This is a genomic window from Cellulosimicrobium sp. NPDC057862 (assembly GCF_042797035.1).
Classification (GTDB): Bacteria; Actinomycetota; Actinomycetes; order Actinomycetales; family Cellulomonadaceae; genus Cellulosimicrobium.
The window spans coordinates 1-187,558 of record NZ_JBHVMH010000008.1 but is presented as its reverse complement, the minus strand read 5'-3'; the positions used below and the strand labels follow the sequence as shown (position 1 = coordinate 187,558).

172 protein-coding genes and 1 pseudogene are annotated in these 187,558 nt (G+C 74.5%); 103 read left to right on the top strand and 70 right to left on the bottom strand.

The genetic code is table 11. The features are described from left to right. The 4 genes from ACFVN3_RS12460 to ACFVN3_RS12445 form a co-directional block, all read right to left on the bottom strand. On the bottom strand, window positions 1–503 hold a 503-nt coding region (locus ACFVN3_RS12460), incomplete at its 3' end, for a ClpX C4-type zinc finger protein (protein ID WP_378233155.1). Between the two features lie 89 nt (window positions 504–592). Continuing rightward, complete coding sequence (gene zapE / locus ACFVN3_RS12455; RefSeq protein WP_378233154.1) at window positions 593–1,828, bottom strand: cell division protein ZapE; 1,236 nt, start codon at window positions 1,826–1,828, stop codon at window positions 593–595. A gap of 9 nt (window positions 1,829–1,837) precedes the next feature. Then, window positions 1,838–2,782 (bottom strand): permease prefix domain 1-containing protein, encoded by a 945-nt coding sequence (locus ACFVN3_RS12450; RefSeq protein WP_378233153.1) that lies wholly within the window; start codon window positions 2,780–2,782, stop codon window positions 1,838–1,840. After that, window positions 2,779–3,123 (bottom strand): PadR family transcriptional regulator, encoded by a 345-nt coding sequence (locus ACFVN3_RS12445; protein ID WP_053369071.1) that lies wholly within the window; start codon window positions 3,121–3,123, stop codon window positions 2,779–2,781. Before ACFVN3_RS12445 ends, ACFVN3_RS12450 begins: the two co-directional genes overlap by 4 nt. A 118-nt stretch (window positions 3,124–3,241) precedes the next feature. On the opposite strand from ACFVN3_RS12445, the gene ACFVN3_RS12440 reads away from it, so the two are divergent. Further along, on the top strand, window positions 3,242–3,952 hold the full coding sequence (locus ACFVN3_RS12440; RefSeq protein ID WP_378233152.1) for an iron dependent repressor, metal binding and dimerization domain protein: 711 nt from the start codon (window positions 3,242–3,244) through the stop codon (window positions 3,950–3,952). 129 nt (window positions 3,953–4,081) lie between these two features. On the opposite strand, the gene ACFVN3_RS12435 is transcribed toward ACFVN3_RS12440, so the two are convergent. Next, window positions 4,082–4,708: a superoxide dismutase gene (locus ACFVN3_RS12435; RefSeq protein ID WP_053369073.1), complete on the bottom strand. Its 627-nt coding sequence runs from the start codon at window positions 4,706–4,708 to the stop codon at window positions 4,082–4,084. A 147-nt stretch (window positions 4,709–4,855) separates the two neighbouring features. Between ACFVN3_RS12435 and ACFVN3_RS12430 the strand changes: the two genes are divergently transcribed. Both ACFVN3_RS12430 and arfB read left to right on the top strand, forming a co-directional pair. Next, on the top strand, window positions 4,856–5,212 hold the full coding sequence (locus ACFVN3_RS12430; RefSeq protein ID WP_378233151.1) for an iron chaperone: 357 nt from the start codon (window positions 4,856–4,858) through the stop codon (window positions 5,210–5,212). A 96-nt stretch (window positions 5,213–5,308) separates the two neighbouring features. Beyond that, complete coding sequence (gene arfB, locus ACFVN3_RS12425; protein ID WP_378233150.1) at window positions 5,309–5,746, top strand: alternative ribosome rescue aminoacyl-tRNA hydrolase ArfB; 438 nt, start codon at window positions 5,309–5,311, stop codon at window positions 5,744–5,746. Window positions 5,747–5,840: 94 nt separating this feature from the next. Here the strand turns inward: arfB and ACFVN3_RS12420 are convergent, their stop codons facing one another. Then, window positions 5,841–6,470, bottom strand: a complete 630-nt coding sequence (locus ACFVN3_RS12420) for a putative glycolipid-binding domain-containing protein (protein ID WP_378233149.1) — start codon at window positions 6,468–6,470, stop codon at window positions 5,841–5,843. A 62-nt stretch (window positions 6,471–6,532) separates the two neighbouring features. Here ACFVN3_RS12420 and ACFVN3_RS12415 point away from each other — a divergent pair, with 62 nt between their 5' ends. Next, the gene (locus ACFVN3_RS12415) at window positions 6,533–6,952 is read left to right on the top strand and encodes a VOC family protein (RefSeq protein WP_378233148.1); all 420 of its coding nucleotides are present in this window, start codon (window positions 6,533–6,535) and stop codon (window positions 6,950–6,952) included. Here ACFVN3_RS12415 and ACFVN3_RS12410 read toward each other — a convergent pair. Beyond that, entirely contained in the window at window positions 6,949–7,671 is a 723-nt protein-coding gene (locus tag ACFVN3_RS12410) for a LuxR C-terminal-related transcriptional regulator (protein WP_378233147.1), read from the bottom strand. The genes ACFVN3_RS12415 and ACFVN3_RS12410 overlap by 4 nt on opposite strands. Window positions 7,672–7,902: 231 nt before the next feature. Between ACFVN3_RS12410 and ACFVN3_RS12405 the strand changes: the two genes are divergently transcribed. The 14 genes from ACFVN3_RS12405 (at window position 7,903) to ACFVN3_RS12340 (ending at window position 23,810) form a co-directional block, all read left to right on the top strand. Then, a complete protein-coding gene (locus ACFVN3_RS12405) occupies window positions 7,903–9,729 on the top strand; it encodes a fatty acyl-AMP ligase (protein WP_378233146.1) in 1,827 nt (608 codons plus the stop codon). Continuing rightward, complete coding sequence (locus ACFVN3_RS12400) at window positions 9,726–9,992, top strand: acyl carrier protein (protein ID WP_378233145.1); 267 nt, start codon at window positions 9,726–9,728, stop codon at window positions 9,990–9,992. Before ACFVN3_RS12405 ends, ACFVN3_RS12400 begins: the two co-directional genes overlap by 4 nt. After that, window positions 9,989–10,978, top strand: a complete 990-nt coding sequence (locus ACFVN3_RS12395; protein WP_378233144.1) for a 3-oxoacyl-[acyl-carrier-protein] synthase III C-terminal domain-containing protein — start codon at window positions 9,989–9,991, stop codon at window positions 10,976–10,978. Before ACFVN3_RS12400 ends, ACFVN3_RS12395 begins: the two co-directional genes overlap by 4 nt. Further along, complete coding sequence (locus ACFVN3_RS12390) at window positions 10,975–12,486, top strand: hypothetical protein (protein ID WP_378233143.1); 1,512 nt, start codon at window positions 10,975–10,977, stop codon at window positions 12,484–12,486. The genes ACFVN3_RS12395 and ACFVN3_RS12390 overlap by 4 nt, the downstream gene beginning before the upstream one ends. Next, entirely contained in the window at window positions 12,483–13,799 is a 1,317-nt protein-coding gene (locus ACFVN3_RS12385; protein ID WP_378233141.1) for a type III PLP-dependent enzyme, read from the top strand. The genes ACFVN3_RS12390 and ACFVN3_RS12385 overlap by 4 nt, the downstream gene beginning before the upstream one ends. Before the next feature lie 73 nt (window positions 13,800–13,872). Then, window positions 13,873–14,169 (top strand): acyl carrier protein, encoded by a 297-nt coding sequence (locus ACFVN3_RS12380; RefSeq protein WP_378233138.1) that lies wholly within the window; start codon window positions 13,873–13,875, stop codon window positions 14,167–14,169. A gap of 1 nt (window position 14,170) precedes the next feature. Next, window positions 14,171–15,118, top strand: coding sequence for a hypothetical protein (locus ACFVN3_RS12375; RefSeq protein ID WP_378233137.1), 948 nt, complete (start codon window positions 14,171–14,173; stop codon window positions 15,116–15,118). Further along, complete coding sequence (locus ACFVN3_RS12370; protein ID WP_378233136.1) at window positions 15,115–15,939, top strand: acyl-CoA dehydrogenase family protein; 825 nt, start codon at window positions 15,115–15,117, stop codon at window positions 15,937–15,939. Before ACFVN3_RS12375 ends, ACFVN3_RS12370 begins: the two co-directional genes overlap by 4 nt. Continuing rightward, window positions 15,936–17,093 carry an acyl-CoA dehydrogenase family protein gene (locus ACFVN3_RS12365; protein ID WP_378233135.1) on the top strand — a complete coding sequence of 386 codons (1,158 nt, stop codon included), beginning with the start codon at window positions 15,936–15,938 and terminating at the stop codon, window positions 17,091–17,093. The genes ACFVN3_RS12370 and ACFVN3_RS12365 overlap by 4 nt, the downstream gene beginning before the upstream one ends. A 58-nt stretch (window positions 17,094–17,151) precedes the next feature. Beyond that, window positions 17,152–18,858, top strand: coding sequence for an MATE family efflux transporter (locus ACFVN3_RS12360; protein ID WP_378233133.1), 1,707 nt, complete (start codon window positions 17,152–17,154; stop codon window positions 18,856–18,858). After that, window positions 18,855–20,903, top strand: a complete 2,049-nt coding sequence (locus tag ACFVN3_RS12355) for a hypothetical protein (RefSeq protein ID WP_378233132.1) — start codon at window positions 18,855–18,857, stop codon at window positions 20,901–20,903. The genes ACFVN3_RS12360 and ACFVN3_RS12355 overlap by 4 nt, the downstream gene beginning before the upstream one ends. Further along, entirely contained in the window at window positions 20,900–21,697 is a 798-nt protein-coding gene (locus ACFVN3_RS12350; RefSeq protein ID WP_378233131.1) for an HAD-IA family hydrolase, read from the top strand. The genes ACFVN3_RS12355 and ACFVN3_RS12350 overlap by 4 nt, the downstream gene beginning before the upstream one ends. Next, complete coding sequence (locus tag ACFVN3_RS12345; RefSeq protein WP_378233130.1) at window positions 21,694–22,476, top strand: 4'-phosphopantetheinyl transferase family protein; 783 nt, start codon at window positions 21,694–21,696, stop codon at window positions 22,474–22,476. The genes ACFVN3_RS12350 and ACFVN3_RS12345 overlap by 4 nt, the downstream gene beginning before the upstream one ends. Further along, complete coding sequence (locus ACFVN3_RS12340) at window positions 22,473–23,810, top strand: condensation domain-containing protein (RefSeq protein WP_378233129.1); 1,338 nt, start codon at window positions 22,473–22,475, stop codon at window positions 23,808–23,810. Before ACFVN3_RS12345 ends, ACFVN3_RS12340 begins: the two co-directional genes overlap by 4 nt. Here ACFVN3_RS12340 and ACFVN3_RS12335 read toward each other — a convergent pair. Next, entirely contained in the window at window positions 23,797–24,600 is an 804-nt protein-coding gene (locus tag ACFVN3_RS12335) for a thioesterase family protein (RefSeq protein ID WP_378233127.1), read from the bottom strand. The genes ACFVN3_RS12340 and ACFVN3_RS12335 overlap by 14 nt on opposite strands. A 147-nt stretch (window positions 24,601–24,747) precedes the next feature. Beyond that, window positions 24,748–25,713: an ArgP/LysG family DNA-binding transcriptional regulator gene (locus ACFVN3_RS12330; RefSeq protein ID WP_378233126.1), complete on the bottom strand. Its 966-nt coding sequence runs from the start codon at window positions 25,711–25,713 to the stop codon at window positions 24,748–24,750. A gap of 52 nt (window positions 25,714–25,765) precedes the next feature. Between ACFVN3_RS12330 and ACFVN3_RS12325 the strand changes: the two genes are divergently transcribed. Then, window positions 25,766–26,431 carry a LysE/ArgO family amino acid transporter gene (locus tag ACFVN3_RS12325; RefSeq protein ID WP_378233125.1) on the top strand — a complete coding sequence of 222 codons (666 nt, stop codon included), beginning with the start codon at window positions 25,766–25,768 and terminating at the stop codon, window positions 26,429–26,431. 13 nt (window positions 26,432–26,444) lie between these two features. Here the strand turns inward: ACFVN3_RS12325 and ACFVN3_RS12320 are convergent, their stop codons facing one another. The 5 genes from ACFVN3_RS12320 to ACFVN3_RS12300 form a co-directional block, all read right to left on the bottom strand. Continuing rightward, the gene (locus ACFVN3_RS12320) at window positions 26,445–26,825 is read right to left on the bottom strand and encodes a VOC family protein (RefSeq protein ID WP_378233124.1); all 381 of its coding nucleotides are present in this window, start codon (window positions 26,823–26,825) and stop codon (window positions 26,445–26,447) included. Beyond that, on the bottom strand, window positions 26,822–27,196 hold the full coding sequence (locus tag ACFVN3_RS12315; RefSeq protein ID WP_378233123.1) for a methyltransferase domain-containing protein: 375 nt from the start codon (window positions 27,194–27,196) through the stop codon (window positions 26,822–26,824). The genes ACFVN3_RS12320 and ACFVN3_RS12315 overlap by 4 nt, the downstream gene beginning before the upstream one ends. 17 nt (window positions 27,197–27,213) lie before the next feature. Then, window positions 27,214–28,611: a type II toxin-antitoxin system HipA family toxin gene (locus ACFVN3_RS12310; protein ID WP_378233122.1), complete on the bottom strand. Its 1,398-nt coding sequence runs from the start codon at window positions 28,609–28,611 to the stop codon at window positions 27,214–27,216. Next, window positions 28,608–28,871, bottom strand: coding sequence for a helix-turn-helix domain-containing protein (locus ACFVN3_RS12305; RefSeq protein WP_378233121.1), 264 nt, complete (start codon window positions 28,869–28,871; stop codon window positions 28,608–28,610). The genes ACFVN3_RS12310 and ACFVN3_RS12305 overlap by 4 nt, the downstream gene beginning before the upstream one ends. Before the next feature lie 101 nt (window positions 28,872–28,972). Beyond that, window positions 28,973–29,842 carry an MBL fold metallo-hydrolase gene (locus ACFVN3_RS12300; protein WP_378233120.1) on the bottom strand — a complete coding sequence of 290 codons (870 nt, stop codon included), beginning with the start codon at window positions 29,840–29,842 and terminating at the stop codon, window positions 28,973–28,975. Window positions 29,843–29,898: 56 nt separating this feature from the next. Here ACFVN3_RS12300 and ACFVN3_RS12295 point away from each other — a divergent pair, with 56 nt between their 5' ends. From ACFVN3_RS12295 to ACFVN3_RS12280, 4 genes are all read left to right on the top strand, one after another. Continuing rightward, window positions 29,899–30,417, top strand: coding sequence for a VanZ family protein (locus tag ACFVN3_RS12295; RefSeq protein ID WP_378233119.1), 519 nt, complete (start codon window positions 29,899–29,901; stop codon window positions 30,415–30,417). 138 nt (window positions 30,418–30,555) lie between these two features. After that, window positions 30,556–31,527 (top strand): LacI family DNA-binding transcriptional regulator, encoded by a 972-nt coding sequence (locus ACFVN3_RS12290; RefSeq protein ID WP_378233118.1) that lies wholly within the window; start codon window positions 30,556–30,558, stop codon window positions 31,525–31,527. 182 nt (window positions 31,528–31,709) lie between these two features. Next, window positions 31,710–32,747, top strand: coding sequence for a glutaminase A (gene glsA, locus ACFVN3_RS12285; protein ID WP_378233117.1), 1,038 nt, complete (start codon window positions 31,710–31,712; stop codon window positions 32,745–32,747). Further along, window positions 32,744–34,384, top strand: a complete 1,641-nt coding sequence (locus ACFVN3_RS12280) for an MFS transporter (protein WP_378233116.1) — start codon at window positions 32,744–32,746, stop codon at window positions 34,382–34,384. Before glsA ends, ACFVN3_RS12280 begins: the two co-directional genes overlap by 4 nt. A 6-nt stretch (window positions 34,385–34,390) precedes the next feature. Here ACFVN3_RS12280 and ACFVN3_RS12275 read toward each other — a convergent pair whose 3' ends face one another. The 3 genes from ACFVN3_RS12275 to ACFVN3_RS12265 form a co-directional block, all read right to left on the bottom strand. After that, window positions 34,391–35,566 (bottom strand): YihY/virulence factor BrkB family protein, encoded by a 1,176-nt coding sequence (locus tag ACFVN3_RS12275; protein ID WP_378233115.1) that lies wholly within the window; start codon window positions 35,564–35,566, stop codon window positions 34,391–34,393. Between the two features lie 123 nt (window positions 35,567–35,689). Further along, window positions 35,690–36,148 (bottom strand): SRPBCC domain-containing protein, encoded by a 459-nt coding sequence (locus ACFVN3_RS12270; protein ID WP_378233114.1) that lies wholly within the window; start codon window positions 36,146–36,148, stop codon window positions 35,690–35,692. 64 nt (window positions 36,149–36,212) lie between these two features. After that, window positions 36,213–37,343, bottom strand: a complete 1,131-nt coding sequence (locus tag ACFVN3_RS12265) for a LacI family DNA-binding transcriptional regulator (protein ID WP_378233113.1) — start codon at window positions 37,341–37,343, stop codon at window positions 36,213–36,215. 309 nt (window positions 37,344–37,652) lie between these two features. Between ACFVN3_RS12265 and ACFVN3_RS12260 the strand changes: the two genes are divergently transcribed. From ACFVN3_RS12260 to ACFVN3_RS12220, 9 genes are all read left to right on the top strand, one after another. Beyond that, entirely contained in the window at window positions 37,653–39,032 is a 1,380-nt protein-coding gene (locus ACFVN3_RS12260; protein ID WP_378233112.1) for an ABC transporter substrate-binding protein, read from the top strand. A 181-nt stretch (window positions 39,033–39,213) separates the two neighbouring features. Then, window positions 39,214–41,817, top strand: a complete 2,604-nt coding sequence (locus ACFVN3_RS12255; RefSeq protein WP_378233111.1) for a TIM-barrel domain-containing protein — start codon at window positions 39,214–39,216, stop codon at window positions 41,815–41,817. Between the two features lie 208 nt (window positions 41,818–42,025). Further along, window positions 42,026–42,406, top strand: coding sequence for a carboxymuconolactone decarboxylase family protein (locus ACFVN3_RS12250; protein ID WP_378233110.1), 381 nt, complete (start codon window positions 42,026–42,028; stop codon window positions 42,404–42,406). A gap of 50 nt (window positions 42,407–42,456) precedes the next feature. Then, complete coding sequence (locus ACFVN3_RS12245; RefSeq protein WP_378233109.1) at window positions 42,457–44,691, top strand: AAA family ATPase; 2,235 nt, start codon at window positions 42,457–42,459, stop codon at window positions 44,689–44,691. Between the two features lie 155 nt (window positions 44,692–44,846). Then, a complete protein-coding gene (locus ACFVN3_RS12240) occupies window positions 44,847–47,213 on the top strand; it encodes an arylsulfatase (RefSeq protein WP_378233108.1) in 2,367 nt (788 codons plus the stop codon). A 118-nt stretch (window positions 47,214–47,331) separates the two neighbouring features. After that, window positions 47,332–47,808: a DUF6325 family protein gene (locus tag ACFVN3_RS12235; protein WP_378233107.1), complete on the top strand. Its 477-nt coding sequence runs from the start codon at window positions 47,332–47,334 to the stop codon at window positions 47,806–47,808. 24 nt (window positions 47,809–47,832) lie between these two features. Beyond that, entirely contained in the window at window positions 47,833–48,153 is a 321-nt protein-coding gene (locus ACFVN3_RS12230) for an SHOCT domain-containing protein (RefSeq protein ID WP_378233106.1), read from the top strand. Window positions 48,154–48,239: 86 nt separating this feature from the next. Beyond that, complete coding sequence (locus tag ACFVN3_RS12225; protein WP_378233105.1) at window positions 48,240–49,610, top strand: glutamate decarboxylase; 1,371 nt, start codon at window positions 48,240–48,242, stop codon at window positions 49,608–49,610. Window positions 49,611–49,615: 5 nt separating this feature from the next. After that, window positions 49,616–50,269, top strand: coding sequence for a hypothetical protein (locus ACFVN3_RS12220; protein WP_378233104.1), 654 nt, complete (start codon window positions 49,616–49,618; stop codon window positions 50,267–50,269). Window positions 50,270–50,312: 43 nt separating this feature from the next. Here the strand turns inward: ACFVN3_RS12220 and ACFVN3_RS12215 are convergent, their stop codons facing one another. The 6 genes from ACFVN3_RS12215 to ACFVN3_RS12190 all read right to left on the bottom strand — a co-directional run bounded on the left by ACFVN3_RS12215 (window position 50,313) and on the right by ACFVN3_RS12190 (window position 57,484). Continuing rightward, window positions 50,313–52,526 (bottom strand): exo-alpha-sialidase, encoded by a 2,214-nt coding sequence (locus tag ACFVN3_RS12215; RefSeq protein WP_378233102.1) that lies wholly within the window; start codon window positions 52,524–52,526, stop codon window positions 50,313–50,315. Window positions 52,527–52,739: 213 nt separating this feature from the next. Further along, a complete protein-coding gene (locus ACFVN3_RS12210; protein WP_378233101.1) occupies window positions 52,740–53,414 on the bottom strand; it encodes a peptidase in 675 nt (224 codons plus the stop codon). A 353-nt stretch (window positions 53,415–53,767) separates the two neighbouring features. Then, the gene (gene nagB / locus ACFVN3_RS12205; protein WP_378233100.1) at window positions 53,768–54,550 is read right to left on the bottom strand and encodes a glucosamine-6-phosphate deaminase; all 783 of its coding nucleotides are present in this window, start codon (window positions 54,548–54,550) and stop codon (window positions 53,768–53,770) included. Beyond that, window positions 54,550–55,632: a Gfo/Idh/MocA family protein gene (locus ACFVN3_RS12200; RefSeq protein ID WP_378233099.1), complete on the bottom strand. Its 1,083-nt coding sequence runs from the start codon at window positions 55,630–55,632 to the stop codon at window positions 54,550–54,552. Before ACFVN3_RS12200 ends, nagB begins: the two co-directional genes overlap by 1 nt. Then, window positions 55,629–56,732, bottom strand: a complete 1,104-nt coding sequence (locus ACFVN3_RS12195) for a Gfo/Idh/MocA family protein (protein ID WP_378233098.1) — start codon at window positions 56,730–56,732, stop codon at window positions 55,629–55,631. Before ACFVN3_RS12195 ends, ACFVN3_RS12200 begins: the two co-directional genes overlap by 4 nt. Further along, on the bottom strand, window positions 56,729–57,484 hold the full coding sequence (locus ACFVN3_RS12190) for a FadR/GntR family transcriptional regulator (protein WP_378233097.1): 756 nt from the start codon (window positions 57,482–57,484) through the stop codon (window positions 56,729–56,731). The genes ACFVN3_RS12195 and ACFVN3_RS12190 overlap by 4 nt, the downstream gene beginning before the upstream one ends. Window positions 57,485–57,584: 100 nt before the next feature. Between ACFVN3_RS12190 and ACFVN3_RS12185 the strand changes: the two genes are divergently transcribed. The 8 genes from ACFVN3_RS12185 to ACFVN3_RS12150 all read left to right on the top strand — a co-directional run bounded on the left by ACFVN3_RS12185 (window position 57,585) and on the right by ACFVN3_RS12150 (window position 67,144). Then, the gene (locus tag ACFVN3_RS12185) at window positions 57,585–59,186 is read left to right on the top strand and encodes an ABC transporter substrate-binding protein (RefSeq protein WP_378233096.1); all 1,602 of its coding nucleotides are present in this window, start codon (window positions 57,585–57,587) and stop codon (window positions 59,184–59,186) included. A gap of 137 nt (window positions 59,187–59,323) precedes the next feature. Then, window positions 59,324–60,280 carry an ABC transporter permease gene (locus tag ACFVN3_RS12180; RefSeq protein WP_064316380.1) on the top strand — a complete coding sequence of 319 codons (957 nt, stop codon included), beginning with the start codon at window positions 59,324–59,326 and terminating at the stop codon, window positions 60,278–60,280. A gap of 1 nt (window position 60,281) precedes the next feature. Beyond that, the gene (locus tag ACFVN3_RS12175) at window positions 60,282–62,387 is read left to right on the top strand and encodes a dipeptide/oligopeptide/nickel ABC transporter permease/ATP-binding protein (RefSeq protein WP_378233095.1); all 2,106 of its coding nucleotides are present in this window, start codon (window positions 60,282–60,284) and stop codon (window positions 62,385–62,387) included. Then, entirely contained in the window at window positions 62,384–63,226 is an 843-nt protein-coding gene (locus ACFVN3_RS12170) for an ABC transporter ATP-binding protein (RefSeq protein ID WP_378233094.1), read from the top strand. The genes ACFVN3_RS12175 and ACFVN3_RS12170 overlap by 4 nt, the downstream gene beginning before the upstream one ends. A 65-nt stretch (window positions 63,227–63,291) precedes the next feature. Beyond that, the gene (locus tag ACFVN3_RS12165) at window positions 63,292–64,218 is read left to right on the top strand and encodes a dihydrodipicolinate synthase family protein (RefSeq protein WP_378233093.1); all 927 of its coding nucleotides are present in this window, start codon (window positions 63,292–63,294) and stop codon (window positions 64,216–64,218) included. Continuing rightward, entirely contained in the window at window positions 64,211–65,275 is a 1,065-nt protein-coding gene (locus tag ACFVN3_RS12160; protein ID WP_378233092.1) for an ROK family protein, read from the top strand. Before ACFVN3_RS12165 ends, ACFVN3_RS12160 begins: the two co-directional genes overlap by 8 nt. After that, entirely contained in the window at window positions 65,272–65,988 is a 717-nt protein-coding gene (locus ACFVN3_RS12155; protein ID WP_378233091.1) for an N-acetylmannosamine-6-phosphate 2-epimerase, read from the top strand. Before ACFVN3_RS12160 ends, ACFVN3_RS12155 begins: the two co-directional genes overlap by 4 nt. Window positions 65,989–66,085: 97 nt before the next feature. Next, a complete protein-coding gene (locus ACFVN3_RS12150; RefSeq protein ID WP_378233090.1) occupies window positions 66,086–67,144 on the top strand; it encodes a YhcG family protein in 1,059 nt (352 codons plus the stop codon). A 39-nt stretch (window positions 67,145–67,183) separates the two neighbouring features. Here the strand turns inward: ACFVN3_RS12150 and ACFVN3_RS12145 are convergent, their stop codons facing one another. The 4 genes from ACFVN3_RS12145 to ACFVN3_RS12130 form a co-directional block, all read right to left on the bottom strand. Next, window positions 67,184–67,699 carry a DUF664 domain-containing protein gene (locus ACFVN3_RS12145; RefSeq protein ID WP_378233089.1) on the bottom strand — a complete coding sequence of 172 codons (516 nt, stop codon included), beginning with the start codon at window positions 67,697–67,699 and terminating at the stop codon, window positions 67,184–67,186. Between the two features lie 99 nt (window positions 67,700–67,798). Continuing rightward, the gene (locus ACFVN3_RS12140) at window positions 67,799–68,797 is read right to left on the bottom strand and encodes an NAD(P)-dependent alcohol dehydrogenase (protein WP_378233088.1); all 999 of its coding nucleotides are present in this window, start codon (window positions 68,795–68,797) and stop codon (window positions 67,799–67,801) included. Next, window positions 68,794–69,027 carry a helix-turn-helix transcriptional regulator gene (locus ACFVN3_RS12135; RefSeq protein WP_378233087.1) on the bottom strand — a complete coding sequence of 78 codons (234 nt, stop codon included), beginning with the start codon at window positions 69,025–69,027 and terminating at the stop codon, window positions 68,794–68,796. The genes ACFVN3_RS12140 and ACFVN3_RS12135 overlap by 4 nt, the downstream gene beginning before the upstream one ends. A 1-nt stretch (window position 69,028) precedes the next feature. Continuing rightward, complete coding sequence (locus ACFVN3_RS12130) at window positions 69,029–69,448, bottom strand: hypothetical protein (RefSeq protein WP_378233086.1); 420 nt, start codon at window positions 69,446–69,448, stop codon at window positions 69,029–69,031. 192 nt (window positions 69,449–69,640) lie between these two features. On the opposite strand from ACFVN3_RS12130, the gene ACFVN3_RS12125 reads away from it, so the two are divergent. From ACFVN3_RS12125 to ACFVN3_RS12115, 3 genes are all read left to right on the top strand, one after another. Beyond that, window positions 69,641–70,357, top strand: a complete 717-nt coding sequence (locus tag ACFVN3_RS12125; RefSeq protein WP_378233085.1) for a DUF2306 domain-containing protein — start codon at window positions 69,641–69,643, stop codon at window positions 70,355–70,357. Between the two features lie 241 nt (window positions 70,358–70,598). Continuing rightward, complete coding sequence (locus tag ACFVN3_RS12120; protein WP_378233084.1) at window positions 70,599–72,473, top strand: cation:proton antiporter; 1,875 nt, start codon at window positions 70,599–70,601, stop codon at window positions 72,471–72,473. A 64-nt stretch (window positions 72,474–72,537) separates the two neighbouring features. Continuing rightward, on the top strand, window positions 72,538–73,338 hold the full coding sequence (locus ACFVN3_RS12115; RefSeq protein ID WP_378233083.1) for a MerR family transcriptional regulator: 801 nt from the start codon (window positions 72,538–72,540) through the stop codon (window positions 73,336–73,338). A gap of 15 nt (window positions 73,339–73,353) precedes the next feature. Here the strand turns inward: ACFVN3_RS12115 and ACFVN3_RS12110 are convergent, their stop codons facing one another. Genes ACFVN3_RS12110 through ACFVN3_RS12100 form a run of 3 tightly spaced genes read right to left on the bottom strand, consistent with a single transcriptional unit; the run spans window position 73,354 to window position 75,295 of the window. Further along, window positions 73,354–74,085, bottom strand: coding sequence for an anti-sigma factor family protein (locus tag ACFVN3_RS12110; protein WP_378233082.1), 732 nt, complete (start codon window positions 74,083–74,085; stop codon window positions 73,354–73,356). Further along, window positions 74,082–74,588: a sigma-70 family RNA polymerase sigma factor gene (locus ACFVN3_RS12105; protein ID WP_269808399.1), complete on the bottom strand. Its 507-nt coding sequence runs from the start codon at window positions 74,586–74,588 to the stop codon at window positions 74,082–74,084. The genes ACFVN3_RS12110 and ACFVN3_RS12105 overlap by 4 nt, the downstream gene beginning before the upstream one ends. 20 nt (window positions 74,589–74,608) lie before the next feature. Continuing rightward, complete coding sequence (locus ACFVN3_RS12100; RefSeq protein ID WP_378233081.1) at window positions 74,609–75,295, bottom strand: YceI family protein; 687 nt, start codon at window positions 75,293–75,295, stop codon at window positions 74,609–74,611. Window positions 75,296–75,468: 173 nt separating this feature from the next. On the opposite strand from ACFVN3_RS12100, the gene ACFVN3_RS12095 reads away from it, so the two are divergent. Further along, window positions 75,469–76,047 carry a hypothetical protein gene (locus ACFVN3_RS12095; protein ID WP_378233080.1) on the top strand — a complete coding sequence of 193 codons (579 nt, stop codon included), beginning with the start codon at window positions 75,469–75,471 and terminating at the stop codon, window positions 76,045–76,047. A 38-nt stretch (window positions 76,048–76,085) separates the two neighbouring features. Here ACFVN3_RS12095 and ACFVN3_RS12090 read toward each other — a convergent pair whose 3' ends face one another. From ACFVN3_RS12090 to ACFVN3_RS12080, 3 genes are all read right to left on the bottom strand, one after another. Beyond that, complete coding sequence (locus ACFVN3_RS12090; RefSeq protein ID WP_378233079.1) at window positions 76,086–76,928, bottom strand: M15 family metallopeptidase; 843 nt, start codon at window positions 76,926–76,928, stop codon at window positions 76,086–76,088. Window positions 76,929–76,990: 62 nt separating this feature from the next. Beyond that, a complete protein-coding gene (locus tag ACFVN3_RS12085) occupies window positions 76,991–77,404 on the bottom strand; it encodes a VOC family protein (protein WP_239576590.1) in 414 nt (137 codons plus the stop codon). 2 nt (window positions 77,405–77,406) lie between these two features. Then, window positions 77,407–78,189 (bottom strand): deoxyribonuclease IV, encoded by a 783-nt coding sequence (locus tag ACFVN3_RS12080; RefSeq protein WP_378233078.1) that lies wholly within the window; start codon window positions 78,187–78,189, stop codon window positions 77,407–77,409. A 169-nt stretch (window positions 78,190–78,358) separates the two neighbouring features. Here ACFVN3_RS12080 and ACFVN3_RS12075 point away from each other — a divergent pair, with 169 nt between their 5' ends. Both ACFVN3_RS12075 and ACFVN3_RS12070 read left to right on the top strand, forming a co-directional pair. Further along, on the top strand, window positions 78,359–79,948 hold the full coding sequence (locus ACFVN3_RS12075) for a beta-xylosidase (protein WP_378233077.1): 1,590 nt from the start codon (window positions 78,359–78,361) through the stop codon (window positions 79,946–79,948). Window positions 79,949–80,111: 163 nt separating this feature from the next. Beyond that, on the top strand, window positions 80,112–81,257 hold the full coding sequence (locus ACFVN3_RS12070; protein WP_378233159.1) for an ROK family transcriptional regulator: 1,146 nt from the start codon (window positions 80,112–80,114) through the stop codon (window positions 81,255–81,257). A 110-nt stretch (window positions 81,258–81,367) separates the two neighbouring features. Here ACFVN3_RS12070 and ACFVN3_RS12065 read toward each other — a convergent pair whose 3' ends face one another. After that, window positions 81,368–82,717 (bottom strand): enolase C-terminal domain-like protein, encoded by a 1,350-nt coding sequence (locus ACFVN3_RS12065; RefSeq protein WP_378233076.1) that lies wholly within the window; start codon window positions 82,715–82,717, stop codon window positions 81,368–81,370. A 171-nt stretch (window positions 82,718–82,888) separates the two neighbouring features. On the opposite strand from ACFVN3_RS12065, the gene ACFVN3_RS12060 reads away from it, so the two are divergent. The 9 genes from ACFVN3_RS12060 to ACFVN3_RS12020 all read left to right on the top strand — a co-directional run bounded on the left by ACFVN3_RS12060 (window position 82,889) and on the right by ACFVN3_RS12020 (window position 96,390). Then, the gene (locus ACFVN3_RS12060) at window positions 82,889–84,301 is read left to right on the top strand and encodes an ABC transporter substrate-binding protein (protein ID WP_378233075.1); all 1,413 of its coding nucleotides are present in this window, start codon (window positions 82,889–82,891) and stop codon (window positions 84,299–84,301) included. Then, window positions 84,298–85,278, top strand: a complete 981-nt coding sequence (locus ACFVN3_RS12055) for a carbohydrate ABC transporter permease (protein ID WP_197088843.1) — start codon at window positions 84,298–84,300, stop codon at window positions 85,276–85,278. Before ACFVN3_RS12060 ends, ACFVN3_RS12055 begins: the two co-directional genes overlap by 4 nt. Next, complete coding sequence (locus ACFVN3_RS12050; RefSeq protein ID WP_087470567.1) at window positions 85,278–86,174, top strand: carbohydrate ABC transporter permease; 897 nt, start codon at window positions 85,278–85,280, stop codon at window positions 86,172–86,174. The genes ACFVN3_RS12055 and ACFVN3_RS12050 overlap by 1 nt, the downstream gene beginning before the upstream one ends. 62 nt (window positions 86,175–86,236) lie before the next feature. Next, window positions 86,237–87,238, top strand: coding sequence for an NAD-dependent epimerase/dehydratase family protein (locus ACFVN3_RS12045; RefSeq protein WP_378233074.1), 1,002 nt, complete (start codon window positions 86,237–86,239; stop codon window positions 87,236–87,238). 55 nt (window positions 87,239–87,293) lie between these two features. Further along, the gene (locus ACFVN3_RS12040; RefSeq protein ID WP_378233073.1) at window positions 87,294–91,535 is read left to right on the top strand and encodes a discoidin domain-containing protein; all 4,242 of its coding nucleotides are present in this window, start codon (window positions 87,294–87,296) and stop codon (window positions 91,533–91,535) included. A 112-nt stretch (window positions 91,536–91,647) separates the two neighbouring features. Next, window positions 91,648–92,661: an aldose 1-epimerase family protein gene (locus ACFVN3_RS12035; protein ID WP_378233072.1), complete on the top strand. Its 1,014-nt coding sequence runs from the start codon at window positions 91,648–91,650 to the stop codon at window positions 92,659–92,661. A 56-nt stretch (window positions 92,662–92,717) separates the two neighbouring features. Then, on the top strand, window positions 92,718–93,458 hold the full coding sequence (locus ACFVN3_RS12030; RefSeq protein WP_378233071.1) for a ThuA domain-containing protein: 741 nt from the start codon (window positions 92,718–92,720) through the stop codon (window positions 93,456–93,458). Next, window positions 93,455–94,615 (top strand): Gfo/Idh/MocA family protein, encoded by a 1,161-nt coding sequence (locus ACFVN3_RS12025; RefSeq protein ID WP_378233070.1) that lies wholly within the window; start codon window positions 93,455–93,457, stop codon window positions 94,613–94,615. The genes ACFVN3_RS12030 and ACFVN3_RS12025 overlap by 4 nt, the downstream gene beginning before the upstream one ends. Window positions 94,616–94,707: 92 nt before the next feature. Next, on the top strand, window positions 94,708–96,390 hold the full coding sequence (locus ACFVN3_RS12020; protein ID WP_378233069.1) for a hypothetical protein: 1,683 nt from the start codon (window positions 94,708–94,710) through the stop codon (window positions 96,388–96,390). A gap of 121 nt (window positions 96,391–96,511) precedes the next feature. Here the strand turns inward: ACFVN3_RS12020 and ACFVN3_RS12015 are convergent, their stop codons facing one another. From ACFVN3_RS12015 to ACFVN3_RS11990, 6 genes are all read right to left on the bottom strand, one after another. Next, window positions 96,512–97,867, bottom strand: a complete 1,356-nt coding sequence (locus tag ACFVN3_RS12015) for an MATE family efflux transporter (protein WP_378233068.1) — start codon at window positions 97,865–97,867, stop codon at window positions 96,512–96,514. 2 nt (window positions 97,868–97,869) lie between these two features. Then, entirely contained in the window at window positions 97,870–98,856 is a 987-nt protein-coding gene (locus ACFVN3_RS12010) for a phosphotransferase family protein (protein WP_378233066.1), read from the bottom strand. Window positions 98,857–98,859: 3 nt separating this feature from the next. Further along, entirely contained in the window at window positions 98,860–100,017 is a 1,158-nt protein-coding gene (locus ACFVN3_RS12005) for a LacI family DNA-binding transcriptional regulator (protein WP_378233065.1), read from the bottom strand. Window positions 100,018–100,193: 176 nt separating this feature from the next. Beyond that, a complete protein-coding gene (locus ACFVN3_RS12000) occupies window positions 100,194–100,448 on the bottom strand; it encodes a hypothetical protein (RefSeq protein ID WP_378233064.1) in 255 nt (84 codons plus the stop codon). A 219-nt stretch (window positions 100,449–100,667) separates the two neighbouring features. Beyond that, window positions 100,668–101,801: an RDD family protein gene (locus tag ACFVN3_RS11995; protein ID WP_378233063.1), complete on the bottom strand. Its 1,134-nt coding sequence runs from the start codon at window positions 101,799–101,801 to the stop codon at window positions 100,668–100,670. A 69-nt stretch (window positions 101,802–101,870) separates the two neighbouring features. Continuing rightward, the gene (locus ACFVN3_RS11990) at window positions 101,871–103,115 is read right to left on the bottom strand and encodes an MFS transporter (protein ID WP_378233062.1); all 1,245 of its coding nucleotides are present in this window, start codon (window positions 103,113–103,115) and stop codon (window positions 101,871–101,873) included. A gap of 66 nt (window positions 103,116–103,181) precedes the next feature. Between ACFVN3_RS11990 and ACFVN3_RS11985 the strand changes: the two genes are divergently transcribed. Next, window positions 103,182–103,607, top strand: coding sequence for a MerR family transcriptional regulator (locus ACFVN3_RS11985; RefSeq protein ID WP_378233061.1), 426 nt, complete (start codon window positions 103,182–103,184; stop codon window positions 103,605–103,607). Between the two features lie 4 nt (window positions 103,608–103,611). Here the strand turns inward: ACFVN3_RS11985 and ACFVN3_RS11980 are convergent, their stop codons facing one another. Together ACFVN3_RS11980 and ACFVN3_RS11975 are read right to left on the bottom strand one after the other, a co-directional pair. After that, window positions 103,612–103,947, bottom strand: a complete 336-nt coding sequence (locus ACFVN3_RS11980; RefSeq protein ID WP_087470594.1) for a YnfA family protein — start codon at window positions 103,945–103,947, stop codon at window positions 103,612–103,614. Window positions 103,948–103,988: 41 nt separating this feature from the next. Next, a complete protein-coding gene (locus ACFVN3_RS11975) occupies window positions 103,989–105,428 on the bottom strand; it encodes an NAD(P)/FAD-dependent oxidoreductase (RefSeq protein WP_378233060.1) in 1,440 nt (479 codons plus the stop codon). 191 nt (window positions 105,429–105,619) lie between these two features. Here ACFVN3_RS11975 and ACFVN3_RS11970 point away from each other — a divergent pair, with 191 nt between their 5' ends. Then, window positions 105,620–106,081, top strand: a complete 462-nt coding sequence (locus ACFVN3_RS11970) for an Lrp/AsnC family transcriptional regulator (protein WP_378233059.1) — start codon at window positions 105,620–105,622, stop codon at window positions 106,079–106,081. Between the two features lie 39 nt (window positions 106,082–106,120). Here ACFVN3_RS11970 and ACFVN3_RS11965 read toward each other — a convergent pair whose 3' ends face one another. Continuing rightward, window positions 106,121–107,683: a class I adenylate-forming enzyme family protein gene (locus ACFVN3_RS11965; protein ID WP_378233057.1), complete on the bottom strand. Its 1,563-nt coding sequence runs from the start codon at window positions 107,681–107,683 to the stop codon at window positions 106,121–106,123. A gap of 150 nt (window positions 107,684–107,833) precedes the next feature. Here ACFVN3_RS11965 and ACFVN3_RS11960 point away from each other — a divergent pair, with 150 nt between their 5' ends. The 3 genes from ACFVN3_RS11960 (at window position 107,834) to ACFVN3_RS11950 (ending at window position 110,957) form a co-directional block, all read left to right on the top strand. Continuing rightward, entirely contained in the window at window positions 107,834–108,508 is a 675-nt protein-coding gene (locus ACFVN3_RS11960) for a TetR/AcrR family transcriptional regulator (RefSeq protein WP_378233056.1), read from the top strand. A 171-nt stretch (window positions 108,509–108,679) separates the two neighbouring features. Next, window positions 108,680–110,335 (top strand): acyl-CoA dehydrogenase family protein, encoded by a 1,656-nt coding sequence (locus ACFVN3_RS11955; RefSeq protein ID WP_378233158.1) that lies wholly within the window; start codon window positions 108,680–108,682, stop codon window positions 110,333–110,335. Window positions 110,336–110,381: 46 nt separating this feature from the next. After that, the gene (locus ACFVN3_RS11950; RefSeq protein ID WP_378233055.1) at window positions 110,382–110,957 is read left to right on the top strand and encodes a DUF4240 domain-containing protein; all 576 of its coding nucleotides are present in this window, start codon (window positions 110,382–110,384) and stop codon (window positions 110,955–110,957) included. Between the two features lie 49 nt (window positions 110,958–111,006). On the opposite strand, the gene ACFVN3_RS11945 is transcribed toward ACFVN3_RS11950, so the two are convergent. The 3 genes from ACFVN3_RS11945 to ACFVN3_RS11935 form a co-directional block, all read right to left on the bottom strand. After that, entirely contained in the window at window positions 111,007–112,395 is a 1,389-nt protein-coding gene (locus ACFVN3_RS11945; protein WP_378233054.1) for an FAD-binding oxidoreductase, read from the bottom strand. Window positions 112,396–112,510: 115 nt separating this feature from the next. After that, window positions 112,511–113,308: an alpha/beta hydrolase gene (locus ACFVN3_RS11940; protein ID WP_378233053.1), complete on the bottom strand. Its 798-nt coding sequence runs from the start codon at window positions 113,306–113,308 to the stop codon at window positions 112,511–112,513. 74 nt (window positions 113,309–113,382) lie between these two features. Further along, window positions 113,383–114,120 (bottom strand): hypothetical protein, encoded by a 738-nt coding sequence (locus ACFVN3_RS11935; protein ID WP_378233052.1) that lies wholly within the window; start codon window positions 114,118–114,120, stop codon window positions 113,383–113,385. A gap of 247 nt (window positions 114,121–114,367) precedes the next feature. Here ACFVN3_RS11935 and ACFVN3_RS11930 point away from each other — a divergent pair, with 247 nt between their 5' ends. Beyond that, the gene (locus ACFVN3_RS11930) at window positions 114,368–115,420 is read left to right on the top strand and encodes an iron-siderophore ABC transporter substrate-binding protein (protein ID WP_378233051.1); all 1,053 of its coding nucleotides are present in this window, start codon (window positions 114,368–114,370) and stop codon (window positions 115,418–115,420) included. Window positions 115,421–115,463: 43 nt separating this feature from the next. Here the strand turns inward: ACFVN3_RS11930 and ACFVN3_RS11925 are convergent, their stop codons facing one another. After that, window positions 115,464–116,480, bottom strand: a complete 1,017-nt coding sequence (locus tag ACFVN3_RS11925; RefSeq protein WP_378233050.1) for a 5'-3' exonuclease H3TH domain-containing protein — start codon at window positions 116,478–116,480, stop codon at window positions 115,464–115,466. Between the two features lie 122 nt (window positions 116,481–116,602). Between ACFVN3_RS11925 and ACFVN3_RS11920 the strand changes: the two genes are divergently transcribed. Next, window positions 116,603–116,893 carry a hypothetical protein gene (locus ACFVN3_RS11920; RefSeq protein ID WP_378233048.1) on the top strand — a complete coding sequence of 97 codons (291 nt, stop codon included), beginning with the start codon at window positions 116,603–116,605 and terminating at the stop codon, window positions 116,891–116,893. Window positions 116,894–116,906: 13 nt separating this feature from the next. Here the strand turns inward: ACFVN3_RS11920 and ACFVN3_RS11915 are convergent, their stop codons facing one another. Both ACFVN3_RS11915 and ACFVN3_RS11910 read right to left on the bottom strand, forming a co-directional pair. Beyond that, window positions 116,907–117,773 carry a CPBP family intramembrane glutamic endopeptidase gene (locus tag ACFVN3_RS11915; protein ID WP_378233047.1) on the bottom strand — a complete coding sequence of 289 codons (867 nt, stop codon included), beginning with the start codon at window positions 117,771–117,773 and terminating at the stop codon, window positions 116,907–116,909. A 116-nt stretch (window positions 117,774–117,889) separates the two neighbouring features. Further along, window positions 117,890–118,252, bottom strand: a complete 363-nt coding sequence (locus ACFVN3_RS11910) for an ArsR/SmtB family transcription factor (RefSeq protein WP_378233046.1) — start codon at window positions 118,250–118,252, stop codon at window positions 117,890–117,892. 84 nt (window positions 118,253–118,336) lie between these two features. Here ACFVN3_RS11910 and ACFVN3_RS11905 point away from each other — a divergent pair, with 84 nt between their 5' ends. Then, window positions 118,337–119,755: an FAD-dependent oxidoreductase gene (locus tag ACFVN3_RS11905; RefSeq protein WP_378233045.1), complete on the top strand. Its 1,419-nt coding sequence runs from the start codon at window positions 118,337–118,339 to the stop codon at window positions 119,753–119,755. Window positions 119,756–119,806: 51 nt separating this feature from the next. On the opposite strand, the gene ACFVN3_RS11900 is transcribed toward ACFVN3_RS11905, so the two are convergent. Continuing rightward, window positions 119,807–120,244: an arsenate reductase ArsC gene (locus ACFVN3_RS11900; RefSeq protein ID WP_378233043.1), complete on the bottom strand. Its 438-nt coding sequence runs from the start codon at window positions 120,242–120,244 to the stop codon at window positions 119,807–119,809. A 22-nt stretch (window positions 120,245–120,266) separates the two neighbouring features. Beyond that, window positions 120,267–121,283: a metalloregulator ArsR/SmtB family transcription factor gene (locus ACFVN3_RS11895; RefSeq protein WP_378233042.1), complete on the bottom strand. Its 1,017-nt coding sequence runs from the start codon at window positions 121,281–121,283 to the stop codon at window positions 120,267–120,269. Between the two features lie 204 nt (window positions 121,284–121,487). Here ACFVN3_RS11895 and ACFVN3_RS11890 point away from each other — a divergent pair, with 204 nt between their 5' ends. The 3 genes from ACFVN3_RS11890 to ACFVN3_RS11880 all read left to right on the top strand — a co-directional run bounded on the left by ACFVN3_RS11890 (window position 121,488) and on the right by ACFVN3_RS11880 (window position 123,933). Further along, on the top strand, window positions 121,488–122,948 hold the full coding sequence (locus tag ACFVN3_RS11890; RefSeq protein ID WP_378233041.1) for a DUF1254 domain-containing protein: 1,461 nt from the start codon (window positions 121,488–121,490) through the stop codon (window positions 122,946–122,948). A gap of 72 nt (window positions 122,949–123,020) precedes the next feature. Beyond that, a complete protein-coding gene (locus ACFVN3_RS11885) occupies window positions 123,021–123,464 on the top strand; it encodes an acetyltransferase (protein ID WP_378233040.1) in 444 nt (147 codons plus the stop codon). 91 nt (window positions 123,465–123,555) lie between these two features. Further along, on the top strand, window positions 123,556–123,933 hold the full coding sequence (locus ACFVN3_RS11880; protein ID WP_378233039.1) for a VOC family protein: 378 nt from the start codon (window positions 123,556–123,558) through the stop codon (window positions 123,931–123,933). Window positions 123,934–124,000: 67 nt separating this feature from the next. Here ACFVN3_RS11880 and ACFVN3_RS11875 read toward each other — a convergent pair whose 3' ends face one another. From ACFVN3_RS11875 to ACFVN3_RS11865, 3 genes are all read right to left on the bottom strand, one after another. After that, window positions 124,001–124,678 (bottom strand): response regulator transcription factor, encoded by a 678-nt coding sequence (locus ACFVN3_RS11875; RefSeq protein WP_378233038.1) that lies wholly within the window; start codon window positions 124,676–124,678, stop codon window positions 124,001–124,003. Then, window positions 124,675–126,687 (bottom strand): sensor histidine kinase, encoded by a 2,013-nt coding sequence (locus ACFVN3_RS11870; RefSeq protein WP_378233037.1) that lies wholly within the window; start codon window positions 126,685–126,687, stop codon window positions 124,675–124,677. The genes ACFVN3_RS11875 and ACFVN3_RS11870 overlap by 4 nt, the downstream gene beginning before the upstream one ends. A gap of 131 nt (window positions 126,688–126,818) precedes the next feature. Next, the gene (locus ACFVN3_RS11865; protein WP_378233036.1) at window positions 126,819–127,514 is read right to left on the bottom strand and encodes a hypothetical protein; all 696 of its coding nucleotides are present in this window, start codon (window positions 127,512–127,514) and stop codon (window positions 126,819–126,821) included. 177 nt (window positions 127,515–127,691) lie between these two features. Between ACFVN3_RS11865 and ACFVN3_RS11860 the strand changes: the two genes are divergently transcribed. The 3 genes from ACFVN3_RS11860 (at window position 127,692) to ACFVN3_RS11850 (ending at window position 138,116) form a co-directional block, all read left to right on the top strand. Beyond that, window positions 127,692–129,581 carry an alkyl/aryl-sulfatase gene (locus ACFVN3_RS11860; RefSeq protein WP_378233035.1) on the top strand — a complete coding sequence of 630 codons (1,890 nt, stop codon included), beginning with the start codon at window positions 127,692–127,694 and terminating at the stop codon, window positions 129,579–129,581. A gap of 170 nt (window positions 129,582–129,751) precedes the next feature. After that, a complete protein-coding gene (locus tag ACFVN3_RS11855; RefSeq protein ID WP_378233034.1) occupies window positions 129,752–137,632 on the top strand; it encodes a DUF5979 domain-containing protein in 7,881 nt (2,626 codons plus the stop codon). 64 nt (window positions 137,633–137,696) lie between these two features. Continuing rightward, complete coding sequence (locus ACFVN3_RS11850; RefSeq protein ID WP_378233033.1) at window positions 137,697–138,116, top strand: phage holin family protein; 420 nt, start codon at window positions 137,697–137,699, stop codon at window positions 138,114–138,116. A 31-nt stretch (window positions 138,117–138,147) separates the two neighbouring features. On the opposite strand, the gene ACFVN3_RS11845 is transcribed toward ACFVN3_RS11850, so the two are convergent. Together ACFVN3_RS11845 and ACFVN3_RS11840 are read right to left on the bottom strand one after the other, a co-directional pair. Continuing rightward, the gene (locus tag ACFVN3_RS11845; protein WP_378233032.1) at window positions 138,148–138,777 is read right to left on the bottom strand and encodes a PAS and ANTAR domain-containing protein; all 630 of its coding nucleotides are present in this window, start codon (window positions 138,775–138,777) and stop codon (window positions 138,148–138,150) included. A 249-nt stretch (window positions 138,778–139,026) separates the two neighbouring features. After that, the gene (locus ACFVN3_RS11840; RefSeq protein WP_378233031.1) at window positions 139,027–140,775 is read right to left on the bottom strand and encodes a SulP family inorganic anion transporter; all 1,749 of its coding nucleotides are present in this window, start codon (window positions 140,773–140,775) and stop codon (window positions 139,027–139,029) included. A 264-nt stretch (window positions 140,776–141,039) separates the two neighbouring features. Between ACFVN3_RS11840 and ACFVN3_RS11835 the strand changes: the two genes are divergently transcribed. Next, the gene (locus ACFVN3_RS11835; RefSeq protein ID WP_378233030.1) at window positions 141,040–141,537 is read left to right on the top strand and encodes a DUF1269 domain-containing protein; all 498 of its coding nucleotides are present in this window, start codon (window positions 141,040–141,042) and stop codon (window positions 141,535–141,537) included. A 143-nt stretch (window positions 141,538–141,680) separates the two neighbouring features. Continuing rightward, window positions 141,681–142,352: a GAP family protein gene (locus tag ACFVN3_RS11830; protein WP_378233029.1), complete on the top strand. Its 672-nt coding sequence runs from the start codon at window positions 141,681–141,683 to the stop codon at window positions 142,350–142,352. A 16-nt stretch (window positions 142,353–142,368) separates the two neighbouring features. Here the strand turns inward: ACFVN3_RS11830 and ACFVN3_RS11825 are convergent, their stop codons facing one another. Continuing rightward, window positions 142,369–143,172: a CPBP family intramembrane glutamic endopeptidase gene (locus ACFVN3_RS11825; protein WP_378233028.1), complete on the bottom strand. Its 804-nt coding sequence runs from the start codon at window positions 143,170–143,172 to the stop codon at window positions 142,369–142,371. A 28-nt stretch (window positions 143,173–143,200) separates the two neighbouring features. Then, window positions 143,201–144,469 carry an AI-2E family transporter gene (locus ACFVN3_RS11820; RefSeq protein ID WP_378233027.1) on the bottom strand — a complete coding sequence of 423 codons (1,269 nt, stop codon included), beginning with the start codon at window positions 144,467–144,469 and terminating at the stop codon, window positions 143,201–143,203. 149 nt (window positions 144,470–144,618) lie between these two features. On the opposite strand from ACFVN3_RS11820, the gene ACFVN3_RS11815 reads away from it, so the two are divergent. From ACFVN3_RS11815 to ACFVN3_RS11800, 4 genes are all read left to right on the top strand, one after another. Continuing rightward, window positions 144,619–145,026 (top strand): hypothetical protein, encoded by a 408-nt coding sequence (locus ACFVN3_RS11815; RefSeq protein WP_378215421.1) that lies wholly within the window; start codon window positions 144,619–144,621, stop codon window positions 145,024–145,026. 81 nt (window positions 145,027–145,107) lie between these two features. After that, window positions 145,108–145,539, top strand: a complete 432-nt coding sequence (locus ACFVN3_RS11810; RefSeq protein ID WP_378233026.1) for a DUF6325 family protein — start codon at window positions 145,108–145,110, stop codon at window positions 145,537–145,539. 46 nt (window positions 145,540–145,585) lie between these two features. After that, window positions 145,586–145,933, top strand: coding sequence for an SHOCT domain-containing protein (locus tag ACFVN3_RS11805; protein WP_237841191.1), 348 nt, complete (start codon window positions 145,586–145,588; stop codon window positions 145,931–145,933). A gap of 14 nt (window positions 145,934–145,947) precedes the next feature. Then, a complete protein-coding gene (locus ACFVN3_RS11800; protein ID WP_378233025.1) occupies window positions 145,948–146,430 on the top strand; it encodes a DUF1269 domain-containing protein in 483 nt (160 codons plus the stop codon). A 20-nt stretch (window positions 146,431–146,450) separates the two neighbouring features. Here ACFVN3_RS11800 and ACFVN3_RS11795 read toward each other — a convergent pair whose 3' ends face one another. Together ACFVN3_RS11795 and ACFVN3_RS11790 are read right to left on the bottom strand one after the other, a co-directional pair. Next, window positions 146,451–147,527, bottom strand: a complete 1,077-nt coding sequence (locus tag ACFVN3_RS11795; protein WP_378233024.1) for a sigma-70 family RNA polymerase sigma factor — start codon at window positions 147,525–147,527, stop codon at window positions 146,451–146,453. Window positions 147,528–147,738: 211 nt separating this feature from the next. Beyond that, window positions 147,739–149,886 (bottom strand): SpoIIE family protein phosphatase, encoded by a 2,148-nt coding sequence (locus tag ACFVN3_RS11790; RefSeq protein ID WP_378233023.1) that lies wholly within the window; start codon window positions 149,884–149,886, stop codon window positions 147,739–147,741. 354 nt (window positions 149,887–150,240) lie between these two features. Here ACFVN3_RS11790 and ACFVN3_RS11785 point away from each other — a divergent pair. The 3 genes and pseudogenes from ACFVN3_RS11785 to ACFVN3_RS11775 all read left to right on the top strand — a co-directional run. Continuing rightward, window positions 150,241–150,378 (top strand): annotated as a pseudogene (locus ACFVN3_RS11785) (sigma factor); the annotation flags it as partial. Window positions 150,379–150,478: 100 nt separating this feature from the next. Further along, window positions 150,479–150,817 carry a sigma-70 family RNA polymerase sigma factor gene (locus ACFVN3_RS11780; RefSeq protein WP_378233157.1) on the top strand — a complete coding sequence of 113 codons (339 nt, stop codon included), beginning with the start codon at window positions 150,479–150,481 and terminating at the stop codon, window positions 150,815–150,817. Then, window positions 150,814–151,968 (top strand): hypothetical protein, encoded by a 1,155-nt coding sequence (locus tag ACFVN3_RS11775; protein WP_378233160.1) that lies wholly within the window; start codon window positions 150,814–150,816, stop codon window positions 151,966–151,968. The genes ACFVN3_RS11780 and ACFVN3_RS11775 overlap by 4 nt, the downstream gene beginning before the upstream one ends. Window positions 151,969–151,984: 16 nt before the next feature. Here the strand turns inward: ACFVN3_RS11775 and ACFVN3_RS11770 are convergent, their stop codons facing one another. From ACFVN3_RS11770 to ACFVN3_RS11760, 3 genes are all read right to left on the bottom strand, one after another. Continuing rightward, window positions 151,985–152,746, bottom strand: a complete 762-nt coding sequence (locus ACFVN3_RS11770) for a 2,3-bisphosphoglycerate-dependent phosphoglycerate mutase (RefSeq protein WP_378233022.1) — start codon at window positions 152,744–152,746, stop codon at window positions 151,985–151,987. An 82-nt stretch (window positions 152,747–152,828) separates the two neighbouring features. Beyond that, window positions 152,829–155,765, bottom strand: coding sequence for an AAA family ATPase (locus ACFVN3_RS11765; RefSeq protein WP_378233021.1), 2,937 nt, complete (start codon window positions 155,763–155,765; stop codon window positions 152,829–152,831). 107 nt (window positions 155,766–155,872) lie between these two features. Beyond that, window positions 155,873–156,016 (bottom strand): hypothetical protein, encoded by a 144-nt coding sequence (locus ACFVN3_RS11760; protein ID WP_156186302.1) that lies wholly within the window; start codon window positions 156,014–156,016, stop codon window positions 155,873–155,875. Between the two features lie 236 nt (window positions 156,017–156,252). Between ACFVN3_RS11760 and ACFVN3_RS11755 the strand changes: the two genes are divergently transcribed. The 5 genes from ACFVN3_RS11755 to ACFVN3_RS11735 all read left to right on the top strand — a co-directional run bounded on the left by ACFVN3_RS11755 (window position 156,253) and on the right by ACFVN3_RS11735 (window position 163,234). Beyond that, window positions 156,253–157,512, top strand: a complete 1,260-nt coding sequence (locus ACFVN3_RS11755; RefSeq protein ID WP_378233020.1) for a GNAT family N-acetyltransferase — start codon at window positions 156,253–156,255, stop codon at window positions 157,510–157,512. A gap of 106 nt (window positions 157,513–157,618) precedes the next feature. Further along, the gene (locus ACFVN3_RS11750; RefSeq protein WP_378233019.1) at window positions 157,619–158,311 is read left to right on the top strand and encodes a hypothetical protein; all 693 of its coding nucleotides are present in this window, start codon (window positions 157,619–157,621) and stop codon (window positions 158,309–158,311) included. Window positions 158,312–158,318: 7 nt separating this feature from the next. Next, the gene (locus tag ACFVN3_RS11745; RefSeq protein WP_378233018.1) at window positions 158,319–158,708 is read left to right on the top strand and encodes a UBP-type zinc finger domain-containing protein; all 390 of its coding nucleotides are present in this window, start codon (window positions 158,319–158,321) and stop codon (window positions 158,706–158,708) included. A 49-nt stretch (window positions 158,709–158,757) separates the two neighbouring features. Next, window positions 158,758–159,441, top strand: coding sequence for a VIT1/CCC1 transporter family protein (locus tag ACFVN3_RS11740; protein WP_378233017.1), 684 nt, complete (start codon window positions 158,758–158,760; stop codon window positions 159,439–159,441). Window positions 159,442–159,670: 229 nt separating this feature from the next. Then, window positions 159,671–163,234, top strand: a complete 3,564-nt coding sequence (locus ACFVN3_RS11735) for a LamG-like jellyroll fold domain-containing protein (protein ID WP_378233016.1) — start codon at window positions 159,671–159,673, stop codon at window positions 163,232–163,234. Between the two features lie 92 nt (window positions 163,235–163,326). Here ACFVN3_RS11735 and ACFVN3_RS11730 read toward each other — a convergent pair whose 3' ends face one another. The 4 genes from ACFVN3_RS11730 to ACFVN3_RS11715 form a co-directional block, all read right to left on the bottom strand. Then, entirely contained in the window at window positions 163,327–163,788 is a 462-nt protein-coding gene (locus tag ACFVN3_RS11730; protein WP_378233015.1) for an ATP-binding protein, read from the bottom strand. 25 nt (window positions 163,789–163,813) lie between these two features. Then, a complete protein-coding gene (locus ACFVN3_RS11725) occupies window positions 163,814–164,083 on the bottom strand; it encodes a GlsB/YeaQ/YmgE family stress response membrane protein (protein ID WP_053369168.1) in 270 nt (89 codons plus the stop codon). A gap of 94 nt (window positions 164,084–164,177) precedes the next feature. After that, window positions 164,178–164,342, bottom strand: a complete 165-nt coding sequence (locus ACFVN3_RS11720; protein ID WP_378233014.1) for a hypothetical protein — start codon at window positions 164,340–164,342, stop codon at window positions 164,178–164,180. A 68-nt stretch (window positions 164,343–164,410) separates the two neighbouring features. Continuing rightward, the gene (locus ACFVN3_RS11715) at window positions 164,411–164,761 is read right to left on the bottom strand and encodes an STAS domain-containing protein (protein WP_378233013.1); all 351 of its coding nucleotides are present in this window, start codon (window positions 164,759–164,761) and stop codon (window positions 164,411–164,413) included. A 198-nt stretch (window positions 164,762–164,959) separates the two neighbouring features. Here ACFVN3_RS11715 and ACFVN3_RS11710 point away from each other — a divergent pair, with 198 nt between their 5' ends. Further along, window positions 164,960–165,799 (top strand): VOC family protein, encoded by an 840-nt coding sequence (locus tag ACFVN3_RS11710; RefSeq protein WP_378233012.1) that lies wholly within the window; start codon window positions 164,960–164,962, stop codon window positions 165,797–165,799. Window positions 165,800–165,821: 22 nt separating this feature from the next. Here the strand turns inward: ACFVN3_RS11710 and ACFVN3_RS11705 are convergent, their stop codons facing one another. After that, window positions 165,822–166,241, bottom strand: coding sequence for a VOC family protein (locus ACFVN3_RS11705; RefSeq protein WP_378233011.1), 420 nt, complete (start codon window positions 166,239–166,241; stop codon window positions 165,822–165,824). Between the two features lie 228 nt (window positions 166,242–166,469). Here ACFVN3_RS11705 and ACFVN3_RS11700 point away from each other — a divergent pair, with 228 nt between their 5' ends. From ACFVN3_RS11700 to ACFVN3_RS11680, 5 genes are all read left to right on the top strand, one after another. Beyond that, a complete protein-coding gene (locus tag ACFVN3_RS11700; RefSeq protein WP_378233010.1) occupies window positions 166,470–166,811 on the top strand; it encodes an S-adenosylmethionine decarboxylase family protein in 342 nt (113 codons plus the stop codon). Further along, on the top strand, window positions 166,808–167,563 hold the full coding sequence (locus tag ACFVN3_RS11695) for a DUF4178 domain-containing protein (protein WP_378233009.1): 756 nt from the start codon (window positions 166,808–166,810) through the stop codon (window positions 167,561–167,563). The genes ACFVN3_RS11700 and ACFVN3_RS11695 overlap by 4 nt, the downstream gene beginning before the upstream one ends. 76 nt (window positions 167,564–167,639) lie before the next feature. Further along, on the top strand, window positions 167,640–167,873 hold the full coding sequence (locus tag ACFVN3_RS11690) for a DUF350 domain-containing protein (protein ID WP_047231757.1): 234 nt from the start codon (window positions 167,640–167,642) through the stop codon (window positions 167,871–167,873). A 2-nt stretch (window positions 167,874–167,875) separates the two neighbouring features. Continuing rightward, window positions 167,876–169,528, top strand: coding sequence for a polyamine aminopropyltransferase (locus ACFVN3_RS11685; protein ID WP_378233008.1), 1,653 nt, complete (start codon window positions 167,876–167,878; stop codon window positions 169,526–169,528). 158 nt (window positions 169,529–169,686) lie between these two features. Next, the gene (locus tag ACFVN3_RS11680; protein WP_378233006.1) at window positions 169,687–170,955 is read left to right on the top strand and encodes an ATP-binding protein; all 1,269 of its coding nucleotides are present in this window, start codon (window positions 169,687–169,689) and stop codon (window positions 170,953–170,955) included. A gap of 11 nt (window positions 170,956–170,966) precedes the next feature. Here the strand turns inward: ACFVN3_RS11680 and ACFVN3_RS11675 are convergent, their stop codons facing one another. Next, complete coding sequence (locus tag ACFVN3_RS11675) at window positions 170,967–171,986, bottom strand: LLM class flavin-dependent oxidoreductase (protein ID WP_378233004.1); 1,020 nt, start codon at window positions 171,984–171,986, stop codon at window positions 170,967–170,969. Between the two features lie 100 nt (window positions 171,987–172,086). Here ACFVN3_RS11675 and ACFVN3_RS11670 point away from each other — a divergent pair, with 100 nt between their 5' ends. Further along, window positions 172,087–173,256, top strand: coding sequence for a serine hydrolase domain-containing protein (locus ACFVN3_RS11670; RefSeq protein ID WP_378233002.1), 1,170 nt, complete (start codon window positions 172,087–172,089; stop codon window positions 173,254–173,256). Between the two features lie 43 nt (window positions 173,257–173,299). Here the strand turns inward: ACFVN3_RS11670 and ACFVN3_RS11665 are convergent, their stop codons facing one another. Beyond that, complete coding sequence (locus ACFVN3_RS11665; RefSeq protein ID WP_378233001.1) at window positions 173,300–173,731, bottom strand: YdeI family protein; 432 nt, start codon at window positions 173,729–173,731, stop codon at window positions 173,300–173,302. 112 nt (window positions 173,732–173,843) lie between these two features. Here ACFVN3_RS11665 and ACFVN3_RS11660 point away from each other — a divergent pair, with 112 nt between their 5' ends. The 13 genes from ACFVN3_RS11660 (at window position 173,844) to ACFVN3_RS11600 (ending at window position 187,176) form a co-directional block, all read left to right on the top strand. Continuing rightward, window positions 173,844–174,578, top strand: a complete 735-nt coding sequence (locus ACFVN3_RS11660) for a DedA family protein (protein WP_378233000.1) — start codon at window positions 173,844–173,846, stop codon at window positions 174,576–174,578. A 112-nt stretch (window positions 174,579–174,690) separates the two neighbouring features. After that, window positions 174,691–176,505, top strand: a complete 1,815-nt coding sequence (locus tag ACFVN3_RS11655) for a bifunctional lysylphosphatidylglycerol flippase/synthetase MprF (protein WP_378232999.1) — start codon at window positions 174,691–174,693, stop codon at window positions 176,503–176,505. After that, complete coding sequence (locus ACFVN3_RS11650) at window positions 176,502–177,335, top strand: hypothetical protein (RefSeq protein WP_378232998.1); 834 nt, start codon at window positions 176,502–176,504, stop codon at window positions 177,333–177,335. Before ACFVN3_RS11655 ends, ACFVN3_RS11650 begins: the two co-directional genes overlap by 4 nt. Window positions 177,336–177,430: 95 nt before the next feature. Beyond that, on the top strand, window positions 177,431–178,660 hold the full coding sequence (locus tag ACFVN3_RS11645; RefSeq protein ID WP_378232997.1) for a MalY/PatB family protein: 1,230 nt from the start codon (window positions 177,431–177,433) through the stop codon (window positions 178,658–178,660). A gap of 102 nt (window positions 178,661–178,762) precedes the next feature. After that, window positions 178,763–179,053 (top strand): DUF1905 domain-containing protein, encoded by a 291-nt coding sequence (locus tag ACFVN3_RS11640; RefSeq protein ID WP_378232996.1) that lies wholly within the window; start codon window positions 178,763–178,765, stop codon window positions 179,051–179,053. Window positions 179,054–179,190: 137 nt separating this feature from the next. After that, window positions 179,191–180,126, top strand: coding sequence for an amidohydrolase family protein (locus tag ACFVN3_RS11635; RefSeq protein WP_378232995.1), 936 nt, complete (start codon window positions 179,191–179,193; stop codon window positions 180,124–180,126). 13 nt (window positions 180,127–180,139) lie between these two features. Beyond that, entirely contained in the window at window positions 180,140–180,919 is a 780-nt protein-coding gene (locus ACFVN3_RS11630; protein WP_378232994.1) for an SDR family NAD(P)-dependent oxidoreductase, read from the top strand. After that, window positions 180,916–181,959 (top strand): aldo/keto reductase, encoded by a 1,044-nt coding sequence (locus tag ACFVN3_RS11625; protein WP_378232993.1) that lies wholly within the window; start codon window positions 180,916–180,918, stop codon window positions 181,957–181,959. The genes ACFVN3_RS11630 and ACFVN3_RS11625 overlap by 4 nt, the downstream gene beginning before the upstream one ends. A gap of 24 nt (window positions 181,960–181,983) precedes the next feature. Continuing rightward, complete coding sequence (locus ACFVN3_RS11620) at window positions 181,984–182,889, top strand: fumarylacetoacetate hydrolase family protein (protein ID WP_378232992.1); 906 nt, start codon at window positions 181,984–181,986, stop codon at window positions 182,887–182,889. A gap of 7 nt (window positions 182,890–182,896) precedes the next feature. Beyond that, window positions 182,897–183,349, top strand: coding sequence for an RbsD/FucU family protein (locus ACFVN3_RS11615; RefSeq protein ID WP_378232991.1), 453 nt, complete (start codon window positions 182,897–182,899; stop codon window positions 183,347–183,349). A 162-nt stretch (window positions 183,350–183,511) separates the two neighbouring features. Continuing rightward, window positions 183,512–185,089: a sugar ABC transporter ATP-binding protein gene (locus ACFVN3_RS11610; RefSeq protein WP_378232990.1), complete on the top strand. Its 1,578-nt coding sequence runs from the start codon at window positions 183,512–183,514 to the stop codon at window positions 185,087–185,089. After that, the gene (locus ACFVN3_RS11605) at window positions 185,086–186,090 is read left to right on the top strand and encodes an ABC transporter permease (RefSeq protein ID WP_378232989.1); all 1,005 of its coding nucleotides are present in this window, start codon (window positions 185,086–185,088) and stop codon (window positions 186,088–186,090) included. The genes ACFVN3_RS11610 and ACFVN3_RS11605 overlap by 4 nt, the downstream gene beginning before the upstream one ends. A gap of 78 nt (window positions 186,091–186,168) precedes the next feature. After that, entirely contained in the window at window positions 186,169–187,176 is a 1,008-nt protein-coding gene (locus ACFVN3_RS11600; RefSeq protein ID WP_378232988.1) for an ABC transporter substrate-binding protein, read from the top strand. Window positions 187,177–187,558: the final 382 nt, after the last annotated feature.

Below are 187,558 nucleotides of genomic sequence, written 5' to 3'. Positions count from 1 at the left end.
ATCGCGAACGGCACGTTCAACATCCGCGCCAACGTCTGCGCCAGATACGTCTTACCCGTCCCCGTCGGACCGATCAGAAGAATGTTCGACTTCGCCAGCTCCACGTAGTCCGGGTCGTCGGTCGCAGGGGCGTCCCCCGCCTCCTCGGCGGCAGCGGCGGCGCGGACGCGCTTGTAGTGGTTGTGGACGGCGACCGCCAGAGCGCGCTTCGCGCCGTCCTGCCCGACGACGTAGCGGCTCAGGTGCGCGAAGATCTCGTGCGGCGTCGGGAGAGGGCCGTCACCCGTGACGACGTCCTGCGACGCGTTCTCCGCCTCGCGGTCCTCCTCGACCATCTCGAGGCACAGCGCCACGCACTCGTCGCAGATGAAGACGCCCGCGGGCCCGGCGATGAGTCTCTTCACCTGGCGCTGGGACTTGCCGCAGAACGAGCACGTGAGGGCGTCCGCCGCGCGCGGACCGCGCTGCCCGCGCGTGTCGTCGGTGCCGTCGGTGCGTGCCACCGGGTGCCTCCAGTCCAGTCGGTTGCGGCCGATCGTAGCCGCCGCCCACGACACGCCGGGCCGCTCTCCCGGGTCCGGGCGTGCCGGGTTCAGCCGCGCGGGGTGCCCGCGGACGGGCGAGGACCGTCCGCGGGCTCGGCCAGGAGCTGGAGCCGGCTGGCGGTGCGGAAGGCGTCGGGCCGGTCCGGCATCGTCGTGCGGAAGGCGTCGCGGGCGTGGTGCGACGTGACGACGAGCTCGACGTCGGCGTCCACGAGCACGTCCACGACCGCGATGAACCGCTGCTGCGCCTCGCGGTCCACGTCGGTGAGGAGCGGGACGTCGGCCACGACCCAGCGGCGGAAGCGCGCGGCCCAGTCGAGGTACTCGAGGGTCGACGTCGGGCGGCCCGCCAGGTCGTCGAACGTCACCCACAGCTCGGAGCCGCCGTCGCGGTCCTCGCCGTCGACCCGTGCGGCGGTCACCTCGAACGACCGCGTCCCGGTGCGGACGACCGCCCGGGAACCCCGGGCGGGGGCGACGAGCCCGCGGTCGGCGAGCTGCGCCGTCGTGCCGGGGCGCAGCCACGCGCCCGCGGCGAACCCTCCGCGCCCGCGACCCCCGAGCGTCCGGTAGTCGGTCGGCCCGGCGAGCTCGACCACGTCGAGGTGCGCCCGCAGGAGCGCGATCCCCGGCTCGGCGACGTGGTGCCACAGCGGGTTCGGCAGCAGCGTGCCCGGCTCGTCGTTCGACGTCGCGAGCACGACGACCCCCGACGCGAACGCGCGGCGCAGGAGCCGGGTGAGCAGGGTCGCGTCGCCGGTGTCGTGGAGGTGGAGCTCGTCGAGGGAGAGCAGCGTCGTCCCGCGCAGGAGGTCGTCGATCGCCGCGTCGACCGTCCCGGGGCGAGGCTCCAGCTCGTCCTCGGGGGCGGCGGGCGGTGCCGGGTCCGGTGCAGGCGGTGCCGTGCGGGTGCGCCACCCACGCGTCGGGCCACCCTGCCCGACGGCGGGGCGCGGCCCGGTGAGGGCGCTCACCCGTCGGGCGTGGATCGCGGCGTGCAGCTCGCGGAACAGGGCGTACACGTGCACCCGCCGGATCGACCCCTCGGGCAGCTCGCTCGCGAGCGCCGCGACGAACGCCCCCGCCAGCCACGACTTCCCCCGCCCCGCGGGACCCCACACGTACAGCCCGCGGACGGGCCGCCGTCGGGCGCCGGCGAGCTCGTCTCCGAGCCGCGCGAGCCGGTCGAGGAGCGCGGACTGGTCCGCGTCGAGCGCGAACCCCTCACGCGCGGCCGCCGCCTCGACCGCGCGTCGGACGCGGTCGAGGCGGCGGTTGGTCACCGGGTCAGCCTAGGCGCGGCGCCCGCGCAGGGTCTTGACCCAGACGTCGATGACGTCCCAGGCCGCGATGACGACGGTCGCCGCGATGATCCCGTTCGAGAGCCAGGTGAGCGAGTCGCCGCCCGTGACCTCGAGGAACGCCGGGTTCACGAGGCGGTCGGCGCTCGCGAGCCACACGACCACCCCGGCGAACAGGGCCCCGATGACCGTGTTGACGGCGGCGAGGCCGACGGTCCACCGGCCGCGCGCGTACACGAGGATCGTGAGGGCGATCTCGGCCGCGACGAGCGCGACGAGCACGCCGGTCCAGAGCGGCCACAGGTCGGGGTGCAGCACGGGGACCGCGGTGCCGTCGGGACCCCGGTACGTCGCGACGTTCTGGAGGAGCAGCACGGCGGCGACCAGCACGAGCAGGCCGACCGAGACGACCGTGTCGACGAGCGTGACCTCGCGGGGCGCGCGCTCGGTCGGCAGGCGGTCGACCGTCCAGGGACCGGTGAGCTCCTCCTGGCTCCGTGGGGCGCCGTAGCGCTCGAGGAGGACGAAGACGAGCGTCGTCCAGAACGCGATCTGGAGGGCGACGGAGGCGGTCGTCCAGATGCCGCTCCAGACGGCCGACCCGACGGCGCCGCCGTCGACGAGGTCCGTGGTGAGCACGATCACCCCGGGGATGAGGCTGACCCAGAGCAGCACCTTGAGGAGGCGCAGCCAGTCGAGGTAGAGCGTCGGGCCGATGAGGTAGAGCGGACGGCCCGCGAGGTCTGCCGCGAGGCGGTCGGGGTCGCCGAGGTCGTTGAGGACGTCGGTCTCGGCCCGCGCCGGGTCGGTGCCGGCCTCGACCTTGGCCTCGACGGCGTCGGCGACCGAGGCGCGGAGCTCCTGCTCGAGGTCGGCGTGCTGGTCGGCGGGGACGCGGCGCAGCGTGGCGGCGACGTAGCGGTCGGTGAGCGTCATGACGTGCCTTCCTGGGAGTCGATGGTCCGGAGGCTCCGCGCGATCGCGAGCCACTCGTCGAGCAGGTCGCGGGCGAAGCGCTCGCCCGCGGGGGAGGTCCGGTAGAACTTGCGCGGCCGCGCCTCGTCGGTGTTCCACTCGCTCACGAGCAGGCCCTGCTTCTCGAGCCGGCGCAGGAGCGGGTAGAGCGTGTTGGCGTCGACGGGGACGCCCGCCGCGGCGAGCGCCTCGAGGAGCCCGTAGCCGTAGCCGGGCGTGCGCAGCAGCAGGAGGCTCGCGACGACGACGGAGCCGCGGCGCACCTCCTGGCTGTGCCCGGCGAAGATCTCGGGATCTGTCATGTCTCACACCATAGTGTGTGTCACACAGTATGCGCAAGACACACATCATCGTGTCGACGCGAGAGCGCTAGACTGGAACGGTTCCAGAGAAGAGTGCGTACCTGCCGCGGGAGGCCGAGTGACCGACCTGATCGACACCACCGAGATGTACCTGAAGTCGATCTACGAGCTCCAGGAGGAGGGGATCCCTCCGCTGCGCGCGCGGATCGCCGAGCGCCTCGGGCACTCGGGGCCGACCGTCTCCCAGACCGTGGCGCGCATGGAGCGCGACGGCCTCGTCGTCGTCGGCGGGGACCGCCAGCTCGAGCTCACGCCGCTCGGGCAGCAGACGGCGGTGCGCGTCATGCGCAAGCACCGTCTGGCCGAGCGGCTGCTCACCGACGTCATCAAGCTCGACTGGGAGCAGGTGCACACCGAGGCCTGCCGCTGGGAGCACGTCATGAGCGACCTCGTCGAGCAGCGCCTGGTCGCGCTCCTCGACCACCCCGCGCACGACCCGTACGGCAACCCGATCCCGGGCCTGCGCGAGCTGGGCGAGGACCTGCCCGAGGTCGAGTACCTCGACGGCGTCGTCTCCCTCCCGGTGCACCTCGCCACGCGCGGCGCGACCGACGGGGACGAGGTCCGCGTCCTCCTCCAGCGCATCGCCGAGCCGGTCCAGGTCGACGTGGAGCTCCTCGCGCGCCTCGCGGAGGCGGGCGTCTTCCCGCGCCGGACCCTCGTCGTCGCGGTGAACGACGGCGTCGTCACCGTGTCGGGCGACGGCGCCGAGACCGTGCTCGACCTGCCCGACGACGTCGCGCGGCACCTCTTCGTGACCGCGGACTGAGGTTGGTGCGGCTCCGGCGAGCCGCCGAGAACGAGGTCGGTCCCGTCATCCGGTGGATGACGGGACCGACCTCGTCGTGGTGGGGGAGCAGGCTCGTGCTCGCCCCGGAGCGTCGTCCTGCGGGGCTCGTCAGGCGGGGACGATGAGCCCGGCGGTCTGGGTCTTGGCGCGCTGGAGGCGGGCCTCGGCGTCGGACCAGTTGACGAGGTTCCACCAGGCGGTGACGTAGTCGGCGCGCACGTTCTGGTAGTCGAGGTAGTAGGCGTGCTCCCAGACGTCGAGCAGGACGATCGGGGTCAGGCCGAGGGTGAGGTTGCCCTGCTGGTCGTAGAGCTGGACGGTGACGAGCTTGGAGCCGATGGAGTCCCAGGCGAGGATGGCCCAGCCGGAGCCCTGGACGCCGGCGGCGACGGCGGCGAACTGCTTCTTGAAGGCGTCGAACGAGCCGAAGTGCTCGTCGATCGCGGCGCCGATCTCGCCGGTGGGCTCGCCGCCGCCCTCGGGGGAGAGGTTGGTCCAGAAGGCGGAGTGGTTGACGTGGCCGCCGAGGTTGAACGCGAGGTTCTTCTCGTGCAGGTTGATCGCGGCGAAGTCGCCGGTCTCGCGGGCCTCGGCGAGCTTCTCCAGGGCGGTGTTCGCGCCGGTGACGTAGGCCTGGTGGTGCTTGGAGTGGTGCAGCTCCATGATCCGCCCGGAGATGTGCGGCTCGAGCGCACCGTAGTCGTAGGACAGCTCGGGGAGAGTGTAGACAGGCATGGTTCCTCAGGTTCCTTCCGTCGGTATGCAGCCACGCTAGGACCTCGACCACGGTTGAGGTCAAGGTGGGCGCACTGTGATCTTGCAGGTCGGACGGACCGTCCCGCTCGCCGAGCGGTCCGCCGCAGGCGGCGGGACGATGTCCCGATGGGGACCGTCACGGACTATCTGGCCGGCGTCGACGAGCCGGCCCGCGCGACGCTCGCGCGCGTCGTCGACGTCGCGCGCGACGTCGTGCCCGACGCCACGGAGGGCACGAGCTACGGCATGCCCGCGCTGCTCTACCGCGGCAAGGCGCTGCTCAGCGCCATGGCGTCGGCGAAGCACCTCGCGGTCTACCCGTTCAGCCCGGCCGCCGTGACCGCCGTCGAGGCGCGGCTCGACGGCTTCTCGCACGCCAAGGGGACCGTCCGGTTCTCGAGCGACCACCCACTGCCCGACGACGTCGTTCGCGACCTCGTCGCGGCCCGCGTCGCGGAGATCGACGCGCAGCTCGACCGCTGAGGACTCGCCCCGGACGCGGGCCGCCGGTCTGCCCCCGCCGCGCGGCCGGCCGCGAATCCCCTGGGCCGCGCGGGCGCCGTCGGGCACGATGGACGGATGCCCGACGACGCCCGCCCCGGCCTGCGCGTGACGACCACCCTGGTCGTCCCCGAGGCAGAGCTGTCGTGGCGGTTCTCGCGCTCGTCCGGGCCGGGCGGGCAGGGCGTCAACACGACGGACTCGCGCGTCGAGCTCTCGTGGGACGTCGCACGGTCGGCGGTGCTCACGGAGTCTCAGCGTGCGCGGGTGCTGGACCGGCTGGGCCGGCGGATCGTGGACGGCGTCGTCACGGTCGCGGCGTCCGAGCACCGGGAGCAGCGGCGCAACCGGGACGCCGCGCGGACCCGGCTCGCCGCCCTGCTGGCCGACGCCGTCGCCCCGCCGGGGCCGTCACGCCGCGCGACCCGGCCCACACGAGGGTCGGTCGAGCGCCGGATCGGCGCCAAGAAGCGGCGCACCGAGGTCAAGCGCCTGCGCCGCCCGCCGCAGGACTGAGCCGAGCACGAGGTCACCCGCCGTCGATCACGACCTGACGGACGGAAGGGGCCGCAGAACGACCCTCAGGTCGTGTTCGGCGGGGCCGGGTGGTTCAGAGGCGGCGTGCGAGGTGCGGGTAGTCCACGACGAGGCCGTCGGCGTCGACCGTGAGGTCCGCGGTGAAGTCGCGGGTCGCGCTCGTGTACGTGACGACGCCGTGCCCGGTCACGGCGTCGAGCGGCTCGCGCGCGGCGTAGACCTGGTCGCTGCGCAGGACCGCGAGGGACGGCAGGTCGACCCACGCCATGACCAGGCGCGTCTCCCCCGACGGCGGGCGGTCGTCGAGCAGGCCCAGCCGCAGGATCGGCATCGTGTTGGTGACCGGGCACAGCGCGACGTCGCAGTCCAGCGCGCCGTCGAGCGACGCCCGGTCGGCGATCCCCGGCGCGGCGAGGCCGGGCGGCGGCGTCCCCGACTCGCGCACGTCGGCGCGCCACGCGCCGTCGGGCGTCCGGACGAGGTCGAGGTGGCGCGACCACCCGAGCCCGCGCACCGAGACGTCGAGGTGCTCGGTCACCCAGCCGGGACCGGTGCGCAGCGCCCACGCGGTCGCGTACGACGTCGCGCGCGACGTGCCCAGCGCCGCCAGCCGGTCGTCGCGCACGGCGACGGTCGCGGCCTCCAGGCGGTCCGGGTCGTCGTCCCAGCCGGTCCACGCGACGTGCCTCGTCGATGCGGTCACGCGCGCCAGTCTGGGCCGAAAAGGCGGTGCCCGCGCGGCGGGGGCGTGGCAGGGTCGCGCCCATGACCTCTCGCATCTCCCACACCACGTTCGACGCGCGCGACTCCTACGCGCAGTCCGTCTTCTGGGCCCAGGTCCTCGGGTACACCGACGTGCCCGGCGACCCCAACCTCCCCGGCCACGAGGAGTGCATGATCATCCCGCCGGCCGACGCCGCGACGCCCGCCGAGAGCCGTGGCCACGTGCTGTTCGTCGAGGTGCCCGACGACAAGGAGCTGAAGAACCGCGTCCACCTCGACCTGCGGCCCACGGACCGCACGCGCGAGGAGGAGGTCGAGCGCGTGCTCGCGCTCGGGGCGACGCAGGTCGCGGACCGGCGCACCCCCGACGGTGGCGGCTGGGTCGTGCTCGCCGACCCGGAGGGCAACGAGTTCTGCATCCTGCGCAGCGACGCGGAGCTCGCGGCGGCGGCCGCGCGCTAGCGGTCCGTCATCCGGATCCAGCCGCGCTGTGCGGCCCGGGCGCCGGCCTCGAACCTGCTCGTCGCGCCGAGCCGCCCCATGAGCCCCGCGGCGTGACGCCGGACCGTCCTGGGTGAGACCCCGAGCCGCGCGGCGACGGCGGTGTCGGTCTTGCCCTCGGCGAGGAGCCGCAGCAGCGTGTCCTCGCTCGGGGCGAGCGCGTCGTCGGCTGCCCGCGCCCGGTCCCACTCGGACTCGGCGAGGGCCCGCAGCGCGAGGACGGCGTCCCGGTCGGTCACGGCGCGCGTGCGGTCCGGCCGGGCGACGAGGACGACGGTGTCGTCGAGGGCGACGAGCGACAGGGGCAGCGCCGGGGCCACGCGGTGCTCTACGGCGGAACCGGCGCCGGGCCCGTCGTCCGGGACGCCGGGGCCCGGGCGGTGGTCGGCGCCGGGTGGCGCAACGTCGGGCGAACCGTCGCCGGGGGTCTCGTCCTCGGGCGACACGTCCTCGGGCGACACGTCGTCGGTCGGCCCGACGCGGGGCGGCCCTGCCGGCTCGACCGTCACGACCCGCACGCGCGCCTCGCGGCGGGTCTGCTCGTGCACCCGCGCCCACAGGGGGTCCGGGTCGTGAGCGCTGCCGTCGTCGAGGACGAGGACGTCGCGCGCGCGGCGCAGCGCGACGGCCCTCGCGGAGCGCCTGGCGCCGAGGACCGGGTCCCGCTCCGACGACGTCACACGGTGGGACTCTAGCCGACCTCCCGCGGCGCGCAGAGGGCCGTCCCGGCGGTCGGACCCTTGTGACGAACGTGGAGGTCAGCGGGCATTTGTCCTCTTCCGGACACGTCGGATTTGTTTACACCACGGCTGTCCGCTGCCAGGCTTCCCCCGGACCGCCGGGTCGGGCTTCGTGCTGCCCGGCGTCCTCCGCGCCGGGACGGTCCCGGCGCCGGTGACGGAGGGGGCCACATGGGCGCGCAGCCCGACGACCTGACCCTCGTGGACCTCGTCCGCGAGCACGCACGCGAGCGGCCGGACCACGCGGCCGTCGTCGTCGTGCCGGAGGTGGGCGAGCGGCGCACGCTGACCTACGCCGAGCTCGACGCGCAGGCGGCGGCGCTCGCGGCCGACCTCGCCGCGCGGCACGAGCCGGGCGACCGGGCCCTGGTCCTCTACTCGGCGACCGCGTCGTTCGTCGTCGGGATCGTGGCCTGCTTCTACGCGGGCCTGATCCCCGTCCCGTCCCCCCTCCCGGGCGGGCAGGCGTACCAGCGCGAGCGCGTGCGCGGCATGCTCGTCGACTGCGACGCCGCCGTCGTGCTCGTCGACCCGACGGCCGCGACCGAGACGACGGAGTGGGCCGAGCCGCTGCGGCGCGCCGACGGCGGACCCGTCGTCGTGACCGTGGTCGACGGAGCGACGGACGGCCCGGCCCGGCGCGGCCGCCCGGGCCCGCAGGACGTCGCGTTCCTCCAGTACACCTCCGGGTCCACGAGCAGCCCCAAGGGCGTCGTCGTCACGCACGCGAACGTCCTGCACCATCACGACGCGTTCTCGACGACCCTCGGCCTCGTCCCGGAGGACGTCTTCTGCAGCTGGCTGCCGGGGTACCACGACTTCGGCCTCGTCGGGATGCTGCTCGTGCCGCTGGGCCTCGGCGCGACGGCCGTCATCGTCCCCTCCACGGCGTTCCTCAAGCGCCCCGTCCGCTGGCTCTCCGCGATCACGGAGACCGGGGCGACCGTCACGGCGTCGCCGAACTTCGGCTACGACCAGTGCGCGCGTCGTGTGCGCGACGACCAGCTCGCCGAGCTCGACCTCTCCCGCCTGCGCTGGGCGCTCGGCGGGGCCGAGCCGGTGGACCCCGCCGTCCTGGACGCCTTCACGCGCCGGTTCGAGCCGGTCGGCTTCCGCGGGTCGGCGCACGGGCCCGGGTACGGCCTCGCGGAGGCGACGCTCACGGCGACGTACCCGGACCGCCGGCTCCCGCTCGTCATCACCGCGGACGAGGCGGCGCTCGCCGACGGCCGCCTGGTCGTGCTCGAGGAGGCGTCGTTCCTGTCCGCCCTCCCGGACGCCGCGGCGCAGGGCCGGGGCAGCGTCCCGGGCGCGCGGCTCGTGTGCTGCGGCCCGCCGAGCGGGGTGGAGCTGCGCCTCGTCGACGACCAGGGCGCCGAGGTGCCCGACGGCACGGTCGGGGAGGTCTGGCTGCGCGGCGGCACCGTCGCGGCCGGGTACTGGGGCGACGCGGCAGCGGGCGCGACGGCCGAGACGTTCGGCGCCGTCGCCGCCGACGGGACGGGCCCGTGGCTCCGCACCGGGGACCTGGGGGCGCTGCACGGCGGCCAGCTCGTCGTCACGGGCCGCATCAAGGAGCTCCTCATCGTCGCCGGGCGCAACCTGTACCCCTACGACCTCGAGCGCGAGCTGCGCCGTCTGCACCCCGGGGCCGAGGGTCGTCCGGGCGCGGTGTTCGAGGCGGAGGGCCTGCCGGGCACGCTGTGCGCGGTCCAGGAGTTCCGACCCACGCCGGGCGCGCGGCTCGACGGCGCGAGCGCCGAGGACGAGCTGGACGCGGTGGTACGGCAGATGGCCTCCCACCTGGCCTCCGTGTCGGGCGCCGCGGTGCACGACGTCGTCCTCGTGCGCCCCGGCCAGGTGCCGCGGACCACGAGCGGCAAGATCCAGCGCGGTCGGGCGCGCGACCTGCACGGCCGGGGCGACCTCGCCGAGCTCCACTCCCTGCGCGCGTCCCGAGACCGCGCGCGCACCGAGCTCGCAGGGACCCGATCATGACCGCACCGCTGCCTGGAACGCTCGACGACCTCGTGCTCCGCCACGTCGCCGCCGCCCTGGGGGTCGCCCCGGCCGACGTCGACCCGGCGGGCGACCTCGCCGGTCTGGGCCTCGGCTCGGTCCAGGTGCTGGCCCTGCTGGGCGACCTGGAGGACGCGCTCGGCGTCGACCTGGACCCCGAGGCCGTCGTCGACAACCCGACGCCCCGCGCGCTCGCAGAGCACCTGCGCAGCGTCGTGGACGTCCCCGGGACCGCGGCATGACGACCCTCGTCGACGTCGGCGCGCACGTCCCCGCGACGCGCGTGCCCATCCGCGACCTGGCGGACGAGCTGGGTCTCGACCACCTCGAGCTGGGCGTGTTCGAGCGCTTCTTCGGGCTGCGCGAGGTGTGCACGGCGCCGGACGAGAGCCTCACGGACCTGCTCGTCGCCGCGGCGCGCGCCGTGCCCGGCCTCGCGGGGAACGAGGACCGCGTCCGGTACGTGCTGGGCGCGCGCACCATCGCGACCGTCGCCCCGGTCGGGGTCAACCCCCTGCACGACGCCGCGGACCGCCTCGGGCTCGACCACGCGGTCGTGTGGACCCTCACCCAGCACGCGTGCGCGTCCGCGCTGCTCGCCGTCGACGTCGCGGGGCGCCTGCTCGCGGCCGACGGCGACCCCGACGCGCTCGCGCTCGTCCTCACCGGCGAGAAGGCGTTCAGCCCGGGCTCCCGCCTCATCGAGGGCACGACGATCATGGGCGAGGGCACGGCGGCGGTCCTCGTGGCCGCGTCGGGACCGACCGGTGCGGCCGACGGGCACGCGCGCGCGGCCGGCAGCCCCGTGCTCTCCTACGCGACCCGCACCCTGGGCGAGTACCACCAGGTCCCGCTCCCGGAGGACCTCGCCGGGCCGTTCGGCGTCGCGTACACCGAGGTGCTCGCGGAGGTCGTGCTCGAGGCGGTCGAGCGGGCGGGCCTGACGCTCGACGACCTCGCGCTCGTCCTGCCGCACAACGTGAACCGCGTGTCGTGGCGGCGCCTGTGCTCGCGCCTCGGGCTGCCGATCGCGCGCGTCCGGCTCGACGACGTGCCGGTGACCGGGCACTGCTTCGGGGCCGACTCGTTCATCGGCTACGCCGCCGCGCGCGCCGAGGGCCGGCTGCAGCCCGGCGACCCGTTCCTCATGGTGGCGGTCGGGCTGGGTGCCACGTTCTCCGCCATGGTCCTGCGCTACGCGCCCCACGAGACGGAGGAGCCCGCATGACGGTCGAGCAGGTGGCGGAGGTCGCCACCCCGGACGCTGCTCCGGATGTCCTGACGGGAGCCGCTCACGAGCCGTTCCTCGCGCGGACCAAGCGCGCGCTCGCGGGCGCGCCCGACGCGCCGCTCGTGCTGCTCGGGAACTTCGAGGTCGAGGACGCGTGGGCGGTCGGGGAGGTCGGCCTGCCGTCGGTCGGGGGCGCGTCGGCCACGGCCGCGCTCGTCAACCGCATGGACGAGCTCGCGCTGCTCCTCGCCGGCCCGGACGACCACGTCGTGCTCAAGGCCGAGCCCGACCCGGACCACCTCGCCCACCTGGACGCGCTCGGCGTCGGGCTCCCCACCGTGCACGTCGCCGAGTCGAGCGACCCGCTGCGCACCGTCACCCGCGACGCGCTCGACTCGCCCGCGCTGCTCGCGCGCCTGCGGGACCTCGCGGCGGACGGCGTGCGCCTCCTCGCGCACGGGACGTCGGCGGCGGAGGAGGACCTCGCGGCGGCGACCGGGCTGCGCTCGGTGCTCACCGACGCCGCGACGACCAAGGCCGTCAACAGCAAGGTCTACAGCCGCGGGCTGTGCGACGAGCTCGGGATCGAGCAGGCCCGTGGCTGGGCGTGCCGGACCGTCGAGGACTTCGAGCGCGCGTGCGTCGAGGCGGCGCGGCTCGTCGCGGACGGCGCGACCGTGGGCGTCAAGGACGCGTACGGCGTCTCCGGCAAGGGGATCCTCGTCGTCGACGACCCGCGCCGCCTCGACCAGCTCGTGCGCATGGTCACGCGCCGGGCCGCGCGCTCGGGCGACGACCGCCTCGCCGTGGTCGTGGAGGTCTGGGCCGACAAGGCGACCGACCTCAACTACCACTTCACGGTCGCGCAGGACGGCTCGGTCGCGTTCGACTTCGTCAAGGAGGCGATCACCGAGGGCGGGGTCCACAAGGGCCACCGCATCCCGTCGCGCCTGCCCGCGGTGCAGGTCGACACCCTGGCCGAGCTGTCGGGTCGCCTCGGCGCACGGCTCGCCGCCGACGGCTTCCACGGCCTCGTCGGGGTCGACGCGCTCGTGCGGACGGACGGCTCGCTGCTGCCGGTGCTGGAGATCAACGCGCGCAGCAACATGTCCACGTACACCGTCCCCCTCCAGGAGCGGTTCCAGCCGGACGGGTGGGTCGCGCTCGCGCGGCAGTACCCCCTCGTGCTCGACGCCCCGCTGTCGTTCGCTGCGCTGCACGACGTCCTCGGCGACCTGCTCCCCGGCGCGGCCGGGCAGGCGGGTCTCGTCGTCCAGGGGACGGGCACCGTCAACGCCGGCGCGTCGTCGCCGACCCCGGGCGGCACGTTCGCCGGCCGGCTCCACGGCCTCCTCGTCGCGCCCGACGAGGAGGCGCTGACCCGCCTCGACCGCGCCGTGGCGGAGCGGCTGGCCGCGCGCACCACCGCAGGCCCGACCGGGCGCACGACTGCGGACCCGACCGGGCGCACGACCGCGGACCCGACCGAAGGAGACCCCCGATGACCGTGACGCCGAGCCGGCCGACGCCTGGGAGCGCGGACCTCACCGCGGTCGCGGAGGAGTTCGGCACGCCCGTGTACGTGTACGACGGCGACGTGCTCGCCGCGAACTACCGCGCGCTGCGCGAGCGGCTGCACCCCGCGCTGGGGATCTTCTACTCGCTCAAGGCGAACCCGAACGTCAGCATCTGCGGGCTGCTGCACTCGCTCGGTGCCAACGCGGAGGTGTCGTCGCTCACCGAGCTGCGGACGGCGCTCGCGGCGGGCGTCGCGCCGCAGGACATCCTGTTCCTCGGGCCGGGCAAGAGCCGGGACGAGCTCGTCGCGTGCCTCAACTCGGGCGTGCGCGCGATCATCGTCGAGTCGCTGCCGGAGCTGGCGCTCGTGGACGAGCTCGCGCGCGCGACCGGGCGTCCTGCGCGCGTCGTGCTGCGCGTCAACCCGTCGTTCTCCGTCAAGGGCTCCGGGCTCACGATGGGCGGCAAGCCGCGCCAGTTCGGCATCGACGAGCAGCAGCTGCTCGACGCGCCGGACCTGTGCGCCGGGCTCACGACCGCCCGCGTCGTCGGGGTCCAGGTGTACATGGGCACGCGCATCCTCGACGAAGGCACGATCGTCGAGAACACGACGCGGATCTTCGAGCTCGCCGAGCGCCTCGCGGACCGCCTCCGCTTCCCGCTCGAGCTCGTCGACGTGGGTGGCGGGCTCGGCGTCGCGTACTTCGAGCGCGAGCGCGACCTCGACGTCGACGTCCTCACCACGGCGCTCAACCCGGTGATCGAGGCGTTCGTCGAGCGGCACCCCGCGACCGACCTCGTCATGGAGCTCGGGCGCTACCTCGTGGCGCTGTGCGGCACGTACGTCGCGCGCGTGCGCTACGTCAAGGAGTCGATGGGCGAGCGGTTCGCCGTCGCCGACGGCGGTACCAACCACCACATGGCGGCGGTCGGGATCGGCTCGTTCGTCAAGCGCAACTTCCCGATGCGCAAGGTGGGCCCGGCGACCGGAGCCGAGGACGTGCCGTGGAACGTCACCGGCCCGCTGTGCACGCCCAACGACACGATCGGCAAGGCCGTCCCGCTCCCGGCGGACCTCGCGGCCGGCGACCTCGTCGCCGTCGACCGGTCCGGCGCGTACGGCGCGACGGCGTCGCCCGTGCACTTCCTCAGCCACGGCTACCCCGCGGAGGTGCTGACGCTGGGCGACGAGTCGTTCCTCGTGCGGCACGCGGACACGCCCGACGACCTCCTGTCCCGCCAGGTCTTCCACGACCTCGGCGCGCGCGTCGCCTCGGCAGAGGCCGTCGCCGCCCCCTGACCCGCCGGCCGGCCCGGCCGGCACCCAGCCGCCGCCCGCACCGCGGGCGCCCGACCCACCCGGAGGAACCATCGTGAGCATCGGTACCGGCACGAACACGGAGTCCCAGGAGGCCCTCGGCCGCGAGCGCGTCGTCGGCGCCGTCGTCGAGGCGCTGTCGAGCGTCCTCGGGCGCCCGCTGCCCGACGTCACCGAGGCGACCCGCCTGTTCGACGACCTCGACCTCGACTCCACGAGCGTCCTCGGCCTGCTCATGGCCCTCGAGGACTCGCTCGACATGGAGGTCGACCCGGAGTCGCTCGAGCAGCACCACCTCGAGAGCGTGGGCTCGCTGACGGACTTCGTCGTCGAGCACTCGACCCGGAACTGACGTGACGCTCGGGGGCGGGAGCAGGGCAGGGTCCTGGGCGACGCCCGGCGGCGCCGTCCTGCGGGTGCGGGGCGTCGTGGACGTCCCGGTCGACGACCTCGTCCCCGTCGGGGACGGCACGCGCCGGTCGGTCGCCGAGGACCTGCGGTACGTGTACGGGGAGGACCAGCCGACCGACTGGCTTGAGAGCGGCCCGGGCCGGGACTACCCGACGATGATCCGCGCGGCGCGCTCCGCGCTCGCGGAGCGGGGTCTGCTCGACGACGTGCGCCTCGTCGTCCTCGTCGTCACGACCCCCGACCTCCAGCACGAGCGCCTGCTCGGCGGGTTCGTCGCCGACCTGTTCGACGACCGGCCGTACACCTTCTGCGTGACCGAGCAGGGGCTGGCCGGACCGTTCACCGCGCTCCGGCTCGCGCACGAGGAGCTCGCGCACGGCGGCCCGCAGGGTGTCGGGCTCGGGGGCGACGCCCTCGTCCTCGTCCTGGAGCAGTGCACGCTGCCCCCGACGTCGACACGGGTCCCCGCGCGCGACCGCGTCGTCGCGCTCGTCGTCGGGCACGACGGCGCGGGACGGCCGGTCGAGTCGCTGTCGGTCGCGCGCGCGCCCCGTGGCCCCCGGTCGGACGGGGTGCACGCGAGCGGAGCCGTGGCCTGGTGGGGGCCTGTCCCGGACGACGCCCGCCGGATCGTCCTCGGTGTCGACGTCGACCCGGGCGAGGTTGCCGACGTCGACGGCGACGTCGTCCTGCACGCCGACCCGGGCGCGGCGGCGACGGGCGTCTGGGAGGTCCTGGCCGCGTGCGACGACGTCCCGGACGCGCCGGTCGTCCTGCACGAGCGGTGCCTCGAGCTGGGCTACCGCTGCTCGCTCGTCCTCGGCCCACGCGCTGTCGCGGCGACCTCCCCGGACGCCGACGACCTGTCCCGAGAGGCGGTGCTCGCATGAGCACGGACGTCGTCGCCCCCGCGCCCGTCGTGGCCGTCCGGGTGCTGCCCGAGGAGAACGGCGCGGAGGTCCGCGTGGACGGCCCCGCCGACCTCCGCGCCGTCGCGCGCGAGCTCGGCGCGGTCGCGGCGCTCGCCGCGCTCGGGGGCCTGCTGCCCGTCGCGGCGCTGCCGGGCGAGTGCGTCCTGCTGCCCGATGACGTCCCGCCGCCGGACGGGTGGGCGCGGGTCGGCGAGGTGGCGTCGGACGTCGGCACGCTGCTCGTGTGGCGGGCACCCCGCGCCGCCGTGGCCCCCGGGTCGTCCGCGCCCGACGCGGAGGCGGCCGGACCTGCCGCACCTGCCGCCGACGAGGGCGACGCGGCCCGCGCGGCCGACGCCGCCTGGCGCGTCGGGGTCGCGTGGGTGCGCACCGGGCTGTGCGAGCGCCTGACCGACCGGGCCGTGGAGCGGCTGCGCGGCCGGACGGTCGGCGGCACGGCGACGGTGAACCTGCCGCCCGTCCGCCTCGTCCTCGCCGACGCGGCGCTGGCCCACCTCGAGGCGCAGGCGCTCCTGGGCGGGGCCGCCTCGCGCGACGAGGCGCCGGCTGCCGGGTCGCTGGATCGACGCTCCGTGGTCTCCGGGTCGTCGCTCGTGCGCGTCACCGCGGTCCTCGAGCGCTCGTCGCGCGCCGTCCACAACCTGTTCGGCGCGTCGGGGTACGTCGACGGCGACGCCGCGCGGCTCGCGCGCACGATCGACCTGCTCGGCCACGCGAGCGGGACGCTGCCGGGCCGCGCCTCCGAGACACCCCACGGCCGAGAGGGGCAGGACGCGTGACCACCGTCGACCTCGTCGCGCTGCGCGACCACCTGCGGCCCGTCGGCGCGGCGCTCCGCGAGCACGCCCTCGCGATCGACGCCGACCCCGCCGCGCTCCAGGTGCTCCTGGACTCCGGCGTCCTCCCGTACCGGCAGCTCGGCGGGTTCCCGCCGGGGTACCTCGACGACCCGCTGCGCGTGCGGGGCGTGCCGGTGCACGTGCGCACGTGCGTGGAGCGCGTCGTCGTCGCCGAGGCGCTCGCGTGGGGCGACGCGTCCGTCGTCGTCGGGGCGCCCGGGCCGTCCATGTCCGGGGTCGTCGTGGACGACCTCGCGGACGAGGAGCAGCGCGACCGCTTCTACCGTCGCGTGGCGCAGCCGGGCACGTGGACGTTCTTCGGCCTCACCGAGCCCGACCGCGGCTCGGACGCCGCGGCGCTGGAGACGGCGGTCGTCGAGGCCGACGGCGCCCCCGTGCTGCGGGGGCACAAGAAGTACGTGGGCAACGTCGCGCGCGCGAGCCTCGGCGTCGTGTTCGCGCGGCACCGGCCAGGCCCGCTGGGCGTCGGGGTCTACCTCGTCGACACCGACCGGCCGGGGTTCGACGCCGCGCCGCTCGTGACGACCGGGATGCGCGCGGTGCAGCTCGGCGAGGTGCGGCTGCACGACGTGCCCCTGCTGGCGCAGGACACGCTCGGCCGGCACCTGTCGCCGTCGCGCCGGGGCCTCCTCGGGGCCGTGCGCACCTTCAACCGGCTGCGACCCGTCGTCGCGTCGCTCGGGGTGGGCGTCACGCAGGCGGCGCTCGACTACGTGCGTGCCGAGCGGTCGTCGTTCACCGCCGACGAGCGGTGGCGCCTGGAGACGTTCGACGACCGGCTCCACGCCGCACGCGCGCTCGTGCTCCAGGCTGCGCGCGCCGCCGATGCGGACCCGGCGGACGGGACGCTGCCCGCGGCGGCCAAGGCCACCGCGCTCGACCTCGCGGAGGAGGTCACGCACGCGGTCCCGCCGCTGCTCGGCCCCGGCGCTCGGTGGGAGCACCCGTACCTCGACAAGCTGGTCCGCGACGTGCCCGGCCTGGAGATGATGGAGGGTACGCGGACCGTCCAACGGCTCACCCTCGCGCAAGGCTGGTTGCAGGGCAGGGCACGGCATGCCGAGCTCGTCTAGGGAGGCGGCCGCGACCCCGGTCGCGACCGCCTCGCCGCGACCGGAGGCGCCGCCGCCCGTGCCGCCCCCACCGGCCGCGGGGCCGACGGTCGGGGCCCTGCGCCGCCACGTCGTACGCCTCGCCGCCCCGATCTGCGCGGCGCTCGTCGTGGGGGCGCTCGCGCAGCTCGTCATCGCGGCGCTGCTGGGGCACATGGGCGACGACGCGCTCTACGTCCGGTCGCTCTTCATCCCCGTGACGTTCCTCGTGCTCGCGGTCCAGGAGGGCCTCGACGTCTCGACGCAGGTCGGCTTCGCGCGCCTGCACGGGTCCCGGGCCCGGGCCACGGCGGACGGCGCAGCGGATGACGACGGCGCGACCGCTGTGCCGACGTCGGCCACCAGCGCGCTGCTCGGGCGGTTCGTGGGCTGGGGCGCGGCGGTCCTCGGCGGGGTCGCGCTGCTCGTGGTCCTCGCCGCCCCGGCGCTCGCCGACGTGCTGTCCGTGCCCGGGCCGCTCGTCGCGGAGTTCGTCGCGTTCGCGCGCTGGACCGTGGTCGCGAGCGTGCTGTCGGTCCCGACGGCGGTCGCGGCCGCCGCGCTGCGCGGATGGGCACGCACGGGCGCGTCCGCGACGGTGGCCCTGCTCGTGGCGGGGCTCCAGGTGCTCGTCGTGTGGCTCGTCGGGCTCGTGGCCGGGTTCGGCGCGCTCGCGGTCCCGGTCGCGATCACGGGCTCCACGCTCGTCGGCGCGGCCGTCGCGTGGGCGCTCCTCGTGCGGGCCCGGCTCCTCCCGCGGCCGGGCCACGTCCCCGGGCTGCGACGCCTGCTCGCGCTGCGTCACCACCCCGCGCCGCAGCGGCTCGCCGCGGCGTGGCGACGGGTCCTCCGCGCGCTGCCCGCCGGGTCGTGGACGACGCCGACCCCGCCACCGCCGCCCCCGCCTCCGTCCTCCCCGCCCCCGGCCCTGGTCGCGGCGCCGCCCGCCCCGGCGGGTGCTGCGCCCTCCGATCCGCACTCCGTCCCGCCGGACGGCGAGCCGACCACGTCGGACGTGTCGTCCGAGGGCGCGGGGGTCGAGCGGGTCGACGTGCGCGGGCTGCTCCTCGGCGTCGGCCTGCCGGTCGGTCTGTCCTACCTCCTGCTCACCGTGACGAACCTCGTCATGGTGTGGGTCCTCGGGCCGTCGGGCACGGACGTCGTCGCCGGGTTCGGCGGTGCCGCGACGGTCCAGACGCTCGTGATCGTGCCGGCCATCGGGCTCGCCGCGGCGGTGAGCATCGTCATGAACCAGCAGTGGGGCGCGGGCGAGCTCGGCCTGCTGCCTCGCACGCTGCGCGCCGGCACGGTCGTCGTCGCGGGCGTGTACGTGGTGGTGGGGGCGCTCGTCCTCCTGACCGCGCCGCTCGTCGCGGGCCAGCTCTCCGCGGACCCGGACGTCGCCGCGCAGGCGGCTCTCTACCTGCGCGTTGTCGGGCCGTCGTACGCGGGCGTCGGGCTCGTGCTCTTCCTCCTGACCCTGCTCGAGCAGCTCGGGTACGGGCGCGTCGCCGTGACGCTCAACGTGCTCTACCACGCCGTCTCGCTCGGCGTCGGCGGGATCCTCGCCCGCGCGGGCGGGGGGCCCACCGCGCTGTACACGACGATCGCCGTGACGAACGTCGTCGGGCTCGTCGTCATGCTCCCCGTCGCGGTGCGGCTCGTCCGGCGGCGGGCCACGGAAGCGACGGCCGAGACGGCCGAGGCGACCGAGGCGACCGAGTCGGCCGTGGAGGTCGTGCCGTGACCGCGCGGGGGACGACGCCGTCGGTCCAGGTCGTGCCGGTCCGCACCGCCCGGGTCCGCGACGTGCCGGGAACGGGCGCGGTCCCGCGGACGGCGGCCGGTCCGGGCTCGGACTCCCCCGAGCCGGTGCTCAGCGTCGTCGTCATGCACCACCCGGCTCGGGGCGACGTCTCGGACCTGGTCGCGGCGTGCGCGCCGCTCGACGTGCGGGTCGTCGAGGACCCCGAGCCCGACGGCCCGCCCAGCCCGCTGCGCACCGCGAAGCGCGCGTGGGCCGCCGTCGCGCCGGGCGCGACGCACCACCTCGTGCTGCAGGACGACGTGACCCCGGTCCCGGGGTTCGCTGAGCTCGTCCTGCGCGCCGTGCGTGCCCGGGACCGGCACGCCGTCGCGCTCTACTCGAACTGGAACAGCCCGCGCAACGCCTACCTCGTGCGCGCCGCGGCCGCCGCCGGGCAGGCGTGGGCGCCGCTCGGGCACGACGAGTGGGTGCCCACGCTCGGCCTCGTCCTCCCCGCGGACGGCGCGCTGCGCCTCGCCGCCCACCTCGCGGCCTTGCCCGACGACGAGAGGGACGACGACGAGGCCGTCGTGACGTTCTGCGCGCGCGAGGGCTACCCCGTCGTCGCGACGCTGCCGCACCTCCTGGAGCACGGCGACGGCCCGAGCCTCGCGGGCAACGACGCGCACGGGGCCCGGCACGCGACGGTCCCGGCGGGCGACGCCGTCGACCCGGACGCGTGGGACCGCCCGGGCCTCGACCGCGAGCCGTCGCGCTCACCGTCGACCCTCCGCCCGGTCGCGGTCACGCTCGAACGGTCGCGCTGCACGCTGCGCGTGCTCCGTCCGGGCGTCGGCGAACCGCTCGAGCACCCCTTCGGCTGGGGCTGGGACGCGTGGTCGTGGTGGCTCGGCGTCGACCCGGCGACCGTCGCGCGCGACGTGTCGGTGCTCGTCGCGGGCGCGTCCCCGGAGCTCGGCCGCGTCTCGCGCGACGCGCTCGGCGAGCTCGGCGCGGCGTGCTGGCTGCTGGGCCACGACGTCGCCCGCACGGCCTGGCCGCCGCCCGCCGGCCCCGACGCCCCGGCGCACCGGGCCGCTGCCGTCCGGACGTGGGTGCTCTCCGGCCTCCTCCCCGCCGACCGCCCGGAAGACCTGGTCGACGAGCTCGTAGCGTTCGGCCTCGACGCCCTGACCGCGGGCGAGACGTCGACCGGCACCGCGCCGAACCCGGGGTTACGGGCGGGTTCGACGCCGGGGTTGCCCACAACCCCGGGTTCGGCACCCGTCGTCGGGGCCGGGGGAGGCGACGGTGCGGCGGACGGCGGCCTCGAACGGGCCGCGCTCGCCGCCGCGCGGCTCCTCGGGGAGCGCGACGCCGAGGTCGTGTGCCGGGCGGCGGGACCCGCGGTGCCGGTGCGCGTCGTCGTGCACGACTGCCCGGCCTGCGGCGCGCGCGCCGAGGACGCGGTACTCCGTCTCACCGCGCAGGTCGACCTCGACGGCGTCGCCGAGCACCGGGCCGCTGGGCCCGACGACGTCGTGGGCGCTGGCGGGGCGCCCTCCGGTCGGTCCGACGGTCCCGAGACAGTCGAGACGCCTGCGGCTCTCGCGGCATCTGACGCGCCTGACGTACCCGCGGCACCCGACGGGCCTGGCGGCCGGACCGTCGTCGAGGTCCTCGCGTGCGAGCACGTCGAGACACGCGGCCTCCTCGGCGTCGATCCCGGCGGCCGCTACGTCTCGCGTGGGCTGTGGGCGTCGCGGAGGACGGCGGCCGCACCGCTGCGCGCGACGACGGGCGAGCCGCACCGGGCGCCGACGGACCCCGTCGATGCGCGGGACCTCACCGCGGGGGACCTCCTGGTCGCGCTCGCGGACACCGACACCGCGCACGTGCTCCCGGTCGTGACGCGCGCGGACGGCGACGCGCCGGGTGGGCCGAGCCCGGCAGTGCTGGGCCTGCAGCACACTGCGGGACCCGTGCAGCGGTACGCGGACCTCTACGCGCAGTCCCGGCTCGCGCACGCGGAGGCGCTCCTGTGACCGCGACCCCCACCGGCCCGTCGGCGCACGCGACGACAGGCCCGTCGGCGCATGCGGCGACCGGCGTGTGGGCGTGGCGCGGCGCCGCGCTGCTGCTCGACCTCGACGGGACGCTCGTCGACTCGTCCGCCGCGATCGAGCGGCACACGCTCGCGTGGGCGGCCCGGCTCGGGCTCGACGGCGACGCGGTGGTCACGGCGTCGCACGGCCGTCGCGACGTCGAGGTGGTCCGCCTCGTCGCGCCGGACGCCGACGTCGCGCGCGAGGTCGAGTGGCTGCACCGCATCTCGTGCGACGACACCGAGGGCGTCGTGGCCGTGCCGGGCGCGGCGGACCTCCTGGACGGACTGGACCCGAGGACGTGGACGGTGGTGACCTCGGCGGCGCGCGAGGTCGCGCTCGCGCGACTGACGGCCGCCGGCCTGCCCGTGCCGGCGCGGTTCGTGTGCGCGGAGGACGTGGCGCGCGGCAAGCCCGACCCGGAGGGGTTCCTCGCGGGGGCGCGGCTGCTCGGCGTCGACCCGCGGCGGTGCCTCGTCCTGGAGGACTCCGCCGCGGGGGTCGCTGCGGGCCGGGGCGCGACGGCGACCGTGCTCGCCGTCGGCCCGGACGACGTCCTCGGAGCGCACCACGGCGTCGCGGACCTGCGCCCTGTCGTCGCCCGCGCGGTCGACGGCCAGGTGGAGGTCGTGGTGACGGCGCGGGACGCTGGTGCTGTCGAGGTCCCGGTCGAGACCCTGTCCGCAGGGCAGCTCGACGGGCTCGACGATGGTCTGCCGGAGTTCGTCGCGTGAGCGCGGTCGATCCGGAGCCCGACGTCGAGCTGTGGTTCGTCGACACGACCCCGACCCCCACCGAGCACGACGCGAGGATCGCCGTGGGCGCCCTGCCGACCGCCGGGTCGTCGAGGACGGAGACCGGTGTCGCGCTCGGCGCGGACGAGCCCGGGGCCGACGTGCTGGACGCGGCGGAGCGGGAGCGCGCCCGCTGCTTCGCCTCGCCGGCGGACGCCGCGCGGTACGTGCGCGCCCACGTCGCCGCCCGCGAGCTCCTCGCCGCGCGCACGGGTCTGTCGCCCACGGACGTGCGCTGGGAGGTGGCGACGCACGGGAAGCCGGGTCCCGTCGTCGGGCAGCGGTGGAACCTCAGCCGCAGCGGCGACCACGCGCTCGTCGCGCTCGCCGAGACGGACGTGGGCGTCGACGTGCAGGTGCGCGACCCGCGCGTGGACGTCCACCGCCTCGCCGCGCGGTTCCTCGCCCCGCGGGACGCGCGGTCAGACGCGGACGGGGACCTGTGGCGGCGGTTCTCGCGGCTGGAGGCGTGCGCCAAGGCGGTCGGGGGGCGGCTGCTCGACGTGCTCGGGCTCGACGTCCGGGCGCCCGGGATCGTGCGGGCCGACGACGGCCCGTGGCGCGGGCAGGAGTGGTGGGTGAGCGACGTGGCGGCACCGGCCGGCGCCGTCGCGGCCTGCGCGACGCCGGGGCCCCGGCGGCACGCGCTCCGCACCCGGGTCTGGGACGCGGACCGTCCGTCGCGCACGGATCGGGTGGGCGGGGGAGGTACGCGGTGAGGGTCGTGCACCACCTCGAGGTCGGCGGGCGCGCGGGCGACGGGCCCGCGACGTGGGGCCAGACGGCGATCCGGCGCGCGCTCGCCGCGCTGGAGCCGCTGGACCAACAGTTCAACCTCGTGTGGGGCGGCCCGCTCGACGCGCCGGTCCCGACCGAGGCCGCGACCGCCGTCGTGCGCGCGCTCGTCGAGCGGCACGACTCGCTGCGGACGCGGATCCACCCGCGCGGCGGCGGGTTCGTCCAGGAGCTGTGCGGGGCGGGGGAGGTCGAGGTCGTCGAGGAGCGGGTCGCCGACGTCGACGAGGTCGCCGCGTGCGGCGCACGGCTGCGCGACGAGCTCTGGGGCCGCGCGTTCGACTACCCGACCGAGCTGCCCGTGCGGGCGGGTCTCGTGACGGTGGACGGCGCGGTGCACCACACGACGCTCGTCGTCGCGCACACCGCGCTCGACGGCTGGGGGCTGCCCGTCCTCGACGCCGACCTCACGGCTCTCGCCGCGGGCGGCGCGCTGGCGGACCCCGGGGCGTGGACGCCGCTCGACGAGGCGGCCTGGCAGACGTCGGACGAGGGACGACGGCACGACGCCGCCGCGCGCGCCCGCACCCTGCGCACCATGCGCGCCGCCCCGGCGCAGGTCTTCGCGCCGCGCCCCGCCGAGGCGCCCGACGGCGGCCCGAGGTACCGGCAGACGGTCCTGCGTTCGCGACGCCTGGGGCCGGCGGCCGAGCGCGTGGCCGCGCGCTGGCGCACGAGCACGTCCGGCGTCCTGCTCGCGGCGTCGTGCCGGGCGCTCGCCCTCGCCGCGGGCCGGGACGACCTCGCGCTCCAGGTCATGGTGAGCAACCGCTTCCGCCGGGAGCTCGCCGAGGCGGTCGTGACGACGGCCATGGAGGGTCTGGTGCACGTGGACGGCCTCGACGCGCCGTTCGACGAGGTGGGCGCGCGGGTCTGGCGCGCGGCGATGACGGCGTACCGGTCGGCGTACTACGACAAGGACCGGCTCCAGGCGGAGGCCGCGGCCGACCCGTCGACCGCCCACGACGGCACGTGCTGGTACAACGACCGCCGCGGCACCGGACCCGACCGGACGCTGCGCGCCCGCCCCACGCGGTCGCGCCGGCTCGCGCGCGCCGACGCGTCCGACGAGCAGGGCGGCGTCACCCTCACGCTGCACCTCGTGGACGCCCCGGGCGGGGGCATCGACGTCGTCCTCACCGCCGACACGACGCGCCTGGACGACGCGACGGCCGAGCAGGTCGTCCGCGACCTCGAGCGCTGCGTGCTCGACGCGGCACGCGCGGGGGGCTCCGGCGGGGCGGTCACGCGCCGATAGGTGCCGCGCCTTCCGTCGGGACCAGCGAGCGGACGACGAGCGACTGGGCGAGCGTCCCGAACGGCCCGTCCTCGTCGTGCAGCGCCGCGTGCGTGACGCCTGTGCCAGACGCCCCGAACACGACGGTGGTGTCGAGGCCCACCCAGCCACCGAGCGGCGCCCGGAAGAGGTGGGCGGTGAGGTCGACGTTGGGGAACGCGACCTTCCGCGGGTCCGCGCGCACGGCCATGCCGTTGGCGGCGTCGAGCAGACCGGCGGTGCGGGCGAGCGGACCCACCTCCTCGTCGGCGACGAGCGGGACGTCGGTGCGCACCCAGACCGTCGCGCGCCCGGGCTCGACCGCGGTGCGGCGGACCTCGATGGAGTCGATGAAGCCGCCGGGCCAGACGGTCGCCGGGTCCCAGGGCGGCGTCTGGTCCGGTCCCGGCACGGGTGCCGGCGCACCGCCGGCGAGGTCGGCGGTGTCACCCGTCCGCGCGAGCCACGCCCGGAGCGAGACGGCGCAGCGGCCCGCGCACCAGAGCGTCGCCTCGACGAGCTCCACGCCCCGCCCGGGGCGGAGCACCTGGACCCGCGTCTCCACGTCACCGATCGGGAAGACGCCCCAGATGTCGTAGGAGAGGCGCGACACCGCGAGGTCGTCGCGCCCACGGGCGACGCGGTCGGTCTCGACGACGTGCGCGAGCAGACCGAGCGCGGGCGCGACGTGCTGCTCGTCGGTGCGCCACGCCCCGCCGACGTGCGTGGTCGCGCGGAACGTGGCCGCGCCGGTACGGACGAAGTACGCCATCGTGCCCCTCGGGTGGTGGGTGGTCGCCCGTCCGGGGGACGAGCGGGACGAGCGGGACGAGCACGAGTGTGCCCGATCCCCGGGGTCGTGGTCGTCGCTGCGCCCGTCCGTGCCCTGTGGCCTCCTGTGGTCCGTGGTCGAGACGAGTCAGGAAGAGCCGAGCGCCGTGCGGGCCGCCCGCGAGACGGCGGACGCGAGGCGGTCGAGCGACGTGGAGTGCAGGCGCCACTGCTGCCAGTGCTGCGGCACGTCCGTCGCCCGGTCGTCGTCGAAGCCCACGAGGCGCCCCGCTCGCTCGCCCCGGGCGCTCTGGAGGTCGGGGAGCATGCCCCAGCCCATGCCGAGCTCGATCGCGCGGCGGAACTCGTTCGACGCGGGGACGTAGTGGCGGGGCGGGTCGATCGCTGTCTCTGCCGCTGTCCCCTCTGCTGTCCCCGCTGCGAACTGCGTGCGCAGCCGCAGGTAGCGCTCCTGGAGGTCGTCCTTGCGGTCGAACGCGAGGACGGGTGCGCGCGAGAGCGCGGCGGGGGTCGGGCCGTCAGGGAACCAGCGCGCCACGAACGCAGGGCTCGCCATGGGGCGGTAGCGCATGTGGCCGAGCAGGGTCGAGCGGCAGCCGGGGACCGCCTCGGCGACCGAGGTCACGGCGGCGACCGCCGTCCCGTCGCGGAGCAGGCCGATGGAGTGCTCCTCGTCCTCGCGCAGCACCTCGAGCCGGGCCCACCCCGACGCCTCGACGAGCGCGGGCAGGGCCCAGGTGGTCAGGGCGTCGCCGGAGACGACGAGCGTGACCTCGGGCAGCGGCGCAGCGGCATCGTCGGAGGCAGCCGGGTCGCTCGGCCGCCCCGCGGCCCCGATCCCCAGCTCCGTGAGCACGTCCGCCTGCTGGAGCTCGAGGTGGCGCGCGTGCCGGACGAGCACCTGGCCCGGGGGAGTGAGCTCGGCGGGCTTCCCGCGTCGCACGAGCACCTGGCCCACGGCCGACTCGAGCGCACGCACGCGCTGGCTCACGGCGGACGGGGTGACGCCGAGCCGGTGCGCGGCGGCCTCGAACGTCCCGGCGGCGGCGATCGCGGCGAGCGTGCGGAGCTGGTCGGGTTGGAGGTCCACCATGAAGCAGATCTTAGGGAAGCACAGAATCTTTCGCTGTACTTCAGATCGTCGGATGCCTACCGTCGAGGGCGTGCTCGCCGCTCTCTCGCCCCTCGCCGCCGGTCTCGCCGCCGGGCTGTCCCTCATCGTCGCGATCGGGGCGCAGAACGCGTTCGTGCTGCGCCAGGGCATGCGCCGCGAGCACGTCCTGCCCGTCGTCCTCGTCTGCGCGCTCTCCGACCTCGTCCTCATCGCCGCCGGGACGGCCGGGCTCGGCGCGCTCGTGACCGGCGCGCCCGCGCTGCGCACCGCGGTGCGCTGGGGCGGCGCCGCGTTCCTCCTCACGCTCGCGGCCCTGGCCGCCCGGCGCGCGCTGCGGCCCGGCGGGCTCGACCCGGCGTCGGGCGCCGGTGCGACGAGCGCACGCTCCGCCGTCGGGACGTCGCTCGCCCTCACGTGGCTCAACCCGCACGTCTACCTCGACACCGTGCTGCTCCTCGGGTCGCTCGCGGCAGGGTACGCCGCCGCGCACGCCGGGTCAGCGGGCGACCCCGACGCCGCCCGGTGGCTCTTCGGGGTGGGCGCGATGGTCGCGAGCGTCCTGTGGTTCACCGCGCTCGGCTTCGGGGCACGCCTGCTCGCGCCCGTGTTCGCGCGTCCCGGCGCGTGGCGCGTGCTCGACGGCGCGATCGCCGTCGTCATGGCGACGATCGGGGTGTCGCTCCTGCTCGGCGGCTGACGCGGCGTCGTCCTCAGGACGTCGCCCAGACCCCCAGCTCGTTGCCGCTCGGGTCGAGGAAGTGGAAGCGACGGCCGCCGGGGAACTCGTACGGCCCTTCCACGACCTGGCCGCCCGCGCCCTGCACGGCGGCGAGGGTCGCGTCGAGGTCCGCGGAGAACAGCAGGACGAACGGACCGCCGCGCGACACGTCGCCCGCCTCCGCGAGGCGCAGACCGCCCGCCTCGTCCCCACCCGACTCCGCGGCCGTGCGGATCCCCGCGTACCCGGGACCGTAGGGGACGAACTCCCAGCCGAACGCCGCGCCGTAGAACGCCTGCGCCGCCGCGAGGTCGGTCACGGGGAGCTCGACGTAGTCGATCGAGTGGTGGATGCCGTGCACGTGGCTGCTCATGCGGTCATCGTCGCGCGGGCCACCCACACGGACGCGCCCTCGGTCAGCGGTCGGCGACCACCACGAACAGGGTGACCGACGCGAAGAACGGCGCGGTGGTGAGGTGCGCGACCCAGCCCTCGTACGCGTCCGGGTCGAGGTACCCGGCTCCCCGCGCGCTGCGCGAGCGCGGGGAGCCGTCGGCCCAGCCACGCGTTGCGCACCACCTCCTCGACCACGAACGCCTGGTACGCGTACGTCGTCGCGCGGTCCGGCCCGTCGACCACGAGGGTTCCCCCATCGGGCTCTGCCAGCACGGCGCGCCCGCCCGGACGGAGCACGCGAGCGACCTCGTCGACGGCGGGGCCGGGGTCCGGGACGTGCTGGAGCACGCGATCCGGCGTCGCCGTCACGCCCCGGACGCGCCCCACTGCTCGTCCTGACCGTCGGCGGCCGGCGACCTGGACGTGGAGTCGGCGTGCGCGCGGCCTTGCCCGAAGGGCGCCCGGAGAAACGGGGCGACGACTCGCCCGCCGGTCCGGCGTGTTGACGCCAGGCCCTTGCGGGTCTGTTCGGCGACCGCTGCGACGTTCCTGGCGACCGTGCCGGCCAGGAAGTCCGCGTCGGGCGCGACGACTTCATGGGCCGCCTGCTCGAAGGAGGGCGGGATCGACGTGGCGAGCTCATCGACCCAGTCGAGAACCTGCTCGGGCGGGAGTCCGACAGCTCGGGCGAACTTCTCCCAGTTGCCGCGCTCGACGTCGCCGAACCCGCGTTCGCCGCCGATCGACATGGCGCCCTTGGTCCAGCGCAGCCGACCGGTCGCGTCCGGGATCAGACCGGTGGCCACGTCGTACAGCGGAGCGAGAGTGGCGCTCGCACCGACCAGCAGCACTCCGTAGTTCTTGCCGTGCGCGTCGGGCGCGCCGAGGATCTGGTTGGCGATGACCGCGCGGGCGAACCGCTCGACGGATGCCTGGCCCGCGGTGCCGCGGAGCAGGTCCGCGATGGTCTGAACCCCCGGGCCCTGGTCGGCCTCGTACTTGCGGCGCGGGTCCATCGCGAAGGCCTGGACCAGGTCTTCCTGGTGAATCCGAGCGATGGCGCCGGAGCGCGCCTGGCGGCGGTCGAACCGGGTCACGACGATCGCGTCCTGGTCCTCGAACCTCAGGTACCGGGTCTCGGCGACCGACAGTCCGGCGATGGCCAGCGCGCGCATGCTGACGTGCTCGGACAACGACTGGGCGCGGATCCGACCGATGCCGGGCTTGACGATGTGCGTGGACGGCGCACTGCCCTCGGGGAACGCCCAGCCCGTGCCGGTGCTGGCGAGCGTGAACTTGGACTGCGCGCCTGCCAGGCTCCAGTGCTCGTCGTCCTCGTCGTCCTGCCAGGCGGCCTCGTCCTGACGGACGCGGCGCAGGCGCTCGGCGATGTCGGCCTCGCTCGCCGGGACGAGCATCCCAGGACGGGCCATCGCGTCGCCGATCTCGCCCTCGGGTGCGAGGATCGCACCGCCGGACACGTCCATGCCGACGTGGGCGATCAGACCGAGAGTGTTGCCGGGGCGCACGCCAGCCTTCCTGGCCCAGCGCTCGCGCACCGCCTCGTGGTCGGGCAGCAGGCCGCGAAGGTATGCCTCGACGGGACGGGAGCGGTACGTGGTGGAGGTGACGGGCATCGACAACGACAACGGGGTCGGCTCGCGCAGGGCGATGTGCTCGGGCGTGTAGCGCAGGGTGGTGGCCCCGCCGTCGCGCGCGATGATGCCGGCGACCCGGCCGTACAGCGCGAAGGCGAGTCTCACAGTTCCCCCAGCAGCTCGTTGAGGACGTCTTCGGTGTCGCGGTGCTCGACGTCGACGAGCGTGATGGCCGCGTCGAGCGCGCGCATGACGGCCAGCACACGGCCCAGCTCGGCACGCGGGCGCCGCCCGCGCTCCAGGTCGATGATGAAGGCGCGCGAGACGCCTGCGCGCCCAGCCAGGCGCCCCTGGGTGAGCCCGGCGTGCTCACGACGCTCGCGCAGGGCCGCGCCCAGCTGGATCTCGTTCGCGATGGACCTCATCAAGTCATAGTACCGTGACATGGGAAAAAGTCATGGATCTATGACTTCCATCCATGTCACGGAGCGATGACTCTCGTCGACGGGCACGCAGGCGGCGACCGTCAGGTGAGGTGGTCGAAGTCGCCGCGCACCCAGGCGGCGTGACGCTGCGCGGAGCGGAGCACGACCTCCCGCGCGTCGGCCGGGATCACGCCCTCGAAGTTGTTGTAGAGCCGCTCGAACGGGCGGCGCGCGACGCGCTCGGCGACGCGCAGCACGACGGCGGCGGACAGCGGGATGCGGTTGGGGTAGGACCGCATGAAGCTCACGGACGTGCGGTCGGGGTTCGCGAAGATCGTGTCGCCGGACAGCAGCACACCCCGGCCCTCGGCTCCGGCCGCCCAGTGCACGACGGCGCTGCCGGGGAAGTGGCCGCCCGGCTGCGACAGGACGACGCCGGGCAGCACCTCGCGCTCGCCGGTCCAGGTCTCGATGACCGGGTCGGGCCGCGCGACCCAGTGCGCGTCGGCCTCGGCGACGAGCACGGGGACGTCGCCAAGAGCGCGGCTCCACGCGACCTGGACGCCGAACATGTGGGGGTGGCTCGCCGCGATCGCGACGACCGGGCCGAGCGCGCGCACCCGGGCGACGGCGTCGTCGTCCACGTAGCCGGGCGGGTCCCACAGGAGGTTGCCCGCGGGGGTGCGCACGATCTTGGCCTGCTGCCCGATGCCGACGCTCGGCTCGCTCGACAGGCCGAACAGGTCGGGCTCGAGCTCCCCCAGGACGAGGCGCTCGCCGGCTGTGGCGAGCTCGGCGAGCGTGGTCCACGCCTGCCCGCTCGCGGGGACCCACTGGCGCTCGTCGGCGCAGATGGCGCACACGTCGGGTCGCTCGGCGTGCTCGACCGCGCACGTGCGGCAGATCCACCACTCCTCGGGGGAGGCGGCGGAGTCGGGCGCGAGGGGCTCGGGGGACGGCGTCGTCGTCATGGGCACAGGTCTACCGTGCCCCGCCGACACGCGTCACCTGCGAGACTGACGCCCCCATGATCTCCACCGTCCTCGTCGCGCACCCCTGGCTGTCGCCGCTCGCTCTGGTCGTCCTCGCCGTCGCCGGTCCCCTCGTGGGCGCGTGGCTGGCCGGACGCCGGCCGCTCGCGTGGGTGCTGTTCGCCGTCTCCCTGCTTCCCGTGCTCCTGCTGACGCTCGTGCCGGTGGACCGCGAGCTCTTCGCCGTCTGCACCGTGAGCTGGTCGCTGCCGACCCCGGGGCGGGTCGAGCTCCTGGCGAACGTCGTGCTGTTCGTGCCGCCCGTGCTGCTCGCCGCGGTCGCGCTGGGCAGGCCGCTCGCGGCGCTCCTCGGCGGGGTCGCCGCCTCCGCGCTCGTCGAGGTGGTCCAGGCGCTGGTCCCGGCGCTCGGGCGGTCGTGCGACACGAACGACTGGCTCTCCAACTCGATCGGGGCGCTGCTCGGCGCAGGGCTCGCCGTCGTGGCGCTCCGGCTCGCGGCCCGCCGGGAGCGCGTGGCGGACCCGGGCTCCCTCCCCGGCGCGCGCCGGTCCTGAGGAGGTACCCCTGCTCGAGTCCCCACCACACCCCGACATGACCGTGGGAACGCTTCCACCCAGACCCCTCCGCGGGTTAGCGTGGTGCTCCGGGCGCCGCCCGTCACCGCCGACAGGACACGCTCAGGAGAGATCGCCATGCCGCCCACCACGCTCGACGACGTCGCCGCGGCGGCCCGCGTCTCGCGGTCCACGGCCTCGCGCGTCGTGCGGGGCACGGGTCCCGTGTCCGACGCGGCACGCCGCGCCGTCCTCGCCGCCGTCGAGGAGCTCGGGTACGTGCCGCACCCCGGGGCGCGGTCGCTCGCGAGCGGCCGGGGCGAGCGCGTCGTGGTCGCGGTGGGGTCGCCGTCGGCGGACCTGCTCGGGGACCCCTACGTCGCGCGCGTGGACGCGGCGGCCAGCCGCGCCGCCGACACCCAGGGCGTCGGCGTCGCGCTGCGGTGGCTCGGGCGCGACCCGCGCGACGAGCTGGCCCGGCTCGCGCGCGACCCGGGCGTGGGCGGCGTGCTCCTCGTCGACTACTCGGCCGAGGTGCTCGCGAGCGTGCCGCGCACCCTGCTCTCCCGCGTGGCGGCGATCGGTCCCGCCGACGGCCGCGTGCCCTCCTACGACGTCGACGCCGCGGCCGGGATCACCGCCCTCGTCGAGCACGTGCTCGCCGACGGGCGGCGCGACGTCGTCATGCTCACCGGGCCGGGCTGGCTCCCTGGCGCGCAACGGGCCGTCGAGGCGTACGACGCGGTCGTGCGCGCCGCCGGCGTCCCGCGCCGCGTCGTGGCCGCCGACCTCACGGCCTTCGCGGGCGCGGAGGCGGCCCGCGAGGCGCGCCGGCGCTGGCCAGGCGTGGACGCGCTCGTCGCGATGAGCGACACGCTCGCCGTCGGAGCGATGCGGGCCCTCGCGGAGGACGGCGTCCGCGTGCCCGACGACGTCGCCGTCACCGGGTTCGACGACCAGCCCTTCGCGGAGCAGGCCGGTCCCGGCCTGACGACCGCGACCCACCCCGTCGAGCGGATCGCTGCCGCGGCGACGGCTGCCCTCCTGGACCGCCGCCGCGACGACGAGCGCACGTTCCCGTCCGTCGTCGTCCGCCGCACGAGCGCCTGAGGCGCGGTCGGGCTCGCGCCACCGGCCGCCGCCCGCTCGTCCGTCGCGGTCTCAGGACGGTCTGACGCGCACCGGCGCCGCGCGGACACGGTCCGCCTGCGTCCGCCTCGTCCTGCGCCCCGCGGGGGGACGTGGCAGCATCGCGCGTGGTCGTCTCGGACGATCCGGACGGAGGGGACGGGATGGGTCTGGACGTCGACGGTGTCGAGCAGGAGGTCGCGACCGGGTCGCTCCCGGGCTGGGACCGCGTCGAGGAGCACGTCCGCGCGGCGCACGAGCGCTACCGCGGGAACGACGACGGTGCGGTCGCCGACTACATCCCCGTCCTCGCGGAGGCCGACCGGTCGCTGTTCGGCGTGTGCGTCGCCGAGTCGGGCGGCGCGGTCCACGCCGTGGGCGACGCCGACGTCGAGTTCTCCGTCCAGTCGATCTCCAAGGCGTTCGTCTACGCGCTGGTGTGCGAGGCCTACGGGCACGAGGGCGTGCTCGAACGGGTCGGGGTGGACAACACGGGCCTCGCCTTCAACTCCGTGATGGCGGTCGAGCTCCACGACGGGCACCCGCGCAACCCCATGGTCAACGCGGGCGCACTCGCGACGACCGCCCTCGTGCCCGGCGCGTCCTTCGCCGAGCAGTGGGAGAACGTGCGCACCGGGCTGTCACGGTTCGCCGGTCGGTCGCTCGAGCTCGACGGCGAGGTGTACCGCTCGGAGTCCGCGACGAACATGCGCAACAAGGCCATCGCCCGGCTCCTGGAGAGCTACGGGCGCATCGAGGTGGACCCGCTCGAGGTCGTCGACGTCTACACCCGGCAGTGCGCGCTGCGCGTGAGCGCGCGCGACCTCGCGGTCATGGGGGCGACGCTCGCGGACGGCGGGGTCAACCCGGTCACGGGCGAGCGTGTCGTCTCGGCGCAGGTGTGCCGGGACACGCTCGCGGTGCTCGCCTCGACCGGGATGTACGAGCGCTCGGGGGAGTGGTTGTTCGAGATCGGCCTTCCTGCCAAGTCCGGCGTGGCAGGAGGGATCGTGGCCGTCGCGCCCGGCAAGGGGGCGATCGGCACGTACTCCCCACCCCTCGACCCGGCCGGGAACAGCGTGCGCGGGCAGCGCGCGACCGCGTACCTCTCGCGGACCCTCGGTCTCAACCTGTTCGCGTCGTCCCCGCAGGTCCCCGTGACGCCCACCCGCCCGACCGAGAGAAGGGACCCGGCCTCGTGAGCACCCGGGACGTCGTCGACAGCAGCGCCGCACCGGCGACCGAGGACCGCCGGTCGTGGGTACCGATGGTCGGCCTGTTCCTCGCGCAGGTCCTCATGTCGTTCAACGTCGCCGCCCTGCCGGTGTCGCTGGGCGGCATGGTGGAGGACTTCGGCGTCCCGCCGACGGTCGCGAGCACGACGATCGTCGTCTACGGCCTCGCCGTCGCCGCGCTCGTCATGACCGGGGCGAAGCTCGGGCAGCGGATCGGCTGGGTGTCGATCTTCCGCGTCGTCGTCGCGACGTTCGCCGGGTCGGCGCTGCTCATGATCCTCTCGCCGACCGTCGCGTGGGCCATCACGGGCCAGGCCGTCGCAGGTGCCTCGGCCGCGATCATCGTCCCCGCGCTCGTCGCCCTCATCGCGGAGAACTACCGCGGACCCCAGCAGGCGACGGCGATCGGCTCGCTGGGCTCGGCCCGCGCGGTCTCGGGCATGAGCGCGTTCTTCATCGGCGGCGCGCTCGGGACGCTCATCGGCTGGCGGCCCACCTTCGCGATCGTCCTGGCGCTCGCCGTCGCCGTCTTCGTCCTCAGCTTCCGGCTGCGCTCCGACGCCGGCGACCCCGGCATCCGGATCGACCTCGTGGCAGCGGTCCTCATCGGCGCGGCGGTCGTCGCGCTCACCCTGGGCTTCAACAACCTCAACGCCTGGGGCCTGTTCTTCGCCTCGCCGGGGGCGCCGTTCGACCTCGTCGGGGTCTCGCCCGCGCCCCTGCTCGTGCTGCTCGGCGTCGTGCTCGGGCAGACGTTCTTCTGGTGGACGCGGCGCCGGACCGCCGCCGGCAAGGTGCCGCTCGTCGACCTGTCCGTCCTCGCGCGCCCGAGCGAGCGGGCCGCGGTGTACGCGATGTTCGTCGTGGTCGCGCTCGAGGCCGCGCTGAACTTCACCGTCCCGCTCTACATCCAGATCGTGCAGGGCCGCACCCCGTTCGACACGGCGCTCGCGATGATGCCGTTCAACCTCACCGTGTTCGTCACCGCGACGCTCGTCGTGCGCTTCTACCGGCGCTACCCGCCGCGCACGATCGGGGTCTTCGGCTTCACGCTGACCACCGTCGCGCTGCTCTGGCTGTCGCTCGTCGTCACCAACAACTGGGAGACGCTGCCCACGATCCTCGGCCTCGTCGTCTTCGGGATCGGCCAGGGCGCCCTGGTGACGCTCGTGTTCAACGTGCTCGTCACCGCGGCGCCCAAGACCCTCGCGGGCGACGTCGGCTCGATCCGCGGCACGACGCAGAACCTCGCCTCGGCGGTCGGCACCGCGCTCGCGGGGGCGCTGCTCGTGACGATCCTGTCGTTCAGCGTCGGGCGCGCCGTCGTCGAGCACCCCGAGCTGCCGCCGTCGCTCGTCGCCCAGGTCGACCTGGACACCGTCAACTTCGTGAGCAACGACGACCTGCGCACGGTCCTCGCCGGCACCGACGCCACGCCCGCCCAGGTGGACGCGGCCGTGGCGCTCAACGAGGAGGTGCGTCTCGGCACGCTGCGGATCGGGCTCCTCATCCTCGCCGGGGTCAGCGCGACGGCGATCCTCCCTGCGAGCCGCCTGCCGCGCTACCGGCCCGACGAGATCCCGGACCCCGCGCCTGCCCGGTAGCCCGCCCTACGCCCCGCGGTGGCCGGCGTCGCCGTGCCCGCCGTCGGGTCGCCCGGGCCCGCGCTCGGTGTCCCGGCCGGGGCCGTCGTCCCGGGTGTCGGCGTCGGCGGAGCGCCCGCTGCTCTGGCGCAGCGCGCGCGCCTGCTCGACCGCCTCCTCGCGCTTGGCCGCCTTCTTGTCGCTCGCGCGCGTGTCCCGCGGCGGGAGCTGGAGCCGCTCCTCGGCCTCGAGCCCGCCCTGGAGCTCCCGGCTGCGCTCGACCTCGGCGTCGAGCTCCGCCCCGAGAAGAAGCGCGAGGTTCGTGAGCCAGAGCCACAGCAGGAAGATGATGACGCCGGCGAGCGTGCCGTAGGTCGCGCCGTAGCTGCTGAAGCCGCTGCCGAGGTACAGCCCGAAGCCCGCCGACGCGATGATCCAGACGAGGATCGCGAGGACCGCGCCGGGGCTGACCCAGCGGAACCTCGGCTGCTTGACGTTGGGCGTGAGGTGGTAGAGCAGCGCGACGAGGACGACCACGAGCAGGAGCGCGACCGGCCACTTCGCGACCTGCCAGACGGCGATCGCGGTGTCGCCGAGGCCGACGAGCTCGCCCACCTGGCGCGCGATCGGTCCGGAGAGCACGAGGCTCGCGACGACCAGGCCCGCGAGGATCACGGTGATCACCGTGACGCCGAGCATCACGGGGCGCAGCTTCCAGAGGGGGCGCCCCTCCTCGACCTCGTAGATGCGGTTCATCGACCGGGCGAACGCGCCGACATACCCCGACGCGGACCACAGCGCGAGCACGACACCGATGACGAGCGCGAACCCGGCCTTGTCGGTGTTCGCGGCCTGCTCGACGAGCGGCGCGATCATGTCCAGCGTCGTCTGTGGCACGACGCCCTCGACGCTCGTGAGCACCGAGTCGACGGCCTTCTCCCCGTCGCCCACGAGGCCCAGCAGGGAGACGAGCGCCAGGAGCGCGGGCGCGGACGCGAGCACGGCGTAGTACGTGAGGGCCGCGGCGAGGTCGGTGCACTGGTCGTCCATGAACTCGCGCACCGCACCCTTGAGCGCGAACCCCCACGACGGCTTGTGCAGGTCGGTGGGGGAGTCGGGCTTGCGCTCGGCGTCAGGGGCAGGCCTGGCCTCGGCGTCCGTCGCGGTCTCGGACGTGCGGCGTCCGCTGCTGCTCTCGGTCATGGCGGCCTCCTCGGTGGGCGTCGCCTCGGCGCACGACGCTCGCGTCGGCGGACCGGCCTCGCGGCCCGTCCCGGACCCTCACCACGCTCGGGGCGGTCCGCTCCGCCCGCAAGCCGGGGCCGGTCAGCGCGACGCGCCCGCACGCTCGGCGAACGGAGCGAGGACCAGGTCCCAGCCGTCGTCGTACCGCGCACGGGCCCCGGCGCCGTCGTGCCGGGCGGACCAGCCGGAGTGCGTGAGCACGACGTCGGACCCCTCCCCGGCGGGTGAGAACGTCACCTCGACGTCCGTCGCGGCGTCGGCGCGCTCCCCGGGGTGCCACGTGAAGGCGACGGCGTGCGGAGGGTCCCAGCGCGTGACGCGACCCCAGTCGGCGGTCGTGCCGTCGGCGAGCGTCTCGACGAGCCGTACGGCCCGGCCGTCCGCGTCGCGCTCGAACGCGGCGGTCGAGGTCTCGCCGCCCACGGAGAACGCGCCGAGCGGCCACCACGCCGCGAGCTCGTCGACGAAGACGGCGAACGCGTGCTCCGGCGGGGCGGGGACGTCGAGGGTCTTGACGAGCGGTGCGGTCACGGCGGCCACGGGGTCCTCCTGACGGGTGCGTCCTCTCGACCGTGACCCCGATGCCGGGAGTCGGCAACCGGGGCTACCGCGCGGCTGCGGTCGACCGTCGCTCGACCAGCGCGACGTCGATGCGCGTGACGCCGGTCGGCCCCTCGCCCCTCGTCTCGGGCCCCGCGCGCCGGGGCCGCGACGCGCCGTCGTCGAGCGCGTCCAGGAGGAGGTCGGCCGCCGTGCGTCCCTTGAGCACGGTGTCCTGCGCGACCGTCGTGAGCGGCGGGTCGACGTACCGCGCGATCTCGGCGTCGTCGAACCCGACGACCGACACCGCGTCCGGCACACGGACCCCGGCCTGCGCCAGCCCGCGCGAGATCCCGGCGGCGAGGACGTCCGCCGTGGCGAACACCGCCGTCGCGCCGGGATGCTCGGCGGTGATCCGCGCGGCGGCGTCGAGGCCGTCGTCGTACGTCGTGTTCGCCGGCACGACGTGCAGCACGACGCCGCCACCCGACTCGTCGCGGACCGCGTCCCGCGCCTCTCCGTCCGCCGGGGTGCGGCGGTCGGGCGCGCCCGGCTCAGCCGGCTCGAGCCCGAGGCCCGCGCGGAAGCCCGCGAGGCGCTCGCGGACGACCTGGCTCGTCGTGCCCACCGGTCCGCACAGCACGACCTCGCGGTGACCCAGGCCGCGCAGGTGCTCGCCCGCGAGCCGCCCGCCCTCGAAGTCGTCGGCGCGCACGGTCGCGGCGCCGGGCGCGTCCACGTAGGTGTCGACGACGACGGCGGGCACGCCCCGCGGCAGGTCGAGCGCCGCGAGCTCGTCGTCGGTGAAGCCCATGACGACGATCCCGTCGAGGTTCCAGCGCTGCACGGAGTCGAGCACGTCGCGGTGGTGCGTGACGCCGCGGAGCATGAGGTGGTGGTCGCGCTCGCGCAGGCGCGCCTCGACGGCCCCGGCGACGGCGACGTCGTGCGGGCTGCCGAGCAGGCTCCCGCCGTCGGCGCGGTCGGGCAGCAGGAGCCCGACGAGCCGCGTGCGTCGGGCGGCGAGGCTCTGGGCCGGGCCGTTCGGCACGTAGCCCCGCGCGGCGACGATGCGCTCGACCTCGCGCGCGGTCGCGGGGGAGACGCGGCCGAGGTTGCCGTTCACCACGTTGGAGACGGTCATGACGGACACGCCCGCCTCACGGGCGATGTCCTTGAGCGTGACGCGGGCCATCGGCGGCGCGGCTCCTTCGGTCGAGTCGGGGCGTGGGGCGGACGCTGGGCAGCCCGGGGAGTCGACGGTACGTCGTCGTGCGGCACCGGTCCCGACGGTCTCGCGCCGGGGGTCCGTGACCATCTCGTGACCACCGAGCTCCTTGACGCCCGATCCTAGGTGCGTTTAGCGTTAAACATGTAGCGCTAAACCACGATGGGGACGGACGCTTGAGCGGGACGGTCCGCACGGCTCCGAGGGGCGGCGCGGGAACCGACCCAGCAGACCGTGGGCCATCATGGCCGCGGGAGTCCTCACCGAGGAGAGACGATGAAGTCAGCAACCACGGCGGGCGCGTTCGCGCTCACCGGCGCCCTGGTCCTCACCCTGACCGCGTGCAGCACCGGCGACGACGCCGAGGGCGACGATGCCGCGAGCGGCGGCGCCGTCGAGATCGAGGTCTCGATCGACGCCGGCCTGGACGACGACGCACGAGCCAAGTTCGACGAGCGCGTCGCCCAGTTCGAGGACGAGCACCCGGACATCACCGTCACGGCGCGCGAGTACACGTGGGAGGGCACGACGTTCGCGACGGAGCTCGCCGGCGGCACGCTCCCCGACGTCTTCACCATCCCGTTCACCGACGGCCGCGGCCTCATCGAGCGGGAGCAGATCGCCGACATCAGCGACCTCGTCGCCGAGCTCCCGTACGCCGAGGACTTCAACCCGAACGTCGCGCAGGCCGGCCAGGCCGCCGACGGCTCGATGTGGGCCGTCCCCATCGCCGCCTACAGCCAGGGCCTGCACTACAACCGCACGCTGTTCGAGCAGGCCGGGCTCGACCCCGACGACCCGCCGACCACGTGGGAGGAGGTCCGCGAGGACGCGAAGACCATCGCGGACACCACGGGCGTCGCGGGCTACGCCACCATGACGTCGGGTAACACGGGCGGTTGGATCCTCACGACGCTCACCAACGCGTTCGGCGGCGACGTCCAGGAGTTCGACGGCGAGACCGCGACGTCGACGATCGACACCCCCGAGGTCACCGAGGCGCTCGAGTACCTCCACGCGCTGCGCTGGGAGGACGACTCCATGGGCGCGAACTTCCTCTACGACTGGGGGAGCATCAACCAGGACTTCGCCGCGGGCCAGATCGGGATGTACGTCTCGGGTGGCGGCAACTACGGCAACCTCTTCACCCAGAACGCGATGAACCCGGACGACTACGGGCTCACCGTCATCCCCCTGGTCGGCGACGGCGGCGTCCTCGGCGGCGGCACGCTCGCCGCGGTGAGCGCGAAGGCCTCGCCCGAGGAGCAGGCGGCCGGCGTCGAGTGGATCGACTTCTACTACATGGAGAAGCTCACCGACGAGGCGGCGGCGAGGCTCGACGCGGAGACCGCCGTCGCGAACGACCAGCCGGTCGGCGCCCCGGAGCTCCCGGTCTTCGACGAGCAGACGTACCTCGAGTCGCGCGCCTGGACCGCGGAGTACGTCAACGTGCCGGTGGACCAGATGAGCTCCTACACGGAGAACATCTTCGACCAGCCCGTCGTCCCCGAGCCCGCGCGCTCGACGCAGGAGATCTACGCGCTGCTCGACCCGGTCGTCCAGGCCGTGCTCACCGACGAGGACGCGGACATCGACGCGCTCGTCGCCCAGGTGCAGGAGGAAGCCCAGGCGCTCCTCGACGCCGCCCAGGGCTGACCGCCCCGCTCCGCGGCTCTCGCGCCGGTCGCCGAACCCGGGGTTGCCGCGCCCTCGGGCGTCGAACCCACCCGTATCCCCGGGTTCGGCACCGTGCCGGCCGATGACCCCGGGTACGGCACGCCCGTCGGGACCGCTCCGACGTCCGTGCCACCATCCGCCACCTGAAGGACCGCCGCACATGACCTTCCCGCCCCGCATCCCGACCAGCCCCGTCGCCCGCCCGGAGGCGACGATCCGGGGCGACGGGTTCCGGATCACGGTGCTCGCCGACGGGCTCGTGCGGCTCGAGCGCGCGGAGGACGGCGTGTTCGAGGACCGCGCGTCGGCGTTCGCGCTGCACCGCGACCTGCCGGTGCCGGACTTCCGGGTGACCCGGTCCGGCACCCGGTCCGGCACCTGGGCCGGCACCGGGTCCGCGGACGGGGTCGAGGTCGTCACGGACCGCCTGCGCCTGCGGTACGACGGGGGGCCGTTCAGCGCGAGCGGGCTGAGCGTCGAGGTGCTCGGCGCCCACTCGGCCTACCACGGCGTGTGGCGGTACGGGCAGCGCGGGCCGGGCGTCCCGGCGACGGCGGTCCCGCTGGAGCCCGACGCCGTCGGGAACGGGCCGGGCAACCTCGGGGGGACGGCGCGCACGCTCGACGAGGCGGACGGCCCGGTCCCGCTGGGCCCCGGGGTGGTCTCGCGCGACGGCTGGGCCGTGATCGACGACTCGGCGGGCCTCGTCCTGGACGACGACGGCTGGGTCGCCCCGCGCGACGGGTCGCGCCAGGACCTGTACGTCTTCGCGTACGGGCACGACTACCGGGCCGCGCTGCGGGCGCTCTACGCGCTCTCCGGGCCGCCGCCGGTGCTGCCCCGGTACGCGCTCGGCACGTGGTGGAGCCGCTTCCACCGGTACTCGGCCGACTCGTACGCCGAGCTCGTGCGGCGCTTCCGTCGCGAGGGCGTCCCGCTGTCGGTCGCGGTGCTGGACATGGACTGGCACGTGACCGACGTCGACCCCCGGCACGGGAGCGGCTGGACCGGGTACTCGTGGAACCGCGACCTGTTCCCCGACCCGGCGGCGTTCCTGCGGTCCCTGCACGACGACGGCCTGCGCGTCACGCTCAACGTGCACCCCGCGGACGGGGTCCGCGCGTTCGAGGAGGCCTACCCGGCGATGGCTGCCGCGCTCGGTCGCGACCCCGAGGGCGGTGAGCCCATCGCGTTCGACGCGACCGACCGCGACTTCCTCCGTGCCTACGCCGAGGTGCTGCACCGCGGGCTCGAGCGCGACGGCGTCGACTTCTGGTGGGTCGACTGGCAGCAGGGCGGGGTCTCGCGCGTGCCCGGCGTCGACCCGCTGTGGATGCTCAACCACGTGCACTACCTCGACAACGCGGGCGCGGCGTCGCGCGCCGCCGCGGGACGCGCGACGCGCGCCCTGACCTTCTCCCGGTACGCCGGGCCGGGCAGCCACCGCTACCCGGTCGGGTTCTCGGGCGACTCGGTGATCTCGTGGGAGTCGCTCGACTTCCAGCCCTACTTCACCGCGACCGCGAGCAACATCGGGTACGGCTGGTGGAGCCACGACGTCGGCGGCCACATGCACGGCACCAGGGACGACGAGCTCGCGACGCGCTGGGTCCAGCACGGCGTCTTCTCCCCGATCCTGCGCCTGCACTCCGCGGGGAACCCGTTCACGCGCAAGGAGCCCTGGACGTTCGGCCCCGAGGCCCGCGACGCGCAGGTCGCGGCGCTGCGCCTGCGCCACCGCCTGCTGCCCTACCTCCACACGATGAACGTCCGGGCCGCGCGCGAGGGCGTGCCGCTCGTCCAGCCGCTCTACCACGAGTGGCCGGAGCAGCCCGAGGCCTACGCGGCACGCAACCAGTACCTCTTCGGGTCCGAGCTCGTCGTCGCTCCCGTCACCGCCCCCGCGGACCGTGAGGCCGGGGTCGCCGCGGTGCGCGCGTGGCTCCCGGAAGGCACGTGGGTCGACCTGCTCGGCGGGCTCGTCTACGACGGCGGCCGCGAGACGTGGCTGCACCGCGACCTGTCGGGCATCCCCGTCCTCGCGCGGTCGGGCGCGGTCGTGCCGCTCGACGGCGCGACGGTCCCGAGCAACGGCGTCGCGCACCCGGAGCACCTCGAGGTCCTCGTGGTCGTCGGGGCCGACGGCGCCCTCGACCTCGTCGAGGACGCGGAGGGCCTGCCGGTGGGAGCCGACGCCGGAGCGTGGGCCTGGGCGGACAGGTCGCCCTCGCCCGCGGAGGCTCGTACCCCGGTCACGTTCGACCAGGCGAGCGGGCGGGCAGTCGTCGGCCCGGTCGAGGGAGACGTGCGCGTCGTGCCCGCGCGGCGGCGCTGGACCTTGACGTTCCCGGCGCTCACGGCCGACGGTGCCGAACCGGTCGTGACGGTCGACGGCGCTCGGGCGGACGCGCTCGTCGAGCGCGACGGCCGCGGGCTGCACGTCACGGTCGAGGCGGTCGTGCCGACGTCGTGCCTCGTCGTCGACCTCGGTCACGCCCCGCGCCTCGCGGACAACGACGTCGACGCCCGTGTGCTCGCCGCGCTCGACCGTGCTCGCGTCCCGTACGACGACAAGGAGCGCGCGCACCGGGTGCTCACGGCGGACGGGCCCGTGTCGGTGCGCGTGTCGCACCTGTACGCGCTCGGACTGCCGCGCGCGCTCGAGTCCGCGCTCACCGAGATCCTCCTGGCCCGCGCGCCAGGTCAGCACGTCACCGGCGGGGACGTCCTCACCGGCCGGTCGGAAGCCGTCCGACCGGCCTGAGGGTCCATCGGGGTGCCGCGCCGTTCGTGCTGGGGCGGCGCGGCACCCGGACGAGCGCCGGCCAGCCCCGTCGTGGTCGTCATGCGTTCTGCGTGACGACCCCGTGCCGTGCCGTCGTCATGCTGGCGGGGAGGGGCGATCGGGCAGGGGGACAGGCCCGGGGCGGCCGGCCCCGGCCGGGCCCGCGTCGGAAGGGTGGGTGGTCGGCGTGGACCATGCGGAGGTGCTCCGGCGGCTCACGATCAACGACGGGCGCGTCGTCGACGGCGCCGGGCTGGGGGACGACGCGCTCTCCGGGCGCGACCGGGCCCTGGTGCGGATCGCGGCCGCCGTCGCCGTCGGCGCGTCGGTCCCCACCTACGGGGCGGAGATCGACGGGGCGGTCGAGGCCGGCGTCGACGCGGCGGAGGTGGTGGGCGTCCTCGCGGCGGTCGTGCCGGTCGTCGGGCTGCCGACGGTCGTGGCGGCCGCGCCACGGGTCGCGCTCGCCCTGGGCATGGAACCCGTCGAGGGGTGGGACGACCGTGGCGGGACCGGTCACGCGACCGACGGCGCGTCGTCGGACGGCACGCCTCGGCGCCCCGGGTGATTTCCCACGCTCCGGTTGAGGGCCCTCGGGGCCGCTCCTAGGCTGCTCGCGTGTCCGACGCGAGCCGTCAGGCGGTCACCGCGCGACCGGATCTCAGCACGGCGCTGCTCGCGGGCAAGGTCGAGCCGCCGGCGCCGCGCCGCGGTGCGGTCTCCCGGAGCGCGCTCGTCGACCGGGTGCGGCGCGACGGTGCGCGGGTCGTCGTGGTGACGGCTCCACCGGGCTACGGCAAGACGACCATGCTGGCGGAGTGGGCGAGCATCGAGGACCGCGCGGTCGCGTGGGCCAGCCTCGACCGGCTCGACGACGACCCCGGCGCCCTGCTCACGCTCCTCGCCCTCGCGTGCGCGCCCGTCTCGCCCGAGGTCGCCGCCGTCGCGGCGGAGATGCGCGGCACCGGCGCCGCGATGCTCGGCCGCTCGGCCCCGTTGCTCGCGTCCGCGCTCGCGCGCACCGGCACGCCGTTCGTCCTGTTCGTCGACGACCTGCACGAGGCGGGCTCGGCGGCCTGCCGGGACGCGCTCGAGGTCGTGCTCGGCGGCGTCCCGCCGGGGTCGCAGGTCGTGGTCGCGAGCCGCCGCGCGCCCGGGTACGACGCGCGGCGGCGCGTGCAGGGCGACCTCGTCGAGATCGGCCCCGACGACCTGCGGGTCGACGTGGCCGGCGCGCGCGAGATCTTCCGCGCCGTGGGGGTCGAGCCGGGCGAGGCCCTGGACCGCGTGGTCGAGCGGTGCGAGGGCTGGCCGACGGGCGTCTTCCTCTGCGCGCTGCTCGTGCGCGACGGCGAGGACCCGTCGTCCCTCACGGGCACGGACCGGTTCGTCGCCGACTACCTGTACCGCGAGTGCATGACCCTCCTCCCCGCGCCGACCCAGCACTTCCTGCGCGCCACGGCCGTGCTCGACCAGCTCTCGGCGCCGACGTGCGACGCCGTGCTCGGCACCACCGACGCCGCGGAACGGCTGCGCGAGCTGGAGGACGCGAGCCTGTTCCTCGTGCCGCTCGACCACCACCGCGGCTGGTTCCGCTACCACGCGCTGTTCCGCGAGTTCCTGCTCGCGGAGCTCGACCGGGTCGAGCCCGACGCCGTCGCGCCGCTCCACCGCCGTGCCGCCGCCTGGCACGTCGAGGAGGGGCTGGAGGCTCGGGCGGTCGAGCACCTCCTCGCGGCGGGCGACGTCGAGGAGGCGGCCGTCCTGGTCGGGCGCCTCGCGCTGGCGACGTACCAGGACGGCGGGGTGGCCGTCGTGACACGCTGGCTCGACACCCTCGGCGACGCCGTGGTCGAGGCGTTCCCCGAGCTCACGGTCGTCGCCGCGTGGCGCGCGCTGCTGCTCGGCGAGTCCCCGGCGGCCGAGCGGTGGGCCGCCGTGCTGGACGGCTTCGACGCCGGCCTCCTCCCCGACGAGGACCGCGTCGCGCTCGAGTCCGCCCGCTGCCAGGTGCGGGCGGCCATGTGCGTCGACGGGCCGGAGGCGTCCCTCGCGTGCGCGGCCTACGCCGTCGAGCACGAGCCCGCGTGGAGCCCGTGGCGGGACCAGGCGCTCCACCTCCTGGGCTCGGCCCACCTGCTCGTGGGCGACCGCGCCGCGGCGCGCGAGGCGTTCGTCGAGGCCGTGGCCTGCGGCACCGAGGCGGGGAACCCGGACTCGGTGCTCCTCAGCGAGGCGGAGCTCGGCGTCCTCGCGCTCGACGACGGGCGGTGGGACGACGCCGAGCGGCACGCGCGCGCCGCGGTCGACACGGTCGACGCCCACCACATGGAGGGCTACTCGACCACCGCGATCGCCTTCGCCGTCCGGGCCCGCGTCGCCGCGCACCGGGGCGAGCACACCGCGGCGGAGCGGTTCGTCGCCCGCGGGATGCGCGCCCGCGTGCCGTGCACGTACGTCATGCCGTACCTCGCGCTGCGCGTGAGGCTCCAGCTCGGGTACGCGTGCCTGGCCCTCGGCGACCGCACGACGGCGTCGCACCTCGCCGCCGAGGCCGCGGAGGTGCTGCGCCGCCGCCCGCGCGTCGGGCTCCTGGCGGGCGAGGTCGCCGCCTTCCGCGCCCGGCTCGAGACGGTCGCCGCGACGCGCGGTGCCCCGCCGCTCACCCCGGCCGAGCTGCGCCTCCTGCCGTACCTCCAGACCCACCTCACGATGGCCGAGATCGGCCGTCGGCTCTTCGTCTCCCGCAACACCGTGAGCACCCAGGTCGGCGCGATCTACCGCAAGCTCGGCGCGACGACGCGCGGCGCCGCCGTCGAGCGCGCCGTCACGCTCGGGCTGCTCGGGAGCTGAGCCGCGCCCGGTGCCGGGCGAACCACCGCGCCGTCGTTCGCGCGATCTGCGTGATGCCCTCCCGGCCGCGGCGGACCTACGGTCGACGCGTCGTCGGCGAGGCCGCGCCCGCGCCCGCGCCGTCCGTGAGGTCCTGGACAGACAGGAGAGGCACGATGAGTGACGAGCCCCGCCGGACGGTCGTCGGACCGCCGCTGCCCGCCGAGCGGTCCCTGCCGTTCCCCCCGCCCCGGTCGGGGAGCGTCGCCGGGCGGACGATCCAGGAGTCCACGTACTCCCCGCGCCCGCCGGAGCGCCACCTGCCCGCGGACGCGCCGAACGTCGTCGTCATCCTCATCGACGACGCGGGTCCCGCGCTCCCGACGACGCTCGGTGGCGCCGTGCGGACGCCGACGCTCGACCGGGTCCGTGCGAACGGCATCGGGTACAACCGGTTCCACACGACCGCGATGTGCTCCCCGACCCGCGCGTCGCTGCTCACCGGGCGCAACCACCACCGCGTGGGCAACGGGCAGATCGCGGAGCTCGCCAACGACTGGGACGGCTACTCGGGGCACATCCCGAAGAGCAGCGCGACGATCGCAGAGGTGCTGCGCCAGTACGGGTACGCGACCGGCGCGTGGGGCAAGTGGCACAACACCCCGGCGGAGGAGACGACCTCGTCCGGACCGTTCGACCGCTGGCCGACCGGCTACGGGTTCGAGTACTTCTACGGCTTCCTCGCGGGCGAGGCGTCGCAGTACGAGCCGCACCTGGTACGCAACACGACCCCCACGCTGCCGCCGAGGACCCCCGAGGAGGGCTACCACCTCAGCGAGGACATCGCCGACGACGCGATGCGCTGGCTGCGCGACCACAAGGCGAACGCGCCGGACAAGCCGTTCTTCGTCTACTGGGCGACCGGCGCGCTGCACGGGCCGCACCACATCATGAAGGAGTGGGCAGACCGGTACGCCGGGGCGTTCGACGACGGCTGGGACGTCTACCGGGAGCGAGCGCTCGCGGGCGCGAAGTCGGCGGGCTGGGTGCCCGAGGACGCCGAGCTGACGCCCCGGCCCGAGAGCCTCGCCGGGTGGGACGAGATCCCCGACGACCAGAAGGCGTTCCAGGCGCGGCTCATGGAAGTCGCCGCGGGCTTCGGCGAGCACGCCGACGTGCAGGCCGGGCGGCTCCTCGACGAGGTCGAGCGGCTGGGGTACGCCGACGACACGATCGTCGTCTACATCTGGGGCGACAACGGCTCGTCGGGCGAGGGGCAGAACGGGACGATCAGCGAGCTGCTCGCCCAGAACGGGATCCCGTCGACCGTCGAGCAGCACATCACGGCGCTCGAGGAGCTCGGCGGGCTCGACGCGCTCGGCACGCCCGCGACGGACAACCAGTACCACGCCGCGTGGGCGTGGGCCGGGTCGTCGCCGTACCAGGGCATGAAGCTCCTCGCGTCCCACCTCGGCGGCACGCGCAACCCGATGTTCGTGAGCTGGCCGGGGCACATCGACCCCGACCCGGTACCGCGCACGCAGTTCCACCACGTCGTCGACCTCGTACCGACGATCTACGAGGTTCTCGGCATCTCCCACCCCGAGACGGTGAACGGCGTCCCGCAGGACCCGATCGACGGCACGAGCTTCGCGTACTCCATCGACGACGCCGCCGCGGAGGGCCGCCGTCGGACGCAGTACTTCGAGATCATGGGCAGCCGGTCGATCTACGCCGACGGCTGGATGGCGTCGGCGACCGGCCCGCGGCTGCCGTGGGTGCAGGGGATGCCGGCCGGGATCCGGACCTGGACCCCGGACGAGGACCCCTGGGAGCTGTACCACCTCGACGAGGACTGGAGCCAGGCGCACGACCTCGCCGCGGAGCACCCCGAGAAGCTCGCCCAGCTCAAGGAGCTGTTCGCGATCGAGGCCGCCCGCAACGACGTCCTGCCCGTGGGCGGGGGCCTGTGGGTGCCGGCGATCCACCCCGAGGACCGGATCAGCCCGCCGTACACGGAGTGGGACCTGTCCGGGGACACGGTGCGCGTCCCCGAGTTCTGCGCACCCGCGCTCGGCAACCGCCCCAACCGGGTGGAGATCCGGCTGACCGTGCCCGACGCCGCGAACGGCGTGCTCTACAAGCTCGGGGGAGCTGGCGGCGGGCTCACGTGCTTCCTGCTCGACGGCGTCCTCACCTACGAGTACAACCTGTTCCTCGTCCAGCGGACCGTGGTGCGGTCGAGCGCGCCGCTCGCGGCCGGCGAACGCACGGTCGAGGTCGTGACGACGTACGTCGAGCCGCGGCCGGCCGGCCCGCTCGAGGTCGTCCTCCGGGTCGACGGGGACGACGTGGGCTCGGGCACGGTCCCCGTGAGCGCGCCGCTGCTCTTCTCCGCGAACGACTGCCTCGACGTCGGGCGCGCGTACGGCGGCGCGGTGTCGCGCGCGTACGCCGACCGCATGCCGTTCGCGCTCGACGGCCGCATCGACGCCGTGCACGTCGAGTACCTCCTGCCCGCGAGCGACGGCGCCGAGCGCTAGGGAGGATCCGCCGGTCGCGAGTTCACTCGTTCTGGGTGAGGACGCGACCGCCGGCGACGGCAAGCCTGAGGACGGACCCGCGCGCGCCGCGCGGGACGGACGCGGAGAGGACGCGACGATGACGCAGGAACTCAGCGACGGGGTCGGGAGCGAGCTCGGCGACCTCGAGGAGAGCGGGCCGATCGACTTCCTGGTCATCGAGCTCCCGACGGACCGCGCGACGGGCGACAAGGCCTTCCCGCACCTCGTCGACCTCGTCGACCGGGGGATCATCCGGGTGCTCGACCTCGTGGTCGTGCGCCGGGAGGAGGACGGCAGCGTCGTCGGCATCGGGCTCGAGGAGCTCGACGACGGGTCGACCGAGCTCGCGGTGTTCGAGGGGTCGAGGTCGGGCCTGCTCGGCGACGACGACCTCGACGAGGCCGCGAGCGCCGTCGAGCCCGGCATGACGGCCGTCGTGCTGGTCTACGAGAACGTCTGGGCGGCGCCCTTCGCGACCGCCCTGCGCCGTAACGGCGCCCAGCTCGTCGCGAGCGGGCGCATCCCGGTCCAGGCGCTCATCGCGGCGCTGGACGCCACCGAGCCGGACGCCTGATCCGGCCGCCCCAAGGAGGATCCCGTGCCTGGACTGATCCGCGGTGTCGCGCGCACCGCCGTCGTCGCCGGAACCGCGACCGCCGTCTCCAACCGTGTCTCCCGCCGCCAGGCGGGGCGCTGGGCCGCCCAGGAGAGCGCGCAGGAGCCGCAGTACGCCGCGCCCCCGCAGCAGTACGCGGCTCCGCAGCCGACCTACGCGCCGCCCCCGGCGCCCGCGCCCGCGGCGGCGCCGGACATGGACGCGCGCATCGCGCAGCTCACGCAGCTCGGCGCGCTGCGCGACCAGGGGGTGCTCAGCCCCGAGGAGTTCGAGGCGCAGAAGGCGCGCATCCTCGCCGGCTGACCGGCCCTCTCGCCGTCCCGGCCGCTCGACCGGGACGGCGACCACCCTCGACCGAGCCGGCCCCCGGCGTTCCGGAAGGAACCAGCATGACCGACGAGCAGCACGTCCTGCGCCCGACCTACACGCGAGCCGGCGTGCGGGCGGTCGCGCCACGCTTCACGATGCCGGACGCGGAGATGGAGCCGACGTCCGCCTACCAGGTCGTCCACGACGAGGTGATGCTCGACGGCAACTCGCGCCTCAACCTCGCGACGTTCGTCGCGACGTGGATGGGCGACGAGGCGGACCGGCTCTACGCCGAGGTCTACGACAAGAACATGGTCGACAAGGACGAGTACCCGCGGACCGCGGCGGTCGAGGAGAACTGCTGGCGCATCCTCGCGTCGCTGTGGAACGTGCCCGACGTGAAGGCGTGCATCGGCACGTCGACCATCGGGTCCTCCGAGGCGTGCATGCTCGGGGGCCTCGCGCTCAAGCGGCGGTGGCAGCTCGCGCGTCGGGCCGCGGGCAAGCCGGCGGACCGGCCGAACCTCATCATGAGCTCGGCCGTGCAGGTGTGCTGGGAGAAGTTCTGCAACTACTTCGAGGTCGAGGCGCGGTACGTGCCGATCTCGGAGGAGCACCCGTGCCTCGACGGCAGCGACCTCGAGAAGTACGTCGACGAGAACACGATCGGCGTCGTCGCGATCATGGGCGTGACGTACACGGGCATGTACGAGCCCGTGCAGGAGATCGCCGCGGCGCTCGACGCGCTCCAGGAGCGCACGGGCCTCGACGTCCCGATCCACGTCGACGGCGCCTCGGGCGCCATGATCGCGCCGTTCCTCCAGCCGGAGATCGAGTGGGACTTCCGCCTGGAGCGCGTGCACTCGATCAGCACGTCGGGCCACAAGTACGGGCTCGTGTACCCCGGGGTCGGCTGGGTCGTGTGGCGCACGCTCGACGCCCTGCCGGAGGAGCTCATCTTCCGGGTGAGCTACCTCGGCGGGGACATGCCGACGCTCGCGCTCAACTTCTCCCGGCCCGGCGCCCAGGTGCTGCTCCAGTACTACCAGTTCCTGCGGCTGGGACGGGAGGGCTACACCGCGATCCAGCAGGAGTGCCAGGACGTCGCGAAGTACCTCGCGCACGGGATCGAGGACATCGGCGCGTTCGACCTGTGGAACGACGGGTCCGACATCCCCGTCTTCGCGTGGCGCCTCAAGCCCGGGCACACCGAGAACTGGGACCTGTACCACCTGTCCGACCGGCTGCGCATGAAGGGCTGGCTCGTCCCCGCGTACCCGATGCCCGACGACCTCGCGGACCTCACCGTCCAGCGGATCGTCGTGCGCAACGGCGTGAGCCGCGACCTCGCGGACGACCTCCTCGAGGACATCCGGGTCGAGACGGAGTGGCTCGACGGGCTCACGTCCCCCATGCCCGCCGAGGGTCGGCGCTCGGGCTTCCACCACTGACGGTCGTGGACCGGCGGCAGCGTCGTCTGCGGCGCGAGGCGTGGGGGTTCGCGGTCGGGTCGCTGTGCTTCCTCGTCGGGGCGCTCCCGCCCTACGCCGACGCCGTCGGCGCGGTCGCCACGAACGTGACGTTCGTCGTCGGCGCCGTGTTCTTCACCGCCGCCGCGTTCGTGCAGCTCGGCCTCAGCGGGCGGCGGCCGCCGCGCCCCGGGACGCACCCGGCCGACCGCTGGGACTGGTGGGCCGCGGCCGCCCAGCTCGTCGGGACGCTGTGCTTCAACGTGAGCACGACGGCGGCCCTCGTCGCCGCGGTCGACGACCCGACGGCGCTCGGCGCGGGCTGGAAGCCGGACGCCTACGGCTCCGTCGCGTTCCTCGTGTCCTCCGCGTTCGCCGTCGTCGCGACGCGCGACCGGGGGCACCTGTGGGACACGGACGCCCGGACGTGGCACGGCACGTGGCTCAACCTGGTCGGCTCCGTCGCGTTCGGCGCGTCGGCGGTCGGGGCGTACGTCTCGCCCGCCACGGGCACGTACGTGAGCGCGTGGTGGGACGACGCCGGCACGCTGGTCGGGGCGGTGTGCTTCCTCGTCGCGGCGCTGCTGTCGCGGCGGTCGGTCGACGCGCCCGCGCCGAGCGACGCGCTCCCGGCGGGGTGACGTACGTCGCGGTGCGTCACCCGGCCGGGAGTGCGTCGTCCGGTCAGGCGCAGGTCGCCGCCGCGTAGTCCGCGTCGACCGACCCCGACCCGGCCGCGGCGCTCGCGGTCCCTGCGTCGACCGACGCCGTGCGGACCGCGAACGACTGGTAGGCGGAGCTGCCCGGCGCGACGTCCGCGACCGTGCGCTCGCCGAACGGCGTGCGCAGCGTGACGTCGGCCGGGGCGTCCCCGGTGTTGCGCGCGGTGACGGCGACGTACGCCCGTCCCGCGAGGCAGCGGCTCGCCGCCCGTACGTCGAGCGAGACGGCGCGGCCGAGCTCGACCGTCGGACCGTCGAGCTCGACGACGGTCACGCTCGACCCCGACGTGGAGGTCCACGTCGTGCCCGGCGTGAACGACCCGCGGTCCAGGTCGGCCTGGGTCACCACGTGGTGCGCGAACGTGCACGTGTACGAGCCCTCGGCCGGCAGGGTGCGGTAGCGGCAGTTCTGGGCCGCGTTCGCGGGGTCGAGGCCGGCGAGGTTCCCGGTCGGGACCACCGAGGTCGCCGCCGTCGAGAGGTTGCGGACCGTGTAGGTGAAGCGCAGGACGTCGCCCACGACGTACGTCTCCTGCGGGTTCGCGTGCGCGCCCTGCACCGAGATGTTCCCGGGCGCCCCGAAGTAGACGCCGGGACCCTCGTGCTCGACCGTCGTGACGGTCGCGCCGGAGGTCGAGGTCCAGGTCGTGCTCGGCGCGAAGAGCCCGGCGTCGAGGTCGGCCTGCGTGACCGTGTGCCGCGCGGAGGTGCACGTGTACGCGGCGCGCGGGGCGAGGTCCCGGTAGCGGCAGTTCGGCGCGCCCTGGGCCGGGTCGAACCGCTCGAGGTCCCCGGTCGGGGAGACCGTCGTGACGGCGTCGGACAGGTTCGTCACGGTGAACGAGTACGTGACGACGTCGCCGACGCCGTACCCGCCCGCGGGGGCAGTGCTCGTCACGCTCGCGCGCGTGACCTCGATGTCGCCCGGCGTGCCGCTGGGCGCTGCCAGGAGCCAGTCGTGGTCGAGCTTGGCGAACCGGATGCCGCCGTTCCCGCCGTCGGGCTCGTAGAGCAGGCCGACGGTGCCGTCGGGGAGCGTCGCGAGCGTCGAGTACGCCATGCCTCCCGGCTGGAACACGCGCGCGACCGGCCAGGTCTCGCCGTCGTCGTAACTGACGCGGACCGTGCCGTTGACGCGGCCGGACTGCGACGCCGCGTTCGAGAAGAGGAGCACCCTGGCCTCGGCGGAGCCCTGCGGCGCGTTCGGGTACGCGCGCACGATCGCGGCGTTGTTCGTCGGGTCGGGGAGCTCGCGGTCGAGGGTCACCGGGCCGTACGTGACGCCGCCGTCGGTGGAGTAGGCCACCTTGCGGAAGCCCGAGCGCGCCGAGTCGCGCGAGTTGAGCATGACGCGCCCGTCCGAGAGCTCCACGGTCTTGTTCTCGTCCATGCCGGTGCCGACGGGGGTCCCGACCTGCCACGTGGCGCCGTGGTCGTCGGAGTACACGGACACGGCCTGGAACTGTCCCGAGCCGTTGATGATCGTGTACTGCTGCACGAGGCGCCCCGCGTGCTCGCCGTAGCGGAGCTGGATCCCCTGGCCCGAGGCGGCGAAGCGCGAGCGCCAGCCCAGGTCGGCCGTGACGTCCGCGGTGATCGTGCGGTGCGTCCACGTGCGCCCGTCGTCCGTCGAGGCGGAGACGTTCGCGTGGATGACGTTGCGCGCGGTCGGGTCGACGCCCGGCTGGGAGCCGCCGAAACCCTGGTCGTACGACTTCACGTGGAAGTTGAAGATCGTGCCGGTCTCGCGGTCGACGACGTAGCTCGGGTCCGAGTAGCCCTCGATCGGCGCGGTGGCCTTCCCGGCCGCGACGACCTCCTGCGGACCCCACGTGGCGCCCGCGTCGGTGGAGCGGCGCTGGAGGATCGAGTTCGGACCGGGGGAGTCGGCCGCCGTGGGGCGGCCGTCGTAGGAGGCGAGGACGTCGCCGTTGGGTGCGACGGTGAGCGCCGGGATGCGGTAGTTGGGGAAGCCGCCCTGGCCGTTGGTCGCGAGCTGCTGCTCGGTGTACGTGCCCGGGCCGCCGGTCGCGGCAGCGAGGTCGTGGTCCGGCGCGAGGGCGGTGTGGTGGGCCGCCGCCGTCGTGGTGGGGACGACGACGCCGCCCACCCCGAGCGCGAGCGCGGTGGCGAGGGTCAGCGCGCGGCGCGCGGGTCTGCGGAGGTGTCCGATCATGCCGTTCCTTCCGGTCGGTGCTCGGCGCGGCGGTGGTACGGCGTGGAACGCGGCGACGCTGCCGAGGACGCTTGAACAAATGACGTCAGATGTCTGACGTCAGGAAGGTAGCCCGGAAGGATGGAGGGGTCAAGGGGTGGGGGCAGCGCGACGCCCGCCGGCCGCAGGGGGTCTGCGGCCGACGGGCGTCGGGAACGGTGGCGCGGAGGCGGATCAGCCCCGGCGCGCGCGACGGGACAGGAGCACGATCGCGGCGCCCACCGCGGCGAGCCCGGCGGCGAGGGCTGCGTACAGCCCGACCGTCGCGCCGGTCTCCGCGAGGCTCGGGTTCTGCGCGGACGCGCTGACCTCGTTCGACACGGGGACGGCGCCGGCCGGGTCGTCGTGCCCGGGCGGGTTCGTCGCGCAGTCGGGTGACGAGGGCGGGTAGACCGTGGTCACGAGGACGTGCGGGTTGACCTCGAAGCTCACGTCGACGGCGGGGCGCACCCAGTCGTACTCGTCGCCCTCGACCCACTCGCCGTCCTCGAGGCGCCACCCCGGCCAGTCGACGCCCTTCCCCTGGTCGTCCACGACGGCGCCCGGCCACAGCAGTCGACCCTGGAGCGGCAGCCCGGAGCGGACGACGCTCTCGCCGTCGGGGTTGATCCAGGTGACCGTCACGGTGTCGTGGTCGGTACCCTCGACCTCGATCGCGTAGTCGAGGTAGGCGGCGTCCTGCTCGCACGCCGAGACGAGCGTCGTGAGGCGCATCGACGGCTGGGACGGCACGTAGGTGTCGTCCTCGGCGGCGTGGGCGGCCGGGCCGGCGAGGAGCGCGGCGGAGGCGGCGAGGGCGGCTGCGGTGGTGGCCCGCACCAGGGTGCGGCGTCCGGTCGAGGTGCTCATGGGTCGTTCCCGTCGGGTCGTGGTCGGTCGAGCGCGACGGGTACCGTCCTGAGGGCGCGACCGTGCCACCGCCGGACGGGCGGTTCGGGGCAGCAAAGGCGCGGGCGTGTCGGACGCGTGAGGCGGCACCGCCGTGGTCGCCGGTGCCCGCGCTGGCAGGGGGCTGATCGCGCGGGCACCGGCTGGCCCCCACGCTAGACAGCCAACTGGACGGGCGTCCAGTTCGATGCCGGGTGAATGTCGCCGCCGAGAACGACACGGCTGTCGTTATCGGGGCGAAAGCGACAGCAGGGTCGTGCTCGACGGCGAGCGGGGTCGTTCTCGGGCGCCGCCGGCCCTGCCTGCAGGCCTGCCTACAGGCCCTGCCAGTCGGGCTTGGACGCGTACGTCTGGCGGTAGTAGTCCCCGAGCTGCAGGCGCGAGGCCGCCGCGTCGTCGACCAGCACCGTGGCGTGCGGGTGCATCTGCATGATCGTCGCGGGCCACAACGCGCTGATCGGGCCCTCCACGAGCTGGTGCACCGCCTCCGCCTTGCCCTTGCCCGTGGCCAGCAGCACCAGGTGCCGCGCCGACATGATCGTGGCCAGCCCCTGCGTCAGGCAGTGCCGCGGCACCTGGTCCACGTCGTCACCGAAGAACCGCGCGTTGTCCTCGCGCGTCTGCGCCGTCAACGTCTTGATCCGCGTGCGCGACGCCAGGGACGAGCCCGGCTCGTTGAACGCGATGTGCCCGTCCGTGCCGATCCCCAGGACCTGCAGGTCCACACCCCCGGCCGCCGCGATCGACTCCTCGTACGCCGCGCACGCCGCGACCAGGTCCTCAGCGTTGCCGTCCGGGCCCTGGACCGCGCCCGGGGCGAAGTCCACCCGCGAGGCGATCTCCGTCTCGATCACGTTCCGGTACCGCTCCGGGTGCTCCGACGGCAGGCCCACGTACTCGTCGAGCATGAACGCCCTCGCCCCCGCGAACGACAACCCGTCCTCACGGTGACGCCGCGCCAGCTCGTCGTACACCCTCAACGGCGACGAACCCGTCGCCAGCCCCAGCACCGCCTCCGGCCGCGACCGCACCACCTTCTCGATCGCGTCCGCAGCCAGCACCGCCAACCGCTCCGCAGGAGCGATCACGACCTCCATCAGACCCTCGCCTCCTCGTGCACCGTCCGGTGCGCCACCGCGACGACGTCGCCCACCTCGACCGAGCGGTACGCCGCGTCGATCACGGCGAGCGTCGCGCGCGCCTCCTCGATGCCGTAGTCCGGCCGCTCCTCGGCGAGCACCGCCCCGACCACGTGCCGCAGGTACGCCGCGGCGGCCACCTGACCGGCGTCGGCGGCGATCGTCGTGCGCCCGTCCGCACCGAATCGCGCGACCGCGGGGGCGTCGTCGTCCGCGACGGCGTGGCCGTGCGACCCGAGCAGCCGCACCGACGACGTGGTGGGCGTCCCGCCGGGCGCGAACGGGACCCGCCCGAGGGTGACCGTCGCGGTCACGCCGCGCTCGAGCCCGAGCGTGACGACGGCCGTGTCCTCGACCCCGGCCTCGCGGTGGGGCGCGAGGAAGAGCGAGCCGGTGAAGGCGTGCACCTCGACGGTTCGCAGCCCGGCGAGGTGGTGCACCGCGTCGGCGCAGTAGCCGAGGAAGTTGAGCAGCTCCCCGCCTCCGGAGAGCGCGCGGTCGACCACGAGCTCCGGCCGCTCGACCGACGTCGCGAAGTGGGCGCCCGAGGCGAAGAACTCCAGGTCCAGGTGGCGCGGCAGGCCCACGTGCCCGGCGTCGACCCAGCCCCGCAGGCGGCGCAGGGCGGGCGCGTGCGTACGGTTCACGACGGCGCACGTGCGGCCCGTGCGCGCGGCCACCTCGGCGAGGTGGTCGGCGTCGGCCAGTGTCGTCGCGACGGGCTTGTCGACGAGCACGTCGAGTCCCGCCTCCAGGAGCGTGACGGCCAGGCGCGCGTGCCGGGTCGGCTCGGCGCACACGACGACGAGGTCGACGGCGGATCCCAGGGCGTCCGCGACCGAGGCCACCTCGGCGACCTCCGCGTACGGCACGCCGGCGCGCTCGGCGACGGCGCGCGAGTCCGCGCGCACCCAGGCGGGCGCGGTCGCCTCCTCGACGACGCCGACCAGCTCGACGCGCCCGTCCGCGGCGAGGATCCGCAGGTAGTCGGCCGCGTGGCGGACGGCCGACGCGAACGCGACCCGCAGGACGTCGCTCATGCGGCCACCCCCGCGGGGCGGGCCGGCACGCCGGGGTTCGTGCCCCCGTCGGGCACGGGCGTGTACCCGGGCACGTCGGCGACGCGCTCGCGACGGCCGGAGACGAGCGAACGCTGCGCGGCGAGCGCCGTCGCGAGCGCGGCGCGGACCTGCGGCGTCGTGACGACCTGCGCGGCCTCGCCGCGCACGACGTCGAGCCAGTGCGCGAGCTGGAGGCTCAACGCCCCCTCGACGGAGACCGGCGGGGCGGTCGTCGCGTCGGAGTGCAGGCCGTCCTCCTCGGTCGTCGAGTGGGCGAGCGTGCCCTCGGTGCCGACGAGCACGAGGCGCCGCACGAGCTCCCCGCGGCGCCGCAGCGCGTAGCAGAGCTCGAGCGTCGCGAGCGCGCCGGACGCGGTGCGGAGCTGAACGTGGAACGAGTCGGGGGACTCCATGTCGGGCGAGAACGTGCGGAAGCCGCGCGCGAAGACCTCGACCGGCTCGTCGTCGAGCAGCCACGTCGCGACGTCCATGATGTGCGTGCCGTTGTGCACGGGGTGACCGCCCGAGAGCTCGGGGTCGAGCTGCCAGCCGCGCCACCCGGCCGGCCACGCGTGGCCCGTGTACCAGGAGACGTGGGCGAGCCGCGGCGTGCCGATCTCGCCGCGTCGGGCCGCCGCGGCGAGCGCGGTCACGGCGGGCTGGAACCGCACGGTCTGCCCGACGACGAGCGTGGTGCCGCGGCCCTCGGTCGCCGCGACCATCGCGTCGAGCTGGGCCAGGGAGAGCGCGGCGGGCTTCTCGACCTGGACGTGCTTGCCCGCCTCGCCGGCGGCGATCGTCTCGCGCGCGTGGGTGGGGGTCGCGGTGACGACGTCGACCGCGTGGACGGCGTCGTCGGCGAGGGCGTCGTCGAGGTCGGTCGTGGCGCGGGCGCCGGGCACGAGCGCGGCGAGCGCGCGGGTCCGCGCGAGGTCGTGCCCGACGACCCACCGCACGTCCGCGCCGGGCACGGCGGCGAGCGCGACGAGGTGCTCGCGCGCGAACGCGCCGATGCCGACGACGGCGATCCCGACGGGTGCCGTGGCGCTGGGTGGGCCGGGGCGTAGGGCGGGGTTCACGCGGTGGTCACCCCGAGGGCCCGGTCGATCGGCTCGTAGTGCGAGACGACGGCGGCGCGGAACGCGTCGACGTCGCCGGCCTCGGCGGCGACGAGCATGGCGCCGTGCGCGCGGGCGGTCTGGTCGAGGTCGGCCGCGACCGAGATGCCGAGCTTGGGGACGACGGCGGTGTGCACGTCCCAGAACGCGGCGACGAGCTGGCCCACGAGCGAGTTGTCGAGGCGCGCGAGCAGACCGGTGTGGAACGCGCGGTCCTGCTTGGGGAAGCTCAGGCCCTCGGCCGCCGCGGCCACCATCTCGTCCACGAGCGCGTGCAGCTCGGGGTTCGAGGTACCGGCCAGGCTCGCGACGATGACGTCCGCCATGGCGAGGTCGAGCGCCTGTCGGATCTCGACGACGTCGCGCAGCGCCCGCAGGTCGTCGCCGGGGGAGAGCACGCCGCGGAACACGAGCGCCTCGACGAGCGCGTCCAGGGACATGTTGCCGACGAACGTGCCGTGCCCGTGGCGCACCTCGACGATGTCGAGGGTCGACAGGGTGCGGATCGCCTCGCGCACGCTCGACCGGGACACGCCCAGGTGCTCGCACAGCTCCGCCTCGGTGGGCAGCGGGTCCCCGGGGCGCAGCCCCTCGCCGAGGATGAAGTCCTTGATCCGGTCGGCGGTGGTGGTGCGCCGGGGAGCGGTCGCGCCGGGTCCGCCGTCGCGGGACGCGTCGAGCGTGCTGAAGCTCCTGCGCCGTGGTGTCGCCATCTTGACCCCTTCGGTTTCTGGTCCTAGTGTCATGCTACACAACGTCAGACATCAGACATCTTCTCTCCGGAACGATGTCGGTCTCATGTCAGGAGAACCAATGAAGCTTCACGTCAGCTCACCTCCCCGCAGGGGAGTCGCTGCGGTCGCCGCGGGCGTCGTGCTCGCGCTCGGCCTCGCGGCGTGCTCCGGCGGCGGTGCTGCGCAGGACGACCCGACCGAGGGCAGCGCAGCCCAGGGCGAGATCGACCCGGACGCCGTGATCGAGGCGGGCATCTCGTACTCCCTCTCCGGTGGCTTCGACCCGATGATCACCACCGGTGCCGTGACAGTAGCGGCCAACTGGCACGTGTTCGAGGGACTCACCGAGCTCGACCCCGCGACGCGCGAGGTCTACCCCGCGCTCGGCACCGAGCTCCCCGCGCAGGTCGACGACACGCACTACGAGGTGGACCTCCGCGAGGGCGCGGTCTTCCACGACGGCACGCCCGTCACCGTGGACGACGTCGTCTACAGCTTCGACCGCGTGCTCGACCCGGCGAACGAGTCGCTCTACGCCGGCTTCATCGACTTCCTCGAGTCCGTCACCCCCGTCGACGACGACACGGTCTCGATCAACCTCAAGTACCCCTTCAGCCTCGTGCCCGAGCGGCTCTCCGTCGTCAAGATCGTGCCGAAGGCCCTCGTCGAGGCCGACTACGAGGCGTTCAACGCGCTGCCCGTCGGCACCGGCCCGTTCAAGATGACCCAGGCCACGCCGGACGACAAGATCACGTTCGAGCGCTTCGACGACTACACGGGCAACCGCCCCGCGCTCGCCGCGGGCCTCGTGTGGAACCTGCTCTCCGACCCGGCGGCGCGCGTCACCGCGATGAGCTCGGGCACCGTCAGCGCGATCGAGGACGTCCCCTACATCGACGTCCCCACGCTCGAGGGCGCCGTGGACGTCGAGTCCGTCCAGTCGTTCGGCACGCTCTTCATGATGTTCAACACGGACCTGCCCCCGTTCGACGACGTCCGCGTGCGCCAGGCGTTCTTCTACGCGCTCGACATGGACAAGATCATCGACAACGGGCTGCTCGGCAACGGCGCGGCGGCGACGAGCTTCCTCCCGCAGAGCCACCCGAACTACCACGAGGCGTCGACGGTCTACTCCTACGACCCGGAGAAGGCGAAGGACCTCCTCGCCGAGGCCGGCGTGAGCGACCTGTCCATCACGCTCATGACGACCGACACCGGCTGGGTCGCGGACATCGCGCCGCTCCTCAAGGAGAACCTCGACGCGATCGGCGTCGACACGACGCTCGACATCGGCCAGTCCGGCGGTCAGTACACCAAGGTCGACAACGGCGACCTGCAGGTCATGGTCGCCCCGGGCGACCCGTCGGTCTTCGGCAACGACCCCGACCTGCTCATGCGCTGGTGGTACGGCGACAACGTCTGGTCGCAGTCGCGCTACCGCTGGAACGACGACCCGAAGTTCGCCGAGCTCCAGACGATCCTCGACGCCGCCGTGCGCACGTCCGGCGACGAGCAGCAGGAGCTGTGGGACCAGGCGTTCGACCTGATCTCCGACGAGGTGCCGCTCTACCCGCTGCTGCACCGTCAGCTCCCGACCGCGTGGGACGGCACCACGCTCTCCGGGTTCTCGCCCCTGCCGATCACCGGCCTGTCGTTCCTCGACGCCGGCCTCGTCAAGTAGCCGCGGGCTCGTAGCCCTCGGCGCCGACCGACCGCCGGGCCTCTCGCCCGCCCCCTCGGGCGAGAGGCCCGGTACCCGCCCGGCACCCAGAACGGACAGACCATGCACCGCACCCCCGACGCACCGGGAGGCCGACCGTGAGCGCACTGCTGCGACTCGTCGGACGCCGCCTCCTGCAGCTGCCGATCATGATCCTCGGCATCACGTTCCTCGTGTTCCTCGTGATGTCGTTCTCGCAGGTCGACCCGGCGATCCAGGCCCTCGGCGAGGGCGCGTCCGTCGAGGCGCGCGAGGCGTACCGCGAGGCCAACGGCCTGAACGACCCGCTCCTCGTCCGGTACGTCGCGTTCCTCGGCGGCCTGCTGCACGGCGACCTCGGCACGTTCAGCGCGCGCCAGGTGCCCGTCGCCGACGAGGTCGCGCGCGCCCTGCCCATCACGCTCCAGCTCACGCTCATGGGCCTCGTCATCGCCGTCGTGCTCGCCCTCGTCATGGGCATCCTCGCGGCGCTCTACCGCGACCGCTGGCCCGACAAGGCGATCCGCGTCGTGTCCGTCGCGTCCCTCGCGACGCCGTCGTTCTGGCTCGCCGTGCTTCTCATCCAGGTCGTCACCCTCGGGGCCGGCTGGCTCCCCGCGAGCGGGCCGCTGCCCGACCCGTCCGAGGACCTCGGCGGCTACCTCGCCCGCATGGCGCTGCCCGCGATCGCGCTCGCGATCCCCGTCGTCGGCCAGCTCACGCGCGTCGTGCGCACGTCCGTCGTCGAGGAGCTCGACAAGGACTACGTCCGCACCGCGATCGGCGCCGGCATCCCGCGCCACGTCGTCGTCGGGCGCAACGTGCTGCGCAACGCGCTCATCACCCCGATCACGGTGCTCGGCCTGCGCGTCGGCTACCTCATCGGCGGCGCCGTCGTCATCGAGATCATCTTCGCGCTGCCCGGCATGGGCACGCTGATCCTCAACGGCGTCACCAACAACGAGCCCAACCTCGTGCAGGGCGTGACCCTCACCGTGGCGCTCGCCTTCGTGCTCATCAACATCGTGGTCGACATGCTCTACGTGCTCGTCAACCCGCGGATCAGGACGGTGTGACGTGCGCCGACAGCTCACCGAACGACTCTCGACACCCGGGCTGCGCCTGCGCGCGCTGCCCCTCGGGTCCAAGATCTCCCTCGCGTTCGTGCTCCTCGTGGCGCTCGCGGCGGTCTTCGCGCCGCTCGTCGCGAGCCACGACCCGCTCGCCACCGGTACGCCGGTCCAGCCGCCGAGCGCGGAGAACTGGTTCGGCACCGACCGCCAGGGGCGCGACATCTTCTCCCGCGTCGTCTACGGCGCGCGGTACTCGCTCGTCATCGGCCTCGGGGCGACGGCGATCGCGCTCGCCGCGGCGGCCGTGCTCGGCTCGGTCGCGGCGACCGCGCGCAAGAGCGTCTCCGAGACCCTCATGCGCGTCCTCGACATCATCATGTCGTTCCCGGGCATCGCGCTCGCCGCCGTGTTCGTCTCCGTCTTCGGCCGCTCGCTGCCGGTGCTCGTCCTGACGATCGCGTTCCTCTACACGCCGCAGCTCACGCGCGTGGTGCGCGCCAACATCCTCGACCAGTACGGCGAGGACTACGTGGCCGCGACCCGCGTCATGGGCGCGCGCACGGCCTGGATCCTCGCCAAGCACGTCGCGCGCAACTGCGCGGCGCCCGTGCTCGTGTTCACCACGGTCCTCGTGGCCGACGCGATCGTCTTCGAGGCCTCGCTCTCCTTCATCCAGGCGGGCGTGCCGGACCCGGAGCCCTCGTGGGGCAACATCATCGCCGCGGGCCGCGACCTCGTCATGGGCGGCTACTGGTGGGCGACGTTCTTCCCCGGCCTCGCGATCATGCTCACGGTCCTGTGCCTGAACATCCTCTCCGAGGGCATGACCGACGCGATGGTCGCGGCCCCGCGGGCGACCCGCGCCACCCCGGCGAAGGCCGTCGCGACGGACTCGGACGACGCGGCCGTTGCCGCCGAGCTCACGGCGATGGACGCCGACGAGCCGGTCGAGACCGCGGACGAGGAACGCCTCGCCGAGTCGGAGCCGGTCGTGCAGGACGTCGAGCCGGAGGTCCGGCACGTCGGCCGCGAGGTCCCGCTCGCCGCGCGCCTCGCGTCGCTCCGCGCGGCCGAGGGGGCGCGCACCGACCGCCCCGTCTACGACGGCGACGCGGCGCCCCTGCTCGAGGTGCGGAACCTGTCGATCCGCTTCCCCGCGCGCCACGGCGACGTCGCGGTCGTCGACGACGTGTCGTTCTCCGTGAGCCCGGGCGAGACGATGGCCCTCGTCGGTGAGTCCGGCTGCGGCAAGTCGATCACGTCGCTCGCCGTCATGGGTCTGCTCGACGCGTCCGCCGAGATCAGCGGGGAGATCCGCTACGACGGCAAGGACCTGCTCGCGATGGGCAACCGCGAGCGCGCGTCGCTGCGCGGCACCGAGATCGCGATGATCTACCAGGACGCGCTGAGCTCGCTCAACCCGTCGATGCTCGTCCGGTCCCAGATGAAGCAGCTCACGCGCCGCGGCGGGACCCGCACGGCCGAGGAGCTCCTCGAGCTCGTGGGCCTCGACCCGCAGCGCACGCTCAAGAGCTACCCGCACGAGCTGTCCGGCGGGCAGCGCCAGCGCGTGCTCATCGCCATGGCGCTCACGCGCGACCCGAAGCTGGTCATCGCCGACGAGCCGACCACGGCGCTCGACGTCACGGTCCAGGCGCAGGTCGTCGCGCTGCTCGACGAGCTGCGCCAGAAGCTCGGCTTCGCGATGGTGTTCGTCAGCCACGACCTCGCGCTCGTCGCCGAGATCGCGCACCGCATCACGGTCATGTACGCGGGGCAGGTCGTGGAGCAGGCGCCGACGCGCCAGCTGCTCGCCGACCCGCGCCACGAGTACACGCAGGGCCTGCTCGGCGCGGTGCTCTCGATCGAGCAGCGCTCGACGCGCCTGCACCAGATCCCCGGCACGGTCCCGTCGCCGCGCGACTTCCCGACGGGCGACCGGTTCGCGCCACGGTCGTCGCGCCCCGACCGCGGTCTCGACGTGCGCCCCGTGCTGCGCGCCGTGGACGCCGACGGGCAGCACCTCGTCGCGATGCCGCCGGACGAGCCGGTCGGCGCCGCCGCGGGCGGCCGCACCCCCGCCCCGATCACCACCGGAGGGACGCGATGAGCGCCACGGACCAGACCCCGCCCGCCGCGGAGCGGGGGTCCGCGACCGACCGCGACACCCCGGTCGTCGAGCTGCGCGGCGTGCACGTCGTCTTCAAGGCCCGCACGGGCACGCTGTTCAAGGCCCAGCGGGTGCACGCCGTGAACGACGTGAGCGTCGCGGTCCGCCGTGGGAGCACGCTCGGGATCGTCGGCGAGTCCGGCTCGGGCAAGTCGACCATGGCGAAGGTGCTCGTCGGGCTGCAGGCGCCGACGTGGGGTGAGATCCGCTTCCGCGGGCAGCCGGTGCAGAGCTACACGACGCGCGTGCGGCGCGACGTCGGCCGGGTCGTGTCCGTCGTCTTCCAGGACCCGGCCACCGCGCTCAACGCGCGCATGCGCGTGCGGGACGCGCTGCGCGACCCGCTCGACGTGCACCGCGTGGGCGACGCCGCGTCGCGCGAGGCGCGCGTCCGCGAGCTCGTGCACCTCGTCGGGCTGCCCGAGTCGGCGCTCGACGCGCTGCCCGGCCAGCTCTCGGGCGGGCAGCGCCAGCGCGTCGCCATCGCGCGCGCCCTCGCGCTCGCGCCGGACGTCATCGTCGCCGACGAGCCGACGTCGGCCCTCGACGTGTCCGTGCGCGCCCAGATCCTCAACCTGCTCGCCGACCTCAAGGCCACCCTCGACCTGGGGATGGTCTTCATCTCGCACGACATCCAGACCGTGCGGCACGTCTCGGACGAGATCGTCGTCATGCAGGGCGGTCGCATCGTCGAGTCGGGCCCGGCCGCGCGCGTGCTCGACGACCCCCAGGACGACTACACCCGCACGCTGCTCGCCGCGGCGCCCGCGCTGCTGTGAGCCGGGGCCGCGCCACGCGGCCCCGCACCGACCGAACCACCGCTGAACCAGAACCGGAGCTCCTCGTGACCACCCCCACCTTCCACGGGATCGTCCCGCCCGTCCTCACCCCCTTCACGACCGACGGGGAGGTCGACGTCGCGTCCCTCGAGCGTCTCGTGGACCACCTCGTCACCGAGGGCGTGCACGGCGTCTTCGTGCTCGGGTCGACCGGCGAGGTCGCGTACCTCACCGACGCCCAGCGCGACCTCGTGGTGCGCACGGTCGTGCGCGCGGCCGCCGGCCGGGTGCCGGTCATGGGCGGGGCGATCGACCTGACGACGCCGCGCGTCGTCGAGCAGGCGAAGGCCCTCGTGGCCGCCGGGGCGGACGCGGTCGTCGCGACCGCGCCCGTCTACGCGCTCAACGACCTCGACGAGATCGAGCGTCACCTGCGCACCGTCGCGGCCGCCGTGGACGTCCCGCTCTTCGCCTACGACATCCCCGTGCGCGTGCGCACCAAGCTCCCGGCCGACCTGCTCGTGCGCCTCGGCACCGAGGGCGTGCTCGCGGGCGTCAAGGACTCGTCGGGCGACGACGTCGCGTTCCGCCGCCTCGTCGCCGCCAACGCGGCTGCCGGCTCGCCCCTCGCGCTGTTCACGGGCCACGAGGTCGTGGTCGACGGGATGCTCCTGCTCGGGGCCGACGGCGTGGTCCCGGGCCTCGCGAACGTCGACGCCGGCGGCTACGTGCGCCTGTGGGACCTCGCGCAGGCGGGCAAGTGGGACGATGCCCGGGTGGAGCAGGACCGCATCGCCGCACTCTTCGAGATCGTCTTCCAGGCGCGCGGACGCTCGGGCGACGCCGCGGGGGTCGGCGCGTTCAAGGTCGCCGCGCAGCGCCAGGGCCTCATCGACACCGCGACCATGGCGTTCCCCGTCGAGGCGCTCGACGGTGAGGTCGCCGATCGCGTCGAGGAGCTCACGCGCGCGGCAGGGCTCCTGCGTGGCTGAGGCCTCCCCGGACGCCGCGGCACGGTCGGTCGTCGTCGGGGTCGACCTCGGTGGCACCAAGATCGCCGCGGCGACGGTCGCGGCCGACGGGACCCTCGGTCCCGTGCGCGCCGTGCCGACCCCGGCCGCGGCCGGCCCCGACGCGGTGCTCGACGCCGTCGCGGGGCTCGTGCGCGAGGTCGTCGCCGCGCTGCCGGGCGGGGCACGGCTGCGTGCGCTCGGCGTGGGCACGGCCGGGGTCGTCGACGTCGGTCGCGGCGTGATCGTCTCGGCCACCGACACCCTGCCCGGCTGGCCCGGGAACGACGTCGCCGGCGGCCTGCGCCGTCGGCTCGCCGACCTCGCGTCCGACGGGCCGTCCGGGGACGCGCCCGCGGTGCCGGTGTTCGTCGAGAACGACGTCGACGCGCACGCCGCCGGCGAGGTCTGGCTCGGCGCGGCGGCCGGGGCGCGCAGCGCGCTGCTCGTCGCGGTCGGGACGGGCGTGGGTGCCGCCGTCGTGCTCGACGGTCGTCCCCTGCGCGGGGCCCACCACGTCGCCGGGGAGCTGGGCCACATGCCGGTCCCCGGGGCGGAGCTCCTGCGCTGCCCGTGCGGGCGCACCGGTCACCTCGAGGCGATCGGTGCGGGGCCGGCGATCCATCGTCGCTACCTCGCGCTCGGCGGCGACGCGGCGAGCCCGGACACGCGCGACGTCGTCGCACGAGCAGGTGCGGGCGACGAGCTCGCGGCGACGGTCGTGCGGGACGCGGCGCAGGCCGTGGGCCGTGCCGTGGCAGGCGTCGTGACCGTGCTCGACCCGGAGGTCGTCGTGGTCGGCGGAGGACTGGCGGGCGCGGGCGACCTCTGGTGGTCGGCGCTCGAGGGCGCGCTGCGTGCGGAGGTCGTCGACGTCCTCGCCGACCTGCCGCTGCGCCGTGCGGCGCTCGGCAACGAGGCGGCGATCGTCGGGGCGGCGCGCGGAGCGTGGAGCCTCGTCGGCCCGCCCGGCGACCAACCCGGGGCGCGACCCGGCGGGCTGGGGGAGGAGAACCACCGAGAGAGGACGACGACATGACCGGACCGCAGGAGACGCGGACGACCTGGACGCGCGAACGCGTGCTCGACGCGATGCGCGGCCGGCTCACCGTGTCGTGCCAGGCCTACCCGGGCGAGCCGCTGCGCGACCCGCGCACGACGGCCCAGATGGCGCGCGCCGTCGTCGCGGGCGGAGCGGCGGCCGTGCGGGCGCAGGGCCTGGACGACGTCGCGGCGGTCGTCGCCGCGGTGGACGTCCCGGTCGTCGGGCTGTGGAAGGACGGCGACGGCGGGGTCTTCATCACGCCGACGCTGCGCCACGCGCGCGCCGTCGCCGACGCGGGCGCGCACGTCGTCGCGCTCGACGGCACGCGCCGGCCCCGCCCGGACGGGCTCACGCTGGCCGAGACCGTGGCGCGCCTGCGCGAGACGACGGACGCACTGGTCATGGCGGACTGCGGGTCGCTCCACGACGCGCTCGCCGCACAGGACGCGGGCGTCGACCTGCTCGGCACGACGCTCGCCGGGTACACGGGCGAGCGGCCGAAGACGTCGGGTCCGGACCTCGAGCTCGTCGACGAGGTGGTCGCGGCGTGCTCGCTGCCCGTCGTCGTCGAGGGGCGCGTGCACACGCCCGCGCAGGCGGCCGAGGCGATGGCGCGCGGCGCGTTCAGCGTGTGCGTCGGGACGGCGATCACGCACCCCACGACCCTCACGTCGCGGTTCGTGGAGGCGTTCCCGACGCCCGACTGAGTCGTCCGCACGACCCCTTGACAGCGCAAAGTCGCGATGGCCTACGGTCTGGCGCAACGCGCCGGGCGGGCGCGCCGAGCCGTCAGGGGGACACGACATGGCATCACCGCACGACGACCTCGAGCCGGCGGGATACGCCGAGCTGCTGACCGATCTCAAGGCGCGCGTGCGCGCCACGCAGTTCCGTGCCGCGCGTGCCGCGAACACCGAGGTGCTGAGGCTGTACTGGTCGATCGGCCACGACATCCTCGAGCGCCAGCGCACCGCGGGCTGGGGCGCGAAGGTCGTGACCCGACTTGCCGCTGACCTGCAGCGGGAGTTCCCGGATCAGCGCGGCTGGTCGCCCTCGAACCTGAAGAACATGCGCAGGGTCGCCGAGGTCTGGCCGACGCTCGAGGAGTTCGGCCAACGTCCCGTTGGCAAATTGCCCTGGGGGCACGTGATCACCCTCCTCGAGCGGCTCACCACCCGTGACGAGCGTGACTGGTACGCCGCGGAGGCCGCGGAGAACGGCTGGACCCGACCCGTGCTCGAGTACCAGATCAAGTTCCGCCGGCGCCATGTTCTCGGGGCCGCGCCGACGAACTTCACCGCGGCGCTCGACGTCGCGGATTGTGAGCTGGCACAGGCAATGGTCAAGGATCCGTACGTCTTCGAGCACCTCGGCCTCGTCGAGAAGCGCGCCGAGCGTGAGGTCGAGCAGGCGCTCATGGACCGGCTCCAGGACACGTTGCTCGAGCTCGGGCGCGGGATGGCGTTCGTCGGGCGGCAGGTGCGGCTCACCGTCCCCGACGACGAGCGCGACGCCGTCGACGAGTTCTACGTCGACCTGCTGTTCTTCCACGTCGAGCAGCTGCGCTACGTCGTCGTCGAGCTGAAGATCGGGAAGTTCGAACCTGCCCACCTCGGTCAGCTCGGTACGTACGTCGCGATCGTCGACGACCAGTACCGCCGGGACGAGATCCACGCCCCGACCGTCGGGATCCTCCTGTGCACGGGCCGGAGCGGCGCCGTCGTGCGCTACTCGCTGGCCAGCACGAACGCGCCCGTCGCCGTCGCGGACCTCCAGGGGTTGCCCGACGAGGCGCGCGGGGCGCTGCCGAGCGTGGCGGAGCTCCAGTCGGTGGTCGCGGACGAGCTCGAGCAGCGCTCGTGAACGGGACCCGCGCGGGCGCGCGCCGGCCAGGACCCGACGTCAGGTGCGACCGGTGCGTTCGAGGACGCCGCGCACGTAGGCGGCCTGGCCTGCGTGCTGGAGGCTGTCCACCGCGACGCTCACGAGGCGGACGCCGAGCGTGACCGGCGGGTCCCACGCCTCGTCGACGACGCGGTCGAGGTCGTCGTCGGTCAGCGCGGCGAGCACGTCCTGGGACTCGACCTGGACGGCGTGCACGTAGCCGAGCAGGAGGTCGTCGCTCGCGCGGACGCGGGCGACGTCCTGGGCCGACTGCCCGTAGCCCGTCGCCCCGTCGTCGAACGGCAGGTCGAACCGGCGTGCCCAGCCGTCGCGCGTCCAGACCTGCTCCCGCCCGACAGCTGCGGCGACCTGCGCGTCCTGGCCGCGGGCGAGGTGCCACGCGAGCCACGCGATCGTGTTGGCGCCCGGGTCGAGGCGCGCGGTCAGCGCGTCCTCCGCGAGCCCGTCGACGGCGCGGGTCGTCGTCGGTCCGATCCGGCCGAACAGGTCCTCCAGCACCGTGCGCGCGTCCACGTGTCTCCCTCTCGTCGTCGGGCACCGTCCTCAGCAGCCTCCGACGACCTGTGCGTGGTCGCGACCCGAACGGGTCGGCCAGCGGCGGTGGGTCGCATCTCACGCGAGGCTGAAGACGACGGTCCCCGCCTTGTGCTCGTGCTCGACGTGCCGGTGCGCGTCGGCGATCCGGTCGAGCGGGTAGGCGTGGTCGACGACGGCGCGCAGCGCGCCGGACGACCCGAGCGCGAGCGCCTCTTGCAGGGTGGCGCGCTGGAGCTCGGTCGACCGCAGCCCGGTGAAGGCCACGACGCCCCGCCGGCCGTGCGTCCGTCGCGCGCTCCACAGGGTGCGCGCGAGGATCGTGACCGACGGCACGGTCGTGAGATAGACCCCGTCGTCGGTGAGCAGGTGGCGGCAACGGCGGTAGGTCGATGCGCCCGCGACGTCGAAGACGACGTCGTAGCGTGCTCCGTCCGTCCCGGCTGCGGAGGGTTGCGCGGTGACGTCCCGCCGCGTGCGATCGACGACCTCCGCCGCGCCGAGCGCGCGCACCAGGTCGAGGCCGCGCGGCCCGCTCACCGCGGTGACGTGCGCGCCCGCGGCCACGGCGAGCTGCAGCGCCGCCGTCCCGACGCTCCCGGACGCCCCGAGCTCCAGGACGCGTGCACCGGGTCGCAGGCGCGCGTGGTCGGTGAGGAACGGCAGCGCGGTGAGCGGCCCGGCGGCGAGGACCGCGGCGTCGATGTCGGACAGCCCCTCCGGGGTCGCGACGACGGCGCCGCCCGCCGGGACCACGACGAGCTCGGCGTGCGCCCCCGCGCCCATGTGGGTCAGCGCGGTGACCCGGTCGCCGACGGCGAAGCCCGTGACGTCGGCACCGACCGCGACGACCTCGCCCGCGACCTCCCCGCCCAGCACCGGGTAGCGCGGCCGGCGCAGCCCGAACGCGAGGCGCGCGAACCACGGCCTGCCCGTGCGCGCGGCGACGCCCGCGGCGGCGAGCGTGCTCGCCCGGTTGCGCACGAGCAGGTCGCGGGGGCCGGGGACCGGGTCGGGGAGCGTCGTGACGTGCACGACGTCGGGCGGTCCGTAGGTGGTGAGCACTGCCGCTCTCATCGGTCCGGCTCCTCGTCGGGGTAGGCGAACACGTCGTCGAGCGGGGCGTCCAGTGCCCGGGCGATGCGGAAGGCCGTCTCGAGGGACGGGGAGTAGCGGCCCTGCTCGATCGCGATGACGGTCTGGCGCGTGACGCCGACGCGCTCCGCGAGCTCGGCCTGCGTCATCTCGCCGCGCGCGAAGCGCAGCGCGCGGATCGTGTTCGTGACGCGCGTCGGCTTCCCACCCACGTCACGCCCCCCGTCGGTACGCGACGAGCGTCACGACGGACGAGATCACGGCCATGACCACGAAGCCGAGGTAGATCGTGTTCGCGATCCAGAACGTGTCCGCCTCCGCGAGCGCGAGGACGAGCGCGCCGAGCGCTCCGGCGACCACGCCCCACTGGCCCGCGAGGGTGCCGCGGCGCGCGAGGTCGCGGTCGCGCTCGTCGCTGCGGTAGCTCTCGCTGGGGCGGGCGATCTCGACGGCGATGCGCACGACGACCGCCGCGACGATCGCGGCGCCGATCGACCACAGCAGCGGGGCCACGTACGCGACGTCCGCGAGCCGCCCGCCGTCCGCGCGGGACAGCACGACCCCGACGTACGCGGCGTATACGACGACGCTCACGACGAGGTAGACCCAGGTGCCCTTCTCCTCGTACGACATGCCCGCTCCTGTCTCGATGTCAAAGATTGATGACATTGCGAATGTACGGTTGACCAGACCTCATGTCAAGAGTTCTTGACACCGCCGCGAGCGGTCCTCCCGGGTCCGCGCCGCGCCGCTCAGGGAGCGGTCAGGGCGACGACCAGGGCGATCCCGGATCCGTCGGGGGAGCCGTCGTGGTTCGGTGCCGTCATGACCGCCACCCGGCTCGTCCGCCCCGCGCCCGTCGCTCCGCGTGCGCGCGACGCCCGCACCGCCGTCGCGACGCTGACGCTCACGTCGCTCGCCGTCGCCGCGTTCGCCGTCCTGCCGTATCTCACGGCGTCCCTCCCCGCGCTGGCCCGCGACGACGTCGGGCTCGCCGCCGCGTACGCCGGGGCGCCGGGATTCGTCCTCGGCGCGTTCTACGCCCACGTCGTCGCAGGCGGGGTCGCGCTCGTGTGCGCCCCGCTCCAGCTCTGGGCGGGACTGCGCCGCCGGCGCCCGGGCGTGCACCGCTGGACGGGTCGCGTCTACGTCGGGGCGGTCGCGGTCGGCGGCGTCGCCGGGCTCGTCCTCGTGCCCGTCAACCAGGCCGGGCTCGTCGGCACGCTCGGCTTCGGGGCGCTCGCCGTCCTGTGGCTGTGGACGACGTGGCGCGGCTACCGCGCCGTCCGCGGCGGCGACGTGGCCACGCACCAGGACTGGATGACGCGCAGCTTCGCGCTCACCTATGCCGGCGTGACGCTGCGGCTGTGGACGACGGCGCTCGTCGTCGCCCAGACGCTCGCCCTCGGCGACACGGTCGACCCCGACGTCGCCTTCGACCGCGCGTACGCACTCGCGCCGTTCCTCTCCTGGGTCCCCAACCTCGTCGTCGCGGAGCTGCTCGTCCGACGCCGGCGTCAGCGCACGAGCCCCGACTCGTAGGCCGTGACGGCGTTCACGCCGTCGATCCTCGCGCGCCCGACCCGAGGGAGGCCACCGTCCTGAGGACGACCCGCCGTCGACCGTACGCAGGGTGCCGAACCCGGGGTCGCTCCCCACGATCGGCCCACCGTGAGGAGCGATCCCCGGTTCGGCACGGTGAGGTGACACGCAACCTGGGCCGTTAGCGTGGACCCGTCCCCGCGCGCCGACCCGCGCGCTGCCGTGGCCGCCGGAGGTGCCGATGGAGTTCCCGTTCAGCCTCACCGAGGAGCAGATCCTCTCGCTCATCGTCGTGGGCACGCTCGCGGTCGTCGCGATCGTCGGCGTGAACATCCTCGCCCCCAAGGCCGGGGTGGCGGCGCCGCTCGTGCTCGTCGCGGTGGGTGTCGCGGTGAGCTTCGTCCCCGCGGTGCCGGAGATCGAGTTCGAGCCCGAGTGGATCCTCGCGGGCATCCTGCCGCCGCTCCTCTACTCGGCCGCGGTCGGTCTGCCGACGATGGACTTCCGGCGCGACTTCACCGCGATCAGCGGGCTCTCGGTCGTGCTCGTCCTGCTCAGCACGGTGCTGCTCGGGTACCTCTTCACGTGGCTGATCCCCGGCATCCCGCTCGCGGCGGGCTTCGCGCTCGGCGCGATCGTCAGCCCGACGGACGCCGTCGCGACGTCGATCGTCAAACGGCTCGGGGCGTCGCCGCGCGTCGTCACGCTGCTGGAGGGCGAGAGCCTGCTCAACGACGCCTCCGCGCTCGTGCTCCTGCGCTCGGCGATCGCCGCCATCGCGCTCACGGTGGCCAGCGACGGGGTCGCCCCCGCGTTCTCGCTGTGGGCGGTCGCGGGCGACTTCGTCTTCGCCGTCGTCGTCGCGGTGCTCGTGGGGTCCCTCGTCGGTTTCCTCGGCCTCACCGTCCGGCGCAGGCTCGCCAACCCGGCGCTGAGCACCGCCGTCTCGTTCGTCGTCCCCTTCATCGCGTACCTCCCCACGGAGGAGCTCGGTGCGTCGGGCCTCGTCGCGGTCGTGACGGCCGGGCTCGTCACGGGCAACGGCGCCGCCAAGTACCTGCGTCCCCAGCACCGGCTTGCCGAGGAGTCGAACTGGCGCACCGTCGAGCTCCTCCTCGAGGGCACGGTCTTCCTCCTCATGGGGCTCGAGCTGTTCGCGCTCGTCACCGACGTGCAGGAGGCGCACGGGAGCCTGTGGCGGGCCGTCGGCATCGCGGCGCTCGCGGCGGTCGTCATCCTCGTCGTCCGCTCGGCGTACGTCGCGACGCTCCTGCGCTCGCTCGCCCGCCGTGCGCGCCGCGGCGAGTCGATGCGCGGGGTCATCGAGGGCATGCAGGAGAAGCTCGACGCGCGCTTCGCGGCCGACGGGACGCCCGTCGCGCCCGTCGCGCCCGTCGGGGGAGAGAAGCCGGCGCCCGGGACCCCGGAGCGCCGCGGTGCCGCGATGGTCGCCAAGGCGCCGCCGGAGCGAGTAGGCCGACTGCGGTCGTCGCTGCGCCGACGCGCGGCTGACATCGACTACCTCACGGCGGAGCCGCTGGGGTGGCGCGAGGGCACGCTCCTCGTCTGGGCCGGCATGCGCGGCGTCGTGACGCTGGCCGCGGCGCAGACCCTGCTCACCGACACCCCGCAGCGGTCGTTCCTCGTGCTCGTCGCGTTCGGTGTGGCCGCAGGCACGCTCGTGGTCCAAGGCGGCACGCTGCCGTGGGTCGTGCGCCGGCTGGGGCTGGCCGGCGGGTCGTCCCGGGCCGACGAGGACCGCGGCGCGGTCCGCGTCGAGCTCGACGCCGCCGCCGTGGCCGTCATCGACGCGCCCGACCTGCGCCGGCCCGACGGGAGCACGTACGACGGCGACGTCGTCGCCCGCGTGCGCCGCGACGTCGTGCGCGAGCTGGAGAACCGCGACACCGACGCCGCGACGTCGGCCGACCTGTTCGCCCAGTACAAGGAGCTGCGCCTGCGCGCGATCGCCGCGCAGCGCGTCGCGCTGCTCGCCGCGCGGACCTCCGGCGCGTACAGCTCGCAAGCCCTGCGGCACGCGCTCGACCTGCTGGACGCCGAGCAGATCGACCTCGAGCTGCGCCGCGGCCCCTACGTCCCGGGCGACGACGACTGACCGGTCGGCCCCGAGCACCCCGACGCTTGCGCCTTCCCCTGGGGAAGGACCTAGCGTCGCGAACATGGACATGCACACGACGGGCCAGGTGGCCCGCGCCACGGGACTGAGCGAGAAGGCGGTCCGCCTGTACGTGGACCGGGGGCTGCTCACCGCCCGGCGGGACACGGACGGCGGGCCGCGCCTGCTCGACGACGGTCAGGTGGCGCGAGCCCGGCAGGTGCGGCTCCTGCGGGGCGTCGACCTGTCCCTCGCCGAGGTCGCGGAGGTGCTGGGCGCGCCGGACGCCGTCGCGGCCTTCGACACCGTGTGGGGCGTGCGGCGGTCCTCCGTCCCGGAGTCGCTCGCGGCCGGGGAGTATGTGCGGTCCGTGCTCGCCGGGGCGCCGCGCCTCGACGTCGAGGTGCACCGACGCGCGGTGGCGGAGCGGCTCGTGCTCGGCACCGCGCGCCGCGCGACGCTCGAGGAGCTCCCGCGCGTGCTCCCCGAGGCCACCGCGGCCGTGTTCGACGTCCTGCGCACGGCCGACGTGCCGCTCGCCGGGCACCCGTACGTCGAGTACCATGAGCGCGCGACCGAGGGTTTCGCCGCGCGCGTCACCGTGCAGGTCCCCGTGGTCGACGCCGTGCGGCCGCCCCAGGGGTTCGTCCTCACCACGGACGGCCCGCACGACGAGGCGTACGTCGCGTTGACCGCCGCGGAGGCGGACGACCAGGCCCGGCTCGTCCTGGTCCACGACCACCTGTCGTCGGGGCACGCGCTGACCGACGGCGCGCCCGCGGGGGACAACCGGGAGATCTACCTGCCCACGTGGGGGACGCGCGGCCCCGGCCCGGTCGTCGAGGTCGCGGTCCCGGTGGCCTGACGCGCCGTCGGCGGCTCAGACGTCGGCCGCGGCCAGCGCGCCGTCGACCCCCACGACCCCGAGCTCGAGGCGCGCGATCCCGTCGACCGGGACGGCGGACGACGCGCCGAGCCCGTCAGAGCTCCCCGCTTCCGTGGACGACCACGTGGCGACGACCTCCCGGGCGCCGGCGTCGTCCACGAGGACGAGCTGGTACGTCGCGCCGTCCTCCCACTCCCCGACGGGGTACGAGCACGACCAGTCGAGGCGCGTGCCCCACGCGGCGGAGGTGAGCGTGAGGTCGGCGCGCACGTCGGTCGCGCCGACGGGCTCCAGCGCGACCTCCGTCGTCCCGGCCGCGACCGGCGGCGGGGCGTCGTCCGGGCGCGTGACGGCCATGCCGCCCGCGACGCCCGCCACGACCAGCCCGGCGGCGGCTGCCCCGAGCAGCGCCCGGCGTCGGACCTGACGGCGCCGCGCACCGGCCGCGACGACAGCGAGCGGGACGACGACGCCCTCGTCGGACGCGCCGTTCGCATCGCCCCGGGCGCCCGCGTCGCCCGTGCCGTCCACGAGCGCGTCGGCGTGCTCCGCGGTGAGCATGCCGAGGATCCCTGGCATGCCGGCGAGCTCGCCGACGGCCTCGCGGCACGCCGGGCACGTGGCCAGGTGCTGCTCGAACGTGCGGCGGTCGTGCGGGCTCAGCGCGCCCAGCACGTAGGCCGCGTCCCACTCGCGGTACGGGTCCGGGGGAGGGGTGGTGGTCATGACGAGACTCCCTTCTCCTGCAGCGCGAGCCTCAGCGCGCGGAGCGCGTAGTGCATGCGGGACTTCACCGTCCCGGGCGGGACGCCGTGCGCCGTCGCCATCTCGGCCACGGAACGCCCGTGGTAGTACGCGTCGACGACGACCGCCCGGTGCTCGGGGGACAACGACACCAGGGCGTCCGCGACGAGCCACGCGTCGAGGACCGCCTGCGTCGCGTCCGCCTCGCCGTGGTCGGGCACGTCGGCGCTCGCGAGCTCGCGCCGGTGGTGCGCGCTGCGCAGCTCGTCGACGACGAGGTTGCGCGCGACCGTGAAGAGCCAGGCGCGCACCGAGCCCTCCGGGCGCTCGAGCACCTCGGGGTGGCGCCACGCACGCAGCAGCGTCTCCTGGACCACGTCCTGCGCCTGCGCCGGGTCGTCCGTGAGGCGCGCGACGTAACGCTCCAGCGCGGGACCGTGCGCGGCGTGGACCGCCCGCAGCAGGTCGTCGGCGTCGGCGCGCACGCGCGGCACCTCCCCGTCCGTCACGACCCGGACGCCGGCACGAGGTCGAGACCGAACTCGACGCTGCCCGTGTCGTCGACCGTGACGAACCCGAGGCTCGGCGCCGCGACGTCGTAGTCGGAGAACGTGATCGGCACGCTGCCGACCACCTGGACGCCGTCGGCCGTCGTGCCGACCTGCGCCTCGACCGTGACGGCCTGTGTCACGCCGTGGATCGTCAGGTCGCCGGCGAGCTCGACGTCCGCCGAGCCGGAGGGGAGCTCGACGGGGGACGTGAGCGCGAACGTCGCGGTCGGGTAGGTCCCGACCTCGAGCGCGTCGCCGCGGAAGTACGCGTCGCGCGGCGGCTCGTCGGTCGCGACGCTCGCCATGTCGACCTCGATCGTCGCCTCCGTGAGCGCGCCGTCGGCGACGGTGAACGACCCGGTGACCTCGTCGGTCCGGCCGGTCACCGTGACGTCCTCGCCCTGCAGCACCTCGTGGACGCGGTACCCGGCGTAGGAGTCGTCGGCCACGGTCCAGTCGCCCTCGAGGCTCGCCGGGTCCAGCGCTCCCGCGTCGCCCGACGACGCGTCGAGCGTCGGCTCCTCGGCCGCGGCGCGGTTGTTCCAGTCCGCGTACAGGCCGGGGCCGAACGCGACCACCGCTCCGCCCAGCACCACGACGCCGACCCCGACCCCCACCAGCACCTTCGTCCTCCTGCGCACGTCCGCTCCTTCCGATCATCCTCCGTCGACCCCGTCACCCAGGGAGACGAGGCAGCCGCCCGATCGGTTCAGTCGAGTCTCGCCGTGCGACCCGATGAACCGCACGGCGAGCCGCGCCGTCGTGAGAGTAGGGGCCGTGCTCGCGACCCCGACCGTCCTCTCGAGGAGTCGACATGCGACGCACCCTGACCATCACCGCCCCGGCCCGGACCGTCCGCGCCGCCCCCGCCGTCGTGCTCGTCGCCGCGTTGGTCGGCGTGCTCGGTGGGTGCTCCGGCGGGGGAGGCGGCCTCTACGGCGGAGGCGGGAGCAGCCCGTCCACGGACTCCGGCACGACGAGCGACGGCGGGACCGGCGACGGCACGGGATCCGGGCCGGCCCTCGGGACGGCAGACTCCTCGCTCGGGACCATCGTGGTCGACGGTCGGGGCATGACCGTCTACTACTACGACAAGGACACGAAGGGCTCCGGGACGAGCGCGTGCGAGGGCGAGTGCGCCGCCGCGTGGCCAGCGGTCCACGCGGCGAGCGCGGAGCCCGAGGTCGAGGGCGTCACGGCCGAGGTCGGCACCATCACCGGCGTCGACGGCGAGCTCCAGGTCACGGTCGACGGCCGCCCCGTCTACACGTACGCGGCCGACCAGGCCCCGGGCGACGTGTCGGGTCAGGGGGTCAACGGTGTCTGGTACGTCGTCGCGCCGGACGGCACCGAGATCATGGACGCCGCCCCCGCGGCCGGGTCGGACTACTGACCGGCCCGCCCGGGCGCGGGCGAGCCGCGTCCCTCCCGCTACCGTCCGGTCGTCGAGAAGTGCTGGTAGTCCACGGGGCTCTCCCAGGCCCCGCCCCACGACCAGCCGGCAGCGGCGAACGCCCGCACCACGACGTCGTCGGGCAGGACGACGCCGGGCGCGGGCTCGCGCGCGACGAAGGCGGCACCGGCGGGCGGCGCGACCGCCGTGCCCCGGACCCACGGGTTCTCGACGGGGTTGACGTCGATCGCGCGCCCGAAGGAGTGCTCGGACCACCGGTCCGTGCCCGCGACGGGGCGGCAGTTGAAGGCCGACGTGTTGTCCGCCGCCATGCTCGCGTCGTCGTCCCCGCCGAAGTCGTCGACGAGGCGCATCGACCGGATCGGGTACCCGGCGTCGAACAGCGTGCGGAACACGGTCACCACCCCGTCCGCGACGTCCGCGTGGACGACGAGCTCGCCCGTCGCGACACCGCCCTCGAACGTGCGGTGGCTCAGCGTCAGGTACCGCAGGTCGGAGAGAGGCACCGGGCAGCCCTCGCGCCAGGACGAGGGAGTCATGCGCGCCGCGAGGCCGGTGTCGATCTCGGAGACGGTGCTCTCGAAGACGGGCGCCTGCGGGACCGCGGGCGGCGCCGACGCGGGGACGTCCTGTGCCGCGGGGCCGCCCCGGTCCGGTGCAGCCGCAGCGGGAGCAGGCGCCGCCGGCTCGGGCGGTGCCGAGCGGTCGGACGGGCCGGTTGCGCCCGCAGCCGAGGAGTCCCCCGGGGGCGTCGGGCTCGGGTCGGGCCCGGACGAGCAGGCGACGAGCAGGCTCGCGCTCAGCAGCAGCCCGAGCGTCGCGACGGTGCGCGCGGCGGGGGAACCCGACGACGAGGCCATGGGGCCAGTCTCCGCCCGGTGCGGAGTGCGGGCTCGCGCTGACCCGGCTCCGCGGGGTCGGGTCAGGCGTGGTCGAGCGGCGGCGAGCTCAGGCAGAACGGGTGGCCCTCGGGGTCGGCGTAGACGCGGAAGAGGTCGTCGGGGTGACCTTCCTCCTCCGGCGTCCCCGTGAGCGGGCGCGCGCCGCACGCGACGGCGTGCTCGTGCGCCGCGGCGAGGTCGGGCACGTCCAGGTCGACGTGCACCCGCGCGCCGCCGGGCCACGGCGGGACGTCGGCGTCGGACCGCTGGAACGCGAGGCGCGACGCGCCGCCCGGGATCTGGAGCGACAGCCAGTCGTCGCCGGCAGGGTCTGTGCTCTCGTGGCCGGGGGTGTACTCCCAGCCGGTGAGGCGGCGGTAGAACTCGGCGAGCGCGCGCGGGTCGCGCGCGTCGACGGTCGCGTTGCGGAGCCGCATCGGCCGTGGGTCGGCCATGGTCAGCCGAGCTGCTCGCGCAACCACGCGACGTCGGCGGGGACGTCCGCGTGCGTCTCGCACGCGACCGACGTCCCGGCCGCCCGGACGACGCCGAGCAGGAGGTCCGGGTCGATCGTCCCGGCCGTGAGGCCCGCGTGGCGGTCGGCGCCGGAACCGGCGGTGTCGCGGCTGTTGTTGAGGTGGACGAGGTCGACGCGACCGGTGATCGCGCGGACCTGGTCGACTGCCGTCGTGAGGTCGATGCCGCCCGCCCACGCGTGGCACGTGTCGAGGCAGAAGCCGACGTTCGCGGCGCCGTCGGCCTGCTGGATCGCCGCCCACAGGCCCTCGATGCGCTCGAGGCGGCGGGCCATGGAGAAGTCGCCGCCCGCGGTGTTCTCGACGAGGACGGTGACGTCCGTCTGGAGCGCGTCGATCGCCTTGCGCCAGTTGTCGAACCCCTTCTCCGGGTCCTCCTTCGCGGTGACGTGCCCGCCGTGGACGACGACGCCCGTCGCCCCGACCGCCGCCGCGCCGTCGACGATCTGCTGGAGCAGCTTGCGGCTCGGGATGCGGATGCGGTTGTTGGGGCTCGCGACGTTGATGACGTACGGCGCGTGCACCACGAGCTCGAGGTCCGCCGCCGCGGCGGCGTCCTTCAGGGCCTCCGCGCCGCCCGGGAAGGTGAACTCAGGTCCCTTCCAGGACTGAGGGTCGCCGAGGAAGATCTGGGCGACGTCCGCGCCGATGCTCGCTGCCTGCGCGACGACGTCCGACTGGTCGAGGTGGGCTCCGATCCGCATGGGGACCAACCTACGCGGACCCGCCCACGAGCGCGGAGCGGGCTGCGTCAGGGGCGGCCCAGCACCGTCGAGCAGAAAATCCATCAGTTTGATTTATACTCGTCCCCACGGCGCGATCGCGTCGAGCGCCGTGCGTCGGCACGTCGCGCGCACCCGACGAGGAGGACGAGTGGCCGAGCCGATCACCCTGCACGCGAGCGCGACGGAGGCGGGGCGACCCCTGACCCACTTCTGGAGCACGGTCGTCGGCGCCGGGCGCGCGAACGAGGGGCTGCGCGCCGACTGGCAGCGCCACCTCGCCACCGTGCGGTCCGAGTGCGGGTTCGAGTACGTGCGGTTCCACGGCCTCCTGCACGACGACATGTTCGTCTACACCGAGCGCGAGGACGGCACGCCCGTCCTCAACTTCCAGTACGTCGACGCGCTCTTCGACGCGCTGCTCGACGCCGGGGTGCGGCCGTTCGTCGAGCTCGGCTTCAGCCCTCGCGCGCTCGCCCGCGAGACCGAGACGGTGTTCTGGTGGGGCGCGCACGGCGCGCCGCCCGTCGACCTCGACCGGTGGTCCTTCCTCGTGCGCTCGCTCGTCGAGCACTGGGTCGCGCGCTACGGCCTCGCCGAGGTCCGCGAGTGGTACTTCGAGGTCTGGAACGAGGCGAACCTGCGCGGCTTCTTCCGCGGCACGCGCAGCGAGTACCTCGCGCTCTACGCCGCGTCGGCCCGGGCCGTGAAGGGCGTCGACGAGGCCCTGCGCGTGGGCGGCCCCGCGACGTCGAACTTCGTGCCCGACGCCCGCTTCGACGGCGAGACCGAGGACTTCCAGGTGCACGAGGCGACGCTCGGCGCCGACCTCGACTCCCTCGACTGGAAGCCGGTCTGGCTCGAGGCGTTCCTCGACTTCTGTGAGCGTGAACACCTGCCCGTCGACTTCGTCTCGACCCACCCGTACCCCACCGACTGGGCGCTCGACGAGCACGGCCAGGGCGCGCGCCTGACCCGCGAGGTCGACGCGACCCCCCGGGACCTCGCGCTCCTGCGCCGCCTCGTGGACGCGAGCGCGTTCCCCGACGCCGAGATCCACCTCACCGAGTGGAACTCGTCGTCGTCCCCGCGCGACTTCACGCACGACTCGGTGCCCGCCGCCGTGTACGTCGTCCGGTCCGTGCTCCGCTCGGTCGGCACCGTCGACTCGCTCGCGTACTGGACGTTCACCGACGTCTTCGAGGAGGGCGGCGCGGGCGACGAGATGTTCCACGGCGGGTTCGGCATGATCACGCTCCAGGGCGTGCCGAAGCCGACGTTCCACGCGTACCGCATGCTGCACGCGCTCGGCGGCACCCTCCTCGCGACGGCCGACGACGGCGTCGTGACGCGCGACGACGCGACCGGCCGCGTCGCTGCCCTCGTGCACCACTACCCGGCCGAGGTCACGCGCTCGGTCCCCGCCTCGTTCGACGACCGCACCGTCGCGGACGCGACGGAGGCATCGGGCTCGCCGCGCGACGTCGCGCTCGTCGTCGAGGGGCTCGCACCCGGCGCGGTCGTCGAGCTCGAGACGCTCGACCCCGAGCACGCGAACCCGGTCGCCGCGTGGCGCGCGATGGGCGCGCCCTCGTCCCCGACCCGGGAGCAGACCGCGCTCCTCGACGCCGCGGCCCGCGCGACGCGGCGCGAGTCCGTCGTCGTCCCGGCCGACGGCGTGCTGCGGGTCGAGCGCACGCTCGCGCCCTGGTCGCTCCTCCTCGCCCGACAGGTCGCGTGAGGGGCCCGATCGTGCGCGCCGGTGGGAAGATGTGGCGGGGCGGGCGCCCGGCCCGGTCGTCGTCGACCGGGCGCGAGCAAGGAGGCAGGGCGTGACGATCGACCAGGCGGACCAGCAGGCGGCCGCGCAGTCCGCGGTGCGCCGCGGGACCAACCTGCCGCGCATGGGGGACTTCAACGAGTCGGTCATCCTCGACGCGATCCGCCGCGCGCCCGAGGGGCTGAGCCGCGTCGAGCTCGCCGGTGCGACGGGCCTGTCGGCCCAGACCGTGTCGAACATCTGCCGCCGCCTCCTGGAGGCCGGGCTGGTCACCGAGGCGGGCAAGAAGAGCGGCCGCGCCGGCAAGCCGCGCACCGTGCTCCAGATCGTGCCCGGCGGGCGGTACGCGCTCGGCGTCCACCTCGACCCGGCGGTCGTCACGTACGTCGTGCTCGACCTCGCGGGGCGCGTCGTCCACAGCCTCCGGCGCCCCACGCCCGCGGTGGTCGACCAGGAGTCGACCATCGCCGCGATGGCCGAGACGATCGACGCCGTCATCGACGCGTCCGGCGCCGACCGGGACCGCATCCTCGGTCTCGGCATCGCGGTGCCCGGCCCGATCGACCTCGCGACCGGGTCCGTCGTCGACCCGCCCCGGCTCGTCGGATGGGGGCGCGTCCCGCTGCGCGACCGCCTCGCCGAGGCGACCGGGCTCCCCGTCCTCATGGACAAGGACGTCATCGCGGCCGCCGTCGCCGAGCGGTGGGCGGGGGCTGCGACCCACTCCGGCAACTTCCTGTTCTTCTACCTCGGTGCCGGGTCGGGCATGGGCGTGGTCGTGGACGACGTCGTGCTGCGCGGCGCGTCCGGCAACGCCGGGGAGGTCGGCGGCCTCGACGCGAACTGCACCACGCGCGCCCTGGTCAACGAGGCCGTCTCGGCAGGCGTGCTCGACGCCGTCCCCGGCCGCGGCCCGAGCGTCGAGGGCGAGCAGCTCGCCCGGCTCGTCGACCTCGCCGCGGCGGGGGAGCGCGGCGCGCAGGGCATCATCGACCGCTGGGCGCGCCGCGTCGGCACGGGGGTCGCCGCCGCCGCCGCCCTCCTCGACTCCGAGCTCGTCGTGTTCGGCGGACCCAACTGGCCGCTGCTCTCTCGCCGGTTCTTCGCGACGGTCGAGCCGATGATCTCCAGCTCGCCGTTCGTCGACAAGATGCACGATATCCGCGTCGTCAGCACGCATCTCGGCGAGGACGTCGGCGCCGTCGGCGCGGCGTGTCTCGTGCTCGACCAGACCCTTTCTCCTCAGCCCCAGGCCCTCCTGCTCGGCTGACTCGTCCCGCCTGGATCTCGGCCCGCGAGGGGAACCCTCGTCCGAGACCAGGCTTCCCCCCGCGACCCGGGTCCGGCCTCGGCGGACCGGCACCCGCCGCGACCGGAGGGTCAGGCGCGGTGGGCGCTGCCGTCGGTGGCGCGCAGGAGCGCCCAGCGGTCGTGCTCCAGCGGGGCGCCGACGGGGTAGCGGCGGGCCGCGGCCTCGTCGAAGTCGACGCCGAGGCCGGGGGCCTCGGGCGCGAGCAGGTGGCCGTCGGTCGGGACGGGGGCGCCGGGGAAGACCTCGAGCGTCGCGTCGCGGAAGGTCGCGGCCTCCTGGACGCCGAACGCGGGGGAGGAGATGTTGAGCGCCATGTTGGCCGCCATCCCGACGGGCGTGACGTCGCCCGGCCCGTGCGGCGCGGTGCGCACCCCGAACATCTCGCACACGGCGACGAGCTTGCGCGTGGGCGTGAGCCCGCCGAGCGTGGGGATGCGGATGCGCGCGAAGTCGATCGACCGGCCCGCGACCAGCGGGAGGTAGGCGCGGGGGTCGTGGTAGAGCTCGCCGACCGCGAGCGGGGTGGTGCCGGCGGCGCGCAGCTCGGGGAAGTGGGCCGCGTCCTCGGGCGCGAGCGCGTCCTCGAGGAAGAACAGGTGGGCGTCCTCGACGGCGCGCACGAACTGCCGGGCCTCGGCGGGGGTCATGCGCTCGTGGGCGTCGTGGAGCAGCTCGACGTCGGGCCCGACACGGTCGCGCACGTCGGCGAGGATGCCGGGCACGTGGCGCAGGTAGGCGAGCGTGTCCCAGCGGTCGGTGCGGGCCCGACGGCGCGCGGCCTCGGCCTCGTCGCGCGGTGCCGTGCCGTAGGTGTCGCGGCCGGGGACGGCGACCTGGACGCGCACGTGCCGGTAGCCGCGCTCGACGGCGGCGAGGACCTTCTCGGCGACCTCGGCGGCGTCGGCGCCGTCGACGTGCGTGTACGCGTCGGCGTAGGCGCGGGCCTTCCCGCCGAGGAGCTGGTGGACGGGGAGGCCGGCGACCCTGCCCTTGAGGTCCCAGAGCGCGACGTCGACGGCCGCGAGCGCGTTGTGCTCGATCGAGCCGCCGCGCCAGTAGCCGCTGTTGAGCAGCAGGCGGTGGAGGTCCTCGATGTCGGAGGGGTCGCGTCCGACGAGCATCGGGCCGAGGTACTCGTCGATCACGGTGCGCGTCGCGAGCGGACGCTGCGGGTCGCTGCCGTCGCCGAGCCCGTAGAGGCCGGGCTGGTTGGTCTCGACCCGCACCACGACGTACGGGCAGCCCTGCGGGCCTGTGAGGAACGTGCGCACCGCGGTGATCCGCAGGCCCTCGTCCCCGGTGCCCGAGCGCTCGGGCGTCCACGGCGCGGGGGCGAGGACGTCCCGGACGACCTCGCGGACGGGCTCGGGGAGCCCGGCCCCGCTGCCGTCCGTGCCGGGCTGCTGCGCTGCTGTCATCGGTGACCTCGTTCCGCGGGTTCGGGGTGCGCGGGACGGTCCGCGCGACAGGTGGACGGGGGCCGGACGAGGGGCGTCCGATCGCCGTCGTTGACACTGTACATCGAATTGATTTATGTTTCCGGAACCGCGACGCTGCCCCGGCGTCGCCCGTGGACCGAGAGGCTTCCCGTGAACCGACACCGACGTCGTCCGTTCCCTGCCCGCATCACCGCGACCATCGCCACCTCCGCCCTGCTCGCCGGCGCGCTCGCCGCGTGCAGCGGGCCGGCCGGTGGCGGCGGCAACGGCGGCGGCTCCGGCGAGGGCGACCCCGACAGCCTGACCATGTGGACCTTCAAGCAGTCCCACGTCGAGCCCCTGCAGAACGCCGCGAAGACGTTCGAGGAGGAGACCGGGATCTCGGTCGACGTGCAGGCGTACACCCCCGACGACGCGTTCATCACCAAGGTCCAGGCGGCCGCGCAGACGGGCGACCTGCCCGACGTCATGGAGGTCCACACGCACGGCGACGACTTCACGTTCGGGGGCGCCGGGCTGCTCGAGGACCTGTCCGACGACGTCGACGACGACTGGAGCTCGCGCTTCCTGCCCGCCGTCGCGGAGGACGGCACCGTCACCCCGGCGTACTACGAGCAGTCGCTCGCCGAGGGCTCCAAGACCGCGGGGATCGAGGAGGGCCAGCGGTTCTCCGTGCCCTTCACGATCGGCACGTTCGGCATCGTCTACGCCAACAAGGAGCGCCTCGAGGCGGCGGGGGTCACCGAGGCCCCGAAGACGTGGGAGGAGTTCGTCGCGGCGCTCGACGCCGTCAAGAAGACGAACCCCGACGACGGCGGCGTGAGCATCGGCTTCCAGTCGTCCACGACGGGCCTCGAGTGGCTCATGCAGCCGATGGCCTACGGCCAGCTCGGCAAGGACGACTTCGGCGCCCTGTTCGGCCAGGACCCGGCCAAGAACTTCGCGTCGCCCCACGGCGTCAAGGTGCTGGAGACGTACAACCAGATCCAGCCCTACTGGATGCCGGGCACGCAGTCGCTGACGATCGACGACGCGGATATCGCGTTCGCGCAGGGCAAGTCGACGTTCGACATCGGCGGCACGTTCACCCTCGCCTTCCTCGCCCAGAACGGCATGGACGCCGAGAACATCGTGACCTTCCCGGTCCCGGCCCCCGAGGGCGGCGCGATCGACGACCTCCAGCTCGCCCCGTTCGGCCTCACCGGCCTGTCGGTCTCCGCGACCACGGGCAACAAGGACGGCGCGCTCCAGTGGATCAAGTACCTGTCCGAGCAGGACGTGGCGGCCACGTTCGCCCAGGACGCGCTCGACGTCCCGCCGGTGGACCTCGGCGACGACCCGTCCTCGACGGTCGGCCCGGTCCTGGGCGCGATGATCGGCGCGTTCGGCGAGGGCGAGAACGCCTACAACCCGGGTGACACGTCGTACCGTCCGGCGGCGTACGACGCGGCCCAGGTCGGCGACGCCGTCATGGAGCTGACGCCGCTCGCGACGCAGGACGTCGCGGCCGTCTCGACGACCGTGGCCACGCTCATCGACACGTTCTGGTCGCAGTCGAAGTGACCACCCCCGCGACGATCGCCGCCGACGCTCCCGCCCACGGGAGCGTCGGCGGCGGCCGGCGCCGCGGCCGGCAGAAGATGCGCTACCGCGGCAAGGAGGTGGCGTGGGGCTACGTGTTCATCGCTCCCGCGCTCCTGCTGTTCCTCGTCATGGGCGTGTACACGCTCTTCTTCGGCGCCCAGCTCTCGTTCGTGCGCTGGAACGGCCTCACGCCCACGTGGGAGTGGGTCGGGCTGAAGAACTACGCCGACCTGCTGTGGGCGAGCCCGATCTACGCCCCGGTCGTGCACCGCGCCGCGCTCAACACGCTCGTCGTGATGATCGCGGTGCCGATCCTCATCCTCGCGGTCGCGTTCCCGCTCGCGATCGTGCTCAACCAGGCGCGCCGGTTCGCCGGCGTCCTGCGGTCCGTGTACTTCGTCCCGTACGTCACGGCGGGCATCGCGGTCTACATGGCCTGGCAGTACGTGCTCGAGCCCAACGGCGCGATCAACCTCCTGCTGCGCGCGCTCGGCCTCGGCAGCCTCGCGCAGCCGCAGGGCTGGCTCGGCAACCCGTCCACCGCCCTGCCGACGCTCATCGTGATCATGGTGTGGTCCGGCGTCCCCGTCGCGATGCTCCTCTACCTGACGGGTCTCCAGTCGATCGACTCGTCCGTCCTCGAGGCGGCCCAGCTCGACGGCGCGGGGTGGTGGCGCACCAACTTCTCCGTCGTGCTGCCGCTCCTCAAGGGCACGACCGCCGTCATCATGCTGCTCAACGTGCGCGACGCGCTCCAGGGCTTCCAGATCTTCCTCATCATGACGAACGGCGGCCCGGCCGGTCGCACGAACGTGCTCGGCCTGGAGACGTACGACCTCGCGTTCCAGCAGCAGCTCGCCCCGACCCTCGGTCTCGCGAGCGCGCTCGGCTGGCTCCTGTTCTTCGCCGCGCTCGCCGTCGCGATCGTCAACCAGCGCGTCACGAGGGAGAAGTGATGACCACCGTCGCCGACCGCACGCAGCTTCCCGACGTGCCCGCACTCACCCCGCGTCGTCGCGGCACGCCCGCCAAGGTGGTCGTCGCCCGCGTCGTGGTGGGCGTCCTCCTCGTCGGGTACGCCGTCGTGAGCCTGTACCCGTTCCTGTGGATGGTCTCGGCCGCGTTCAAGACGCAGCAGGAGATCGTCATGGGCGGGGGCAACCTCATCCCCGCCGAGCCGACGCTGTCGACCCTGGTCGACACGTGGAGCCGGCTGCACTTCTTCGACTACTTCCTCAACAGCGTCAAGGTGACGGGCCTGACGACGCTCGGCGTCGTCGTCGTGTACTCGGCCGCGTCGTACGCGTTCGCCGTGCTGCGCTTCCCGGGGCGGCAGGCGTTCTTCCGCCTGTTCCTCGTGCTGCTGTTCGTGCCGGGCGTCGTGACGCTCCTGCCGATCGTGCTGCTCGAGAACCAGCTCGGGATCCTCGGCACGCACCTGGGCCTGATCCTGCCGTTCGTCAACGGCACCGCGCCGCTGTCGATCCTGCTGCTCACCAATGCGTTCCAGTCCGTGCCCGGGGAGCTGCGGGACGCCGCGCGGGTCGACGGCGCGGGCGAGCTGCGCATCTTCGCGCGCGTCTACGTGCCGCTCGCGCGGCCCGCGATCATCACGATCGCGCTGCTCACCGCGATCCCGACGTGGAACGAGTACCTGCTGTCGCGGGTGTCGCTCAACGACCCGTCGACCTTCACGCTCCCCATCGCGCTGCAGCAGCTCCAGTCCTCGAACGTCGTCCAGTACAACCAGCTCATGGCGGGCGCGCTGATCGTCGTGATCCCGGTGATCATCCTCTTCCTCGCGACGCAGCGGTACTTCGTCAACGGCCTGGTGGGTGCCGTGAAGGGGTGACCCCGGGGGCCTCTCGGCCCCGACCGCGCAGCACGCACCACCGCACAGATCGGAACCACGCCATGACCGCCTCCACGCCTGCCACCGTGCCCGCCGACGGGCCCCTCGACCGGCCCGCCGGCGCCCCCACCGGGCCCGCTCTCCTGCCCGGCGCCACCGTCCTCGTCACGGGGGCCGCCGGGGTCATCGGGAGGGTCGCCGTCCCACGCCTCGCCGCCGCGGGGTACCGCGTCGTCGCCACCGACCGTGCGCCGTTCGACGCGCCCGCCGCCGCCGTGAGCCTCGTCGGCGACACGCGCGACGCGGCCTTCGTCGACTCAGCGCTCCGTGCGGGGCAGGGTCCGGACGCGCCCGCCGTCGACGGTGTCGTGCACCTCGCGGCGATCGCGTCGCCGGGCCAGGTGCCCGACGACGAGACGGTCGCCCAGAACGTGCAGGGCGCGTTCTGCGTGCTCGACGGCGCGGGCCGGGCAGGCGTGCGGGTCGCCGTCGCGGCGTCGTCGTTCTCCGCCTACGGCTACCCGTGGGCGGGCCGGCACCTCTCGCCCGCGTACGTCCCGGTCGACGAGGCGCAGGAGTCGGTCGCGGTGGACGCGTACGCGTTGTCGAAGCTGCTGTCCGAGCAGGTGGGGGAGTACGTCACGCGGCGCTACGGCCTGCCGACGACGATGCTGCGGATGCCGTTCGTCGGGTCGGGCGACCGGCTGCGCGAGTGGGTCGACCTCGCCCATCGCGACCCGGGCGCGATCCGGCAGGAGCTGTGGACGTGGCTCGACACGCGCGACGCGGTGGACGTGGTGCGCGCGATCCTCGAGTCGGGCGTCACGGGCCACCACGTGGTCAACGTCGCCGCGCCCGACACGACGAGCGACGTCCCGACGGCCGAGCTCCTCGAGCGCTACCACCCGGGCTCCCGCGTGACGCGGCCCCTCGACGGGTTCGCGTCCGTCATCGACACGACCGCGGTGCGCGAGCTGTTCGGGTTCGTCCCGCGCCACGACTGGCGCACGGGCGACGCGCTCGACCCCGCGACCGAGGCGCCGGCCGAGGGGGTGAGCGCCTGACCCCCTGAGCACGCACGCGTCAGTCAGTCCGAGAACAAGGGTGTTGAGGATGAGCATGCATGCTGGAGCAGGACGGGTCGTCGCCACCGGCGCGGCCCTCGTCATGGCGGTGACGGGGCTCGTGGCCCCGGCCGTCGCGAGCCCGGTGGTCGACGTCGACCGCTACCCGGTCGGGGTGGGCGCCGACCTGTCGGCCACCCCGGGCACGCACGGGATCGCCGTCGCGACCGCGCCGACGGCCGGGGCGCAGGACACGGGCGAGGAGGGCGGTCGCGCCTTCTGGCGCACCGACGCCGCGGCGGGCGCCGAGCGGATCGCGCTCGACGTCGCGGACGCGTACGTCGAGCGCCTCGCCGACGTGCCCGGGTACCTCGTGGTGGACCACCGCGCGGGCGAGCAGGTGGTCGCGACCGCGGCCGACGGCTCGGTCCTCGGCGCGGGCGCACCGGAGGCGGACGCCGACGGCGACGGCTGGACGTCGACCGTCGTCGCGCTCCCCGGCGGGGCGCTGGGACCGGGCACGCAGGCGGGCGGGGACCCCGAGGTGTCTCTCGCCGCTGCTGAGGGCGAGCTCTCCGTCGCGTCCGTGCGCGTCGTCGCGCAGGGCACGAGCGTGGACCTCGGCCCGACCGTCGCCGAGCGCGGGATCTCCGTGCGCGCGGGCGACGCCACGGCGGGCCTCGTCACGGGCACGGCCGACGGCCGCGGGTACTGGCAGACCGGCCGGGCCCAGGGCACGAATTTCGTCTACGCCAACGTGTCGGATGCGTACGCGCTCGACACGCGCGACCGCGTGCTCGTCGACGCGACCGTGCAGCAGGGCGGCGGCGACATGTTCCTCCAGTACGACGCGCCGGGCGACACGATCCCGCACATGTTCAAGCCGTCCCCGCGCCTCGCGCTCGGCACGGACGGCTCGTGGGTCTCGCGCTCGTGGCTGCTCGACGACGCGATCCTCACCAACCGCTCCAACGGCTCCGACTTCCGGCTCTCGGTCGAGGGATCACCGCAGGACGTGCGGATCGACTCCCTCGCGGTGACGGTCGTCCCGCGCGAGGTCGACCCGGCGATCGCGCTGCGGCGCCTCGTCGAGCGTGCGGACGTCACGTACGCCGCCGCCCGCGAGGGCGAGCGCGACGGCCAGTACCCGGCGGGATCGCGCGCCGACCTGCGCACCGCGATCGACGCGGCGGACGCCGTCGCGCAGGACCCGGGCGCGAACGGCGACGCGGTGGACGCCGCGACGACGGCGCTCGAGGACGCGCTCGAGGGCTTCCTCGGGTCGCAGGTCACGACCGACCTCGCGCGCGGCAAGACCGTGACCGTCAGCTCGGGCGGCCCCGCCGCGGCGGCGACGGACGGCGACCGCGGCACCGCGTGGGCCTCCGCGCGCGACGGCGACGCCGAGTGGGTCCAGGTCGACCTCGGCGCCGTCACCGAGATCGACGAGGTGCTGGTGCGCTGGACCCCGGACTACGCGCACGTCTACCGCGTGCAGGTGTCGACGGACGGCACGACCTACGACGAGGTCGCGAGCGCCGGTGCGATCGACGCGACGGGCGTCCGCACTCGGTTCGAGCCCGTCGACGCGCGCTACGTGCGCCTCGCGCTCGACGAGCGGGCGACGCAGCGCGCGACGTTCGCGCTGACCGACCTCGAGGTGCGCCGGGCCCCGGCCGTCCCGGTCGACCCCCGCCTCGTCGAGACCGTGTTCCCGACGGAGGACGTCGTGGTCGCGGACCAGGTGGTCACGGACTTCGGCGCCGACCCCACGGGCGAGGCCGACTCCACCGCCGCGATCCAGGCCGCGCTGTACGCGTGCCAGGACGCGACGGGCGGCACGGTGTGGCTGCCCGCGGGCACGTACCGCGTGACGGGCACGCTCGAGGTGCTCCCGCACTGCACGCTGCGCGGCGACCACCCCGACCGCGCGATCTCGCCGGACGCCGACCCGCTCGACGGGACGGTGGTCGTCGCGGACCTGTCGTCGGGCGACGACGGCCCGAGCCTGTTCCGCGTGGGCGGGAACGCGGGCGTCGTCGGCGTGACGACGTACTACCCCGGCCAGGACTCCGCGGACCCGGTGCCCTACGGCTTCACGGTCGAGCTCCCGGGGCGCGCGTGGCAGGGCGAGCAGAACTACATGATGAGCAGCGTCGAGCACGTGACGATGCTCAACTCGTACCGCGGCATCGGGATCTCCACGATGGCGCACGACCGCGGCGAGGGCGGCCCGGGTTCCCAGGTGCACGAGATCGCGAACGTGCGCGACGTCGTCGGGACCGCGCTCCTCGAGGGCGTCGTCGCCTACAACGGCGCCGACGTGGGCACGTGGCAGGACGTGACGTTCGACAACGGCGTGTGGGCCGGCGCGGGCGCCGCGTACGACGCCCCGGAGCGCGCCGTCCTCGACGCGTGGACGCGCGAGCACGGCACGGGCCTGGTGCTCGGCGACCTCGAGTGGGACGAGTTCTCCGGGATCTCGGTCGCGGACTACGCGGTCGGCATCCGCATCGTCAAGGGTCAGCGGGCGAGCTTCACCGGCTCGTTCCTCGACACCGACGTGCGCCGCACGGACGTCGCCGTCCAGGTCGAGGTCTCGGACGACCGCTGGGGCACCGCCTTCGCGGGCGGGATCCTGGAGGGCTCCGAGGCCGCGGTCCGCAACACGTCGGGCGGCTACGTCAAGCTCACGGGCACGGACGTGACGGGTGCCCTGGAGGGGACCGTCCACGTCCTCGACGGACCGGACGGCGGCGTGCCCGCGAGGCCGGAGCCGGTCCTCGCGCCGCGCCCTGCCGAGCGGCTCGTCGACGTGACGAAGGCGCCGTACGACGTGCCCCGCACGCCCGGTCAGTTCTCCGACGTCGACGTGACCGCCGCGATCCAGGCGGCGCTCGACGACACCGCGGCCGCGGGTGGCGGCGTCGTGTACCTGCCCGCGGGCTGGTACACCGTGCGCGGCCACCTCACGGTTCCCGCGGGCGTGGAGCTGCGCGGCTCGGCGGGCGTGGCGAACCGCGACTCGCTCGAGCTGAGCGGCGGCACGGTGCTCCTCGCGTACGAGGGCGGCGTGGCGCCGGCGGCACCGGGCGAGCCCGACCCGTCGGTCGGCGAGACGGCGTTCGTCACCCTCGCGGGCGAGGACGCGGGCCTGCGCGGGCTGCGGGTCTTCCACCCGGAGAACAACCCGGCGTGGCCGGAGGGCATCCGGTCGTACCCGTTCGCCGTGCGCGGCGACGCCCCCGGGGCGTACGTCGTGAACGTCGGCCTGACGAACGCGTGGAACGCGGTCGACCTCACCGCGGCCGCGGACGGCTTCCTCGTGCGCCGCGTCGTCGGGCTCTTCCTCTCCGAGGGCGTGCACGTCGGCGGGAACGACGGTGGGACGGTCGAGAACGTGCTGTCGAACGGCAACGTCATCACGCGCCTCGCGTACGGGCTGCCGGGCTGGGTCGAGGGGGCCGACCTGTTCGGCCAGGTCATCGACCCGGTCGCGCGCGAGCGCGAGGTCCTCGTGCGGGCGACCGGGTCGCAGGACCTCACGGTGCTCAACACGTTCGCCTACGGCACGCACGACGGCATCGTCGCGAGCGACGGCGCCACCGTGCGGGCCTTCAACCTCGGGACCGACAACCTCGGGCCGGGCGGGCACACGGTCGACGCGGACGCGTCGAGCGCCGTGACGGTGGTCAACCTCATGCGGTTCAACGGCACGACGAGCCGCGGACCGGTGACGATCGTCAACCCGCTCGCCATCCACATGGCGACGTCGGCGCTCGCGGTCGCGGCGGACCCCGCCGAGGGCGCCGCGGGGACCGTGCGCGTCGAGGGCAACGAGGCGGAGCCGGGCCGGTACGAGACCGGGAGCGCGGTGGCCGCGGTCGCCGAGCCCGCCGACGGGTCGGCGTTCGCCGGCTGGCGCGACGCCTCCGGCACCGTGGTCTCCCGCGACGCGCGGTACGCGTTCGCGCTCGCGGGCGACGCGTCGCTCACGGCCGCGTTCGTCGTCGCCCCGACGACCGGCGTCGAGGTCGAGGCGACCGGGCGGTGCCTCGCGGGCCGCGCGTACGTCGCGGTCCGGGCCACCAACGGGGGCGAGGACCCCGTGACGGTGCGCCTGGCGACGCCGTTCGGCGCGCGCACGGTCGACGACGTCGCACCGGGGAAGAGCGCCTACCAGTCGTTCGCGACGCGGGCGACGTCGGCCGAGGCGGGCACCGCGCAGGTCACCGTCACCGCGGGCGGCGGCGACGTCGTCCTCACGGCGCCGTACGACGCCGTGCGCTGCGGCTGACGCACCCGGCCGCGCACCCGCGCGACCGGCACGACGGCGGGGTCCGGGGCGACCCGGACCCCGCCGCCACACGGACGGGCCCGCAGGGGGCCCGCAGGAGAGGACGCACGACATGACGGCAGCCGGCGACGCACCCGGGACGATCCACGGGGCGGACCCCGCCGAGCTCCGGCGCCGGGTCGGGTGGCTCGGTCAGGTCGCGCGCGTCGACCAGCTCGTCGACGCCGACGGCCCGGCCCGGGGCGCGCGGCGGCTGCGCGTCGTGACGGGCGGTGGGCTGGAGCTCGACGTGCTGCCCGACCGCGCGCTCGACCTCGGCCAGGCCACGGTGCACGGCGTCCCGCTCGCGTGGATGGCTCCCGCGGGGCTCGCCGCGCCCGGGCTCTACCAGGGCGACGACTTCGGCACGACGTTCGGCGGCGGGCTGCTCGTCACGTGCGGCCTCGACCACGTCGGGTCGCCGACCGTGGACGCCGGGCGCCGGTTCCCGCAGCACGGTCGCCTCACGTCGATCCCGGCGAGCGTGGAGCGCACGGCAATCGTGGGCGACGAGGTCGTGGTCGAGGGCGTCGTCCGCCAGGCGTCGCTCCACGAGGAGCACCTCGTGCTGCGGCGCCGGGTCCGCGCGGGCCTCGGGACGACGTCCGTCACGGTCGAGGACACCGTGACCAACGAGGGCTGGCGCCCCGAGCCGCACCTCGTGCTCTACCACGCGAACCTCGGGTGGCCGCTCGTCGCCGAGGCCGCGGAGCTCGACGTCTCGTCGCAGCACGTCGAGCCGGACGGGCCGGACGCCGTGGGCGACCCGTGGCGCGAGATCACCGCGCCCGCCGACGGCTACCGCCAGCGGGTCCACCGGCACGACCTCGCGCCCGGGACCGGGCGCGCGGTCGTGACGAACCGCGACCTGGGGCTGCGCCTGACCGTCTCGTTCCCGACCGCGACGCTGCCCGTGCTCTACCAGTGGAAGATGTTCGCCCCCGGGCAGAACGTCCTCGGGCTCGAGCCCATGAACGCGCCCGCGATCGGCGGGCGCGTCGCCGCGCGCGAGGCGGGCGTCCTGCCCGTCCTCGCGCCGGGCGAGTCCGTCTCCTACGCCGTGCGGTTCGACGTCGAGCGCGTCTGACCGCCGCCCACCCACCCAGCCCGCGCCCCGCGCGAGACCGCCCAGGAGGCCGTCGCATGACCGACCGCACGTCCCCGCCCACCGCCCTCGTCGTCCGCGGCGGCTGGTCCGGGCACCGGCCCGAGGAGACGACCGACCTGTTCGTCCCCTTCCTCAGCGCGCAGGGGTACGTCGTGCGCGTCGAGCCGTCGCCCGCCGTGTACGCCGACCCGCGGACCATGGCGCAGGTCGACCTCGTCGTGCAGAGCGTGACCATGAGCGAGATCACCGGGGAGCAGGTCGCCGGGCTCGTCGCCGCCGTGGAGGCGGGCACGGGGCTCGCCGGCTGGCACGGAGGGATCGTCGACTCCTACCGCGCGAGCAGCGAGTACGCGCACCTCGTCGGCGGGCAGTTCGCCCACCACCCGCGCCGCACCGCCGGGCCGGGCACGCCGCTCGGGCCGCTGCGCGGCGACGAGACGGACAGCTTCGTCACGCACAGCGTGCGCGTCGTCCCGGAGCAGTCCCACCACCCCGTCGTCGCGGGGCTCGACGACTTCGAGATCACCACCGAGCAGTACTGGGTCCTCACCGACGACTACGACGACGTCCTCGCGACGACGACCGTCGAGGCCCGGCCCGAGGACCCCTGGCACGACCCGTCGACCTCGCCCGCCGTCTGGACCCGCCGGTGGGGCGCGGGCCGGGTGTTCGTGTGCACCGTCGGGCACCGGCCCGAGGACCTCGAGCACCCGACCGTCCGCACGATGGTCGAGCGCGGGATGCTCTGGGCGAGCCGGCAGGAGCACGCGCTGTGAGCGCCGGGTCGAACGCCGGCTCGGCCACCGGCCCGACCGCGGACCTCGACCGGCGCCGCCCGGCGGGCGTCGGGATCGTCGGCTGCGGCGCGATCAGCGGCCAGTACCTGGAGACGCTGCCCCGGCTCGACGGTCTGCGGCTCGTCGCCGTCGCCGACCTCGACCCCGGGCGCGCGGCGGCCGTCGCGGCCGAGCGCGGCGTGCGTGCCCTCACCGTCGACGCGCTCGTGCGCGACCCCGAGGTCGACGTCGTCCTCAACCTCACCACGCCCGCCGCGCACGAGGAGGTGGCGCTCGCGGCGGTCGCGGCCGGAAAGGACGTGTACGGCGAGAAGCCGCTCGCCGCGGACCGGGCCGCCGCGGCCCGGGTCCTCGCTGCGGCCGACGCCGTGGGCGTGCGCGTCGGGTGCGCGCCGGACACCGTGCTGGGCACGGGGATCCAGACCGCACGACGCGCGGTCGACGACGGCCTGCTCGGCACGCCCGTCGCGGCGACGGCGACGATGGTCACCGCGGGCCACGAGCGCTGGCACCCGCACCCCGACTTCTACTACCTCCCGGGCGGCGGGCCGCTGCTCGACATGGGCCCGTACTACGTCACGGCGCTCGTGCACCTGCTCGGCCCGGTGGCCTCCGTGGTCGGCGCGTCGAGCCGGGCGCGCGCCACGCGCACGATCGGCTCGGGTCCGCGCGCGGGCGAGGAGATCCCGGTCGAGGTGGACACGCACGTCACGGGTGTCCTCACGCACGCGTCCGGCGCGCTCTCGACGCTCGTCATGAGCTTCGACGCCCCCGCGAGCCAGGCGCCCCCGATCGAGGTCCACGGCACGCTGGCCTCGCTCCAGGTACCCGACCCGAACGGGTTCGACGGCGTCGTCCGGCTCCGGGGCGTCACCGAGGGCGCTGCCGATGCCTGGCGCGAGCTCCCCGTGAGCGCGGGGTTCCGCGGCGCCGGGCGCGGGTGCGGCCTCGCGGACCTCGTCGCCACCCCCGTCGGCGTCGAGCCGCGCGCGAGCGGTCGGCTCGCCCTGCACGTGCTCGACGTCATGGAGTCGCTGCTCGACGCCGCGGGCACGGGTGCGCGGGTGGAGGTCGGCACTGCCGCCGACCGCCCGCGTGCCGTCCCGCCCACGACCGTCCCCGACGAGAGGGGGTAGCACAGGACGCTCCTGCACGAGACGTGACCGACCGTGCCGGGACCGTGACGACGGCGTCGCGCCGGCACCCCCAGAGAAACGGACTTGAGCACATGAGCTTCACCCGACGTTCCTTCCTCGGCCTGACGGCCGCCGCCGCGGCGGCCGCCGCCGTCGGCACCTCCGCCTCCGCCGCCGGCCCGGCCGCAGCGGCCCTCCCGGGCGCCGCCGTGGCGGTGAGCCCGCCCGGCGACGTCGTCGGCAAGATCACCGCCGGCTACCAGGGCTGGTTCGCGTGCCGGGGCGACGGCGCCCCCATCGACGCGTGGTGGCACTGGGCCCGCCAGGCCGACCAGGCGCCGTCGACCGCCAACACCGTGATCAAGTCGTGGCCCGACGTCCGCGAGTACACGACGACGTACCAGACCGCGTTCCCCGCGCTCGGTGACGGCCGCCCCGCGCGCCTCTTCTCCTCGTACGACCAGCAGACGGTCGACACGCACCTGCGGTGGATGGCCGAGAACGGCATCCACACGGCCGCGCTCCAGCGCTTCAACCCGTTCGGCGGCGAGGGCCCGACGCGGGACGTCATGGCGAGCCGCACCCGCACCGCCGCGGAGCGCGCGGGCGTGAAGTTCTACGTCATGTACGACGTGAGCGACTGGTACGCGATGCGGAACCAGATCACGCAGGACTGGACGACGAAGATGTCGGCCCACGTCGCGTCGCCCGCGTACGCGCGGCAGAACGGCAAGCCCGTGGTGGGCATCTGGGGCTTCGGGTTCGACGACGCCCAGCGTCCGTTCACGCCGCAGGAGTGCCAGGAGGTCGTCGACTGGTTCAAGGCGCAGGGGTGCTACGTCATGGGCGGAGTCCCCACGTGGTGGCGCGAGGGGACGGGTGACTCGCGCCCCGGGTTCGGGGGCGTCTACCGGTCGTTCGACATGATCTCGCCGTGGCTCGTCGGCCGGATCGGGAACGTCGCGGGCGCGGACGACTTCTCCGCCCGGGCCACGGTCCCCGACCTCGCGGAGTGCACGCGCCTCGGCATCGACTACCAGCCGTGCGTCCTGCCCGGCGACCTCCAGGAGGGCCAGCGCGCGCACGGCGACTTCATGTGGCGCCAGTTCTACAACCACGCCCGGGCGGGCGTCGCGAGCGCGTACGTCTCGATGTTCGACGAGTACAACGAGGGCAACCAGATCGCGAAGACGGCCGCGACGGCGGCGGACGTGCCCGCCGGGTCCGGCATGCGCGCCCTCGACGAGGACGGCACGGCGTGCTCCCCGGACTACTACCTGCGCCTGACCCACGACGGCGGACGGCTGCTGCGCGGCGAGATCGCGCTGACGGCCCTGCGCCCGACGCCGCCCGTCGTCGGCGGCGGGCCAGGGCCCGTGACCGGGCTCGTCACCCTGCGGGCGCGCGCGAACGGGCAGTACGTCCAGGCCCGCCAGACCGACGGCGGCACGCTCGTCGCGGCCGGACCGACGGTCGGTTCGTGGGAACGGTTCCGGCTCGAGGAGCTGGGCGGCGGGGTCGTGGCGCTGCGCGCCGACGTCGACGGCCGCTACGTGTGCGCCGAGGGCGCGGGCGCGCAGCCGCTCGTCGCGAACCGCGCCGCCGTGGGGGCGTGGGAACGGTTCCGGCTCGAGGACCTCGGCGGCGGGGCGGTCGCGTTGCGCGCCGAGGTCAACGGCCGCTACGTGTGCGCCGAGGGCGCGGGCGCGCAGCCGCTCGTCGCGGACCGGACCGCCGTCGGGCCGTGGGAGACGTTCGACCTCGTCCGGCTCTGACCTCGCGGGTACCACGACGAGCTCGCGGGTACCACGACGAGCACGGGGCGCGGCGCCCGATCCACGGCGCCCGCCCCGTGCCCGCCGTCGGGGCGACCCACGGGACGCCCCCGAGGCCTGTCTACGGCACCGTGCGACCGTCCTGCCGCCCGACGACGCGGAGGACCACGAGCGCGACGACGGCGGCGACGACCTCGCCCGCGGCGAGCGCGGCCCAGGTCCCCGTGGGGCCGGTCGGCCCGAGCAGCAGGACGAGCGGGACCTTGATCGCGACGAGCGTCCCGACGGAGACCAGGTACGACGGGCGGGCCCGGCCGAGGGCCTGGAAGTAGGCCGAGACGAGGGGGGCGATCCCGGCGACCGCCATGCCGACCGCCAGGACGCGCAGGGCGTCGGTCCCGGTGCGGACGACGTCCGGCGCGTCGACGAAGAGCGAGACGAGGGGCTCGGCGAGGACGGCGACGACCCCGGCGACGAGGAGCCCGTAGAGCGTCGTCGCGCGCAGCGCCAGGGTGCGCGCCCGCGCGACACGGTGCCCGAGGCGGGCGCCGGCGTTGTACCCGACGACGGGCTGCAGGCCCTGGCTGATGCCGGTCTGGGGCATGGTCACGAACGTCTGGAGGCGCGCGCAGACGGCGAAGGCGGCGAGGACGGTCGCGCCGCCCGAGCGCGCCAGCGCGAGGTTGACGAGGACGGCGAGCAGCGTGGTGCCGAACCCCGCGAGGAACGACGGCGCGCCGACGCCGAGGACGGCGCCCATGGTCGGGCCGTGCGGCCTCAGGTCGGACCAGGCGATGCGGTAGGGCCGGTCCCGCTGGAGGAAGAAGAACCACACGCTCATCGCCGCGGAGACCGCCTGGCCGCCGACGGTGCCGAGCGCGGCGCCCTGGACGCCGAGGCCGAGCCCGAAGATCAGCAGCGGGTCGAGCGTGATCTGGACGGCGACGGGCACGAGCCAGAGCAGCGTCGAGAAGAGCAGGCGCCCCTCGGCGCGCACCAGGCTGGAGAACCCCGTGGACACGATCGCCCCCGCGAGGATGACGACGGCGTAGTCGCGCGCGTAGCCCAGGGTCGGGCCGGACGCGCCCAGCACGCCCAGCAGCGGGTCGAGGAAGGTGAGCCCGAGGACGGTCGTGAGCACGGCCGCCGCCCAGAAGGCGACGAACGCGTTCCCGGCGGCGCGCGCCGCGCGGCGGGGGTCGCCGGCGCCGAGGCTGCGTGAGACGAGCGACGCGCCGCCGACCCCGACCGTCGTGGAGACCGCGCCGAGGCCGAGGAGCAGTGGCGCGACGAGGTTCACGGCGGCCATCGCGGTCGGCCCGACGCCGCGCGCGACGAACCAGGCGTTCGTCAGCGCGTAGACGCCGTACACGCCGACGGAGAGCGTGGTCTGCGAGCACGTGTGCCACAGCAGCCTCCCCACGGGGCGGGTCCCGAGGAGGTCGGCGGTCGGCACGGTGCGTGCCGGCGCGGTCACCATCAGGGGGTGCCGCCGAGCAGACCCATCGCGATGTCGAGCTGCTCGTACGCCCAGCGGTACTGCTCCGGGGTCTGCTGCCGGTAGGTCGTCTCGACGAGCATGATCACGGCCAGCCACAGCGTGTACAGGCGGCGGCGGGTGCGCTGCGACGCGTCGAGCCCCGCGAGCCCGAAGCCCCGCAGGAACGGGGTGGGGTCCGGGAAGGAGGGCAGGTCGAGCCCGGTCAGGCCGGCCTCCATGAGGGGGTCGCCGAACATCGCCCGCTCGTGGTCGATGACGGCGACGATGCGGCCGTCGCGCAGCATCGAGTTCTTGGCCCACAGGTCGACCTCGACGAAGCGGGGCTCGGTCACGTCGTCGAGCACGTGCGCGTGGTCCTCGAAGGTCTTGAGCACGACTCCCACGTCCCACCCGAGATCGACGCCGGCCCGCTCGCCGTCGTCCAGGACGCCCCGGAACGCGGACGTGGCGGCCTCGCGCCAGGTCGCGAAGCCCGGTCCGGCGAGCGGCCCGAAGTGCGGGCCCACGATCGCGTTGAGGTCGCGGTTCAGCGACCCGAGGTGCTCGAACGCGGCGTCCACGACGTCGGGCGCCAGCTCGCCGGCGGCGTCCGCGATGCCGAAGCACGTGGCGTCGACGTGCTCCATGAAGAACCAGTCCGCGTCGCACAGGTCGTGGGTGAGGTCGACGTGGTCGACGCGCGGGATCGGGACGCGGGTCTCGCGCCGGACGAGGTCCATCGCCGCGATCTCGTTGCGCATCAGCGCGTGCTCGTGGGTGAGGACCGGAACGCCCGCGGGCGGCGCGATCTTCAGCACGACCTGGGTGCCGTCGAACAGGCGGACCCGGTACAGCGCGTTGAAGTACCCGTAGGTGAGCTCGGTCGCGAAGTCGTCGCCGTCGGGGACCTGCTCGGGACCGTACGCGCGCTCGATCATCGCCCGCAGCGTCGCGGTCGACTGGCGGTTCTTGGTGACGCTCTCCATGGCTCAGTCCTCGGTCTCGGTGCGGGGTTCGGTGCCGGTCCCGAATCGGGGCTCGGCCGTGACGGCGGCCGGGTGCGCCCCGCAGCTCGGGCGCAGCAGGACCGTCACGGGGGCGGTGGTGACGGTCGGGCGGCGGCGCGGCGAGCCCAGGCGGGCGACGAGGCGCTCGACCGCCAGGCGGCCGAGCTCGGCCGGGGGCTGCTCCACGGTCGTGATCGGCGGCGCCGACGTCGCCGAGCCGTCGATGCCGTCGAACCCGGTGAGCACCACGTCGTCGGGGACGCGGACCCCGTGGGAGACGAGGACCTCGAGCAGGCCGAGGGCGGTCTCGTCGTTGCAGCACACGAGCGCGCGCGGGAGCGGCTCGCCGCTGCGCAGGAGGTCGGTGCCCAGCTCGCGCGCGCGGCGCCGGGTGAAGTCGCCGCGCAGGCGGGGCGCGTCGGCGACGTCGAGGCCACGGCGCGTCAGGGCCCGGCGGAAGCCCTGGAACCGCTCGTCGTCGTCCGGCGTGCCCGCGCGGCCGGCGACGTAGGCGAGGTCGTCGATGCCGTGGTCGTCGATCAGGTGGTCCACGAGCCGCGCCATCCCGGCCGCGTTGTCGACGGTCACGTGGTCGTAGCGGTCCGCGCGGGGCAGCCCGGCCAGGGCGCCGAGCGGCACGCGCCGGGCGACGTGCTCCAGCAGGTCGTCCGGGAGGGTCTGTGCGACGACGACCAGACCGTCCACGCGGCCGGCCATCGCGAGCACGCGCGCCTCCACGTCGGGCTCGCGCGCGGTCGCGACCGTCAGGGCGAGGCCCGCTTTCCAGGCGGTGTACTCCGCGCCGCGCAGGACCTCGCCGAAGTAGTGGCCGCCCCACGCGAAGCTGCCCGCCGGGGTGGGGTCGACGAGCACCTGGACCGCGCCGTCGACGACCCGGCTCTGCGCCAGGTCGTCGGCCACGCCCGTGTCCGGCAGGCACAGGCCGACCATGCCGCTGCGCCGCGTCGCGAGCCCGCGGGCCGCGGCGGACGGCACGTAGCCGAGCTCGTCGATCGCCTCCAGCACCGCCAGGCGCGCACCGTCGCTGACGAACCCGCTCCGGTTGACGACCCGCGACACCGTCGTGATCGACACCTCCGCGCGCCGTGCGACGTCCTGCATCGTCGCGACACCCCGCACCGCTCCACCTCCCTGAGGACCTGAGGGCCCCAGTCGACCATGGAAGCGCTACCACGGTCACGCCGACGGAGACGGTCGCGGGTGTGGACCGGTGCGTCGGCGGAGTGCGAGGAGGGGTGCGGTGCGGTGGCGCGAGTGAGGGAGGCGCCGGTGACGGCGCCTCCCTCAGCGGTGGCTCACCACCCGTTGGCGCTGCGGCGGATGACGTCGCGCCGCAGGTCCAGCAGCGCCGCGCGGGCGCGGCGGCGACGGTCGGCGGGGTCCACGGTGAGCTCGTCGCCGGGGTTGGCGCGACGCTGCGGCTCGGCGCGGGAGTCGAGGTCCAGGGTCACGCCGTGGTCGGCGGGGCGGCGGGCGGCCGTCGTCGTCGTGGACGTCGCGATGGCGGTCGTGGTCGACGGGGCGGAGAAGAGCGGGCGGTTGTCCGGCACGGGGGCCTCCTCGGGCCGCGGTCGCGCAGGGCGGCCGCGAGGTCGGGACGGATGCTGGTGCGCCGGGCTCGTGGCCCGGCGCACCTCCATCGTGCGACGGCGACGTTTCCCCCGGTCGTCCGAGGCGTTTCGGTCGTGTTGCAGCCGATCCGCCGCTCCGTGAGACGCCCGCCCCGGCTCGACGCCGCGCGATGTCGTGCTCGCCGCGCCGGGCGACGGTCAGCGGGAGCCACGGCCCCCGCACGAGGCGACGGTCTGCCCCTCGACCACGACCGAGGCCTCCCAGTGCCACGCCGTCGGGAGCGCGGCGACCGTCGCCGCCGGGACGTGGACCGTGTAGAGCCCCGAGCCGGCGGCCGTGGGCGGGACGACCTCCCACTCGCTGCCGCCGTCGGCGCGCTGCTCGACCCGGAACGGCGACTCGAACGTGCCGAGGTCGTCGCCCTGCCACGTCTCGAGGCGCAGGACGAGCGCGGCGTCCAGAGGCTGGTCGAGCGCGGCGTCCAGGTCGAGGTCGACCGCGAACGACGCGTCGAGGCCCGACTCGTCCCCAGCCTCGTCGGGGAGCGGGCTCGTCCGGGTCACGCCCCACCGGCTCTCGGTGCCCGGCACCGACCAGTTGACGACCTGCACGTCGCCGACGGTCATCGGGGACTCGTCCGACACCTCCGGTGTGCAGGTCGCCGTCCACACGTCCCCGCCGGTGGACGTGGCCGGGCCAAGGATGAAGACCGCGCTCCCCACGGACAGGACCGCCGCGGCGCCCGTGACGCTGCGCGACGGCGTCGGGCCGCCCAGGCGGGTCCCCGGGCCGAGGAACGGCACGGGCGGGCGGACCTGGCGCAGCACGACCGTGCTGCACACCGAGTCGGCGAACGTCCGGCGCTGCGCGTGCCACAGCGGGCGGAGGAAGCCGATGTACAGGATCGCGTCGAGGAGGTGGGCCAGGTGGCGCAGGACGGTGCGGATCAGCCCGGCGGGTCGCCCGGTCGTGTCGTGCACGACGACGATCCCCACCGTCCGCTTGCCGGGCGTCGCTCCGGTCCAGCCCTGGAGGGCGAAGAGCGCGGCCGTGGTGCCGAGAGCCCACCACGTGCCGCCGGGGACCACGGTGCTCGCGGTCACGCCGAAGCTGATCCCCGGGAGCCAGGCCACCTCGTAGGCGGGCCCGACCGCGAGGAACAGCACCGTCGCGACGATCGCCGTGTCGAGCAGCGACGCGACGACGCGGCGGGACCAGCTCGCGTACTGCTCGCGCGTCGGCTCCGGACCGAGGCCGGGGAGGGCGGGCTCGAGGTCTCCGGCTCCGACGTCGTGCGTCGGCCCCCTGCCGGTCGGGGCGTCGATGGCCACGCGCCGATCCTGGCAGAGACGCCGCCCGGCGGGAAGCCCGTCCGGGCTCCCGCCGAGCGGCGGAGCGGGTCAGCGGAAGGAGTGCCGCCGCCCTGCGACGACGGTCGCCAGGACCGGGACCATGAGCGCGAGCGAGACCCACGGCAACCCCGCCGGGCCGGCGACGGCGAGCGCCGCGCCGCCGACGGCCCCGCCCAGCGCGACGGACGTGTTCCACACGGTGACGAGCGCGGACTGCGCGACGTCGGCGCCGTCGCCCGCGGCCCGGGCCGCGGCGGTCGTGTAGAGCGTTCCGGCCCCGCCGAACGCGAAGCCCCAGGCCGCGACGGCGACCACGACGACGACCGTCGACGTCGGCGCGAGGCCGAGCACGAGCATGGCGAGCGCGAAGACCACGACCGACCCCAGGGTGAGGGCGCGCAGACGGCGGTCGATGAGCGCACCGACGAGCACGAGCGCGCCGGCGGACGCCGCGCCGAGCACGAGCAGCAGCGCGCTGGTCCGCGATTCCTGGCCGAGGTGCGCGAGGTGGACCGCGACGTACGTGTACAGCGACGTGTTGGCGAGCACGTTGAGGCCCGTGACGAGGAGCACGGGACGCAACCCCGGGCGGGGGAGCACCGCGCGGACCGCGAGCTGGGCGCCGCGCGGGGTGCCCGTGGCGGCGGGGACGCCGAGCCGGACCCAGGCGAGCAGTCCGAGGCCGACGAGCGAGAGGACGCCGAACGTCCACCGCCACCCGACGGCGGTGCCGAGCACCGCGCCCGCGGGCACGCCGAGGGTGAGCGCGAGCGGGCCGCCGGCCATGGCGATCGTCATCGCACGGCCGACGCGGTCCGCAGGCACGATCCGGCGCACGTACCCGGGCAGGAGCGCCCACGTGAGGCCCGCGACGAGCCCCGCGGCGAAGCGGGCGACGAGCGTCAGCGCGAACGACGACGACACGGCGGTGACGGTGTTCGCGACGACGAACCCCGCGACCGTCACGAGGAGCAGCGTGCGTCGGTCCCACCGTGCGGTGGCGCGCGTGAGCGGGATCGCGGCGACGATCGCGCCGACCGCGAACACCGTGACGGTCTGCCCGGCGGCACCGGCTCCGACGCCGAGGTCGGCGGCCATGGCGGGCAGCACGCCCGCGGGGAGGATCTCGGTGAGCAGCGTGAGGAACCCCGACGCCGCGAGCGCGAGGAGCGCGCCGAGCGGCAGCGCGCCCGAGCCGTGGGCGCCGGCGGGACCGAGGGCGTCCGCCGAGGTGGTGCCGCGGTCCTGGACGGTTGCCGTGGGGGCGGTGGTGGGTGTGCTCGTCGTGGACATGGGGTTAGCATCGATGTCTGACATTGATGTGAAGGTCAAGCGACGCGACCAGGTGAGGTGGATCACGTGCGGATCGGCGAGCTGTCCCGGCGCACCGGGACCCCGACGCGGCTCCTGCGGTACTACGAGGAGCAGGGGCTGTTCACGCCCGAGCGGGCGGAGAACGGCTACCGCGAGTACGGCGAGCACCTGGTCGACCGCGTGCTCCAGATCCGCGGCCTGCTCGAGGTCGGCTTCACGACCAAGATCATCAAGGAGTTCCTGCCCTGCCTGGGCAACGCCCCCGAGATCCACCTGCACAACGCCTACCCGGACAAGATCGAGCTCCTCGAGACGGAGCTCGGACGCCTGGAGGACCGCATCCGCATCCTCGAGAAGAACCGCGACGCCATCGCCGACTACCTCGAGCGCATCCGCCCGTTCGCCCAGCGCCCCGAGGACCGCCTCCCGGCACGGTCCGCCGCGGCCGCACCGGCCGCCGTCGGCCTCTGACCGGCTACTCCGGGCGCGGCGCGTACATGATGACGGCGACGCCGGCGAGGCAGAGCAGCGCGCCGACGACGTCCCAGCGGTCCGGTCGGAAGCCGTCCACGACCATGCCCCACGCGAGCGACCCGGCGACGAACACGCCGCCGTACGCGGCGAGGATCCGACCGAAGTTCGCGTCCGGCTGGAGCGTCGCGACGACCCCGTAGAGCCCGAGCGCGACGACGCCCGCCCCGATCCACAGCCAGCCCCGGTGCTCGCGCAGCCCCTGCCACACGAGCCACGCCCCGCCGATCTCGAGCAGCGCGGCGAGCACGAACAGCGGGATCGAGCGTGCGAGGTCCATGCGCGCCAGCGTAGGGGCCGACAAGCTCGGCCGGGGTGGGGTCAGCGCAGGGGGTCGAACGGACGGATCTCGTCCGGGGTCTCGCCGGTCGTGACGAGGTGGGCGAGCGCGCGGCCGGTCGCCGGGCCGAGGACGATGCCCCACATGCCGTGGCCGCCCGCGACGTAGACGCCGGGGGTGCGCGTCGCGCCGACGAGCGGCAGGCCGTCGGGCGTGACGGGGCGCGACCCGACCCACTCGTCGTGCCGGTCGTCGAGGTCGACGCCCTGGAACAGGTGCCGCACGGACGCGAGGATCGCCTCGATGCGGCGCGGCTGGAGCGGCTCGTCGGGGCCGCGGAACTCCATGGTCCCCGCGATGCGGAACCGGCCCTGGTACGGCGTGCACGCGACGCGCCGCGCGGGCAGGTAGATCGGCGTCTCCACGGCCTCGTCCGTCTTCACGGTGAACGAGTAGCCGCGCCCGGCCTGGACGCGGGTGCGCACGCCGAGCGGCGCGGCGAGCGTCGGCAGCCACGCGCCGGTCGCGAGCACGACGGCGTCGCCGCGCAGCACGACCCCCTCCTCGCGCTCGGTGGGGGACCCGGCCCGTCGGGGCGCCCCGGCGTCGTGCCCGACGCCGTCGCCCGCGCCGGACTCCCGGCTCGCCCCGGCCGCGCCGGCGAGCGCGGGGTGCGCGGCGGCGTCGGGGTGCACGGCGCGCGCGAAGACGCACGCGCCGAGGCGGCCGGGCTCGACGTCGAGGACCTCGAGCCCGGTGAGGATCCGTCCGCCGCGGGCGCGCACGGAGTCGGCGAGGGCGTGGACGAACGGCCCGGGCTCGAGGAAGCGCTGACCCTCGAGGGCGTAGACCGTGGAGACGTGGTCGGTGAGCTGGTGGGCGCGCTCGCCGGCCTCGACGCGCCGGACGGGCACGGTCTGGCCGGCGGCGGCGACGTGCTCGAGCTCGCGGAGGAACGGTCGCGCCTCGCGCACGTGCTCGAACGCGACGGTGAACGGGCCGGGCGTCGTCCCGGCCTCGACGCCGTGGCCGAGGCGGCCGCCCGCGGCGAGCTCGTCGAACGCGTCGAGCGCGACGCGGTCGATCGGGGTGAGGGCCGCCATCGCGCGGTCCCAGCGGCGCTGCGTCGCGTGCGCCATGAAGCGCGCGAAGAACGTCCACAGGCGCGGGTCGAACCGCAGCGGCACGTGCAGGGGGGCGGCGGGGTCGAGGAGGGCGCGCGGTCCGTACGTCCACAGGGACGGGTCCGCCAGCGGCATCGCCATGCCGGGGGTCAACCACCCGGCGTTGCCCCACGACGACCCGGCGGCGACGCCTTCGCGGTCGACGACGGTGACCTCGACGCCCTGCTCCTGGAGGTGCCAGGCGGTGGCGAGGCCCACCATGCCGGCGCCGACGACGACCGCCGTGCGGGGCGCTCGGCCCGGCGACGCGGACCGGGCGTCGCGGGTGCGGGGACGGGGACGAGAGGTCGTGCTCACGCCGGGCTCCTTCGACCGACGCCCGCCTCGCGGGTGGCGAGGCGGGCGCGTGGCTGGTGTGCGACGGGATGGTGTCGCACGACTGCCAGCGTGGTCGATCCTTCGGTGTGCGGCAAGATGTGCCGAAGGATCGTCGTGACTCCCCGAAACCGTCGTCGCGACCTTCACCGAACCGCCTGAGGAGGCTCTCCGTGCCGAAGGATCTTCGACCCGCCGCCTTGGACGACGTGGACCGCCGCATCCTCGACGTCCTCGCGACCGACGCGCGGGCCACGAACGCCGCGATCGCGGCCCGCGTCGGCATCGCCGCGTCGACGTGCCACGCACGCGTGCGCGCCCTCGTGGAGCGCGGCGTGATCCGCGGCTTCCGGGCCGACGTCGACCCGGCAGCGCTCGGCCGCGGGCTCGAGGCGCTCATCGCGATCCGGCTCCAGGCGGGCGCGCGCAAGGGTCTCGAGGCGTTCCGCGACTACCTGCTCACGCTGCCGGACGTCGAGGGCGTCTTCTTCGTCACCGGCGACCGCGACTTCCTCCTGCACGTCGCCGTCGCCGACTCCGACGCCCTGCGCGACCTGGTGTCCAAGACGCTCAGCGTCCGGCCCGAGGTCGCGGGGACGAGCACGACCGTGATCTTCGAGCACGCGCGCCCCTGACGCCCGGCCACGCGGTCGGGGTCAGGGGCGGGCGGCGGGTCAGACGGCGGCGTTCTCGCGGACCCGCGAGCGCAGCACGTGCTTGGTGAGCTTGCCCGACGGGTTGCGGGGCAGCTCGGTGACGAGCACGACGTCGCGCGGCACCTTGTAGCGCGCGAGCCGGTCGGCGAGGAACGCGCGCAGCGAGTCGAGCGAGGGCTCGGCGCCCGGGGCCGGCACGACGAACGCGACGACCGTCTCGCCCCAGTCGGCGTGCGGGCGCCCGACGACGGCGACGTCCGCGACCTCGGGCGACCCGCGCAGCGCCTCCTCGACCTCCTGCGAGTAGACGTTCTCGCCGCCCGTGATGATGACGTCCTTGAGCCGGTCGACGATGAAGAGGTACCCGTCCTCGTCGACGTGCACGACGTCGCCCGTCCGGTACCAGTCCCCGACGAGCACGGCCTCGGTCGCCTCGGGGTCGTCGAGGTAGCCGACCATGCGCGTGTCCGACCGCAGCCAGACCTCGCCCGTGCCGCCCGGCCCGACGTCGTTCCCGTCGAGGTCGACGACCCGGACGTCCACTCCGGGCATCCCGGCGTGGCCGATCGAGCCCGCCTTGCGCTCCTGGTCGGCGGGGCCGAGCGCGGTGCCGACCGGACCCATCTCGCTCATGCCGTAGACCTGGTGCAGCTCGCCCGGGTAGGCGGCGCGGATCGCCCGGACAGTGTCCGCGCCGACGGGCGCGCCGCCCGCGAGCCAGAGCCGCGCGCTCGACAGGTCGAACGCCGACAGGTCGATGCCCTGCGCGGCCGCGACCTGGAGCGGCGCGACGTAGGCGATCGGGGCGCCGAAGAACGCCGTCGTGCGCTCGGCGGCGACCGTCCGGAGCATCTCGATCGGGTGGTACTCGCGCAGCAGCACCGTCGTCCCGCCGAGGAACACCATCGACAGGAACCAGTTGTTGAGCGGCGACGCGTGCCAGATCGGCATCGCGAGGAGGAAGCGGTCGTCCGCGCGCAGCCCGACGGCGGCCGTCGTGTACGCCGCGACGGAGCTCAGCCCGCGGTGGGTGTGCTCGCACCCCTTGGGGGCCGCCGTCGTGCCGGAGGTGTAGAGCACCTGGGCGATTGCGTCCTGGTCCGGCGGGACGCCGTCCCACGGTGTCGCCGCGGCGACGAGCCGGTCGAAGTCGTCGCGCCCGTCGCCCCTCTCGGAGGCGGCTGCGTCCGGTCCGACGGCGTCCGCCTCCGTCCACAGCCACCGCACCCCGGGCGCCGCGGCCGTGGCCACGGGCGCGAGCGAGGCGTCGGCGACGCCGAGCACCGCGCCGCTGTGCGTGACGAGCCGCGCGACCTCCGGCGCCTGGAGCTTGTGGTTGACGGGCACGAGCACGGCGCCCGCGCGCCACAGGCCGAACGCCGCGACGACGAAGCCGGGGGTGTTGAACGTCATCACGGTGACGCGGTCGCCGGGGCGCACGCCGGCGTCGCGGAACACCGCGGCGGCGCGGCGCGCGGCGTCGTCCAGCTCGGCGTAGGTGAGCCGGCGCTCGCCCAGCACGAGCGCCTCCTTGGCGGGGACCTTGCGTGCCGTGCTCTCCAGCATGCTGCCCAGGTGCATGTCGTCCTCCTCGACGTCCTGCCCGGCGTCGTCCTCGACGCCGTCTCGGCGGCCCGGCCGGAGCCGGTACCGCGATGAATTGAACCATGGTTCAATTCTTGGTGGGAAGCCGCGACGGGGCGGCGCTCCCTCGACGACGACGGAGGAACCGTGCCCTACCGCGAGACGCCCGCCACGCGGGCCGCCCGCGAGCGCAAGCGTGAGGCGCTGCTCGACGCGGCGCGCACGATCGTCGCCGCGCACGGGTTCGCCGGGGCGAGCGTGCAGGCGCTCGCCGCGCGCGCCGGGGTGAGCACCGGCGGCGTCTACTCCTATTTCCCCACCAAGGCAGACCTGCTCGTGGCCGTGTTCCGGCAGGCGGCCGACGTCGAGCTCGACGCCGTGCGCGCCGCCGCCGCGGCTCGCCCGGACGACCTCCCGGGCGACCGGACCGCCGCCCGCCTCCGCCGCGCCGTCGACACGTTCGCGCGGCGCGCGCTGCGGGGCCCGACGCTCGCGTGGGCGCTGTTGCTCGAGCCGGTCGACCCGGCCGTGGACGCCGCGCGCCTGGAGTACCGGCGCGCGTACGCGGAGACGTTCGCGGAGGTCGTGCGCGCCGGCGTCGACGCCGGAGAGATCCCCGACCAGGACGTCGCGGTCGTCGCGACCGCCCTCGTCGGCGCGATCGGCGAGTCGCTCACCGGCCCGCTCTCCCCGCTCACGGGCGGCGCGACCGGCCCCGACAGCACGGTCCCGCCTGCGGCGCGGGACGCCGTCGTCGCGACGATCCTGCGCTTCTGCCTTGGTGCCGTCGGCGCACTGGCCGCCGCGCCCGAGTCGACCTGACCACGTCCGAGCCGACCTGAGCACCGGACCCCACCCGCACCACCGCCGCAGCGCGGCCCCGAGCCACCCGCAGAGCCGCAGGAGGACACCGTGACCCCCACCGACACCGCACCGACCCCGACCACCGCGCTCGACGCCGCAGCACGTCCGGCGCCGCACGTCACCCACCGGGTGACGAACCAGCCGCCCGACCGCGAGGGCGTCAACGAGTACCTCGACCACCCCGCGCTGCGCGAGGCCGTGCACGCCTACGGCGGTGCGTGGGGCGAGGACCGGCTCGTCGAGGTCGGAGCGCTCGTCGGTTCGGGCGACTTCCAGCGGGCGGCCGAGCTCGCGAACGTCCACGAGCCCGTGCTGCGCACGCACGACCGCCGCGGGAACCGCGTCGACGAGGTCGAGTACCACCCGGCGTACCACCGGGTGATCGGGGCGGCCGTCGCGCACGGCGCGCACACGAGCGCGTGGGCGGAGCCCGGGCCGGGGGCGAACGTCGTGCGGGGCGCGGTGTTCTCGCTGTTCGCGCAGGTCGAGCCGGGCCACGCGTGCCCGGTCTCGATGACGCACGCGGCGGTGCCGTCGCTGCGCCACGCGCCGGGGCTCGCCGTGGTCTGGGAGCCGCGCCTGCTGTCCCGCGGGTACGACGGCGCCCTCGCGGCCCCGGGGAGCAAGCCCGGCGCGCTCGTCGGCATGGCGATGACGGAGAAGCAGGGCGGCTCGGACGTGCGCGCGAACGCGACGACGGCCGTGCCCGCCGGCGCGGACGGCGCGTACCTGCTGACCGGGCACAAGTGGTTCTGCTCGGCGCCGATGTCGGACGCGTTCCTCGTGCTCGCGCAGGTCCCGGGTGCGGTGGGCGGGACCGCGCGAGGCGGCGCCGCGGCGCCGTCGTGCTTCCTCGTGCCGCGCGTCCTGGAGGACGGCACGCGCAACGTGTTCCGCATCCAGCGGCTCAAGGAGAAGCTGGGCAACCGGTCGAACGCGTCGTCGGAGATCGAGCTCGACGGCACGGTCGGGTTCCTCGTCGGGGAGCCGGGGCGGGGCGTGCGGACGATCATCGAGATGGTGTCGCGCACCCGGCTCGACTGCGTGCACGGGTCCGCCGCGGGGATGCGGCAGGCCGTGACCGAGGCCCTGTGGCATGCCCGGCACCGCAGCGCGTTCGGCGCGGCGCTCGTCGACCAGCCCGCCATGACCGCGGTGCTCGCCGACCTCGCGCTCGAGTCCGAGGCCGCGACGCTCACGTCCGTGCGCCTCGCCGCCGCGCACGACGGCGAGTCCGAGCACGACCGCGCGTTCCGCCGCCTCGCGACGGCCGTGAGCAAGTACTGGGTGTGCAAGCGCGGGCCGCACCACGCGTACGAGGCGATGGAGTGCCTGGGCGGCAACGGGTACACCGAGGCGTTCCCCCTCGCGCGCCGGTACCGCGAGCAGCCGGTCATGGCGATCTGGGAGGGCTCGGGCAACGTCATCGCGCTCGACGTGCTGCGCGCGATGGGCCGCGAGCCGGAGTCGGTCGCGGCGTTCGAGGCCGAGCTGGGCACGACGGCGGGCGCGCACCCCGTCCTCGACGCGCACGTCGCGCGCACGCACCGCCTGGTCGCCGAGGTCGCGGCGTCCGACGCCGAGGCCCAGCAGGCGCAGGCCCGCCGCGTCGTGGAGTCTCTCGCGCTCGCGCTCCAGGGGTCCCTCCTGGTGCGGCACGCGCCGTCGGCCACGGCGGACGCGTTCGTCGCCGCCCGTCTCGGCGAGGATCGCGGCCACGGGTACGGCGTCCTGCCCCGCGGCACCGACGCGCACGCGATCCTCGCGCGACACGCAGGCCGGTGAGAAGCGCGGACGACGGCTGTGGGTGCTGGGCCGTACGGTCCGGGCCATGGATCGAGAGACCTTCTGGGAGATCGTCGACGCCGCGCGTGACCGGGCGGGCGCGGGTGCCGACGACCGCGGCGCCGAGGACGACCCGCTGCCCGACGTCCTGACCGACCTGCTCGTCGAGCGGCTGAGCCCGGACGAGATTCTCGCGTTCGCCGACGTCGCCGGTGCCGTGGTGCGCGACGCCTACGCGTGGCCGGTGTGGGGAGCGGCCTACCTTGTCGAGGGCGGGTGCAGCGACGACGGGTTCATGGACTTCCGCGACGGGCTCGTCCTCGCGGGTCGTTCGACGTTCGAGCGTGCGGTCGCCGACCCGGACTCCCTTGCCGACCATCCCGTGGTCGCTGCGATGGCTGGCGGTGGCGCACCGTGGTTCGGGTACGAGTCCCTCGAGTGGCTCGTCGGCGGTGCCTGGGCCCGCGCGACGGGTGAGGACGACGAGGCGTACCACGCGGCGCGCGAGCGGACGTCGTCGGGGCACGTCTACCGCGAGCCCGCCGGCGAGCAGTGGGACTTCGACGACGACGAGGAGAACGCGCGTCGCCTCCCGCGGCTCACCGCCCTCTTCGCCGTGTGACCGGGACGGGCCGGGTCGCCTCCCCCGGGCGCCGGGGGAGGCGACGACGTCACACGCGCCAGGCGAAGAGACCCGTCGGGTCGTAGGCAGACCGGACCGAGGCGAGGCGCGCCGCCGTCTCGGGCGACCAGGCCCGCGCGAGCGTCTCGTCCGACCACGGCCCGGGCAGGAAGTTGATGTTCGTCTCCGTCGCGGCCCACGGCTGCGACCACTGCGCGAACGTGGCTGCCGTCTCGATCATGTCCGGCACGCGCGGCGGGTTCACGCCGACCAGGCTGAACAGGAACCCTGCCGTGCGCCCGCCCGCCGCGGACCCGCCGTCGACGTCACGGGCACCGGCGGAGCCGACGTGCCGCAGCTCGGCCGCGACGAACGGGGACCCGCTGCCCGGCCCGAGCTCGGCGAGGAAGCGGTCGAGGAACGCCCCGTCCACCGCGCGCAGGCCGGCGCCGAAGACCCACGACGGGCCGGCATCCTCGGGGTCGTTGTGGATCGTCGCGACGGCGGTCGTCGGGATCTCGCCGAGCGCGTCGGCCATGACCGGGGCGAGCGCCCGCAACGGCGCGGCCAGGCGCTCGCCCTCGGCGGTGTCGCCCGGGTAGGCGAAGCGCAGGGTGAGCACCGTGCGACCGCGCAGGTGCTCCGGGATGAACGGCAGGTCCGGGAGGGCGAGCACGACGCCCGACGTCGTGACGTCGTCGGGCGCGGTCGCGGTCCAGTCGACCCAGCCGCGCAGTACGTCCTCGATGTGCGGCGCGTCGAACGTGAGCGACCCGGCGTACAGGGTGCGCAGCGGTGCGAGCTCGACGTCGACGCGGGTCACCACGCCCAGACCGCCCTTGCCGCCGCGCAGCGCCCAGAACAGGTCCGGCTCGGAGTCCGCGCTCGCCTCGACGACCGAGCCGTCGGCCAGCACGACCCGGAAGCCGCGTACCCAGTCCGTCGTGAGCCCGTGGCTGCGCGTCAGCGGGCCGAACCCGCCGCCGAGCGTGTACCCGACGACCCCGACTCCCGTCGAGGACCCGGTGACCGGGGCGAGCCCGTGCTCCGCCGCCGCCTCGACGACGGCCTTCCAGCGCGTTCCTGCGGTGATGCGCGCGATCCGCGTCGCGGGATCGACCTCGACGCCCGCGAGGTCGCCCGTGCCGAGGACCAGGCCGTCCGTGACCGGGGCGGCCGCGCCGTGGCCCGTGGCGTGGGCGCGCACACGCAGCCCGTGGTGGGCGGCGAAGCGGACGGCTTCCACGACGTCGGCCTCGGTCGCGGCCAGCACCGCGAGGTCCGGGTCGTGCACGACGAGCGTGCTGTGGGCGGCGACCGCCTCCGCGGCCGTGGGGCCGCCGTCGGGCAGGTCGCCGCGGGCGAGGACGCGACCCGACACGCGGTCGCGCAGCGCCGCGACGTCGGTGGGTGAGTGCGTGGAGGCAGAGGTGGTCATGGTGTGGTCCCCTTCGTCGCGGTGTGCGCGTCTCGACGCTAGGTGCGGTCACCCACACGACGACGCGCGGGCACGGTGTGTGACACGTGCCCCGAGGGGTAGGGAGGGCGCGACGTCAGGTTCGTGGCGTCCCGGGCAGCGGCAGCCAGTCGAGGACGTCCTGGATCGTGCGGTCCCAGAAGCCCCACTCGTGCGTGCCGGGTGAGAGCTCCGACCGCAGCGCGACGCCGGACTCGCGCGCGACCTGCTCGAACGCCCGGTTGCCGTCGACGAGGAAGTCCTCCGTCCCGCACGCGAGGAACAGCTCCGGCAGGGCCGCGGTGCGCCCCTCGGCGGCGGCCCGGCGCAGGAGCGCGAGCAGGTCGTCGTCCGAGCCCGCGATCTCGCGGTCGCCGAACACGCGCTCGATGTCCGGCAGCCGGCGCTCGCGGTACGACTCGTCGGCGAGGTCGAGGACCCCGGACAGGCTCGCCGCGGCCGCGAACCGCTCGGGGTGCCGCAGCGCCCACCGGAACGCGCCGTAGCCGCCCATCGACAGGCCCGCGACGAACGAGTCCTCGCGGCGCGACGACACCCGGAAGAACTGGCCGACCAGGCTCGGGAGCTCCTCCGACAGAAAGGTCCAGTACCGGTGCCCGTGCACCTCGTCGGCGTAGAAGCTGCGCTCCACGCGCGGCATGACGACGGCGAGCCCCCGGTCGGCGACGTACCGCTCGATCGACGTCCGGCGCGTCCAGATCGTCTCGTCGTCGCTCATGCCGTGCAGCAGGTACAGCACCGGTGCGCCCTCGGCGCGGGCGCTCGCGGAGCCGGCCATCCCGATCTGGGTCGTCGTGGCCTGCGGGAGCACGACGGTCATCGTCGTGCTCACCTCGAGCACGTCGGAGTAGAAGGAGCAGCGGACGAGGGCCACGGTTCGCCTCCCGGCGGGGGTTCGGGGTGGGCCGCGGGGGCCCGACGGAGCCCGCCCAGTCTGCCGGACCGCCGTCAGGGCGCGGTGTGCACCGCGTGGTCCGCGCGCCCGCGGGCGAGGAAGGACAGCCGCCGCCCGAGGACCGGCTCGTGCGCGGTAAAGGCCACCGCGAAGAGGAACGTGACGATCACGCTCAGGACGACGAGCTCGCCGCCGTCCTCGAGCGTCGTGAGGGGCACGTCGAGGGCGGGGACGTCCAGGACCGTGTGGTGGACGGCGTCCAGGGCGATCCCGAGCAGCACGAGGACGCCGAACAGCACGACGAGCACCGCGGACACCGCACGGTCCCGCGCTGCGGCGCGCACGTGGGTGAGGGCGACGACCGTCAGCAGGACGAGTCCGACGCCGCCGGTCCAGACGAGCTCGCCCACGTCGTTGGCGAGGGACCCGAGGGCGGGGACGCGCGCGGCGAACGCCGCGCCGAACCGCTCGTGCAGCTGGAACCAGTCGTCCGCGAGCAGGTAGCCGCACACGAGCGCCCAGGCCGCGAGCACCGCGGCCCGGCGGCGGACGGCGAGCAGGGCCGCGAGCGCGCCCGCCCACAGCGACTTCAGGTACTGGACGAGCTCGCCGTAGCCGCGGTCGACCCCCAGGTCGAACGTGTAGCCCGACGGCTCCCCGAAGATCTTGAGCGACAGGTGGAGGCCGACGAGGACGAGGTCGGCGAGGAGCAGGAGCGCGAGCAGCCCGCCGACGGGCGCGGCGCCCGTCCCGAGAAGTGCTGCGCCGACGGCGCGTCCGGGCACGGGCATGGGGGTCCTCCTGGTCGTCCTGCGGAGCGCCGGCCGTCGGCACGCGGCGCAGGGTGACGACGATGACGACCCCTCGTGAACGACGGGTGAACGCCGTCCGACGACCAGATGGCCGCTGCCGAGGGGAGGCTGCGCGACGTGTGAGGCATCGCACGGCCGGCACGCCTCGTTCCACCTCGGAATGAGGCTAGCCTTACCTTTCTCTGCCGCCGTGCTTGGCGGCGCCATCGTTCCCCTGGGAGAGTCCATGCGTCCGACGTCCTCCGCCTCGCGCCGCGCCGCGGTAGCCACCCTCGCGCTCGGCGCGCTCGTGCTCGCCGGCTGCTCCGCAGGGGCCGACGGGGGCGCCGCCGACGACGCGTCCACGACCCCGGCCGCGGGCGGCGCCTTCCCGGTGACGATCGAGAGCGCTCTGGGCGACGCCGTCATCCCCGAGCAGCCCGAGCGGGTCGTGACCTGGGGCTGGTCGACGCAGGACGCGGTCCTCGCGCTCGGAGTCGTCCCCGTCGCGATGCCGCGCAACGACTACGGCGGCGGCGAGGCCGGGATCCTGCCGTGGGACGAGGACGCGATCGAGGAGCTCGGCGGCGAGACGCCGACCCTGCTGTCCGGCTCGGACACGGGCGAGGTCCCGTTCGAGGAGATCGCCGCCACCCAGCCCGACGTCATCCTCGCGCCCTACTCCGGCATCACGCAGGAGGAGTTCGACCGGCTGTCCGAGGTCGCGCCCGTCGTCGCGTACCCGGACCAGCCGTGGGCGCTGCCGTGGCAGGACCAGCTCGAGGTCGTCGGGACGGCGCTCGGCAAGAGCGACGAGGCGGCGGCGCTCCAGGCCGAGACCGACGAGTACGTCTCGTCGCTCGCCGCCGAGCACCCGGAGCTCGACGGCACCACGTTCGTCTACGCGGCCGCCAACACCCCGGGCACGCTCAACATCTTCCGCGCGGACGACCCGCGCGTCGACCTGCTCGAGGACATGGGCATGACGCTCAGCCCGAGCGTCGCCGAGCTCGACGCGTCGCCCGACGACGGCACGTACTTCTACGGGCTCAGCGAGGAGCGCCTCGGCGAGATCGACACCGACGTGCTCGTCATGTACTTCGGCAGCCAGGACGAGGTCGACGCGTTCACCGCGCTGCCATCCGTCGGCGCGATGGAGTCGGTGCAGCAGGGCCGGTTCGCCCCGATCGTCGGCGAGTCGTTCGTCATGGCGAGCAGCGCCCCGACCGTGCTCTCCATCCCGTGGATGCTCGACCAGTACGTCCCGCAGCTCGCCGAGGCGGCCGCCGCGTCGAAGTGAGCGCCGCGGCCGCGGCGTGCGTGACGCGGCCGCAGCGGCGGGATCAGCCGCCCAGGACGTCCAGCAGGCGCCGGACCGACGTCCCGAGGCCCCACCGCTCGGTGAGCTCCGCGAGCGCGTCGGGGTCCGCGGGGGCGGTCGGGAGCGCGTCGTGGACGTCCCCGACCGGGGCGTCCGGCGCCACGCGGACGACGAGCGGGGCGACCGCCAGGTAGGGGGTCGCCTCGGTGAGGCGACGGCGCTGCGTCGCCGTCAGGCCGGGGTCGCCCGCCTCGCGCGCGGCGAGCACGCCCGCGAGGTCACCGAACTTCGCGAGCAGCGCGACCGCCGTCTTCTCCCCGATGCCGGGAACGCCGGGCAGGCCGTCGCTCGGGTCGCCCCGCAGCACCGCCATGTCCGCGTACGCCGCGCCGGTCGTGATCCCGTACCGCTCCGCGAGGCGTGCCTGGTCGACGACGTCGAGGTTCCGCACGCCCTTGGTCGGATAGAGGATCCGGACGCCCGCGTCGTCGTCGACGAGCTGGAACAGGTCGCGGTCACCGGTGACGACCTCGACGGCGGCACGGCCCGACCGGTCCGGCGCCATACCCTCGGCCGCGCGTCGCGCGACCTCGCGCGCGGTGAGCGTGCCGATGACGTCGTCGGCCTCGTAGCCCGCCGCACCGACCCGCGCGATCCCCAGGGCCGCGAGCACGTCGACGATCACCGGGACCTGCGCGACCAGCTTCTCCGGGACCTCCTCGACCCCCGTGGTCCCGGGCACCTTCTCGGCGACGCGGTGCGCCTTGTACGTCGGGATCGCCTCGACGCGGAACGCCGGGCGCCAGTCGACGTCCCAGCACGCGACGAGGCGCGACGGACGGCGGTCCGTGACGAGCGTCGCGATCATGTCGAGCAGGCCGCGCACCGCGTTGACCGGCGTGCCGTCCGGAGCCTTGATCGAGTCCGGGACCCCGAAGAACGCGCGGAAGTACAGGCTCGCGGTGTCGAGCAGCATGAGCTCGCCGCCCGCCGTCGCGGGGGTGCTCGAGGGGGCGCCGTCGTCCGTGCTCTGCGTCATGCCGCCATCCTGCCGCACTGCCCCGACACGGACCCGTCGTCGCGCCGCACGCTCCTGCCCTCGCCGTCGGGCAGCGCGCGCGGTTCACTGGTGCCGTCGACTGGTACACGGAGGTGAGCGTCATGTCCACGACGACGCGACGGGGAGCCGGTGCGGTCCTCGCCATCGCGGTGATCCTGCTCCTGGGTGCCTGCGCCGCGGGGCCGAACGTCGCCGCGAACCCCGGCGGCTACGGGTTCTGGTGGGGGCTCTGGCAGGGGATGATCCTGCCGATCACGTTCATCGTGTCGCTCTTCACCGACACGGTGAGCATCTACGAGGTCGACAACAACGGGAACTGGTACGACGTCGGGTTCATGCTCGGCATCGCGCTGTTCTCGGGCCCTGTGATCGCCCTGCGCGGGCGTCGGTAGACGCCCGGAGCCTTCAGCCCTGCGCCGGCGCCGCCGACTTCCCGGCGCGGCCCGAGACGAGGAAGACCGCCAGGACGGCGACGGCGATGAAGATGACGTTGAACGTCCCGGCGAACGCGTTGAGCGCGTCGGACCCGGCGTTCGCGCCGTGCGTGTCGACGCCGCCGGTCGCGAGCATCGTCGTCGGGTCGGTCGCGGCGTGCAGGAGGATCGCGGGCACGATGCTGCCGGTGACGCGCATCGAGAGGTACATCATGGAGCCGAACCCGAACGCGTAGAGGACGGTGAAGGCGACGGTCCCGAGCTCCTGCCCGGAGACCAGGTTGGCCGAGTGCAGCAACCCGAAGAGCAGCGACGAGAGCACCATCACGGCCTTCTCGCCGTACCCGGCGCGGCGGAGCATCGTGACGGCGACGCCGCGCGTCAGGACCTCTTCCGCGAACCCGATGCACAGGCCGAGCGCGAAGACGGTGAGGATCACCGTGACGTCGTACGACGACCAGTCCGTCGCGACGAGGTGCAGCACGACCGGCACGAGCACGAGGACGACCGCGACCCACATCCACGGGCGTCCCGCGACGGGCTGCGGGCCGAACACCTCGCGCCGCCAGCGCATCGTCGACAGGAAGGCGACGAGCAGCAGGCCCATGACGAGGATCGGCAGCAGCAGCCCGAAGAACACGGTGCCGGACGAGTCGAGGAGCTCGTCGCCACTGTCCGGGCCCAGCCCGGTGAGCCCGACGAGCTGTCCGAGCACGAGGTACACCGCGATGTAGAGCACCGCGAAGAGGAAGGCGCGCCACCAGCCGCCCCGGTCCCAGAACCGCTGCCAGCCCGACCGCGGGGTGGCCTGCTCGATCGATCCCGTCACCTCGGTCATGGGCGCTCCTCGTTCGTCGTCGTACGGCCGTCGGCGCCGGCCGATCGGTGCGAACGAGCGCGACCGACACGCCGAGCGTAGGGAGCGGACGCGGGGTACGCGCGGCGAACCGTCCGTCAGCCGCCGGTCGTGGCGGTGAGCGCGGATGCGAGCCGGGGGAGCGCGCCCGGGACGAGCGAGTAGTACGCCCAGCGGCCGCGCTGCTCGCGGGCGAGCAGGCCGGCGTCGACCAGGATCTTGAGGTGGTGGCTCACGGTCGGCTGGGAGAGGCCGACCGGCTCGGTGAGGTCGCAAACGCATGCCTCGCTGCCGTCCTGCGCGGCGACGATCGCGAGGAGCTGGACCCGGGTGGGGTCCGCGAGGGCCTTGAAGGTGCGGGCGAGCTCGCGCGCGGCCTCGGGGTCGACGGCCTGCGTGACGGATCCGCAGCAGCCGGCGCCGTCGCCGACCGGCGCGAGGGTCAGTTCGGTCGTCGTCATGCCCACCATCGTCGCATAGATTGACAACCTTCGATGCGTGTTCCACGATGCTCACATCGACAACCTTCAATGCGAGGAGTGGTGATGGTCGAGGTGGCGCGGGACGAGCTCCCGGTCGTGGTGATCGGGGCGGGTCCGGTGGGTCTGGCGGCGGCAGCGCACCTGCTGGAGCGAGGGCTCGAGCCCGTGGTGCTCGAGGCGGGCGCGGGGCCTGGAGCGGCCGTGGCGTCGTGGGGCCACGTGCGGCTGTTCTCCCCGTGGCGGTACGACGTCGACCCGGCGGCACGCCGGCTCCTCGAACCGACGGGATGGGTCGAGCCGGACCCGGACACCCTGCCGACCGGTGGGGAGCTCGTCCAGCGCTACCTGGTCCCGTTGGCCGCGACGCCGCAGATCGCGCCGCGCCTGCGCACCGGCACGCGAGTCCTCGCGGTCGCGCGCGACGGGGCGGACAGGACGCGCTCGCTCGGCCGGGACCGCCGCGCCTACCGCGTGCGGACGGTCGGCGCCGACGGCGCGGTGCGCGACGTGCTGGCTCGCGCCGTCGTCGACGCGTCGGGCACGTTCTCGACGTCGAACCCGCTGGGGGCCTCGGGCCTGCCCGCCGTGGGCGAGGCGGAGTCGGCGGCGTTCGTGACCGGGCCGCTGCCGGACGTGCTCGGCGCCCAGCGTGACCGGTTCGCGGGTCGCGACACGCTCGTCGTCGGGATGGGGCACTCGGCGGCGAACACGCTCCTGAGCCTCGTCGAGCTCTCCGAGTCCGAGCCGGGCACCACGATCACGTGGGCGATCCGGGGCGGTTCTGCGCGACGCCTGTTCGGCGGCGGCTCCGACGACGAGCTCCCGGCACGCGGGCTGCTCGGCACGCGCCTGCGCGCCGCCGTGGAGGAGGGGCGCCTGACGCTGCTCACGCGCGTCTCGATCGAACGGCTCGTCCCCGGCGACGGAACCGTCCAGGTGCTGGGGACCGCGCGCGACGGGGCGCTGAACCTCGAGGTGCACCAGGTCGTCGACGCGACCGGCTTCCGTCCGGACCTGGACATGCTGCGCGAGGTGCGCCTCGACCTGGACTCGGTCGTGGAGGCGCCCCGGGCGTTGGCCCCGCTCATCGACCCGAACCAGCACTCCTGCGGCACCGTGCCCCCGCACGGGGAGCAGGTGCTCGCCCACCCGGACGACGGGTTCTACCTCGCCGGCATGAAGTCCTACGGCCGAGCGCCGACCTTCCTGCTCGCGACGGGCTACGAGCAGGTGCGCTCGATCGCCGCGGCGCTGGCTGGGGACAGGGCCGCTGCGGACGCGGTCGAGCTGAACCTGCCCGCGACGGGTGTCTGCTCGAGCGACCTGGCCCTGGAGGCCGACGGCGCGAGCGCGGCCGGGTCGTGCTGCGGCACCGCACCGGCCGAGCCCCAGCTCGTCACCCTCGGGGTCGGGGCGCCGGCCGGGGTCGGGTTCGCGACCGGCCTCGTGCACGGCCGCTCGGGCGACGCGGACCACGGCTGAGCGCCCGGCTGCGCACCGGGGCCCGGGTGGGACCGGTGCGCGGCCGGCCCGTCAGCCGCGCGGGAGAGCGACCGGGTCGACGCCGAGCTCGTCGAGGAGCGTCAGCACGCGGGTGCGGATCTCGTCGCGGATGGGGCGCACGGCATCGATGCCCTGTCCGGCCGGGTCCTCCAGGGCCCAGTCCTCGTAGCGCTTGCCGGGGAAGATCGGGCAGGCGTCCCCGCAGCCCATGGTGATGACGACGTCGGACGCCTGGACCGCCTCGGTCGTGAGCACCTTGGGCTGCTCGGCGCGGAGGTCGATGCCGTCCTCGAGCATGGCCTCGACGGCGACGGGGTTGATCTGGTCGGCCGGGGCCGACCCGGCGGAGCGGACCTCGACGGCCCCGCCGGACAGGGCACGCAGATATCCCGCGGCCATCTGGGAGCGGCCGGCGTTGTGGACGCAGACGAACAGGGCGGACGGCTTCGTGGTGGCGTTCTCGGTCATGGCGGTCTCCAGGGCGGTGGGATCAGGCGATGGTCAGGGTCAGGTCGGGCAGCAGGTCGGCCAGCAGGCCGCGTACCCGCTCGTCGAGGTCGTCGCGGATCGCGGCGACCCCGGCCGGGGAGGCCAGGGCGGGGTCGCCCACGAGCCAGTCCTCGTACCGCGTGCCGGGCAGCACGGGGCACACGTCGCCGCAGCCCATCGTCACGACGACATCGGCGGCGCGGACGGCGTCGTCGGTCAACGGCTTGGGAAACGCGTCGTCGGCGGTGATGCCGAGCGCGGTCAGGCTCTCGCGCACGCCGTCGTGGATGTCGCCCGCGGGCGCGGACCCTGCGGACCGGACGACGACCCGGTCGCCGGCGTAGTGGCTCATCAGGGCGGCGGCGAGCTGGGAGCGTCCGGCGTTGGCGACGCAGACGAACAGGACCTGCGGTCGCGCCTCCGCGGCGCGGGTCAGGTCGCTCAGCCGCTGCCGGGCGAACCGTCCCGTGAGAGGCACCAGGTGGGCCGAGACCTTCGCCGAGCGGGCCAGGTCGGTGTAGGACTCGCGGACCACGCGCTGCACGACGTCGAACCGGACGTCGGCGAAGGTCCCGGCGAGGTCCTCGGCCAGGTGGTCGAGAGCGGCGTCGACGTCGTCGAGCCCGGCGAGGACGGTCGCGCCGTGCCCGGCGCCGAGCGCGGCCGGGGCGAAGGAGTCCAGCAGCGTCGTGACCGCGGCCTTGTACCCGGGCGCGATGCGGTACCAGACCCAGGTTCCGCGCCGCTCGGACGTCAGCACCCCGACGTCGCGCAGCACCTTCAGGTGGTGCGAGACGGTCGGCTGCGAGACGTCCGTGAGCGCGGCGAGGTCGCACACGCACGCCTCGCCGGCCGCGGAGGTCGTGATGAAGGAGAGCATGCGCAGCCGTAACGGCTCGGCGAGGGCCTTGAGCGTCGTGGCCACGGCGCCCGCGACCTCGGCCCCGATCGCATGCGCCTCGACCTGCAGTGCGCAGTCGGCGTCCGTGACGCTGAGCGGCGGGGGAGCGGTGGTCACGGACTCACCTCGCGAGCACGATCGCCTTGTCTTGGCATAGGCCTATATTGATACGGGTCGATATAGCGCCGCAAGTCCCGGGAGCGTGGGTTCTGGCGTGGTCTGCGGGAGGGATCACGCGGATCGCATGATGGCGCCGGGTGCACGTGCCGGTTCTGATGGGTCTCGTGACGGGTGCTGACGGTCGGCACGAGGGAGGACAGCATGGGTCTCGACGTCCGGCCCGGGTACAACACGGCGGTCCCGGCGCAGATCACCACGCCGGACCGGGTGGGGACGAGCATCGGCGAGCTGCGGTTCGTCGACGGCGTACCGACACCCGAGACGGCGACGCGGGTCTTCGACCACCTCGACCTGGTGCGGGGCGTCGAGGCGTTCCTCGCCTGCATCCCGGCGGCATCGTTGGAGGCGCTCCGGCGTGGGATCTCCGAGGTCGCGGGCGAGGCGTGCCATCAGGGCGCGATCGCCGACCGCCTGCTCGACTCCGACCCGCTGTTCCTCACCGGAAACACCGACACGGTGTACGCGATCGTCATGCTCGACGTCGAGCGCGACGGCCCGACGGTCATCGAGGTGCCGCCGGGCTGCGGGCCCGGCACGGTCGACGACGCGTGGTTCCGGTTCGTCGTGGACCTCGGCGCGCCCGGCCCGGACCGGGGCGCCGGCGGGACGTACCTGGTCGTCCCGCCGGGCTACGACGGCGAGCGCCCCGAGGGCTGGTTCGTCGCCGAGACACCGAGCGCCGTGAATCTCGTCATCCTGCGCGGCTTCCTCGTCGACGGGCGGCCCGACGCCGCGGTGCGGCTGTTCGAGTCGGGCGTCCGGGTCTACCCGCTGTCGCGGCGGGACGACCCGCCGGCGATGGAGTGGGCGTCGTTGTCGGGCGTCACGGTGAACACGGTGCACGCGAACGACTTCTCGTTCTACGAGGAGGTCGCCCACGTGGTGGCCAAGGAGCCGATCGGGCTCGTCGACCCCGAGACGCGCGGGCTGCTCGCCTCGATCGGCATCACCAAGGACGCGCCGTTCACGCCGGACGAGCGGATGCGCCGCATCCTCACCGACGCGGCGGCGGTGGGGAACGCCACGGCGCGCGCCATGGCGTTCCGGTCCCGGGAGCGCGAGTTCTTCCTCTACGAGGACCGCCGCTGGCTGAGCCCGTTCCCGGGCGGCGACTACCGGTTCCTGCGTGACGGCGGTGCGGGCGGCCGCTACCTCGACGCCCGCACCACGTTCTTCTACCTCGCGACGGTGAACACGCCCGCGATGGCGCTCAAGATGGTCGGCAAGGGGTCGCAGTACGCCCTGGCCACCGTGGACGTGGACGACGCGCCGCTCGACGGCGGGAAGACGTACCGCCTCCGGCTCCCGGCCGACGCGCCGGCCGCGGACTTCTGGTCGGTCGTGGTGTACGACCCGCAGACCCGCTCGGAGCTGCAGACGGGGCAGCCGCTGCCGAGCCGGAACAGCAAGCGCGACGCCCTCGTCCCCAACGACGACGGGTCCGTGGACATCGTCTTCGGACCGGACGAGCCCCAGACGCTCGCCGCGAACTGGATCCAGACGGTTCCGGGCAAGGGCTGGTTCGTCCTCCTGCGTCTCTACGGCCCGCTCGAGAGCTGGTTCGACGGCACCTGGCGCCCCGGCGACGTCGAACCGCTCTGAGCGGCCCCGGACGCCGAGGCGTCGACCGGCAATCCGCTTGAACACCCAGGTCCGGGGCGGGAGGGTCGTGCCATGACCGACCCCCTGCTCCGCCCCGCACGCCCCGACGACACCGCCGCGCTGGTGGACGTGTGGCGCCGGGCCGTCGAGGCCACGCACGACTTCCTCACCCCGGACGACGTGGCCGACCTGGAGGTCGCGGTGCGCGACGAGTACCTCGCCGCCGTCGACGTGACCGTCGCGGAGCGCGACGGCCGGGTGGCGGGGTTCGTCGGGACCGTCGGGCACCGGGTCGAGATGCTGTTCGTCGACCCGGACCTGCACGGGCAGGGGGTCGGCCGCGCGCTGCTGGCCGAGGCCGGGCACGACCACGCCGCGCTCGAGGTCGACGTCAACGAGCAGAACCCCGCTGCGCTGGGCTTCTACCGTGCCCAAGGGTTCGTGGTCGTCGGCCGCTCCGCGACCGACGGCCAGGGCCGCCCGTTCCCCTTGCTGCACCTGCGTCGGGAGGCTTGAGGTCTGTCCGCGACCGATGAGCGGGCGCGCCCGCGCCGGTCGACCCTGGGGAGAGCGGGCCGCCCGGCCCGCCCCGACCCCAGGAGGCGACATGCTCGGCAAGGCGTTCAGCGGGTTCTCGGTCGACGACGTCGAGGCGGCGCGGCAGTTCTACCGCGACCGGCTCGGGCTCACCGTCGAGGGCGACGACATGCTGTGGCTCCGGGTGACCGGTGGCTCGGGCGTGCTCGTCTACCCGAAGGGCGACGCGCACGAGCCGGCGTCGTTCACCGTCCTCAACTTCCCGGTCGACGACGTCCCCGGGACCGTCGCTGCCCTGCGGGAGCGCGGCGTCGTCTTCGAGAAGTACGCGGGCACCCCGGTCGAGACGGACGACGACTTCGTGTTCCGCGGCGGCGGCCCGCTCATCGCCTGGTTCACCGACCCCGCCGGCAACGTGCTGTCGGTGATCCAGGACGACGAGGCCTGAGAGCGCTGGGCTCCCGAACCAGGGCTCTACCTCGCGCAACCAGGGTTCTACCTCGCGGACCGCGGTGCTACCCCCCGGTCCCGAGGCCCTCCTCACGGGCCCGGACGATCGCCGCGGAGCGGTCGCGGACGGCGAGCTTGGCGAGCACGTTCGCGACGTGGTTGCGCACGGTCTTGGGGCTGAGCACGAGGCGCCGCGAGATGGAGGCGTTGTCGAGCCCGGCCGCGACGAGGTCGAGCACCTCGCGCTCGCGGTCGGTGAGCTGCGGGAACGGCACGCGCGCGGCGGCGCGCCCGCCGACGACGTACGCCATGGCCCGGTCGGCGACGGACGGGGAGAGGATCATCGCGCCGTCGGCCACCGCGTGGACAGCGCGCTCGACCTCGGCGGGGCTGGCGGACTTCACGAGGAACCCGCGCGCCCCGGCGCGGACGGCCGCGACGACGGCGTCGTCGTCCTCGTGCATCGTCACGACGAGCACGCGCGCGGCCGGGTCGGCCCGCACGAGCTCGCGCGTCACGTCCACGCCTGAGCCGTCCCCGAGATCCAGGTCCATGAGCACGACGTCGGCGCGCGCCCCGGTCCCCGGCGCAGGCTCCGCACCCGGGCCCAGCCCGAGCAGGGTGCGTGCCTCGGCAGCCGACGCCGCGTGCCCGACGACGCGCACGCCGTCGAACGAGTCCAGCAGCGCCGCCATCCCGAGCCGGAACACGGGATGGTCGTCCACGACCGCGACCCGGATCACGACACGCCCTCGCGAGCGAGCGCCCCGGCGGGGACGAGCGGGAGGGTCGCGCGCACGCGCGTGCCCGGGCGGTCGCCGTCGGGCCGCACCGCGCCGACCTCGAGCCGACCGCCGAGCTCGTCGGTGCGTTCGCGCAGCGACCGCGAGCCGACGCCGCGGGTCGCGTCGGTCGCGATCCCGCGCCCGTCGTCCTCGCACGTGACGACGACGCAGCGGTCGCCGAGCCGGACGGTCAGGCGGCACTCCTCGGCGCCGGAGTGCCGCGCGGCGTTGACCACGCTCTCGCTCGCGATCGCGTAGGCGGCCGCGGCGACGCGCGGGTCGAGGCCGTCGCACGGGTCGCAGCGCACGTCCACGACGAACCCGCCGAGCGCCTGACGGCCCGCGAGCTCCCCGAGCGCGACCTCGAGCCCGTGCTCGTCGAGCGACGGCGGGAGGAGGCTGCGGGAGAGCGCGCGGACGTCCTCGACGCGCTGGGCCACCTCGGCGCCGAGCGCGTCGAGCACGGCGGCGGCCGCGGCGGGGTCCGTCTCGAGCGTGTTCCGCGCCCCCTGAAGCCCCAGGCGCAGGCCGACGAGCCACGGCCCGACGCCGTCGTGCAGCTCCCGGCGGATCACGCGCCGCTCGGCGAGGCGGGCGCGCGTCGTGGCGTCGCGCGCCTCCTCGAGCTCGCGCGCGCCCTGGGCGAGGGCGAGGCCCGCGCCGAGCACGGGCAGGAGCTGGTCCAGCGCGTCGCGCGTCCTGGTGTCGAGACGCTCGCCCGCGCGGGCGACGACGTGGACCCGGCCGAGCACCCGTCCGCCGTGCGTCACGGGGAGCGAGGCCGTCTGCCCGGTGGAGCGCGACGTCGGCCCGGACCACGTCGGTCCGGACGGGTCCTCGGGGACGCCGGTCGTCGTCGGGCCGTCCGGGGTGCGCTCGATCGTGACGCTCTCGAGGCGCAGCGCCTCGCGCACACCGACGGCGAGGCTCACGACGAGGTCGTCGGCGGTCGACGCGGACGACAGGTGGCGGCCGACGCTCAGCGCCGCGCGACCCGGGTCGTTGCCCTCGCCGTAGACGAGCGTGCGGACCCGGTGCCGCAGCCACGTGTGCAGGGGCTGCACCGCGAGCGCCACCCCGACCGCCGCGACGACCTGCGCGGCGGGGCCGTCGACGACCGTCGTCGCGAGCACCACGACCACCGCGTAGACGACGGCCAGGCCCACGGCCAGCATCGCGGCGACGGTCGCGCGCGACAGCACGAGGTCGATGCCCCACAGCCGGTTGCGCAGCACGCACACGAGGATCGCGGCGGGGAACAGCGCCTGGCACGCGAGGTGCGTGAGGGGGAGGGCGAGGATCACGTCAGGGCTCGACCAGGTTCCCAGCAGCGGGAGGAACGACAGCGCCATGAGCGCGGTCCCGAGGGAGAGCAGGCCCAGGCCGCGGCGCTCCTCGACCGGCCCGCGCCGCCAGCGCCACGCCGTCGCCGCGGCGGTGACGAGCCCCATGACGACGACGCCGAGGATCGCGGGGCGCGGGTCGTCCGGGGGCGCGAGGAAGAAGTAGGCGATCGACGCGACGCCGCCCGCGACCCCGCACCACGCGCCGGCGCCGAGCCGCCCGCCCCGCACGAACCACGGGACGAGGACGAACAGCCCGACCGTCCCGGGGACCCACGCCCACCCGTAGGCGTCCGCGAGCGGCGTCAGCGGCGGCAGGCCGGGATGGGTGGAGGCGTAGCTGCGCCACGCGCCGCCCAGGGCGGCGACCCCGCCGCCGATCCCGGCGAGGGCCACGAGCCACCCGACGACGTGCGGCCTGCGCACGAGGATCACCGCGGCGACGGTCCCGTAGACGAGGGCGACCGTCGCGTCGACGACGACGAACAGCAGGTCGCCGAGCAGCAGCGGCACCCCGGACGTGAGCTGGAGCGCGAGCGCGGACACGCCGAGGACCCAGGCGAGGACGCCGATCGTCCAGCCCGTGCGGGGCATCCCGGCGCGGCCGGGCCCGGGGTCGGCCACGGGCCCACGGTAGGGCCGCGGCACGCGCGGCGAGAAGGGCCCGGGCGGGAGATCACCCGGTGCCCGACGGCGCCCGGGCAGCGGGCGTCGTCGGGCACCGGGGCGGGGCGTGCCCGGGAGGGTGTCGGCGCTCAGCGCCTGTCCCCGAGCGCGAAGCCGAGCGCGGTGACGAGGAGCCAGATCGGCCCGACGAAGCCCGCCATGTACTGGAGCGGCGACACGCCCGTGAGGAGCGCGAGCCCGCCGAGCACGAACCCGACGGCGCCGATCCACCGCGGCGCGGCCGCGTGCCGCAGCGCGGCGACGCCGAGCGCGACGCCCGCGACGCCCGCGCCGACCCACAGCCAGGGGATCGTCGCGACCCAGTCGCTGTAGAACGCGCCCGACTCGGGGACGATGAGCGCCGTGTCGCCGAGGCCGAAGAGGAACTGCGTGTCCAGGCCCGAGCCGAGCAGCCCGGCGACCGAGACGAGCACCAGGCCCCAGCCCGCGACGGTCGGCAGGAGCGACCCGGCAGGCGCCTGGGCGTCGAGCCGGCGCTTGAGGCCCGCGGCGAACACGAGCACGAGCAGCGCGCACGCGATCGTCGCGGTGTGGAAGAGGATCTGCGTCCCCGTGCGGCCCGCGAGGTCGGCGACGATCGCGTCGGCGTCGCCGGCGGTCTCCTCCCAGTTCACGCCGAGCGCCATCGAGGACTGGATCGAGACCAGGCCCAGGACCCCGGCGACGACGCCGGTCCAGGCCCACGCGCGGGGCGTCGCGCCGCGCGAGCGGCGGGTCGGGTCGCCGGCGAGCGGCGACGGGGCGGTGAGCGAGCTGTCCTGCATGGGACGACCTTCCGTTCGGGCCGCCCATCCCGCGGCCGGGGCCCGCCACGTGCCGCGGCGGTCCCCGCAGCGTCGGCCGGGCGGTGTCCCGGGTTCCAGGGGCAGGTGTCCCGACCTCCCGGGCAGGTCGCGGAGCTCCGGATGCACGACCTCAGCCCCGGTGCCATGCTCCGAACCATGTCGACTCCGAAGCCGGCGACGCCCGCGATCGTCGCGCAGAACTCCGCCCTCCTCCAGACGCTCCCGTTCTCCGACACCCGGGACTTCGACGACGCGACGCGCGGCCTGGTGGCCCGGCGCGAGCCGAGCGCGGTGACGGCCGAGGACGGTCGCGTCGTCTGGGACAACGACACGTACGCGTTCCTCCAGGGCGACGCCCCGGACACGGTGAACCCCAGCCTGTGGCGGCAGTCGCAGCTCGTCGCCGAGCAGGGGCTGTTCGAGGTCACCGACGGCATCTACCAGGCGCGCGGGTTCGACCTCTCCAACGTGACGTTCATCGAGGGCACGACCGGCGTGATCGTCCTCGACCCGCTCATCTCGACCGAGACGGCGGCGGCCGCGCTCGCCCTGTACCGCGAGCACCGCGGCGACAGGCCCGTGACGGGGATCATCTACACCCACTCGCACGTCGACCACTTCGGCGGGGTCAAGGGGGTGACGACCCAGGAGGACGTCGACGCGGGGCAGGTGCCCGTCGTCGCGCCCGAGGGCTTCACCGAGCACGCGATCGCGGAGAACGTCTACGCGGGGACGGCGATGGCCCGCCGCGCGGGCTACATGTACGGCGCGGCGCTCGCCCGCGGGCCGCAGGGCCAGGTGGGTGCCGGGCTCGGGCAGACGACGTCGACCGGGACGGTCACGCTCATCCCGCCGACCATGTTCGTCACGACCACCGGCCAGGAGGAGACGGTCGACGGCGTCCGGATGGTCTTCCAGATGGCGCCGGACACCGAGGCACCGTCGGAGATGCTCATCTGGTTCCCGGACCACAAGGCGCTGTGCGCGGCAGAGGACGCGACCCACACGCTGCACAACCTGCTGACGTTGCGCGGGGCCGTGGTCCGCGACCCGCACGTGTGGTCGCGCTACCTGACGGAGTCGATCGACCTGTTCGGCGCCGAGGCCGAGGTCGTGTTCGCGTCGCACCACTGGCCGACGTGGGGCTCGGAGCGGATCGTCGAGTACCTGTCGCTCCAGCGCGACCTCTACGGGTACCTGCACGACCAGACGCTGCGCCTGCTCAACCAGGGCCTGACGGGACCCGAGATCGCGGAGCAGATCGTGCTGCCGCCCGCCCTCGAGAACGCGTGGCACGCGCGGGGCTACTACGGGTCGGTGAGCCACAACGTCAAGGCGATCTACCAGCGGTACATGGGCTGGTTCGACGGCAACCCGGCCCACCTGTGGGAGCACCCGCCGGTGGAGCGGGCCCGCCGCTACGTCGAGCTCGGCGGGGGTGCGGACGCCGTCGTCGCGACGGCGCGGGCGGCGTTCGACGCCGCGGACTACCGCTGGGTCGCCGAGCTGCTCAACCACGTGGTGTTCGCCCAGCCCGACCACGCCGCAGCGCGCGAGCTGCTGGCCGACACCTACGAGCAGCTCGGCTACGGCGCGGAGAACGGCACCTGGCGCAGCTTCTTCCTGTCCGGGGCGACGGAGCTGCGCGACGGCCCGTTCGGCACCCCGACCGCGACGTCCGCCCCCGACATCCTCGCGGCGCTCACGCCGACCCTGCTGTTCGACGCGCTCGCGGTGCAGGTCGACGGTCCGCGCGCGTGGGACGAGGACCTGTCGGTCGACGTCGTGCTCACGGACTCGGGCGAGCGCTACCGCCTGTGGCTGCGCAACGGCGTCCTCTCGTACAGCGGCGCGCCGCAGCGGGGCGACGCTGACGCGACGCTCACGACCACGAGCACGGCGCTCCCCGTGCTCGCCACGGGCGCGGCGACGCCGGACGCCCTCGCGGCCGCGGGGGTCGAGGTCGCCGGGGACGCGGGCGTGCTCGCGCGCCTCACCGCCGTGCTCGACCCGGGTGACCCGGACTTCGCGATCGTCACCCCCTGAGCCGGCCGACGCCCGCGCCGCGGCCCGACGGTCGCGGCACGGGCGTCGTCGTGCCTGACCTGGACGGCGCTCCGTTCGCCGCGACGAACCGGAGGCGCTGTGTCAGGGTCGTGACGGCGGGCGTGCGCGGACACGCGCCGCGGGGCTGAGCGTGACCGGAGGGCGACGGCATGGCGAACGGGCGGGCGACGCAGACGACGCGGGGGACGCGAGCACGGGCCGCGCGGCGTTCGAGACGCCTGCGCCGTGCCTGGGCGGCCCTCGGGACGTTCCTCCTCGCGCTGCCGCTGGTCCTCGTGCCCGCCGTACCGGCCTCGGCCGCCACGTGGAGCATCAGCAAGGAGGCGACGACCCCCGGCCCGTACAGCCCGGGGCAGCTCGTCACGTACGAGGTGCAGATCTCGTGCTCCGACCCGAGCACCGCGTGCCAGAACACGGTCTTCACCGACGACCTGCCGGACGGGCTCCAGCTCGTCTCGGCCGAGATCATCAGCCAGCCGAGCGGGACCGCGGGCGACCTCACGGTCGACACCGACGGCGACGTCGTCACGGCCACCTGGCCCTCGTTCACCAACGGCGAGCAGGCGACGATCGACATCACGGTCCAGATCGACCCCGACCTGCCGTTCAGCGCCGACGGCGTGCCGATCGTCAACACCGCGTCGGTCGTCGCGGACAACGCCCCGCAGAACACCGCCGACGAGTCGATCACACCCGAGGTCGAGCTCGTCCTGGACTCCGAGACGACGAAGTCGATCGCGCCCGAGGGGGCGCTCGCCGCCCCGGGGACGCCTGCCACCATGACGATCGGCGCGACGAACACGTCGAACGACCCGGTCGACACGCTCGTGATCCAGGACCCGGTCGACCCGACCGCGGACCCGAACCCGTTCACGTACCTCGAGTACGTGAGCACGGGGGACGTCACCCTGCCGCCGAACGCGACCACGGTCACCGAGGAGTACTGGGACGGGGACTCGTGGGAGCCGCTCGACGACACCGTCGACCCGGCGACGGTCCAGGGCGTGCGGTACACGTTCAGCGGGGACATCCAGCCGGGCGCCTCGGCGAGCATCCCGGTGAACGTCCAGCAGTCCGACGCGGTCACCGGGCTCACCGACCCCACGACGATCACCAACGACACGTCGTCGTACGTGACCCACGCCCAGGGCGAGTCCGACCCGACGACCGCGGACGACACGTACGTCGTCACGCCGCCGAACAACAGTGTCACCGCGTCCAAGAGCTTCGACCCCGCGACGGTGAGCGCCGGCGACCCGACGACCGTGACGATCGGCGCGACGAACACGGGCACGCCCGTCGACACGCTGACCATCACGGAGCCCGCACCCGGCACCCCCAGCCCGTTCGAGGGCGACGACCCGCTGACCTTCACCGGGTTCGGGCCCACGGGCGACGGTACGGGCGTGCAGTGGCCGACAGGAGCGAACGGGGCGAGCGTGACGTTCACGTGCGCCGACGGCACGACGCCCGAGGTCGACGCCTCCGCCCCGAACACGCTGCCCAACCCGCCCGACGACTGCGTCGTCCTCGGCTTCACGGTCGTCTTCACCGGCGACCTGCCGAACGGCGCGGCGGCGTCGATCCCGTTCACGGCCGACACGGACCCCGACCAGGAGGCCGACGACGTCACGCACCCCAACACCGTCGAGGCGACGGTGCCGAGCGCGGACCCGGCCGACTCCACCGCGAACCTGGTGACGCTCGTCGACCGGCTCGCGACGCAGACGGACAAGCTGATCTCGCCCTCGGAGATCCCCGCGATCCCCGGGCAGAGCGTCATCGTCCAGCTCCCGACCACGCTCCTCCCCTTCGGTCCCGACGGTTCGACGACGAACGCGGACCAGGTGGTCGTCCAGGACCCGACCGACCCCGCGAACCCCGGCGACTTCTGGGACCACTTCGAGGCGTCGTCGGTGCGCTCCACCGACGTCCCGGCGGGCTCGACGCTCACCGTCAACTACTGGAACGGGTCCGCGTGGGTCGAGGCGCCGGACTGCGGCAGCCCGGTCGCCGGCGCCGCGACCGTGAGCTGCGACCTGCCCGAGGACGCGCAGGGCGTGCAGTTCGTGTACGACTCGACGAGCGGCGGCTTCCCGCCGGGGACGAGCTTCCAGCCGAACTTCGTCGCGGACTTCACCGGACCCACCGGCTGGGACGAGCCGCTCACGAACTGCGGCGGCTCCAGCGCGTCGTCGGGCTCGGTGTCCCCGACCGAGCCCGCCGAGGGGTGCGCGTCGGTCGACCCGTACCCCGTCGACGGCACGGGCGACCTCGACTTCATCGAGAAGTCGTTCCTCGGCGACGCCCCGGTGAGCGTCCTCGCCCGCTCCGACGACCAGGTGACCGCGCAGATCACGTGGTCGACCAACGGGTTCTCCGGCGTCGACCCGATGGTGATCTCGGACATCGCCGACCCGGAGACGACGGCCGTGGCCGACTCGTTCTACGACGCGTTCGACCTCGTCCGCATCGAGGCGATCGACGGCTCGGTCGACCCGCTCATCACGTACGACGCGATCGTCGGGGTGGAGCTGTACGACGGCACGACCTGGACCCAGGCGACGAACGCCACGTGCACGACGGCGACGCCGTGCGCCGGGGGCATGCCCGCCGTCGACCTCACGGCGGACGAGCAGGCGTCCACGACGTCGGTCCGGCTCGTCTACACGGAGAGCCCGGACCGTGGCACGAGCGACCCGCTCGCCCCGCAGCCGGGGGACGGGGTCGCTCGCTCGACGCTGGCGGACGGGCGCCACCTCGACCTCACGTTCGAGGTGCGGGACTACAAGCGCTCCGACCCCTCGGTGCCCGTGCTCGGCTCGACCAACGGGACCCTGTACAACACGGCCGACCCCGGCCTGGTCAACGACACCGCGCGGGCGACGGGCACGTTCGACGGCACCGACTACACGGACACCGACGACGACGACGTCCTCATCATCGACCAGCCGCTCAACGTGACCGTCGCCAAGGACTGGACGGGCGGGCCCATCTCGGTCCCTCCGACCGGCACCCCGGCCGAGTTCTACCCGACGACGGACGTCGTGGTCACCGCGACGAACGCGTCCGCCGCGAAGGTGGACCAGCTCCGCATCGTGGAGCCGGGCGCCGTCGACTCGAACGACGTGCAGACCGCCGCGGGGACGAAGCCGTTCGACGCGTTCACCCTGCGGGCGATCTCCATCACCCCGCCCGCGGGCGCGACGAGCACGACCGTCCTGCTGACGAACGAGGCGGGGGAGGTCGGCACGTTCACGCAGGCCGAGGCCGAGGCGCTGACGGTCGGAGAGCTCGCCGGGGTCGTGGGCGTGGTCGTCGAGTTCGACGGCCTCGTCGAGCCCGCGGCGAGCGGGACGCTCGACCTCACGCTCCAGCTCCGCGAGCTCGACCGGTACACGGACGCCCCCGTGACCGTCGCGGGCTACAGCCCGGTGCCGAACGGCGCCGTCGCCACGATCAGCGACCCGGGCGGCGTCCCGGGCCAGGACGACCGCCACGCGTACGACGACGCCGAGATGGAGCTGCAGGACGCGGCCATCGAGATCGCCGTGGGCAAGTCGTTCAGCCCCGACACGATCGTCGAGCCCGGGACGGGCCCGGTGACGATGACGATCACCGGTCAGCCGCTCGGTCCCTCGCGCAGCGTCGAGATGGTGCTCACCGACGACGACCCGCAGTTCTGGAACCAGTACGACTTCGTCGGCTTCGCGGGGGCGAGCCTCGTCCCGCCCATCCAGCAGGTACGGGTCGACGCGTTCGTCGGGGGCACCTTCTCCGGCGACCCCGGGTCCCCCGACCCGGTGACCGTGACCGGGGGTGCCTGGGTGCTCGGCCAGGAGCAGACCTTCTTCGCGCTCCCGGACACCGTCGACCCCGCCGACGTGCAGGGGCTGCGGTTCACGTTCAGCCGCACGGACGGCTCGATCTGGGAGAACCCGGCGACCCCGCTCCAGCCCGTCCCGATGTCGGTGGAGCGACGGGAGGAGATGCGCTCCGGGGGACCGGTGCTCCCGGACCTCGCGGCGAACCCGCCCGGTCCGGGCGAGACCGCCCCGGGAGTGGCGAGCAACTCGGTGCAGGGCACCACGACGGGCGCCGACCTCGTCGTCGACCCCGGGACCGGCGAGCTCGTCCCGGTGAGCGCCGACGGCTCGGCGGACGCGTCGATCCTCTACGAGCACGCCACCAACGGGGTGCAGATCGTCAAGAACTTCGACGGCGTGGTGTCCGGCAGCCTCAAGCCGCCGAACGCGGTGATCCCGATGAACATCGTGATCACGAACACGGGTGACCGGCCGATCGTCGACCCCGTCGTGGTCGACGACCCCATGCCCGCGGACGCGCTGGGCCCGCAGCTGACACTGGCCGACGCGGCGCAGCCGTTCGTGTACGCGTTGAGCGGGGCGGACCCCGACCCCACGACTCCGGACCTGCCGACCGACGCGGCGCAGGTCACGGTCGACCAGGCCGGGAACATCGAGAGCCTGCGGTTCTCGTTCCCGGACGGCTCGGTGCTGGAGCCCGACCAGACGTACACCATCACGGTGCTCGTGAAGTTCCGCGTCGGGATCGCGCCGAACACGCTCGTCGCCAACACGGCCGGCGTGATCGGCGACCGGCCGTGGGACGAGTGCGTGACGCGCCTGGACGCGGAGACGGGTGCGTGCGAGGCGGACTCCGACGTGCGGCCCACGGAGACCGCCGTCATCGCCCAGTCGAAGTTCGTCAAGGCGACGGACGACGACGAGCTCGACGTCTTCGTGGACCCGGACTACACGGGCGCACCCGTCGTGTGCCAGCCCAACGCCGCCGGCTTCTACTCCTACCCGTGCGTCCCCGTCATCGCCCCCGGGCACGACGAGACGTGGCGCGTGCGCATCGACAACGTCGGCAACAACCCGTTCACCAAGGTGGTCGGGTACGACCGGTTCCCGACCCCGGGCGACACGGGCTCGTACGACACCTCGCCGCGCGGGTCGGCCTGGGCGCCGGTCCTCTCCGCCGACCCGCCCCCGGCGCTCGTGAACGCGCCGCCGGGGACGCAGGTGCAGTTCTCCTTCACGACCGCGGACGACCTCTGCGGCGACGACATCGAGGACCCGCTGAACGAGCCGATCTGCCCGACGGATCCCGCCACCGGGTGGGAACCCTTCGTGCCGGGCCTGCCCGACTCGCTCCTCGCGCAGATCACGGCGATCAAGTTCGTCCTCACGTTCCCCGAGGACCAGCCGTTCCGGCCGGGCGAGTTCGTGGCGATCGAGGCGACGTCGACGACGCCGCCGGAGGTCCCCGCCGCGGGCGACCGGTCGATCGCGTGGAACTCCGCCGCGGTGTCCGCCGCCTACGAGCGGTCGGACGGCACCATGCACAACCTCCTGCCGACCGAGGGCCAGAAGGTGGGCGTCGCGACGGCGTCCGGGCCGCTCGAGGTGAACAAGCTCGTCACCGGCGAGGGGGCCCAGTACGCGCCCGACTCGTTCTCGATGTTCGTGCAGTGCACCTCGGCCGTCGGGTCGTGGCTCGAGACGCCGCTGGACCCGATCCCGATCACGGTCGTCCCCGGGACGCCGACGGTCGTGCCGAACCTTCCGTACGGTGCCGAGTGCACGATCACCGAGGACGGGACCAACGGGGAGACCGAGCTGATCGTCGGCACGGTGACGATCGACAGCGAGGACCCGGAGGACCCCGTCTCGATCACCGCGACCAACGTCTACGCGCTGTCGAGCATCGAGATCTCGAAGGAGGTCGTCACCGACGCGGTGGACCAGGACGGGAACCCGGTGCCGTTCGGCCCGTTCGCGGTCGACGTCGCGTGCACGTTCCTCGGCGAGGACGTCTACGCCGAGGGCTACGACGCCGAGAACCCGATGACCGACCTCCCGATCGAGGACGGGGAGACGATCGAGCTCACGGGCCTGCCCGTCGGCTCCGTCTGCACGGTCACCGAGTCGGGCACCGGCAACGCGTCGTCGGTGACGATCACCGTCGACCAGGGCCTGCCGGGCCATCCCGTGACGACCGACGGCCCGACGACGGACGTCACCCTCACCCCCGACGTGCTCGGCGCGAGCACGAACGACGTCACGCTGACCAACACGTACGACGTCGGCGCGATCGGCCTCCAGAAGGTGGTTGACGGCGAGGGCGGGCCCGCGTACGGGAGCGGCCCGTTCACCGTCACGGTCGTCTGCACGTACGACGACGACGGCGACGGGCCGGGCGCGCCGCGCACGGTCTACGACGGCACCGTCGTGCTGGGCGGGGCGGGGCCGCTCGACGCGCAGATCGCCAACCTGCCGACGGGCGCGGTCTGCGACATCGAGGAGGTCGACGACGCCGGCGCCACGGGGTCGGTCGTCGTCCCCGAGTCCGTCACGGTCGGCAGCGGCGACGTCGCGAACGTGGTCATCACCAACACGTTCGACGTCGGCACGATCGAGGTCGACAAGGAGCTCGACGGGCTCGGCGCCCTCTACGGCCCGGGACCGTTCGAGGTGACGCTCGAGTGCACCTACGAGGACGTCGAGATCCTCGTCCCGGGCGGCGCGGTGCGGACGTTCGTCCCGGGCCAGCCCGCGGTGTACGAGGACCTTCCGGTCGGGTCGCAGTGCACGGTCACCGAGACCGACGACTTCGGGGCCACCGAGGTCACGGTGAGCGTCGACGGCGGCGAGCCGGTGGACGGCACGTCGGTCGACGTCGTCGTGCCGCCCGCGGCCGAGGACGGGTCGCCGACCACCGTGACCGTCTCGGTGACCAACGCGTTCCACACGGCCCCGCTGCTGGTGGAGAAGGTCGTGGACGGCGACGCCGCGGGCTTCGCGCCGTCGATGCCGGACATCCCGCCGCTGCCCGAGCTGCCCGCCGAGCCGGTCACGCCCGAAGAGCTCGCCGCCCTCATCGCGCAGCTCGAGGAGTTCTACGCGCAGTTCCCGCTCGAGGGCATCCCGTACCGGGCGTCCGTCTCCTGCACGTTCCAGGGCGCCGAGATCGAGGTCCCGGGCGGTGCCGTGCGGCCGTTCGGTCCGGGCCTGCCGGGCGTGTACTTCGGCCTCCCCGTGGGCGCGGTGTGCACCGTCACGGAGACCGAGACCGGCGGGGCGACGGCGGTCACGGTCGAGCCGAACCCGGTCCAGGTCGAGGAGCGCGTGCTCCCGGCGCCCGCGCAGGTGGTCACCGTGACCAACACCTACGACGCCGGGTCGATCGAGGTCACCAAGGTCGTGGCCGGTGACGGCGCCGAGGCGTTCGGTGCCGGGCCGTTCACGGTGAGCGCGGCGTGCACGTTCCTGGGCGAACCGATCGAGGTCCCGGGCGGCGCGGAGCGCACCATCTCCGGTGGAGAGGTCGCCGTCTTCGACGGCCTGCCCGTCGGCGCGGAGTGCGTCGTCACGGAGACGGCCACGGGCGGCGCGTCGTCGACGACGGTCTCCGCGTCGGTCGAGGGCGGTGAGCCCGGGGCGGCGACGATCGGACCCGACCCTGCCCAGGTGACGGTGACGAACACGTTCGACACCGGCCGGGTCGTCGTCACGAAGGTCCTCGCCGGGCCGGGCGCGTCGCAGCACCGCGGCGACGAGTTCGTCGTCACCCTCGCGTGCACGTGGCAGGTCGACGGCGTCACGACGGACGTCGTGGTCCCGGGCGGCGCCGAGCGCACGCTCTCGGCCGACGACGACTGGACCGCCGTCTACGAGCTGGTCCCCCAGGGGGCGGAGTGCACGCTCGCCGAGACCGACGCGGGCGACGCCGAGGCGGTGACGCTCGCCGTCGCCGGGACGGACGTGACGGTCGACCCCGACGACACGACGCCGACGTCCGACGCGTTCACCGTCCCGACGGGCGACACCGCCGAGGTCGACGCGACCGTGACCAACGCGTTCCGCGCCACCGGCGGGGGCAGCCTCCCGCCGACCGGCGCGAGCGTCGGGGCGGTCGCGGTGCTCGCGATCCTGCTCACGGGTACCGGCGCGCTGCTGGCCGACGCCCGGAGGCGCGGAACCCGGACCGCGGGCCGCGTCTGACACGGCCCCTGGTCAGGCCGCGCCTGCGGTTGCGGAACCTGACCAGGGGCGGGACCGTTACCGCATGATCCGCTTCCTGCTGAGCTTCGCGATCAACGTGGTCCTGGCCGCCGTGGGCCTCCTCGTCGCCTCGGCCCTGTTCGACGGTGTCACCGTGCACGCGTCGGGCTTCGTGGTCGCCGTGCTGATCTTCGCGGTGGCCCAGGCGATCCTCGCGCCGTTCGTCTTCAACGTGGCGCGCAAGTACGCGTCGGCGATCCTGGGCGGGATCGGCCTCGTGTCGACGTTCCTCGCGCTGTGGGTCGCGACGCTCATCGGCGACGGCCTCGAGATCTCGGGCGCGTCCACGTGGATCGGGGTGACGGTCGTCGTCTGGCTGATCGGCGCGCTCGGCGGCTGGTTCCTCGGGTGGCTCGTCCTCACGCGCTGGTGGGACGGTCGCCAGGAGCAGAAGCGGATCCGCGAGGCCACGAGCAAGGGCTGACGGCCGACGTCGCCCGCGGGCGACGTCGCCGCTACCGCAGGAGCGTGGCGACGCGCTCGACGCCGTCCGGACCGCCCAGCGTGCCCTCGTGCACGACGAGCCGGGCGAGCTCGCGCAGCGGGACGTTGCGGTCGTTGGACGCGCGGCGAAGGCGTGCGAACGCCTCGTCCGGGTGCACGCCGTACGCGAGCATCACGATGCCCTTGGCCTGCTCGATCGCCCCTCGGGTCTCCGCGGCGGCGGCGATGTCGTGCCGGGCGCGCTCCTGCGCGTGCGTCGTGACGGTCCGGGTGACGTCCACGAAGTACCCGACGAGCTCGGTGACCTCGCCCGTCTCGCGGTCGCGGCGGCCCTGCCCGACCACCACGAGGAACCGCTCGCTGCCGTGGGCGTCCATGATCCGGTGCACGCTCGAGAACGGCTCGCCGGTGCGTCGTGCCTCCTCGAGGATCTCGCGCACGCGCTCGCGGTCGTCCGGGTGCTTGTGCGCGAGGACGAGGGCGGTCGTCGGGACGACGTCGCCCGGCTCGAAGCCGTGCAGGCGGTACGTCTCGGGCGACCACCACCACACGCCCGTGCCCAGGTCCAGACGGTACTGGCCGATCTGCTGGTGCGCCCCGCGCGCGAGAGCCTGCTCGATGGCATGGTCGTCCACGGACATGCTGGCCTCCGGGTATCCGGTGGATGAGGAGCCAGGTCCAGACTCGACCACCCGAGCCTACCGCGCCGCGGCACCCCGCAGCGATGGCGAGTGCCGCGCCGGGTTCCTACCGTGGAGGCGCGGCCGCGGTGTGCCGCGGGGGGCGCCGGACGTGAAGCAGCCCGCTCCGGCGTGCCTTCCCCCCGGGTGACCTCAGCCGAGGGGCGCGGAGAGGCCCTGTCTGGACCTGGAGCACCGCGTTGACGAGGGTCAGGGCCGCGCTGGGGGCGGTGGTGCGGCCCGGGATCCGGCGGCGCCTGCGTCGTCGTCGTCCGCGCGCCCGCTGCCGTCGGCCCCGCTTTCGGCGGCGATCGCGACGTCGACGTTGGGGTAGACCCGAGGCCGCTCGTCGCGCTCGACGGCGGCGCGCAGCTCGTCGCGGACCTGTCCGACGTTGCGCGCGAGGACGAGCGTCGCGCCGTGGCGGGCCAGGTCGGTCCGCAGCGTGGCGAGCATCTCGGCGGCGTCCACGTCGATGAACGGGACGGTCTCCGTGTCCAGCACGACGAGCCGCGGAGAGGTCGCGGCAGCGAGGTCACGGACGTGGTTGCGGACGGCGTCGGCGTTGGCGAAGAACAGCCCCGACTCGGGGCGCACGACGAGCACCCCGGGGACCGAGGTCCCGCCGTCCTCGTCGAGCACGGCGCGTCGCTCGGCGTCGACCCACAGCCCGTGAGAGCTGCGGACGAGGGACGCGAGGTGCGGCCGGGACGCGCGGGCGAGGAGCAGGAGCAGCGAGAGCAGGACGCCGATGACGAGGCCGGGCAGCGTGTCGAAGACGAGGACGCCGACCGTGGTCGCGGCGCCGGCGTAGAAGTCGTCGCGGGCGGCGTTGCCGTACAGGCGCCGCATCGTGGGCGTGCGCAGGTCGTAGAGGCGGCGCAGGGCGCGGACGTCGACGAGCTCGATCACGGCGGCGATGACGACCGCGGCGAGCGTCGCCTCCGGCAGCGACTCGAAGACGGGGGTCAGGAAGAGGAGCGTGAGCACGACGAGCACGGCGGCGGTGAGCCCCGACACCTGGCTCTTCGCCCCGGCGCCGCCGTTGACGGCCGTCTTGGACAGGCTGCCGTTGACGACCATGCCGGACGCGAGGCCCGACCCGAGGTTGGCCGCGCCCATGCCGATCAGCTCGCGGTTCGGGTCGATGTCGTACCCCTCGCGCGCGGCGTACGTCTTGGCGGCGCCGAGCGCCTCGGCGAACCCGACGAGCATGACGCCCGCGCACGGACCGAGCAGCGCCGTGTAGTTGCCCCAGTCCATGTCGGGGAACCCGAGCGCGGGGAGGCCCGCGTCGATCGGGCCGACGATCTCCACGCCGTCGTCGTCGAGCGACAGCGCCAGGATCGCGACGATCCCGATGACGACCGCGACGAGCGAACCGGGGACCTTCGGCGCCCACCGCTTGATCGCGAGCAGCGCCGCGAGCGTGCCGATCCCGAGCAGGACCGTCGGGCCGTTCGCGGTGCCGAGCTCGGTGAGGATCGTCCAGAGCTTCTCGAAGAAGTTGCCCTCACCCTTCTCGACGCCGAGCAGCGCCGGGACCTGACCGATGATGATCACCAGCGCCATGCCGACGATGAAGCCCTTGAGCACGGGCTCGGAGATGAACGACGCGACGAACCCGAGCCGGGCGATCCCCGCGACGAGGCACAGCAGTCCCGTGACGAGCGCGACCCCGGTCGTGAGCGCGGCGAAGAACGCCGCGTCGCCCGGCGCGAAGACCGCGACGACCCCGGCCGAGAGCGCGGCCGTCGCGGACATGGGTCCGACGACGAGGTGCCGCGAGCTGCCGAACGCCGCGTAGAGGATGAGGGACGGCACGGCGGCGTACAGGCCGACGACGGGCGAGACGCCCGCGATCGTCGCGTAGGCGAGCGACTCGGGCACGAGCACCGCCCACACGGTGAGACCCGCGACGAGGTCGCCCTGGAGCCACGCCTTCTGGTAGCCGCGCAACGAGCCGAAGAGAAACGGGGTCCGGGCGCGCGGCCGTTCCCCTGCTGGCACCGAGGGTGTCCGCGAACCCGTCATCGACCGTCCTCCGTCCGTCCCGGCGTGCTCCGCGACCGATCATCCCGGGATCAGGACGAACCGCCACCGGAGCGCGGAGACCGCCGTCGTTCCCCGCGCGGAACCTGAGGCCCGGGGATACGTTCGACGCGTCCCGGGGCGCAGCGCCGCGCTCCCGCCGAACGTACGAACCGGAACGAGAGGTCTGACGTGGCAACGCTCACCGTGTGGAAGTTCGACACCCCCGAGGGCGCGCAGCGCGCCGAGGACGCGCTGCTCGCGCTCCAGAAGCAGGAGCTCATCCAGGTCCAGGACGCGGCGATCGTCTCCTGGGAGGAGGGCAAGAAGAAGCCGAGGACGCGGCAGGGAAACAGCACGACGGCGGTCGGCGCGCTCGGCGGCACGTTCTGGGGCCTGCTGTTCGGCCTGCTCTTCTTCGTCCCGCTGCTCGGGGCCGCCATCGGCGCGGCGTCCGGCGCCATCGCGGGCGCGCTGACGGACGTCGGCATCGACGACGACTTCATCGACTCCGTGCGCAGCAAGGTCACCCCGGGCACGTCGGCGCTGTTCGCGCTGACGTCGGGTGCTGTGATCGACCGCGTGCACGAGGCGCTCCAGGCGGAGGGCATCCACGGCGAGCTCATCCAGACGAACCTGTCCGCGGACGAGGAGGCCAAGCTCCGCGCGGCCTTCGACGAGAACGCCTGAGCGGTCCTCCCCGGGTGAGGTGCCCGACGGCGCTGCGCACCGCCGTCGGCCACCTCACCCGCCCGTACGCCCCGGCAGGCGAGCCGTAGCTCGCGCAGCCCCCGTCGTCCCGCCCCGGGACCGGACCACGAAGGAGGCCGCCCATGGGCGCGGCGATCGGTCAGTCCCTCCCCGTCGCGGTGGGTGTGCTCATCAGCCCGCTGCCGATCGTCGCGGTCGTGCTCATGCTCGTGAGCGGGCGCGCGAAGGCGAACGCGTTCTCGTTCCTCGTCGGGTGGTTCCTCGCGGTCGGGGCGGTGACGCTGCTCGTCGCGACGCTCGCGGGAGCCGCGACGCCCGACGACGACGGCCCCCCGCTGTGGGCCGCGATCCTCAAGATCCTCCTGGGCGTCCTGCTGCTCCTCCTCGCGGTGAAGCAGTGGCGCGGCCGTCCCCGAGCGGGGGTCGAGCCGCCAGCGCCGAAGTGGATGGCCGCGATCGACGCGTTCACGCCCGTGAAGGCCGCGGGGCTCGCGGTCCTGCTCGGCGCGGTCAACCCGAAGAACCTGCTGCTCGTCGTCTCCGGCGGGGCGGCGATCGCGTCGGCCGCGCCCGACGACACGAACGCCCAGGTCGTCGCCGCGGTCGTGTTCGCGCTCGTCGCGAGCCTCGGCGTCGCAGCACCCGTCTTCATCTACCTGTTCATGGGCGACCGGGCCGCGTCGATGCTCGACGAGCTCAAGGCCTGGATGATCCACAACAACGCGGTCATCATGGCCGTCCTCCTGCTCGTCCTGGGCGCCAAGATGCTCGGCGACGGCATCGCGGCCCTCTGACGGCGGGGCGATCGGGCTACGCGGTGATCGCCTCCCGCGCCGGACGACGCCGCTCCCGCACCACGAGGACGACGAGCGTGACGCCGGCGAGGACGTAGACGAGCGGGACGATGAGGTTCGCGGCGGTCGCCGCGCCGCCGTCTGGCTCGTGCACGCCTACGAGGAAGGACGAGAAGTCCCAGAGCCCGTGCAGCGCCATGGCGGCGACGATCGTCCCGGTCCCGCGGCGCGCGAGGTACAGACCGGTGCCGGTGAGCGCGGCGAACGCCACCTGCAGCACCGCCCCCGGCTCGTCGAGCAGCAGGTTGGTGAGGTGGAAGCCGCCGAACCAGAGCGTCGTCCACAGCACGGCCATGCCCTCGGAACGGGTGCCCTGTCGCAGCGAGCGCAGCACGACGCCCCGGAACAGCGTCTCCTCCGTGTACCCGACGAGAACGCTCGCCGCGAGCACGGCGAGCACGTGTCCGGGCGAGAAGCGGTCCCACTCGAGCCCGACGAGGTGCAGGATCGCGATCACGACCATGACGGCCGGGAGCAGCCACAGGAACCAACCCGTGGGAAGTCGTCGCGCGTCCCGGAAGACATGGTCCCAGCGCGCCCACACGAGAAAAGCGGTCAACCAGACCGCGCCGGCCCCGAGCGGGAGCACGGCTGACCGAAGCGTCGAGTCCGCGGAGTCGAAGAAGTGCTCATACCCGACCCCGGACGCCTTCATGAGTCCGACGACGACCACGACGTAGACGACGAACACGACCGCCGCGACGGGGACGGACGGCGTGACACGCCACCGTGGCGACGAGGTGCGGTGCTCGGATGACATCGGCCTTCCTCCTGTGGTCGGTCGAGAGCTAGTCGATGCCCTGGGCGTGGCGCTCGTCGACCGTGCGCTCGGCCTCCAGGGCGGCCTCGCGGTTCTTGCGGCGCCGTCGCGCGGTGCCGCCGTCCCCGTCCCGGCCCTTGCCCTTGCCGTGGGGGTGGTGACCCTCCGCGTCGGGGTCGTGCAGCATGTGCGACTCGATGAGCTCGTGCCGCTGGAGGTAGGTGTTCGCGACCGCCTGGATCGTCGCGGCGATCGGCAGCGCGAGGAACGCGCCCAGCGCCCCGAAGACCGCGCCGAACGCGAGCACGACGACGAAGCTCACCGCGGGGTTCATCTCCAGCGCGCGGGCGGAGACCTTGGGGGAGAAGTAGAGGTTCTCGAGCTGCTGGTACCCGATGATGAACGCGAGCACGCCGAGCGCCTGCGGCAGGCCCTGGGACGTGAGCGCGACCGCGACGGGCAGCGCACCGCCGATGTACGTGCCGATCGTCGGCACGAACTGCGAGACGACGCCGGTGAACACCGCGAGGGGGAGCGCGTAGGGCGTCTGCAGGATCACCAGGAACACGAACGTGAAGACGCTCGACAGCGCGGCGAGGACGATGCGTGAGTTGATGAAGTCGGAGACCTTGACCTGGGTGATCTCCCAGAGCCGCAGCACCTCCTCCTGGCGGTTCGGCGTCAGCCAGCGGCACACGGCCGCACGGAACTTGGGACCCGCCGCGAGCAGGTAGTAGGTGACGAGCATGATCGTCAGCGACGCGAAGATCCCGCCGACGATGGTCGTGGTGACGACGAGGGCGCCGGAGGCGACGTCGTCGCCGAAGTCGTTGATGACCTGCTTGATGAGGTCGTCCGAGTCGGGGATGACCACGTCGAAGCGCTCCGCGACGAAGTCCTGGATGCTCGCGTACAGGGCCGGGAGCGACTGGACGAGCTGGACGAGCTGCTGGACGAACAGGTTCCCGAAGAGCGCGAGGACGACGAGGATCGTCAGGAGCGAGCCGATCAGGGCCACCGCCGCCGCCGCGCCGCGGCGCCAGCCGTGGCGGACGAGCCACACCACGATCGGCTCCAGGGCGAGCGCGACGAAGAACGCGATGAGGATGTTGACGCCCAGCGCCTTGAGCTGGCCCAGCGCGTACCACGCGAAGACCCCGACGAAGACCGCGACGACGGCCATCGCGAGCGCGCGCGGGACCCATCGCGGCGGGCGCCGGGAGTCGTGCTGGACGGGGCGCGTGCCGGCGTCGGGCACGCCCGACCACGGGTCCTCGGCGGGCGTCGGCGTCGTCATGCCCCGAACCTAGTGGCGGCGGTGGGAGCGGGCCCGGCGGGCGCGCCGTCGCTTCCGGATGCCGAACCTCGTGACCGGTGCCACGATCGACGCGCACGCTCGTCCGCTCGTCTCGCTCCGACCACGGTCGGCACCTCAGGAGGACTCGCATGGCACGCTCGTCACAGGTGACCGCCTGGGTCGGTTGGGTCTGGTTCGCCGGGATCGTCCTCGTGACGATCGGCTTCTTCAACGCGATCAGTGGTCTGGTCGCCGTGTTCTCCCCGAACAGCCTCGTCGGCGTGACCGACGCCGGGATCGTCGTCCTCGACGTGTCCACGTGGGGGTGGATCCACCTCGTCATCGGGGTGCTGCTGGTCCTCACCGGCTTCGCCCTGCTCTCGGGCAAGGGCTGGGCGCGCATGGTCGCCATCGTCCTGGTGGTGATCAACGCGATCGCCCAGTTCACGACGTTGCAGGTGACGCCCTGGTGGTCGCTGATCACCATCGTGCTCGACGTCTTCGTCCTCTGGGCGCTCGTCGTCCACGGCGACGAGGCCGAGCGCGCCGCGCGCTGACCCGCCGTCCCGGGGACTCGGGCTCTCCGGAACCGACGTCCGCACGCAGTCCTCGTCCCTCCAGACTCAGGAGCACCGTCCATGGCAACGTCCACCTTCGGCCCGGTCGAGATCGTCGCGGTCGCGTTCCCCACGGACCGCATCCCCGCCGGCGTCCAGGCCTCCGTCCTCGAGGTGCTCGCGGAGGGCACCGTCACGCTCCTCGACCTCGCGGTCGTCCGGCGCTCCGAGGCCGGTGACGTCGAGGTCATCGAGGTGACCGACCTCGGCGACGAGCTGGAGATCACGGACGTCGAGCTCACGGGCGCCGGGCTCGCGGGCGAGGAGGACCTCGACGCGGTCGCCGCCGGGCTCGCGCCGGGCACCTCGGCCCTCGTCCTCGTCGTCGAGCACACGTGGGCCCGGGGCGTGGTCGCCGCGACCGGTGCGGCCGACGGCGTCGTGCTGCTCAGCGAGCGCATCCCGGCCGAGGTCGTCAACGAGGTCGCCGACCTCGCGCTCGTCGAGGACTGAGCCGCCCGCCGGCGCACCCGGCACCGTCACCGAACCAGGAGAACTCATGCCCATCCGTCGTATCGGTCGTCCCGGGCTCATCGGGACCGCCGCTCGCACCGCGGTCATCGCGGGCACCGCGTCCGCGACCGCGGGCGCCGTGCAGCGCCGCCAGGCGAACCGTGCTCAGCAGTCGTGGGAGGCCCAGCAGGCCGAGGCCGCGCAGGAGCAGGCCCGCATCGAGGCGGCGGCCCAGCAGGCCGCCGCCCAGTACGCCCAGCCCGCGCCGGCCGCCCCCGCGGCGGCCCCGCAGGACGACCTGCTCGGCCAGCTCGAGCGGCTCGGTCAGCTCCACGCCTCGGGCGTGCTGAGCGACGCCGAGTTCGCCGCCGCCAAGGCCAAGCTGCTCGGCTGACGAGGAGAAGAGCGATGGCCACGTTCACCGTCTGGAAGTTCGAGACCCCCGAGGGCGCGGACACCGCGTCCCGGATCCTGCACGACTCGGCCTCGGAGCACGCGATCCGCATCATCGACACCGCGGTCGTCTCGTGGCCCGAGGGCGCGGCCAAGCCGACCACGCGCCACGGTCACCAGGACGAGTGGCGCGGCACCGGTTGGGGCGCGTTCTGGGGGCTGCTCCTCGGGTCCCTCTTCTTCGCGCCCGTCCTGGGCGCCGCAGCGGGTGCCGCGATCGGCGCCTCGACGAAGGCGATGGCCGCCGTCGGGATCGACAAGGACCAGCTCGACCGCATCCGGGAGGGCGTCACCCCCGGGTCGTCCGCGCTGTTCGTCGTCACCGAGGACGGCGACCTCGACCGTGTGGGCGAGCGGTTCCACGGCGTCCACGGGAAGCTCGTCGCCACCAACCTCACGGAGGCCGAGCGGAGCACGCTCCTCGAGACGTTCGACTGACGGTCCGGCCCCGCGCGCCCTCAGTCGTCGAGGCGCGCGGGGAGGCCGAACAGCGGAAACCACGAGGCCGTGTCGAGGAACGCGTTGATCGCCGTCACCCGCCCGTCCTCGGTCTCGATCACCTGGAGCGCCCAGGGCTCGTGCCCGCCGCCCTCCGCGCGCCGGTACTGGCCGAACCCGAACGTGCCGTTCACCGCCACCGGCACCATCCGGGACCCCTCGCACTCGTAGCCCGGCCCCGTCATCCAGGTCACGATGTCCGCGGTGCCCTTCATCCACAGCGGGTACGGCGGCATGGACAGCGTCGCGTCCTCGTGGAGGATCGCGACGAGCGCGTCCATGTCGTAGCGCTCGAACGCGTCGAGGTAGCGCTCGAGCAGCAGCCTCTCCTCCTCGCCGAGCCCGGCGTTCGACGCGACCGGCGCGGGCGCGGTCTCGGCGCCGTCGGCGAGGCCTGAGCTGTCCCAGTGGGCGCGAGCCGCCATCGTCGCGCGTGCCCTTTGGAGCGCGCTGTTCACCGACGCCACCGTCGTGTCGAGCAGCTCCGCGACCTCGCTCGCCTGCCACCGGAGCACCTCGCGCAGCAGGAGCACCGCGCGCTGCTTGGGCGGCAGGAACTGGAGCGCGGCGACGAACGCGAGCCGGATGGTCTCGCGGCCCACCGCGACCTGCGCCGGGTCGCCGTCGTGCGGCAGCACGCGATCGTCCGGGACCGGCTCGACCCACGTCTCCTCGGGGAGCACCTGGCCCAGGTTCTCGGCCTCCGGCGCCTGCGGTCCGCCGAGGCCCATGGGGCGCTCGCGCCGCTTGCGCGCGCCGAGCGCGTCGAAGCACACGTTCGTCGCGATGCGGTAGAGCCAGGAACGCAGCGACGAGCGACCCTCGAACCGGTCGTAGGAGCGCCACGCGCGCAGGAACGCCTCCTGCACGGCGTCCTCCGCCTCGAACGAGGAGCCGAGCATGCGGTAGCAGTACCCCGTGATCTCCCGGCGGTGGCCGGCGAGGACCGCGTCGAGGTCCTCGCGCTCCGGCAGGGGAGCGGGGGCGGTCGCGGTGGGTTCCGGGCGGAGGCTCGTGGGAGTGGCGAGGTCGGTCATGGTGCTGCCTCTCAGGACTCGATGGTCTCGACGTTCGCGAGGGGGCCTGCGGGTGGACGCGAGATGCCGCGATCACGCGCGCGGGACCAGGGGAGTGGTCCACCTCACACACGCTACCGCTGCCCTCCGACACGGCGCAGCCCTTTGCCGAACCCAGGGGCGTTCCCCGGCCGGGTCGCGGTGGGAGGGACGCCGGCCGCGGCGACGGCGGTCAGCCGTCGAGGTCGAGCTCGAACCACACGGTCTTTCCCGGGGCGCCGTCGAGGGCGTCGACGCCCCATCGAGACGCGCAGCGCTCGAGGAACTGCACGCCCCGCCCGCCCGTCTCGTCCGGACGGGGGGACCGGAGCCGGGGGAGCGTCGCCGAGCCGTCCCGCACCGCGACGCGCAGCACGCGGTGCCCCACCTCCAGCTCGGCCTCCACCGGGGCCGCACCGTGCTGCACCGCGTTGGTCAGCACCTCGCTCGTGAGGAGCATGGCGACACGGCGGACGGACGGGGAGACGTCACAGCTCTCGAGGACGTCGTCCACCCAACGGCGGGCGGGTCCGATCGCCGACGACACGTGCTCGACCTGCCGCGTCAGGACCGACGGCCGGCCCGGGCCCGGCGGGCGCGCGACCGTGTGCCGCACGCGCAGCGCGAGGACGGCGACGTCGTCGCGCTGGTCGGACACGAGCCGGCGCACGAGGGCGTCGGGCAGCGCGGACGTCGCGGTGGCCGTGTGCTCGGCGAGCACGGTCCGCAGCCCGGTGAGCCGCTCGGTGTAGGAGGTGCCGCGGCGCTCGACGAGGCCGTCGGTGTACAGGAGGAGCGTGTCGCCGTGCGCGAGGTGGGCGCGGTGGTCGTGCCGCGTGGTGCCGGGGAGGACGCCCAGCATGAGGTCCGGGGCCGCGTCGAGCGTCTCGACGCTGCCGTCGGCGCGCAGCACCAGCGGGGAGGGGTGCCCGGCGTTCGACCACGTGAGGTCGAAGCCGTGCGGGGTGCGGTCGAGCCGCACGACGGCGGCCGTGCCGCTCGAGTGCAGCGCGAGGCCGCGGTTGGCTCGGTCGAGGAGCCGGAGCAGGACGGCGGGCGGCTCGTCCTGGCACCAGGCGAACGTGCGCAGCATCGAGCGGAGCTGGCCCATCTGGGCGGCCGCGCGCATGTCGTGGCCGGTGACGTCGCCGATCATGAGGACGCACGCGTCGTCGTCGAGCACCACGGCGTCGTACCAGTCGCCGCCGACCTGGTCGGTGCGGGTCGCCGACGCGTAGGTCGCGGCGAGCTCCGCGCTGCGCACCGACGGGAGCTCGGTGAGCATCGCCGCCTGGAGCGTCGTCGCGACCCGGTGCCGCTCCTCCAGGAGCCGGACGCGGTCGAGCGCGTGCGCGACGTACGACGCGATCGCGGTCTTCGTCTGGACCGCGTCGTCGTCGAACTCGCGCGCCGCCTCCCAGGCCAGGGCGACGACACCGAGCAGCCGTTCGCCCGCGAGCACGGGCAGGAACGCGCGCGCCTCGACGTCGTCGGCCGCGATGAGGGCCGCGGCCTCGGGCAGCCGCGCGGAGTACTGGGCGTGGTCGCGGAAGAACAGGGGCTCGCGCGTGCGGGCGGCGATCGACGCGCCCCGCTCCGCGTCGACGCGCATCCGGCGGAACGATGCCGGGACGCCCGGCTCGAGGTGGTCCAGCGTCGTGTACTCGAGCCGGGTGCCGCTCGCGTCGAGCACCGCGAGGCCCGCGTAGCGCGCGCCGATCCCCGTGCCGACCGCCGAGAGCCGCTCGGCGACGTCGCGCACGGACGTCGCGGCGGCGAACGACTCGGAGAGCTCCAGCAGGAGGCGGGACCGCCGGTTGGCCGCGAGCGCGACGCGCTGCATGCGCTTGGCCCGCGCCCGGGCGAGCCGGAGCCGCAGCTCGGAGGTGCACGCGGAGGCGAGGTCGGCGAGGGTCGCCAGGTCCTCGTCGGACCAGGGGCGCGGCCGTCCGTCGAACGCGCACAGCGACCCGACGGCGCGGCCGTGCGGGTCGAAGATCGGGAACCCGGCGTAGGAGACGACGCCGATGTCGTCGACCGCGCGGAGCGAGGCGAGGTGCGGGACGACCCGTGCGTCCTCGACCACGAGCGGTCGCGCGTCGCTCGTGACGAACTGGCAGAACGTGTGGCTCAGGGGCGTGCGGCGCTCGGACTGGTAGGGCTCGGGCAGGCCGAGCGCGCCGGGCAGCACCGCCTCGTCGTCGAGGACGAGCGTGACCAACGCCGACGGCACCCCGAGCTGCCGCCGCACGAGGCGCGCGAACCGGTCGAACGACTCGTCCGCCACCGGCTCGGCGAGCCCCGCCTGCGCGAGCTCGTGGATCGCCTGGGCGTCGGTCATGGTCCAGTATCACCAGGACGAGGCCGGTCAAACAGTGCAAGCCGCGCCAGCCGGGCGCGCGGACGGGGTGAAATCGGGAAGAAGGGAACGCCGGGTGGGGGTGCTGCGTGTACCGCTCGTGACACCACGACACGACGACGGGCGCGGCCCGCGAGGGGCGGCGACGTGACGGCGACAGGTGCGGCCGGACCCGTCGGACGGGCCGGGAGGCTCGAGCTGCTGCTCGACGTCGCCGCCGACCGTGACCGGGACGACGACCGGGACGGTGGTCGGGCCGACGAGCCGGACGACTCGTCCGTGGTCGAGATCGACCTCGTCGCCCGGCGCACGCGCGACGAGGAGTTCTCCGCGTTCATGCGCGAGGCGCGCGACCCCCTGCACCGCATGGCGTACCTGCTGTCCGGGGACCGGCACCGGGCGGAGGAGCTCACGCAGCACGCGCTCGAGCGGACGTACCGCGCGTGGTCGCGGGCCCGCGAGCGCGACCCGCTCGCCTACGCCCGCCGCGTGCTGGCGAACCTGCGTGTCGACACGTGGCGCCGCACGCGACGGGAGGTGCTCGCCGGACCCGACGAGCTCACGCAGGCGGAGGGTGCCCGACGACCGAGCCGTCCCCGCCGGCGGGGAGCAGGCGGGCTCCGTCGACGACCGCGACGCCGTCGTGCGGGCGCTCCTGACGCTCCCGACGAAGCAGCGCCGCGTCGTCGTGCTGCGGCACCTGCTCGATCTCAGCGAGAGCGAGGTCGCCGCCGAGCTCGGCATCCCCGTCGGCACCGTGAAGTCCACGGCCTCCCGTGGCCTCGCGCGTCTCCGCGAGCTGCTCGGCGCGCCCGACGGCGCCGCTCCCGGTCCGACCGCACCGACGACTCAGACCTCCCTGACGACCCGGACCTCCCCGACCGCCCGGACCTCCGGAAGGACATCCCGATGAGCCCCGCGAACGGAAGCCCGGCGCCCACCCCGCCCGAGGACGACTTCCTCGCCCGGCTGCGTCGCACGGCCGACGACGCCGTCCCGCCCTCGACGCTCGACCTCGACGTGGTCCTTCGGTCGAGCCGCCGCGGCGTGCAGCGGCGCCGGTCGCTCGCCGGCGTCGCGGGTGTCGTCGCGCTGGGGCTCGTCGGCACGGGCGTCGTGACGGCGGGCGGCCCGGACGGGCTCCGCGACCTCGCGCGCGAGGTGGTCACCGGGTCGCCCGGGTACGAGGTGATCACGGCGGAGGCCACGCTCGTCGACGTCGCGCCGGGCGTCGTCGCGGTCTCCGAGCCCGCGACGTACCTGCGCGACGACGGCACGTACGTGCTCGACCTCGGCCTTCCCGCGTGGGACGGCGACGACCGGTTCCTCGTGGAGGCCCGCGTCGTGAACGACCTGGGCCACCTCACGACCGACGTCACGCTCCGCGCGGGCGACGACGACGACCTCGCCGCGCTGCGCGCCGGGCGCCCCGCGGGCACCGTGATCGACGACGGACGGCGGTCCGTCGTCGTCGACCCGGCGAGCGGCCGGACGCTGGCGGTGGGCGTCGAGCCCGGCGACGCCCTCGCCGGCGACCTGACCCGGACGTTCGTCGGCCTGACGGCGGAGGTCGCTGACGGAGCCGGTGGCCGGGCTACGTCGCTCGAGCTCCCCACTGCGCAGGTCGTCGACGGGCCGACCGTCGTCCTCGACGTGTACGCCACCCTGCTGGACGCCGACGAGCGGACCGCCCAGGTTCGGGGGGTCATGTCGTTCGGCACGAATGAGCAGTGGACCGTCACGTGCGAGGCCCTTCGCCCGGACCAGCCGGACGAGCTGGCGTGCGCGATGCGGTACGACGCTGCCACCGGGCTCGTCGAGGTCGACCGCGACTACCCCACGCTGGTGGAGGACCCGGTGCTCGACATGCTGCGCGCGGAGGCGGTCGGCATCGACCTTCCCTCGGGCGACGTCGGGCTGCTCGACGCGTGCCTCGCAGGTCGCGGCGTGCCCGACGGCTCGGCGACGCTCGACCTCAGGCCCTGGAGCGAGGGGCTGCAGGGGGATGCGTGGCGGCGTTGTGCGCTCGACCTCCTGGAACTGCCGACGTTCGTGGAGCGGTGACGAGCCGCCGTCGCGGTCAGGTGCCCCCGCGCGCCCGGAGGTCCGTGATGGCGTGCTCGGCGCCGTGCGCGTCGAGGTAGGTGCCGCCGCGGACCTCGGCGGCGAGCGCGCCGTCGGGCCCCGCTGCGAAGCGGTGGACGAGCGGGTGGCCGGTGGGCACGTCGAGGTCCTGGACCTCCTCGGGCGTGAGGTCGTCCACGAGCACGGACAGCGCGCGCAGCGAGTTGCCGTGCCCGACGACGAGGACCGCCTCGCCCCGGGCGAGCGCCTCGCGCGTCCCCGCCCAGAAGGGGCGCAGCCGCTCGACGACGTCCGCGAGCGACTCGGCGTCGGGGCGCAGCGCGGCGCGCGCGGCGTCGGGAAGACGCAGCAGGGTGTCGTCGACGAGCGGGCGCGCGGGGTCGTCCGCCGCGAGCGGCGGCGGCCGGTGCAGGTACGAGCGGCGGTAGCGCCAGTAGGCGGCCTCGCCGTAGTCGCGCCGGACGACGTCGCGCGGCTTGTCCGTGAACGCGCCGTAGTGGCGCTCGACGAGACGCCACTCGACGGTCAGCGGGGGCGGGCCGGGCAGCGCGTCGGCGACGATCGCGGCCGTCGTCGAGGCGCGGACGAGCGGGGACGTGACGACCCGGCGCGGTGCCAGGGAGGGCTCGCGTGCGACGGCGTCGGCGAGCAGGCGGGCCGCGCGCCCGGCCTCCGCGACCCCGACGTCCGAGAGCGGCACGTCGAGGAGCCCGGTGAAGCGGTCGCCCGCGTTGAACGTGCTCTGCCCGTGGCGCACGAGCACGAGGGTGCCGGCAGACCCGCCGTCCGAAGGTCCGGGTGGCGCCCCCGGCGACCGGTCGGATGACGAGCCCATCGCGTCAGACCTCGAGCAGCCCGCGCTGGTGCGCGAGCGAGACGGCCTCGGCGCGCCCGGACGCGCCGAGCTTGGCCAGGACGTTGGACACGTGGACGCTCACCGTCTTCGCGGAGATGAACAGGCGCTCGCCGATCTGCCGGTTGGTCAGGCCCTGGGCGACGAGCAGCAGGACCTCCTCCTCGCGTTCGGTGAGGACCGCCGTCGTGGACCGGCGAACCCCGGGAAGGTCGAGCCGGCCGCGGCGCCCGAGCGCGCGCACCGCGTCCGCGAGCGGCACCGCGCCCATCGACTCGGCCTCCTCGAGCGCCTGCGCCGCCTCGATCTCGGCCGCGTTGCGGTCGCCCGCGCCGAGCAGCGCCTGGGCCCACCGGAAGCGCGAGCGGGCGACCTCGTACCGGTAGCCGTAGTCGAAGAGGCGCGTCGTCTCCTCCCACAGCGTCGGGTCGTCGGAGCCCGTGAGGCGCGAGTGCTCGGCCGCGGCGCGCGCGAGCCAGGCGCGGCCCTCGGGCCCGAGGCGACCGCCTCGGGGTCGGCCGCGCTCGGCCGTCGTGCGCGCCGCCTCCAGCAGCTCGTCGCCGCGCGCGACGAGCGCCGCCACCTGCCCGGCACCGGCCGCGCCCTGGAGACGCGCCGCGTCCGCGGCGTCGGCGAGCGCGGCGAGCGCGAGCGCCGAGATCCAGATGCGTCCGAGGAAGTAGTCGCTCCACGTGCGGCCCAGGTGGTCCACGAGCTCGACGGCGAGCGCCACCGCCTCCTCGTCGCGCCCCGCCCAGGTGAGCGCGTCGATCGAGCAGCCTCCGGAGATGAGGGCGATCTGCCCGTCCCGGAACCAGTCCCGCCGCAGGGCCGTGCCCCGGGCGAGCGCGTCGTCGTCGCCGCGCGCCACGGCCGCGTAGAGCTGGACGCAGGAGAGCTGCGGGGTGGACCCCTCCGGCATGGTCTCGCCCGTGGTCTCGGTGGGCGTGAGATCGCCGAGGACGTAGCGCACGAGGTCGCGGAACAGGCGCAGCTCGACGCCGTACGCGCTCCAGCCGAGCCCCGTCGCGCGCGCCCGGTCGAGGCCGTCGGCCGTCACCTGCAGCGCCTCGTCGATGCGGCCCGCGTAGTAGCGGTTGGCCGCGATGTTGTACCAGCAGCGCAGCTCGGTGAGGATGTCGCCCGCCTCGACGGCGCGCTCCCGGGCCTGGGCGAGCAGCACTGCGGCCCGGTCGTCGTCCGCGACCTCGAGGATCGCCATCGTGGTGAGGACGTCCGCCTCGACGTCGGGGGCGTCGAGGCGGTGCGCGACGTCCAGGGCCTGTGCGGCGACCTCCGCGGCGAGCTCGTCGAGGTCGGCGTTCATCGCGGCGCGAGCCCGCATCGCGAGCGTCCACGCGCGGTCGAGCGACGGTGGCTCCTCCGGGAGCACGGCCAGCGCGGCCTCGGTGTGGGCGAGGGTCTCCTCGACCTCCTCCGTGCCGAGCAGGTAGCGGGAGAGCACGTGGCGCAGCGACGCCTGGCGCATCGGGTCGGCGGCGGTGCCCTCGACGACCTTGCGGGCGAGCGCGACCGCGCGGTCCGGCTCGCCCGCGCGGCTCGCCGCCCCGGCCGCGGCGAGCGCGACGGTGACGCGGTCCTCGGAGAGGAGGTCCGCGGCGTCGGGCACCGCCTGCCAGAGCGCGAGCACCTGCTCGAGGTGGCGCAGCTCCTCCGCGGGCGCGAGCACGCGCGCGGCCTTGCGGGCGGCGGCGCGCGACGCCGTGAGCGCGGCCGGGAGGTCGTGCGCGGCGAGCGCGTGGTGGGCGCGCAGCGCGGGGGAACCGAGCGCGGGGTCGTCGTCGAGCGCGGCGAGGTACGCGCGGTGCACCCCGACGCGCTCGCCCGGCAGCAGGTCGGACGCGACCGCCTCGGCGAGCAGCGCGTGGCGGAACACGACCGTGTCGCGCGCGCCGTCGCCCTCCATCGCGAGGACGTGGTGGGCGATCGCCTCGCGCAGCGCCGCGTCGAACGAGCGCCCGGTGGCCGTCTCGCCGTCCGCGGCGTCGTGCGCGAGCGCGGCGCGCAGGAGCGGCTCGCTCACCTGGCGCCCGGACACGGACGCGACGCGCACGAGGTGCTGCACGGCCGGGTCGAGCACCTCGAGGCGGGCGCGCAGGACGTCCGCGAGGGACCAGGGCAGCTCGTCGTCGAGGCCCGACTCGACGAGCTCCTCGGCGAAGTACGCGTTGCCCTCGGAGCGCGTCCGCACGGACTCGAACGCGTCGGGCAGCAGGGGAGCGCCTGCGAGCGCGGTGGTGAACTCGCGGAGCTCGTCCTCCGTGAAGGGGGAGAGCTGCACGTGCTCGACGCGCGGGTGCCGCAGCAGCTCCGCGAGCACGGGGCGCAGGGGGTGGCGGCGATGCAGGTCGTCCGCGCGGTAGCTCGCGACGACGAGGACGTGCTCCGCGCGCAGGCGCGCGACGACGAAGCGCAGGACGTCGCGGCTCGACGGGTCCGCCCAGTGCAGGTCCTCGACGACGAGCACGAGCGGGGCCTCGGCCGTCCCCGACGCCGCGAGCGCGGCCGCGACGCTCTCGAAGAGCTGGAGGCGCTCGCCCTGGCTCTGCTCGTCGTCCGCCGGCGTGCCGGCGTCGAGCAGGCGCGCGAGCGCGGGCCGTGCGGCCACGGTCTCGTCGACCGCGGGGTGCTGGGCGCGCAGCGTCGTCAGCGCCTCGGAGAAGGGGAGGTAGGGGAGGCCGACCTCGCCGAGGTCCACGCAGTGGCTCCAGACGACGGTCGCGCCGCTCCCGGCGGCCAGCTCCGCCGCGCGCGTGAGCAGGCGGGTCTTGCCGACCCCGGCGTCAGCCCCGACGAGCACGACCCCCGGCTCTCCGCGGCGCGCGCGCTCGACCGCCGCGGAGAGCGCGTCGAGCTCGGCGGCGCGGGCCACGAAGGGCGCGCGCGAGGAGGGGCGTGGCACGGCTCCCATCCTCGCAGCGTGCACCGACACGTGACCACTGCTTACCTTCCCGGACACGACGATGCCGCCGACGAGAGGGTTCTCGTCGACGGCGTCGGGCGGCGCGGTCACCGCGCCGGGCGGTCGTGGCGCTGACGGCGTCCGCGCCACCAGTGCAGCAGCGAAGGCTCGTCGTGCCGGAAGTCGTCACGCAGTCGCTGCGTGCGGTAGGTGAGATCCGCCTCGAAGGTCGGATCGAACTGTGCGCTCATGGTCGTCCCCGTCTCTGCAGGCACCCTGCCTGTCCGACACTCACGTTCGTCCTGAGCACCGGGGCGTCGCATCGGACGACCGCGCACGGTTCGGAGGAGGGGGCCTTAGGCGGTGCCCGCCCGCGGTCCTGAGGCGTCTGAGGTGGGTCGTCGCGACTAAGGCATCGGGCCCCCCGTCGACGCTCGCACCCGAAATCCGGTGGACGGGGCTGACCCGAGCGGACTAACACCGGGGCATGACGATCCCCGCACCCTCCTCGTTCGACGTCCGGCCGCTGGAGCAGGAGGACCGCGACCAGGCCCTGGACGTGGTGTGGCGGGCCTTCGGGTGGGGGTACCGGCAGGACTCCGTCGACGACGTCTTCGCCGGCCGGTCGATCGAGGCCGACCGCACCCTCGTCGCGGTCGACGCGTCGAGCGACGTCGTCGGGACCGCGAGCGCGTACTCGCTGCGGATGACCATGCCCGGCGGAGACCTGCAACCCGTCGCCGGGGTGTGGATGGTGACCGTGGCCCCCACGCACCGCCGTCGCGGGGTCATGACGGCGATGATGCGCCGCCAGCTCGCCGACCTCGCGGCCGGAGGCGAGGCCGTGGCTGCGCTCTGGGCGACGGAGGCCGGCGTCTACGGACGCTACGGCTACGGGATCGCGTCGTGGCGGCAGCCGATCGAGGTCGACCTCTCGCGCGCCGCGTTCACGCCGCACGCGCGAGATCTCGCGGCACGGTCGTCGGCCCGCCTGCGCCTGACGTCCCTGGACGACGCCCTGCCCCATCTGACCGCGATCCACGACGACCTGCTGGGCGCGCGACCCGGGACGCTGGCGCGCGACGCGGACCGCTGGCAGTTCCTCCTGGGCGGCGGGGACGGGAGTCCGCCGGCGGAGGTCGTCGTCGCGGTCGGCCCCGACGGCCCGACCGGGTACGCGGCGTACCGGGTCCGCGAGGGGAAGCCCGGGCTGGTGCCGACGGGCGTCGTCGCCGTCCAGGAGGTGAGCGCCACGGACCCGGCCACCCACGCCCAGCTCTGGCGCTACCTGCTCGACCTCGACCTCATGAGCACCCTCGTGTGCGAGTCGCGTCCCGTGCCGGACCCGCTGGCCCACCTGCTCGTCGACCACCGGCGGATGCACGCGCGCCTCGACGAGGCCTTGTGGGTCCGCGTCGTCGACGTCGAGCGCGCGCTCGGGGCCCGTGCCTTCGCCGCGCCCGTCGACCTCGTCCTCGACGTGACCGACGACGTCGTCCCCGCCAACGCCGGGCGGTGGCACCTGGTCGTCGCCGAGGCGGGCGGCGCCGCCGTCGTGCGCCGGACCGACGCGCGGCCCGACCTGTCGCTGGACGTCGGCGACCTCGGCGCGGCTCACCTGGGCGCCACGCCGCTGCACGTCCTCGCGCTCGCGGGGCGCGTCGTCGAGCACACGCCCGGCGCGGTCGCGGTCGCCTCGGCGGCCTGGTCCTGGTCGCCGACCGCGCACACCGCGGAGATCTTCTGAGCCGTCCCGGACGTCGGACGTGACCGGGGTCACTCTTCCCGTTGCCAACGACCCGGCCCCGGCGCAGACTGGACGGAGGACCGGACCCGCCTGTGGGGGTGACCTCGTGACCGACACCTACGACATGCTGCCGATGCTGGGCCGTGGCAAGCACCGCAACCCGAAGAAGGGCGCGTGCTTCATGGAGCTCGCGTCCTACCTCGCGGGGGAGCGGTGGAGCGACCATCCACGGTGCACGCACCCGCTGCTCGCGATGCTGGCGCGCGCGGTGAACGACCTCACGGTCGACCCGGAGCGCCCCAAGCTCGCGCCGCTCATCCCGTCCGTCATCGGGCTGACGAGCGACGACCCCCACTGGGACGTGCGCATCTCGCTGCGCGCCGCCGTGGCGGCGCTGCCGATCGCCCCGGCGGACCGGCAGCAGACGCTCGCCGTCGCGATCATCGGGGCCGAGAAGATGCTCGACGTCCTCGACGACCGCCCCGCGGGCACCCTGAGCGCCGAGTCGGCGGACGCGCTCGCGAGCTGCCCGCGCACGGCGCGCTGGGCGCAGCGGTTCTGCGAGGGCGCACGGCTGCGGCCGAGCCGGTTCGTGCGCGACGCGGCGCCGAGCATCATCTCCGCCGCGGTGCAGGGGATCGCCGAGGCGTGCGTGCCGGACCCGGACGAGCGCCTGCGTGCGCTGCTCGCCGCGACGATCGACGACTGCCGCGCCTGGGACGACGCCGAGCCCGCGGCGGCGCTCGACCCCGAGTCGTGGGCCCCCGTCGTGCGGCCCTCCGCCGTCGGGACCCGGTGAGCCGCCGGTGAGCGTCACGGGGGACGGGCTCGACGAGAGCCTGGGTGCGCAGCTCTGGGCCGCCGTCGACCCGGCGGCCCCGCCCAGCGGGACGGGCTGCGCCGAGTGCGACGCGGCCGGCGGGTGGTGGGTCCACCTGCGCCGCTGCGCGACGTGCGGCCACGTGGGGTGCTGCGACACGTCGCCGGCCCAGCACGCGACGGCGCACTTCCAGGACACCGGCCACCGGCTCATGCGCTCGTTCGAGCCCGGCGAGGACTGGTACTGGGACTACGAGACGTCGCAGGTGCTCGACGGACCGCACCTCGCCGCGCCGCTCTCGCGCCCGCCGGAGCAGGGCTCGCCCGCGCCGGCCGACCGCGTGCCGTCCGACTGGACCTCGCTCATCCACCGCTGACCCGTCTCCGCTGCCCGGCACGGTGGGTCACCTGCGGAGGGAGGTCGGCGTGAGCGCCACGCTCCGAGAGCGCGTGCTCGCGCGGGTGCGCGAGACGTCGTGGGCGATCGACGCGAACGACGGCATCATCTCGACCGCGGGTCTGCTCCAGGGTTTCGCCGGTGCCGGCGCGGGAGACCGCCTGCTCCTGTTCGCGGCCGTGGCCGCGCTCATCGCCGGTGGGCTGAGCGCGGGCGGGGCGAAGTGGGCGGAGGTCGCGGCGGAGCGCGAGGAGCAGCTCCGCATCGCGGCGGACGAGCGCGCGGAGATCGACGCCGACCCGCAGGCCGAGCTCGACGAGCTCACCGCGTACTGGGAGGGGCGCGGGCTGTCCCCGGAGCTCGCGCGCGAGGTCGCCGTCCAGCTCAGCGAGCGCGACGCGCTGGGTGCCCAGCTCGACTCCGAGCACGGCCTCGAGGAGATCATGACGCGGTCGGCACCCGTGTACGGCGGGCTCGAGACCGCGCTCGCGTTCATGGTCGGCGCGGCGGTCCCGCTCGCGATCACGTTCCTCGCCCCGGTGGCGATCGAGACGAGCGCGATCCTCGTGGCGGTCGTGGTCTCGCTCGCGCTGACGTCGCTCGTCGCGGCCGGGGTGGGCCGGATCTCGGCCCTCCGGATGCTCGCGCGCACCCTCGTCGTCGGGCTGGGGACCATGGCGGCCAGCTACGTCGCAGGCCTCGTCTTCTTCTGACGACCACCTCCCGACGATGTGGTGTGCTGTTACCTGTTGTCTTTTTCTGGTGGAAGTTGTTTGATTCTGGGGAAGACGTCGTGCGGTGCGCCAAGGAGGGCGACCGCCGGACACGGGAGCCCGGTACGCCGCCGCGTCGGAGCAGTCCCTGGATTCACTCGACGAGGAGGAAGCACGGATGCAGTCCATGACAGCGGTAGCACCCCCGCGGGGCAGACCGGCGAGGATCGTGGCGGCAGCGTTGGCCGCCGCGCTCACGGTCCCCCTGGCCGTGGCGACGGCGGTCGGGGCGACCGCGACGCCGTCGGCCACCACCGCGGACGAGGCGGGCGCGCAGGACGTCGCGGCCCAGGACCTCGCGCTCGACAACGGCCTCAAGGGCGAGTACTTCCTGTCCGGCGGCCCCGGCTGGCCGCTCACCGACCTCAAGGCCACGATCCCCGACCAGCGGATCGAGTTCCCCAACCTGGTCCCGACGTTCGCCGACCTCACCGGCCGCGGCGAGCGCACGTCCGCGCGCTGGACGGGCCAGATCACGCCGGACTTCAGCGAGGCGTACACGTTCTCCGCGATCGGCGACAACGGCTTCCGGCTGTGGATCGACGACCAGCTCGTCATCGACCACTGGGTCGACGACTGGGACGTCGAGCAGACGTCCGCCCCGGTCCAGCTCCAGGCGGGCCAGGAGTACGCGTTCCGCATGGAGATGTTCCAGAACACCGGCGGCGCGCACCTCCGGTTGCGGTGGCAGAGCCCCTCGCAGCAACGTGAGATCGTGCCGACCGACGCGTTCACGTACCCCGACGACTTCGTCGTCTTCCCCGCCCAGGCCGCGCTCGAGAGCGACGGCACGAGCCTCAACGTGACGTTCCAGGGCGCCGCGGGCGGCGTCGACGAGAGCCTCGTCGACCACCTCAAGGTCCAGGTGGACCAGCTCGCCTGGCCCGTCGCGCAGGTCGCGGCGCAGGGCGACGTCCTCGGCATCACGCTCGCCGAGCCCGTCGACCGCGCGTCGACCGCCCGCCTGGTCTACGACGGCGAGGGCGACCTCACCGTCGGCGGGGAGGCTGTCGGCTCGCTCAACCTGCCGGTCACCAACGGGTCCGACTTCCGGATCCAGACCCCGTGGGCCGACGACTTCGACCCCACCAACCCCCTGCCGGAGTATCCGCGCCCGCAGCTCACGCGCGACGCGTGGCAGAACCTCAACGGCGTCTGGCAGTTCGAGGCGGCGGAGTCCGACGACGCCGTGCCGAGCGGCCGCGACCTCGACGAGGAGATCGTCGTCCCGTACGCGGTCGAGTCCGCGCTGTCGGGCATCGAGCGCCGCGAGGACGACATGTTCTACCGCCGGACGTTCGAGGTGCCGCAGGACTGGGCGGTCGGGAGCGACAACCGCCTGAGGATCAACTTCGGCGCGGTCGACTACGTGGCCACCGTGTACGTCAACGGCACCGAGGTCGGCACGCACCGCGGTGGGTACGAGTCCTTCTCCGTCGACGTCACCGACGCGCTCGTCGAGGGCGCCGAGCAGGAGCTCGTGGTGCGCGCCGTCGACACGACGGACGGCAGCAACCAGGCCGTCGGCAAGCAGACGCTCAACCCGGGCGGCATCTTCTACACCCCGACGTCGGGCATCTGGCAGACGGTGTGGATGGAGCCGGTCCCGACCGCGGCGATCGACGCCGTCGTCACGACCCCCGACGTCGAGGCGGGCGTCCTCGCGGTGACCGCGCAGTCGGCCTCCGCGTCCGACGACGCCGAGGTGACCGCCGTCGTGCGGGACGCCGAGGGCACCGAGGTCGGCACCGTGACCGGCGCCGCGAACGAGCTGCTCACGGTCGAGATCCCGGACGCGCACCTGTGGTCGCCCGAGGACCCGTACCTCTACGACGTCGACGTCACGCTGACCGACGGCGGCGCCACCGACACCGTGGCCTCGTACGCGGGCATGCGCTCGATCGAGGTCTCCGAGGTGGACGGCGTCCAGCGCATCCTGCTCAACGGCGAGAAGAGGTTCCTCATGTCGACGCTCGACCAGGGCTACTGGCCGGACGGCATCTACACGCCCGCGTCCGACGAGGCCTACGTGTTCGACCTCCAGGCCCACAAGGACCTCGGGTTCAACACGGTGCGCAAGCACATCAAGGTCGAGCCGGCCCGCTGGTACTACCACGCCGACACGCTGGGCCTCATGGTCTGGCAGGACATCCCGAGCGGCTGGTTCAACAACGGCGACACGAACCCGGCGTCCCGCGTCTTCTGGGAGCAGGAGATGAAGGACATCATCGACCAGCACCGCTCGGTGCCGTCGATCGTCGGCTGGGTCACGTTCAACGAGGGCTGGGGCGAGTGGAACCTCGCCGACACGGCGCGGATCGGCAACGTGATCGACGAGTACGACCCGAGCCGCATCCTCAACACGCACTCGGGCTACAACTGCTGCGCGTCCAAGGGTGACTCCAAGACGGGCGACATCATCGACTGGCACCAGTACACCGGCCCGGCGCTGCCGAAGCCGGACGCCACGCGCGCCGCGATCGACGGCGAGCACGGCGGCTTCTCGATGAGCGTCCCGGGCCACATGTGGCCGGGCGTGTCGGCCAACCCGTACGGCGGCGTCGCGAACAGCGAGGCGCTGACCGACGCGTACGTGCAGAACACGGAGAAGCTCGTGCGGCCGGCGCAGTGCTACCTGTCCGGCTCGGTGTACACGGAGATCTCCGACGTCGAGAACGAGCTCAACGGGTTCTGGACGTACGACCGCCGCGTGCTCAAGATGGACGCCGCGCGCGTCAAGGACGTCAACGAGCGGGTCGTCGCGGCGGCGAAGCAGGGCTCCGCGCCCGTCGACCCGGGCACCCCGGGCCTGACCGGCACGGGCCGCTGGTCGTTCGACGAGGGCCAGGGCACGACGGCGGCCGACGGCGTGGGCGACCACGCGGCGTCGGGCACGGGCACCTGGGTCGCCGGTCACGGCGGCACCGGGTCCGCGATCAAGCTCAACGGCACGAACCAGTCGTTCACGACCGAGGGGCCCGTCGTCGACACGACCGGCTCGTACACGATCTCGGCCTGGGCGCAGCTCGACAAGACGCCCGGCGGCGCGTGGTCCACGATCGTCGGCCAGGACTCGTCGCTCGGCTCGAGCGCGTTCTACCTCCAGTACGGCGGCGGCGGCCGGTGGGCCTTCTCCTACGAGGGCGAGCCGCGGGCGGAGTACGTCGTGCAGCCCGTGCTGGGCGACTGGTACAACGTCGTGGGCGTCCGCGACGCGGCCGACCAGAAGCTCAAGCTCTACGTCAACGGCGAGCTCGTCGGCCAGTCCGACGTGTGCGGCGGCACCACGCCGTCCGGCCCGCTGACGATCGGGCGCGGGCAGTGGAGCGGCAACCCCGTCGACTACTGGCCGGGCACGATCGACGACGTCCGCGTCTTCGACCGGGCGCTGTCCGACGCCGAGGTCGCCCAGGTCTACGCCGGCGACGACGGCGAGGAGCCGACGCTCGACGTGACCGTCACGGCCGACTCGCGCTGCCTCGCGGGCAAGGTGTACGTGGCGGTGCGCGCGACGAACGGCGAGGACGTCCCCGTGGACGTCACCCTCGCCACGCCGTTCGGGACCAAGGCGTTCGCCGCCGTGGCCCCGGGGGCGAACGCGTACCAGTCGTTCGCGGTGCGCGGCACGTCCGTCGAGGCGGGCGAGGCGACCATCACCGCGTCGGCCACGGTCGACGGCGAGCAGGTCTCCACGGAGGTCGTCGCGCCGTACGACGCGACCACCTGCGGCTGACCGGCACGCGCTGACAGCAGACGCCAGGCCCGCTCCGTCCGGTTCTCCGGACGGGGCGGGCCTGGCGTCGTGTCGTGCGGGAAGCCGCCCGGTCAGGCGGCGAACGTCGCCCACACGGTCTTGACCGTCTCGGTGCGGTACCACCCGACGTCCAGCGAGAGCTGGCGGGCCATGTGGAGACCGACGCCGCCGGCACCGGGGATGCGGCGCCCGGCGTAGACCGGCTCGTGCGAGACGTCGTGGTCGGCGACCTCGAGGAGGAACCGGTCGTCGGTGCGGGCGAGCCGCACGATCGTCGGCGGCAGGCCGTGACGCAGTGCGTTGGTCGCGAGCTCCGACGCGATGAGGACGAGCGTGTCGGGGGTGGCGGACAACCGCCCGGTCGTGGCCACGCCCTCCGCCTCCAGGGCCTGGACCACTCCGGAACGGAGTGCCGAGAGCCCCTCGGTCGTGCTCAGCACCCACTCTCTGACGGGGCGGTAGCCCTCGGGCGGGTGGGAGGTGGTGAGCTCGTCGTCGTCGGTCGGGACGGCGATGGTCGGCAGGTCGTCCATGGAACCCCCGGTCGGTCGGTGCCCGTCAGGCGTTGCGTCGGTTCCCCTTGGTGACCGCGCCGTAGATCCCGAGCGTGATCAGCGAGCCGAGGATCGCGAGGAGCCAGGTGCGGAAGTCGCCGAGGTCACCCAGCGCCGTGCCGAAGAAGACCGAGCCGAGCCACCCACCGAGCAGCGCTCCGAGGATGCCCAGCAGGATCGTGATGATCAGCGAGCCCGTCTGCTTTCCCGGCAGCACTGCACGCGCGATGAGACCGGCGACGAGGCCGAGGACGATGTACGCGAGCCAACCCATGGATTTCTCCTTTTTGTCTGCTGTGCGAGTTTTGCCCCCAGGTCCGTCAGCATGGCAGGGACCGGAGGTGCTCGCACGCGGACGGCTCGTGCCGCTACGACGCGTCGGGGAGGCCCGTCGCCACGGGGGGCTGGCCGGCCGTCGTGCGGAGGGAGTCGAGCCAGCGGTCGAACTCCGCCGCGATCTCGTCCGGGTGCATGCGCAGCGTCTCGGCCGGGCTGCGAGCCTCGCGTCCGGCGACGTACAGCTGTCGAACCATCTCGGTCGTGGGTGTCCACGCTCTCATCGGGTGTCCTGTCCAGGGGCGGCGGGAGGGGGACGCGCGGCTCAGCCGGCCGAGCGCTCGTGCGGAGGGTCGGGGTCCGGGGCGTCCGCGGCGGTCTCGACGAGCTCGACGAGCTCGAGCGCCCCGCTGAACTCGAGGAGCTGGAGCACGTGCCCGGGCGTGCGCAGGAGCCGGGGCCGGTACCCCGTCCGCGTCCCCATGAGGACGAGGTGGAGGCCGCCGGAGTCCATGAACGTGACCCGCGAGAGGTCGATGGTCCACGGCCGGTGGCCGATCGTCGCGGCGAGGCGCTCCTTGACCGCGTGGGCGACGGAGAAGTCGATCTCTCCCCACATCACCCAGTGCCGCGCGTCGTCCTCGATCTGGACGCCTCCGGTCACTCCGTCCTCCATGGTGGAAGGTCTCCCGTCTCGTGAGCGGGACGACGATACGTGCCACTCGTCTCGTTCGCCCCCTGGGGCGCCCTGCCGTTCGCCCGGCGCCTCGGCGGGTGCTCGCGGACGCGCCACGGGTGCGAGTCGGCGCCCTCGGTGCCACGCTGGGGCGGTCGCCCGCTCGCTCACCCACGACGCCGAGCCGATGGAGCCACGATGGTCACGCAGCGCACGTACCCGCACGGCGTCCCGTGCTGGGTCGAGGTCGAGACGCGCGACGTCGGCGCGACGGCCGCGTTCTACGGGGAGCTCTTCGGGTGGCGGTTCGTCGAGCAGCCCGCGAGCGGGAGCGCGGGGTACGTCGTCGCGTCCCTCGACGGCACCGACGAGACGGCGGTCGCCGCGGTCGCGGGAGCGACCGGCCTCGATACCGCCCGCTGGGTCACCTCCGTCGCGGTCGACGACGTCGACGCCACGACCGGTCGCGTCGTCGACCTCGGCGGCGCGGTCCTCGAGCCTCCCGCCGACGTGGGGCCGGCCGACCTGCCCACCGGTCGCGGCGCGACGGTGCGCGACCCGCAGGGGGTCGAGAGCCGGCTCTGGCAGGCGGGCTCCCGGCTCGGCGCGCAGCGCGTCAACGAGCCCGGCACCTGGAACTTCAGCAACGTCCTCACGCCCGACCCCGCGGCTGCGCTCGCGTTCTACGGCGCGCTGCTCGGCTGGGAGGTCGACCCGGACCTCGCGGCGGGCATGGCCCGCGTGCCGGGGTACGGCGACCATCTCGCGCGGACGTCCGACCCCGGGATCCACGAGCGCCAGGAGGGCTTCGCCCCGCCCGGCTTCGCGGACGCCGTCGCCGGGATCGTGCCCGACGACGGCCCGGCGCGCTGGTCCGTCGCGTTCGCCGTCGCGGACCGGGACGCCGCCGCCGACGAGGCACGGTCCGCGGGCGCGACCGTGCTCGGGACGACGGAGGACCCGTGGGCGCGGCACGCGACCGTGCGTGACCCGCAGGGCGCCGTCCTCGTCCTCTCCGAGTTCGCGCCGCAGTCCTGAGCGCGGCCGAGCGCGGCCCGGGTCAGGTCGTGGTGGGGCCGGAGACGTTCACCAGCCACCCGACCCCGAACCGGTCCGTGAGCATGCCGAACTCGTCGCCCCACGGCGCGGTCTCCATCGCCATGACCTCCTGCGCACCCTCGGAGAGTGCCGTGAACCAGGCGTGCAGGCGCTCGCGGTCCTCCGGTGCGCCGAAGAGCGCCACCGACGCGTGGTCCGTGAGCGTCGTCCCCGGCGGCACGTCGGACGCCATGAGCGTCCCGACGCCCTCGATCTCGAGCTGGGAGTGCATGACCTTCTTCGCCTGCGCCGGGTCGTCCACCGGGCCGATCGAGTCGTAGGTGCTGATGTCCGGCGCGACGCCGAACACGGTGCCGTAGAACTCGACGGCCTCACGGGCGTCACCGTCGAAGTTCAGGTAGGGGCTGAGCTGAACGGCCATGATGGCCTCCTCGTCGAGATGGACCTGACTCCTGTGTGGACGCCCCGGCACGGCCGGACTGAGCGGTCCCCGCCACCGTCGACCTCGGGTCTCGCGTCGCGGAGACGCCGGCCGGCGGGCAGCGCCCGTCGGCTAGGGTGTGCGCGGCCCGACGGCGCGGCCACCGGACCGCGGGCGGCTCACCCGCGTGCGGCCCACGGACCGAGGAGCGCGACAGGGGGACCGGGCGTGCAGCGCAACCTCGTCCACGTCTTCGACGTGACGGGCGCGGACCCCGCGCTGCTCGACGACGACCCGACCGTCCGCGGGTGCCTCGACGCGATCGTCCGGCACGCGGGCATGACGCCGCTCGGCGAGGCGTCGCACCGGTTCGAGCCGCAGGGCACGAGCGTCGTGATCCTGCTCGCGGAGTCGCACCTCGCCGTGCACACCTGGCCCGAGCACGGGACCGCCTACGTGACCCTCACGACCTGCCGCGCCCCGGCGTCGGCCACCTTCACCGACGACGTGCGCGCCCTGCTCGCCGACGCGCTGGGCGCGTCCGACGTCGCCGTGCGGAGCCTCGTGTGAGCCGGACCCGCCCCCGGCTCGCGCTGCGCGTGGGCGAGGACCTCGTCGGCACGCCGCCCCACCGGACGACGCCGCGCGCCGTCGCCGTCCTCTCGACGGTCCACGGCGGCACGACGTTCACGTGGGAGGAGTGGCAGCTCCTCGGCCACGACGGCTCGGACGTCTGGGTCGAGTACGACCACGACACCCGCGACGTCACGCTCCTGCACCCGACCGAGGCGTGGCCGCCGGTGGTCGACCTCTCGTCGCTGCACACCGGGCGCACCCTCGGCCTGCGCCTCGACGGGCGGCAGTACTCGCTCGTCGTGCGCGAGCGCGGCACGGGCCGGGTCGAGCACGTCGAGGGTCAGTTCGCCGAGCCGTTCGTCGTCGGGCAGCAGGTCGAGTACGTCGACCTCTCGGCCCACGGGACGGTCGTCTCGATCGAGCGCACCACCGGCCCGCTCGGTCCCGTGACCGCCGTCTACCGCGGCCGGCGCCTCGACGCCGCGGAGCAGCACCGCCTGTTCGGCCGCCGCATCGCGCCGCGCACGCTCCCCGGGGGCCGGTTCGTCGCCTTCGCGGTCGCCGCCGTCGTGCTCGTCGGGCTCTTCGCCTCGTGCACCGCGCGAGCAGCCACGGGCGACGGGGCGTGCACGCCCCGCACCGTCGAGAACGTCGCGCCCTCCGGCGAGGTGACCACCACCGAGCAGGACGGCACGTGCGTGCGGCGCTCCGTGTACGGCGGCGGTGGCGGGGGGCTCGGCAAGTGACGCGCCCGACCGTCGGACCCCTCCCAGCACCCGTACGCCCGCCCGCCCGTCCCACGACCTGACCCCGGGAGACACCGTGATCGCAACCGCCGCCGCCCCGCTGGCGTTCCTCTGGTCCTTCTTCTCGACCATCCTGTACTCGGCGCTCGGCATCGTCCTGCTGCTGGTCACGCTCGTGGTCGCGAACAAGGTGTTCCGGCTCAACCTGCACCGCGAGCTCGTCGACGAGCACAACGTCGCGTTCGGCGTGATGATCGCGGGCCTCGCCGTCGCGATCGGCCTCATCATCGCGGGGACGATCAGCTCCTGACCGTGCTCGACCAGCAGGAGCTCCCGCCCGGGCGGCCGCCCGAGGCCGCCGCGGACGGCTCGGGCGACCCCGCGCCCCCGGCCGGGCGGTCCGGCCACGCGCGCCCGATGGACCGGCCGACGGTCTTCGCCGCCGCGCTGCTCGTCGCCGTCGGCGGCCTCGTCTACGAGCTCATCCTCGGGACGGCGGCCTCGTACCTGTTCGGCGACTCCGTCGTCGCGTTCTCCGTCGCGACCGGGCTCACGCTGTTCGGCATGGGCCTCGGCTCGCTCCTCGCGCCGCGGCTCCAGCGCACCGCGGGGCTGAGCTTCGTCCGCAACGAGCTCGTGCTCTCGCTCCTCGGCGGGACGTCGGTGCTCGCGCTGTTCTGGGCGTACGCGTCCACCGAGCTCGCGTGGGTCGTGTTCGTCGTGCTGTCGCTCGCGATCGGCACGGCGATCGGCGTCGAGATCCCGCTGCTCGTCGCGGTCCTCAAGGAGCAGGGGAGTGAGGGTTCCGTCTCGCTGCTGTCGAAGGTGCTCGCGCTCGACTACTTCGGGGCGCTCGCGGCCTCGCTCCTGTTCCCGTTCCTCCTGCTCCCGTACCTCGGGCTCGTCCGCACGGCGTTCGCGGTCGCGGTGCTCAACGTCGCCGTCGCGGCGTTCATGCTCGCGCGCATGGGCCACCCGCCGCGGTGGACCGCGCTCGCCGCCGTGACGCTCGTCGTCCTCCTCGCCGGGTTCGCCGCGTCGTCATGGCTCGAGACGCGCATCAGCGCGGGGATGTACCAGGACCCGGTCGTGGCGCAGGAGCGCAGCGCCTACCAGCAGGTCGTCGTCACCGAGTACCGCGGCGACACCCGCCTGTACCTGGACAACCAGCTCCAGTTCTCCTCCGTCGACGAGGCCCGGTACCACGAGACCCTCGCGCACGCGGCGATGACGTCCGTCGCGGCACCCGCGTCGGTCGCGATCCTCGGCGGCGGCGACGGGCTCCTCGCGCGCGAGGTGCTGCGGTACGACTCGGTGCAGGAGGTCACGCTCGTCGACCTCGACCCCGCGGTCACCGACCTCGCGCGCGAGAACCGGCTCCTCACCGACCTCAACGAGCACGCGCTCGACGACCCCCGCGTGACGGTCGTCAACGCCGACGCCTACCGGTGGGTCGAGGACACGCCGCAGACGTTCGACGTCGTGCTCGTCGACCTCGTCGACCCGTCGACCGAGCGCGTCGCCAAGCTGTACTCGCAGGAGTTCTACGGCATGGTGGCCGCGCACCTGCGGCCGGGCGGCGCGTTCGCGACGCAGGCGACGTCGACGTACTTCACGCCGGACGCGTTCTGGCAGGTCGCCTCCACGGTCCGCGCCGCGGCGCCCGACCGGACCGTCGTGCCGCTCACGGTCAACGTGCCGTCGTTCGGCGAGTGGGGCTTCGCGCTCTCGCTCCCGGGCGGTCCCGGCGGGGTCACGGGGAGCGCCCAGAGGCCCGACGACGTCCCCGGGCTCTTCGCGCGCACGCCCCTCCCCGACGGGCTGCGGTTCCACGACGCCGCGTCGCTCGCCGCTACCACGCACCTGCCCGCCGACAACCCGCCGCAGGACCTGCCGTCGTCGACCCTGCTGTCCCCGACCGTGCAGCGCACTTACCAGGACGACATGCGGGCCTGGCGCTACTGATTCGCCGAGTTGATGAAGGTGCGCAGACCGAGTATCGGCTCGGTGCGCAACGACTGGTATCTGGTGTGCGTATGGACTAGTAGAAGGTGTGCGTATGGACTAGTAGAAGGTGTGCGTATGGGATGGTGGCGAGCGTCGCCGGTGGGTATGCTCCGTCGATGGGATACCGCCGCCGCGTGCTCGACGAGTTGCTCGACGAACTCCAGCCCGCTCTCGCCGCGACGTCGATCTACGGCCCCAAGGGTGTCGGCAAGACCGCCACGGCACAGCGGCGGGCGCGCTCAGCTCTTCGCCTGGACGATCCCGGCGACCTTCAACGTCTCGAGGCCGACCCTGGACTTCTGACCACGCTCGACACGCCGCTCTTGATCGACGAGTGGCAGCGCTGGCCAGCCGTCTGGGACCTTGTCCGGCGTGCGGTCGACGAGGGAGCGCCCCGGGGCAGGTTTCTCCTCACGGGCAGTTCCGCGCCCAAGGGCTCGACCGTGCACAGTGGAGCCGGCCGGATCGTAGGCATGCGAATGCGCCCGATGAGTCTTCTGGAACGTGGTGTCACGGTACCTGCAGTGAGTCTGGCTGCGCTCTTGGAAGGCGACGCGGCGATCGATGGAGCGACAGATGTCGGGCTCCGCGAGTACGCGGAAGAGATTGCAGCCTCAGGCTTTCCGGACATCCGCGCTGAAGCGTCGCCCCGGCTGCGACGGGTGAGGCTCGGCGCCTATGTAGACGATATCGTCCAGCGTGAGTTCGCGGAGCAGGGCTACCCGGTGCGCCGGCCAGAGGCGCTGCGTGCCTGGCTCGCTGCGTACGCCGCGGCGTCTTCGACGACGGCAAAGTACTCCGAGATCCTCGACGCCGCGACGCCCAATCATGGGGACAAGCCGGCGAAGGCCACCACGCTCGGCTACCGCGACGCGCTCTCGGGTCTGTGGTTGCTCGATCCCACCCCCGCGTGGACCCCTGGCGACAACCGATTGTCGCGTCTGAGCCAGGCATCCAAACACCAGCTCGCCGACCCGGCACTCGCTGCGCGTCTGCTCAACGTCACGGCGGAATCACTGCTCGCGGGTCGAGCCACTGCCGCTTCCCTGGGCCCTGAGCCGCTCCTGGAAACGCTTTTCGAATCGCTCGTCACGCTCGACGTCAATGTCTACGCAACGCGCTTGGAAGCAACGGTCGGTCACTTCCGGGACCTCAACGGTCGCCACGAGATCGATCTTGTCGTGACAGGCAACGACGGTCGCGTCGTGGCCCTCGAAGTCAAGCTCACCGCCGTGCCCACGGACCGGGACGTCCGGCACCTTCTCTGGCTTCGCGAACAGATCGGTGACCGGCTCGCCGACATGCTCGTCGTCACGACCGGGGAGCATGCGTACCGGCGCAGGGACGGGGTTGCCGTGGTCCCGGCAGCGCTGCTCGGGCCGTGAGCGACACGATGTCAGCCTGAGATGGTTGCGGGGACGGCCTCCAGGGCGTCGAGCGCCGCGAACGGGTCGTCCGGGCGGGCCGGGTCCGGGCTCGTCGCGACGAGCACGACGCTCGACACGCCGCCCGCGCCGAGCTCGGCGAGCCGGGCGCGGAAGGCGGCGGGCGGACCGACGACGGCGAGCGCGTCGACCCAGGCGTCCGGCATCGCGGCGGCGAAGGCCTCGGGGCTGTCGCTCGCGTCGCGCAGGGCGCGGAAGTCGTCGGCGAACGGCAGCGGGTCGATCTGCGCCGACCAGTCCGCCTCGCCCAGGACGGCGAGGTACGGCCGGACGATCGCGCGGGCGGTCGCGACGTCGTCGTGCACGGCACCCACCGCGAAGGCGACGACGCGGTGCTCCGGCGGGGCGGCGTCACCGGCGCTCGCCCGCCCGGCGTCGATCGCGGCGCGCGCGACGGCCAGGTACTCCGGGGTCACGGGCATGTCGAGGATCGTGCCGTCGGCGACGCGGCCCGAGACCTCGAGCGAGCGCGGGCCGCGCACCCCGGCGAGCACCGGCGGCGGCGAGGCGGGCGGGGCGTGCAGCGCGACGTCGTCGACCGACACGTACCGGCCGCTGACGGTGACGCGCTCCCCGTGCAGCAGCGCGCGCACGGCCGACGTCGTCTCCTCGAGCATCGCGAGCGGGCTCGCGGGCCAGACGCCGATCTGCCGCATCCACGCGGGCATGCCGTGCCCGATCCCCAGGTGCAGGCGGCCGGGGTGCAGGGCGGCGAGGGTCGCGGCCTCCATCGCCGCGGTCGACGGCGCGCGCGTCGCGGCGGGGAGGATCCCGATGCCCACGGCCAGCCGCTCGGTCGCGGCGAGGACGGTCGCGGCCTGCGCGATCCCGCCGTGGAACGTGAGGTCCTCGACGACCCACACCTCGTCGAGGCCCACCTCCTCGGCGCGGCGCGCGAACGGCACGATCTGGTCGGCGGGCAGCTCGCGCGGCAGGATCACGCCGAGCGCGGGGGTCGTCGAGGTCGCCATACCGCGACCGTACTCTGACAGCGCTCTCACCTGCGAGGCCGCTCGGGGACGACCTGGAAAGCCCTGGCCGTCGGCGGGGCGCGGCGCCTACCGTCGAGGCATGACCGCGCTCGACGACGCCGCCCTCTCCGCCCTCGACACCCACCTGCGCGCGGCGGCCGACGCCGACGCGTTCTCCGGGGTCGTGCGGATCGAGCGGCACGGCGACCCGCTCTTCGAGCGCGCGTACGGCGTCGCGTCGCGCCGGTGGGGCGTCCCCGTCCGGACGAGCACGCGGTTCGACGTCGCGTCCGTGACCAAGCTCTTCACCGCCGTCGCGGTGCTCCAGCAGGTAGGGGAGGGGCGGCTCGGGCTCGACGACCGCATCCATGACCACGTCGACCTCGCGGGCACGACGATCCCGCGCGAGGTGACGGTCCGGCACCTGCTGACGCACACGTCGGGCATCGCGGACGACGCCGACGAGGAGGCGGGCGAGTCGTACGAGGCGCTGTGGGTGGACCGGCCCATGTACTCCGTGACGCGCACGGAGGACTTCCTCCCGGGGTTCGTCCACAAGGACCCGAACTTCCGGCCCGGCGAGGGGTGCCGGTACTGCAACGTCGGCTTCGTCCTCGCCGGGCTCGCGCTGGAAGCCGTCACCGGTACGACCTACCGCGAGTACGTCCGCGAGCACGTGTTCGCCCGCGCCGGCATGGACCGCTCCGGGTTCTTCCGCATGGACCGGGCCGAGCCCGACGTCGCGGAGGGCTGGGAGCCCGTCCGCGAGGGCCCGGAGGACGAGGGGCCCGTCACCGGGTGGCGGCAGAACATCTACTCCTACCCGCCCGTGGGCTCGCCCGACGGCGGAGCGCACGTCACCGCGCGAGACCTCGCCCGGTTCTGGGCGGCAGTGCGCGGCGGTGAGCTGCTGCCGCCCGACCTCACGCGCGCGTTCCTCACGCCGCAGGTCAAGCACGACGACGGCGACACGGACGAGACGGACGACAAGGACGCGGAGGGCGTGGAGCGCGCCGCGAGCGTGCACTACGGGTTCGGGCTCGAGTTCGAGCTCCTCGCCGACGGCGCCGTGCGCTCCGCGTACAAGGAGGGCATCAACACCGGGTCGAGCGCGATGCTGCGCCACTACCCCGACCCGGTGCCCCCCACGGGCACGACCGACGCGCTCCCGCCGGCCGGGGCACCGGGCGTGACGGTCGTCGTCGTGTCCAACGGCGAGGCAGGCGCCTGGGAGCCGGTCCGGCGGATCGACGCGCTCGTCCGCGGCTGACCGGGCCGAGCCGGGTGACGGGCGGCGACGGTGCCGACGCCGTTCACGAGAGCGCCGCGACCGCCTTGTCGATGCGGCGCTGCCGGGTCTCGGCGGCCTTCGCCGACGCCACGGGCTCCACGATCGCTCGCTGCCGCGAGAACGAGAGGGCGTCGAACGACTCCCGCACGCCCGCGGCGTCGAGAGCGCGAGCCAGGTCGTCCGGGACGTCGACCGCGCGCGGCGCGTCGTCGACCTCGAGGTCGACCTCCACCTCGTCTCCGGCCGCGACCCCCGCCGCCTCCCGGTTGGCCGCGCTCAGCGAGACGACGAACTGGCCCCGGTAGAACACGCGCGACGAGCGGTAGCTGTGGTCGCCGATCGTCACGCGGACCGGGACCTTGCGTCCCCGCCCGAACGACAGCGCGACGTCCTCCGGGACGGGCAGGCCCGTCGTCGTGCCGCCGCTCGCCTCGACCGTCGTGATGATCCGCATGCGCTCCTCCTCCGGGCCGCCGGGCGATCCCGACGCTCCCCCACGAGACCTCCACACGGTCTCGAACTCATCGGCCCTCGGCCACCCGGTCGCTCGCCTAGGCTCGGGGACCATGCCCTCCGGACTCTCCGCCGCCCTCTCGGCCGCCCTGCCCGCCGCGTCGACGGCGGAGCCAGCGCTCGACGGCGTCGCCGGGTGGGCCGTGAACCTCATGGAGACCCTGGGGCCGGTCGGCGCCGCCATCGCGATCGCGCTCGAGAACCTGTTCCCGCCCCTGCCGAGCGAGATCATCCTGCCGCTCGCGGGCTTCACCGCGAGCCAGGGCAGCTTCGGGCTCGTCGAGGCGATCGTCTGGACGACGGCCGGCTCGATCGTCGGGGCCCTCGCGCTCTACGCCGTGGGAGCGATCATCGGGCGCGAGCGCACGCGCTGGATCGCGGAGCGGCTGCCGCTCGTCAAGGTCGCGGACGTCGACCGCACCGAGCAGTTCTTCCTCAAGCACGGTGGCGCGACCGTCTTCTTCGGCCGCTTCATCCCGATCTTCCGCAGCCTCATCTCGATCCCGGCCGGGGTCGAGCGCATGCCGCTGTGGAAGTTCACCGCGCTCACCGCCGCGGGCAGCGCGGTGTGGAACACGATCTTCGTCTACGCCGGGTACGCGCTCGGCGAGCAGTGGCACGTCGTCGAGGAGTACGCCGGCGTGCTCCAGAAGGTCGTCATCGCGGTCGTCGCGGCCGCGGTCGTGTGGTTCGTCGTGACGCGCGTCTGGCGCTGGGTGCACGACGACGGGCGGCCCGCCCACGCGCGTGGCGGACGGTCGTCGTCGCCCGCGCGCGACGACGCCTGAACCTCCCCGCCGCCTGAAGGGCCCGACGCCGGGCGCCTCGGCGCCCGCCCCTGCTGCGTCCCCGAGGCCGGTCGCCCGCGCGGCCGGGCCGAGCCTGACGGATGATCGGAGCGTGCCCGACGAGACACCCCGCCCGAGCGCGCCGCCGAGCCAGTCCTCGAGCGCGTCGTCCGGCGCGTCCCGGGCCGCGCCGCGTGCCGCGCTCGTCGCGACCGGTCGACACTCCCCGCTCGCGGCCCAGCGGCACCGCGTCCGCGTGCGCCGGGTCGCCGCGACCGTCGTCGTGGTGCTGGCGGTCCTCTCGCTCGTGGGCCTCGTGGCGCGGCGGTTGTGGGTTCGGCTCTCGCTCTACCAGGACCTGATCCCGGGGCTTGAGGCGAGCAGCCACGCGTCGAGCATCCTGCTCGTCGCGGTGGTCCTGTTCCTCACGGCGCGCGGGCTGCGGAACGGGCACCGGCTGTCCTGGCTCGTCACGTGCGTGGTGCTGGGGGTCACGGCCGTCGCCCACCTCCTGCACCATCGCCACGCCCTGCCAGCCGTCGTCGTGCTGCTCGCCGTCGGGTGGCTGCTCACGCAGTGGCGCGCGTTCCCGGTGCTGCCCACGCGGCGCGCGGTGCGCCGGGCGGTGCTGCTCCTCGTCGCGATCGGCGTCGCGCTCGTCCTGGTCGTCGTGGGCGTCGCCGTCGTGCTCGCGGCGCGCGACGCGGGCGACGCCGAGCTGGAGAGCGCGGCGCGCGTGCTCGCCGCGGTCGCGACGGTGCTCAACCTCGTGCTGGTGGTGCTCGTGCTCTGGTGGCTGCTCTCCCCGCGGTCGCCCAAGCCCGCGACGCCCACGGAGCACCTGGCCGAGCGGGAGAAGGCGCGTGCCGTCGTCGCCGCCCACGGGGGTGGCACGCTCGACTACTTCGCCCTGCGCGACGACAAGGACTGGTTCTTCGTCGGCCACGGGGTCGTCGCCCACTCGGTGCGCAACGGCGTGTGCCTCGTCTCGCCCGACCCGGTGTGCCCGGCCGACGAGCGCGAGCTCGTCTGGGCCGAGTTCCTCGACCACGTGGGGCGCAACGGGTGGAAGGTCGCGGTCGTCGCGGCGGGGGAGCCGTGGCTGCCCGTGTACGAGGCGTCGGGTCTGCTCCCGGCCTACCTCGGCGACGAGGCGACCGTCGACTGCCCGTCCTTCTCCCTCGAGGGCAAGGCCCACAAGTCGCTGCGCCAGGCGGTGAACCGCGTCGCGCGCGCCGGCTACACGACGACGTTCCACGACCCCACGGCCCTCGACCCCGCGCTGCGCGACGAGATCACCGCGATGAGCGACGAGTCCCGGCGCGGCGAGGACGAGCGCGGGTTCTCCATGACGCTCTCGCGCCTGTTCGACCCGCACGACGCCGGGCTCATGCTCTCCGTCACCCGGTCCTCTGAGGGGCGCGTGGACGCGTTCTGCCAGTGGGTTCCCGCGAGCGACATCGACGGCTGGTCGCTCGACGTCATGCGCCGCCGCCTCGACGTGCCCGACCTGCCGAACGGCCTCGTGGACGCGACGATCGTCGCGACGATCGCGGAGCTCGTCGCACGGGGCCAGCGCGGGCTCGGGCTCAACTTCGCCGTCCTGCGCGAGCTCATGGAGGGCGAGCGCGACTCGCGGCTCGACCAGCTCGTGCGGCCGGTCGTCAAGAAGTTCTCCGAGGGCACCCAGGTGGAGACGCTCGCGACGTTCAACGACAAGTTCGACCCGGGCTGGACGCGACGGTACGTCGTCCTCGACTCGGCGGAGCAGGCGGCCGCGCAGGCGCTCGTCATGGCCGGCGCGGAGGGCGTCACCGAGATCCCCGTGATCGGCCGGTTCCTGCGCGGGGTGGGCGCCGCCCCGGCAGAGGCGGCTCCTGCCGCGCCGACGGCCGAACCCGCGGCATCCGGGGACGAGGCCTCGTGATCCTGTCGCTGCTCGCCGCCGTCGCCGCGAGCGTCCTGTACGCGGTGAGCACGATCATGCAGGCGGTCGCGACGCGGCGGGCGCACGGCCTCGCGGCCGTCGCGCAGCCGCTCGTCATCGGCGGGCTCCTGGTCGACGGCGTCGCCTGGCTCCTCTCGCTGCTCGCCCTCGACCACCTGCCGCTGTTCGTCGTGCAGGCCGTCGTCGCGGCGTCGCTGGTCGTCGTCGTGCTGCTCGCACGCCTCGTGCTCGGCGCGACGCTGCGCCGCACGGACCTCGTGGCCATGGGCGTCGTGGTGGCCGGGCTCGTCTTGCTCGCGCTCGCCGCGGGGGAGCAGCCCGCGACGCACCCGCCCGCGGGGTTCGCGACGTGGGTCAACGTCGCCGGGGCCGCCGTCGCGGTGGGCACGGCGGCCGCCTACCGGCGCGGGCACCCCGTGCTCCTCGCCGTCCTCGGCGGGCTCGGCTACTCGGTCGCCGCCGTCGCCGCGCGCGGCGCCCACGCGTCCGGCGACCTGCTCGACACCGTGTTCCAGCCGCTCGCGATCGCGATCGTCCTCGGCGGCGTTGCGGGCGCGCTCGCGTACCTGCGCGCGCTCGAGCGCGGCGCCGTGGGCACCGTCGCCGCGACCGTGTCCGTCCTCGAAGTCCTCGTGCCGGGGGTCGTGGGGCTCGCGGTGCTCGGCGACGTCGTGCGGTCGGGCTGGGCCGTCCCCGCGGTGCTCGCGACGCTCGCCGCGGTGGGTGGCTGCGTCGTCCTCGCGACGAGCCCGGCGAACGCCGCCGCGGAGGAGTCCGCCCCCGCTGCCGCGACCCCGGAGACGACCTAGGGTGGGCCGGGTCGATCCGCCGAGCTCGGGTTCGCTCCCCACGCGCACCGCTCCCTGAGGAGACGTCCCGGGTTCGGCACCGAGGGAGGAGCACGATGCGCACACCCCTGGACGTCCTCACGCTGGACGACCTGCGGCGCCGGACGTCGGTGAAGTGGCGCGCGTTCGAGCCCGACGTGCTGCCGCTGTTCGTCGCGGAGATGGACGTCGCGCCGTGCGAGGCCGTGGTCGACGCCGTGACGGCGGCGCTGCGTGCGGGCGACACGGGGTACGACGTCGGCACCGCCTACGGCGAGGCGTACGCGCGGTTCGCGGAGCGCCGGTGGGGCTGGTCGTTCGACCCGTCGACGTCGCGCACGCTGCCCGACGTGATGCTCGCGATCGTCGAGGTGCTGCGCGTACTTACCGCGCCGGGGGATGCGGTCGTGGTGAACCCGCCGGTGTACCCGCCGTTCTACGGCTTCACCGCGAACGAGGGGCGGCGCGTCGTCGACGCCCCGGTCGGTGCCGACGGCCGGTTGGACCTCGACACGCTGGAGCGCGCGTTCGCCGTCGCGACGGGCGTCGCCGCGAACGGTCGAGGCCCCGGGAGCGGGCGCCGCACCGTCTGGCTCGTGTGCAACCCGCAGAACCCCACCGGGACGACGCACACGCCCGCCGAGCTCGAGGCGGGGCTCGCGCTCGCCGCCCGGTACGGGGTGCGCGTCGTCGCGGACGAGATCCACGCGCCGCTCACCCGCCCCGGGATCGACGGGCGCCCCGCGACGACCCACACGCCGCTCCTCGCCGTCCCGGGATCGGAGCAGGCCGTGGCGATCGTCTCCGCGTCCAAGGCCTGGAACCTCCCGGGCCTCAAGGCCGCGGCGGCCGTCGCGGGTCCGGGCGCCGCCGACGACCTGCGGCGGATCCCCGAGGAGGCGAGCCACGGCGTGCAGCACGTGTCGGTGCTCGCGCACGTCGCCGCGCTCGACCACGGCGAGGCGTGGCTCGACGCCGTCCTCGCGGGCGTCGAACGCAACGCGTGGCTCCTCGCCGACCTCCTCGCGGAGCACCTGCCGGAGGTCGGCTACCGCCCCGGAGAGGCGACCTACCTCGCGTGGCTCGACTGTCGAGGGATCGACGACGTCCCCTCCTCCGACGGCGTCCCGGTGCCTGCCCAGGACCCGCGCGGCTGGTTCCTCGACCGGGCGCGCGTCGCGCTGGAGGACGGGCGCCGGTTCGGCCCCGGCGGAGAGGGTCACGTGCGGCTCAACCTCGCGACCGGTGTCGACGTGCTCACGGAGGCGGTCGAGCGTATGGGGGAGTCGGTGCGCGCGGCGGTCTGAGCGCGACGTGCCGGCCTGCCGAGACGCAACCGCCCGATGACTCCGCGCCGCCTGACCGGTCAGCACACCGATCGACGACCCACCACCCCTCCGGAGGACCGCATGTCGTTCGAACCCGTCGCCCTCGACCGCACGTTCACCGCGCCCGTCGGCGTCGACGTCAAGGGCGACACCTGGCCCTGTGTCGAGGTGCCGGAGGCGCGCGAGCTCTTCGGGACGCTGCGGTCCGTGCGGGTCGACGCGACCGTCGACGACGTGCCGCTGCTCAACGTCGGGCTCATGCCGACCGGTTCCGGGGGCCTGATGCTGTCGCTCAGCGCCGCCGTGCGCAAGCGCCTCGGCAAGGGCGTGGGCGACACCGTCACGGTGCGCCTCGAACGAAGGCTGAGCTGAGGGCGCGGACAGTGATCAGATGACCTTCTGGTAATTCGGGGCACTTCCTGACATCGTTGCGCGACGGCCGGACCAGTACCTAAGATACATTCGATGAATCTGGTCCGAGGCGGTCCGTCGACGAGGAGGGAGGCCCTGTGCCCGGTCACGACGTCGTCGACGCCCACCACCACCTCTGGGTCCGGTCGCGGACACCCCAGGACTGGATCGACCCGGTCACGATGGCGGCGATCGACCGCGACTTCGTCCCCGCCGACCTTCCCGCCGTCGCGCACGGGGTGAGTGCGGCCGTCGTCGTCCAGTCGGCGAGCCGGTGGACGGAGTCCGCGGAGCTGCTCGCCACGTGCGCGTCGCCGGAGGGGCGCGCGGCCCGGCTGGCGGGTGCCGTCGTCTGGGCCGACCTCACCGCCCCCGACCTGGCCGAGCGCCTCGACGCGCTGCGCGCAGGCCCTGGCGGCCGGTGCCTCGTGGGGGTGCGCACGATGCTCCAGGCCGAGCCCGATCCCGCGTACCTCGACCGCGCCGACGTGCGCCGTGGCGTCGCCACCGTGGGAGCCGCCGGGCTCGCGTTCGACCTCGTCCTGCGCGACCACCAGCTCCCCGCGGCGGCACGGCTCGCGGCCACGCTCCCCGACGTCCCCTTCGTGCTCGACCACCTCGGCAAGCCGCGGCTGGACGCCGGTGCGGCGGCGGGACCCGACGAGGACCGGCTCGCCGCCTGGCGCCACGACGTCGCGGCGCTCGCCGCCCTGCCGAACGTCGCGGCGAAGCTGTCCGGCCTCGTCACCGAGGCCCGCTGGGACGCGTGGACCCCGTCCGACCTGCGGCCCGCCGTCGACCACGCCCTCGACGTCTTCGGTCCGGCGCGCCTGATGTTCGGCTCCGACTGGCCCGTGTGCCTGCTCGCGAGCGACTACGGCCGGTGGCTCGAGACCGTGCGCGGGCTGCTCTCGGACCTCGCCGCCGACGAGCGCGACGCCGTGTGGGGCTCTACCGCACGCCATGTGTACGGGCTCCCGGCAGTCGCCACCGCCGCAGCCGACGCCCGACCGCCAGCAACCACCCGAGACTGAGGAGAGGCTCCCCGTGACACCACCGACCAGCCCGCCGCCCGAGCTCGACGGCGTGCGCGCCGTCGTCACCGGCGGCGCGTCCGGCATCGGCGCCGCGATCGTGACGGCGATGCTCGCGCGGGGCGCGCGCGTCACGTCGGTCGACCGCACGACCGACGGCGTGCCCGACGGCGCCCACGCCGAGGTCGCCGACGTCACCGACGACGCCGCCGTCCGCGCCGCGGTCGACGCCGCCGCCACCGCGATGGGCGGCATCGACGTCGTCGTGAACAACGCCGGCATCGGCGCCCAGGGGACCGTCGCCGACAACGACGACGCCGAGTGGCTGCGCGTCCTCGACGTCAACGTGCTGGGGATCGTGCGCGTCACGCGCGCGGCGCTCCCGCACCTGCGGGCCTCGGACCGGGCCGCCGTCGTCAACACCTGCTCGATCGCCGCATGGACGGGGCTCCCCGCCCGGGCGCTGTACTCCGCGTCCAAGGGTGCGGTCCAGGCGCTCACGCTCGCGATGGCCGCCGACCACGTGCGCGAGGGCATCCGCGTGAACTGCGTGAACCCCGGGACGGTCGACACCCCGTGGGTCGGGCGCCTGCTCGACGCCGCGGACGACCCGGCCGCCGAGCGTGCCGCGCTCGAGGCCCGTCAGCCCACGGGCCGGCTCGTCAGCCCCGAGGCGGTCGCGCACGCCGTCTGCTACCTCGCGAGCCCGCTGGCCGCGGCGACGACGGGCGAGGCGCTCGCGGTCGACGGCGGCATGCACAACCTCCGGGTCCGCCCGCCCGCGGCGTCATGACGGGGGAGCAGGCCGGCACGACCGCGCAGGCGGCGGCGTTGCCCACCCGCCAGGTCCGCGACACCGCCGTGCGGCTGACGTCGCTCGGGTACGGCGCGGCGCAGGCCGGCAACCTGTACCGGCCCACGTCGGACGCCGAGACGGCCGCCGCGGTCGACGCGGCGTGGGACCTGGGCGTGCGCTACTTCGACACCGCGCCCCACTACGGGCTCGGGCTCTCCGAGCGCCGGCTCGGCGCCGCGCTGCGCGACCGCCCGCGGGCCGAGCGCGTCGTGTCCAGCAAGGTCGGGCGGCTCCTCGTCCCGTCGCCGGAGACGGCGCACCAGAAGGACCCGGACCTGTTCGACGTGCCCGCCGACCAGCGTCGCGTGTGGGACTTCACGCGCGACGGCGTGCTCCGGTCGCTCGACGCGACCCTCGCGCGCACGGGCCTGGACCGCGTCGACGTCGTCTACCTCCACGACCCGGACGAGCACTGGGACGCGGCCTCGCGCGAGGCCGTCCCCGCGCTCGTCGAGCTGCGCGACCAGGGCGTCGTCGGGGCCGTCGGCGCCGGGATGAACCAGTCCGCGATGCTCGCGCGGTTCGTGCGCGAGACCGACGTCGACGTCGTCATGTGCGCCGGGCGGTTCACGCTCCTCGAGCAGCCCGCGCTCGCCGACCTGCTGCCCGTCGCCCTGGAGAGGGACGTCGCCGTCGTCGTCGCGGGCGTCTACAACTCGGGCCTGCTCGCGCGCGACGTCCCGCCCGACGACGCCACGTACGACTACGCGCAGGCGTCCGCCGCGCTGCTCGACCGCACCCGGCGGACCGCGGCCGTGTGCGCCGACCACGGCGTCACGCTGCCCGAGGCGGCGCTCGCCTACGTCCGTCTCCACCCCGCCGTGGCGAGCACCGTCGTCGGGCTCCGGTCGCCCGAGCAGGTGCGCCAGGCGTACGAGCGGCACACCGCCACCGTCCCGGACGCGCTCTGGGACGCGCTCGTGCGCGCCGGGCTCCTGGCCGAGGGCGCCTCGCCCGCGGCGTTCGCGCGTCCCTGACCCCTCCCCGAGAAAGAGGACCTGATGCACCTGCTCCGCCTGGGGCCGCTCGGCCACGAGATCCCCGCCGTCGCCGTGGACGGCGCCACCTACGACCTGCGGTCCCTGACCGCCGACATCGACGGCGCGTTCCTCGCCGCGGACGGCGTCGCGCGCGTGCGCGAGGCGCTCGCCGCGGGGATGCTGCCCGTCCTCCAGCACCCGGAGCGGCTGCGCCGCGGCGCGCCGGTCGCGCGGCCCGCGGCCGTGATCTGCATCGGGCAGAACTACGCCGCGCACGCCGCGGAGTCGGGGGCCGAGCCGCCGTCGACCCCGATCGTGTTCCTCAAGCACCCCAACACGGTCGTCGGCCCGGACGACACGTTGCCCGTCCCGCCGGGCGCCGAGAGGCTCGACTGGGAGGTCGAGCTGGGCGTCGTGATCGGCCGCGCGGCCAGCTACCTCGCGTCCCCCGAGGAGGCGCTCGCGCACGTCGCCGGGTACACGGCCGTCGACGACGTGAGCGAGCGCGCCTGGCAGCTCGACGAGTCGCTCGGCCAGTGGTCCAAGGGCAAGTGCGGGCCGGGTTTCGCGCCCACGGGCCCGGCGCTCGTGCCCGCGGACGAGCTCGACGCCGGGGACCTGCGGCTGCGTTCGTGGGTCAACGGCGAGCCGCGCCAGGACTCCACGACCGCGGACATGATCTTCGACGTCGCCTACCTCGTGTGGCACCTGTCGCAGTACATGACGCTCGAACCGGGAGACCTGATCTGCACCGGGACGCCGCAGGGCGTCGCGCTCTCGGGCCGGTTCCCGTACCTGCGCGACGGCGACGTCGTGGAGGTCGAGATCGCCGGGGTCGGGCGCCAGCGGCACGCGGTCGCGGACGCCGTCGTGCCGGCCGCCACCCCGGCGGAGGGGGCGCTCGACCCGGCCGCGGTCGCGCGGTGACGGACCCGTGCTGCGCTACCCGCTGCTGCACCCTGGGCTGATCGGCGCGCTCGCGGGCGCGGGGCACGGCTCCCGCGTCCTGCTGGCGGACGCCAACTACCCGCACTCCACGGGCGTGCGTCCCGGGGCGCACCGCGTCCACCTCAACCTGCGGCCAGGGTTGCTGACGGTCGACCAGGTGCTCGACGTCCTGCTCGACGCGGTCCCCGTCGAGTCCGCGGCCGTGATGGTCCCGACGGGGGCCGCGGGCGACGTGCTCGCGCGCGGCGCGCAGGTGCCCGCGCACGCGGGGTACCGCGCCGCGCTCGCCGCGGCGTCGCCGTCGGCCGGGTGGCGGGAGCTCGACCGGTTCGCGTTCTACGACGCCGCGCGGGGTGACGACGTCGCGCTCCTCGTCGCGACCGGGGACGAGCGGGCGTACGCGAACCTGGTGCTCACGGTGGGTGTGCGGGAGGGCTGAGCCCCCGATGGTTCGATGAATCATCGGATGTTGAGTGCACTTTGCGGCGATTGAGCACGGGAACTACCGCCACAACCCGCGAATTGTGGGCCAGACTCTTGAAATGCATCGGATGTCTGCGGTAGAACTGACCTCGGTCACATCCAAGCAAAGGGGCTTCACGTGAGCACGGACCCGACTCCCGCCGCGCGTGCGGGCGACCCGCCCGCGACGGCGGGGACCCCGCTCCTGCGCGTCGCGGGCATCACCAAGGCGTTCCCCGGGGTCAAGGCGCTCGACGACGTCCGGCTCGACCTGGGTCACGGCGAGGTGCTGGCCCTCGTCGGCGAGAACGGCGCCGGCAAGTCGACGCTCATGAAGCTCCTCTCCGGCCTCCACCAGCCCGACGCCGGGACCATGGAGCTCGACGGCGAGCCGCTCGACGTCCGCTCCCCGCGCCAGGCGAACGAGCGCGGGATCAGCATCATCCACCAGGAGTTCCACCTCATGCCCGACCTCTCGGTCGCGCAGAACATCTTCGCCGGGCGCGAGCCGCGGCGCGCCGGGTTCATCGACGACCGCGCGCTCGTCCGCCGGGCCACCGAGCTCTTCCGCCGCCTCGAGATCCCGCTCGACCCCCGCCAGCCCGTCGCGCAGCTCAGCGTCGCCGGGCAGCAGATGGTCGAGATCGCCAAGGCGCTGTCGTTCGACGCGAAGGTCCTCATCATGGACGAGCCGACCGCCGCCCTGAACGACGTGGAGGTGCGCACGCTCTTCCGGCTCATCCGCGGGTTCGTGACCCCGAGCACCGGCGTCATCTACATCTCGCACCGCATGGACGAGATCAAGGAGATCTCGGACCGGATCACCGTCCTGAGGGACGGGCGCTACATCGACACGCTCGACACGCCCGGGACCGACGTCAAGGACGTGATCGCGCGCATGGTGGGGCGCGAGATCCGGACCGACGTGCGGCCCGCGCCCGCCCCCGAGGGCCGCCCCGTGGTCCTGTCCGTCCGGGGGCTCAGCACCCGCAAGCTCCTCAAGGACGTCTCCTTCGAACTCCACGAGGGGGAGATCCTGGGCTTCGCGGGGCTCATGGGCGCGGGCCGCACCGAGGTCGCCCGTGCCCTCGTCGGCGCCGACCGGAGCACCGGGCACGTCGAGGTCCGTGGACGCGCGATCCAGGTGCGCAACCCCGCCGACGCGGTGCGCCACGGCATCGGCTACCTCTCCGAGGACCGCAAGAAGTACGGCCTCCTGCTCGACCAGGACGTCACCGCGAACGTCATGCTCTCCTCGCTCGGCCGCGAGACCCGCGCCGGCTTCGTCCGCGACGGGGACGCGCGCCGCGTCGCGACCGACATGGTCCGCCGGCTCGCGATCAAGACGCCGTCGGTGCGCCAGCGCACCAAGAACCTCTCGGGCGGCAACCAGCAGAAGGTCGTGCTCGCCAAGTGGCTCGTGCGCGACTGCGACGTGCTGATCGTCGACGAGCCGACGCGCGGCATCGACGTCGGCGCGAAGGAGGAGATCTACGAGCTCCTGCGCGCGCTCGCCGACCAGGGCAAGTCGATCGTCATGATCTCGTCCGAGCTGCCGGAGGTCCTGCGCCTGTCCGAGCGGATCGTCGTCATGTGCGAGGGCCGGGTCACCGGCGTCCTCGACAACGCCGACGCCACGCAGCACAACGTCATGGAGCTCGCGACGCAGTTCGGCGGCGCCGAGCACCTCCTCGCCACGACCGGAGACGCCCGATGACCTCGACCACCACCGTCACCGACGCCCTGCCCGACGCCGTCGTGGCGTCGCGCGGACCGCGCTACCGCCAGCAGCTCCAGCAGATCCTCGCGTTCGCGGGGCTCGTGGTGATCTTCGCCTTCTTCTCGATCGCGAGCCCGTACTTCCTCGACTGGGCGAACATCAAGGGCATCCTGCTCGCCACGGCTGTCACGGGGATCATGGCCCTCGGCGCGACGTTCGTCATCGCGACCGGCGGGATCGACCTCTCGGTCGGGACGGGCATGACGCTCTGCGCGGTCATGACCGGCGTGTTCCTCACCAACCTGGGCCTGCCGCTCGTGGTCGGCGTGCTCGGGGGGATCGCCGCGGGCGCGCTGCTCGGGCTGCTCAACGGGCTCAACGTGTCGTTCCTCGGCATCCCACCGTTCATCGCGACGCTCGCGACGATGATGGTCGCGCAGGGCCTCTCGCTCGTCATCTCCGGGACCAAGCCGATCTACTTCTCCGACGTCGCGGGCTTCGGCCAGATCGCGCTCGGCGAGCTCATCCCCGGCCTGCCGAACGCCGTCCTCATCTTCTTCGCCGCCGCCGCCGTTGCGGGGGTCCTCCTCAGCAAGTCGCTCATCGGACGGTACGCCCTGTCGATCGGCTCCAACGAGGAGGCGACCGCGATCTCCGGCATCGACGTGCGGCGCTGGAAGGTCGTCGTCTACACCGTGGCCGGCGTCTTCACCGGGCTCGCGGGCGTCGTCATGGCGTCCCGGCTCAACTCCGCCCAGCCCGGCCTCGGGCTCGGCTACGAGCTCGAGGCGATCGCCGCCGTCGTCATCGGCGGCACGTCCCTGCGCGGCGGCAAGGCCACGATCCTCGGGACCGTGATCGGCGCGCTCATCATGGCCACGCTCACCAACGGCCTGCGGATCATGTCGATCCCGCAGGAGTGGCAGAAGGTCGCCGTCGGCATCGTCATCCTCCTCGCCGTCTACACCGACATCCTCCGGCGCGGGAAGGACGCCTGACCCCCGCGCTCCCACCCCGCAGCACCGCCACCTCCCTCGTCTCCCCTGACGACGACGTCATCCCCGAAGGAGCACCTCATGAAGACCACCCGGGTCGCCCGCCTCAAGCACGTCGGCGCCGCGAGCGCCGCAGCCCTCCTGCTCGCGCTGGGCGCGTGCAGCTCCGCCGACGACGGCGGGTCCGGTTCCGGCGGTGACGGCGGGGGCGACGGCGGGACGCCGTACGTCGCGCTCGTCTCCAAGGGCTTCCAGCACCAGTTCTGGCAGGCCGTCAAGCAGGGGGCCGACGACGCCGCGGAGGAGCTCGGCGTCGAGGTCACCTTCGAGGGGCCGGAGACCGAGACAGAGGTCGACAAGCAGCTCTCGATGCTCCAGACCGCGCTCGACAAGAACCCTGACGCGATCGGGTTCGCCGCGCTCGACTCCGAGGCGTCGATCCCGCTCATGTCCGACGCGCAGTCGCGCGGCATCCCCGTCGTGGCGTTCGACTCCGGCGTGGAGTCCGACGTGCCGATCACGACGGTGTCCACCGACAACGAGGCTGCTGCCGCGGAGGCGGCGAAGCACATGGTCGAGCTCATCGGCGGCAGCGGCAAGATCGCCGTGCTCGGCCACGACCAGACGTCGCAGACGGGCCAGCAGCGCGTCTCCGGGTTCGTCGACTACATCGAGGAGAACGCGCCCGACGTCGAGATCGTCGACGTGCAGTACGCGGGCGGCGACCAGCTCAAGTCCGCCGACGCCGCGAAGTCGATCCTCCAGGCGAACCCCGACCTCAAGGGCATCTACGGCACCAACGAGGGCGCCGCGACCGGTGTCGTCAAGGCGGTGCAGGAGCTCGGAGCGGCGGGCACGCTCACGGTCATCGGCTTCGACTCCGGCAAGGCGCAGATGGACGCGATCCGCGACGGCCTCATGGCCGGCGCGATCACGCAGAACCCCGTCGGCATCGGCTACGAGACCGTCAAGGCCGCCGTCGCCGCGATCAACGGCGAGGACGTCGAGCCCGTCATCGACTCCGGCTTCTACTGGTACGACGCGACCAACATCGACGACGAGGAGATCGCCGCGGTCCTCTACGAGTGACCCGTGGCGGGGCCAACCCCGCTGAGATCGACCCGTGCGTCGTGAGATCGCCCTCCTGAGGGCCGATCTCGGACTCACGGGTCGATCTCGTGTGCCGTGCGGCCCGCGGCCCGCGAGGGAGAACCGTGGTCGGCCGAGGTAGAACCGTGGTCGGCCGGGGTAGAGCCGTGGTGGCTTGAGGTCGAGCCGTGGTGGCTTGAGGTCGAGCCGTGGTGGCTTGAGGTAGAGCCGTGGTGGCTTGAGGTAGAGCCGTGGTCACTGTGCCCGACGGCGTGTGGTCGCCCTGGGTGGGCGGGGTGGGTGGTGGTGCCGCGTCTACCATCCGCCGCTCGTTCCTCGCGGCTCCCGCCAGGCCCGCCACGACGCGGCACCACCAGTCTCA

Bases quoted from the DNA above. Each gene is read 5' to 3' on its own strand.
- ACFVN3_RS12450 (WP_378233153.1), bottom strand. From the start codon at position 2,782: ATGACGCTCACCGACCGCTACGTCGCCGCCACGCTGCGCCGCGTCCCC.
- ACFVN3_RS12445 (WP_053369071.1), bottom strand. From the start codon at position 3,123: ATGACAGATCCCGAGATCTTCGCCGGGCACAGCCAGGAGGTGCGCCGC.
- ACFVN3_RS12435 (WP_053369073.1), bottom strand. From the start codon at position 4,708: ATGCCTGTCTACACTCTCCCCGAGCTGTCCTACGACTACGGTGCGCTC.
- ACFVN3_RS12430 (WP_378233151.1), top strand. From the start codon at position 4,856: ATGGGGACCGTCACGGACTATCTGGCCGGCGTCGACGAGCCGGCCCGC.
- arfB (WP_378233150.1), top strand. From the start codon at position 5,309: ATGCCCGACGACGCCCGCCCCGGCCTGCGCGTGACGACCACCCTGGTC.
- ACFVN3_RS12415 (WP_378233148.1), top strand. From the start codon at position 6,533: ATGACCTCTCGCATCTCCCACACCACGTTCGACGCGCGCGACTCCTAC.
- ACFVN3_RS12405 (WP_378233146.1), top strand. From the start codon at position 7,903: ATGGGCGCGCAGCCCGACGACCTGACCCTCGTGGACCTCGTCCGCGAG.
- ACFVN3_RS12400 (WP_378233145.1), top strand. From the start codon at position 9,726: ATGACCGCACCGCTGCCTGGAACGCTCGACGACCTCGTGCTCCGCCAC.
- ACFVN3_RS12395 (WP_378233144.1), top strand. From the start codon at position 9,989: ATGACGACCCTCGTCGACGTCGGCGCGCACGTCCCCGCGACGCGCGTG.
- ACFVN3_RS12390 (WP_378233143.1), top strand. From the start codon at position 10,975: ATGACGGTCGAGCAGGTGGCGGAGGTCGCCACCCCGGACGCTGCTCCG.
- ACFVN3_RS12385 (WP_378233141.1), top strand. From the start codon at position 12,483: ATGACCGTGACGCCGAGCCGGCCGACGCCTGGGAGCGCGGACCTCACC.
- ACFVN3_RS12370 (WP_378233136.1), top strand. From the start codon at position 15,115: ATGAGCACGGACGTCGTCGCCCCCGCGCCCGTCGTGGCCGTCCGGGTG.
- ACFVN3_RS12335 (WP_378233127.1), bottom strand. From the start codon at position 24,600: ATGGCGTACTTCGTCCGTACCGGCGCGGCCACGTTCCGCGCGACCACG.
- ACFVN3_RS12330 (WP_378233126.1), bottom strand. From the start codon at position 25,713: ATGGTGGACCTCCAACCCGACCAGCTCCGCACGCTCGCCGCGATCGCC.
- ACFVN3_RS12325 (WP_378233125.1), top strand. From the start codon at position 25,766: ATGCCTACCGTCGAGGGCGTGCTCGCCGCTCTCTCGCCCCTCGCCGCC.
- ACFVN3_RS12320 (WP_378233124.1), bottom strand. From the start codon at position 26,825: ATGAGCAGCCACGTGCACGGCATCCACCACTCGATCGACTACGTCGAG.
- ACFVN3_RS12305 (WP_378233121.1), bottom strand. From the start codon at position 28,871: ATGAGGTCCATCGCGAACGAGATCCAGCTGGGCGCGGCCCTGCGCGAG.
- ACFVN3_RS12300 (WP_378233120.1), bottom strand. From the start codon at position 29,842: ATGACGACGACGCCGTCCCCCGAGCCCCTCGCGCCCGACTCCGCCGCC.
- ACFVN3_RS12295 (WP_378233119.1), top strand. From the start codon at position 29,899: ATGATCTCCACCGTCCTCGTCGCGCACCCCTGGCTGTCGCCGCTCGCT.
- ACFVN3_RS12290 (WP_378233118.1), top strand. From the start codon at position 30,556: ATGCCGCCCACCACGCTCGACGACGTCGCCGCGGCGGCCCGCGTCTCG.
- glsA (WP_378233117.1), top strand. From the start codon at position 31,710: ATGGGTCTGGACGTCGACGGTGTCGAGCAGGAGGTCGCGACCGGGTCG.
- ACFVN3_RS12275 (WP_378233115.1), bottom strand. From the start codon at position 35,566: ATGACCGAGAGCAGCAGCGGACGCCGCACGTCCGAGACCGCGACGGAC.
- ACFVN3_RS12265 (WP_378233113.1), bottom strand. From the start codon at position 37,343: ATGGCCCGCGTCACGCTCAAGGACATCGCCCGTGAGGCGGGCGTGTCC.
- ACFVN3_RS12260 (WP_378233112.1), top strand. From the start codon at position 37,653: ATGAAGTCAGCAACCACGGCGGGCGCGTTCGCGCTCACCGGCGCCCTG.
- ACFVN3_RS12255 (WP_378233111.1), top strand. From the start codon at position 39,214: ATGACCTTCCCGCCCCGCATCCCGACCAGCCCCGTCGCCCGCCCGGAG.
- ACFVN3_RS12240 (WP_378233108.1), top strand. From the start codon at position 44,847: ATGAGTGACGAGCCCCGCCGGACGGTCGTCGGACCGCCGCTGCCCGCC.
- ACFVN3_RS12235 (WP_378233107.1), top strand. From the start codon at position 47,332: ATGACGCAGGAACTCAGCGACGGGGTCGGGAGCGAGCTCGGCGACCTC.
- ACFVN3_RS12225 (WP_378233105.1), top strand. From the start codon at position 48,240: ATGACCGACGAGCAGCACGTCCTGCGCCCGACCTACACGCGAGCCGGC.
- ACFVN3_RS12215 (WP_378233102.1), bottom strand. From the start codon at position 52,526: ATGATCGGACACCTCCGCAGACCCGCGCGCCGCGCGCTGACCCTCGCC.
- ACFVN3_RS12210 (WP_378233101.1), bottom strand. From the start codon at position 53,414: ATGAGCACCTCGACCGGACGCCGCACCCTGGTGCGGGCCACCACCGCA.
- nagB (WP_378233100.1), bottom strand. From the start codon at position 54,550: ATGGAGGTCGTGATCGCTCCTGCGGAGCGGTTGGCGGTGCTGGCTGCG.
- ACFVN3_RS12200 (WP_378233099.1), bottom strand. From the start codon at position 55,632: ATGAGCGACGTCCTGCGGGTCGCGTTCGCGTCGGCCGTCCGCCACGCG.
- ACFVN3_RS12190 (WP_378233097.1), bottom strand. From the start codon at position 57,484: ATGGCGACACCACGGCGCAGGAGCTTCAGCACGCTCGACGCGTCCCGC.
- ACFVN3_RS12185 (WP_378233096.1), top strand. From the start codon at position 57,585: ATGAAGCTTCACGTCAGCTCACCTCCCCGCAGGGGAGTCGCTGCGGTC.
- ACFVN3_RS12170 (WP_378233094.1), top strand. From the start codon at position 62,384: ATGAGCGCCACGGACCAGACCCCGCCCGCCGCGGAGCGGGGGTCCGCG.
- ACFVN3_RS12155 (WP_378233091.1), top strand. From the start codon at position 65,272: ATGACCGGACCGCAGGAGACGCGGACGACCTGGACGCGCGAACGCGTG.
- ACFVN3_RS12150 (WP_378233090.1), top strand. From the start codon at position 66,086: ATGGCATCACCGCACGACGACCTCGAGCCGGCGGGATACGCCGAGCTG.
- ACFVN3_RS12140 (WP_378233088.1), bottom strand. From the start codon at position 68,797: ATGAGAGCGGCAGTGCTCACCACCTACGGACCGCCCGACGTCGTGCAC.
- ACFVN3_RS12130 (WP_378233086.1), bottom strand. From the start codon at position 69,448: ATGTCGTACGAGGAGAAGGGCACCTGGGTCTACCTCGTCGTGAGCGTC.
- ACFVN3_RS12125 (WP_378233085.1), top strand. From the start codon at position 69,641: ATGACCGCCACCCGGCTCGTCCGCCCCGCGCCCGTCGCTCCGCGTGCG.
- ACFVN3_RS12120 (WP_378233084.1), top strand. From the start codon at position 70,599: ATGGAGTTCCCGTTCAGCCTCACCGAGGAGCAGATCCTCTCGCTCATC.
- ACFVN3_RS12115 (WP_378233083.1), top strand. From the start codon at position 72,538: ATGGACATGCACACGACGGGCCAGGTGGCCCGCGCCACGGGACTGAGC.
- ACFVN3_RS12110 (WP_378233082.1), bottom strand. From the start codon at position 74,085: ATGACCACCACCCCTCCCCCGGACCCGTACCGCGAGTGGGACGCGGCC.
- ACFVN3_RS12095 (WP_378233080.1), top strand. From the start codon at position 75,469: ATGCGACGCACCCTGACCATCACCGCCCCGGCCCGGACCGTCCGCGCC.
- ACFVN3_RS12090 (WP_378233079.1), bottom strand. From the start codon at position 76,928: ATGGCCTCGTCGTCGGGTTCCCCCGCCGCGCGCACCGTCGCGACGCTC.
- ACFVN3_RS12085 (WP_239576590.1), bottom strand. From the start codon at position 77,404: ATGGCCGACCCACGGCCGATGCGGCTCCGCAACGCGACCGTCGACGCG.
- ACFVN3_RS12080 (WP_378233078.1), bottom strand. From the start codon at position 78,189: ATGCGGATCGGAGCCCACCTCGACCAGTCGGACGTCGTCGCGCAGGCA.
- ACFVN3_RS12070 (WP_378233159.1), top strand. From the start codon at position 80,112: ATGGGGGACTTCAACGAGTCGGTCATCCTCGACGCGATCCGCCGCGCG.
- ACFVN3_RS12065 (WP_378233076.1), bottom strand. From the start codon at position 82,717: ATGACAGCAGCGCAGCAGCCCGGCACGGACGGCAGCGGGGCCGGGCTC.
- ACFVN3_RS12050 (WP_087470567.1), top strand. From the start codon at position 85,278: ATGACCACCGTCGCCGACCGCACGCAGCTTCCCGACGTGCCCGCACTC.
- ACFVN3_RS12045 (WP_378233074.1), top strand. From the start codon at position 86,237: ATGACCGCCTCCACGCCTGCCACCGTGCCCGCCGACGGGCCCCTCGAC.
- ACFVN3_RS12040 (WP_378233073.1), top strand. From the start codon at position 87,294: ATGCATGCTGGAGCAGGACGGGTCGTCGCCACCGGCGCGGCCCTCGTC.
- ACFVN3_RS12035 (WP_378233072.1), top strand. From the start codon at position 91,648: ATGACGGCAGCCGGCGACGCACCCGGGACGATCCACGGGGCGGACCCC.
- ACFVN3_RS12030 (WP_378233071.1), top strand. From the start codon at position 92,718: ATGACCGACCGCACGTCCCCGCCCACCGCCCTCGTCGTCCGCGGCGGC.
- ACFVN3_RS12020 (WP_378233069.1), top strand. From the start codon at position 94,708: ATGAGCTTCACCCGACGTTCCTTCCTCGGCCTGACGGCCGCCGCCGCG.
- ACFVN3_RS12010 (WP_378233066.1), bottom strand. From the start codon at position 98,856: ATGGAGAGCGTCACCAAGAACCGCCAGTCGACCGCGACGCTGCGGGCG.
- ACFVN3_RS11990 (WP_378233062.1), bottom strand. From the start codon at position 103,115: ATGTCCACGACGAGCACACCCACCACCGCCCCCACGGCAACCGTCCAG.
- ACFVN3_RS11980 (WP_087470594.1), bottom strand. From the start codon at position 103,947: ATGGACCTCGCACGCTCGATCCCGCTGTTCGTGCTCGCCGCGCTGCTC.
- ACFVN3_RS11965 (WP_378233057.1), bottom strand. From the start codon at position 107,683: ATGCACCTGGGCAGCATGCTGGAGAGCACGGCACGCAAGGTCCCCGCC.
- ACFVN3_RS11950 (WP_378233055.1), top strand. From the start codon at position 110,382: ATGGATCGAGAGACCTTCTGGGAGATCGTCGACGCCGCGCGTGACCGG.
- ACFVN3_RS11945 (WP_378233054.1), bottom strand. From the start codon at position 112,395: ATGACCACCTCTGCCTCCACGCACTCACCCACCGACGTCGCGGCGCTG.
- ACFVN3_RS11935 (WP_378233052.1), bottom strand. From the start codon at position 114,120: ATGCCCGTGCCCGGACGCGCCGTCGGCGCAGCACTTCTCGGGACGGGC.
- ACFVN3_RS11930 (WP_378233051.1), top strand. From the start codon at position 114,368: ATGCGTCCGACGTCCTCCGCCTCGCGCCGCGCCGCGGTAGCCACCCTC.
- ACFVN3_RS11925 (WP_378233050.1), bottom strand. From the start codon at position 116,480: ATGACGCAGAGCACGGACGACGGCGCCCCCTCGAGCACCCCCGCGACG.
- ACFVN3_RS11920 (WP_378233048.1), top strand. From the start codon at position 116,603: ATGTCCACGACGACGCGACGGGGAGCCGGTGCGGTCCTCGCCATCGCG.
- ACFVN3_RS11915 (WP_378233047.1), bottom strand. From the start codon at position 117,773: ATGACCGAGGTGACGGGATCGATCGAGCAGGCCACCCCGCGGTCGGGC.
- ACFVN3_RS11910 (WP_378233046.1), bottom strand. From the start codon at position 118,252: ATGACGACGACCGAACTGACCCTCGCGCCGGTCGGCGACGGCGCCGGC.
- ACFVN3_RS11905 (WP_378233045.1), top strand. From the start codon at position 118,337: ATGGTCGAGGTGGCGCGGGACGAGCTCCCGGTCGTGGTGATCGGGGCG.
- ACFVN3_RS11900 (WP_378233043.1), bottom strand. From the start codon at position 120,244: ATGACCGAGAACGCCACCACGAAGCCGTCCGCCCTGTTCGTCTGCGTC.
- ACFVN3_RS11890 (WP_378233041.1), top strand. From the start codon at position 121,488: ATGGGTCTCGACGTCCGGCCCGGGTACAACACGGCGGTCCCGGCGCAG.
- ACFVN3_RS11885 (WP_378233040.1), top strand. From the start codon at position 123,021: ATGACCGACCCCCTGCTCCGCCCCGCACGCCCCGACGACACCGCCGCG.
- ACFVN3_RS11880 (WP_378233039.1), top strand. From the start codon at position 123,556: ATGCTCGGCAAGGCGTTCAGCGGGTTCTCGGTCGACGACGTCGAGGCG.
- ACFVN3_RS11865 (WP_378233036.1), bottom strand. From the start codon at position 127,514: ATGCAGGACAGCTCGCTCACCGCCCCGTCGCCGCTCGCCGGCGACCCG.
- ACFVN3_RS11860 (WP_378233035.1), top strand. From the start codon at position 127,692: ATGTCGACTCCGAAGCCGGCGACGCCCGCGATCGTCGCGCAGAACTCC.
- ACFVN3_RS11855 (WP_378233034.1), top strand. From the start codon at position 129,752: ATGGCGAACGGGCGGGCGACGCAGACGACGCGGGGGACGCGAGCACGG.
- ACFVN3_RS11850 (WP_378233033.1), top strand. From the start codon at position 137,697: ATGATCCGCTTCCTGCTGAGCTTCGCGATCAACGTGGTCCTGGCCGCC.
- ACFVN3_RS11845 (WP_378233032.1), bottom strand. From the start codon at position 138,777: ATGTCCGTGGACGACCATGCCATCGAGCAGGCTCTCGCGCGCGGGGCG.
- ACFVN3_RS11830 (WP_378233029.1), top strand. From the start codon at position 141,681: ATGGGCGCGGCGATCGGTCAGTCCCTCCCCGTCGCGGTGGGTGTGCTC.
- ACFVN3_RS11825 (WP_378233028.1), bottom strand. From the start codon at position 143,172: ATGTCATCCGAGCACCGCACCTCGTCGCCACGGTGGCGTGTCACGCCG.
- ACFVN3_RS11820 (WP_378233027.1), bottom strand. From the start codon at position 144,469: ATGACGACGCCGACGCCCGCCGAGGACCCGTGGTCGGGCGTGCCCGAC.
- ACFVN3_RS11815 (WP_378215421.1), top strand. From the start codon at position 144,619: ATGGCACGCTCGTCACAGGTGACCGCCTGGGTCGGTTGGGTCTGGTTC.
- ACFVN3_RS11810 (WP_378233026.1), top strand. From the start codon at position 145,108: ATGGCAACGTCCACCTTCGGCCCGGTCGAGATCGTCGCGGTCGCGTTC.
- ACFVN3_RS11805 (WP_237841191.1), top strand. From the start codon at position 145,586: ATGCCCATCCGTCGTATCGGTCGTCCCGGGCTCATCGGGACCGCCGCT.
- ACFVN3_RS11800 (WP_378233025.1), top strand. From the start codon at position 145,948: ATGGCCACGTTCACCGTCTGGAAGTTCGAGACCCCCGAGGGCGCGGAC.
- ACFVN3_RS11795 (WP_378233024.1), bottom strand. From the start codon at position 147,527: ATGACCGACCTCGCCACTCCCACGAGCCTCCGCCCGGAACCCACCGCG.
- ACFVN3_RS11790 (WP_378233023.1), bottom strand. From the start codon at position 149,886: ATGACCGACGCCCAGGCGATCCACGAGCTCGCGCAGGCGGGGCTCGCC.
- ACFVN3_RS11775 (WP_378233160.1), top strand. From the start codon at position 150,814: ATGAGCCCCGCGAACGGAAGCCCGGCGCCCACCCCGCCCGAGGACGAC.
- ACFVN3_RS11760 (WP_156186302.1), bottom strand. From the start codon at position 156,016: ATGAGCGCACAGTTCGATCCGACCTTCGAGGCGGATCTCACCTACCGC.
- ACFVN3_RS11755 (WP_378233020.1), top strand. From the start codon at position 156,253: ATGACGATCCCCGCACCCTCCTCGTTCGACGTCCGGCCGCTGGAGCAG.
- ACFVN3_RS11730 (WP_378233015.1), bottom strand. From the start codon at position 163,788: ATGGACGACCTGCCGACCATCGCCGTCCCGACCGACGACGACGAGCTC.
- ACFVN3_RS11725 (WP_053369168.1), bottom strand. From the start codon at position 164,083: ATGGGTTGGCTCGCGTACATCGTCCTCGGCCTCGTCGCCGGTCTCATC.
- ACFVN3_RS11720 (WP_378233014.1), bottom strand. From the start codon at position 164,342: ATGGTTCGACAGCTGTACGTCGCCGGACGCGAGGCTCGCAGCCCGGCC.
- ACFVN3_RS11715 (WP_378233013.1), bottom strand. From the start codon at position 164,761: ATGGAGGACGGAGTGACCGGAGGCGTCCAGATCGAGGACGACGCGCGG.
- ACFVN3_RS11710 (WP_378233012.1), top strand. From the start codon at position 164,960: ATGGTCACGCAGCGCACGTACCCGCACGGCGTCCCGTGCTGGGTCGAG.
- ACFVN3_RS11705 (WP_378233011.1), bottom strand. From the start codon at position 166,241: ATGGCCGTTCAGCTCAGCCCCTACCTGAACTTCGACGGTGACGCCCGT.
- ACFVN3_RS11680 (WP_378233006.1), top strand. From the start codon at position 169,687: ATGGGATACCGCCGCCGCGTGCTCGACGAGTTGCTCGACGAACTCCAG.
- ACFVN3_RS11675 (WP_378233004.1), bottom strand. From the start codon at position 171,986: ATGGCGACCTCGACGACCCCCGCGCTCGGCGTGATCCTGCCGCGCGAG.
- ACFVN3_RS11670 (WP_378233002.1), top strand. From the start codon at position 172,087: ATGACCGCGCTCGACGACGCCGCCCTCTCCGCCCTCGACACCCACCTG.
- ACFVN3_RS11665 (WP_378233001.1), bottom strand. From the start codon at position 173,731: ATGCGGATCATCACGACGGTCGAGGCGAGCGGCGGCACGACGACGGGC.
- ACFVN3_RS11660 (WP_378233000.1), top strand. From the start codon at position 173,844: ATGCCCTCCGGACTCTCCGCCGCCCTCTCGGCCGCCCTGCCCGCCGCG.
- ACFVN3_RS11645 (WP_378232997.1), top strand. From the start codon at position 177,431: ATGCGCACACCCCTGGACGTCCTCACGCTGGACGACCTGCGGCGCCGG.
- ACFVN3_RS11640 (WP_378232996.1), top strand. From the start codon at position 178,763: ATGTCGTTCGAACCCGTCGCCCTCGACCGCACGTTCACCGCGCCCGTC.
- ACFVN3_RS11625 (WP_378232993.1), top strand. From the start codon at position 180,916: ATGACGGGGGAGCAGGCCGGCACGACCGCGCAGGCGGCGGCGTTGCCC.
- ACFVN3_RS11620 (WP_378232992.1), top strand. From the start codon at position 181,984: ATGCACCTGCTCCGCCTGGGGCCGCTCGGCCACGAGATCCCCGCCGTC.
- ACFVN3_RS11605 (WP_378232989.1), top strand. From the start codon at position 185,086: ATGACCTCGACCACCACCGTCACCGACGCCCTGCCCGACGCCGTCGTG.
- ACFVN3_RS11600 (WP_378232988.1), top strand. From the start codon at position 186,169: ATGAAGACCACCCGGGTCGCCCGCCTCAAGCACGTCGGCGCCGCGAGC.